Below are 230,686 nucleotides of genomic sequence, written 5' to 3'. Positions count from 1 at the left end.
TGGTCTGATCTCGGGCGGCCCGCAACTCGGTGCGGGCTCCGCGGTGGGAACGGCCGTGGCCGCAGGCGGTGCCGTCATGGCGGGCGGCGCGGCAGCCGGAATGGCCGTGAGGGGAGCAGGGGCGGCGATGGGCGCGACCGCCGCGGCCGCGCGCGGCGGTGCCGCGCTCGCCGGCGGCGCGTCAACATCCTACGGCCTCGCCTCAGCCGGACAGAGCGGCGCTTCCGGTGTCGCGTCCGGTCTATCCGGCGTTGCCCGCGCAGGTGCCGCGGCCGCGACGCGCCCGGTCAGCCGCGCGGCGAGCCGGGCTTCCGGCGCGATGGCCGAGAGCTATCGCGGTGGCGCACGGAGCGCCGCCGCTGCGACCGGCGGCTCCTCGACGATGGGCACGATCGGCGGGTCGAACGCCGGTGATGCTGCTGCGAGTCCATCTTCGCCGCCCGCCTGGGCGCAACGCATGAAGCGCCATCAGACGATGAGTCACGGCGCCACTGCCGCCGCGCATGCTGTCCGCTCTGGCGACAGTCATGGCGGCGGCGCCTCCATTTCCCTCCGACAGGATGAACGCTGATGAATGTCTTCCGTCGCCCTTCTGTGCGCTACGGCGCAACCCCTGAACCCGAGACGCCCTATCAGCGCGCAGCTCAAGCCTGGGACGAGCGCATAGGCTCTGCGCGGGTGCAGGCGAAGAACTGGCGGCTGATGGCATTCGGCTCGCTGTTCCTTTCGGCGGGCCTCGCGGCGGGCCTGGTCTGGCAGTCGGCGCGCGGCTCGATCGTCCCCTGGGTGGTGCAGATCGACAAGATCGGCGAGGCGCAGGCGGTTGGTCCCGCGATCGCCGACTACAAGCCGACCGATCCGCAGATCGCCTGGCATCTCGCGCGCTTCATCGAGCAGGTCCGCGCGATACCGGCTGATGCCGTGATCGTGCGCCGGAACTGGCTGCGCGCCTACGAGTTCACGACCGACCGCGGCGCATCGGCGCTCAACGACTACGCGCGCGTCAACGATCCTTTCGCAAAGGTAGGCAAGCGCCAGATCGCCGTCGAGGTCTCGAGCGTCATCCGCGCCTCGCCGGACTCGTTCCGCGTCGCCTGGTTCGAGCGCGCTTATGAGAACGGTCAACTCGCCGGCATCGAACGCTGGACCGCGATCCTCACCATCGCCCTGCAACAGCCACGCGATGCCGACCGCCTGAAGCAGAACCCGCTCGGCATCTATGTCAACGCCATCAACTGGTCGAAGGAGCTCTCCCAATGAAGCCGCCGATCCATAAGCAAAAGCTGCTCAAGACCCTTCTTCTGATCGGCACCGCGGGACTCGGAGGGTGCGCGCAAAAGCTATTTCCGCCCGACATCACTTACGATGACTTCGTACCGGCCGTTCAGGCCGCCGAACCGCCATCGCCGGTGCAAGTGGTCGAGCTTCCAAAGCCGCTGCCGCTGCCCGGTCAGTTGAAGCCGGTGCCGGGCGCCAAGGCGCCGCCGGAGCCAAAGGATCCGAAGGACCGCATCACGCAGGCAAACAAGGCAGCGCGCGTCCAGCCGGTGCGCAACGGTTTCATCAATGCCGTGCAGGTCTATCCATTCTCGTCCGGCGCGCTCTATCAGGTCTATGCCGCGCCGGGACAGGTGACGGACGTCGCCTTGCAGCCCGGCGAGCAGCTTGTCGGCTCCGGCCCCGTTGCCGCCGGCGACACCGTGCGCTGGATCATCGGCGACACTGAGAGCGGCACGGCCGAGACCAAGCAGGTCCATATCCTGGTGAAGCCCACGCGGCCGGACCTGCAGACCAATCTCGTTATCAATACCGATCGCCGCACCTATCTCCTCGAGTTGAACTCGACCGAAAAGACCTACATGGCCTCGGTGTCCTGGCAGTATCCGCAGGACCAACTCATCGCGTTGCGGCGTCAGAATGCAGCCGCGCATGCCGCCCAGCCGGTCGCGACCGGCGTCGACATCTCGTCGCTCAACTTCCGGTACGAGATCGAAGGCGACACGCCGGCGTGGCGACCGCTGCGGGCCTTCGACGACGGCATCAAGGTCTATATCGAGTTCCCATCGGGTATCCGGCAGGGCGAGATGCCGCCACTCTTTATTATAGGGGCTGGCGGCGACACTGAACTCGTCAACTACCGCGCCCGCCAGAACTACTACATCGTCGACCGCCTGTTCGGCGCGGCCGAATTGCGCCTCGGCGACAGCAACAGCGAACGCCGCGTCCGTATCGTCCGCACCGACGGAAGGCGCCGGTCATGACCGATGGAACGCAGAATGCATCGGACGTCGCGCCCGACTTGCGTCTGCGACCTGAGCGGCCACAGGTCACGCGTTTGTCGCGCAAGGTGCTGATCGGCCTCGGCGCCGTCTCTGGACTCGCGATTGCGGCGGCGCTGATCTACGCCCTTCAGACGCGACGCGCCGGCCAGGACAACAGAGAACTCTACTCGACTGAGAACCGTCCGACGGCGGATGGCCTGACGGGCCTTCCGCGCGACTATACCGGCATCCCCAAACTCGGACCGCCGTTGCCGGGCGATCTCGGCCGGCCGATCCTCAGCGCGCAGAACCAGGGACAACCGATCCCGCCGGGTGGCCCGCTGCCACAGCCGGGCGTCACGCCCGAGGAGCAGCGCCGCCTGCAGGAGATCGAAGCTGCCCGTTTGAGCAAGCTCTTCGCAGCGACGGCAATCCGCATCGCTTCGCCTGTAACGCCTGCAAGCGCGACTCCAGCGCCAGGCACGACGCTCGCGGTGCCGGCGGAAGCCCCGCCGCTCGACCCCAACGCCATGCAGAACATGCAGGATCGCAAGCTCGCATTCGTCAACGGCCCGATCGATCGCCGCACCGTCAGCCAGGATCGCTTGGCGAATCCGGCGTCGCCCTATGTGGTGCAAGCCGGCACCGTGATTCCGGCAGCGCTTCTCACCGGCATTCAGTCCGATCTTCCCGGGCAGGTCACAGCGCAGGTAACCGAACACGTTTATGATACTCCGTCTGGAAAACTCCTGCTTATCCCGCAGGGATCTCGGCTGATCGGCCAATACGACAGCCAGATTTCTTTTGGTCAGAAGCGCGTTTTGCTCGTCTGGAATCGCATCATGCTGCCTGACGGAAAGTCCATCGTGCTCGAGCGCCAGCAGGGTGCCGATGCACGTGGCTTCTCCGGCCTCGAGGACGAGATGGACTATCACTGGTGGGATCTGATCAAGGCCGCTGCGCTGTCGACCTTGCTGAGCGTCGGCGCGGAAGTCGGGTCCGACCGCGACGAGAGCGACCTCGTCCGCGCCTTACGCCGTGGTTCCCAGGATTCGATCAACAGCACTGGCCAGCAGCTCGTGCGCCGTCAACTCAACATCCAGCCGACGCTCACCATTCGTCAGGGCTTCCCCGTGCGCGTGATCGTCAATCGCGATCTCGTGATGGCGCCCTACGGCCAGCAGGAGGCAAGCAGATGAGCAAGCTCAAGCTCGGCACGATCGAGGATGACAAGCCGGTAAAGCTCACGATCGAGTTGCCCGCCGCCGTGCATCGCAACCTGGTCGCCTACGCGGAAGCCATCGGGCGCGAGAGCGGGCAGCCGGCGCCGGATCCCAGCAAGATCGTGGCGCCGATGATCGAACGATTCATGGCGACAGATCGCGCGTTTGCCAGCGCACGAAAGTCCAAGCGAAGTATTGTGGCCAACTAACGATTTAGCACCTCGACTGTCCCAGACGGTTCGTTTCGAGATGCCGGCTCGGGCGTACTTACCCGGCGACTCCGATCACTCAGAAATTGATACGACGAGTGTGACCAGAAGTGGCGCGCCCGACACGATTCGAACGTGTGACCTCCACCTTCGGAGGGCAACGTTCGAACTAAGCAGCCTGTGATGCTTTCTTCAAATGCAATGTCTCTGGCTTCAGGTGCGTATAGCGCCGGAGCATCTTCCAGTCCTTGTGGCCGGTAACAAGTGCGACCTGTTCGATTGAGAAACCGGCTTCAAAGAGGCGGCTCGTACCTTCATGACGAAGATCATGGAAATGAAGATCTTCGATCTTGAGGTCTTTGCATTGACGGCGAAACGCCGTGCCGACCGAACGTCCGTTGTACGGAAAAATTCTACCTTCGCGAATATTTGAAAAGCGTCCTTGTTCTTCAATGATCTCGCACGCGTCATATCCCGACACGTCCAGCAGCGGGATGCGTTGATCGTTGCCTTTCTTCTTCCGAGGGTCCTTGCGATCTCGAATGAGAAGCATCTTGCTTTCGGGATCAAAGTCACGCCACTCGACGCGCGCAATTTCGTCCTGCCGCATTGCCGTTGCGACGGCAAATCTAATGATCCGGTCAACGGGGATTTGTTGCCGGTCATTGGCTGCGAGACTCGCGATGATGAGATCGAGCTCCTTTTGTGTTGGGCGACGGTCGCGCTCGTTGCCCTTGCCGACAAGACCAAGGCGTCCGAGAGCAATACGCGCGAGATTGATTGGTTCGATCGAAACGGTCACGCCATGTACCGCTGCGGCATGTGAGAGAATCGTCTTGATGTATCCCAAATCGATGCCAACCGTCACGGAACCCGCGCCCTCTTGCGCGCGCTCTTTTCCGAACTTGATGAGACGCTCGCGATCGAGTTCTCCCAAACGGAGATGTCCGAGCCTCTCGTCAAGGAATTTTAGACTCGCGTCCTTCGACCGCCCGATTTTCTTGCTGACCTCTTCAAGGTCTTGGCGGTGAAGAGCGATGAGATCGCCAAAAAGTTTGGCCTCTCGGGCTCGCGAAGTTGCAGGCTCCTGACGATCAATTCTTCGCTCGATGTCCAGTGCCCATTCCTCGGCGTCCTTACGGCGGACGAATGTCTCATTGACGTACTTTCCTTTACGTCGGACCTGAGCACGCCACGAACCTGACTTTAATCTGCTAAAGGTAGCCACGCGTGTGCGCTCCGTGTGCACTGAGGTGTCGAAAAGCCGGAAAAATCGTCGTATGACGTCGCAAAAATGAGTGCACACGACGGGACCTAACGATCTGAATGTACTGAAAAAATGCAGCTAAATCAATCACATAGATTTGCCGTGGCGCCTATGATGGACTGGACGGATCGTCATTGCCGCGCCTTCCATCGCACGCTGTCGCGCCGGGCGCGGCTCTATACGGAAATGGTCACGGCGCCCGCGGTGATCCACGGCGACCGCCGGCGCCTGCTCGGCTTCTCGGCGCAGGAGCATCCCGTCGCTCTCCAGCTCGGCGGCAGCGACCCCGCCGCGCTCGCCGAGGCGGCGCGCATCTGCGCCGATTTCGGCTATGACGAGATCAACCTCAACGTGGGCTGCCCCTCGGACCGGGTGCAGGGCGGCAATTTCGGCGCCTGCCTGATGCGCGAGCCCGACCTCGTGGCCGACTGCGTGGCGGCGATGAAGGCATCCGTCGCGATCCCGGTCACGGTCAAGTGCCGCATCGGCGTCGACGAGCAGGACCCGGAACAGGCGCTCGACGCCCTCGCGGACAGGGTGGTGGCGGCGGGCGCCGATGCCCTGATCGTCCACGCCCGCAAGGCCTGGCTGAAGGGCCTCTCGCCGCGCGAGAACCGCGACGTGCCGCCGCTCGACTACGGCCGCGCCCGGCGTCTGAAGGAGCGGCTGCCGCAGGTGCCGATCATCCTCAACGGCGGCATCGCCTCGCTTGCCCAGGGCCGGGCCGAGCTCGGCCCGCTCGACGGCATGATGCTCGGCCGCGCCGCCTACCAGGACCCCGAGATCCTGCTCGCCGTCGATCCCGAGCTGTTCGGCGCCGCCCCGCCCCACGCGGATGCCTTCGCCGCCGTGGAGGCGTTCGAGCCCTATATCGCCGCCCATCTGGAGGCGGGCGGACGGCTCGCCGACATCACCCGCCACATGTTGGGCCTGTTCGGCGGACGGCGCGGCTCGCGCCTCTACCGGCGCCGGCTCGCCACCGAGGCGATCCGTCCCGGCGCCGGCCTCGCGGTGCTGCGCGCGGCGGTGGACGAGGTGAAGCGCCGCGCCGACGCGGCCGCCGCCTGAGGCCGCGGCCGAGCCACGCGCCCAATTGACGGCAGGGTTGCGGGAATTGCGCTGGACAGGCTTGGCCATTGCGGGCACAGGGGCGAGGCTTCCCCCTTGCCCGCCGAGACTCCATGCCCTGGAACGAGATCGCATTCCTCTGCCTGGCCCTTCTGGCCGGTGGCGTGCTCACCGGTCTGCTCGCGGGCATGTTCGGGGTGGGTGGAGGCGGCGTGATGGTGCCCGTGCTCTACGAGGTGTTCCGGGCGGTGGGCGTGGATGAGAGCCTGCGCATGCAGCTGTGCATCGGCACCTCGCTCGCGGTCATCATCCCCACGTCCTACATGTCCTATCGCGCCCACGCCGCGCGCGGCGCCGTCCTGCCCGGGGTTCTGGCCACGTGGCGCCTGCCGGCGATCGCGGGGATGCTGACCGGCACCGCCATCGCCGCCGTGGTGAACGGCTGGGTGCTCAAGGCGGTCTTCGTCGGCCTGATCGGCGTGCTGGGCATCAAGGCCATCATGGGGCGCGACGACATCCGCATCGCCGACGGGCTGCCGGGCAAGGGAGCGCTGCGGACCATCGGCTATTTCCTCGGCCTCGCGGCCTCCCTGGTGGGCATTTCGGGCGGCGGCGTCGCCACCAATATCCTGCTGCTCTACGGGGTGCCGATCCACGCGGCGGTGGCGACCTCCGCCGGCATCGGCATGATCATCCCCATACCGGGCGTCATCGGCTACGCGGTGGCGGGATGGCCGCACCTGTCCGACCTGCCGCCGCTGTCGCTCGGCTACGTCTCCCTGATCGGCTTCGTCTGCATGGCGCCGCTGAGCATGGTGTTCGCGCCCATGGGCGCCCGCATCGCGCACCGGCTGCCGCACCGCAAGCTGGAGATCGGCATCGGCCTGTTCTTCCTGGCCATCGCGGCGCGCTTCTTCATCTCCCTGATCTGGGGATGAGCCAAACGCCGGGACGCCGCGTCACCAGCGGTGCTTGAAGCCGGCCGTGACGCTCTTGTCGATCTCCGAGCCGGTGTCGGAGACTTTGGTCGTCACGTTGAAGCCGCTGGCGATCTCCTGCTGCGCGCTGAGGGACGGGAGCCACCCGGCCTGATCCTGGCCGGTCTTCGCCCCCACGGAGAGCGTGGTCCTGGTGTCCTCCAGCTTCACGCTCACGGACTTGTCGGTCTCCCAGGTCTCGCTCGCCGCGGCGCGCTCGAAGGAATAGCTGTCCTTCAGCGTCGCGGTGATGCCGCCGCCCACGCCCACGGACCGGGAAAAGCTGGTCGAGATCTTGCTGGTCTCGTCCGCCGGATTGACGGTCAGGTCGACGGCGCCCTTCTGCCAGAACATCCAGTCGGGAAGCGTCTTCACCGCCACCTTGGCATAGGCCGAGCCGGAGAGCGCCTCCTGGCCGGCGACGGGATCGGCGATGGATGACGCGGCCGGCTCCGTCACCGCCACGCCCACCTTGGTGCCGAGGTCCGCGACCTCGTTGGAGAAGTCGAGGGAGGTGGAGCCGTCCTTGTTCTCGGTGCGCTTCGACTCGCTCTTGGTCTGCGCCAGCGCGGGAGATGCCGCGAGGGCAAGGGCGATCACCACCAGAGCGGCGCGGCGGCGGGGCGGCTGATTGGCAGGCATAAGCGTCTCCGGAAGCAAACCGTTCGGCGCGTGTCGTCACTCGCACGCGGACCCGCGCAGCAGGCGCATCTCGCCCTGCCCGGCCCCGCGGCCGTCCCCGTCCGATCCCAGCTCTCTCAGATGGGTGGGGAAAAGTTAAGGCAGACTTTCCGCATCCCTTCCGTTTTTTCCGCCATGCGCTTCCTGCATGGCTCCGCCCGCGCCCTTCCCGCCGTTCCGCTTGCGGCGGCGCCGCCCGCGCCCTATCCCCGCGCGGGGAGGACCAGATGACGAGCCCGAAAGACACTTCCGCCGACGATACCCTGACCCTGATCGCCCGCATCGCCGATGCGCTGGAGCGCATCGCGCCGCCGCGCGTGCCGGCGCCGGATTTCGAGGCCGCCGATGCCTTCGTGTGGCAGACCGGCCCCGGCCGGTTCGATCCCGTGCCCCGCGTCAACCGCGTGGAGATGGACCTGCTGCAGGGCATCGACCGGGTGCGGGACCAGCTGATGGAGAACACGCTGCGCTTCGCGCGCGGGCTGCCGGCCAACAACGCGCTGCTCTGGGGCGCGCGTGGCATGGGCAAGAGCTCGCTGGTGAAGGCCGCCCACGCCGCCACCAACCGGCTGGTGAACGATCCCTCCGGCGCCCGCCTGAAGCTGGTGGAGATCCACCGCGAGGACATCGAGACCCTGCCGGCGCTGATGAGCCTCGCGCGCGCCTCGAAGCACCGCTTCATCGTCTTCTGCGACGACCTCTCGTTCGATGCCGACGACACCTCCTACAAGTCGCTCAAGGCGGTGCTGGAGGGCGGGATCGAGGGGCGGCCCGACAATGTCATCTTCTACGCCACCTCCAACCGCCGGCACCTGCTGCCGCGCGACATGATGGAGAACGAGCGCTCGACCGCGATCAATCCCGGCGAGGCGGTGGAGGAGAAGGTCTCGCTCTCGGACCGCTTCGGCCTGTGGCTCGGCTTCCACAAGTGCAGCCAGGACGAATATCTCGCCATGGTCGCCGCCTACGTGGCCCACCACGGCCTGCCGGTGGAGGAGGAGCAATGGCGCCGCGAGGCGCTGGAATGGGCCACCACGCGCGGCGCGCGCTCGGGCCGCACCGCGTTCCAGTTCGTCCAGGACCTCGCCGGGCGCACCGGAACCCGCCTGAAGTCGGCCTGAGCCCTCGCGGGGAGTGCCGCAGACGCACGAAGGGGCGCCCGCTTGGGCGCCCCTTCGTCTTGGATCAGATCACAGCCTGCGAGGCTGCCGTCAGTTCTTGTTGACGATGCAGTCGCCGCCCTGGCCGCGCAGCGCCTGGCACAGCTCGTTGGCCTGGTCGCGCGAGGCGAAGGGGCCGACCTGGGCGCGGTAGAACACGCCGCGCTCGCCGAGATCGGCCTTGCGCACCTGCGCGGTGTAGTTGCCGAGCAGGCTCGGATATTTCGCCTGGAGCGCCTTCCAGGAGCCCTGGGCATCCGCCTCGGAGCGCTGGGAGGCCACCTGCACCACATAGCTGCCGCTGCCGGCCACCGGCGGCGTGACGGCCGCGGTCTGGGCCGGCGCCGTAGCGCCCGGAATACCGGTGGTGAGGGGGGCCTGGGTCGGCGCGAAGGCAGTCAGCGAGGCATCCGAGGGCGCCGCGCCGGCGGACGGAGTCGCCATCGAGCCGTCGGGGCGCACCGCATAGGTCTTCACGCGCTTCGGCTCGCCCTGGGGCGTGCCGTTGGTGCCGGCGCGGGTGGCCGCGGTCACCTCGACCGGGGTCTCCTCGCGGGTCACGAGGCGCTCGTTCGGGCTGCCGTTGGCGCCAAGCCGCTCGGTGATGAGCTTGCCCTGGGAATCGGTGGACGGGGGCGTCACGGTCTTGACCGGCGCGTTGTCGGCCCGGATCACCGACGGCGTTCCGGAGCCGAAGGTCGCCTCGCCCACCGCCATGCGATAGGCGAAGAAGGCCGCCGCTCCGGCCACGAGCAGCCCGAGCACGCTCGCCACCATGAGCAGGGCCATGCGGCCCTTCTTGCGGCGCGGCTCGGTCTCGTAGATGTCCTCGCCGTGGGGCGGCATGTAGCCGGCTTCCCCGAACTGGGGATCGTAGGCATCGTCGTAATCGTCGTAGCCGTCGTCACGCCGCTCCGCGGAATAGGCGTAGGCCGCCTCACCGCCGCGCGCCCGCTGGCCCGAGGCGACACCGCGGTTATAGGCCCGAGAATCGCCCTGCCGCGCGCCGTAGCCGTCGTCATCGGTCTCGTCGTCGTAGCCGTCGTCATAATCGTCGTCGTAGGCCGCGGCCTGCGGCGCCGGCCGCGCGGGCGCGCGGGCGGGCGCCGGAGCCGACTGGCCCCTCACCCCATAGGCCGGCGCCTCGGCCGTGCGCCTGCCATCGGCGCGGCCGCCGACGGAGGCCGGTGCCGGAAGCGCCGCGACGCGGGCGGCCGGGCGGCTGTCATAGGCCCGGAGATCCTGGGCTCGGGCATCTTGGGCGCGGGAGGATGCGGCGGCACGCGGCGGCGCGTAGGCCTCGTCGTCATCCTCGGCGTCGTAGCCCTGGCCGCGGTCGTAATAGTCGTCGTCGTCCTCGTAGCCATCGTCATAGGACGATGCCGCGGACGGGCCGGGCGGCGCCGCCTGCCGGGCAAGCGACCCGTAGCCGGTACGCACGGCCGCAGACGCCGGCGCGGCCGAAGCGCGCCGCGCGTCGGCCGGATCGGAATAGCCGGCGGCGCCCGCGCGCGGCGCCGGCAGTTGGGCCGGGCGCGCGGCTACCGGCGCGGGGGGCGCATAGGCGTCTTCGTCCTCGTCGTCATAGCCGTCGTCGTCATATTCGGACGCCACCGGCACGCGGTCGCTGGACGCACGGTCAGCCGGACGGCCATAGGCTGACGCCGGGGCGCGAGCGCGCGCAGGAGCGCTATCGTAGCCGTCCGCGCGCCCATAGCCATCGTCGCGGACCGCAGATGCCGCGGGCGCCGAGGCCGCGGGCGCCGAGGCGCGCGCCGGAACGGCACGATCATCCCAGCCGGCGTCGTCGTCCGCGCGGTCGTCATCGTAGCGGTCGTCATCGTAATCGTCGCGACGATCGTAGTCGTCGTCATAATCGTCCTCGGAGGCGGGCGCGTTGGTGGCCTTGCGCTCCAGGTCGGAGAATTCCGCGAACGGGTCCTGGTCGCCGATGAGCCGCGCGAGCTCCGCCAGCGAATCCTTGCTCTCGCCGGGGCGGTCCGCATCGCGCGCCGGCTCGGGGGCGCGGGAATATCTCTGCCCATAGGCGACGGGCGCACCGCCGCGGCCTGAATCGAGTCGGCTCGTGAAGCCCCCGCCCGCCGCCGCGCTCCGCGAGACCGCATCGGCGCGGTCGCCGCCGCGCACGTCCGGCGCGCGCGGAGCCGCCGTCCGCGCGTAGCGCGCGTCTGAAACGGATGCTCCGCCGGCCATGCCGTCATCACGCCGGTAGCGGAACCTGCTTTCCTCGACCATGTCGCCTCGATGTGCTGTTGTCCGCCCCGCCCGGCGGCTCGGTTGCCGGCAGAGCCGGCGATCCGGGCCAAGGGACGAGAGGTCACTTCATCTCGTCGACGGCCTCCACCCCCAGAACCCTGAGACCTGAGGCGAGCACCGTGGCCACGCCGTGGACCAAGGCCAAGCGAGCCAAGGTCAACTGTCGATCATTCTCCATAATGAAGCGTAAATATGGCAGGTCTTTTCCCCGGTTCCACTGGCCGTGGAAATCGCTCGCCACCTCGTGCAAATAGAAAGCGATGCGGTGCGGCTCGCGCGCGGTGGCGGCCTGCTCGACCAGACGCGGCCAGCCCGCGAGGCGCTTCAGAAGCGTGGTCTCGCCTTCGTCGTCAAGCCGTTCGAGCGGCGCCGCCGCGAAGGCCGCGGCCTCCTGCGGCAGGTCCGGGAACGACTCCAGTGCATTGCGCAGGATCGACTTGGCGCGGGCATGGGCATACTGGACATAGAAGACCGGATTCTCGCGCGACTGCTCGATCACCTTGGCGAGGTCGAAATCCAGCGGCGCGTCGTTCTTGCGGAACAGCATCATGAAGCGCACCGCGTCGCGCTTCACCTCGTCCACCACCTCGCGCAGGGTGACGAACGAGCCCGCGCGCTTCGACATGCGCACCGGCTCGCCATTGCGGAACAGCCGCACCAGCTGGATCAGCTCCACGTCAAGACTGGCCTTGCCGCCGGACACGGCCTTCACCGCCGCCTGCATGCGCTTGACGTAGCCGCCGTGATCGGCGCCCCAGACGTCGATCATCTTCAGGAAGCCGCGCTCCACCTTGTCCTTGTGGTAGGCGATGTCGCCGGCAAAATAGGTGTAGCTGCCGTCCGACTTCTTCAGCGGCCGGTCCACGTCGTCGCCGAAGTCGGTGGAGCGGAACAGGGTCTGCTCCCGGTCCTCCCAGTCCTCGATCGGCGCGCCCTTGGGCGGCGGCAGGCGGCCCTCATAGACCTCGCCCGTGGCCCTGAGCGCCTCGATGGTCGCGCCCACCTTGTCCACCGGACCCTGCGACAGCGCCCGCTCGGAGGAGAACACGTCGAACTCGATGCCGAGCGCGATGAGGTCGGCGCGGATCATCTCCATCATCTGGCCGATGGCGAAGGAGCGGAAGGTCGGCAGCCACTCGCTCTCGGGCGCCTCCATGAAGGCGGCGCCGTGCATCTCGGCGAGCAGCCGGCCGACCGGCACCAGATAGTCGCCGGGATAGAGCCCGTCCGGAATGTCCGCCGGCTGGCCCGTCACCGCCTCGCGGTAGCGCAGGTATGCCGAGCGGCCGAGCACATCCACCTGCGCACCGGCGTCGTTGATGTAGTATTCCTTCGTCACCGCGAAGCCGGCGAAGGCGAGCAGGCGCGCCATGGCGTCGCCGAACACCGCGCCCCGGCAGTGGCCCACATGCATGGGGCCGGTGGGATTGGCGGAGACATACTCGACGTTCACCTTCTCGCCGCCGCCGAGCGTGGAGCGGCCGAAGTCGAGCCCCTCTCCCAGCACCGCGATCAGCACCTTCGGCCAGAAGCCGGCCTCGAGCGCGATGTTGATGAAGCCGGGCCCGGCCACGTCCACCCGGGCGACGAACGGCAGCGCCTTGAGGCGCCCGGCGATGCGCTCGGCGAGATCGCGCGGCTTCGCGCCCGCCTCCTTCGCCAGCACCAGGGCGGCGTTGGTGGCGAGGTCGCCGTGGGTGGCGTCGCGCGGCGGCTCAACCACCACGCGGGAGAGGTCCGGATTGCCGGAGATCTGCCCCTCGGCGACGAGGGCGGCGACGGCTTCGCGCACGTGATCGGCGAAGATCGCGTAGACGTTCATTGGGGTGGTGTCCGATCGGGTTGGTCGCCGGGCGCCTAACGCAAGTCCGGCGTCAAGTCAAAGAAGCGGGCGTGCTGGTCGAGGGCGTAGCGGTCGGTCATGCCGGCGATGTAGTCGGCCACGCGGCGGGTCAGGCGGGCGGTGTCGGAGAAATCGAGGTCCTCCTGCCAGGAGGGCGGCATATCCCACGGCTGGGCCGTGAAATGGGCGAACAGGTCGCGGACGACCCCCTGCGCGTCGGCCATGATGCGCACCACGCGCTCGTGCCGGTACATGTGCGGGAACAGGTAGCCCTTGATGGCCTTCTCCTGGTCCCGAACGGCATCGGAGAAGCCCACCAGCGGCCGGCCCAGCGCCCGCACCTCGCCGGCCGAGGCGACGCCGGAGGCATCGACCCGGCGGGAGGTCTCCGCCACCACGTCCTCGATCAGGCGGGTGATGAGGCGGCGCATCACCTCGTTGACGGTGCGCGGCACGTCGAGATCGGGATAGCGCGCGCGCACCTCGGCGAGCGCCGCGCCCACCAGCGGCAGGTCCTTCAGGTCGTCGATGGCGAAAAGGCGCGCGCGCAGGCCGTCGTCCAGGTCGTGGACGTCATAGGCGATGTCGTCGGCCAGCGCCGCCACCTGCGCCTCCGGGCCGGCATGGCTCCACAATTCGAGGTCCTGCAGGCCGGAATGGGCGCGGATGGCGTGCGGCAGGCCGGCGGCATAGCGGCCGATGCCGCGGCCCTCGCGGTCGGTGAGCGGGCCGTTGTGCTTGGCGATGCCCTCCAGCGTCTCCCAGGTGAGGTTGAGGCCGTCGAAGTCGGCGTAGCGGCGCTCGATGCGGGTGACGACGCGCAGCGACTGGGCGTTGTGGTCGAAGCCCCCCTGCCCCGCCATGCAGGCGTCGAGCGCGCGTTCGCCCGCATGGGCGAAGGGCGGGTGGCCGAGGTCGTGGGCGAGCGCCAGCGCCTCGGCGAGGTCCTCGTCGAGCCCTAGCGCCCGGGCGATGGAGCGCGCCACCTGCACCACCTCCAAGGTATGGGTGAGGCGGGTGCGGAAATGGTCGCCCTCGTTGAACACGAACACCTGGGTCTTGTGCTTCAGACGGCGGAAGGCGGTGGAATGGATGATGCGGTCGCAGTCGCGCCGGAAGGCGCTGCGCGGCGGCATGTCCGCTTCCGGAAACAGGCGCCCGCGCGATCCTGTGGCGTCGCTCGCATAGGCCGCCATGGGCCGCGCGCCGGAAACCGCCATGGTCCTCCCCCTTTGAATTCGGCGCCCTGCGCTCTTACCTATGGCGCAATGCCAGCTTCAACCCGTAAAGTCGATGCCATGGACACCCAGACGCACTCCGAGAGCCTGCCCTTCGCCGTCACCGAGAGCGCGGCGCAGCGCATTGCAGAGATTCTTGCGGACGAGGCGCCGGGGAGCGTCTTGCGCGTGAGCGTGGAAGGCGGCGGCTGCTCGGGCTTCCAGTACCGGTTCGACGTGACGCGCGAGAAGGCGCCCGACGACCTGGTGATCGAGAAGGACGGCGCCACGGTGCTGGTGGACAAGGTCTCGCTGGATTATCTCGCCGGCTCCCGGCTCGACTTCGTCGACGACCTGATCGGCGCCTCGTTCCGGGTGGAGAACCCGCAGGCGGCGTCCTCCTGCGGCTGCGGCACCAGCTTCTCGCTCTGAAGCCTACGCCCCGACGATCTCGTCGCGGTGGTAGCCCTGCATGAACAGCAGCGCCGTCAGGTCGCCGTGGTTCACGCGTGCCCGCGCCGCCGCCGCCACCGCCGGCTTGGCGTGGTAGGCGACGCCGAGCCCCGCCTCCCCCAGCATGGCGAGGTCGTTCGCGCCGTCGCCCACGGCCATGGTCTCGGAGGGGGCGAGGTGCAGCCGGTCGCGCAGCTCGACGAGGGTCGCGAGCTTCGCCTCGCGGCCGAGGATCGGCTCGGCCACCGCGCCGAGGAGGCGCCCCGCCTCCAGCAGCAGCTCGTTGGCGCGGTGCTCGTCGAAGCCGATGCGGGCCGCGATCTCGCCGGTGAACAGCGTGAAGCCGCCGGAGACCAGCGCCGCATAGGCCCCGTTGGCCTTCATGGTGGCCACCAGCTCCGGGCCGCCGGGGGTGAGGCGGATGCGGTGGGCCAGCACCTCGTCCACCACCTTCGCCTCCAGGCCGCGCAGCAGCGCCACGCGCTCGCGCAGCGCCGGCTCGAAGGCGATCTCGCCGCGCATGGCGCGCTCGGTGATGGCCGCCACATGCGCCTTGAGGCCGACGAAATCGGCGAGCTCGTCGATGCACTCCTGGCCGATCATGGTGGAATCCATGTCGGCGAGGAACAGCCGCTTGCGCCGGCCGGTGCGTCCCTGCACCACCACGTCGAGGGCGTGACCGGCGAGCGCCTCCCGCAGCTTCTCCTCGAACGGGGCGGGATCGGCGCCGAGCGGCGGCAGGAAGGGAATGTCGGCCGCCACCTCCGGCCAGAGGGTGACGGCATCCTCCGCCTCGGGCAGAACGGAGCGGGCGATCTGCTCCGCCTCGTGGGTGAAAGCGGGGGCGGCAGGATTGGAGATGAGCGTCGCGACCAGGGCCATGGAACAACCGGAGCGTCAAAAGGTGAGGCGGCAGAAGGCGCCGAAGGTGGTGCTCATCGCAGGTCCGACGGCCAGCGGCAAGTCGGCGCTGGCGCTGGCGCTCGCCGAGCGCCTGGGCGAAGCCGGCCGCGGCGTGGTCCTGAACGCCGATTCCATGCAGGTCTACCGCGATCTCTCGATCATCACGGCGCGTCCATCGGTCGCCGACCTGGCGCGCGCGCCGCACCTGCTCTACGGCCATGTGGACGCCGACACCGACTATTCGGTGGGCCGCTGGACCGAGGATGCCAAGGCCGCCATCACGGCAGCCCGCGCGGACGGGCGCACGCCGATCCTGGTGGGCGGGACCGGGCTCTATTTCCGCGCCCTCACGCGGGGACTGGCGGCGGTGCCGCCGATCCCGGCGGCGGTGCGCGAGCGCGTGCGCGCCTGGGCGCAGGACGCGGCGAATGCCGCCGTCCACGGCCGCCTGCTCGCGCTCGACCCCGAGACCGGCGCGCGACTCAACGTGAACGACCGCCAGCGGGTGCTGCGGGCGCTGGAGGTGCTGGAGGCCACCGGCCGCCCCCTCTCCCGCTGGCAGGCGGACCTCCAGCCGCCGTTCCTGGCGCCGGAAGACTGCGTGCGGCTGGTGCTGGTGGCCGAACGCGAGGCGCTGCGCCGGCGCATCGACGCGCGCTTCCGCGCGATGCTGGACCAGGGTGCGCTCGCCGAGGTGGAAGCCCTTGCCGCGCGCCGGCTCGATCCGGCGCGCCCGGTGCTCAAGGCCCACGGCGTGCCGGCGCTGATGCGGCACCTTGTGGGCAAGATCGGCCTTGATGAGGCCGCCGCCGAAGGCCAGGCCGACACGCGCCGCTATGCCAAGCGGCAGGACACCTTCTTCCGCCACCAGATGGCCGACTGGCCGCGCGCCGCGCCGGACGCGGCGCTGGATGATCTGGCGCTGGCACTGGAAAAGTGAAGGCCGGCCGTCAGGGCCCGAGCAGCCACAGCCAGACCGCCATGACCGGATGCGTGCAGTGGGTGAGCAGGGCGACCACCGTCAACCCGCCGATCGTCCCCCAAGCCGCGGCGAACTTTCCCGCCGACGATTGCTCGTGCGCGGTCCAGGCCACCGGCTGCCGGTGGCCTGCCGGGACCACCACCAGCGGCCGCGCCACCGCCGGTGCCCGCATCTCGCCGGAGGCGAGCATCAGCGGGCGCGAACGGGCGCGGTGGATGGGCGGCTTCACCGGGGCAAGCTCCAAGCGAATCAATACGTTGACGACTTGGTAAGCATGTCCGGCAGGCGGCTGCCGTCAACCTTCGGCTGTCTTCCCGTCCGAGGGCCGTTTTCCGGCTGCCGACGCCATGCCCGACGCGAGACGATCGGCTGGCGTCCTTCGTTTGGGGGATGCGTGGCACCCGCGCCGCCGCCACCCTGGCGGCGGATGGCGTGACCCTCCACCTCCAGCGCCGCCGGTCGCGCCATCGCGCCGGCGGCGCCTTTTTCGCCGCGCCCCCGCGCCCGCTTCGGCAGCGGCCCGCACCGCCCGGTCAGGCGCCGGCGAAGTCGAGCGGGATCTCGGTGGTGGATTTCAGCTCCTCCATGGCGAACATGGAGGTGACGTCCGAGAGCTCGATCTGGGAGATCAGCTTCTTGTAGAGCGCGTCATAGGCGGCGATGTCCGGCACCAGCGCCTTCAGCAGATAGTCGATCTCGCCGCTCATGCGATAGAAGTCGACGATCTCGGGAATGTCGCGCACCGCCTCGGCGAACGCCGCCAGCCACTCGGCGGAATGCTTGGCGGTGCGCACGGCGATGAACACCGTGACGCCGGCATTCAGAAGCTTGCGGTCGAGCAGCGCCACGCGCCGACGGATGATGCCCGCCTTCTCCAGCTTCTGGATGCGCCGCCAGCACGGCGTCGGCGACAGGCCGACCTGGTCGGCGAGCTCGGCCAGCGGCAGCTCCGCGTCGTGCTGAAGCAGCTTGAGCAGCCTGAGGTCGATGGCGTCGAGACTCACGTGCGGCATGCGCGCCAAGGCATCCTCCACTTCAACGGGACGATAGAAAGTTCATTCCCCATGAATTGGAATAAGTAGAAAAAGATTTCGCATCAAGCGCCGATTGCCGCGAAATTCGCAACCCCATTTCGCACTGCACACACTAGCCTTTGCTCATTGCCGCGCGAATGGGTGAGACATGAACGCTCTGAACGACACGAACGATACCGCATTGCTTTCCCGCCTCGGGCTCGCCAGCCGCGCCACGGCCGAGGACTATCTGGAGGCGGCCCGCCTCACCCTGGAAGCCCTCGCCGCGCGGCCGGGCCTGCTCGACGGCCTCGCGCTCAAGCGCACCCCCGGCGGCTACGCCCGCAACCTGGTTTATGGCGACGACGACATCAGCGTCTGGGCCATGGTGTGGAGCGTCGGCGCGCGCACCTCGATCCACGACCACCACTGCTCGTGCTGCTTCGCGGTGCTGAAGGGCACGGTGGGCGAGAGCCGCTTCGAGGCCATCGACGCCAAGCGGGCGGTGCTGAAGTCCACCACCGCGCGCGGACCCGGCTATGTGGCCTGCATGCTGCCCACGGGGCCGAACCTGCATCAGATGACGAACCTCGGCGACGAGGAGGCGATCTCGCTGCACATCTACGGCTTCGACCATCGCCTGCACGCCAGTTCGATCGACCGCGAGTACGAGTTGGCCGCGCTCTGAGCGCCTTCGGACCGGCGCAGCGACCTCCGCCGGTCCCTTTTCCCCTGCAATCGCCAAACAACAAAACCTTCCAGACCGGGACCCATGAGCAACTTCAACACCGAGACGGTGCTGTCCGTCCGCCACTGGACCGACACCCTGTTCAGCTTCGTCACCACGCGCGATCCGGCGTTCCGCTTCGCCAGCGGCCAGTTCACCATGATCGGGCTGTCGCTGGAGGGGCGCCCCTTGCTGCGCGCCTATTCCATCGCCAGCTCCACCTATGACGACCAGCTGGAGTTCTTCTCCATCAAGGTGCAGGACGGCCCCCTCACCTCCCGGCTCCAGCACCTGAAGGAAGGCGACGCGATCCTGGTGGGCCGCAAGCCCACAGGGACCTTAGTGCACGACGCCCTGCTGCCGGGCGCGCGGCTCTATCTGCTCGGCACGGGCACCGGCCTCGCCCCGTTCCTGAGCGTGATCCGCGACCCCTCCACCTATGAGCGGTTCGAGAAGGTGGTGCTGATCCACGGCTGCCGCTTCAAATCCGAGCTCGCCTACCAGGAGCTGATCCTGGAGCAGCTGCCCGGCGACGAGCTCCTGGGCGAGATGGTGCGCGACCAGCTCATCTATCATCCGATGGTGACGCGCGAGCCGTTCGCCAACCAAGGCCGCATCACCGATGCCTTCGCCGCCGGCCGCCTGCCGGATGCCCTCGGCCTGCCCAAGATCGATGCAGCGGGCGACCGCTTCATGCTGTGCGGCAGCCCCGCCATGCTCGCCGACATGACCGAGTGGCTGAAGGCCCAGGGCCTCGCGGAAGGCAGCAACGCCAATCCCGGCCACTATGTGATCGAGAAGGCGTTCGTGGAGCGCTGAGTCTGGCACGGCGCCTGCATAGTCGTGTCTGACACTGAGAATTTGCAGATAAAAAGTCTGCAAATTGGATGGAAAATCGGCACCAAGCCCTTGCCATCCCGCGGCGCGCACATTTAAGTTATTCAAACTAAACGGTAATTACGGTACGGCTCCGTAATTAGGCAGAAGGCGGCGACATTGATCGATCAGGAAGCGGAGCCGGACCGCGCCCCCGATGCGGCAGGAGACTGGCTCATGAGAGGATCGAGGCGCAGGCCGGCCGGCGCGGCCATCTACGAGCCCATCGTCTCGTCGGCGCACCTTGCCGCCGGCGGCTCCCCGGCGCTGTCGGAGACCGAGTTCGGCCTGATCCTGGCGGTGCACGCCTTCGAGCGCTGGATCGTGCGCTGCATGGCGGCGGCGGGGGTGCCGAACCTGTCGCCGCTGGAGGTGCTGATCCTTCATATCGTGCGCCACCGCGACCGGCCGAAGTCGGTCGCGGACGTGGCGCTCATCCTCGACATCGAGGAGACCCACGTCGCCACCTACGCGCTGAAGAAGCTGGAGGGGGCGGGCCTCGTGACGACGCGGCGCGCGGGCAAGGAGAAGGTGGTGGAGGCGACCCAGGCCGGCCTCGACGCCTGCGCCCGCTACGCCGCCATCCGCGAGCAATTGCTGGTGAAGCCGCTGCGCTCGTCCGGCCCTTCCGAGGAGATCCTCTCCGAGGTGGGCGAGGTGCTGCGCGCGGTGTCCGGATACTACAACCAGGCGGCCCGCTCGGCGGCCACGGTCTGACGGCAACGCCCGGCCGACCCATTGAGAAAGGCGCGACAGTGGCAAAGGACGTGGTTGAACTGAAAACCGACGTGCTGGTGATCGGCTCCGGCGCCGCCGGCATGATGGCGGCGCTGGAGGCGGCCAAGGACGGCGCCAGCGTCATCCTCGCCGACCGCAGCCTCATCAGCCGCTCCGGCGCCACCATCATGGCGCAGATGACGGTGGCGGTGGCGCTCGGCTCACAGACGCCGGACAGTGCCGAGTTTCATCTCGCCGACACGCTCGCCGCCGGGCGCGACCTGTGCGACGTGCCGCTCTCGCAGCTCGTGTGCGAGGAAGGCCCGCGCGACATCCTCCAGCTCGACGAGTGGAAGGTGGGCTGGGCGCGCAACGACGACGGCTCCATCCGCCAGGCCCACGCCCCGGGCCATGACCGGCCGCGCTGCGTCTATGTGGACTTCCTCTCCACCGGTCCGGCGGTGGCCAAGACCCTGCGCACCCGCGTGGTGCGGCAGAAGGAGGTGACTCGCGTCGGCGACCTCTACATCACCGACATCCTCCTCACCGACGGCGTCGCCACCGGCGCCGTGGGCTTCTCGCTGGCGGACGGGCGTCCGGTCGCGGTGGCGGCCAAGGCGGTGGTGATCGCCACCGGCGGCCTGACCCGGCTCTACCAGCGCAACAGCGCCTCCGCCAACATGGGCGGCGACGGCTACGCGCTGGCGCTGCGCGCCGGCGCGACGCTCACCGACATGGAGTTCGTGCAGTTCTTCCCCATCGGCCACCTCGCCCCGCGCCTCGTGGGCATGGACCCGATCATGTGGGACCCGTTCCGCTACAAGCTCGGCGGCCGGCTGCTGAACGCCGAGATGCGGGAGTTCGTCAACGACTACGGCAACGAGGAGGCCGGCACCTACAACGTCACGCGCGACCGCGCCACCTTCGCCATCCTCTCGGAGGTGAAGGCCGGGCGCGGCTCGCCGGCGGGCGGCGCCTACCTCTCGTTCCAGCACATCCCCGAGGCGGAGCTGCGCGCCTCGTTCGGGCCGGTGATCGACAAGCTCGCCGCCAACGGCATCGACCTCACGCAGATGCCGGTCGAGGTGGCGCCCATCGCCCACTACCACATGGGCGGCGTGAAGGTGGACACCGCCATGCGCACCGGCGTGCCCGGCCTGTTCTCCTGCGGCGAGGCGAACGGCGGCTCGAACGGCGCCAACCGCCTGTCCGGCAACGCCATCACGGAAGCCTTCGTGTTCGGCCGCACCGCCGGCCATTCCGCCGCGCTATTCGCGAAGGCCGCCGGCAACGCCGACGCGCCGGTGCCGGCGGGCGCGCTGGAGCTCGCCGCCGCCGCGGGGCCGGACGGGGGCGAGAACTTCGCCGGCCTCATAGCCCAGCTTCAGGCCGTCATGGCCGCCGATGTGGGCCCGTTCCGCACCGAGGAGAGCCTCAATCGGGCGCTGGCCGCCATCGCCGGCCTCAAGGCGCGCCTCGGACCGGTGCCGCCCGGCGCGCCCGGACCCTACAACATGGCGCGGCTCGACTGGTTCGATCTTCGCACCATGCTGCAGGTAGCCGAGGTGGTGACGCGCTGCGCCATCGCCCGCAAGGAGAGCCGCGGCGCCCACCAGCGCGACGATTTCCCCGCCATGGACGGAGCCTTCGTGCTGCACCACACGGTGACGCTCGCAGGCGACGACATCGTCCTCGGCCGCACGCCCGTCGAGGGCCGAACCATCCGCGAGGTCGCCTGATGCGTGAGACCGCCACTTTGATCGTCCGCCGCGGCAATGCCGGCGAGGAGGCGCAGACCTCGTCCTACGAGGTTCCCTACACCCCCGGCCAGTCGGTGCTGGACGGGCTGCGCTTCGTGCGCGCCAACCTCGACGAGACGCTGTCGGTGCGGCACGCCTGCATCAACGCCAACACCTGCAAGGAGTGCATGATCATCATCGACGGCAAGGTCGATTATGCCTGCACCGCGCGACTCGAGCCGCGCGAGATGGTGCTGGAGCCGCTCGGCAACAAGGCGCACCTGAGGGACCTCGTCACCGAGATCACCCCGCCCGACGAGCGCCTGGAGCACGCGCTGAAGTCCGGCGTCGGCAAGGTCATGGCGGGAGCCTGAGCCCCATGAACGCCGCGCAGCAGCAGGAGACGTGGTTCGGGCGCCCGGTGCGGCGCCTGGAGGACGACGCGCTCCTGCGCGGCAAGGGCCGCTTCGTCGACGACATCCACCTTCCGGGGATGCTGCACGCGGCCTTCCTGCGCAGCCCCCATGCCCATGCCCGCCTCGGCGCCATCGACGCGGCGGCGGCCGAGGCGCTGCCGGGCGTGGTGCGGGTGCTGACCTACGCCGACCTGCGGCCGCTCCTCACCTGCGACCGCATCCCGCTCGCCATGCCCTCCGGCGCCATCCGCTTCGACGTGGACCCCTTCGTGCTGGCACGCGACGAGGTCTGCCACGTGGGCGAGCCGGTCGCCCTCGTCGTCGCCGAGAGCCGCCACGTGGCGGAGGACGCGCTCGGCCTGATCATGGCCGATTTCGATCCCCTGCCCGCCATCGTCGACCCGCGCGACGGGCTCAAGGACGGCGCGCCGCAGGCGCGGCTCGACTGCCCCGACAATCTGGTGGCGCGCATGAGCGCCGCCTATGGCGACGTGGACGGCGCCTTCGCCGGCGCCGCGCACGCGATCGCCGAGGACTTCCACATCCACAAGGGCGGCGGCCATTCCATCGAGCCGCGCGGCCTCGTCGCCCGGTACGATGCCGGCGAGGACCTGCTGACGGTCTGGGATTCCACCCAGATGCCGCACCAGGCCAAGCGCGTCCTGGTGCGCACGCTCGGCCTCGCCGAGCACCAGGTGCGGGTCGTGGCCCCGGACGTGGGCGGCGGCTTCGGGCCGAAATTCGTGTTCCACCCGGAGGAGCTGGCGGTCGCGGCGGCGGCCATGCTCACCGGCGCGCCGGTGAAGTGGATCGAGGACCGGTTCGAGAACTTCATGTCCACGGTGCAGGAGCGCGACCAGTATTGGCGCGTGGAGGCCGCCTGCGACGGCGACGGGCGGCTGCTCGGCATCCGCGGCATGCTGGTGCACGACCACGGCGCCTACACGCCCTATGGCGTCGCCCTGCCCTACAATTCCGCCACCAACCTCATCGGCCCCTACGTGCTGCCGAACTACCGGCTCGACATCCTTTTGAGCCTCACCAACCTGGTCCCGTCCACCCCCACGCGCGGGGCCGGAAGGCCGCAGGGCACGTTCGTGATGGAGCGCCTGCTCGACCGCCTCGCGGAAAAGCTCGGCCTCGACCGCGCCGAGATCCGCCGCCGCAACCTGATCCAGCCCGCGCAGATGCCCTACGACAGCGGGCTGAAGACCCGCGACGGCGGCTCCATGGTCTATGACAGCGGCGACTATCCGCAATGCATGGCGCGCGCGCTCGCCCATGCCGGCTGGGAGGACTTCGAGGCGCGCCGCGCCGCCGCCCGCGCCGAGGGGCGCTTCATCGGCATCGGCCTGTCGAACTATGTGGAGGGCTCCGGGCGCGGGCCGTTCGAGAGCGCGTCGGTGCGCATCGGCCCGTCCGGCAAGGTGGTGGTGACGACCGGCGCGGCGGCGCAGGGCCAGGGCACCGTCACCATGCTCGCCCAGTTGGTGGCCGACGGCCTCGGCATCCGCCCGGACGAGGTGAGCGTGATCGCCGGCGACACCGCCGCGAGCCCGCTCGGCCTCGGCGCCTTCGCGAGCCGCCAGGCGGTCACCGCCGGCAATGCCGCGCACCAGGCGGCGGGCGAGGTGCGCGCGAAGGTCCTGAAGGTCGCCTCGCAATGGCTGGAGGCGGACCCGCAGGACCTGGAGCTTTCCGCCGGTCGCGTCCACGTGAAGGGCGTTCCGGGACGGGGCCGCACCCTGGGCGAGGTCGCCTCCGCGCTCGCCGGCCTGCCCGGCTTCGCCCTGCCGCCGGGAACGCCGCCGGGCCTCTCGGCGGCGGTGGACTACCAGCCGAAGGGCATGGCCTATTGCAACGGCACCCATGTCTGCGAGGTGGAGGTGGACCCGGCCACCTGCATCGCCACGGTGGCGCGCTACGTGGTGGTCCACGATTGCGGCCGCCTCATCAATCCCATGATGGTGGACGGGCAGATCATCGGCGGGGTGGTGCACGGGCTCGGCACCGCGCTCTACGAGCTCATGGCCTATGGCGAGGACGGCCAGCCGCTCACCTGCACCTATGCCGACTACCTGCTCGCCACCGCCGACACGGCGCCGCGCATCGAGGTGCACCACATGGAATCGCCCTCACCTCTCAACCCCCTGGGGGTGAAGGGCGCAGGCGAGAGCGGCACCATTGCCGCTCTCGCCGTGATCGCCTCGGCGGTGGAGGATGCGCTGAAGCCGTTCGGCGTCACCATCCGCGACTTGCCCGCGACGCCGTCGCGCCTGTTCGCGCTGATTTATCCGGAGGCGCGAGGATGAAGCCCGCGCCCTTTGCCTATCATGCCCCCTCCACCAAGGCCGAGACGCTCGACATGCTCGCGGCGCTGGACGATGCGCGGGTGCTGGCCGGCGGCCAGTCGCTGCTGCCGATGATGAACCTGCGCCTCGCCGGCCCCACCAATCTCATCGACCTCAACGGCGTGGCGGAGCTGTCCGGCATAAGCCGCGAGGGCGACGCTCTGGTGATCGGCACCATGACGCGCCAGCGCGCGGCCGAGCGCTCGGCGCTGGTGCGGGCGGCCTGCCCGCTGCTCGCCGAGGCCATGGAGCACGTGGGCTTCCAGCAGACCCGCAACCGCGGCACGGTCGGCGGCAGCATCGCCCACATGGATCCCACCGCCGAGATTCCCGTGGCGGCGCGCGCGCTCGATGCGGTGCTGACCGTCGAAAGCGCCGCCGGGGCGCGGCGGTTCCCGATCGCGGAGCTGGCCGAAGGCTATCTCATGACCCAGATCGCGCCCGACGAGATGCTGACACGGGCCGAGCTCCGGCTCTGGCCCCAGGGCCACGGCCATGCCTTCGAGGAAGTGACGCGGCGCGGCGAGAGCTTCTGCGTCGTCTGCGTCGCCGCGCTCGCGCTGCTGGATGCGGACGGCGCGTTCGCGCGGCTCGCCGTCGCCATCGGCGGCCTCGCCGAGGCGCCGGTGCGCCTGGCGGGCATCGAGGCCGATCTCGTCGGCGCCCGGGCCGATGCGGAAGCCTTCCGTGCCGCCGGCGCGGCGGCGGGCGCGCTGGAGGCGGACGAGGCGCCCTTCGCCCCGCCCGCCTACAAGCGCCACCTGGCCAGCGTGCTCACCGAGCGGGCGCTGGCCCGTGCCGCCGCCCGCGCCCGGAGGCCGGCGTCATGAGCGAGACCGTGCGCATCGCCCTCACCGTCAACGGCACGCCGCGCGAGGCCGAGGTCGAGCCGCGCGTGCATCTGTGCGACTTCCTGCGCCACGCCCTCGATCTCACCGGCACCCACATGGGGTGCGAGCACGGCGTGTGCGGCGCCTGCACGGTGCTGCTCGACGGGGAGAGCGTGCGCTCCTGCCTTACGCTCGCCGTGCAGGCGCGCGGCAAGGCCGTGACCACCATCGAAGGCATCGCCCTGCCCGACGGCACGCTGCATCCGATCCAGGAGGCGCTGTCCGCGTGTCACGGCCTGCAATGCGGCTACTGCACGCCGGGCGTGGTGATGACGCTGATCGAATTGCAGCGCGAGCTCGACGGCCGCCCGGCGGACGAGGCCAGCGTGCGCCGCGCGCTCGCCGGCAACCTGTGCCGCTGCACCGGCTACCAGGGCATGGTGGATGCCGCGCTCTCGGTGCTCAATGCCGCGGCCCGCGAGGCCGCCCAATGACAAGAAGCCCGGAGGACGCCCCATGCAGAAAATGAAGCTCGCGATCCCGGACAAGGTCTCGAACTCCTATTTCCCGGCGATTGCCGCCATCGAGCTCGGCTGCTTCGCCGACGAGGGGCTCGACGTGTCGCTGGAGCTGATCTTCCCGCCCAACAAGTCCTACGAGGCGATGCGCGACGGGGCGATCGACATCGTCGCCGCCTCGGCCCATCCGGCGCTCGCGGCCTATCCCAATTTCGAGGGCGTGAAGCTGGTCTGCGCCCAGGCGCAGGGGATGTACTGGTTCCTGGTGCTGAAGCGCGAGATCGGCGCGGGGCGCGGCGAGATCGAGGCGGTGAAGGGCCGCTCCATCGGCGCCGCGCCGTGGGTGGAGCTGGGCCTGAAGCGCCTGCTGACGGCCGCCGGCCTCGACGCCGCGCGCGACGGCATCCGCATCGGCCCGGTGCCGAAATCCCCCGTGAAGGGCCCGAACTTCGGCCTCTCGGCGGTGCAGGCGCTGGCGGACGGCGTGGTGGACGGCTTCTGGGCCAACGGCATGGCCGCCGAGGTGGCGGTGCGCGAGGGCCTCGGCGACGTGGTGCTCGACATCCGCCGCGGCGACGGGCCGAAGGGATGCTTCGGCTACACCTTCGCCTCGGTGGCGCTGCCCGACCGGCTGATCGCCGCCGACCACGAGCTGCCGGCAAAGGTCACGCGGGCGATCCGGCGGGCGCAGCTCGCGCTGATCGAGGACCCCGGGCGCGCCACCGCCATCGGCCAGCGCCTGTTCCCGCCCGCCGAGGCGGCGCTGATCGCCGGCCTGATCCGGCGCGACCTGCCCTACTACGACACGGCGATCCGGCCCGAGACGGTGGCGAGCCTGATCGCCTTCAGCCGCGACATGGGCCTGATCGACCGCGGCCTCGCCTACCACCAGGTGGTGGCGGCGTGAGTGGCATCGAGATATGATTGTGTAATTGCATTATTCACAATTATATTATGTATATAATATCCGGCCAGGCCGGAACATGACGGGACAGAGCGGACGATGAACGGTTCTCGGTGGGACTTCTGGATCGATCGCGGCGGCACCTTCACCGACATCGTCGCGCGGCGGCCGGACGGCGGCCTCGTGGCGCACAAGGTGCTGTCGGAGAACCCGGAGGCCTATCGCGACGCCGCCATCCACGGCATCCGCGAGCTGATGGGCCTTCAGCCCGGCGCGCCCATTCCGGCGGACGAGATCGCCACCGTGAAGATGGGCACCACGGTCGCCACCAACGCGCTGCTGGAGCGCAAGGGCGCGCCCACGGTGCTCGTCACCACCCGCGGCTTCCGCGATGCGCTGCGGATCGGCTACCAGGACCGGCCCGACATCTTCGCCAAGCGCATCGTCAAGCCGGAGCAGCTCTATGGCGACGTGGTGGAGGTGGCCGAGCGCGTGCGCGCCGACGGCACCATCGAGCGCGCGCCCGACCTCGACCAGGTGCGCGCCGACCTGGAAGCCGCCCGCGCCCGGGGCGCGGAGGCCTGCGCCATCGTCTTCATGCACGCCTACCGCTACCCGGCCCACGAGCAGGCGGTGGCCGAGATCGCCCGCGCGGTCGGCTTTCCGCAGGTGTCGGTGAGCCATGAGGTCTCCCCGCTCATGAAGCTGGTGGGGCGCGGCGACACCACGGTGGTGGACGCCTATCTCTCCCCCATCCTGCGCCGCTACGTGGACCAGGTGGCCGGCGAGCTGACCGCCGGGCGTAGCGCGCAAAGCCCTCTCCCGCTTGCGGGGGAGGGTTGGGAGGGGGAAAGCGGCGCGGCTGTCCTCCAGGCATCGGGCAAGGTGGAGACGGGGCCCCTCCCCGTCCCTCCCCCGCAAGCGGGAGAGGGGGATTCAGCCGCCGACGCCTGCCGCCTCATGTTCATGATGTCCTCCGGCGGCCTCACCGACGCGGGCCTGTTCCAGGGCCGCGACGCCATCCTCTCCGGCCCGGCCGGGGGCGTGGTGGGCTGCGTCGAGACGGCGAAGATCGCCGGCTTCGGCAAGGTGATCGGCTTCGACATGGGCGGCACCTCCACCGACGTGTCGCACTTCGACGGCGAATATGAGCGCGCGTTCGAGACCGAGGTCGCCGGCGTGCGCATGCGCGCGCCGATGATGGCGATCCACACCGTGGCGGCGGGCGGCGGCTCGATCCTGCATTTTGACGGCGCGCGCCTCACGGTCGGCCCGGATTCGGCCGGCGCCAATCCCGGCCCGGCCTGCTACCGGCGCGGCGGGCCGCTCGCCGTCACCGACGCCAACGTGATGGTGGGCAAGCTCGACCCCGCCTTCTTCCCGAAGATCTTCGGTCCCGGCCGCGACCAGCCGCTCGACACCGACACCGTGCGCGCCGCCTTCGAGGCGCTCGCCGCGCGCATCGGCGACGGCCGCGCGCCGGAGGCGGTGGCGGACGGCTTCATCCGCATCGCGGTCGAGAACATGGCCAACGCCATCAAGAAGATCTCGGTGCAGCGCGGCTACGACGTGACCGAATACGCGCTCCAGTGCTTCGGCGGCGCCGGCGGGCAGCATGCCTGCCTGGTGGCGGACGTGCTGGGCATGCGCACGGTGCTGATCCACCCCTTCTCCGGCCTGCTCTCGGCCTATGGCATGGGGCTCGCCGACATCCGCTCGACCCGCCAGCGCACCGTGGAGGCGCCGCTCGACGACGCCGGCGCCGAGATCGCCCGCGCGGCGCTCGACGTCGAGGCCGGGGTGGTGCGCGCCGAGCTGGAAGGCCAGGGCATCCCGGCCGCCGACATCGCGGTGATGCGCCGCGCCCATGTGCGCTATGCCGGCACCGATACCTCGCTGCTGGTGCCGTTCGGACCGGTGGCGGACATGAAGGCCGCGTTCGAGGCCGCCCACCGCGCCCGCTTCGGCTTCATCGACGCCACCAAGGCGCTGGTGATCGAGGCGATCTCGGCCGAGGCCATCGGCGGCGGCTCGAAGATCGACGAGGCCGAGGAGCCCGTCACGGCCGGCGACGCCGCGCCCGCCGCGAAGACCCGCTTCTTCTCCCAGGGCGAATGGCACGAGGCCGGCGTGTTCGTGCGCGATCAGGTGAAGCGCGGCCAGACCATCGCCGGCCCGGCACTGCTGATCGAGCCGCACCAGACCATCGTCATCGAGCCCGGCTGGGCCGGCGAGATCACGGCGCGCAACCACCTCGTCCTCACCCGCCGCGTCGCCGCCCGCCACGCGGCGGCGCTGGGGACCGAGGCCGACCCGGTGCTGCTGGAGGTCTTCAACAACCTCTTCATGTCGGTGGCGGAGCAGATGGGCGTGACGCTCCAGAACACCGCCTATTCGGTGAACATCAAGGAGCGGCTCGACTTCTCCTGCGCGGTGTTCGACGCCGAGGGGCGGCTGGTGGCGAACGCCCCCCACATCCCGGTGCATCTCGGCTCCATGGACAAGTCGGTGGAGAGCGTGATCCGCGCCAATGGCGGCCGCATGAAGCCGGGCGACGTCTATGCCATCAACGCCCCCTATAACGGCGGCACCCACCTGCCGGACATCACCGTGGTGACGCCGGTGTTCGACGACACGGGCGCCAAGACGCTGTTCTACGTGGCGGCCCGCGGCCACCATGCGGACGTGGGCGGCGTCGCGCCGGGCTCCATGTCGCCCCGCGCCACCAACATCGAGGAGGAAGGGGTCTACATCGACAACTTCAAGCTCGTGGAGGAAGGCCGCTTCCGCGAAAAGGAGCTGGTGGAGCTGCTCACCTCGGCGCGCTACCCGGTGCGCAACGTGGTGCAGAACGTCAACGACCTGAAGGCGCAGATCGCCGCCTCCGAGCGCGGCGCCTCCGAGCTGCGCAAGATGATCGCCCATTTCGGGCTCGACGTGGTCTCGGCCTATATGGGCCACGTCCAGGACAACGCCGCCGAGAGCGTGCGGCGGGTGCTCGACACGCTGGACGACTGCGCCTTCGAGGTGGAACTGGACCAGGGCTCGGTCATCAAGGTGAAGGTGACCGTCGATAAGGACAAGCGCGAGGCGGTGGTGGACTTCACCGGCACCTCGCCGCAGCGGCCGGACAATTTCAACGCCCCCGGACCGGTGACGCAGGCCGCAGTGCTCTACGTGTTCCGCGTCATGGTCGACGGCAAGATCCCGCTCAATGCGGGCTGCCTCAGGCCGATCCGCATCGTCGTGCCGGAAGGCTCCATGCTGGCGCCGGTCTATCCCGCGGCGGTGGTGGCCGGGAACGTGGAGGTGAGCCAGAACGTCACCGACTGCCTGTTCGGGGCGCTCGGGGCGCTCGGCTCGGCCCAGGGCACCATGAACAACCTCACCTTCGGCAACGACACCTACCAGTATTACGAGACCATCTGCTCCGGCGCGCCGGCCGGTCCCGGCTTCGACGGCGTCGGCGGGGTGCACACCCACATGACCAACTCCCGCCTCACCGACCCGGAGGTGCTGGAGTTCCGCTATCCCGTGGTGCTGGAGGACTTCCACCTGCGCCCCGGCTCCGGCGGCAAGGGACGCTGGAACGCCGGCGACGGCACGCGCCGCACCATCCGCTTCCTGGAGCCCATGGAATGCGCGGTGCTCACCTCGCACCGGCGGGTGCCGCCCTTCGGCGTCGGCGGCGGGGCGCCGGGCGCGTTGGGTCGCAACAGCGTGCGCCGCGCCGACGGCTCGGTCGAGGACCTCGGCGGCTGTGGCCAGGCGACTCTCCATGCCGGCGACGCGGTGATCGTCGAGACCCCCACCGGCGGCGGCTACGGGCCGGCCGCGGAGCGGACGCGCGCCGCCGCCGAAGCCGAGCGCGAGGCGGTGTCATGAGGCGCCCTTCCCGCTTTGCCCCGCCATCGCGCTTTCCCCCGTCCCCCCAGGAAAGGCCGAACGCCCATGAGCGCTGAGACCGATGCCGGCGCCCGCCCGGCCAAGCCCTTCCTGTCCCCCGCCAAGGCGCGGCTGTGGACCGACCGCCTGCTGGTCCTCGTCCTGTCGGTGGGGGCGTGGTACGTGCTGGCGAACATGGTGCTCGACCCGTTCTGGATCTCCAGCCCCGAGCTGGTGGCCGAGCGGCTGTGGCGCATCACCCTCAACGGCGATTTGTGGTGGCATTCCAGCGCCACGGTCTGGCAGGCGCTGCTGGGCCTCGCCCTCGGCCTGCTGGTGGGCTTTGGCTTCGGCCTGCTGCTGGCGCGCTATCCCAGGCTCGCCGAGGCGCTCGACCCCTACATCATGGGTCTCTACAGCCTGCCGCGCATCGCGCTCGCGCCGCTGTTCATCCTGTGGTTCGGCATCGGCCTCCTCTCCAAGGTGATGATGGCGTTCTCGTTCGTTGTCTTCATCTTCCTGCTCAACACCATGCAGGGCCTGAAGGAGGTGGACCGCGACCATATCGATCTCATGCGGTCCATGCGCGCCTCGCCCGCCTTCATCGCCCGCCGGGTGCAGCTGCCGGCGATGCTGCCGTGGCTGTTCGCGGCGGCCCGCATCAGCGTCGGCCTCGCGCTCATCGGCTCGGTGCTGGGCGAGCTTCTGGGCGCCAATCGCGGCCTCGGCTGGTACGTCGAGCACGCCTCCGGCCGCCTCGACACCACCGGCGTGTTCGCCGGCCTCACGGCGCTCATGATCATCGCCGTGCTCATGAACCAGGCCGTCAACCTGCTGGAGCGCTGGCTGACGCCGGCCAAATAGGCCGAACAACCCGTGACCCGGAACGCGGCACGCAAAAACAAAAAGTCCCGAGGAAACGCGCACGGAGTGACACCACGTCCCAACCTTCCAGGGGAGCCAGAGATGTCACCAAACTTCCGCCTCAAGACCCTCGCCCTCGCGGCGGCGGCGCTCGCTGGCCTGAGCCTGCCGGCCGCGGCGCAGACCAAGATCACCGCCGGCACCGCCGCCTTCAACGAGGCGCTGCTGCCGATCTACACCGCCAAGGAGAAGGGCTACTTCAAGGACGCCGGCATCGAATTGGAGATCACCGCCTTCAAGGGCGGCGGTCCGGCGGTGCAGGCGCTGGTGAGCGGCTCCATCGACATGTGCCTGTGCGCCGCCGACCACGTGGTGCGCCTGAAGGCGCGCCGCCAGCCGGCGCAGATCCTGGTCGCGCTCGACGAGTTCCACTCCTACGCGCTGATGGCCAAGGCCTCCTTCCCCGGCAAGGACTATGCGGACCTCAAGGGCAAGAAGATCGGCATCACCTCGCCCGGCAGCCTCACCGACAACACCCTGCGCTACGCCCTCACCAAGGCCGGCATCAGCCCGGAGCGTGACGTGCAGATCGTCGGCACCGGCGGCGGGGTGCCCATGATGGCGGCCATCGACAGCGGCCAGGTGGACGCGGGCCTGCTCATCACCACCGACGTCGCCGCCATGCTGGAGAAGGCCGGCGCCTACAAGGTGGTGATCGACTATCGCGAGATGCCCTACGCCTCGTTCGGCGCCATCGTGCTGAAGTCGTGGGTGGAGAAGAACCCGGCCACCGCCAAGGCCTTCGCCCAGGCGGTGGTGAAGGCGATCGCCGACCTCAAGGCAGACCCCAAGCTCGCCGAGACCGTGCTCGCCACCATGTACCCGAACTTCTCCCCCAGCCTGATCGCGGCGGTGGCGAAGACCGCCGTGGCGCGCACCCCGGCCGGCGGCGTGGTGAGCCCGGCCTCCATCAAGAACCTCAACGAGATCGTGCTGGTGTCGGATGACACGCTGAAGCCGGTGACGGTGGAAGAGGCGTTCGATCCCAAGCTGGCCGCGAAGTAGGGATGGCAGCCCTCATGGAGCGCGCGACGAGCGCATCTTCGCAGCCGCCGGGCGAGAGCCCGGCGGTCTGCGCCACGCCGCCGCGGGTGCGCGTGGTGGGCGTGTCGAAGACCTTCCCCTCCCCCGACGGCGGCACCGCCCGGGTCATCGAGGACGTGGACCTCACCCTCGCCGAGGGGGAGTTCCTCTCCATCGTCGGCCCGAGCGGCTGCGGGAAGTCGACCCTGCTGCGGCTGATCTCCGGCCTGGTGCCGGTGTCGGCCGGGCGCATCGTCGTCGCCGGCGAGGAGGTGACGGAGCCGCCGCCGCGCGTCGGCTTCATGTTCCAGCGCGACACGCTGCTGCCGTGGGCGACGGTGTCCGAGAACATCGCCATCGCGCTGGAGCTGAACGGCACGCCGCCGGCCGCCCGGCCGGCGCGCATCGCCGAGCTGCTCAAGCTGCTGGGGCTGGAGCGCTACGCCGACTACCGCCCGAGCGCCATCTCCGGCGGCATGCGCCAGCGCGCGGCGCTCGGGCGCCTGCTCGCCTACGGTCCCGATCTCTATCTCATGGACGAGCCGTTTGGCGCGCTCGACGCCATGACCAAGATGATCCTCGGCCGCGAGCTGCTGCGCATCTGGAGCCAGGACGCGAAATCCGTGGTGTTCGTGACCCACGACATCGAGGAGGCGGTGGGCCTGTCCGACCGCGTGGTGGTGATGGAAGGCCCGCCCGGCCGGATCAAGAGCGAGTACCGCATCGATCTGCCGCGCCCGCGCGACTTCCGGCAAGTGCGGCTGCTACCCGAGTTCCGCGACCTGTGCGAGCGCATCTGGCGCGACATCGGCCGCCATTCCGAGGCGGAATAGGCCGGGCCCGGAGGACGAGAAGGAGACGGGCCATGGCCCTGGAGATGACCGGGCAGTGCGCCATCGCCTGCCCGCGCGAGCGCGTCTATGCGGCGCTGAACGACGAGGCGGTGCTCAAGGCCTGCATCGCCGGCTGCGAGGAGATCGAGCGGCTATCCGACGACACGATGCGTGCGGCGGTGGTGGCGAAGGTCGGCCCGGTGAAGGCGAAATTCCGGGGCAAGGTGACGTTGTCCGACCGCGAGCCGCCGTCGCGCTACCGCATCACCGGCGAGGGCGACGGCGGCATCGCCGGCTTCGCCAAGGGCAGCGCGCTGGTGACGCTCGCCGACCTGCCGGAGGGCGGCACGCGCCTCAGCTACCAGGTCGAGGCGCAGATCGGCGGCAAGCTGGCGCAACTCGGCCAGCGCCTGGTGGCGGGCACCGCCAAGCAGCAGGCCGACCTCTTCTTCGCCAACCTGGTGCGATACCTGGATGCGCCTCCGGCGGAATAGGCGGCGCGCCTGGCTCTAGCCGGGGCGTTGGAAGCCGGCTTCAGGCGCGTCGAAGCGACAAGAGCCGCGGACGCGGGATGAACCGTGAAGATGCCTTGGTGTGCCGACGCCCGCCTGAACCAGGCGCGAGGCACCGGCGCACTATCGGCACATAAAGCAAATCACTCTCGACCAGATCACACCCTGGAGCGTCTGCGTCTCTGATTTTATTGATCGAATTTGGTACAGGTGGGTGGGCTCGAACCACCGACCTCCGGTTCCACAGACCGGCGCTCTAACCAACTGAGCTACACCTGCACGGCCGTCCGCGCCGCGAGGGGCGGCGGAGAGAGCGCGGAACCTACGCGGGCCGGCCCGCGATTTCAAGGGGGCGCGGCACCTCATCCCAAGGCGCGCCAGCCCGCCCCGGAACGTGGGCGCGAAACGCTGCAAACAGAAGGCCCGGCGCGCAGCCGCGGCCGGGCCCTTCCTGTCGGTGCGGTCGGCGCCTCCTCCGGTTTCGGGGCGGAGGCGCGGGCGATCGCTACTCCGCCGCCGGCGGCGGCGCCACGTCCGGCGCGGGGGCGTAGATCTTGCCGCCGCCGTCGCGGAACTTCTGCGCCATCTCCGCCATGCCGGCAGAGGCGAGGTTGTCGGCCTCGGCGCGGGCGATGTCGCCGGCCTCGATCTTCAGCTCCTGCGAGATCTTCATGGAGCAGAATTTCGGCCCGCACATGGAGCAGAAGTGCGCCACCTTGGCGCCCTCGGCGGGAAGCGTCTCGTCGTGGAAGCGCTCCGCCGTCTCCGGGTCGAGGGAGAGCGCGAACTGGTCGCGCCAGCGGAAGGTGAAGCGGGCGCGCGAGAGCGCGTCGTCGCGGATGCGCGCCGCCGGGTGGCCCTTGGCGAGGTCGGCGGCGTGGGCGGCGATCTTGTAGGAGATCACGCCCGCCTTCACGTCGTCGCGGTCCGGCAGGCCCAGATGCTCCTTCGGCGTCACGTAGCAGAGCATCGCCGTGCCGAACCAGCCGATCATCGCCGCGCCGATGGCGGAGGAGATGTGGTCGTAGCCGGGGGAGATGTCCGTCACCAGCGGGCCGAGGGTGTAGAAGGGCGCCTCGTGGCAGACCTTGAGCTGCTTCTCCACGTTCTCGCGGATCAGGTGCAGCGGCACGTGGCCGGGCCCCTCGATCATCACCTGGCAGTCGTACTTCCAGGCGATCTCGGTGAGCTCGCCCAGCGTCTCCAGCTCGGCGAACTGGGCGGCGTCGTTGGCGTCGGCGATGGAGCCGGGGCGCAGGCCGTCGCCGAGCGAGAAGGCGACGTCATACTGGGCGAGGATCTCGCACAGCTCCTCGAAATTCTCGTAGAGGAAGCTCTCCTTGTGGTGGGCGAGGCACCACTTGGCCATGATCGAGCCGCCGCGCGAGACGATGCCGGTCACCCGGTTGGCGGTGAGCGGAACGTAGGGCAGCCGCACGCCGGCATGGACCGTCATGTAGTCGACGCCCTGCTCGGCCTGCTCGATCACCGTGTCGCGGAAGATCTCCCAGGTGAGGTCCTCGGCGACGCCGTTCACCTTCTCCAGCGCCTGGTAGATCGGCACGGTGCCGATCGGCACCGGCGAATTGCGCATGATCCATTCGCGGATGGTGTGGATGTTCTTGCCCGTAGAGAGATCCATCACCGTGTCGGCGCCCCAGCGGATCGCCCACACCAATTTGTCCACCTCCTCGGCGACGCCCGAGGTCACGGCGGAATTGCCGATATTGGCGTTGATCTTCACCAGGAAGTTCCGGCCGATGGCCATCGGCTCGGTCTCGGGGTGGTTGATGTTGTTGGGGATGATGGCGCGCCCGCGGGCCACCTCCTGGCGCACGAACTCGGGGGTGATGTCGGCCGGGATCGTGGCGCCGAGGCCCATGGCCTGGTGATGCGGATGGGCGCCGCCGTTGGCGCGCGCGAGGTTCTCGCGGGCGGCCACGTATTCCATCTCCGGCGTGATGATGCCGGCCCGCGCATAGGCCATCTGGGTCGGGCGCCTGCCCGCCTTGGCCCGCAGCGGGCTGCGGCCGGTGAGGTCGAACTGCGGCAGCGTCGAGGACTGGCCGTCCTTCAGGCCGTTGTCCTCGGGCTTGACCTGACGGCCCGCCACCTCCTCCACGTCGCCGCGCTCGCGAATCCACTGGGCGCGCAGCTGCGGCAGGCCCTTGGTGAGGTCGATCACCGCCTCGGGGTCGGTGTAGGGGCCGGAGGTGTCGTAGACCTTGAGCGGCTTCTCGCTCGGGTCCGAGATGGCGATCTCGCGCATGGCGACGCGCACGTCGGGCCGCGCGGCGCCCACATGGACCTTGCGGGATGAGGCCAGGGGGCCGGTGGTGACCTTCAAAGACGAGGTCGAGCTTTCGTCGAGCATGCGGATCTCCTTCAAGCTTGCGCTTCCAGCGAGACCCGGGATTCGAGCTTCAGGAGACGGCGCGCGGCGGACTCTTCAGGACGTCCGCAGGCACGGGGTTCCGATCCCTTCGCCGGTATGACCCGGATCAGGTTCAAAGGGTCAACGCGGTGGCCGCAGCCCAGAGGCGGCGGCCGTGCGAAATCTCAGCCCCTTCCGGGGCCCCCCTTGGAACGGATCAAGTGTGAGGTAGACCAAAGGCCAATGTCAACGCTGCGTCGCACAATGCCGGCTCGCAGCCCAGAAACGCCGCTGCGATGCTCCCTTGGAAACCGGGCATAAGGGGGATGCATCGTTGGCCCTTGCATCGCCCGGGCCTAGACTTATGTCCCGTTCCCGATTCCCTGGACGTGAGAGCGTGCGCCAATACCATGACCTCCTGAAGCGCATCCTCGACGAGGGCGTGCGCAAGGACGACCGCACCGGCACCGGCACGCTCAGCGTGTTCGGGCACCAGTCGCGCTACGACCTCACCGAGGGCTTCCCCCTGGTGACGACGAAGAAGCTGCACCTCAAGTCCATCGTCCACGAGCTGCTGTGGTTCCTCGCCGGCGACACCAACATCCGGTATCTCAAGGAAAACGGCGTCTCCATCTGGGACGATTGGGCGGACGCAAACGGCGAGCTCGGGCCGGTCTACGGGCACCAGTGGCGCTCCTGGCCCACCCCCGAGGGCGGGGTGATCGACCAGATCGCGCAGGTGGTCGCCGACATCCGGCGCAATCCCGACAGCCGGCGCCTGATCGTCACCGCCTGGAACCCCGCGGACGTGCCGAAGATGGCGCTGCCGCCCTGCCACTGCCTGTTCCAGTTCGCAGTCGCGGACGGCAGGCTCTCCTGCCAGCTCTACCAGCGCTCGGCGGACGTGTTCCTGGGCGTGCCGTTCAACATCGCCTCCTATGCGCTGCTTACCCACATGGTGGCGCAGGTGACCGGGCTGAAGCCGGGGGACTTCGTCCATACGCTCGGCGACGCGCACCTCTACCTCAACCATCTCGACCAGGCGCGCGAGCAGCTGTCTCGTCCCCCCCGCGCGCTGCCGCGGCTGGTGCTGAACCGCGAGGTCACCGACCTGTTCGCCTTCCGCTACCAGGACGTGGCGTTCGATGGCTACGATCCCCATCCCCACATCAAGGCCGCGGTCGCGGTCTGACCGGTGGCGCGGCGGCGCCATTCGGCCCGCGCGCGGAACGTGCTATGTGAGCCGGACCAGGGGAACTGGAATTGCCGCGCGCCTGTCATCTGGGCGTGCGAGCGTACCGAGCGGTTTCGCTCGTTCTTTCAATGGAGGGTGCCATGGCATCGGATGCAGGAAGCCTGCTGGGTCAGCTCTTGGGCGCGGCGCTCGGCGGCGGCAGCGTGCGCGGGGCCGGCGCGGGGCCGGCCGCCAGCGGCGCGGGCGGCAGCCCCCTGGAGCAGATCCTCCAGAGCGCGCTCGGCGGCGGCCAGCAGGGCGGCGGGGCCGGTGGCCTGCCGGGCGGCCTCGGCGACATTCTCGGCCAGGTGCTCGGCGGCGCGGCCGGCGGCCAGGGCCGCGGCGGGCAGGCCGGCGGCGGCCTTGGCGACATCCTCGGACAGGTGCTCGGCGGCGGCGCCGGGCCGCGCGGCGGCAGCGCGGGCGGCGGCGGCCTCAACGACATTCTGGGCCAGGTGCTGGGCGGCGGCGCGGGCGGGCAGGCGGGCAGCGCCGGCGGCCTTCCAGGCGGCCTCGGCGACATCCTCGGCCAGGTGCTGGGCGGCGGCGGCGCCGCGGGCGGCGCGGCCGGCCGCGCGGGTGGCGGCCTCGGCGATCTCGCCCAGGACGCCCTCGGCGGCCCGGCGGGGCAGCCCGCGCCGAGCCCGATGCCGGTGCCCGCTCCGGCCCCGGCGCCGCAGCCCACCGGTGGCACCCAGCCGAGCGGCGGCGGCGACCTCGTGAAGTATGGCGGCCTCGCCATCATCGGCATGCTGGCGTTCAACGCCTTCCGCAAGTGGCAGGCGCAGTCCGGCGGCTCGCGCCTGGTGGCCGACGACGCCCAGGCCTTCAGCCCGGCCCAGGCGCCGGGCGGCCCGGAGCACTTCTCGCAGGTGCTGGTTGCCGCCATGGCCGCCGCCGCGCAGGCCGACGGCAGCCTCGACCAGGACGAGCTCAACCGCATCGCCCAGGGCGTGACGCGCATGGGCGGGCAGGCGCCGGACCAGGCGGTTCTGGTGGAAATCCTCTCCACCCCCGTCAATCCCCAGGACCTGGTGAACGCCGCGACCTCGCCGGAGGCGGCGATGCAGATCTACGCCGCCTCGGTCATGGCCATCCGCCCCGACAGCGCGGCCGAGCAGCGCTATCTCGCGAACCTCGCCCAGGCGCTCGCCATCGACCCGGCGCTGAAGGCCCAGCTGGACCGCGACCTGGCGGCCTGATCCCGATGGGACGGCGCGCTCACGCCATCGTGCGCGGGCGCGCCGTAACGCGGTCCTCACCGGCGACGTAGAAGGCGCGATGCCTGCCGCCTCCCCTACCCCGCTCGCGCGTCTGGCGCGCCCCCTCCTCTTCGAGAGATCCGGCGCCCTGAGCGCCGAGAAGGCGGTCGCGCTGGCGCTTGCCTTCGCGCCGCTCGCCTATCTTTCCTGGATCGCCGCAAGCGGGGGGCTCGGGGCGCGGCCGGTGTCCGCCGCCATCCACTTCACGGGCCTCTGGGCGCTGCGCTTCCTCGTCGCCAGCCTCGCGGTGACGCCGCTGCGCCGCACCTTCGGCTGGAACAAGCTGATCCTCGCCCGCCGCACGCTCGGCCTCGCGGCGCTGGGCTATGCGCTCCTCCACATCGGCCTGTTCTTCGTCGACCAGGGCGCGGCGCGGGCGGTGCAGGAGATCGTGCTCAGGGTCTATCTCGTCATCGGCGCGCTGGCGCTCGCCATCCTGCTGGCGCTGGGGCTGACCTCCACCAACGCCGCGATCCGCCGCATGGGGGCGCAGGGCTGGTCGCGGCTGCACCGGCTGGCCTACGGGGCGGCGGCGCTCGGCACGCTGCATTTCTTCTTCCAGTCGAAGCTGGATGTGACCGAGCCCACGCTCATGGCGGGGGTCCTCGCCTATCTGCTCGGATTCCGCCTGCTGTTCCGCGGCGGCACCCCGGTCGCGGCCGGCCGCCTGGCCCTGCTGGCGGCCGTGAGCGCGCTCGCCACAGCGGCGATGGAAGCCGCCTGGTACGGCCTCGCCACCCGCGTCGACCCGGCGCTGGTGCTGGAGGCCAACCTCTCGTTCGACCTCGGCCCGCGCCCGTTCTGGTGGGTGCTGGCGGGCGGGCTCGCGGTGGCGGCAGCGGCGGCGATCGACGGGCGGCGACGTCCGCACGCGCGCCCGGACGGTCGGCGCCGGCGCGCCGCCGGAAGCGCGCGCACCGGGGCCTCCTGACGACCGCCGGCGCGGGATCTCCTGCGGATCGACGCCCCCCGCCTGGCGCCGCCGCAGCCGGGGACAAGCGGGAGCGGACGCTTGCGCCGGTGTGGCGAACCCCTTAAGAACGCCTCTCCGTGAGGCCACGTGGCGGAGTGGTTACGCAGCGGACTGCAAATCCGTGCACCCCGGTTCGATTCCGGGCGTGGCCTCCAGCTTCCCCTGCGTGAGCACCCCCGGCCCCGGCAAAAGCGCCGTGCGGCGCGTTGCAGCCGGGCTTCAGCACCCTCCCGATCGTTGCTGCACCGCACCCGATCCGCTTGCGCCAACCCATTTGCGTGCCTGGGCTTTTGTCGTCCGCACCCGTGCCCGCGCCGGACCGCTGCCCGCGGCCGACATTGACTTGGCGCCGCCGGAGGTCTTCAACGGCCACGGAGCGGCCCGCGTGCGCGCGCCGCCGGAGATGGGAATGAACCCGAAGCAGCCTGCCGGCTCCAAGCCCCGGCTTGATCGCGACGAGACTGTCGAGGTGCTGCGCCGCCTGCTGCTGCAGGACGGGCGCCACCACTGGAAGGGCTATGCGCTCGCCTTCCTCATGATGGGCGCCATGGGCGCGTGCACCGCCGCCCTCGCCTATCTCATGAAGGACGCCGTGGACGCGATCTTCGTCACCCCCACCCCGGAGGCGGTGTGGGGCGTGGCGCTCGCGGTCATGGCGCTGTCCATCATCAAGGGCGCGTCCGCCTACGGCCAGGTCATCACCATGGCGCGCGTCGGCAACCGCATCGTCGCCGACAACCAGAAGCGCGCCTTCGAGCAGCTCCTGCACCAGGACGTCTCCTACTACGCCCAGCGCCACACGGCCGAGACCAGCATGCGCTTCAATGCCGGCGCCAACGGCGCGCGCGGCAGCCTGGAGCTGGTCATCTCCTCCATGGGGCGCGATGCGCTCTCCCTGGTGATGCTGGCGGGCGTCGCCATCGCCCAGGACCCGTTCCTGGCGGTGGTCGCCCTGGTGGTGATGCCGGCGGCGGTGCTGGGCACGCGCATGCTCATCCGCAAGTCGAAGCACATCTTCACCACCGGCTTCACCTCGGGCGTGAAGCTGTCCTCGATCGCGCTCGAGGTGTTCCAGGGCATCCGCACGGTGAAGGCCTACACGCTCGAAGAACAGATGCGCGGGCGCACCCACGCCTTCATCGACCAGGTGGAGCACGCCAGCAACCGGCTGGTCCGCACCCAGGCGAAGTCGAGCCCGCTCATGGAGACGCTGGGCGGCCTCGCCATCGGCGGCGTCATCCTCTATGCCGGCTACAACGTGATCGTGGCGAACCGCTCGCCGGGCCAGTTCTTCTCGGTGCTGACCGCGCTGCTGCTCGCCTACGAGCCGGCCAAGCGCCTCGCCCGGCTGCACGTGGACATCGTGCCCCACATCATGGGCGCGCGCATGCTGTTCCAGCTGCTCGACACCCCGGCCGCCGAACGCGACGCGCCGGGCACCCCGGCGCTGGAGCATCCCCGGGGGCGGATCGAGTTCAAGGACGTCGTCTTCGGGTACCGCAAGGACGAGGCTGTCCTGCGCGGGCTGTCGCTGGTCGCCGAGCCGGGCCAGACCACGGCGCTGGTGGGCCAGTCGGGCGGCGGCAAGAGCACCATCATCAATCTCATCGAGCGCTTCTACGACCCCCAGGAGGGGACCATCACCCTCGACGGCATCGACCTGCGCGCCGTGACGCGCACCTCGGTGCGCGCGGCGAGCGCCCTTGTGAGCCAGGACGTCTACCTGTTCTCGGGGACGATCCGCGACAATATCGGCTTCGGCCGCCCGGGCGCGAGCGAGGAGGAGATCGTCGCCGCCGCCAAGGCCGCCCACGCGCACAATTTCATCATGTCGTTCGAGCACGGCTACGACACCGCGGTGGGCGAACACGGCACCCAGCTTTCCGGCGGCCAGCGCCAGCGCGTCGCCATCGCCCGCGCCTTCCTCAAGAACGCCCCCATCCTGCTGCTCGACGAGGCCACCGCCGCTCTCGACAGCGAATCGGAGGCCGAGGTGCAGAGGGCGCTGCAGGAGCTGCAGCACGCGCGCACCACCATCGTCATCGCCCACCGCCTCCAGACCGTGGTCAAGGCCGACCGCATCTGCGTGGTCGAGGCGGGCCGCGTGGTCGAGAGCGGCCGGCACGAGGAGCTGCTGGCCAGGCGCGGGCGCTATTATGGGCTCTATTACGCCCAGTTCGCCCACGAGATCACCGCCCAGGCCGGCGGCGAGGCGGCGGAAGCGGCGCCCCAGACGCGCGCCAGCGCCTGAGGCGCCGGCGCCGCCGCGGCGCCGAAGCACCATCCGAGGCGGCATGCGGGTTTGCGCCGCCTCCGAGGGCGGCGCCCTGTCGCGGGCGGGAAAAAGATCGCCGTGGCGCTTCACATTCCGGCGCGCCGTTGCTATATGGCGCGCCTCGGCCGCGAGCGGCCTGATCCCCGATAGCTCAGTTGGTAGAGCGTTCGACTGTTAATCGAATGGTCGCAGGTTCGAGTCCTGCTCGGGGAGCCATCTTCCACATCATCCCGGTCCAGATCATCCCGATCGACGGCTTGGCGGCAGCGCTGCCCATCGCCGGACGATCGCGCGCCCGGTCAAGGCCGTCGCGCCCCAAGCGCAGCACGATGAGCCTGGGAGACGGGACGCGGGATGGCCTGCCGGCGCGCAGGGGCCCGCGTTTTTCCGGCCCGCCGACCGAATTCGGCCACGGAACCGCGACAAAAGGGCAGTTCCGCTGAGCCGGGTGTCTCACGAACGATGCGGCGGCTTGCGCGGCGCCCCGCTTGTGGCGGTATAAGCTCTGCGACCGGAGCCCTCTTCCGCTGGACCAGACCCGCACGATGAATTCGAGCCACGACCCCGCCTTCGCCCGCGACGCCGCCCGTGCCGCTGCGTCACATGACGCCGAGGGCCTGCGGCGCGCCTTCCTGCGGCTCGCCGACCACATGAACAGCTGCATCCTCGGCCAGCGGGCGTTCGTCGAATTGCTCCTGGTGGCGGTGCTCGCCGACGGCCACCTCCTGGTGGAGGGCGCGCCGGGCCTTGCCAAGACCAAGGCCATCAAGGCGCTCGCCAAGGCCATCGACTGCGACGACCAGCGCATCCAGTTCACGCCCGACCTGCTGCCCTCCGACCTCACCGGCACCGACATCTACCGGCCCGAGGACGGCAGCTTCAATTTCCAGCCCGGCCCGGTGTTCCACAACTTCATCCTCGCCGACGAGATCAACCGCGCCCCCGCCAAGGTGCAGGCGGCGCTGCTGGAGGCCATGGCGGAACGTCAGGTGACGGTGGGCGGGGTGACCTATGCCCTGCCGAAGCTGTTCCTCGTCATGGCGACGCAGAACCCGATCGAGCAGGAGGGCACCTATCCTTTGCCCGAGGCGCAGCTCGACCGCTTCCTGCTGCAGGTGAAGCTCGGCTATCCGGACCTCGCCGCCGAGCGCGCGATCCTGCGCCTCGTGCGCGGCGAGCAGACCGGCGAGGTGGTCTCCTTCGGCGAGCCCTTGCCCCAGGCCACCATCTTCGCGGCACGCCAGCAGGCGCTCGCCACCTATATGTCGGAGGCGGTGGAGGAGTATCTGCTCCAGTTCGTGTTCGCGACCCGCAACCCCGAGCTCTACGGCGACGAGCTCGCCGGCACGGTGGCCTTCGGCGCCAGCCCGCGCGGCACCATCGCCCTCGACCGCTGCGCCCGCGTCCACGCCTGGCTGCGCGGGCGCGACTACGTCACCCCCGAGGACGTGCAGGCGATCGCCAAGGCGACCCTGCGCCACCGGGTGCTGCTGACCTTCGAGGCGCAGGCCGACGGGCTCGACACCGACCGGTTCCTCGATCTGCTCATCGCCCGCGTGCCGGTGGGCTGAGCGCAAGGCGCGGGGGCCGATGAGCGAGATCCGCAAGACCGCCTCCTACGGCCTCGTGGCCGGGCTCGACGAGCTGATCGCCGCCCGTCCCGGCGGCGACGGCGGCAGCTTCTCGCCCGGCACGCGGGTGCGCACGCGCCAGCTCGGCGGCTACCGCTCCACCTTCCGCGGCCGCGGCATGGAGTTCGACGAGGTGCGCGCCTATCAGCCGGGCGACGACATCCGCACCATCGACTGGCGCGTCACCGCCCGCACCGGGCGCACCCACACCAAGCTGTTCCAGGAGGAGCGCGAGCGGCCGGTCCTGATCCTCGCCGACATGCGCGCCCGCATGCGCTTCGGCACGCGCGACTGCTTCAAGTCGGTGCTGGCGGCGCGGGCGGCGGCGATCCTGGGATGGACCTGCGCCGCCGAGGGCGACCGGGTGGGCGGGGTGGTGATGACGCCCTTCTCGGTCGCCTCCCACCGGCCGGAGCGCAGCCGCACCGGCCTGCTGCGCTTCATGAAGGCGCTCGCCGACGGCACCCGCGAGGGCTTCGGCCGGCCGGCGCCGAAGGAGGAGCCGCGCCTTGCCGACGCGCTGCTGCGGCTGCGGGCGGCGGCGCGGCCGGGCACGCTGATCTTCCTCGTCAGCGACTTCCACGACTTCGACGAGGCGGCGGCGCGCGAGCTCGGCCGCCTCGCGCTTCAGTCCCAGGTGGCGAACCTGTTCGTCCATGACCGCCTGGAGGCGGCCATGCCCGAGCGCGGCGCCTACCCGATCTCGGACGGCTCCGCCGTCGCCACCCTCGACGCCGACCGGCCGGCGACGCGCGAGGACTACGCCCGCCGCTTCGCCGCGCGCCGGGCCGCGGTCGAGCACGCAGCTCACCAGCGCGGCATGGCCTTCGTGCCGCTGGAGACCGGCTGCGACCTGAAGGAGGCGCTCCACCCCGAGCGCATGGGGCGCGCCCGCGCGCCGGCGCGGAGCCCGGCGGCATGACGGACACGCCGTTCTCCTCGCCCTTCGGCCAGCCGACGGCGCCGGTATTCGACCGCGACGCGGCGTTCGATCCCATGTCGGCGCTGCGCGACATCCATCTGCCGGACCCGGTGGGCTGGTGGCCGCTCGCGCCCGGCTGGTGGATGCTCGCCGGCCTCATGGTGGTTCTCGCCGCCATCGCGGCGCTGCTCGAATGGCGCCGGCGCCAGACGCTGGCCTACCAGGCCGCGCGCGCGCTCGACGCCATCGCCCGCGACCGCGACCGCTTCGCCGACGCCCGGGCGGTGGCCGCCGAGGCGGCGCTCCTCATGCGCCGGGTGCTGGTGACGCGCGAGGGCCGTCCGCAGGCCGCGGCGCTGACCGGTCCGGACTGGCGGCGCCTGCTCGGCGAGGGCAAGGGCGCCATGCCGGAGCAGGTCCACGCGTTCCTCGCGGACGCGCCCTATCTGCCGCCAGGGCTGCCCGACGCCGACAGCGTCGACCGGGCGCTGGTGGTCAGAAGCGTGCGCCGCTGGCTCCGGAGCAACGCATGATCGCGTTCCAGTGGCTCTGGGCCTTCGCGCTCCTGCCCTTGCCGCTGCTGATGCGCTGGCTGATGCCGCGCACCCGGCAGCCGCGCTCCGGCGCGCTCCGGGTTCCGTTCTATGACGACCTCGCCGCCGCCGGCCTCGCCACGCGCGGCGCCCGCCGCGCCAGGGCGCTGCGCCTCCTGCTGCTGTGGCTCATCTGGGGCCTGCTGGTGAGCGCGGCGGCCCGCCCGGCCTATCTCGGCAAGCCGGTGGCGATCCCGGTGGCCGGGCGCGACCTGATGATGGCGGTGGACCTGTCCGGCTCCATGGCGCGGGACGACCTCGCCCTCGGCGGGGCGCTGGTGGCGGACCGGCTCACCGTGGTGAAGTCGGTGGTCGACGAGTTCCTCGCCCGCCGCAAGGGCGACCGGGTGGGCCTGATCCTGTTCGGCAGCCGGGCCTATCTGCAGGCGCCGCTCACCTTCGACCGCAAGGTGGTGCGCGAGCTGCTCGCCGGCTCCGCCATCGGCCTCGCCGGCCCGGAGACGGCCATCGGCGATGCCATCGCGCTGGCGGTGAAGACGTTGCGCACCCGTCCGGAAGGGCAAAGGGTGCTGATCCTGCTCACCGACGGCGCCAGCAATTCCGGCATGCTCGATCCCATCGACGCGGCGGGGCTGGCGCGGCAGGCCGGCGTCAAGATCTACACCATCGGCGTCGGCGCCGACCGCATGCCGGGCGGCCTCGGCTTCGGCCAGAGGATCGTCAACCCGTCCGCCGACCTCGACGAGGAGGCGCTGCAGCAGATCGCCGACCTCACCGGCGGGCGCTATTTCCGCGGCCGCGACGGGCGCGGCCTCGCCGCCATCTATGACGACATCCAGCGCATGGAGCCGGTGGCGGGCGACCCGCTCTATCTCACCCCCACCGTGTCGCTGTTCCAGTGGCCGCTGGGGGCCGCGTTGGTGCTGAGCCTGGCCTTCGCCGCCGTCCTCGCCCGCCCGCGCCTCTCGGGGCGCCCGGCGGCCGAGGCCGCGCCGGCACCGGCCGAGGCCGCGCGGCCATGATCCCGGCGGGCTTCCACTTCCTGCGGCCGGAATGGCTGCTCGCTCTGGTGCCGGCGGCGCTGCTGGCGGTGCTCGCCTGGCGGCGCATCGGCACCGGCGGCAATGCCTGGGCGACGCTCGTGGACGCCCACCTGCTGCGCCACCTCGCCTTGGGCGCCGAGCGCGGCACCCGCAAATGGCCGGTGGCGGTGCTGCTCGCCGGCTGGGTGCTGGCGAGCCTCGCCATGGCCGGCCCGGCCTGGCGCCAGCTGCCGACGCCGGCGCTCGACCGTCTCGATCCGACCGTGATCGTGCTCAGCCTCGCCCAGTCCATGAACGCGCAGGACCAGAGCCCCACGCGCTTCGGCGCCGCCCGCCACAAGGTGGAGGACATCCTGAGGCGCATGCGCGGCGGGCAGATGGGGCTGGTGATCTATTCGGACCGGCCGTTCGTCGCCGCCCCGCTCACCGAGGACGCCCGCGTCATCGGCCTGATGGTGCCCGAGCTCGCCACCGACCTGATGCCGGTGCTGAACGACCGGCCGGACCTCGCCATCGCCAAGGCCGTGGAGCTGCTCCAGGGCGCCGACGCCCCCGCCGGCCGGATCGTGCTCATCACCGATGGCGCCGGCGACGATGCCAAGCGCACCGAGGCGGCCGCCGCGGCGGCCGCCAAGGCGGGCTACCAGGTGAGCGTGATCGGCGTCGGCGGCGAGGCCGAGACGCCGTACCTGATCTATGACGGCACCGCCCTGCGGACCAAGGAAGGCACGGCGGTCACCACCCGCCTCGATGCCGCCGGCCTCGCCCGGGTCGCGGCGGCGGGCGGCGGCGCGTTCACTCCGGCCCGGGTGGACGGCGCCGACCTCGACCGCATCTATGCGGCGCGCCTCGGCCGGCCGGTGGAGGACCTCTTGAAGCAGAGCGGCCTCAGCGCCGACCAGTGGGAGGACATGGGGCCGTTCCTGCTGCTCGGCGTGCTGCTCATCGCCCCCCTCGCCTTCCGGCGCGGCTGGATCGCGGTGCTGCTGGCGGCGCTGCCGCTGCTCGGCGCGCCGCTGGGGCGGGAGGCGCGCGCCGCCGACGCGCTTTCCGCCGAAGGCTGGCGCGACCTGTGGCGGACCCCGGACCAGCAGGGAGCGGACGCCTTCGCCCGGCAGGACTATGCGGCCGCCGCCGGGCATTTCGAGGACCCGGCCTGGCGCGCCGGCGCGCTCTACCGCGCCGGGGACTATGCGGCGGCGGCGGACGCCTACGCCCGCATTCCGGGGGGCGACTACAACCGCGGCAACGCGCTCGCCCGCGCCGGCAAGCTGGAAGAGGCCATCGCCGCCTACGACACGGCGCTGGAAGCCGACCCGAAGCACCAGGACGCGGCCTACAACCGCGAGCTCCTGCGCAAGCTGCTCGAAAAGGAGGAGCAGCAGAAGCAGCAGCAAGGCGAGGGCGGCGGTTCGGGCAAGGATCAGTCCCAGGGCGGCGGCCAGGATAAGGACAAGGGCAAGGACAGCCAGCAAGGCCAGAACAACCAGCAAGGCAAGGACGGCCAGCAGAAGCCGGACCAGGGCAAGCAGGACCAGGATAAGAAGGAACAGGACCAGCAGAAGCAGAGCGGGGACCGGAAGCCGCCCGAGCCGCCCCAGAACACGAAGGCCGACGACAAGAACAAGGACGACCGGAAGGATCAGGACAAGAAGGACCCCGGCAAGGATCAGGCGGACCAGGCCCCGCCCAAGCCGGAGCCGTCCAAGCCGGAGCCGTCCAAGCCCGAGCCCCAGAAGCCCGATCCGCAGAAGGCCGGCGGGCAGACGCCGCCGTCGCCCCCTCCGCCGCCGCCCGGACGGCAGGCGGGACCGCAGCCGCCCGCGCCGCAGCCGCAGCAGGCGCCGCCGCCCGAGGCCCCGCCCCCCGCCGCCGCGGCGGCGCTCGCGCGCGCCAAGGCCGAGGAGGACCAGACCAAGGAGCAGATGCTGCGCATGGTCCCGGACGATCCGGTCGGCCTGCTGCGCGCGCGCATCCGCAACCACTATTTCGGCACCCCGCCGGCTCCGGTGCCGCAATGAGCCGCGCCTTTCCCCTCGCCTGCGCCGCCGCGCGCGCGCTCGCCCTCGGCCTCGTGCTCCTCGCCGCCCCCGCCACCGGCGCCGCCCTGCTGACCGGCGCGGTGGACCACGACTTCATGGGCGCCAACGAGACCTTCAACTACGTGCTCAGCCTCTCCGGCGGCGACGGCCGCGAGCCGCCGGACCTCTCCCCCCTCACCCGGGATTTCGACATCGTCGACCGCACCCGCCGCAGCCGGACCGACGACGTGGGCGGGCGGCCGGTGGACGTGAACGAGTGGGTGATGACGCTGGCGCCGAAGCGCACCGGCGTCCTCACCGTGCCCGGCCTGACCGTGAAGGGGCAGACGTCGGCGCCGCTCAAGGTCCAGGTGGTGCCGGCCGTGCCCGTGGAGCCGCCCGCCGACGACCAGCCGCTGTTCGCGCGCGTCGACGCCGGCGACGTCGGCCCCTACGCCCAGAGCCTGGTGCCGGTGGCGATCCGCATCTTCGACAGCGTCGGCATGCGCTCCGGGCGCTTCGGCGAGCTGAAGGCGGACGGCGCCTCCTTCACCCCGGAAGGCAAGCAGCGGGTCTATTTCCGCACCATCGGCGGCAAGCGCTACGGCGTCGTGGAGCAGAGCTTCCTGATGCAGCCGCAGAAGAGCGGGCGGATCGAGATCGAGCCGCTGACGGTGAACGTCACCCTGCCCGCGCGCACCAATCCCGCCGCCTCGGCGATGCCGAACCTGCTCGGCCGCGGCAACATCCCCACGCTCCAGAGCGAGGACATGGCGCTCCAGGCGCGCCCCGTCACCATCGACGTGAAGCCGCGCCCCGAGGGGGCCGAAGGCTGGTTCCTGCCGGCGCGCTCGGTCAGCCTGACGCAGCAATGGTCCGCGCCGCCGGAGCGGGCGAAGGTGGGGGCGACGCTCACCCGCACCATCCGCCTCAAGGCGCGGGGCGCGAGCCCCAACCAGCTGCCGCCGCTGCCGGTGGCGGACGTGGAGGGCGTGCGCCAGTACCAGGACGACAGCCAGACCGGCCGCGTCACGCTCGACGGCGAGAGCGGCGCGGAGCTGGTGCAGACCCTTTCCGTCGTGCCGACCCGCCCGGGCGCCTTCACCCTGCCGGCTGTCGAGGTGGGCTGGTGGAACGTCGCCGCCGGCCGCCAGGAGCGGGCGACGCTGCCGCCAGTGACGCTCGAGGTGGCGCCGGAAGGAGGCGCGACCCCCTTCGGCGCCGGCACCGCGGCGCCGGCCGCTTCCGCCGCGCCGCCCGCAAGCGCGCCGGAGGCGCCCCAGACGCCGCCCGAGACGCCCGGCCCCGACCTCGCGGAGATGCTCGACCGCGTGCCGGTCTATGCCTGGCCGGCCGCCGCGGCCATCCTCCTCCTGGCGCTGGCCGCCCTGGTGCTGCGGCGGCGAACGGCGCGCCGCCGCGCGGCCCGCGCTGCGGCGGCCGGTCCCACGGGCCGGCGCTTCGCGCCCGCTCCAGCCCCGCGGCCGGCGCGGTCGCCCGCCCGCCCGTTCGCGAGCGCCGAGGCCGCCGAGGCGGCGCTGATCCGCGCCTGCAAGGACGCGGACGCGCCCGGCGCCCATGCCGCCTTCCTCGTCTGGCTGCGCCTCGCGCCCGGCGCCGAAGGCCTGCGCACGCCGCGCATGGCCCATGCGGTGCGCGATCTCTACCACGCGCTCTACCGCGCCGAGGCCCCGGCCTGGAAGGGCCGCGACTTCCTCTCCGCCTTCCGCGCCGAGCAGGCGGCCCGGCGCAAGGCCGGGCGCGGGGCGCGCCGCGCCCGCATCGATCCGCTCTACCCCGCCGGCTGAGCCGGCGCCTGCGGCAGCCAGAAGGAGAAGCAGGCGCCCCGGCCCGGCGGGCTCGAGACCGCCATCGTGCCTCCCGCCCGCTCCACCAGCGTGTAGGAGATGGACAGGCCGAGGCCGGTGCCGCCCTGCGGCTTGGTGGTGAAGAACGGGTCGAACACCCGCTCGATGCGCCCGGGCGGGATGCCCGCGCCCGTGTCCTCCACCTCCACCTGGACGCCCGGCTGGCCGTTGTGCGCGGCATCCATGGTGCGCAGGATCAAGGTGCCGCCATCGGGCATGGCATGGATCGCGTTGACCATCAGGTTGATCAGGACCTGCTGCATCTCCACCCGGTTCATCAGCACCAGGCGCCGCGCGGCGTCGGCGCGCACCACGGCGATCTCGCTGCGCGAGAGCAGGTGCTGCACCAGCACCAGGGCATCCGAGACCACCTCGCGGGGCGCCACCGGGTCGAGATGGCCGGCGAACTCGGCGGGGCGCGCGAACTGCAGCAGCTTCGAGACGATGATGGTGATGCGGTGCACCTGCTGGTCGATGAGGTTGAACTCGGTCCTGACCGGCGCCGCCGCCGGCCCCAGAACCTCGCGCGCCACGTCCAGGTTGCCCTGGATCACCGCCACCGGATTGTTGATCTCGTGCGCCACCCCGGCGGTGATCTCGCCGATGGCGGCGAGCTTCTCCGACATCACGAGCTGGCGCTGGGTCTCCGCCAGCTCCGCATTGGCCGCCCTGAGCTCGGCGGTGCGCTCGGCGACGCGGCGGTCGAGCTCCTCGGTCCAGCGCCGAAGCTCGGCGTCGCGCTGCTGGAGCAGGTCCAGCATGGCGTCGAGATGGTGCGCCACGCGGCCGATCTCGTCCTCGGTGGCGGCGACGCCGGTGCGGGCGGAGAGCTGGCCCGCCTCCACCTCGGCGATGGTGGCGTTCATCGCCTCGATGGGCCGGAAGATGGCGGCGGACCAGCGCAGCAGAACCGGGATCGCCACCAGCGCCACCAGCAGGAAGCCGACGCCCACCGCCATCAGGCTGGTGCGCTTCAAAGCGAGGAACGGCGCCTCCAGGAAGCCCACATAGAGCATGCCGATGCGCCGGCCGCGGCTGTCCACCACCGGCTCGTAGGCGGAGATGTACCAGTCGTTGACGACGAAGGCGCGGTCGCGCCACACGCGGCCCTGGCCGAGCACCGCGTCGCGCACCTCCTGCGAGACGCGGGTGCCGAGCGCCCGGCGGCCCTCGAACAGCCGCACGTTGGTGGAGACCCGCACGTCCTCCACGAACAGCGTCGCGGTGCCGGCCGAGCCTTCGGGCAGGCTGCCGGAGCCGTAGACGAGGTCGTTGATGGTGTCGATGAAGTCGAGGTTCTGGTTCAGCAGCGTGCCGCCCATGAGCGCGCCGTGCCCGCCCGCCGCGCCCGGGGGCAGCACGACCGGCGTGCCCGACTGCACCACCATGCCCCGGTCCTCTGCCGCGCGCGCGGTCGGCGCCGCGCCGGGCGTTGGAACGAGGGCGATGTGCGCGCGCCGCGCAAGGTCCGGAGACAGGCGCTCGAGCTCGGCGGCGCCGAAGATGTCGATCTCGGTGGAGGCCTCCCCGTCCAGCGCGCGCCGCTCCACCGGCCACAGCTCGCCGCTGGCGCCGCCCTTGGCGCTCGCCGGGGCGGCGGCGATGCGCCGGCCGTCGGCGTCAAGCAGATAGAGGAAGTCGAGCCCCAGCGCGCGCCGCCGCGTCTCCAGGAACTCCGCCATCGCCGCCGCGTCGCCGGTCTGCGCCATGTCGGCGAAGGCGACCGAATCGCCCAGCGCGTGCAGCTTCTCGTCGGAGCGCTCCATGAGGCGGTCGAGATACTGGCGGGCGATGGTGAGGTCGCCCGTCACCTTGGAGATGAGCAGGTTGTCGAACTGCCGGGTCCACCAGGTGACCACCAGCCCCAGGACCGCCGGCAGGATGATGAGCGTCGGCAGGAGCGCGATGGCGAGCAGGCGCACCCGCACCGAGCGCAGGCGCCGCAGCACCCCGCCGGAGGCGGCGGGATCGGCGGCCTCAGCCATTCCAGGCCTTCAGCTTGCGGTCCAGCGTCTTGCGCGAGACGCCGAGGCGGCGCGCGGCCTCGGCCCGGTTGCCGCCGGCCTCGCCGAGCACCTTCAGCATGTGCGCCTTCTCCACCGCGTCGAGCGCCTGGGGAAAGGCCTCCTCGTCCTCCTGGGCGTCGTCGTCCGGCACCACGTCGCGCGGAAAGTCGCCGAGGATCAGCGAGCGCTCGATCACGTTGCGCAGCTCGCGCACGTTGCCGGGCCATGGATAGCGGGCGAGCGCGCCGAGCACGCCGTCGGTGAGGTCGAGCGGGGCGACGCCCAGCAGCGCGCTCAGCTCGGCCATGAACAGGCGCGCCAGCGGCGCCACGTCCGCCGCCCGCTCGCGCAGCGGGGAAAGATGGATGTTCACCACGTTCAGCCGGTAGTAGAGATCCTGTCGGAAGCGCCCGGCCGCCACCTGCTCGGTGAGGTTGGCGTTGGTGGCGGCGACCAGGCGCACGTCCACCGGGATCTCGCGCTCCGCGCCCACCGGGCGCACCTTCTTGTCCTCGATCACGCGCAGGAGCTTCGACTGCATGGCGGGCGGCAGCTCGCCCACCTCGTCGAGGAACAGCGTGCCGCCCTGGGCGTAGAAGAACAGACCCTCGCGGGAGGAGGCGGCGCCGGTGAAGGCGCCCTTCAGGTGCCCGAACAATTCGCTCTCGATGATCTCGGGGGCGATGGCGGCGCAGTTCACCGGCACGAACGGCTTGCCGGCCCGCGGCGAGACCGCGTGGAGCGCGCGCGCGGTGACCTCCTTGCCGGTGCCGGATTCGCCCGTCACCAGCACCGTGGTGGGCATGGGGCCGACCCGCTCGATCATGGCGCGCACGGCGCCGGTGGACGGGCTCTCCCCCGCCATCATGTGCGCGGCGCCGCCGGGCAGCGCGTTGAGCGCGCGCCGCAGCACGAAGTTCTCGCGCATCAGCCGCGCCCGGTCGAGGCAGCGGGCGATGGCGTTGAGGATCTGGTTGGAGCGGAACGGCTTCAGCACGAAGTCCGCCGCCCCCGCGCGCAGCGCCTTGATGGCGGTGTCGAGGTCGGCGAACGCGGTGATGAGGATCACCTCGCGGTAGAAGCCCGAGCCGCGCAGGTCCTCCAGCCATTCGAGGCCGGTGCGCCCGGCCATCACGTTGTCGAGGATGATGAGGTCGAAGGGCGTCGCCTCCAGAAGCCGCGAGGCGCCGGCCACGTCGCCCGCCTCGGCCACGTGGCGGCACCGGGTGGAGAGCATGCGCACCAGGAAGTTCCGCATGCCGGGCTCGTCGTCCACCACCAGGATGGAGGCGCCGGCGAGGTGCGGGCTGAAAGCGATGTCTTCGGCGGCGGCGGGAACGGCAGCGGTGGTCATGGGCTTGGAAACCGTCGATCTCGGACCCTCGCCGTCACGCGACAAAGGTCGTCCTCGAAAGACGATCGGCCCGAGCCTCAATCGGCCGGCGTCTCGCCCTTCCTCCCGATGCCTCGGGACCGCGCGGGACGCGGGCCTCCGGCATCTCGACAATCAATCGCGCAAATCAGGCGGGTGATCAAACGGCGAAGGCGCGTGCCCCGCCCCGTCAGGGGTGCGGGGCACGCAGGCGGGAGCCGGGAGGGCTCGCAGCCGGATCACTGGAACAGGATCACCGCCTTCTGCAGCGTGATCCAGACGCCCCACGCCAGCGGCAGGCCCACCGCGAGCCAGGCCGCGACCACGAGGGCGAGCGGCGTCGAGCCCGAGGCGACCGGCGTCGAGCCGCCCCCGGAGGCGGCGACCACGCCGTCCTTGGCCTCCTCCTCGAAGTCCTCGAAGTCGGCGTGGACCGCATCCTCCTCGGCCGCCTTCGCGGCGGCGCCGGGCTTCTTGAGCTGGGCGTCGGTCATGTAGAGGTGCTCGGCCACCGGCTTCACCAGCAGGTTGGCGACGAGGCCGAGCACCAGCAGGCCGGCGAGGATGTACATGGTCTGGTCGTAGGCCGCCGCCTGCGGCACGCCGGAAGCGATCTGGTACTCGCGCAGATAGTTCACCAGCACCGGTCCGAGCACGCCGGCGGTGGCCCAGGCGGTGAGCAGCCGGCCGTGGATGGCGCCCACCATGTGGGTGCCGAAGATGTCGGCGAGATAGGCCGGGATGGTGGCGAAGCCGCCGCCATACATGGACAGGATGATGCAGAAGGCGGCGACGAACAGCACCACCGAGCCCATGTGCGCCGTGGTCGGCACCATCGCGTAGAGCGCGAAGCCGAGCACGAAGAACACCACATAGGTCATCTTGCGCCCGAGCCGGTCGGAGAACGACGCCCAGGCGAAACGGCCGCCGATGTTGCACAGGCTGAGCAGGCCGGTGAAGCCGGCGGCGATGGCAGCGATCTGCGCCTTCTGCGAAGCGTCGAGCTGGGAGAAGGTGAGGTCGAGGCCGATCAGCTTGCCGCCGAACACCTCCTGCAGCATGGGCGAGGCCATGCCGATGACGCCGATGCCGGCCGACACGTTGAGGCACAGAACCGCCCACAGCAGCCAGAACTGCGGCGTCTTCCAGGCCACGTCCAGGTGCACGTGGCGGTGGGTGACGAGCGCGTTGGCGGCCGGCTTGGGCGGCGTCCAGCCCTTGGGCGCCCAGCCCTCGCGCGGCACCCGGTAGCCGAGCGCGCCGCCCACCATGAACACGAAGTAGATGGCGGCCATCACCAGGAAGGTCTGCCACACGCCCACCGAGGTGGGGGTGGCGAAGTGCTGCATCAGCATGTTGGCGAGCGGGGCGCCGATCATGGCGCCGCCGCCGAAGCCCATGATGGCCATGCCGGTGGCCATGCCGCGACGGTCCGGGAACCACTTGATCAGGGTCGAGACCGGCGAGATGTAGCCGAGGCCGAGGCCGATGCCGCCGATCACGCCGGAGCCGAGCCATAGCATCCAGATCTGGTGCAGGTAGACGCCCAGCGCCGAGATCACGAGACCGCCGCACCAGCAGAAGGCGGAGACGAGGCCGGCCTTGCGCGGGCCGGCATGCTCCAGCCAGCCGCCCCAGACGGCGGCGGACGAGCCGAGCAGCACGAAGAACAGGGTGTACATCCACCCGAGCGAGGAGATCTGCCAGTCGCACGAGGTGGCGAACATGGCGGCGATGGCGCTCATGTCGGCCGGACAGGCGATCGGCTTGGTGATGCCCACGGCGCGCGAGAGCGGCAGCCAGAACACGCTGAAGCCATAGGCCATGCCGATGCACAGGTGAATGGCGAGGGCGGCGGGCGGGACCAGCCAACGGTTGAATCCGGCCGCGGCGACGGTGCGCTCGCGGCTCAGGAAGGGCGGCGGCGCCAAAGTGGTGACGGACATGTCTCCTCCTGCGTTTTCTTGCTTGGCGCAGGCCTGAGGCGCGCGCTGCATCGCCGCCTAAGCAAGAGCAGGGCCAGAGATTTTTCGGTCGATAGATCAAGCAAATGATGTCATCGGCCGCCGCCATGCTGGACATTTTGTCCGGCCGGCGGGCGGCGGCGGTGGACAAGTCGACCCTCCCACCCGCCGCACGGATCGACGCGCCGGCCGCCTCAGCCGCCGCGGCGAAAGGCGGAGGGGGTCATGCCGAAGCGGGCGCGGAAGGTGCGGTTGAAATAGGACAGGTCGCCGAAGCCGCTTTCGAACGCGACCGCGCTCACCGGCCGCGCGCGGTCCGGCCCCGCCGCCGCGAGCGCCTCGCGCGCGGCCAGCAGGCGCTGCTCCAGCACGTAGGCGGAGAAGGTGGTGCCCTCCGCCTGGAACTGCTTCTGGATCGCGCGCGGCGTCACGCCCATGAGCCGCGCCACCATGTCGAGGCCGAGGTCGCGCCGCTTGAGGTGCGGGGCGATGGTGCCCTTCAGCGCCGCGAGCCGGTCCGGCGCGGGGGCCTCGTCGTCGGGGAAGAATACCACCCGCGCGAGATCGCGCATGTGCGCGCTCGCCAGCGCCGCGTGGCGCTCGCTCTTGAGCGGAATCAGGCCCTGCATCACCGCGCCGGCATAGTGGACCAGCAGCAGCAGGCTCGCCTCGTCGGCGGCGGCGAGCGGCAGCGGGCCGGGCGCGCCCTCGGCCTCCCAGATGTCGGCGGGCATCAGCAGGTGATCGACCCGCGTGCCGTCGCCGGCCGTGTAGGAGAAGGGCAGCGCGAGCGACAGCAGCGCCCCCTGGCGATCCTCCAGCACGATACGGCGCCCGCACTGCTCCACCGGAAGCCGCCCGCCCACCGGCCGCAGCAGGATGAAGCCGGCCGCCTCGCGCGACGGCGCGCGGCGGGCGAAGCGGGCGCCGGCGGCAAAGCAGGTGGCGAGGCGCGCGCCCGGCAGCGCCACCCACAGCATGCGGACGTTGAAGGCGCCGGGCGCGGAGACCTCGATGTCCACGTCGGCCAGGGCGGCCCGAAAGGCGCGGGCGAACTCGGCCGGCCGCTCGGTGCTCGGCAGTCCGGCCCCGTCGAACCAGGCGGGCGAAAAGGCATCGCGCATAGTAGAATTCTTCTAAATCGTTGCCGAATTACGACAGCATTGTGATTATCACCCGCAGTTCGCTCCAGTCCATCTTTTCCGGCGTCGCAGTCCAAGACATGCAGAACATGCTGGCGGCATGAAAGCTGTACGCGGTCCGAGGCCGACTTGTGATTTCAAGCGGCCAAGGAAGTTCCCTTTTCAGAACGACTTAAAACTGCGGGCGGACACATGCCTCGTTCTTCCATGCCTCGTTCTTCGATGCCTCGTGCTTCATTCGGTTCCTTGACGCCCTGCGCCGTTGGCGCGGGCGTGCTCGTATCATCCCTTCTGGCGGTGCTCGCCGCCGCTCCCGCCGCCCGGGCGCAGGACGCCCAGGCGGCCGGCCAGAGCGAGGAGATCAGCCTCGACACGCTGGTGGTGACGGCGGCGCGCGCCGAGCGCCCGATCGCCGACGTGCCGCAGACGGTGCGGGTGATCGACCAGGCCGAGATCCAGGAGCAGCTGGAGCTCACCAACAACGCCGCCGCGGTGCTGGCGAAGCTCATCCCCGGCTATTCGCCCTCCACCCAGACCATCTCCAGCGCCTCCGAGAACTTCCGCGGCCGCGACCTGCTGGTGATGATCGACGGCGTGCCGCAGAACACGCCGCTGCGCAACGTCTCGCGCATCCTGCCGCTGATCGACCTCAACGCGGTGGAGCGGATCGAGGTGGTGGCCGGCGCCTCCAGCCTCTACGGCTCGGGCGCCACGGGCGGCACGGTGAACTTCATCATGAAGCGGCCGCAGGACGGCAAGCCGCAGGTCTCCATCAACACCGCGCTGCGCCTCTTCACCGCCGACCCCGGCAACTCGCTGGCGCCGGAGGTCTCGGCCACCGTCACCGGCGGCTCGAAGACCGGCTTCGACTACATCTTCACCGGCACCGGCACGTTCGCCGACCGCACCTATGACGGCGCCGGCAACGAGCTGCCCTCCGACGGCATGCTGGGCCAGGGCGGCGGCGACCGCTTCGGGCGCGGCAACTTCTTCGGCAAGATCGGCTACAATTTCGATCCCACCAAGCGCTTCGAGGTCTCCGCCGGCTGGACCTACCTGGAGCAGAACCCGCAGTGGATGACCCGCTACGGCCTGCCCTATGCCCAGCCAGACTTCGGCAACTTCTACACCGGCATGCCGGTGCTGGAGGACACCAAGACGGTGAGCGCGAAGTACACCGACAGCGCCTTCGCCCTCGGCAACCTCTCGCTGATGGCCTACTACAACGACGTGAAGAAGCGCTTCAATTTCTCCGACTTCAGCATCGACTATAACGGCGCGGTCTACTATTCGGGCAACCTCGGAAATCCCACCTCGCCCTACAATCAGAGCGAACTCTATTCCGAGCGCACCGGCCTCAACCTCACCATCGACACGCCGCTCTCGTTCCTGAAGGGCGCCACCTTCACCTGGGGCGGCGACATCGTCCACGACGACACCTGGCAGACGCTGACCAACGGCCAGAACATCTTCACCCCGCTCTCGCAGATGAGCTATGCCGCCTTCGGCCAGCTCCAGGTGCCGATCGGCGAGAAGATCGTGGTGCGCGCCGGCGCCCGCTACGAGCTGCTCGACCTCACGGTGGAGGACTTCGTGCGCCCGCCGGTGTTCATCGGCTTCTCGGGGCTCGGCTACGCGGTGCTGCCGGACCTGCCGGTGACCGGCGGCCAGTACCAGTATTCCGCCCCCACCTTCAACGTGGGCGCCACCTACAAGCTCACCGAGACCAGCGAGCTCTATGGCGGCTTCAGCCAGGGATTCGCGCTGCCGGACATCGGCGCCTTCACCCGCCGCGCCGGCGCCTCGGGGGCGGCGGAGATCCTCTATTACGGCTGCTACGTCGGCACGGGGCCGTTCCCGCCGGTGAACTACAGCTGCCCGAAGCAGCGCACGCTCTCCTATGACGACCTCGGCATCGAGGCGCAGATCGTCAACAACTGGGAGCTGGGCATCCGCGGCAGCGTCGGCCGGTTCCGCGGCAGCCTCGCCGGCTACTACTCCACCTCGGACCAGGGGGTGAACTTCGTCGCCTCAACCAACACCGTGTCGCAGACCAAGGAAGTCATCTACGGCGTGGAGGCGACCGCCGAGTACCAGGTGAACGACCAGTTCACCGTCGGCGCCAACGGCACGTTCCGGGAAGGCAAGTGGGACAGCGACGACGACGGCGTGATCGACGCCTTCCTGCCCAACAACCGCATCGCGACGCCGGTGCGCGGCACCTTCTGGGGCCAGTATGCGTTCCAGACCGGCACCATCGTGCGCCTGGAGATGGAGGGCTGGTCCGGCCGCGACGTGTTCGACGGCACCGGCGTCTATGTGATCGACAGCGGCTATACCTTCAACGCCGCGATCAGCCACCCGTTCGGCGGCGGCCTCGCTTACGCCTCGGTCAGCAACCTGCTGGACGCGCAGTACGAGAACCCCTCCGCCACCGCCACCCGCAACCTGCCCGTCATGGCCTGGGGGCGCACCGTGACGCTCGGCTACCGCAAGACCTTCTGATGGTGCGCCTCGACGAGGAAGACGGAAGCCTCCTGGTGCTGCGCTTCCACCAGCCCTATGCGGAGGGCGACGAAGAGGCCTATCTCGCCGGCCTCGACGCCATCGCCGCGCACGCGCGCCCGTTCCGCCTCATGACCATGTTCGGCGGCGGGCCGGCGCTCTCGCGCCAGGGCGAGCGGGCGCAGGCCCTGTGGTTCAAGGCCACCCGGTCGCGGATCGACGGCCTGTGCCGGGCCTGCGCCATCGTGCGGCCCAACGCGGGGGAGGAAATGGCGCGCGTGTTCCGCCGGCTGTGGTCGTTCCCTCTCATCGCCACGCCGGACGAGGCGGAGGCCCGCGCCTTCCTCGCCCGCCATGGAGAGGGGGCCCCGTGAGCCCGCGCGCCGCTCTCCCCGCTGCGGCCGCAGGCACGGCCGCCACCGGCGCCATCGGCCGGTGGCGGCTGTTCGTGGTTCTGGCCGGGCTCTATCTCGCCCAGTCGATCCCGAGCTACCTGCTGGTGGCGGCGATCCCGCCCATCATGCGCGAGCAGGGCGTCTCGCGCACTGCCATCGGCATGCTCTCGGTGCTGATGCTGCCTCTGGTGCTGAAGTTCCTGTGGGCGCCCTACGTGGACCGCTTCCGCCCCATCTCCGGGCTGCACCGGGCGGGCTGGGTGCTCATCACCCAGTCGCTGACGGTGCTGGCGATCGCCGCCTTCGCGCTGATCGCGCCCACCGACGTGTGGGCGTTCCTGGCGCTCGGCATGGCGCTGGCGCTGTTCATCTCCACCCAGGACATCGCCACCGACGGCTATGCCACCCGCCGCCTGGCGCCGGAGGACCGCCCGTTCGGCAACGCCATCCAGGGCGGGGCGGTGGCGCTGGGCGTGGTGATCGGCGGCACGGGAAGCCTCGTCATCTACCACCATTTCGGCTGGCAGCCGATGATCTGGACCATGGCGGCGCTCTCGCTGCTGCCGCTCGCCTCCGCCTTCGCCATGCGCGAGGACGACGTGACGCCGGCCCCGAGCGCGCCGCGCGCCTCGCTGAAGGCTTTCTTCGCCCGTCCCGAGGCGCGCGAGGTGCTGGTGATCGCGCTCGTCTACCGGGCGAGCGAGGGCCTGGTGAAGGCGATGGAGGGCCCCTACCTCGTCGACCGGGGCGTGCCGCTCGACATCGTCGGCTATCTCTCCGGCGGCGCGGCGGCCACCGCCGGGCTGATCGGCTCGGGCGTCGCGGCATTCCTGATGGTGCGTCTCGGCACGGCACCGGTGCTGACCCTGCTCGGCACCCTGCGCACCGTGTGCTTCGCTTTGTTCGCGCTCCATGCCTTCGACATCGTCACCGGCTGGACCGCCCTGTTCGGGGCGGCGGCGTTCCAGACCCTGATCCGCTACATGGAGATCGTCGCGCTCTATTCGCTGTTCATGGCCGCCTCGTCCAGGGACCAGCCGGGCACCGACTTCACCATCCTCGCCTGCGCGCAATTGGTGGTCTATCTCGCCGGCTCGTTCGTGGCCGGGGCGATCGCCGACCGGCTCGGCTACGGCACGCTGTTCGCACTCGCCGCGCTGCTCTCGCTCGCCGCCGTGGTGGACACGCGCCGCCGGCTCGAAGCCCGCGCGGCGCGGGCCTGAAGCGCCCTGCCCCGGTCGCGTGACCGCGACGTCGGTGCTATGTCTCGGCCGCGGACCAACCGGGAGGGCGAGATGGCGGACGGCATGTCGAACGGCGGCGCGGGGCACCATGCGGGCTTCTGGCTGCGCGAGCTGCCCTATCTCGCCATCCTGCTGCTCACGGTCGGCGGCGTCGCCTATGTGAGCATGGAGCGCACGCCCATCGTGCCGTTCTGGGAGCTCGTGGCGGTGGCGAGCTGCGCCGCCTGCATCTATGCCGGCTGGGCCGATGCCGCCGACAAGGAGGCCCGCTGGCACCTGGTGTGGACCCAGCTGCTGCACTGGGGCGCCTTCCTCGGCGCCATGAACCTCGTCTTCCTGCCGAGCGTGCAGGCGGTGGCCGATGCGGATTCCACCAGCCTGTTCCTGCTCCTGCTGCTGGCGCTCGGCACCTTCGTCTCCGGCGTCCACACCTCGTCCTGGCGCATGGGGCTGAACGGCGTGGTGATGGGCCTGTGCGTGCCGGCGGTGGCGTGGCTCGACCAGTCGGCGCTGTTCGTCGCCCTGGTCGCGCTGGTGATCGTGACCGCCGGCGCCGGGATCATGTGGGGCTATTTCAAGCTCAAGGGCTGAGGCGCCTCAGGCGCCGGCTGCCGTCCGGCGGCGCGACGCCGGGGCGCCGCGGGCGGCCTTCGCCGCCGGCCTGGAGGGCGCCGCGGCGGCGGCCTTGCCCGCCTCGGCCACCGCGACGCTCGCCGGCCTCTTGGCGCCCCTGCCCCGCGACGATTGCCTGGCCTCGGCCTCGGCCTTCGCCATCTCCGAGCGGATCTGGTCGGCCAGCTTGCGGATGTGGGCGCGCGCCTCGCGTTCGGCCGCGTCCGGATCGCCGGCCTCGAGGGCGGCGATGATCAGCGAATGGTCGTCGGTGGCCTGCGGCAGCCGCATGGGCATGGACTGGCGCTGCAGGCGCATCACCCGCATGCGGGCGAAGATGGACTGGAGCAGCTCCTCGATCACCTTGTTCTGGGCGATCTCCGCCACCTTGTCGTGAAAGGCGAGCGCCGTGGCGTAATAGCCTTCGATATTGCCGTCCTCGAAGCTGCGCCGCTGCTCGTCGACGCCGCGCTTCAGCGCCGCCACCTGGGCGGCGGTGATGCGCTGGGCGGCGAGGCGCGCGGCCATGCCCTCCAGCACCTCGCGGGCCTCGTAGATGTCGAGCGCCCGGCGCGGGTCGTACTCGATGAGATAGACGCCCTGGCGCGGCACGATCTCGACGATGCCTTCCGCCTCCAGGCGGTTGATCGCCCCCCACAGCGGCGTGCGGCTGACGCCGAGGCCGCGGCTCAGCTCCTCGACGCTGACCTTGTCGCCGGGATTGTACTGGTCCCCGTTGAGGAACAGATCACGGACATAGGTGTAGGCATCTTCGCTGAGATTGGAGCGCTTGAGCTTCTTCACCGCCGATTCCCGCTTCATGCTTCATATCAGGTCTATCCACCTCGCGCCGGCCACTCAAGCGCGAGTTTCAACATCTTACCCGGATTCGTGATCGCCGCTGCATAGATCGCAGGCATCTGCCCGCCAACGAGGCGCGGCGCTGCCGATTTGTGCCGTGGATGAACTCCGGCCGCCGGCACCGCGTCCCGCGCCGGCGCCCGCCGCCGATCGAGCGCCTGCAAGCCGCCCCGCTGGGTTTCCGGCATGCCCGCGGAACCGGGCGCGGGATGGCATGCCTCTTGCTGAAATGAAACATGAGAAATTTCTGAAGAGCGGAGGCCGCGTGTTCGCCCAGCAACTCATGAACGGATTGATGCTCGGGGGCATCTACGCCTTGGTGGCGGTGTCGTTCACGCTCACCATAGGCATCCTGAATTTCCTCAACTTCAGCATCCCGGCGCTGTTCATGCTGGGCGGCGTGGTGTCGTGCGCGCTGCTGGCGGCCGGGGTGCCGGCGGTGGGCGCGGCGGCGGGCGCGCTGGCCGCCACGGCGCTGGCCTCCCTGCTGGTGGAGCGCTGCACCTTCCGCTGGCTCTCCACCTCCGACCCGCACATCCCGCTCGTGTCCTCGCTCGGGTTCCTGATCTTCTTCGAGAACCTGGTGCTGGTCTATTTCGGTTCCGACGCGGTGGGCTATCCGAGCCCGTTCGCGCGGGCGAGCGTGAAGGTCGCCGACCTCACCGTGAGCCTGCCCCAGTCGGGCGGCTTCCTGCTGGCGCTGGTGCTGGTGGCGCTGTGCTACGTGCTGCTGAAGTACACCAAGCTCGGCCGCGGCCTGCGCTCCATCGCCGAGAGCCCCGCCATCGCCGAGATGCTGGGCGTGAAGGTGGGCTGGACCGTGTCCAGCGTCTACCTGGTCTCGGGCCTGCTCGCCGGCATCGGCGGCATCCTGTTCGGCATCTCCTATCTCCAGGTGTCCTGGGACATGGGCTCGGAGGTGGCGCTGAAGGGCGTCTCCGCCATGGTGCTCGGCGGCATGGGCAACGTGTGGGGCGCGGTGCTGGGCGCGCTCATCATCGCCATCATCGAGGTGATGACCATCGCCTACCTGAACTCGGAGGCGGTCAACGTCTTCGTCTACGGGCTGCTGCTGCTGATCATCGCCTTCTGCCCGCAGGGGCTGCTGGGCGACCGGGCCAAGACGGCGGAGCGCATGTGATGAGCGGCTACGCGCTTCAGATCGGCGCCATCCTGTGCGTCAACGTCATCTCCGCCTATGCCGCCTACATGACGCTGGCGGCGGGGCAGCTCAATCTCGGCATCGCCGGCTTCATGGCCGTGGGGGCCTACGCCTCGGCGGTGCTCTCCAACGCCGGCTGGTCCATGCCCCATTCCATCGCCGGCGCGGTGCTGCTGGCGAGCCTCGTCGGCCTCTGCGTGTCCTACCCGGTGCTCCGGGCGCGCGGCATCTACCTCACCATCGCCACCCTCGCCTTCTCCGAGGTGGTGGTGGCGCTGATCCTCAACATGGAGAGCCTCGGCGCCGCCAGCGGCCTCGTGGTGGTGGGCCATCTCGGCTTCTGGCCGATCTTCTGGGTCACGGCCGGCGTGGTGGCGCTGATGGTGTTCCTGGCCTCGACGCGGTTCGGCCTGTGCCTCACGGCGATCCGCAACGATGCCCAGGGCGCGGCGGTGTTCGGGGTGCGCACACGCCGCATCGAGGTGACCGCCTTCACCATCGGCGCCGCCATCGCCGGGCTCGCCGGGGCGCTCTACGCGCATCACTTCTCCTATGTGGAGGCGCAGCGCTTCAACGTGCTGCTGAGCACCTACGCGGTGCTCTACACCCTGCTCGGCGGGCTCCAGACGCCGCTCGGACCGCTGGTGGGCGCCGCCCTCTTCACGCTGGCGCCCGAGCTGCTGCGCGGCACCGACGAGTGGCGCTACGTGACCTTCGGCGCCGTCATCGTCGTGCTCATGCTGCTGCGCTCCGAAGGCCTGTTCACGCGCAGCTTCATCCACAACCTCATCCACCGGAGGGCGGCCACATGAAGCCCATGCTGTTCCTGCACGGGGTCACCCTGGCCTTTGGCGGCCTCACCGTCATCGACAGCCTGGATATCCAGGTGATGCCGGGCTCGCGCACCGGGCTGATCGGCCCCAACGGCGCCGGCAAGACCACGGTGTTCAACCTCATCAGCGGCGTCTACAGGCCCGGCGCGGGCGAGATCCTGCTGGACGACGAGGCCATCGACGCCGTGCCTCTCGACCGCCGCGTCACGCGCGGCATCGGCCGCACGTTCCAGAACCTGCGCATGATGAAGCACCTGACCGTGCTGGAGAACATCATGCTCGGCCAGCACACCCACGTCGGCCTGTGGAAGCGGATGCTGGTGCCGCTGAACTCCCCCTTCAACCGCGCGGGCCTTGCCGAGGCGCGGGCGGCGGCGGAGCTGATGGGGCTGTCGGCCCATGCGGACCTGCTGGCCGAGGGCCTGCCCTACGGCGTGCAGAAGCGGATCGAGATCGCCCGCGCGCTGGTGACGCGCCCGCGCCTGCTGCTGCTCGACGAGCCGGCCGCCGGCCTCAACTCGTCCGAGCGCGACGAGTTGCTCTCGATCCTGCTGACCCAGCTGCCCAAGGAGATGTCCGTGCTCATCGTCGAGCACGACGTCTCGTTCGTCTCCAGCCTGTGCGACCACGTGGTGGCGCTGAATTTCGGCCGCAAGATCGCCGAGGGGTCCGCCGAGGCGGTGTGCAGCCACCCGGCGGTGATCGAGGCCTATCTGGGCAAGGACGAGGACGAAGCGGAGGCCGACGCCCCCGTGCCCGCGCCGGCGCTCGACGAGACCATCGCCCCCACGCAGATGGAGCGCGCGGACAGCGCCAAGCGAGGCATCCATGCTGCTTGAGGTCGCGAACCTCTGCGTCTCCTACGGCGCCGTCACGGCGGTGTCGGGCGTCGACCTCGCGGTGCGCGAGGGCGCCATCGCCACGGTGCTCGGCGCCAACGGCGCCGGCAAGTCGTCGCTGCTGCGCGCCGTCATGGGCCTCACGCCGGCCTCGGGCGAGGTGCGCTTCATGGGCGAGGCGATCTCCCGCTGGCCGGCGGCGCGCCGCGTCGCCGCCGGCATCGCCATGGTGCCCGAGGGCCGGCGCATCCTGGTCTCGCTCTCGGTCGAGGAGAACCTGCTCATGGGCGCCTATCCGCGCCACGACCGGCAGATCGCGAGCGACCTCGACGGCATCTACGATTTGTTCCCGAACCTCGCGCGGCGGCGCCACGCCCCGGGCTCGGTGCTCTCGGGCGGCGAGCAGCAGATGCTCGCCATCGGCCGGGCGATGATGGCGCGGCCCAAGCTGCTGCTGATGGACGAGCCCTCGCTCGGCCTGTCGCCGCTGTTCGTGCGCGAGGTGTTCCAGCTGATCCGGCGGATGAACGCCACCGGCCTGTCCATCCTGCTGGTGGAGCAGAACACGCGCCTCGCGCTCCAGACCGCCTCGGACGGCTACGTGCTGCGGCTCGGCGCCTGCGTCGCCGCGGCCGACACGGCGACGCTCGCCCGCTCGGACGACCTCATGCGCGCCTATCTCGGCGGCACCCACGCCTCCCCCACCGTTCACGGTCACTGAAGACGGAGCAACTGACATGGCGTTTGACTTAGGCTTTCGCAGATCATGCGTGGTCGCGGCGATCCTCGCCTTGGGCGCGGCGCCGGCGGCCGCCCAGCAGCAGGACCTGCTGCTCGGCTACCTCGCCGCCACCACCGGACCGTTCTCGGCGCTCGCCAAGCGCAACGCGGTGGCGGTGGAGATCGCGGTGGAGGACATCAACGCCGCCGGCGGCATCAACGGCAAGAAGCTGGCGGTCACGAGCTTCGACACCGGCGGCAAGCCGGAGCAGGCGGTGACCGGCGTCACCCGCTTCGCCCAGGACATGCCGGCGCTCGCCGTCATCGGGCCGTTCAGCACCTCCGAGTGCCGGGTCTCCTTCCCGACCGGCGAGCGGCTCGGCATCTCGCAGATGTCCATGGCCTCCTCGGCCCCCAAGGTGGCGGCGCCCTTCACCTTCGCGTTCCGCAATGCCACGGACGAGGCCTACACCTACGAGCGGCTGTTCAAGACCCTGAAGGCCAAGGGCTACGCCCACGGCTCGGCCTCCATCGCCTACGCCACCGACGATTCGGTGTCGCAGACGCTCGGCACCAAGGTGCTGCCGGAGGCGATCAAGAATGCCGGCGTGCCGCTGGAGGAGACGGTGTCGTTCCGCGTGGCGGCGTTCGACCTCGCGCCGCAGGTGTCGCAGCTGCTGCAGAAGCCCACCGACCTGATCGCGGTCGGCACCCCCCCGGAGCCGATGCTGAAGCTCTCCGCGGAACTGCGGCGCCAGGGCCACAAGGGGCGCATGCTGGGCGGCTCCACCACCGCCGACGCCGAGCTTCCCGCCCGCATGGGCGCCAACGGCGAGGGCACCGTCATCACCGCCACCTTCTTCTCCGGCATGCCGGACGAGCGCACCCAGAAGTTCGTGAAGGCGTTCGAGGCGAAGCTCAAGGCGAAGGGCGAGCAGGTGTTCGAGCCGAACCAGTTCGACGCCGCCACCTATGACATCGTCATGATGTACGCCACCGCCATGAAGAACGCCAAGGTGACCGGCGATCCCTCCAAGCTCGCCGCCGAGCGCGCCGCGATCCGCGACGAGGTGCGCAAGCTGAAGGACTTCCCGGCGCTGGTCGGCCCGCTCTCCATCAATTCCGAGGGCGACGCCATCAAGACCATCTACGTGCTGGAGGCCAAGAACGGCCGCTGGGAGCTGGTGGACACCCACAAGAACTGAGCCGCGCCAACGGCCCGCGCGGACCCCGCTCCGCACGGCCGAGGGCGCGGCGGCCCTTGACAGCCGCGCCCTCGGCCCTATTGTGAAATGAAACACGAAGCACGAAGTCATGGCGAACATCTGCGAAAAGCTCGAAATTCCGCCGGAATTTTCCATGGAGGCCCGGCTTTACAGGCCAAGCCGCCTGGCGGATGCCGATGCCCGGCTCGCGGCCCTGGAAGCGGCCATCCTCGACGACATCGAGGTGCTCAAGTATCCGAGCGTGCCCCTGCCCTATGAGCACGACGACGCCGTGCTGGAGGTGGCGATCATCGGCGCCGGCCAGAGCGGCAAGGCGCTCGCGTTCGGCCTGCGCCGCTACGGCTGCCACAACGTCCGGGTGTTCGACCGCGCGCCGAAGGGCCGCCAGGGGCCGTGGCGCACCTATGCGCGCAACCACCTGCTGCGCACCAAGAAGGATTCCACCGGCGGCCTCGAATGGGGCATCCCCAACCTGCATTTCCAGCGCTGGTGCGACGCCAATTTCGGCCCGGACTACTATCCGAGCATCAAGAAGATCCCGCGCCTCCTGTGGGCCGACTATCTCGACTGGTACGGCGATCTCCTCGACCTGCCCATCGCCTACGGCACGCGCGTCACCGACGTCTCGTGGTGCGCGGAGGACGACTGCTTCGTGCTCGCCACCACGGCGGGCGTCGCGCGCGCCCGCTTCGTCATCGTCGCCACCGGCATCGAGAGCGCGGGACAGGCGCGCTATCCCCAGATCGTCACCGACGTGCTGCCCGCCACCGCCTACGCCCACACCATGAGCGAGCCGGCGGTGGAGGACGTCTGCGGCCGCGACATCGTCGTGGTGGGCGGCGGCGCGAGCGCCTTCGACACCGCCAATGCCGCCCTCGCCGCCGGCGCCCGGCGGGTCGACCTGATGCTGCGCCGGCCGCATTTGCCGCCGGCCCACCGGGTGTGCTGGGGCAGCAAGTGGAACGGCTACCACCGCCACTACATCGAGCTGCCGGACGAGATGAAGTGGGCCTATTCGCTGGCCGACCTCGACCTCGGCGTGCCGCCGCCGCGCGACACCTATTACGAGGCGATCCGCGACCCGCGCTTCACCATCTACGGCTCCGCCGGCATCGACGCGCTGGCGTTCCGCGACGGGCGCGTCCACGGCATCTACGGCGGCACGCCGCTCGCCCACGACTTCATGATCTGCGGCACCGGCGCGCGCAACGCGCTCGCCGACCAGGGCGAACTCGCCTCGCTCCTGCCCCACGTGCGCCTGTGGCGCGACGTCTACATCCCCAACGGCATGGCCTCGCACCCGGAGCTGGAGAACAGCCCCTATCTCGGCGAGGCGCTCCAGTTCACGCCGCGCAGCGAAGAGGGAAGCTTCGTGCGCCGGGTCTACTATCTGTGCTCCGGCGTCGCCCATCTCAGCGGCTTCCGCTGCAATCTCTCGGGCCTCCAGTTCGCCGCCCCGCGCATCTGCCACGACATCTCGCGCCAGCTGTTCCTCGCCCATGCCGGCGAGGTCAAGCACGCCTTCGATACCTACGCCATGTGGGAATGAGCTTCAGATCATCTTCGGGAGAACGACCATGAACGTCGCCGTCAACGTCCCCTCTTCGTCGCGCTGGTCGCCGGAAGAGACCCAGCTGCGCATCGAGCTCGCCGCCGCCTACCGCCTCACCGCCAAGCTCGGGCTCGACGACCTCGTCTACACGCACCTGTCCGCCCGCGTGCCGGGGCCGGAGAACCACTTCCTGCTCAACCCCTACGGGCTGATGTTCGACGAGATCACCGCCTCCTCGCTCATCAAGGTGGACGTGAACGGCGAGGTGGTGGACGCCGGCACCGGGCAGTGGCTGCACAACCCCGCCGGCTTCGTGCTGCACTCCTCGCTGCACCGCTCCGGCGACGAGCGGGCCTGCGTGTTCCACTGCCACTCGGTGAACGCCATCGCCGTGTCGTCGCTGGAATGCGGCCTGATCCCCATGTCGCTGTGGGCGCTCTCCTACTACGACCGCCTCGCCTATCACGACTATGAGGGCCCGCCGGTGCGCCTCGACGAGCGCGACCGCATCATCGCCCGGCTCGGCGACCACCAGGCGATGCTGCTGCGCAACCACGGCATCCTCACCACCGGGCGCACCTGCGCCGAGGCGTTCATCTACATGTACTACCTGGAGCGCGCCTGCGAGATCCAGGTGAAGGCGCAGTCGACCGGGCAGAAGATCGTCATCCCGAGCCCCGACATCTGCGAATACACCGCCTCGCTCCGGTATTCGGACATCCAGCACACCGGCAATCCCGGCGCCATCGAGTGGCAGGCGCTGATGCGCAAGCTCGACCGCGAAGATCCCTCCTACCGCGACTGACCCCCCTTCCCCACGGCACGAGAACAGCGACCGAGCCCCATGACCAGGCCCACCACTTTGGCGATGAACGGGATGGTGACATCCCCCCACTATCTTGCGTCCCAGTCGGGCCTCAAGGTGCTCCGCGAGGGCGGCAACGCGGTGGAGGCGGCGATCGCCACCGCCGCCACCATCGCCGTCGCCTATCCCCAGGCCAACAGCATCGGCGGCGATAATTTCTGGCTGGTGGCCAATGCCGGCGAGAGCGCCCCGCGCGCCCTCAACGCCTCCGGCCGCTCGGGCAGCCTCGCGACCCTGGAGCACTATCGCGCGCAGGGCTGCACCGCCATACCCGCCCGCGGGCCGCTCGCGGCCAACACCATTCCCGGCGCCGTCTCCGGCTGGCAGGCGGCGTACGACTACTCGGTGTCCGCGCTCGGCGGACGGATCCCGTTCAGGGAGCTGCTCGCCGACGCCATCGCCTATGCGCGCGACGGCATTCCCGTCTCCTCGCACCAGGAGGTGCGCGGCCCCATCGACTTCACGCTGGAGGACCCGAGCTTCGGCAACATCCAGCGCTTTCCCGGAACCCGCGCCGCCTTCTGCCATCCGGACGGGCGGCCGCTGAAGCGCGGCGAGGTGATGCGCCAGCCGGACCTCGCCGACACCCTCGCGCTGATCGCCGAGGAGGGCGCGCGCGCCTTCTACCGGGGCGAGACGGCGGCGAAGATCTCGGACGCGCTCCTCGCCGAGGGCGGCGTGCTGACGCGCGACGACTTCGCCGACCACAGCGCCGACTGGGTCGCGCCCATCAGCGTGCCCTATCGCGGCCGCACCGCCTTCAACCTGCCGCCCAACACCCAGGGCATGGCGGCGCTGGGCATCCTCAACATCCTCAACAATTTCGAGGTGGACCGGATCCAGGACGGCTCGACCGCCTTCTACCACCTCATGGCCGAGGCGGTGAAGGCGGCGTTCGCCGACCGCGACGCCTACCTCACCGATCCGGAGTTCTTCGACATCCCGCTCGACCGGCTGCTGTCGGCCGAGCACGGGCACGCCCAGGCGGAGCGCATCCGCACCGAGGGCAAGGCCGCCTTCAGCGCCCCCGCCATGCGCGGCGGCGACACGGTGTGGATCGGCACCGTGGACAAGGAGGGGCACTGCGTCTCGCTGATCCAGAGCATCTGCGACGGCTTCGGCTCCGGCCTCGTCATCCCCGGCACCGGCGTCCTGATGCAGAACCGGGGCAAGTATTTCGCCCTCGACACCACCTCGCCGAACCGGATCGCGCCGCGCAAGCGCTGCTTCCACACCCTCATCGCCGGCCTGCTCTACCGGGACGGCGTGCCGGAGCTGGTCTACGGCACCATGGGCGGCGAGGGTCAGCCGCAGACCCAGGCCGCGCTGGTGGTGCGCATCATCGACTACGGCCTGTCGCCGCAGGAGGCGATCGAGGCCCCGCGCTGGCTCCAGGGGCGCATGCTCGATTTGTCGCAACCGGGATCGCAGCTCAATCTCGAGGGCCGCGTCGCCGACAAAGTGGTCCGTGAATTGCGTCAGCTGGGCCATCGGGTGGCTCTGACCACGGACTATTCGGATCTCATGGGACACGCGGGCGCGATCCTGATCGACCGCAAGACCGGCGTTCTGCACGGCGGCGCGGACCCGCGCGGCGACGGCGCCGCCGTCGGCTTCTGAGGAGGATGGCCATGACCCGGACCCCAGCATCCCCCGCCGGACGCGCCATCATCAAGACCACCTGCCCGCGCGACTGCTACGACGCCTGCGGCATGACGGTGGTGAAGGACGACGGCGTGGTGCGCCGCGTCGGCGGCGATCCCGACCACGCGATCGCCCAGGGCACCCTGTGCGGCAAGTGCGCCGTCACCTATAACGGCGCCTGGCGCTCGGCCGAGCAGCGCCTCATGACGCCGCTGCGCCGCGTCGGCGCCAAGGGCGCCGGCCGCTTCGAGCCGGTATCCTGGGACGCGGCGCTGGCGGACATTGCCACCCACTTGGGCGGCGTCATCGCCGAGGGTGCGCAAAAGAGCATCATCCACACCCATTATACCGGCACCGTGGCGCTGATCTCCGGCTGGTATCCGATCCGCTTCTTCAACCGCATCGGCGCCACCGAGGTGGACCCGGACACGGTCTGCAACAAGGCCGGCCACGTGGCGCTGGAGCTGATGCTCGGCACCTCGCTGGACGGCTTCGACCCGGAGACCGTGGACGAGACCGCCATGGTGCTGATCTGGGGCGCCAATCCGGCCCATTCGGCGCCGCACCAGTTCAAGACCTGGCTGCGCCGCGCGAAGGGGCCGGTGGTGGTCATCGACCCCATCGCCACCGGCACCGCGCGCCGCGCCGACCTGCACCTGAAGCCGCGCCCGGGCACCGACGCGGCGCTGGCCTTCGGCCTCATGCACGCCGCCGCCACGGAAGGCCTGCTGGACGAGGCCTTCATCGCCGCCCACACCGCCGGCTTCGAGGAGATCCGCGCCGACATCGCCGCCGCCACGCCCGAGCGCACCGCCGGGCTGACCGGCGTTCCGGCCGACGACATCCGCGCCGCCGCCCGCCTCTACGCGCGCGGGCCGTCGCTGCTCTGGCTCGGCCAGGGCATGCAGCGCCAGCCGCGCGGCGGCAACGCCTTCCGCGCCGCGGCGACGCTGGCGCTCGCCACCGGCAACGTGGGCAAGCCCGGCGCCGGCCTGCTCTACATGAACGGCCCCGCCGCGCGCGGCATCGACATGGCGACGCTCACCGCGCCGCACCTCGCCGCCGCCCCGCCGGCCGCGGTGAGCCACATGGACCTCGCCGCGACGCTCGCCGACCCGGCGGCGGCGCGCGTGCTGTTCACCTGGAACAACAACATCATGGCCTCCTCGCCGCAGCAGGCGGCGCTGGGCGCGGCGCTCGCGCGCGAGGACCTGCTGCACGTGGCGGTGGACATCTTCCACACCGACACCACGCGCTATGCCGACTACGTGCTGCCGGCGGCGAGCTTCCTCGAGTTCGACGACCTGGTGCTGTCCTATTTCGACCTCACCATCTCGGCCCAGGCGAAGGCCATGGAGCCCATGGGCGAGAGCCTGCCGAACCAGGAGATCTTCCGCCGCCTCGCCGCCGCCATGGGGCTCGACGACCCTGAGCTGTTCGAGACCGACGCGGCCCTGCTCGCCCGGCTTCTGGCGCAGACGCCGTTCACGGGCACCTTCGCCGACCTCGCGGCGCGCGGCACCGTGCGCGCCTTCCCCGAGCGGCGGGTGCCGTTCGCGGGCGGCGTGTTCCCCACCGCCAGCGGCAAGGCCGAGATCGCCTGCGCCGCGGCCGAGGCGGCGGGCTATCCGCGCACCCCCTACCCGCACGCCGACGCGCCTCCGCCGAGCGGACGGTTCCGCGTGCTCTCGCCGGCCTCGCTCTGGCAGATGAACTCCAGCTACGGCAACGACGAGAAGATCCTGAAGCAGCTCGGCGCGCCGCGCGTGCTCGTCCATCCGCAGGATGCCGCCAGCCTCGGCCTCGACGAGGCCGACGAGGTGGTGGTCGCCAACACCGTGGGACGGCTCGCGGTGACGGTCGCCGTCTCTCCCGAGGCGCAGCCGGGCATGTTCGTGATCCACAAGGGCCGCTGGCCCGGCCTCGACGCCTCGGGGGTGAACGTCAACGTGCTGTTCGACGGCGCCAAGGCCGACATCGCCGAGAGCACGAGCGTGCACGGCGTGGAGGTCGGGCTCGTGGAGGTCCGCAAGGCCTCCCGCCCGGCCATCCCCGCAGGCGCAGCGCCATGATCCCCGCAACCGGCCCCGCATTCCCCAACGGAGTCTCGCCATGAACGCCCCCGTCCGCCTCGAACCGGCCGCACCGGATGCGGCGCTCCTCAACGACTGGCACGCCATCGCCTTCTCGCGCGAGGTGGTGCCGGGCGCCATCGTCCCGGCGACGCTCCTGGGCGAGGACCTGATCCTGTGGCGCGACAGCGCCGGCAAGATCTATTGCTGGAAGGACCTGTGCATCCACCGCGGCGCCCGGCTCTCCAAGGGCTGGATCGTCGAGGACCAGGTGGTGTGCCCCTATCACGGCTGGCGCTATGACGGCACCTCGAAGTGCACGCTCATCCCCGCCGCCCCGGACCAGCCGCCGCCGCTGAAGGCCCGCACCTTCCCCCACCCCGTGGTGGAGCGCTACGGCATGGTGTGGACCTCGCTCGGCCAGCCGGCGCACGACGTGCCGGTGTTCCCGGAGTGGGACGACCCCTCGTTCCGCAAGTTCAACACCGGCCCCTACCCCTACGACGCCAACGGCTACCGGGCGGTGGAGAACTTCATCGACGCCACCCACTTCCCGTTCGTCCATGCCGGCCTGAACGGCGTCGAGGAGGCGCCCGACAAGGTGGAGGACTACAAGGTGTTCGAGGACGAGACCGGCCTCAGCACCAGCCCGATCCGGGTGTTCCAGCCCTATGGCGACCACCGCCAGGTGCCGGTGCATGCCTCCTACGTCTACCGATGTTTCCGGCCGCTGGTGGCCTACTTCTCCAAGTCGGTGACCATCGCCGACCCCGCGCGCGCCCATCTCGGCGGCGCGAACGACCGCTTCTGCACCTTCCTCGCCGCCCAGCCGGTGGACGAGGTGCACACCATCGTGCGCCTGTGCGTCGCCATCAATTTCGGCGCCGAGCTGACGCAGGCGGACATCGAGCGGCGGCAGGACACGGTGTTCGGCCAGGACCGCGCCATCGTCGAGACCCAGCGCCCGGAGCGCATCCCCGTGGACCTCAGGGCCGAGATCCACCACCGCACCGACAAGCTGGGGCTCGCCTACCGGCGCTGGCTCGGGGCCATGGGCCTCACCTACGGCACCGCCTGAGGGGGCGCCCATGGCGATCGTCGTCACCGAGGCCTGCAACGGCTGCCGCTACACCGAGTGCGTCGCGGTCTGCCCCGCCGGCTGCTTCCATGCGGACGAGCGGATGGTCTACATCGACCCCGGGACCTGCATCGAGTGCCGCGCCTGCATCCCGGTCTGCCCGGTGCAGGCGATCTACGACGAGGAGGACCTGCCCGCGGCGCTCGCCGCCTGGGTGGCGATCAACGCGGAGCGGGCGCCGCTGCTGCCGGCGATCGAGGAGAAGCTGCCGCCGCTCAAAGCGGGGGCGGCATGAGATCGCCCCGCGTCGCCGTCGTCGGCAGCGGCCCGAGCGCCTTCTACGCCGCCGAGGAGCTGCTCAAGGCCGGCGTCCTGGTGGACATGATCGAGCGCCTGCCGACGCCGTTCGGCCTGGTGCGCAGCGGGGTCGCGCCCGACCATCCGAAGATCAAGGGCATCGCCGCCGTGTTCGAGAAGATCCTCGCGGCGCCGGAGCTTGCCTTCTACGGCAATGTGGAGGTGGGGCGGGACCTCGACGTGCGCGAGCTGGCGGAGATCTATGACGGCGTGGTGCTGGCCTGCGGCGCCAGCGCCGACGCGCCGCTCGGCATCGCCGGGGAGGCGCTGCCCGGAAGCCTCGGGGCCGGCGCCTTCGTCGGCTGGTACAACGGCCATCCCGACCACGCCGGCCTTGGCGTGCCGCTCGACACCGACCGGGCGGTGGTGGTCGGCGCCGGCAACGTCGCGCTCGACGTGGCGCGCATCCTGCTCAGCCCGCCGGAGCGCCTCGCCGCCACCGACATCGCCGCCCATGCCGCCTCGGCCCTGGCCCGCAGCGGGGTGAAGGACGTGCACCTGCTGGCGCGGCGCGGTCCCGTCCAGGCGAGCTTCACGCCCGCCGAGCTGCGCGAGCTCTGCCGCCTCGACGGCATCGCCGTCCATGTGGCGCCGCAGGACCTGGAGCTCGATCCCGCCTGCGAGGCGGAGCTGGACATGCCGCACGCGGACAATGCGCGCAAGAACCTGAAGCTGCTGCGCGAGGTCGCCGCCGAGCCGCCCCGGCCTGCGGCGCGCCGCCTGCACCTGCATTTCCGCGCCTGCCCCGCGGCGCTCTTGGGCCGCGATGCGGTGGACGGCATCCGCATCGCCCGCACCCGGCTGGAGGGGCCGCCGGCCGGACGCATGGCGTCCCCCACCGGCGAGACCTTCGACCTGGCCTGCGGCCTCGTGGTGCGCGGCGCCGGCTTCCGCGCCCGCCCGATCGCCGGGGTGCCGGCCGATGCCCGCTCCGGACGCGTGCCCAACCGCGACGGCCGCGTCACGCTAGGCGGGAGGGTGCTGCCGGGCCTCTACGTCACCGGCTGGATGAAGCGCGGCCCGAGCGGGGTCATCGGCACCAACCGCCCCTGCGGGCAGGAGACCGCCCGCGCGGTGATCGCCGATCTCGCCGGCCGCCCGGTGCGCTCCGATCCCGGCTTCCGGCTCGACGCTTTGCTCGCCGGCCGGCGCGTCGCCTTCGTCGACCGCGAAGGCTGGCGGCGCATCGACGCGCGCGAGAAGGCGCTCGGGGCCGACGCAGGCAAGCCGCGCCAGAAGCTGGTCGCGCCCGAGGCGCTTCTCGCCGCCGCGCGCGATCCCGCCGACCTGGCCTTCGCCGCGCCATGACGGCGGGCTCGGGCGGCCTCACGGTCGAGAAGTACCAGACGCTGGGCAATTGCTACCTGCTGCTCGACCCGGCCCGCAACGGCATGGCGGGGGACGAGCTGCCGGCGCTCGCCGTCGTGCGCCGGCTGTGCGACCCGCACCTCGGCATCGGCTCGGACGGGCTTCTGGTGGGGCCGGAGCGCCGGGCGGACGGCCGCTTCGGCCTGCGCATCCTCAACTCGGACGGCAGCCGCGCCGAGTTCAGCGGCAACGGCTCGCGCATCTTCGCCCGCTATCTCTTCGACGCCGGCTATGCGGAGCGGCGCGCCGGCATCACGGTGGTGGCGGAAGACGGCGGCGAGGTGCGCCTCGACGCCGCGCTCATGGGCGCGTCGGCGGAGGACCCCATCGCCACCGAGATGGCTGCGCCGCTGCGCATCGGCCCCGAGGCCGTGGGCGCGCGGCCGGGCCATGTGGCGCCCAACGGCGACCTTTTCACCGTGCCCGCGCTCGCCGAGGCCGGGCGAGGCCTGTTCGGCCGCGACGACTGGACCCGCAGCCTGCTCCTGTCCATCGGCAACCCCCATTGCGTGACCCTGGTGGAGACGATGGCGGCCCTGCCCTCCTACGACGCCTTGCGCGCGGCGGCGCCCGAACTCGCGCGTGTCGCCGACGCGCCGGCACCGGGCGAGGCGCCCGGCACCTTCGCGCGCGGCACTTTCGCGCGCGGCTGCAATCTGCAATGGGCGTTCGCGGAGAGCCGGACCCGCCTCCATCTGCGCATCGTCGAGCGGGGCGAAGGCCCGACGCTCGCCTCCGGCTCCAGCGCCTCGGCCGCCGCCATCGCCGCCCGCCATTGCGGGCTGGTCGACCGCGACCTGACCGTGGCGATGCCGGGCGGCGATCTGCCGGTTCGGCTCGCCGAGGATGCGGACGGGCGGCTGTCCATCCGCCTCACCGCCCCGGTGGCGCGCATCGCCACCTGCCGGCTGCACGGCCGGGCCGGCCAGGACGCCATGGTCGGGATTTGACTGAATTTGCAAAGATTTTTCGGGCTTCGGCGGACCCGGGACGGAGGGTCGCCCTGTCGCGCCGTGGCACAGGCGGCGGCGAGGGGCGCCGGCCAGTGCCTCCCGCCCAGGGCGCGCCATGCCGCGGTGCTACCGCCATTACGTATGTTTGTCGTACAAACTGTCAGTCGTATGTTGACACGCTATGACTTCAGCCCCATAGAACCCGGGAGGAAAACGCAGACCAGCCGGAGGGCTCGGCAGACATGAAGATCGCCAATCGGTTCCGGGTGCCGCTGCCGGTGTCCGAGGCCTGGATCGCGCTCAACGACATCCCCCGCGTCGCGCCGTGCGCGCCGGGGGCGCAGCTGATCGAGGAGCGGCCGGACGGGAGCTATGTCGGCACCGTCTCGGTCAAGCTCGGCCCGGTGGCCCTGACCTTCAAGGGGACGCTGGCCTACAAGGAGCGCGACGAGGCCAACCACCGCGTGGTCGCCGAGGCCTCGGGCAGCGAGACGCGGGCGCGCGGGACGGCGCGGGCGCTTGTGACCTTCGTGCTTTCTCCCGATGGCGACGGCACGCGGGTGGACGTGGACACCGACGTGCAGCTCGCCGGCTCCATCGCCCAGTACGGGCGCGGCGCGGCGCTCATCCAGTCCACCGCCCAGGTGCTGATGGACGCGTTCGCCAAGAACTTCGCCGCCCAGCTCTCCGCGCAATCCGCCGCCGCGCCGCAGCCTGCCGCCACCGCGCCGAGCCCGGCCGAGGCCGGGGCGCCGGCCGCCCCGGCGGCGCCGCCTCCCCCGCCGGCGGCGGCGCCCGCCATCTCGGTCTTCACCCTGATGTGGAAGTCCCTGGTGGAGCTGGTGAAATCCGCCTTCGGCAAAGGGGGCCGCGCGTGAAGGCGCCCCGGTTCGACTATCACCGCCCGGCCACCAGGGCCGAGGCGCTCGACATGCTGCAGACCCTCGAGGGCGCGAAGCTCCTCGCCGGCGGCCAGTCGCTCGTGGCGATGCTGAACATGCGCTACGCCTTCGTGGACAACGTCATCGACATCAACCGCGTGGACGGCCTCGCCGGCATCGAGGCGGGCGACACCGTGCGCATCGGCGCCATGACGCGGCAGCGGGACATCCTGGCGAGCCCGGCCCTCAAGGCGCGCGTGCCCATCGTCGCCGGGGCGCTGAACTTCGTCGGCCACCTGCACACCCGCAACCGCGGCACCATCGGCGGCAGCCTCGGCCACATGGACCCGGCGGCCGAGCTGTTCGGCATCGCCACCTTGCTCGACGCCACCATCCACGTGGAGAGCAAGAGGGGCCCGCGGGACGTGGCCATCGCCGACTATCCCCAGGGCTACATGACCCCCAACCTCGACCCGGACGAGATGATCACCGGCGTCACGCTCGCGCCGCCGGCGGCAGGCCACGGCTGGAGCTTCCACGAGTTCGCCCAGCGCCACGGCGACTTCGCCATCGTCGCGGTGGGCGCGACGCTGGCGTTCGACGGCGCCGGCAAGGTCGCGGACGCCCGCATCGTGCTGTGCGGCATGGGCATCGCCCCGCAGCGGCTCGCCGAGGCCGAGGCGATGCTGACCGGCACCGCCGCCGCGCCCGATGCCATCGCCGCCGCCGCCGATCTCGCCGGCCGCCAGGAGGCCATGTCGGACGCTCTGGCGAGCGAGACCTATCGCCGCCACCTGGCCGGCGTCCTCACCCGCCGCGTCCTGACCGAAGCCCGCGCCCGCGCCAGCCACGGAAACGTCCAATGAGCGCCGTCTCGATCCGCGTCACCGTCAACGGGACGCCCTATGAGCGGGCGGTGGAGCCCCGCACCCACCTCGCCGACTTCCTGCGCCACGACCTCGGCCTCACCGGCACCCATCTGGGCTGCGAGCACGGGGTGTGCGGCGCCTGCTCGCTGCTGGTGGACGGGCGCGCGGTGCGCGGCTGCCTGATGCTGGCGGTGCAGGCGGACGGCGCCGAGGTGACCACGGTGGAGGGCCTCGCCCGCGCCGAGGAGCTGAACCCGCTCCAGGAGGCGTTCCGCGAGTTCCACGCGCTCCAGTGCGGCTTCTGCACGCCCGGCATGCTCACCACACTGATGCAGCTCCTGGAGGAGCACCCCGAGCCCAGCGAGGAGATGCTGCGCGAGGAGCTGTCCGGGAACCTGTGCCGATGCACCGGCTATGCCGGCATCATCCGCGCCGCGCTCAAGGCCGCCCCGCTGCTGAAGGCGTGGAAGGACGAGACCCGCGCCGCAGCGAAGGAGAACGCGGCATGACCACCCGCTTCTTCGGCGCCCCCATCAGGCGGGTGGAGGACGGCGCGCTGGTCACCGGCGCCGGCCGCTTCACCGACGACGTCAAGCTCAAGGAGACGCTGAGCGCGGCCTTCGTGCGCTCGCCGTTCGCCCATGCCCGCATCCTCTCCATCGACACGTCGGCGGCGCGGGAGATGCCCGGCGTCCACCTGGTGCTGACCGCCGCCGACCTGCCGGAAGCCTGGCGCGAGAAGCGCCTGCCGCTGGACGTGCCGGCACCCGCCATCCGCCATCCGCTCACCCAGTTCCCGCTCGCCGGCGCGGAGGTGTGCTTCTGCGGCGAGGCGGTGGCGGTGATCGTCGCCGACACCCGCGCGCTGGCCGAGGACGCCGCCGAGCACGTGACGGTGGAGTACGATCCGCTGCCCGCGGTGGTGGACTGCCGCGACGCGCTCGCGCCCGACAGCCCGCTCGCCCAGGCCTCGGTGGCCGACAACCTCGCCGCCAAGTGGGTCAACGAGTACGGCGACATCGAGCGCGCCTTCGCCGGCGCCGCCCACGTCATCGCCGAGGACTATTTCCAGCATCGCGGCACCGGCTGCCCGCTGGAGCCGCGCGGCGTGCTGGCCCAGTACGACCGCGCCGGCGACAGCCTCACGGTGTGGTCCGCCACCCAGGCGCCGCACGGCATCAAGCGCGCCTTGGTCGAGATGTTCGACATCCCCGACACCCAGGTGCGGGTGATCGCGCCGGACGTGGGCGGCGGCTTCGGGCCGAAGCTGCTCACCTATCCGGAGGAGATCGTCGTGCCCCACTGCGCCCGGGTGCTCGGCCGCCCGGTGAAGTGGATCGAGGACCGGCGCGAGCACATGATGTCCACCGCCCAGGAGCGCGACCAGCTCTGGAGCGTCAGGATGGCGCTCGACGCCGAGGGCCGCATCCTCGGCCTGCGCGGCACGCTGCTGCACGACACCGGCGCGTTCCTGCCGTGGGGCATCATCATGCCCTACATCTCGGCCACCACCTTCCCCGGCCCCTATGTGGTGCCGGCCTACAGGCTCGACACCTCGGTGGTGCTCACCAACAAGATCTCCACCTCGCCCATGCGCGGCGCCGGCCGGCCGCAGGCGGTGTTCGCGGTGGAGCGCCTCTTGGACCGGGCGGCCAAGACGCTCGGCCTCGACCGGGCGGAGATCCGCCGCCGCAACCTCATCCCCGCCGAGGCCATGCCCTACAAGGTGGGCCTCATCTATCGCGACGGCCAGCCGCTGACCTATGACAGCGGCGACTATCCCCAGTGCCAGCAGATGGCGCTGGACAAAGCGGACTGGGCCGGCTTCGAGGCCCGCCGCGCCAAGGCCCGCGCCGAGGGACGCCATCTCGGCATCGGCCTCGCCAACTACGTGGAGGGCACGGGCCTCGGCCCGTTCGAGGGCGCGACCGCGCGCCTCCTGCCCTCGGGCCGCATCCTGCTGCGCACCGGCGCCGCCTCCCAGGGCCAGGGCCACCGCACGGTGCTGGCGCAGATCGCCGCCGACGCCTTCGGGGTCGAGGTCGGCGAGGTGGACGTGGAGGTGGGCGACACCGCCTCGGTCTCAGTCGGCGTCGGCGCGTTCGCGAGCCGGCTGATGGTGAATGCCGGCTCGGCGGTGGGCACCTCCTCCCAGACGCTGGCCCTGAAGCTCCGGCATATCGCCGCCGCCGTGCTCGACGCCGAGCTGGACGACATCGAGCTCTCCGGCGGCGTGGCCCGGGTCATGGGCACCCAGGGCGGGCAGATCAGCTTCCGCGAGATCGCCAAGATGTCGTCGGGCCGGCCCGGCTTCTCGCTGCCCAAGGGCATCGAGCCGGGCCTGGAGGCGACCAGCTTCTTCGCCCCGCCCCAGGCCGCCTATTCCAACGGCAGCCACGTGGCCGAGGTGGAGGTGGACCCCGAGACCGGCCTCGTGAAGGTGACGCGCTACATCGTGGCGCACGATTGCGGGCGGGTGATCAACCCGCTGCTGGTGGACGGCCAGATCCAGGGCGGCGTCGCCCACGGCATCGGCAACGCCCTGATGGAGCGCATGCGCTACGACGAGAGCGGCAACCCGCAGACCACCTCGCTCGCGGACTATCTCCTGCCCGACGCCGGCAACGTGCCGAACGTGGAGATCGTCCACATGGAATCGCCCTCCCCGCTCAATCCCTTGGGCGTGAAGGGCGCGGGCGAGGGCGGCACCATCCCCGCCGCCGCCGCCATCGCCTCGGCGATCGAGGACGCGCTCTCGCCCTTCGGCGTGAAGATCCTCGACGCGCCCATGCTGCCCGAGACCATCGCCATGCTCGTCAAAGAAGCGCAGGCCCGGAAGGAAGCCCAATGACGGACACCGACGCCTTCATCCTCTCCCGCGACGGCGCCGTCGGCATCGTCACGCTCGGCCGCCCGCAGGACGGCAACCGGCTCACCGCCGCCGAGGTGCGCGCCCTGGGCCGGGCGATCCGCGCGCTCGGCGAGAACCGGGAGACCAAGGCGGTGCTGGTGCGGGCGGAGGGCGAGGCCTTCTGCCTCGGCCGGACGCCCGCCCCGCCCTCGTCCGCGCCCAAGAGCGCGCTGGCGGTGCGCGAGAACGTGACCCAGCCGATCCTCGACCTCTATGCGGACGTGCGCGCGACCCCGGTGCCGGTGATCGCCGCGGTGCAGGGCGAGGCGAAGGGCTTCGGCTGCGCCTTCGTCGGCCAGTGCGACCTCGCCATCGCCAGCGAAACGGCCGTGTTCTCCATGCCGGAGATGGACACCAACCTGCCGCCCACCCTCGCCATCTCGGCGATCCTCGGCAAGGTGCCGCCCAAGCGCGCGCTGCACCTCGTCTATACCCGCCGCAGGATCGGCGCCGCCGAGGCGCTCTCGCTCGGCCTGCTGAGCGAGGTGGTGCCGGCTTCCGAGCTCGGCGCGGCGGTCGCCGCGACCCTCGCCACCATGACCGACCGCACCCGCCCGTCCTTGTGCGCGGTGAAGGAATACATGTCGGTCGCGCCCTACATGGACCCCAACGCCGCCGCCCGCATGGCGGGCAACCTACTGTCCGTGGTCCTGTCCTCTCCGGGAGACGCCTGATGCCGACGATCGAGGTCAACGGCGAGACGCTCGCTTTTCACCGCGCCGGCAGGGGCGCGCCGCTGCTGCTGATCCACAGCCTCGGCACCGGCGCCTGGATGTGGGCCGGCGAGATCGCCCATTTCTCGGACCGCTTCGACGTGATCGCGTTCGACGCGCGCGGCCACGGCGCCTCCACCCACAACGGGCCGGTGACGATCCAGAACATCGCCGCCGACCTCGTGGCGGCGCTGAAGGCGCTCGGCGTCGGCCCGGCGCACGTGATCGCCATCTCCATGGGCGGGCCGATCGCGACGCTGATGCATGCGAAGGCGCCGGAGGCATTCGCGAGCCTCGTCATCGCCGACAGCTTCGCCCGCCAGGGCGAGGCGGGGGCGGCGCGGGTGAAGGGGCTGGAGGAGACGCTCGCCAAGGTCTCGATGCTGGACTACGCCAAGGCCTACGCCGAGGGCACGCTCCACAAGGACGCCGCTCCGCGCCACATGGAGGCGCTGGTCGAGAGCGTTGCCGGCATGAGCAAGGAGACCTATCTCGAGATCGCCCGCACGGTATTCACCGCCGACGTGGCCGACCTCATGGCGAAGCTCGCGCTGCCCGTGCGCGTGGTGGTGGGCGCGCAGGACACCCGCACCCCGCCGGCCATGTCGGAGGAGATCGCCCGCCTCGTGCCCGGCGCCGACCTCAAGGTCATCGCCGACGCGGCGCACCTCGCCAATCTCGACAATCCCGACGGCTTCCGGGCCGCGGTCGACCCGTTCCTGGCCCGGCAGGCCCAGAAGGTTGCATGATGGCCCGTTGCAATGGGAGGACGCTGCCCTGCGGCGCATGACGCGATGAACAAGCCCATCCACGGCCTCGGTCCTGTCCGGCAGGAAGCCGCCCCGCTCCGGCGCAAGATCACGTCGGCGCTCAGGCGCGCCATCGAGACCGGCGCGCTCGCCCCGGGCAGCCGCCTGGTGGAGAAGGACCTGTGCGCCGAGCTCGACGTGAGCCGCACCTCGCTGCGCGAATCCCTGCGCGAGCTGGAGACCGATGGCCTCGTCACCAACGGCTCGAAGGGCCTCGTCGTCACCGCCATCTCGCCGCAGGAGGCGCGCAACATCTATGCCGTGCGCGGCGTGCTGGAAGGCCTGCTGATGGAGCAGTTCGCGGGCGCGGCCGACGCGGACGACATGGCGAGGCTCGATGCCGCGGTGGCCGACCTCGCCCGCGCCTACGAGAACGGCGTGATCGAGCGCATCATCTCGGCCAAGGCCGACCTCTACGAGGTGCTGTGCGCCGGCGCCGACAACTTCATCGTGCTGGAGCTGCTCTCGCGCCTCAACACGCGCATCAACCGCCTGCGCTTCGCCTCGCTGTCCCAGCCGCTCAGGGCCAAGGCCAGCATCGCCGAGATCTTCGCCCTCGCCGACGCGCTGAAGCGCCGCGACGGCGCCGAGGCCCGGCGCATCGCGCTCGCCCACATCGCTGCCGCCGCCGCCGCCGCTCTGGGCGCGGTCCAGAAGGAAACGTCCGCCGAGGAAGGGAACCCATGACCGACGATCTGTACGAAAAGGGCCTCAAGACCCGCCGCGAGGTGGTGGGCTCCGCCTACGTGGACAAGTCTCTTGCCGAGATGAACGAATTCACGCGCCCGCTCCAGGAGCTGGTGACGCGCTATTGCTGGGGCGAGGTGTGGAACCGCGAGGGCCTGTCGCGCCGCGACCGCTCGATCATCAACCTCGCCGCCATCTCGGCGCTGAACCGCCCGCATGAGCTGAAGCTGCACGTGCGCGGCGCGCTCAACAACGGCATGACGCCTGAGGAGATCCGCGAGGTCCTGCTGCAGATCGCCATCTATTGCGGGCTGCCGGCGGCGCTCGACGCCTTCCGCATCGCCCGCGAGATCATCGAAGAAGAAGAAGCCAAGAAGGCCTGACCCCGACGGGCGCCAGCCCGTCCCGGTCCGGCCTCATCATGTGACGGACACCGCGCCCTCCGGCCCGCCGGAGCCCGCTCCGGTCGGATGACTGCCATCCGATCGGAGCGGGCTCGCGACGACAGCCGGCCGGAGGCGCCCTCCGCCCCGACGGCCACCCAAATCCGACGAAGCGTCCGCCATCCGCCCCCGCCAGGGCGGAAACGACGGCGCTTGCCTCAACGCCCCACGTATCTGGGAGGTTCATCATGTCTTACACAAGCGCCGCGGGGACGGGATCGCCGTCCATCACCCGCTATCAATGGCTCACTTTGGTCTCGGCCTTCCTCGGCTGGGCCTTCGATTCCATGGATCTCAACCTCTACACGCTGGTCATGGTGCCGAGCGTCGCGGAGCTGACCGGGACCCGCGATCCCGGCACCATCGCCCATATCGGCGGGCTGATCCTCGCCATCAAGCTCCTGTGCTGGGGCATCGGCGGCATCTTCTTCGGCGTCATCGCCGACCGCTTCGGCCGTGCCCGGACGATGATCATCACCATCGTCATCTATGCCGCCTTCACCGGCCTCAGCGGCCTCGCCCAGAGCTGGACCCAGCTCGCCGTGCTCCAGGGCATCGCCGGCTTCGGCATCGGCGGGGAATGGGCCGCCGGTGCCGCGCTGCTCGCCGAGACCTGGCCCGAGAAGCACCGCGCCCGCGCCATGCAGGTGATGCAGATGGCGTTCGCGGTCGGCTTCTTCTTCGCCGCGCTCGCCAACCTGGTGCTCGGGCCGATCTCCTGGCGCTGGGTGCTGGCGGCGGGCGCGCTGCCGGCGGTGGTGAGCCTCATCATCCGCCACTACGTTCCGGAGCCGGAGCGCTGGCGCGAGACCCGCGCCAAGGAGGAGGCGCGGGGCGACGCCGGCGCCATGGCCACCTTCAAGGCCATCTTCGCGCCCGACCTGCGCCGCAAGACCATCGTCGGCGTGCTGGTCTCCTCGGCGATGATGATCGGCTGCTGGGGCGGCCTCGCGCTCCTGCCCAACTGGATCAACCAGCTGGTGCGGACCTCCGGCGGCGCCAACGGCGTGCAGGTGATCAGCTACGCCTTCATGCTGATGATGGTGGGCGCGATCGCCGGCTACGTCTCGCTGATCTGGTTCACCGAGTGGCTCGGCCGGCGCGGCGCCTACTTCCTGTTCTGCCTCGGCGCGCTGGCGTCCTCGCTGTACCTGTTCATGGTCATCACCGACCTGAACACGCTGCTCTGGTTCATGCTGGTCTACGGCTACTTCGTGATCGGCGGCTTCGGCACCTTCGCGCTCTATCTGCCGGAGCTGTTCCCGACCCGGGTGCGGGCCACCGGCCAGGGCTTCGCCTGGAACGCGGCGCGCTGCATCACCGCCGCCGGGCCGCTGCTGGTGGGCACCATGCTCGCCACCTTCGGCTCGTTCCCGGCGGCCGCTGCCGCCACCACGGCGGCCTATGTGATCGGCCTCGTCGCCATCTGGTTCGGCCCCGAGACCAAGGGCCAGCCGCTGGAAGATTGATCTGCGCGGTCTCCTCCCGCAGACGACTGGGGCGGCGCGCCATGCGCCGCCCTTTTTTCTTGGGCCTCCGCCGTCGCCCTCCGCCTCGACCGGAGGGCCCAGGGACCGCCCCACATCTCCAACGGCGGGAGATGGATGCTCCGGTCTGGCCGCAGCATGAGGGCGGGAACGACACGCCGCGGAGGCGCCCCCCACCCCTGCCCCGGCCGCCAGGGCGCGGTGTTCACGGGCGGGCGGATGCCGGCGCCTCCGAATGCGCCGCACTGCACCAATGCTCAATCCATAGGCAACGGGTTCCGGGCACGCCCATCTTTTGGACTTGCCTGATCCGTCGCCGAAATCATTATGTCTATACAAGATGTGGAGGGTGAGAACGCGGTGCGGGACTCCGTTCTGGCATTCGACGACATTCGGCAGGACTTCCCCGTCCCCGGTCGCGCGACGGCGATGCGCGTCCTCGACGGCATCAGCTTCGAGGTTCGCCCCGGCAAGTTCACCGCCGTGATCGGTCCCTCCGGCTGCGGCAAGAGCACCCTGCTGCAGATGGCCGCCGGCCTGCTCGCCCCCACCGGCGGCACGGTGCGCCATCGCGGACGCAAGGTGGAGGGCGTCAACCGCGAGGTCGGCTTCGTGCCGCAGCAGGCCCAGCTCTTCCCCTGGAAGACGCTGGCCGAGAACATCGAGCTGCCGCTTCTGCTGCGCGGCGTCGCCGCCGACGAGCGGCGCGAGCGGGTGGCGCAGGCGATCCGCTCCGTCGCCCTCGACGGCTTCGGCAACCACTATCCCAACCAGCTCTCCGGCGGCATGCAGAAGCGCGGCTCCATCGCCCGCACCCTGGTCTACCGGCCGGACGTGATCCTCATGGACGAGCCGTTCGGCGCCCTCGACGCCCAGACCCGCATGGTGATGCAGTCCGACCTCCAGGCGCTGTCCGCCGAGGTGGGGGCGACCGTGGTGTTCGTCACCCACGACATCACCGAGGCGATCCTTTTGGCCGACGACGTGGTGGTGCTGAGCCAGCGCCCCTCGCGCCTGCTCGCCCACATCCCGGTCGACCTGCCCCGCCCGCGCGACATGTTCGAGCCGTTCCGCAATGCCGGCTTCGACGCCGCCTACGAAACCGTCTGGGCGGCCTTCAGCTCCCAGGTCGCCGGCGCGCGCCGGCACCATTGAGGCGATCGACCATGAACGAGATCGCCGAACGCGCCCTTGACCATCCCGCCGGCAAGCCGGCGCCCGCGGGCGCGGCCTTCCGCGCGCGCCTCGCGGTGTGGGGCCAGCGCCTGCTGGTGCTCGCGCCGGGCATCGCCCTGATCGCCTTCTGGCAGTGGGCCTCGGGCCGCATCATCAAGGAGCTCTACGTCTCCAAGCCCACGGCGGTGGTGGAGCGGCTCTACGAGCTGTTCGCCTCGGGCGAGATCTACCCGCATCTGTGGATCACCGGCCAGGAGCTGGTGTTCGGCTATCTCATCGGCGTCGGCGCCGGCATCGTCGGCGGCTACGCGCTCGGCCGCTCGCCGCGCCTGTCGGCGATCTTCGAGCCCTATGTGATGGCGTTCTACGGCATCCCGAAGATCGCGCTGGCGCCGCTGTTCATCATCTGGTTCGGCATCGGCATGTGGTCGAAGGTGGCGCTGGCCGCCATCATGGTGTTCTTCCTCGTCTTCTACAACGTCTATTCGGGCGTGAAGAGCGTCGACCGGGAGCTCGTGAACCTCGCCAAGGTGATGGGGGCGAACGAGCGCCAGCTCACCACCCACGTCTACCTGCCCGCCGCCTCGCCCTACGTGGTGCTCGGCATGCGCATGGCGATCCCCTATTCGGTGATCGGCGTGATCGTCGGCGAGTTCACCTCCTCCATGCAGGGGCTCGGCCTGTTCATCCACGAGGCCTCGGCCACCTACGACCCGGCGGGCGTGTTCGCCGGCATCACCATCCTGCTCGCCTTCGTCATCACCGCCAATTTCCTCGCCGGGCGGCTGGAACGCCGCCTCCTGCGCTGGCGCACGCCCATGGGCGCGGCGCCCACCGACATCTGACATCCCCCAAGCTCGAACCGGAGGGCATCATGCGCGTGGTCCAGAAACTGGTTGCGGCCGCCGCCGTCGGCGCGTCGCTGTTCCTTGCTCCGACGCTTGCCGCTGCGCAGCAGACCGTGCGCATCGGCCAGGCCACCTCGGCGCTCTCCTTCATGCCGATCTGGGGCGCCCGCGCGCTCGACACCTTCGCGCCGAACGGGCTCTCGCTCACCATCGCGGTGGTGCCGGGCGGCGACCCGAACGCGCTCGCCGCGCTCGATTCCGGCGACATCGACTTCGCCGCCGTGGGCTCGGAGGCGGTGCTGCGCGCCGCCGCCAAGGGCCAGCCGTTCCAGATCGTCTCCTCGCTCATGTCGAAGGTGACGCTGGAGCTGGTGGTCTCCAAGGAGTTCCTGGAGAAGGCCGGCGTCAAGCCCACCGATCCGCTGCCGAAGCGGCTCGCGGCGCTCAAGGGCGCGCTGGTGGGCGTCTCCTCCATCGGCGGCGCGCAGGACACCGCCGCCCGCTGGCTCGCCGCCAAGGGCGGGCTCAACCCGAAGGACGACATCAAGGTCGCCCAGGTGGGCAACCCGCCGGCGCTGCTCGCCGCGCTCGAGAACAAGCGCATCGACGCCTTCGTGCTGTCCCCGCCCCAGGGCTTCCTGGCCGAGGCGTCGGGCGCCGGCGTGGTGCTGGTGAAGATGGGCGATGACTTCCCGGCGCTCGCCAACCTGCCCTTCCTGGTGCTGGTGGCGAAGAAGCCGGCGGACGAGAAGGCCACCGACCTCACCGTGCGCACCCTCAAGGCGCTGCGCGCCGCGAGCGCCGACCTGGTGGCCAAGCCCGAGCCCACCGCGCTCGCCATCCAGTCCAAGTTCTTCGCCAAGGCCTCGCCGGAGAGCATCGTCTCGGCGGTGAAGGCCATGGCGAGCGGCGTCGCCGACGGCGGCCGCCTCAACGCCGAGGGGTTCCAGAACCTGATCGCCTTCGCCAAGGAGGTCGGCACCGACCTCGGCAAGGACTACGACGCCAAGTCCATGGAGAACGACATCTGGACCAACGCCTTCATCGACAAGGCGAAGTGATCCGGCGCCTCGTCGCCCAGGCGATCCGAACCTTCAGCCACAAGCGGCGCCGGGCCATCCCGGCGCCGCAGCACAGAGACCCAAGAAGACGGCCATGAGCAGCCACCCTCCCATCTATATCGACTTCCTGAACGGCCCGGACATCGCCGCGCTCGGCATCACCGACGACGAGATCCTGACCGCCATCGAGAAGAGCCTCAAAGCCCAGGGCCTGGGCGAGACGGTGATCGAGCCGCGCGTCCATCTCCATCCGAACCCGGCGGTGGAAGGGCATTTCAACGTGCTGCGCGGCGCCATCGGCGGCGACGTGGACATCGCCGGCGTGAAGGTGGTGAGCGACTTCTACCTGAACTACGAGAAGGGCCTGCCCTCCGAGATGGCGGTGCTGACCCTCATGTCGCGCGACACCGGCATGCCGCGGGCCATCATCGAGGCCGGCGGCATCACCGACATGCGCACCGGCGCCATCACCGCCATGGGCGCCAAGTATCTCGCGCGCAAGAACTCCAAGATCCTCGGCCATATCGGCGCGCGCGGCTCCTCCTACTGGAACGTGCGCCTGCTGGACGCCCTGTTCGACTTCGACGAGATCCGCGTCCACTCGCGCCGGCCGGAGAGCTACAAGCCGTTCGCCGAGAAGCTGGAGCGCGACCTCGGCAAGAAGATCCGCGCCGTGGACACCTGGGAAGAGACGGTGCGCGGCGCCGACATCGTGGTGGAGGCCTCGCGCCTCACCAAGCCCGAGCCGCTCCTGAAGACCGAATGGATCAAGCCCGGCGCCCTGGTCGTGCCCTACGGCACCAAGAGCGCGGTGGAGCTCTCCCTCACCGACATCATGTCGAAACTGGTGGTGGACGACTGGGGCCAGTGCCGCGAGGGCGAATTGGGCTCGCTGCGCGCCCATGTGCGCGCCGGCAAGCTCTCGGAACAGACGCTGCACGCCGAGATGGGCCAGATCGTCGCCGGCCTGAAGCCGGGCCGCGAGAGCGACGACGAGACCATCCTGTTCTGGCACCGTGGCCTGTCCCTGTCCGACATCGCGCTCGGCCACGCCATGCTGGAGAAGGCGGCGCGCCTCGGCATCGGCCAGCGCCTGCGCTTCGCTTGAGGCGTGACGCCGGGCGTGTCTTGCCGTCATGGCCGGGCGTGACGCAGGGATGGCCCGGGCCATCCGTCGAAATTCCATGTCGGCGCGCGACGCCGCAACAAGAGAGCCGACCCCATGGACGCCCAGACCCTCTCCCGCCAGGACCTGCGCAGCTTCCTCGCCGCGTTCGAGGCCGCTCACCCGGACCAGATGCTGCGCGTCAAGGACGAGGTGGACCTCGACTACGACACCACCGCCATCGCCTTCGAGTTCGAGAAGCGCGGCAGCCCCATCCTCATCTTCGAGAACGTGAAGGGCTCGCGCTTCCCGGTGCTGATGAACGTGTTCGGCCACCGCAGCCGCTTCGCCGCGGCGCTGGGCGTGGCCGAGCCGGACCTCATCCAGGCCTGGTCGGCGGTGGACGCCTCCCCCATCAAGCCCGAGGTGGTGAAGAGCGGGCCGATCCTCGACGTGGTGCTGAAGGGTGACGACGTCGACCTGTCGTACCTGCCGATCATGCGCCATTTCCGCGAGGACGGCGGGCCCTACATCACCAACGCCATGTTCATCGCCAAGGACCCCGAGACCGGGGTGCGCAACGCCTCGTTCCACCGCATGCAGATGAACGGCAAGACCCGCTTCGGCACCTCGCTGCACTCGCGCCGGCATCTGTGGAACCTCGCCCGCAAGGCCTCCGCCATGGGCCTGAAGGAGATGCCGGTGGTGGTGGTGGTGGGCTGCCACCCGCTCATCACCTTCGGCGCCGGCCTCTGGAAGGGGCCGATCAGCGCCGACGAATACGAGATGGCCGGCGGCTTCCTCGGCGAGCCGCTGAAGGTGGTGGAAGGCGTCACCGGCCCGATCGAGATCCCCGCCTTCGCGGAAGTGGCCATCGAGGGCAAGCTGCTGCTGGACGCGGACGAGGACGAGGGCCCGTTCGGCGAGTTCACCGGCTATGCGTCGGAGCGCTCCACCCGCAACGCGGTGGAGGTGACGGGCATCCTGCACCGGCGCGACGCCTTCTATCAGAACATCGTCGCCGGCATCTCGGACGAGCACACGCTGCTGCTCGGCGTCTCCCAGGAGGCGCGGCAATTGAAGTCGCTGCGCGTGCACTATCCGAACGTGACGGCGGTGAGCTATCCGAAGTCCGGCACCTGCCTGCTGCACACCTACATCGCGGTGAAGAACCCCGCGCCCGGCGAGGCCGCCAACATCGCCGCCGCCGCCTTCGGCGACAACCTCTCGCTCAAGCTCGCGATCGTGGTGGACGACGACATCGACGTCTATGACGAGGAGCAGGTGATGTGGGCGGTGTGCACCCGCTTCCAGGCCAACGAGGACATGGAGCTGATCCGCAACGGCATGGGGGCGATCCTCGATCCCTCCAACCGCAACGGTGCCACGGCGAAGCTCACCATCGACGCCACCTGCAAGAAGCGCCCCTACGCGCGGCGCCACTCGCTGCCGGACGACGTGAAGGAGAAGGCCCGGGCGCTGGTGGCGAAGCTGGCGTGAGGCCGGAGGGGCTGCTGCGGCGGCGCCCACGCCATACGCAGTCGCCCCATCGCTGCCAGCGCCCCTTCCCCGCCGTCTCCCCTATCACCGCCGTCGCCCCTCTCCCTGCCGTCTCCCCTTTCACCACCGTCGCCCCTCTCCCTGCCGTTGCCCCTTTCCCGCCGTCGCCCTCCGGCTTGACCGGAGGGCCCATGGCCTGGGCCGCGTAGCCAGCGGAAAGGATGGATGCTCCGGTCAAGCCGGAGCATGATGGTGGTTTGGGCGGATGCGGCGGACGTTTTCCGGCGGCCTGCCGCGCTGCCGGTGCCCCTTCCCCGCCGTGTCCCCTTTCACCACCGTCGCCCCCCTCCCTGCCGTCGCCTCTTTCCCCGCCGTCGCCCTCCGGCTTGACCGGAGGGACCATCGTGCGGCGGGGCGCAACGCCGGGAACCCGCGTGGATGCTCCGGTCAAGCCGGAGCATGACGGTGCTGAGAAAAGGAATTGGAAGCACGGGATCGCCCCCGGATCAGGCCGGGACGATCTCCACCACATGGAGGCGGCAGGCTTCCCCGGACGGGACGAGCATCGCCGCGGCATCCGACACCAGCGCCGCATCGCCCGCGCCGAGCGGGATGCCGTCGCCCGCCCCTTCGAGCCGCACGTCTGCCGTTCCCGCCGCCACGAAGGCCAGCGCGAACGCACCCTCGCCGGCCTCAAGGCGCGCCGCCCCCGTCCCCTCCCACCGCCGCACCTTGTGGGCGAAGCGCCCGCGGCGGGTCATGATGTTGAGGTCGGTCACCGGCCCGCCGAGCGGCGCCCCCGCCACCTGGACATCGGCCGGGAAGGCGTAGGGCGCCGACGCTCCGTCAAGGCGCACCTCGGCGCCGTCGGCGAAGTCGAGAACCAGGCCCGCGCCGGCGAGCACGCACAGCGTGCGCTCCACGCCCGGAAACAGCGAGAACGGCCCGGCCCCCGCCACCACCGCCGAGCTCACGCGCCAGCCGAAATCGCCGAGCCCCGCGCCCTCGGGGAAGCAGGCGATCTCCACCGTCACTCCGCCGCCGTTCTTCCACGGCATGCGCCGGCAGTCGGCGGCGCGGATGATGCGCAGGGCGTCCGCCACCGCCCTCAGCCCAGGATGCCGGGAAGGTCGAGCTGCCGCTCGCGGGCGCAGGCGAGCGCCTCCTCGTAGCCCGCGTCCGCGTGGCGCATGACGCCGGTGGCGGGGTCGTTCCACAGCACCCGCTCCAGGCGCCGCGCCGCCTCGGGCGTGCCGTCGGCGACGATCACCATGCCGGCATGCTGGCTGAAGCCCATGCCCACGCCGCCGCCGTGGTGCAGCGACACCCAGGTGGCGCCGGAGGCGCAGTTGAGCAGCGCGTTGAGCAGCGGCCAGTCGGACACCGCGTCCGAGCCGTCGCGCATGGCCTCGGTCTCGCGGTTGGGCGAGGCGACCGAGCCGGAATCCAGATGGTCGCGGCCGATCACCACCGGCGCCTTCAACTCGCCCTTCGCCACCATCTCGTTGAAGGCGAGGCCGAGCCGGTGGCGGTCGCCGAGCCCCACCCAGCAGATGCGCGCCGGCAGGCCCTGGAAGCGGATGCGCTCGCGCGCCATGTCGAGCCAGTGGTGCAGGTGGCGGTTGTCCGGCAGCAGCTCCTTCACCTTGGCGTCGGTGCGGTAGATGTCCTGCGGATCGCCGGAGAGCGCGGCCCAGCGGAACGGGCCGATGCCGCGGCAGAACAGCGGGCGGATATAGGCCGGCACGAAGCCGGGGAAGGAGAAGGCGTCCGCCACCCCCTCCTCCAGCGCCATCTGGCGGATGTTGTTGCCGTAGTCCACCACCGGCACGCTTTGCTTCCAGAAGTCGAGCATGGCGCGCACGTGGGTCGCCATGGAGGCGCGGGCGGCCTTCTCCACCGCCTTGGGATCGGCGGCGCGCTTCTGCTCCCACTGCGCCAGCGTCCAGCCCTTCGGCAGGTAGCCGTTGACGGGATCGTGGGCGGAGGTCTGATCGGTGACGGCGTCCGGCCGGATGCCGCGCCGCACCAGCTCCGGCAGCACCTCGGCGGCGTTGCCCAGCAGCGCGACGGAGAGCGGCTTCTTGTCGGCGCAGGATTTTTCGATCAGCGCCAGCGCCGCGTCGAGGTCGCTCGCCAGCACGTCCACGTAGCCGGTCTTCAGCCGCATCTCGATGCGGCTCGGCTGGCACTCGACGGCGAGGCAGCTGGCGCCCGCCATCACCGCCGCCAGCGGCTGCGCGCCGCCCATGCCGCCGAGTCCGGCGGTGAGGATCCAGCGGCCGGAGAGGTCGCCGCCATAATGGCGCCGGCCCATCTCCACGAAGGTCTCGTAGGTGCCCTGCACGATGCCCTGGGTGCCGATATAGATCCAGGAGCCGGCCGTCATCTGGCCGTACATCATCAGGCCCTTCTTATCGAGGGCGTTGAAGTGGTCCCAGTTGGCCCAGTGGGGCACGAGGTTGGAGTTGGCGATCAGCACCCGCGGCGCGTCGGCATGGGTGCGGAACACGCCCACCGGCTTGCCGGACTGCACCAGCAGCGTCTCGTCGGCCTCCAGGCGCTTCAGGGCCGAGGCGATGCGGTCGAAGCTCTCCCAGTCGCGGGCGGCGCGGCCGATGCCGCCATAGACCACCAGCTCGCCCGGCTTCTCGGCCACCTCGGCGTCGAGATTGTTCATGAGCATGCGCAGCGGCGCCTCGGTGAGCCAGCTCTTTGCGGAGAGGTCGGCCCCGCGCGGGGCGCGGATGCGGCGCTCATTGTCGATGCGGGTCATGGAGGGAAGTTCCTGCTGCGATGAGGGTCAGGCCCGCGCCCGCGCGAAGGCGAGGCAGGCTTCGAGGATCTGGGTGAGGCTCGCGCGCACCGGCGCGGCATAGGCCGGGTCGTAGGGCGTCGGCCAGGCGTCGTCGGCGACGAAGCCGAGCGGCTCGCTCATGTAGGCGCGGCAGGCGAGCTCCATCTGCACCGCGTGCACGCCCTCGGCGGGGCGTCCGTACTGGCGGGTGATGTAGCCGCCGGTGAAGCGCCCGTTCAGCACATAAGGCCGCCCGGTGCCGGCGCAGATGTCACGCACGGTGGCCTCAAGCTCGGGGTCGCAGCTCGCCCCCTTGTTGGTGCCGATGTTGAACTCCGGCAGCGTGCCCTCGAACAGGCGCGGGATCACCGAGCGGATGGAGTGGCAGTCATAGAGCGCGATCACGCCGTGGCGCGCCTTCGCCGCCGCGATCTCGGCCGCGAGCACGCGATGGTAGGGCTCGAAATAGGCCGCCTTGCGGGCGGCGATGGCGGCGGCGTCGGGGGCGCGGCCTTCCAGGTACAGCGGCTCGCCGTCGAAGGTGGTGGTGGGGCACAGCTCCGTGGTCTGCTGACCGGGATAGAGCGAGACGCCGGAGGGGTCGCGGTTGACGTCGATCACGGTGCGCGAGATCGACGTGCGCACCACGGTGGCGCCGAGGCCGGCGGCGAAGTCGTAGAGCAGGTGGATCCACCAGTCCGCATCCTTGATGGCGCGCTCGAGCGACACGAGGTCGGGCAGGAATTCATCGGGAATGTCGGTGCCGGTGTGCGGCAGGCTCACCACCAGGGGGGCGGTGCCGCGCGTCACGCTGATCCAGTCGGGATGGGGGGTCACGTCAGTCTCCGCAGATGAAGGGCAGCGCATCCGCCCCCGCCGCATCGGCGAGCGCGCCGGAGCGGACGAGGCCGGCGGCGGCCGCGATGTCGGGATGGAAATAGCGGTCCTCGCCCAGCGTCGGCACGGCGGCGCGCAGAAGCGCGCGCACCTTCTCGAGGCACGGGCTGGAGGCGAGGCCCGAATGGAAGTCGCAGCCCTGGGCGGCGGCCAGAAGCTCGATGGCGACCACCGACACCACGTTCTGCGCCATGGGCGAAAGGCGCCGCGCGCCGTGGGCCGCCATGGAGACGTGATCCTCCTGGTTGGCGGAGGTGGGGATGGAATCGACGCTCGCCGGATAGGCCCGCTGCTTGTTCTCCGAGACCAGGGCCGCCGCCGTCACCTGCGGGATCATGAAGCCGGAATTCAGCCCCGGGCTCGGGGTCAGGAACGCCGGCAGCCCGGACAGCGCCGGGTCCACCAGCATGGCGATGCGCCGCTCGGCGAGCGAGCCGATCTCGCACAGGGCGAGCGCGATCTGGTCGGCGGCGAACGCCACCGGCTCGGCGTGGAAGTTGCCGCCCGAGAGCGCCTCGCCGGTCTCGGCGAAGATCAGCGGATTGTCGGAGACGCCGTTGGCCTCGATCTCCAGCGTCCCGGCCGCCTGGCGCAGCAGGTCGAGCGCGGCGCCCATCACCTGCGGCTGGCAGCGCAGGCAATAGGGGTCCTGCACCCGCTCGTCGCCGACGAGGTGCGAGGCGCGGATCGCCGAGCCCGCCATGAGCGCGAGCAGCGCCTGCGCGGTCTCGACCTGTCCGCGATGGCGGCGCAAGGCATGGATGCGCGGATCGAACGGCGCGTCCGAGCCGCGCGCGGCGTCGGTCGCGAGCGCGCCCGTCACCAGCGCCGCGCGGAAGGCGGTCTCGGTCGCGAACAGGCCGGCGAGCGCGCAGGCGGTGGAGAATTGCGTGCCGTTGAGGAGCGCCAGGCCCTCCTTGGGGCCGAGCTCCAGCGGCGCGAGCCCGGCGCGCGCCAGCGCCTCGGCCGCCGGCACGCGTGCGCCTTCCACCAGGAATTCGCCCACGCCGATCATGGCCGCCGCCATGTGCGCCAGCGGCGCGAGGTCGCCGGAAGCGCCCACGGAGCCCTGCGCCGGCACCACCGGGATCAGCCCGCGCGCGACCATCGCGCCCATGAAGGCGAGCGTTTCCGGCCGGATGCCCGACGCCCCCTGGGCGAGGCTCGCCATCTTCAGCGCCAGCATCAGGCGCACGGTGTCGGCCGGCATGGCCTCGCCGACGCCGGCGGCGTGGGAGAGCACGATGTTGCGCTGGAGGCGCGCGAGGTCGGCGGCGGCGATGCGCACGCTGGCGAGCTTGCCGAAGCCGGTATTGATGCCGTAGACCGGCGCCCCTTCGGCGACGATGGCGGCCACCGCCCGCGCCCCGGCCGCCACCGTGTCCGCGCAGGCGGGATCGAGCGCGAAGGCGGCGCCGGAATGGATGGCTCGCCACGCCGAGAGCGGCACCGCGCCGGGCGTCAGGACAAGGCTCATCGGCCGCTCCATATGCGCGCGTGGAGCGGGTTCAGCCCCATGCGGTAGACCAGCTCCGCCGGCCGCTCCACGTCCCAGATGGCGAGGTCGCAGGCCTTGCCGGCCTCCAGCGTGCCGGTGCGGTCCAGCATGCCGAGCGCCCGCGCGGCCTCGCGCGTGACCCCGGCGAGGCATTCGGCGACGGTGAGGCGGAACAGGGTCGCGCCCATGTTCATGGTCATGAGCAGCGAGGTCAGCGGCGAGGTGCCGGGATTGCAGTCGGTGGCGAGCGCCATGGGCACGCCGGCGGCGCGGAAGAGGTCCACCGGCGGCGCCTTGGTCTCGCGGATGAAGTAGTAGGCGCCGGGCAGCAGCACCGCGGCCGTGCCGGCCTGCGCCATGGCGGCGACGCCGGCCGCGTCGGTGTGCTCCAGGTGATCGGCCGAGAGCGCGCCGAAGCGGGCGGCGAGCGCGGCGCCGTGAAGGTTCGAGAGCTGGTCGGCATGCAGCTTCACCGGCAGGCCGAGGGCCTTTGCCGCCGTGAACACCCGCGCCACCTGCTCGGGCGAGAAGGCGATGCCCTCGCAGAAGGCGTCCACCGCGTCCGCCAGTCCCTCGCGGGCGATGGCGGGCAGCATCTCGCCCACCAGGCGGCCGATATAGGCGTCCTTGTCGCCGGCGGCCTCCGGAGGCAGCGCGTGGGCGCCGAGGAAGGTGGTGGTGACGGTGATGGGCCGCGCCTTGGCGAGCGCGCGGGCGGCGCGAAGCTGGCGCAGTTCGGCGTCCAGCTCCAGGCCGTAGCCGGACTTGATCTCGATGGTGGTGACGCCCTCGGCGATCAGCGCGTCGAGCCGCGGCAGGGCGCTGGCGACGAGGTCCGCCTCCGACGCCGCGCGGGTGGCGCGCATGGTGGAGACGATGCCGCCGCCGGCGCGCGCGATCTCCTCGTAGGGCACGCCGGCGAGGCGCTTCTCGAACTCGTCCGCCCGGTCGCCGCCGAAGACGAGATGGGTGTGGCAATCGATGAGGCCCGGGGTGATCCAGCGGCCCTCGCAGTCTTCGACCTGGGGCGCGTCGAGATCGGGTGCCTCGCCCGCCGGGCCGGCATAGAGGATGCGGCCGTCGCGGGCGGCGACGAGGCCGTCCTCCACCATGCCGAGGTCGGAGCGGCCGCCCGCCATCGTGGCGAGGCGGGCCTTGCGCCAGATGCGATCGCAGCGGATCGCCGGCCCTTTGGGCATCACGCCTAGCCTCCCGTTCGAGCCGCAAGCGACGTCGGAGCCTCTTGAACCTGACGCTGCCGGGCTCCCTCTCCCGCTTGCGGAGGAGGGTTCTAGGTCGCGCAAGGCACCGCAGCCGGTTCACATGCAGCCGCGTTCTGAATCGGATTGGCGACGCCGCCAATAATGTATATACATAAATGCGCGCCTTCGCGCTTGTCCAGCCCCGCGTGAGCCCGAGCATCGATGCCGTCCGCCTCTTCCCGCAGCCTGTGGTTCTCCTGCGCCCTGCTGCCCGGCGGCTGGGCCGAGCGGGTGCGGCTGCGCCTGGAGGGCGGGGCCATCGCCACCGTCGAGGCGAACGCCGATCCCCAGGCCGGGGACGAGCGGCACGGCCCGCTCCTGCCCGGCCTGCCGAACCTGCACAGCCATGCCTTCCAGCGCGCCATGGCGGGCCGCGCCGAGGTGCGCGGCCCCGGAGCCGACAGCTTCTGGACCTGGCGCGAGGCCATGTACCGCTTCGTCGACCGCATGGAGCCGGACGACGTGGAGGCGGTGGCCGCCCTCGCCTTCATGGAGATGCTGGAGGCGGGCTTCACCCGCGTCGGCGAGTTCCACTATCTCCATCACGCCCCGGACGGCGCGGCCTATGCCGACCGGGGAGAGCTCTCCCACCGCATCGCCGCCGCCGCCGCGCGCACCGGCATCGCGCTGACGCTGCTGCCGGTGTTCTATGCCCATTCCGGCTTCGGCGGCCTGCCGCCCGGGCCGGGCCAGCGGCGCTTCGTCAACGGCCTCGGCGGCTTCGCCGCGCTCCTGGAATCCGCCCGCCGCGCGGTGGCGCCGCTGGAGGGTGGTGTCGTCGGCATCGCCCCCCACAGCCTCAGGGCCGCCACCGCCGAGGAGATCGCCGCCCTCCTCCCGCTGGCGCAAGGCGGGCCGGTCCACATCCATGTGGCCGAGCAAATGAAGGAGGTGGAGGACTGCCTCGCCTTCTGCGGCGCCCGCCCGGTGGAGCATCTGCTCGACATCGCGCCCGTGGACCAAGGCTGGTGCCTGATCCACGCCACCCACATGACCGCCGCCGAGACGGCGCGCCTTGCCGCCAGCGGCGCCGTGGCGGGGCTGTGCCCCATCACCGAGGCCAATCTCGGCGACGGCCTGTTTCCGGCGCCGGACTTCCTGGCCCAAGGCGGGCGCTTCGGCGTCGGCACCGATTCCAACGTGCTGGTGGACGCGGCGGAAGAGCTGCGCACGCTCGAATACGGCCAGCGCCTCATCCACCGCGCCCGCAACGTGCTCGCCGCTGGCGCCGGCGGCTCCACCGGACGCGCTTTGTTCGCGGGCGCGCTCGCGGGCGGCGCGCAGGCGCTCGCCGCCCCGGCGGCCGGCCTCTCGGCCGGCGCGCCGGCGGATCTCGTCACCCTCGACGCCGCCCACCCGGCGCTCGCGGCCCGCGCGGGGGACGCGCTGCTCGACGGCCTCATCTTCGCGGCGCGCGGCGGCGCGGTTGACGGCGTCTGGCGCGCCGGGCGCAAATGTGTGACCAACGGCGTCCACCACGAGCGCGATGCGATCCGCGGCGCCTTTGCCCGCACCATGGAGAAACTGCTGGCGTGAGCGAGGCTGCGGACATCGACGGCGTGGCGGAAGGCGAGGGCGAGGGCAAGAGCGCCCTCACCCTCAACCGGCGCATCCGCGCCGACATCGAGGCCAAGATCCTCTCCGGCGAATGGGGGCCGGGCCACCGCATCCCCTACGAGCACGAGCTGATGACGCAATACGGCTGCGCCCGCATGACCGTGAACAAGGTGGTGTCCGAGCTGGCCGCCGCCGGCCTGATCGAGCGGCGCCGGCGCGCCGGCTCGTTCGTCGCCGCCCCGCGCATCCAGTCGGCGATCCTCACGATTCCCGACATCGAGGCCGAGGTGACGGCCCGCGGCGAGGCCTATCGCTACGAGCTCCTGCGCCTGGAGCGACGCGCCGCCGCCCGGTCGGCGCCGGCGGAATGGGCGCTCTCCCCGCGCGGCCGGGTGCTGGAGATCGAGTGCCGCCACATGGCCGGCAGCCGCCCGTTCGCGCTCGAGCACCGGCTCGTCAATCTCTCCGCCGTGCCGGAAGCGGAGGCGGTGGACTTCGCGCGGCAGGCCCCCGGCTCCTGGCTGGTGGGCCACGTGCCCTGGACCGCCGCCGAGCACAAGATCGCGGCGGTGAACGCGGTGCCGGAGATGGCGAAGCTGCTCGACATCCCCGACGGCAGCGCCTGCCTCGAACTCGTGCGCCGCACCTGGCGCGGCGACGAGAACATCACCCTCGTGCGCCAGACCTTCCGCGGCGACCTGTTCGATCTCGTCGCCCGCTTCACCCCCGCCCAGGCTCCGAACGGGGGCTGAGGCGCCGCGCGGCGGGCGACCTGGACTGACAAGCGCGGGATTTGAGCCGGTCCCGGCGCGCGTCCCGGTGTCCTATCCATGTCCTCACGCCGCCCGGGCCGCCTCGGACCCATCGCGGCCGCCTTGACAGCGATTTTAATTCAAATGTATTAAATACCCATGCGACCCGTCCGGCATCTTGCCCGCCGGCGTCCCAACAAGAATGATCGGGCGCCCGCCCGAGAAACCGAAACGCCATATTTCACAACGCCCGAGGTCGAGGCATGTCCCTTCCGCGAGCCGCCGCGCCGGCCGAGCCCGTTTCCGTGCCGCAGCCGGCACCGATGATCGACACCTCCTCGCTGAAGCCGCTGCTGGAGCCGCGCTCGGTCGCCATCGTCGGCGCCTCCACGGTGCCGGGCAAGATCGGCGCGGTCCCGGTCGCCATGCTGCGGGAATACGCGTTTCCGGGCGATGTGTTCCCGGTCAATCCCAAGGCGGAGGAGGTGTTCGGCTACAAGGCGGTGCCGGACATCGCCGCCATCCCCTCCGCCATCGACCTCGCCGTGATCGCCATCCCGGCACCGGGAGTCCTGGCGGCGCTCGACGCCTGCGCCGACAAGGGCGCGAAGGCGGCGGTGGTGTTCTCCTCCGGCTTCGCCGAGGTGAGCGAGGAGGGCCGCGCCGCCCAGCAGCAGCTCGCCGAGCGCGCCCGCGCCCGCGGCCTGCGCATCATCGGCCCCAACGCCCTCGGCGTCGCCAATATCGATGCCGGCCTGGTGGCCAGCTTCTGCCCGTTCTTCAAGCCCCGCTTCGCCCCGGGCGGGGCGGTGGGCCTCGTCAGCCAGTCCGGCGCCTTCGGCGGCTACGTGGCGAACCTCGCCCAGGACCGGGGCCTGTCCTTCACCAAGTGGATCACCACCGGAAACGAGGCCGACATCGAGGTCGCGGACGGCATCGCCTACCTCGCGCAGGACGACGCCACCCGCGTGATCCTGGTCTACATGGAAGGCGCCCGCAACGGCGCCCGCCTGGTCCAGGCGCTGGAGATGGCCCGCGCCGCCGGCAAGCCGGTGGTGGTGCTGAAGGTGGGCCGCACGGCGGTCGGCGCCGAGGCCGCCGCCTCGCACACCGCCTCGCTCGCCGGCGCCGACGCGGTCTACGACGCGGTGATCGCCCAGTGCGGCGCCTATCGCGCCTCCAGCATCGCCGAGTGGTTCGACCTCGGCTACGCCTTCGCCTTCGGCAAGGCGCCGAAGAACAACGCCATCGCCCTCGTCACCGTCTCCGGCGGCGTCGGCGTGATGATGGCCGACGAGGCGGAGACCGGCGGGCTCGACACCGTCCCGCTCAGCGCCGCCGCCCAGGACCGCATCCGGCAGATCGTGCCCTTCGCCGGCGCCCGCAACCCGGTGGACGTGACCGGGCAGATGCTGGGCGACCTCGCCGGCTTCGAGCAGATGGTGGAGGTGGTGCTGGCCGAGCATCCGTTCGGCTCCATCGTCGGCTTCAATGCCGGCGCCGGCCACAAGGAGGAGAACGGCTTCCGCATCCAGAAGGTCTGGGAGACCGTGCGCGCGCGCCATCCGGACGCTTATATCGCCATCTCAGGCGCCACCCCGCCGGCGGTGCAGCGGGCCTACGAGGCGGCCGGCTGCCTCGTCTTCACCGCGCCCGACACGGCAGTGGCCACCGCCGCCCGCATGGCCCGCCTCTCCGCCCGCCTCGCGGACGCCCCCTCCCCCCTTGAGGCGCCCGGCGCGCCGGCCGACATCCCGGCGCGGGCGCTCAACGAGCACGAGGCGCTCGATCTCCTGAAGGCCGCCGGCCTGCCGGCGCCGGACGTGCGCGTCGCCAAGACGCCGGACGAGGCCGCCCGCGCGGCCGAAGAGATCGGCTTTCCGGTGGTGGTGAAGATCCTTTCCGCCGACATCCTCCACAAGTCGGACATCGGCGGCGTCGCCCTCAATCTCGGCACGCCCGAGGCGGTGAAGGAGGCGGCCGCGGCGGTGCTGGCGCGCGCCCGCGCCGCCGCGCCCGAAGCGCGCATCGACGGCGTGCTCATCGCCCCCATGATGCCGAAGGGCGGCGTCGAGACCATCCTCGGCGTCACCGTGGACCCGGTGTTCGGCCCCATGGTGATGTTCGGCCTCGGCGGCGTGCTGGTGGAGGTCATGGGCGACGTCGCCCTGCGCCGCGCGCCGTTCGGCCTCAAGGAGGCGCGCGCCATGATCGGCGAGATCCGCGGCGCCAAGGTGCTCGCCGGGGCGCGCGGCGCCCCGCCCGCCGACACCGGGGCGCTCGCCGCGGCTCTGGTCGCGCTCTCGCGCTTCGCAGCCGCCAATGCGGACCGGATCGAGAGCATCGACGTGAACCCCTTCCTCGTGTTTCCCGAAGGCAAGGGCGCGGTGGCGCTCGACGCCGTCATCGTCCCCGCCGCCGGAAAGGCTGCCCCATGAGCACGCCCGACACCATGGACGCTCTGGTCTGCGCGGCCCACGGCGAGCCCTCGGGACTTGCTGTCGCCCCGGCCCCTGTGCCGGTGCCGAAGAAGGGGCAGGTGCTGATCGCGGTGGAGGCGGCGGGCATCTCCTATGTGGACGTGCTGATGGCGCGCAACGCGCACCAGAACAAGCACGAGGTGCCCTTCTCCCCCGGCATGGAGGTGGCGGGACGCATCGCCGCCCTCGGCCCGGACACCGCCGGCTTCACGCTCGGCCAGAGCGTGGCGGCGCTGGTCTATGACGGCGGCCATGCCCCCTTCGTCGCCGCGAGCGTGAGCGAGACCTTCGCCTTGCCCGAGGGCTGCGACCCGGTGCGCACGGCGGGGCTGCTCTCGGTCGCTCTCACCGCCGACCTCGCGCTCGTGGAGCGCGCGCGCCTTGAGCCGGGCGAGAGCGTGCTGGTGGGCGGGGCGGCCGGCGGGGTCGGCATCTGCGCGGTCCAGTTCGCCCGGCACATGGGCGCCCGCGTCATCGCCGCCACCAGCTCCGAGGAGCGCAACGCGGTGGCCATGACCGCCGGCGCCCATGCGGCCCTCACCTATGGCGAAGCGTTCCGCGAGCGGTTCCAGGCGCTGAACGACGGGCGCGACGCGGACGTGATCGTCGATCCCGTGGGCGGCGTCTTCGCGGACGGCGCGGCGAACCTCCTGGACTGGGACGGGCGCTACGTGGTGATCGGCTTCGCCGGCGGCGCGGTGCCGAGCTTCGCGGCGAACCGGCTGCTGGTGAAGAACCGCGCCGTGCTCGGCATGGTGCTCGGCTATTATCGCTGGCAGAAGCCGCAAGTGCTTGCTAAATCAGCGGAACGGGTTCTGTCGGCGATCGCCGCCGGGGCCCTCGACGGGCCGCTCACCATCGTGGACGGCCTCGGCGCGGTGCCCGGGATTCTCGGCCGCATCGCCGCCCGCCAGCAGCTGGGAAAGGCCGTGGTGCGCCTATGACGACGACCGGGACGACCACCGAGGAGCCGGCCAACGCGCTGGTGCTCGCCGAGCGGCGCGGCGCCGTGCTCCTGCTCACCCTCAACGAGCCGAAGCGCCGTAACGCGCTCTCCCTCGGCCTGCGCGGGGCGCTGCACGACCGCCTCGCCGAAGGCATGGAGGATGCCGGCGTGCGCGCCATCGTCGTCACCGGGGCGGGCGGCAGCTTCTGCGCCGGCGGCGACATCTCCATCATGAAGCCGGGCGAGGGCATCGCCAGCCGCGACCGGGTGGAGCGGCTGCAGCGCATCACGCGCCTGCTGGTGGGCGGGCCGAAGGTGGTGGTGGCGGCGGTGGAAGGCCACGCTGCGGGCGCCGGCCTCGGGCTCGCGGCGGCGTGCGACATCGTCGTCGCCGCCGAGACCGCGCAGTTCGTCAGCGCCTTCGGCCGCATCGGCCTGATGCCGGACATGGGGGCGCTCTGGACCCTGCCCTGGCGCATGGGTCCGGCGCCGACCCGGCGCATGGTGTTCCTGGGCCAATCCCTCTCCGGAACGGAAGCGGCGCAGGCGGGCCTTGCCGACATCGCCTGCCCGGCCGGCGCGGCGCTGGAGGTGGCGCTGGCGCGGGCGCAGGAGATCGCCAGCGGCCCGACGCGCGCCTTCGGCCTGGCGAAATCCATGCTGGCGCGCCATCCGGCCTCGCTCGACGCCGCCTTGCGCGCGGAGGCGGACGGCCAGGGACTGCTCTTCACCTCGGAGGACTTCGCCGAGGGGCAGAAGGCCTTCTTCGAGAAGCGCGCGCCCGTCTTCAAGGGCGCCTGACGGCGCCCGCCGGACCCGCTGTCGCGATCACGACACCGGGCACGCGCCGACGCGCCGAAAGCGCCGCCGAGGCATGCAACGACGCCGCTGGCGCGCATATTGCCTGATGCCCTTGGCAGGGCGGCCCGCCGTGCCGGCGGCCGCGCCCCTGCCGGAAAGGGCATGCGCCATGACCGAACTCTTCGCCATCTGCTCCACCTGGGAGGTGGACGACGGCAGCGCGCGCGGCTTCGTGCTGGCGAAGCGCGACGAAGCCGGCGGCATCGTGCGCTGGCCCATCCTCGTCACCCGCAAGGGCAACAATTTCTACGGCTTCGAGAATGCCTGCCCGCACGAGGGCTCGCGGCTCGACAGCGGCTTTCCGGGCGAGTTCCTGGACGAGGAGGGCAACTTCCTCACCTGCGGCAAGCATAACGCGCAGTTCGACCTCGACACCGGCCACTGCTTCATCGGCCCCTGCCAGGGCAAGGCGCTGACGGCGATCCCGCTGATCATCGACGACGGTGACGTCTGCCTGACCGGCGTCGACCTCGCCGACGAGGACGGCATGGACATCGACGACCCGAACGCGGTGCCGGAGGTGATGATCACAGGGGATTGAGGGGTCAGAGCGAGACGGCGGCGTGGATGGCGCGGCAATGGCGGACGAGGTTCTCGTGCGCGTCCACGAACGCCTTCAGGGGCGTCGGGATGTTGTAGAAGAAGATGTTGGCGATGAAGCCGTAGATGGCGGCGTCCAGGCTGGTGGGCGTGGGGCCGAACACGAAGCCCTCCGCCGGCATGAGGTTCGCCAGCACGCCGAGATCCTTCAGGCCGCGCGCATAGGCGCCCGGCGGATCGTAGCGGCCGATGCCCTGGTAGTGGTAGCGCTTGGCGTTGAACTCCTTGGCGGCGAGGAGATCATCATCCGTGAGGCGCGGATGCTCGCGCTTGAGCGCCGCGGCGAACAGCGGCCAGAAGGCCTCGTCCTTCCAGCGCGAATAGGACATGACCCAATAAAGATCATCGAGCAGCCGCAGGACGAAGAGCGCCGTGTCGCGCTGGGCGGGGGTAAGGCCGTCGTCCAGCGTCACGCCATACTTGCGCTTCACATGGGCGATGATGGCCTCGCTGTCGCCGATGGTCTCGCCGTCGTCGGTGGCAAAAGGCAGCTGGGCGCGCGGGGCCTGGGAGGCGTCGAACAGGTGCTCGTGGATGAAGGGCACGCCGGCGAGCTTCAGGAAGGCATAGACCTTCAGCCCGTAGCCGTTGTTGTCGGCAACGCCGAAGAGGGAGGGATAGGAATAGAGGGTGAGCATGGGGGGCTTTTGCTCCGAGCGGTCGCGGCGGAGGATGCCCGCGCCGGGCGGGGAAGCGCAAGGACCTAGGATTGCAGGCGGGTCCGCATAAAGCGAGAGCCGGCCGCGCTCCCTCTCCCGCTCGCGGGGGAGGGTTGGGGAGGGGGCAAGGCGGCGACGACGTTCCCAGCGGGGGGCATGGTTGAGAGGTCTTCCCCCTCCCTGCCCTCCCCCGCAAGCGGGAGAGGGTTCGGCCTTGCTCCAGGCCCGACGTGCGGATGTCAGCCTGATCCACCGCCAGCTTGCGCCAGCATCTGGAGCGCGCGACGTCGCCGCGCCATGATGCGGCGCGCGACCTCCATCTGCTCATGCAATTCTTTTTCTTTATCGTCCATACGATCCATGAGGTCGTTCACACTTCATTCCCAGGCGGCTTTTTCTGCCCATTTCGACGCAACATCTCTGATCCATTCACGTCGACGATGGAGACCGCCAACGCAAAGGAGCCGAGAACTCAAAGTGCCAGAATGCCAGATGTTATTGAGGCGATCGATAATTCTCTGCTCAATGGCAACAGCCTGCCGATGCTTTGCTGCGGCCGAACGCCGTTCAGAACAAGACATATCGGACCACTCCAAAATGTTCTTCATTTGTTCGCACAAAGACAACCCATCAGAGATGGGTTGTCAAGGGTCTCAGCTACAGCCGGTCGTCCCGCCGCACGTATCGCACTTCAGGCACGTCCCGTTCCTCACCAAGGTGAAGTTCATGCACTCAGGGCAGGCCTCGCCCTCATAGCCCTTGGCGCGGGCTTCCGCCCTCGCCTCGGCCTTGCGGGCGGAGGCGGACCAGGGGAGAGACTTCTCCATCAGGCTCTCCACCGCCGCCTCGATCTCCTCCGGCTCGGGAGCGGGCTGCACCAGCTCGGCGGTCTCGCCCTTCAGCGCCGTCGCCCCGTCGGTCCAGGCGCGCAGGACCGTGACGTTGTCGCCCGCCCCGCGCGGCTCGCCGCCCTGCGGGCCGGCGGCCAGCAGGCTCACGGTCTTGCCGCGCACCAGGCCCTTGGAGACCACGCGCGCCGCCGGGTTGGCGGGCGCCTTGCCCTCGTCAACGCCCTTGCCGAGGGCGTCGAAGCCGGTCTCGGTCAGGTCCACATGGCCGAGATCGCTGCGGCCGAGATAGCTCACCGCCAGCTCGCGGAACACGTAGTCGAGCATGGAGGTGGCGTACTTGATGGTGTCGTTGCCCTGCACCGGGCCCGCCGGCTCGAAGCGGGTGAAGGTGAAGGCGTCCACATACTCCTCCAGCGGCACGCCGTACTGGAGGCCCAGCGAGATGGCGATGGCGAAGTTATTGAGCAGCGAGCGGAGCGCCGCGCCCTCCTTGTGCATGTCGATGAAGATCTCGCCGAGGCGGCCGTCATCGTACTCGCCGGTGCGCAGGTAGACCTTGTGGCCGCCCACCACCGCCTTCTGGGTGTAGCCCTTGCGGCGGTCGGGCATCTTCTCGCGCTCGCGCACGCGGTGCTCGACGATGCGCTCCACCACCCGCTCGACGATCTTCTCGGTGACGGCGGCGGCGCGCGCCGCGTTGGGCTGGGCGACCAGCGCCTCGACCTGGTCGTCCTCCTCCTCGTCGTCCGCCACCAGCTGGGCGTTGAGCGGCTGGGAGAGCTTCGAGCCGTCGCGGTAGAGCGCGTTGGCCTTCAGCGCCAGGCGCCAGGAGAGCAGGTAGGCCTGCTTGCAGTCGTCGACGCTCGCCTCGTTGGGCATGTTGATGGTCTTGGAGATGGCGCCCGAGATGAAGGGCTGCGCCGCCGCCATCATGTGGATGTGGCTTTCCACCGAGAGATAGCGCTTGCCGATGCGCCCGCACGGCGAGGCGCAGTCGAACACCGGCAGATGCTCGCGCTTCAGGTGCGGGGCGCCCTCGAGGGTCATAGCGCCGCAGATGTGGACGTTCGCGGCCTCGATCTCGGCCTTGGAGAAGCCGAGGAAGGCGAGCAGGTCGAACTTCGGGTTCGCCAGCTCCTCCGCCGGCACCTTGAGCGCCGAGGCCAGGAATTCCTCGCCGAAGGTCCAGCGGTTGAAGGCGAACTTGATGTCGAAGGCGGTCTTCACCGCAGCCTCGGCCTTCTGGATCGCCGCATCGTCGAAGCCCTTGGCGCGCAGGGTCGAATGGTTGATGCCGGGCGCCTGGGCGAGCGAGCCGTGGCCCACCGCATAGGCCTCGATCTCGGCGATCTCCGCCTCGCCGTAGCCGAGCGCGCGCAGCGCCTCGGGCACGGCGCGGTTGATGATCTTGAAGTAGCCGCCGCCGGCCAGCTTCTTGAACTTCACCAGCGCGAAGTCGGGCTCGATGCCGGTGGTGTCGCAGTCCATCACCAGGCCGATGGTGCCGGTGGGGGCGATCACCGAGACCTGGGCATTGCGGTAGCCGTGCGCCTCGCCGAGCGCCAGCGCCTTGTCCCACGCCGCGGTGGCGGCGGCGATCAGGCGCGCATCCGGGCAGGAGGCGTGATCGAGCGGCACCGGCGCGACGGACAGCGCCTCGTAGCCGTCGGCGAGGCCGTGGGCGGCGCGGCGGTGGTTGCGGATCACGCGCAGCATGGTCTCGGCATTGGCGCCGTGGGCCGGGAACGGCCCCAGCTCCTTCGCCATCTCGGCGGAGGTGGCGTAGCACACGCCGGTCATGATAGCCGAGAGCGCGCCGCAGATGGCGCGGCCCTCAGGCGAGTCGTAGGCAATGCCGGACGACATCAGCAGGCCGCCGATGTTCGCGTAGCCGAGGCCGAGGGTGCGGTATTCGTAGGACAGTTCGGCGATGCGGCGCGAGGGGAACTGCGCCATCAGCACCGAGATTTCCAGCACCACGGTCCAAAGGCGCACCGCGTGCTCGTAGCTCGCCACGTCGAACTGCTTGTTCGCGTCCCTGAACTGGAGAAGGTTCAGCGAGGCGAGGTTGCAGGCCGTGTCGTCCAGGAACATGTATTCCGAGCACGGGTTGGAGGCCCGGATCTCGCCGCCCGCCGGGCAGGTGTGCCAGTCGTTCACGGTGGTGTGGAACTGGATGCCGGGGTCGGCGCAGTGCCAGGCGGCCGAGCCGATCTTCTCCCACAGGTCGCGCGCCTTGACGGTCTTCGCCAGCTTGCCGTCGGTGCGGCGGATCAGGTTCCAGTCCGCGTCCGCCTCCACCGCGCGCAGGAAGTCGTCGGTGACGCGCACGGAATTGTTGGAGTTCTGGCCGGCGACCGTGATGTAGGCCTCGCCATCCCAGTCGGTGTCGTAGATGGAAACGTCGATGTCCTTGTAGCCCTGGCGGGCATACTGGATCACGCGGCGGATGGCGGCATCGGCGATAGCCACCTTGCGGGCGGCCTTGATCTCGCGCTTCAGCGCCGGGTTCTTCTCCGGATCGAAGCAGGCGTCGCCCTCCCCCTCGCAGTTCACGCAGGCCTTCATGATGGCCTTGAGGTGCTTGGCGTTGAGCTTGGAGCCGGTGACGAGGGCGGAGACCTTCTGCTCCTCGATCACCTTCCAGTCGACATAGTTCTCGATGTCCGGATGGTCGGCGTCCACCACCACCATCTTGGCGGCCCGGCGGGTGGTGCCGCCGGACTTGATGGCGCCCGCCGCGCGGTCGCCGATCTTCAGGAAGCTCATGAGGCCGGACGAGCGCCCGCCGCCGGAGAGCTTCTCGCCCTCGCCGCGCAGCGCCGAGAAGTTGGAGCCGGTGCCGGAGCCGTACTTGAACAGGCGCGCCTCGCGCACCCACAGGTCCATGATGCCGCCCTCGTTCACGAGGTCGTCGCCCACCGACTGGATGAAGCAGGCGTGCGGCTGCGGATGCTCATAGGCCGAGGTGGAGGCCTGAAGCTCGCCGGTCTTGTAGTCCACGTAGAAGTGGCCCTGGCCCGGCCCGTCGATGCCATAGGCCCAGTGCAGGCCGGTGTTGAACCACTGCGGCGAGTTGGGCGCGGCCATCTGCATGGCGAGCATGTAGCGGTGCTCGTCATAGAAGGCCTGGGCGTCGGCCTCGGTGTCGAAATAGCCGCCCTTCCAGCCCCAGTAGGTCCAGGTGCCGGCGAGCCGGTCGAAGACCTGCTTGGCGGAGGTCTCGCCGACGAGGCGCTCCTTCTCCGGCAGCGCGGCAAGCGCCGCCTCGTCGGGCACCTGGCGCCAGAGGAAGGAGGGAACGGAATTCTCCTCCACCTTCTTGAGGCGCGCGGGCACGCCGGCCTTGCGGAAATACTTCTGGGCGAGGATGTCGGAGGCCACCTGCGAGAACTGCGCGGGCACCTCGATGCCCTCCTGGCGGAACACCACCGATCCGTCGGGATTCCTGATCTCGCTCACGGTCTCGCGGAACGGGATGTCCGCGTAGGGGGAACGACCCTCTTGCGTGTAGCGGCGTTCGACGCGCATGACCGGTGCTCCTTCGGCTCGGCCCCCGCACGGGACGAGCAGTCTAGCAAGTGAATGTGGCAGCCGCGATGAGGCTGCGGCGTGACGGGACTGCGGGTACGGCGCCGCGCGCCGTCCCGGGATAAGGACCGCAGTATTTGGAAGAACGGGGCTCCTCTCCCGGCCTTCGGCCGATCGGGAATGCCCGCCGCTCAGGAGATGGACGCTAGAGCGAGTCTCCGCCTTCCGTCAAACACTGTTTCGCCTTGATCTGGGGTGCGAAAGTGCCACCACCCACTATATATGGTGCGCGCTCGCCCATTAATAAACCCCTAACGGCCTTGGCTTTGCGGCCGTTCCCGGCTCCATGACGCCGCGATCACGGCCTATGGGAGGGCGCGGGATCTTCACCATCATCCACAGCTTGGGGACGGCGGCGGCCGCGGCCGCCGGGCGTCAGGAGACGCCGCCCGCGGCGATGCTCGCCACCACGAAGTCGAGGAAGGCGCGCACCTTGGCCGGCGGCTGATGGCGCGAAGGGTAGTAGGCGTAGAGCGGAAAGCGCTCATCGGCCCAGTCGGTCAGCACCAGTTCCAGGGCGCCGGAGGCGAAGACCTCCTCCATGCCGATGGCCATGGGCTGGAACAGGCCCTGCCCCGCGATCGCCGCGGCCACGGCGCTGGCGGAATCGTTGACCAGGAGCCGCCCCGACGCCTTGGCGACGAACACTTCGCCGGAACGGTGGAACTCCCATGGAAACGGTCGGCCGGTCGCCGAATCGCGGAACATCAGGCATTCGTGTTGCTCCAGATCGCGCGGATGGCGCGGCCGCCCGTGGCGGTCGAGATAAGCCGGCGCCGCGCACGTGACGATCTGAGTCTCCAGCAGCTTGCGCACGATCAGCCCGGATGGCTCAGGCTCGCCGAATCGCACCGCCACGTCGATCCCCTCCCCGACCAGATCACCGAGGCCGTCGCGCACCATCAGCTCGACGGCGAGCGCCGGATGGGCGGCCAGGAAAGCCGGCAGGCGCGGAGCGAGGACCAAGCGCGAGAACCAAGGGTCCACATTGACCCTGAGGCGTCCACGCACGGTGCCGCGCGCCGCGCCGGCCTCGCTCGCCGCCTCCTCCACCGCGGCGAGCAGCGGCGCCACCTGGGCGTGGAAACGCCGGCCCTCGTCGGTCAGCGTCACGGCACGGGGCGTGCGCTCGAACAGGCGGATGCCGAGCCGCGCCTCGAGCCGTGCCACCGCCCGGCTCACCCCCGAGGCGGTGAGCCCGAGCGCCGCGCCCGCGCGCACGAAATTTCCGGTCTCCACCACCGCCACGAGCACGCCGATGCCGCTCAGCAGACGTCCATCCATGATGATTTCTCGTCATCTTTTAGCGGACAAAGATGCGCTGTATGCATGGCAATGCGCAAGGGACACTGCCTCCACCAAGCAACGAGGAGCAGTGTCATGGACCTTCAGGACAAGCATGTGGTCGTTCTCGGCGGCAGCTCGGGCATCGGCCTTTCCACCGCCAGGGCCGCCGCCGCCCAGGGCGCGCGCGTCACCATCGCATCAAGCCGCCGCGCCCGCGTCGAGGCGGCGCTTGCGGAGCTGCCGGCCGGCAGCGCAGGTGTGACCGTCGACCTCGCCGACGAGGCGGCGGTGGCCGCCTTCTTCGCCGGGCTCGGCAGCCTCGACCATCTGGTCTACACCGCCGGGGAGACCCTGAAGCTCGGCCCGCTCGCCGAGACCGACCTCGACGCCGCGCGGGGCTTCTTCACGCTGCGCTATTTCGGCGCCCTCGCGGCAGCCAAGCATGCGGCACCGCGCATCGCTGCCGGCGGCTCCATCGTCTTCACGTCCGGCATCGCCGGTGCGCGCCCGCTTGCCGGCTGGTCGGTGGCGGCCAGCATCTGCTCGGCCATGGAGGCGCTGACCCGCGCGCTGGCGGTGGAGCTCGCGCCCATCCGCGTCAACATCGTCTCGCCGGGCGTGGTGCGCACGGCGCTGTGGCACGCCATGGGGGAGGCCGAGCGCGAGGCGCTCTACAGCGCCACCGCCGCCGCTTTGCCGGTCGGCCACGTGGGCGCGGCGGATGAGATCGCGCCAGCCTATCTCTATGCCATGCGCCAGACCTACGGCACGGGACAGACCATCGTCGTCGACGGCGGCGCGACGCTGGTGTGAGGCGCCCGCCGGGCCACCCCATGCGCGCGCGGCATGCGAGGCATGCGGCTCGGCCGCCGATCCCCGTCTGGCCCCCTTGCGCGCAATAATCTATCACCCGGAACCGACAGCTCGGCGCCGGGTGCCCTTCATGCCGCCCCGGCGCGATCGATTCTTCTAACGGGCTCCCCGGTCCAGCGTGCGCCGCCGGCGGCCGCGCGCCAGGCGGCGGGAGCGGAAAGCGCGCCTGATGACGTTCACCGCCGCCACCGCGGATACCGCCGCATCAATCCCCGCCAATCCACGCTCGCGCGTGATCCTGGCGAGCCTCGTCGGCACCACCATCGAGTTCTATGACTTCTACGTCTACGCCACCGCGGCGGTGCTGGTGTTCCCGCACCTGTTCTTCCCGTCCGGCAACGACACCACCGCCTTGCTCGCCTCGTTCGCCGTGTTCGGGGCGGCCATGGTGGCGCGCCCGCTCGGCGCGGTGTTCTTCGGCCATCTGGGCGACCGGCGCGGGCGCAAGATCACCCTGGTGGGGGCGCTGCTCGCCATGGGCATCGCCACCTTCCTGATCGGCCTCCTGCCCACCTTCCCGACGGCGGGGTGGATCGCGCCGGCTCTGCTGGTGGTGCTGCGCCTCGCACAGGGCTTCGCCCTCGGCGGCGAGTGGAGCGGCGCCGCTTTGGTCGCCACCGAAAACGCGCCGGACGGCAAGCGCGCGCTCTACGGCACCTTCCCGCAGCTCGGCGCGCCGATCGGCTTCATCATCGCCAACGGCCTGTTCCTCGCGATCGCCGCGGCGATGCCGTCGCAGGACCCCTCCCGCCCGTCGGATGCCTTCCTGGCCTGGGGCTGGCGCCTGCCGTTCCTGTTCTCGGCGGTGATGGTGATCTTCGGCCTGTGGGTACGGGTGCGCCTCGTGGAGAGCACGGCATTCGAGAAGACGGTGGAGCGCGGCCGGGTGCAGAAGGTGCCGCTGGTGGCGGCGGTCAAGTCCTACTGGCGCGAGCTGATCCTCGGCACGTTCTACATGCTCGCCACCTACGTGCTGTTCTACCTGATGACCACCTTCTCGCTCAGCTATGGCCGCGCGGCGGTGGACGCGGCCCTCCCCGGCCTCGGCTTCGACTACCGCACCTTCGTGCTGATGATGATCTTCGGCGTCCTGTTCTTCGGCGTCTTCACCCTGGTGTCCGGCCCCTTCGCCGACCGCTGGGGGCGCCGGCGCACGCTGATTGCCGTGACGCTCGCCATCATCCTGTTCGGCTTCGTCTGGGTACCCATGCTGTCTGCGGGCACGGTGGGCGTGATGGCGTGGCTGATCGTCGGCTTCACCCTCATGGGCCTCACCTTCGGACCCATGGGCGCGCTGCTGCCGGAGCTGTTCCCGGCCAACGTGCGCTATACTGGTTCGGGCATCTCCTACAACGTATCCTCGATCCTCGGCGCGGCGGTGGCGCCGTTCATCGCCGTGGCGCTGTGGAGCTATGGCGGCGGCAGCCCGTTCTATGTGGGGCTGTACCTATCCGCCATGGCGTTCCTGACGCTGGTGGCGCTCCTCCTCGGCAAGGAGACGCGGGACGTGGACATCAGCCACTGACGGCCGCCGCCCGTTGGCCTCACACGCTCTCGGCGTAGCGCTCGTAGGCCACTTCCACGGTGTTGATATGGGCGCGCATGGCGGCGGCGGCCTCGGCCTTGTCGCCACGCAGGATCGCGCTCACCACCCGGTCGTGCTCCAGATAGGACAGAGCCAGTCGGCCGAGATTGCGGAACTGGGCGCGGCGGAACGGCTGCAGCCGCGCCCGCGTCGCCAGCGTCAGCTCGCTGAGATAGTCGTTGTGGGCGCCCGCATAGAGCGTGGTGTGGAAGCGCTCGTTCAGCACCGTGTAGCCGCCCTGGTCGCCGCGCCGGGTCAGGTCGGCGAGTTCGGCATGGATGGCCTGGAGGTGCGCGCGCTCGGTGGGCGTCATGCTCACCGCGCTGAGGCCGGCGCAGAGCGCCTCCAGCTCCGCCATCACGTCGAACATGCCGCGCAGCCGGTCGAGCGAGGGCTGGGCCACCAGGGCGCTGCGGTGGGGGCGCGCCTCCACCAGCCCCGAGGCGGCGAGGTCCCTGATCGCCTCGCGCACCGGCGTGCGGGAGACGCCGTAGCGCTTGGCGATGTCCACCTCCTCCAGCGCCGTGCCGGGGGCGAGGCGGCCGCGCACGATGTCGTCGGCGATCTGCAGGCGCAGCTCCTCGGTGCGGGTCACCGCGCGCCGGGCGCCGCGCCTGCGGCGCGAAGGCTGGGCGCCCTCATGGGGGGCGGATGACGATGCGAGGCTCATGGGTCCAAAGGCTACCGGGATTCTGGGAGAGGGCGAAAGTCCGCAATCGCCCTTAAGGCGTGCCGACAGGCAGGGGCGAGACTGGCAGGGTGGAAACATGGGCCGCCACCACGCGCCAGCCCTCGGGAAAGCGCACCCAGGTCTGCTGCTGGCGGCCGAGCCGCCCGCCGTCGCCCTCGCGCCGGAACAGCGTGGAGGCCACGGCGAAGTCGCGCCCGTAGGTGGTGATGGCGGTCCGCTCCAGCGTGCGGGCGAGCCCCGCCGGGCTGCGCCCCTTCCGGAATTGGCGGATCTCCTCAATGCCGTAGAGGTTCTCGCCGCCGCCATAGCGGATGGTGCGCGCATCCGCCCGGAAGAAGCCGTCGAGCGCCGCCACGTCATTGGCGACAAGCGCGGCCTCGTAGCCGGCGAACGCCGCCTCGACCTCCGCCTTCACCTCGGGAATGTCGATCTCCACATCGCTCTCCTTCACAGCGCGGCGACCTTGGAGGCCGCCGCACCCGCATCCTGAAGCGCCTTGGCAACGCGCAGGGCGAGGTCCTCCCGCCACGGCGCGGCGATCACCTGCACGCCGAGCGGCAGGTGGGCGCATGGCCCGTCGTCGAGCCAGACCGGGGCCGCCACCACCGGCAGGCCGATGAACGAGATCGGCTGGGTGTAGAGGCCCATATTGGGCCGCACCAGCAACGTCTCGCCGTCGAGCACGAAGGTCTTCTGGCCGATCTTCGGCGCCCGGCACGGGGTCGCCGGGGCGAGGATCACGTCGCAGGTTTGAAACAGCGCCAGCATTTCCTCCCGGAAGCGGCTGCGGAAGCGCTGGGCCGCGTCCACCCAGGCAGCGGGGATGGCGAGGCCCGCCAGCAGCCGGTCGCGCACCGCCGGATCGAAATCGTCCGGCCGTGTGGCGAGACGGCGCAAATGCAGGCTCGCGCCCTCGGCGGCGGTGGTCACATACGCCGCCGCGCGGGCGCGCGCCGCGTCCGGCACCTCGACGCGGCGGGTGGCGCCGAGCGCGGCCGCCGCCTTGTCCACGGCGGCGAAGGCCTCGGGCAGGCCGCGGGCGCGGAAATAGCCCTCCGCCACCGCGATCCTCAGGTCGTCGATGCCTTCCCCGAGCGTGTCCGCCACCGGCTCCGCCGGGCGTGGCGCCTGCATGGGGTCGGCGGGGTCGGCGCCCTGCAAAGCGTCGTAGGCGATCGCCAGGTCTTCCACCGAGCGGGCGAACGGGCCGAGATGGTCAAAGCTCGACACGAACGGGAAGCTGCCCGCCCGCGAGAGCCGCCCATAGGTGGGCTTCAGCCCGAAGGTGCCGCACAGCGCCGAGGGCACGCGGATGGAGCCGTTGGTGTCGGAGCCGAGCGCCAGCGGCACAAGGCCCGCCGCCACCGCCGCCCCGGAACCGCCGGAGGAGCCGCCCGACATGCGGTCGAGCGCGTGCGGGTTGCGCGAGGCGCCGTCGTGGAGGTTCTCGCCGGTGAAGTCATAGGCGTATTCGCCCATGTTGAGGCCGCCAACCAAAACCGCCCCTTGGGCCTCCAGCAGGCGGATCAGCGTGCCGTCCGCCTCGGCGGGCGCGCGATCGCGGTTGATCTTCGAGCCGGCCCGCGTGGGCAGGCCCTTGATGTCGAACAGGTTCTTGACCGCGAACGGCACGCCCGCGAGCGGGCCGAGCGCCTCGTCTCTCGCGCGGCGGGCGTCGAGCGCGGCGGCGGCGGCGCGGGCGCGGGCGGCGGTGACGTCGGTGAAGGCGTTCACGGCGCCATCGAGCGCGGCGATGCGCGCGAGGCTGGCCTCGACCACCGCGCGCGCGGTCACGGCGCCGGCATTCACCGCCGCCGCGAGCGTGGCGGCATCCGCCGTCGCAAGGTCGAAGGGAGCGTCCGCGGTGTCGCTCATGGCCGGTAGACCGGCGCCGGCTCGGCTGCGTCACCGAGATCGAGGGAGTAGACGAGGTGCGCCGCGTCGGCGATGGCGCGCAGGTGCATGAGCGCCTCGGCGCGCCATTGCGGCTCGGGGGCGATGCCATGAGCGGCGAGCGCGCCGTCGAGCATCTGCGCCAGCGCCGCGTCGGCGGCCTTGGGCAAGGGCATGTCCTCGGACAGGTCGATGGTCATAGCGGGCGGTCTCACACCGGCGGATGGGGGATGGCGGCGATCAGCTCCCGTGTATAGGCGGCCTTGGGGCTTTCGAGAATCTCCTGCGCCCCGCCCTCCTCGACGATGCGGCCCTGGCGCATGACGATCACCCGGTCGCACAGGAGCCCGACCACGTGCAGATCGTGGGAGACGAAGAGATAGCTCATGCCCAGCGTGTGCTTGAGTTCGTCCAGGAGGTTCAGCACCACCGCCTGTACCGACACGTCGAGCGCCGCCGTGGGCTCGTCGAGGATCACGAGGTCGGGCTTCAGCGCGATGGCGCGGGCAATGCCGATGCGCGCCTTCTGCCCGCCCGAGAGCTGGTGCGGGAAGCGGTCCAGGAGGTTGAGCGGCAGGCCGGCCATGCGGGCGAGCTGCTCCACCTCCTCCCGCAGCTTCGCCTCGCCCGAGACGCCGCCCATGCGGAGCAGCGGGTCGGCGATGGCGCGGGCGGCGGTGTAGCGCGGGTTGAGGCTCTCGGTCGGGTCCTGGAACACCATCTGGATGCGCCGGCGCATGGGGTGGCCGGCGAAGTCCTTGGCGGGAATCGCGGAGATGTCCTCGCCGGCGAAGGTGATCTTCCCGGCGGTGGGATCGAGCAGGCGCATCACCATGGACGAGGTGGTGGACTTGCCGCAGCCTGATTCCCCTACGAGGCCGACGCTCTCCCCGCGCCGGATCTCGAACGAGATGCCATCCACCGCGCGGAAGATGGCGTCTTCCTCGGGAACCGCCTTGCCCTTGAGGCGGGCGATGAGGCCCGAGGGCGCGCCCTGGCGGGGATATTCCTTGAGCAGGCTCTCGACCTTGAGAAGGGGCTCGGCGGTGAAAGCGGCTCCCCCGACCGCCGCCTTCGGCGCTGCCGCGCCGGCCCCCTCCCTGCCCTCCCCCGCAAGCGGGAGAGGGGCGCCAGCGGAAAAGGCATCGCCTTCTCCCGATTGCGCATCGCCCGCCCTCTCTCCCGCTTGCGGGGGAAGGTTGGGGTGGGGGAATGGCGCAGCATCTGAGCGTGCCGCCCCTTCGTCCTCCGGCAGCAGGTCCCTCAAGGTGATCCCCGGGCGCGGCGTCGCCCGCATGAGCTTCTTGGTGTAGGCGTGTTGCGGATCGCGGAAGATGCGCTCGGCCGGCGCTGTCTCCACCACCCTGCCCTTCTCCATCACCATCACCGTGTCGCAATAGGCGGCGGCGAGGCCCAGATCGTGGGTGATGAGGATGGTGGACATGCCGCGTGCGCGGGTGAGCTCGGTGACGAGGTCCATCACCGCCTTCTGCGTCGTCACGTCGAGACCGGTGGTGGGCTCGTCTGCGATCATAAGCTGCGGACGGCAGGCGAGCGCCAGCGCGATGACGATGCGCTGGCACATGCCGCCCGACAGCTCGAAGGGATAGGCATGGTAGCGCTCCTGCGGCCGGGCGATGCGCACCTGCTCCAGGATCTCGATCACCTTGTCCTTCACGTTCGAGCGGTCGGCCTGCACGTGCTGGAGCAGCACGTCGGCGATCTGGTGCCCGACCTTGCGGATCGGGTTCAGCGCCGCGCGCGGGTTCTGGAAGATCATCGACATCTCGCGCCCGCGCAGATCGCGCATGGCGCTTTCCGGAGCGTGGGCGACATCGAGCCCCGAGAAGGTGATGGAGCCTTCCGCGATCCGGCCGGCACGGTCGAGGATGCGCATCACCGTGTAGGAGGTGACGGACTTCCCCGAGCCGCTCTCGCCCACGATGCCCAGCGTCTCGCCCTTGGCGAGGGTGAGGCTGACCTTCTCCACCGCCGTGACGATGCCGCGGCGGGTCAGGAACTCGACCGTCAGGTCCTTGACCTCCAGAAGCGGCCCGCCGGCCACCTCGCGGACGGGAGCGGACAAAGCGGCGGACAGATCGGCGGCGCCGTGCATTCTCCCCTCCATCAGGTGCGGCGCTGGGGATCGACGATGTCGCGCAGACCATCGCCCAGCAGGTTGAAGCAGAACACCGCGAACATCAGCGCCAGGCCCGGGAACAGCGCGATCCACCATTCGCCTGAGACGATGTAGGCCGCGCCCTCGGCCACCATGATGCCCCACTCCGGCGTCGGCGGGCGCACGCCGAGGCCGATGAAGGAGAGACCGGCGGCGTTCAGGATCGCGTAGCCCATGGTGAGCGACATCTGCACCATCATGATCGGCATGATGTTGGGCAGGATGGTCGTCAGCAGGATGCGCCACTCCGAATTGCCGGTGAGGCGCGCCGCCTGGACGTAGCCCGCCTGCCTGCGGATCGCCGCCTCTGCACGGGCGACGCGCACATAGAGCGGGAAGTTGATGATGGCGGTGGCGATGACGATGTTGGTCACCGAATTGCCCAGCGCGGCGACGATGCCCATGGCCAGCACGAACAGCGGGAACGCCATGATGGTGTCGGAGATGCGGCCGACGATGCGGTCGGTCCAGCCGCCGAAGAAGCCCGAGGCGATGCCGGCGATGCCGCCCGCCGCGAACACCAGCGCCACCGAGAACACGGCGATGGCGAGGTCGAGCCGCGTCGCCACGACCACGCGGGAGAAGATGTCGCGGCCGAGATTGTCGGTGCCGAACCAGTGCGCGGCCGAGGGCGGCTGCAATGCCGCCTGGGTGTTGGAGGCGAGCGGGTCGTACGGCACCACATAGGGCCCGATCAGCGCCGCGATGATGAGCACCAGGAACATGCCGAAGGCGATGCCGGTGACCGGGTTGTCCGAGATCACGTAGCGCGCGTGCTTCAGCGTGGCGGCCAGGCCGCTCTGGGGAGCGTCTTCGACGGTGGCGATGGTCATGCTTCGCTCCGCGCGCGGGGGTCGATGATGCCGTAGGAGATGTCGATGACGAGGTTCAGGACCACGTAGAGGATCGCCATGGCGAGCACGAAGCCCTGCACCGGCGCATAGTCCGAGGTGATCAGCGCCTCGACCGCATAGGAGCCGATGCCCGGCCAGGCGAACACCTTCTCCACCAGCACGTTGGCTCCGAGCAGGAACGAAAACACCATGCCGAGCGTGGTGATGACGGGCAGCATGGCGTTCCTGAACGCATAGGTGAGGATGACCGTGGTGTCGGTCAGCCCGGCCGCCCGCGCCGTGCGCACGAACTCCGAGGACAGCACCGCCAGCATGGAGGCGCGCGTCATGCGGGCGATGGGCGCCAGCGCGAAGATGGCGAGCGTGATGGACGGGACCGCGAGCTGGGCGAGCGCGGCGCGGAAGGTCTCGAACTCGCCCGTCAGCAGGCTGTCGATCAGGTAGAAGCCGGTGATGGTGGGCGGGGCGGAGAAGAACACGTCGAGCCGCCCGAGCGGCGCCGGCGCCCAGCCGAGCTTGAAATAGAACACGTAGACCAGCAGCAGCCCGGTGAAGAACACCGGCAGCGAGACGCCCGCCGTGGTGATGAGGCGGCAGGCGTGGTCCACCCAGGAGCCCTGCTTCACCGCCGCCATGATGCCGAACGGCACGGCGATGGCGAGCGCGAGGATAAGGCCGCACAGCGTCAGCTCGGCCGAGGCCGGCAGGCGCGCGGCGATCTCCTGCGCCACCGGCTGGCCGGTGGAGAGCGAGGTGCCGAGGTCGCCCTTCGCGAGCGCGGTGACATAGTCCACGAACTGCACTGGCAGCGGCTGGTCGAGGCCGAGCTTGGCGCGGATCTCGGCGATCGCCTGCGGGGTCGCGGCCGGCCCGGCGAAATAGGCCGCCGCGTCGCCGGGCAGCACCCGGGTCAAGAGAAAGGTGACGATGACGACGCCGATCAGGCTCGGCACGGCTGTGGCGAGACGGCTGGCGATGAGCTTCAGCATGGCCCTCTCCTCGATGCTGCAAGGCGCGCGCGGCGCGTCCCTTCCCTCAAGACGGCGCGGCGCGACAGGCCGCGACGCCCCCTCACCCGTTTCGCGGCTGCGCCGCGATCCACCTTCTCCCGCAAGGGGAGAGGGGAGCCCCGCCCGGCCCCGCTCACCGGAAATCGCCCCGGCCCCGGGGAGCCGCCCTCCTCCCCTCTCCCCTCGCGGGAGAGGGGTCGGGGGTGAGCGGGAGGCCGGGAGCAGCCTCCCTCTGCCCCTGAAAGAGAAAGGGGCGGCGCCTGGCGCCCCCTTCGGCGCCACCCCTCCCGTTCGCGCCCCGAGGGGCGCGACCTCGGACCGCCCCGCTCAGGACTTGGCGAAGGCGCGATAGTCGAGCCGGCGGTGGAACCAGTATTCGTAGCCGGTGACGTTCTTCTGCATCGCCACGTTCACATAGGGCTGGTAGAGCGGCACCCGCGGCACGTCGGCGAAGGCGAGGTCCACCATGCCCTTCACGCCGGCGTCGTAGGCGCCCTTGTCGCCCACCGCCGCCGATTGGCGCGCGGCGTCGATGAAGGCATCCATCGCTTTCGACTGGTAGCTCATGGTGTTGAAGATGGCGTTGTTGCCGTGATAACACCAGAAGAAGAAGTATTCGGGGTAGTCGAGCCAGCCCGAGAACACGTTGGTGTAGAGCGGCAGCGTCTTCTTGGTCAGCTCGCCGCGCCAGTTGGCGCCCGGGATCTTGTTGATGGTGGTCTTGATGCCGATCTGCGCCAGGTTCTCCTGCAGCAGCACGCAGATGGGCTCGTTGACGCCGGCAAATCCCAGGTCGAACGAGATCGTGGTCTCGAACCCGTCCGAATAGCCCGCCTCGGTAAGCAGCGCCTTGGCCTTGGCGAGGTCGGTGTTGAACTTGGTGGGCTGCGGCCAGGCGACCTTGGTCTGGGTGTCCGCAGCGGCGCCGAACATGGGCTTGGCGAGGCCGAACAGCACCGCGTCCATGATCTTCTGGTAGGGGACGGCACAGGCCACCGCCTCGCGCACCTTCGGGTTGTCGAACGGCGGCTTGGTGACGTTCATGCCGATATATTGCAGGCCGTTGGAATACGGCACCGAGGTGATGTTCAGCTTGCCGGCCTGCTTCAGCTCCACGAAGTCCTTGTTGGGCAGGTCGTAGGAGATGTCCGCGTCGCCGCGCTCCAGCAGCGCCCGGCGGTTGCCGGCGGAGGGCACCATGCGCCAGATCACGCGCTTGATCTTGGGCAGCGGGCCGCCCTTCCAATCATCGAAGCGCTCGTAGACCACCTCGGTGCCCGAGGTCCACTTGGTGACCTTGTAGGCGCCGGAGCCGGCGGTGTTCTGCTTGGTGTATTCCAGGCCCCAGGGGTCCTTCTCGGTGGCGTTCTTCTTGATGAGCTCGGAGTTCATCACGCAGGGCACGATCACCGCGAGGTCCGGGATGGTGAGGCGGTCCTTGCGCAGGAAATCGACACGCACCGTATGGTCGTCCACCACCACGAACTGCTCGGGCTTCTCCAGCGATCCGGCCTTCATCTGGAAGGTGGGAAAGCCGCCCACCGAGACCGCGCGATCGAGCGACCACTTCACGTCCTTGGCGGTGACCGGCGTGCCGTCCTGGAAGGTGGCGTTCTTCTTCAGCTTGAAGGTCGCCGACATGTCGCCGATGCTCATGTCCTCGGCAAGCTCGCCGCGGAGCTTGTCGCGGTCGTAGTAGCGCACCCCGTCCTTCTCGGTCATCTCGTGGGTGATGAGGCGGTCGTAGCAATTCCAGCTCGCCTCGTAGCCGGGCACGTTGGTGCCCACGCCCATGATGTCGAGATTGTTCGGACCACTCTCGGAGACGATCAGCAGCGTCTCGTTGCGCGCCTGCGCCTTGGCGGGAGAGAAGACGGCGGGCGCGGCGACGCCCGTGCCGGAGGCGAGAGCCGTGGCGGAGGCGGATTTCATAAACTCGCGGCGGTTCATGTGGCGATGTCCCCTCGATGGCAAATGGGCAAGCGAAACTCGCCATTCCCATTCAAGGGGCGTGCCAGTTGTATGCAATATTCTATAAACACCTGATATTACGATGTTATTTTTGCATCAAACAGAACGAAAGAGCAAATGGAGACGTCATGAATGATTATATTTTAATCATATAATGATTCATTGCATACAATAAACGCCCGCGTCGTAAGCGGCGCGGCGCCGCCGTCGGGTGCGGCCTCGGCCTGCGGCAGGATCAGGAGGACGAGCCGGACGCCGCCCCGGAGGCGCCCTCGCCCTGGCTTCTGGCGCCGCGCTCGGCCTGCTCGGCGCGGTGGACCGCCATGAGCCGGCGATAGCGCAGCGCCGAGACCGGCAGCAGCGCCAGATAGATCATCGAGCAGGTGGCGAGCACCGCCCAGGGATAGCTCGCCAGCAGCGCGAAATAGAGCGCCACCAGCACGAACAGCGGCAGCACCATGTCGCGCCGCACCCGGCTCCCGAGCGACTTGCCGGACCAGGCCGGCACGGTCGAGATCATCAGGAAGCCGATCGCGAGGCAGTAGACGAGCGCCAGCGGCGCGCTCCAGCTGCCGTGCGGCGCGCCGAGCAGCTCCAGATACACCGGCAGCAGCACCGTGATGGCGCCCGCCGGAGCCGGAATGCCGGTGAAGAAGTCGGCCGCGAAGGCCGGCCGGTCGGGGTCGTCCAGCATCACGTTGAAACGCGCGAGGCGCAGCGCCGCGCAGATGGCGTAGGTGAGCGCGGCGATCCAGCCGAACGAGCCGGCCTCGTTCAGACCCCAGAAATAGAGCATCAGCGCCGGCACGCAGCCGAAGTTCACGAAGTCGGCGAGGCTGTCGAGCTCGGCGCCGAACTTCGAGGTGCCCTTAAGCGCCCGCGCTAGGCGCCCGTCGATGCCGTCCAGCAGCGCCGCGAACACGATCGCCGCGAGCGCCAGCTCGATCCGCTCCTCGATGGCGAGGCGCACCGCCGTGAGGCCGGAGCACAGCGCCAGCAGCGTCACGAGGTTCGGAATCAGCACCCGGACCGGGATGCGCCCGAGCCGGCCGAACCGGGTCCGGCCCTCGGGGTCGAACGGGGGAAAGGGCGTCTCCATCGCTCACCCCACCCGGTAGGCGACGTCACGCACGCCGCCCCCGGAGAGGTCGGCGATGATGGTCTCCCCGGCGATGGCGATCTGGCCCTCCGCCACCTGCACCTTGGTCCCCGGAGGCAGATAGATGTCGAGCCGCGAGCCGAAGCGGATGAGGCCGAAGCGCTCGCCGGCGCCGATCTCCTCGCCCTCACGCACGAAGCAGACGATGCGCCGGGCGATCAGCCCGGCGATCTGCACGCACCCCACCCGGCCGGCCGAGGTGCGGATGACGAGGCCGTTGCGCTCGTTGTCCTCGCTCGCCTTGTCGAGGTCGGCATTGAGGAAGATGCCCGGCTTGTAGGCCACGCGCTCGATGCGGCCCGTCACCGGCGCGCGGTTCACGTGCACGTTGAACACGCTCATGAAGATCGAGACCCGCAGCAGCGGCTCGTCGGACAGGTCGAGCTCGCGCGGCGGGCGCGCCGGACCGATGGCGGAGACGGTGCCGTCCGCGGGCGACACCACCAGCCCCTCGCGCACCGGCGTCACCCGGACGGGGTCGCGGAAGAACAGAGCGGTCCAGAGGGCAAGACCCACCGCGATCATGCCGAAGAAGGTGCTCACGGAGAGGATGGCGAGAGCGATCACCGCCGCCCCGGCGATGAAGGGATAGCCCTCCCGATGCACGGGCACGAGCGACTTGCGGATCGTGGCGACGAGCGACACCTTCAGGCCTCCGGACGCGCCCTGGCTGCGGGCGCCGATGGCACAGGTAGTGAGGCCTGCCCGCGCCGTCAAATGGCAACGGCATGCCGACGGCGCATCGCCGCGGCTGCGCGGTCATCTCGCTCGCGCCCACGCGTGGTCGCAAGCGAGGTGGGCGAAGAGGGCCTCCGCCTGCGGCGACAGCGCGTCGCCGCGCCGTACGCATACGGCCAGGCGACGCGTCGCCCAGGGCTCGGCGAGACGCGCCGTGGCGATGCCGCAGCTGGATCGGCAGCGGCGCGCCGCCGTCTCTGGCACGATGCTGACGCCGACCCCCGCCCCGACCATGCGGCAGACGCCCTCGAAAGTGCGCATCCCGATCCGCGCCCTCAAGCGGCCGCCGATGGCGGCGGCCCGCGCGTCGAGATGCGCCGGCAGCGCGCCACCCATCAAGCCGACGAAGGGCCGCTCCAGGAGGTCCGCGAAAGCCACACGCGCCCGCGCGGCCAGGGGATCGCCCCGCGGCACCACCGCCACCAGCCGGTCAAGGGCGAACGGCCGGAGCGCGAGCGCACCGGTCTCGGCCCCGGCGGAGAGAATGCCGATGTCGGCGAAGCCGGCCGCGACGGCGCGGGCGATCTCGACGCTCTGGCGCTCCTTCAGTTCCACGTCGATCTGCGGGTGCGCGGCCATGAAGGGCGCCAGGCGCTCAGGCAGGAGCTCGGTGAGCGCCGCGGTGTTGGCGAGCAGCCGCACGCTGGCACGCAGGCCCTTCGCGTGCCGTCCAAGCTCGCCGCGCATCTGCGCCATCTGGGCGAGGATGGCGCGGGCGTGGTGCGCCAGCGCCTCGCCGGCGGCAGTAGGCACGACCCCGCGCCGGCCACGCTCCAGCAGCCGCGCCTCGCCCGCCGCCTCCATCTCGCGCAGGCGCTCGCTCGCGGCCGGCAATGAGAGGCCGGCCTCGGCAGCGCCATGGGTGATGCTGCCCGCCTCCACCACGGCGAGGAACAGGCGCAGGTCGACAAGATCGAAGCGCATCTGTCGACAGTAGCGCAAGACCAGCCTTCGGGCGAGCCGAAGGCTGGCGGCGGATCATCCGCATTGCGCGCGCGCGCCCATCGCCTATGGCAGGCGCATGATCGACCTGTCTCCCACCCTGATCGCCGCCATTGCCGCCACCTTCTTCGCCGCCGGCGTGGTGAAGGGCGTCACCGGCATGGGCCTGCCGACCGTTGCCATGGGGGTGCTGGGCGCCCTGCTGTCGCCGCTGGCGGCGGCGGGGCTGCTGCTGGTCCCCTCCTTCGTCACCAATGTGTGGCAGTTGCTGGCAGGGCCGGGATTCGGCCCCCTGGCACGCCGGCTCTGGCCGATGATGGCGGCGATCGTCGCCGGCACGGCGCTCGGCGCCGCCTGGCTCGCCAGCGGCGATACGGGTCCGACGACGACGGCGCTCGGCTGCGCGCTGGTCGCCTATGCCGCCTTCACCCTTCTCGCCCGCCAGCTCGCCGTGCCACCGCGGATTGAGCCGTGGCTGTCGCCGCTGATCGGCGGCGCGACCGGGCTCGTCACCGGCGGCACGGGCGTGTTCGTGATCCCGGCGGTGCCGTATCTCCAGGCGCTGGGGCTTGCGAAGGACGACCTGATCCAGGTGCTCGGCCTGTCGTTCACGGTCTCGACGCTCGCTTTGGCGGCCGGGCTCGGCGCGCGCGGCGCCTTTTCGCCGGAGACGCTCGGCGCCTCCGCCGCCGCCGTGGTGCCGGCCCTCGCCGGCATGTGGGCGGGCCAGAAGATGCGCGCCCTGATCAGCCCGCAGGCGTTCCGCCGCTGGTTCCTCGTCGGCCTGCTGCTGCTCGGGCTGGAGATGGCGATCCGGCCGCTGCTGTGAGCGGGCGGGGAAGGCGGAGCGCGGCTGTGGCTGAACCGGCGGACGACGCCTCGGCCCGACCTCGGCGTCCAAAGGCCCGAGGCGCGACCGCCGTGACCCGCCCCCTCACCGGCCGTCCCGGGCAGCCGGCCAATGCTCGCCGATGATGGCGAGGAAGCTGTCCAGCACCGAGGAGCGCCGCCCGTAGGCGACCGCAAGCTCGTAGGTCACGGGCGCTCCCACTCCGGTCAGGGGGCAGAACACGACGCCCTTGCGCTCCACGGTGGCGCTCGCCTCGGTCACCAGCGCCACCCCCATGCCGCCGGCCACCAGGTTGATGATGGTGTCCATCTGCTGCGCCTCCTGCAGGATCAGCGGCGCAAACCCCGCCGCCGAGCAGGCTTCGCGGATGCGGCGGTGAAGCCCCGGCCCCTCACGGGCGGGGAAGCAGACCCAGGCCTCTTCCTTCAGCTGCGACAGCGCGACCTGGCCGAGCCGGCACAGGGGGTGCTCCTCCGGCAGGGCGGCGATCATCTCGTTGCGGGTGAGCGCGCGGATGGTGAGCCCTTCGGCGTCGTCCACGGGCGGGATGACGAAGCCGACATCGGCGTCGCCGTCATGGATCGCGCGCACCTGCTGGCTGGTCATCTGCTCGCGCAACTGCAGCTCGACGTCCGGATGGGCGTCCCGGAACCGGCGCAGGAATGCGGGCAGGATATCGCGCGCCGCACTCGGCACGAAGCTCACGCGCAGGGTTCCGCGCAGGCCGTTGGCGGCGCGGCGCGCCGCCGAGACCGCGCGCTCCGCCTGCAGGACCGCGCGGCGCGCCTCCTCAAGGAACACCTCTCCGGCCTGGGTCAGGCAGGTAATGCGGTTGGTCCGCTCGATCAGCGGCGCGCCGACCTCTTCCTCGATGCGGCGGATGGCGGTGGTGAGCGGCGGCTGGGCCATGTTGAGGCGCACGGCAGCGCGCCGGAAGCTGCGCTCCTCGGCCACGGCGATGAACTGCCGGAACTGCCTCAGGTCCATTCCCGCGATCCATTCCATGTATCACGCATTCAGCGAACTAATATTAGACATATTACAATTCAAGTCCAATGATCTGATTGATCGCATCTATGACCTAACAACCCCACGTCGAAACCAGAATTGTCACAGTATTGCACTGCAATAAAACGTCTTGAACGGGTGGAGCCGCCATGAGCGAGTACAGCGCAGGAAAGGTCGACGACTATGCGGATGGCGACCGCAAGGTCGTCATATGCGGGGATGCGGAAATCGGCGTGTTCCGTATCGGCGATGCATTCTACGCCTGGCACAACCGCTGCGCCCATCTTGGCGGACCGGTGTGCCAGGGCCGCATCATGAAGCGCGTTCTGGAGCCCGTGGACGCCGACCTGACGGTGCGCTCCCAGGCCTATGACGAGAGCGAGAGCCACATCATCTGCCCGTGGCACGGCTACGAGTTCAGCATCCGCACCGGCCAGCATCCCGGCAATGCCCGCGCCCGCCTGAAGAAGGCGGAGATCATCGTGCGCGACGGAGAGATTTATGTCCGCCCTTGAGCAAGACCGGCGCAACGATCCCTATGCCTGGATCGACACCCTCGCCCCGAAGCTCCTCGAGACCTCGCGCGAGATGGTGGAAAGCGGCGCCGCCGCCCGCGTCTCCGACGAGGCGGTGGCGCAGATCCTGACCGCCGCCGTGCGCCTCTACGTGGCGAAGTCGGACGGCGAGGAGCGCACCTTCTCGCCCATCTTCGGCGAGCGCGACAGCGAGCTCACCCCGACGGAGCTGCTCTCGGCGGTCTCCGAGATGCTGCGGGCGCTGCATCTCGGCCCGGTGGAGCTGGCGCTCTGGTATCGCCGCCGCCCCGACGAACACATCTCCTGACAGCGGGTCCGACCATGAACTTGCAGAGCAAATTCGGCCCGAACTACGCGGCCACCCAGCAGATCGACGTCTATACCGACACCCGCGACGTGCTCGCCCACGCCAAGCGCAACGCGCGCCAGCGCGGGCTGCAGGACTGGTTCGTGGTCGACATCGACGCCCACCACGTGGAAACCGTCTCCTGGAAGGAGGTGGTGCAATATATCGAGGACCCGGTGATCCGGGACAACGCCATGCGCTACCAGGCGGAGCGCATCGGCGGGCCGCCCTACGGCCTCAACGGCGACCTCGGCCTGCGCTACCAGTCGGTGGGCGGACGCATCCCGCACCAGGACGACCAGCGCGAAAAGGTGACGGAAACCGACGTCCACCGCGATGTCGTCCTGACCCGCCGCGCCATGGATTCCATCGGCGTCGACAACATGGTGGTGTTCCCCACCCCCATGCTGTTCCTCGGCATGCATCCCCAGCCCGACATGGAGGTGTGGCTCGGCCGCGCCTACAACCGCTGGACCGCCGACAAGCTGCTGGACGGCGACGACCGCATCAAGACGCTGATCTACCTGCCGTTCAACACGCCCAAGGAGGCCGAGCGGGCGGTGGAGGAGTTCGGCGACCACAAGGGCGTGATCGGCTTCTGCGTCACCAGCACCCGCACCAAGCCGGTGCACCATAACGACTACATGCGCCTCTACCGGATGATCGAGGAGCGCGGCAAGCCGCTGGCCTTCCATGCCGGCTACCACTGGCAGGACCCCTCGCTCGCCACCGTGAACCGGTTCCTCGGCATGCATGCGCTGGGGTTCGTGTGGTGCAACATGATCCACATGACCAACTGGATCCTGAACGGCCTGCCGGAACGGTTCCCGAAGCTCAACACCCTGTGGGTGGAGAGCGGCCTCGCCTGGGTTCCGTTCCTGATGCAGCGGCTCGACGACCAGTATCTCATGCGCCAGTCGGAGGCGCCGCAGCTCAAGCGCATGCCGTCCGAATACATGCGCGACACCTGCTATTACACTACCCAGCCCATGGAAATCACCCATCCTAAGGCGCTGGAGACCACATTCGACATGATCAATGCGAAGACGAACTTGTTGTTCGCGTCCGACTGGCCGCACTTCGACTTCGATCTGCCGCAGATGATCTGCGACCTGCCGTTCCTGGACGAGCAAGCCAAGAAGAACATCCTTGGCCTGAACGCCGCGCGCATCTTCAATCTCGACCCGACGCCGCGCAAGAACCTCTACACCTGACGGCGGCCGCAGGATCGCGGCCACCGCAAGAAAGCGCCTGGCAAGAAGGCCCGCAAGGGCCGCCGCCCACCCGACAGCACCGTTCGCCGAACACCCAAGAGCGGCCCGAAAGCCGCCGGGACCCGAAGCCTGCCGCCGCCGGGAGTTCTCCCCGGCGGCGGCGGGCCAAAGCCTGTGAGAAAAGGGGAGGAATTCATGGAACGCAGGACGTTTTTCAGCGCCGTTGCCCTGTTTGCCTGTGCGCTGCTGCCGGCGGCAGGCGCCGCGGCCGACACGTTTCCCGACCGCCCGATCCGGCTGATCGTGCCCTACGCGCCGGGCGGCGCCATGGACGGCACGGCCCGCCTGCTCGCCACCCAGCTTCAGGAGAGCATGAAGCAGACCGTGGTGGTGGAGAACAAGCCGGGGGCCTCCGGCATGATCGGCGTCGACTTCATGCGGCGGTCCGAGCCGGACGGCTACACCATCCTGATCGACACCATGGCGATCGGCGTCAACCCGACGCTCAACAACGCCAAGTACGACCCGATCGCCGACTTCACGCCGATCTCGCAGGTCATGGCCATGCCCTATGCCCTGGCCGTGAACGCCAATTCGGGCATGAAGACCCTGGGCGACCTGCTCGCCAAGCTCAAGGCCAATCCCGGCAAGCTGAACTCCGCGACCTCGGGCACCGGAAGCCAGCTGGCGACCGTCGCCTTCCGGACCGAAAGCGGCACCAAGTTCGAGATCATCCCCTATCCCGGCGGCGGCCCGGGCCTGCTCTCGGTGATGGCCGGGGATTGCGAGATGGTGATCATGGACATGGCCAACATCGCGCCCTTCATCACCTCCGGCAAGCTCACCGGCCTCGTGGTGTCGATGCCCAGCCGCTCGGAGATCACCCCCGACGTGCCCTCCGCCCCCGAGGCGGGCCTGCCCGGCTTCGAGGTCAGCGCCTGGTTCGGCATCTTCGGCCCCAAGGGCATTCCGCAGAACCGCCTCGAATACCTCAACGCCGAGATCCGCAAGGCGCTGAAGACGCCCGCCATGGTGAAGTTCTTCAAGTCCAACGGCTCGGTGCCGTCCACCATGGACTCGGCACAGTTCGCCGCCTTCTACCGCAAGGAGGTCGACCGCTGGCGGGCGGTGATCCTGGCGAACGGACTGCAAGCCAAGAACTGACGCGCGCGGCGCCGGCAAGGCGCCGCGCGCGCCGCCTGCCCCGGGCGGCTGCGGAAGAATGCCCACGCGCCCGAGCCGGCGCGTGGGGTATTTCTGGACCCGGCGCATCGCATCGGCCTTGCGGCACCGACGCGCCGTGCCGCAAGATCGGCCGGCGCGCCCGCAGGCGACGGGAGGGCGCGCCGCCCGCCGCCGCACGGCGGGCCACAGCCTTTTCCCTCCGATCCCCCTTCCTCCCGACCCGCGCCGGGACAGCCAGACAGTTCGAGGAACGCGCATGTATGGAGACGTGTTGCTGCACATCGCCGGCGAATGGCGGGCGGCCCGCTCTGGGAAGACGTTCGATATCCTCAATCCCGCCACCGAGGACGTGATCGGCACCTGCGCTTTCGCCGGGATCGCCGATCTCGACGAGGCGCTGGCGGCGGCGGCGCAGGGCTTTGCTCTCTGGAAGCGGCAGAGCGCCCATGCCCGCGCCACCCTTCTCATCAAGGCCGCAGAGCTCCTGCGCGCGCGGGCCGAGGAGACGGCGCGCCTGATGGTGCTGGAGCAGGGCAAGCCGCTGGCCGAGGCGCGCATCGAGGTCCAGACCTCGGCGGACGTGATCCAGTGGTTCGCCGAGGAGGCGCGGCGCACCTATGGCCGCGTCATCCCTGCCCGCGCCGATCATATCCACCAGCTCAGCCTGCGCGAGCCGGTGGGCGTGGTGGCCGCCTTCACCCCCTGGAACTTTCCCGTCAGCCAGGCCACGCGCAAGACCGCGGCGGCGCTGGCGGCCGGGTGCGCGGTCATCCTGAAGGGGCCGGAGGAGACCCCGGCGTCCTGCGCCGCGCTGGTGCGCGCGTTCGTCGACGCCGGGCTGCCGGCGGGCGTGCTCAACCTCGTCTACGGCAACCCGCCGGAGATCTCCGGCCATCTCGTGCCCCACCCAGTGGTGCGCAAGATCTCCTTCACCGGCTCGACCGTGGTGGGCAAGCAGCTCGCCGCCCTCGCGGGCACGCACATGAAGCGCGCCACCATGGAGCTCGGCGGACACGCCCCGGCCATCGTCTGCGCGGATGCCGACATCGACCTGGCCGCGCGCCTGCTGGCCGGCGCCAAGTTCCGCAATGCCGGACAGGTCTGCATCTCCCCGACCCGCTTCCTGGTGGAGCGGCCGGCCTACGCGCCGTTCGTGGAGCGGTTCGTCGCCGCCGCCGAGGCGCTGAAGCTGGGCAGCGGGCTCGATCCGGACACTACCATGGGCCCGCTCGCCAATCCGCGGCGCCTCGAGGCCATGGAGGGGTTCATGGACGACGCCCGGGCCAAGGGCGGCAACATCCTCACCGGCGGACAGCGGCGCGAGAATCGCGGCTGGTTCTACGCCCCGACGGTGGTCACCGACCTGCCGCCGGATGCGCGCCTGCTCAACGAGGAGCCGTTCGGCCCGGTGGCGCTGATCGCGCCGTTCGAGACGCTGGACGACGCCATCGTCGAGGCCAACCGCCTGCCCTACGGGCTCGCCGCCTACGCCTACACGCGCTCGCAGGTGGCCTCCACGCGGCTCGCACGCGAGGTGGAGAGCGGCATGGTGTCCATCAACCACCACGGCCTCGGCATTCCCGAGACGCCGTTCGGCGGCGTGAAGGACAGCGGCTACGGCACCGAGGGTGGCGCCGAGGGCATCGAGCCCTATCTGAACGTCAAGTTCGTCACCCGCGCCGACGCCTGACGGCAACCCAGGCAGGTCGGGCGCCGGCGGCTGCCGGCGCCCGACGCCAAGCCGCGCTGTGTAGCGCGCATAAGCCTGAGCGGGCAAAAAGGGAAAGTGGTCAACGGTCCCGAGGGGAGGTGGTGCGGGCGGTCGGATTCGAACCGACATATCCGTGAGGACGGCGGATTTTGAGTCCGCTGCGTCTACCAGTTCCGCCACGCCCGCAGCGTCCCGACCCTATACCGGGCGCACCCCCGCGAGGCAACTCGCGCGACGAAGGAGGACATCGCCCGCCCGCGCGCGCCCACTCTCCTCATCCGCCGCCGTGCGCGGGACGGCGGCGCCGGTGGCGCGCGTGGGCCGTCGGCCGCGTGGCGAGGCGTTTCAGCGCCTCGGCGGCAACGAGATAGGCCAGCGTCAGGCCGACGATCGCCAGCAGCACCCCAGCGGGCACGGCGGCAAAGCCCGCCACGCGCCCGAGGGGCGTCAGCGCCAGGATGAGCGCCAGCACCAGCGCGCCGAGCGAGGTCAGCGCCAGGATCGGGTCCGGCCGGCTCAGCCAGAACGGCCGCGCGGTGCGGATCAGGAAAATCACCAGGATCTGCGTGGCGATGGATTCCACAAACCACGCGGTGCGGAACGTGTCCGCGTCCACCGCAAAGCCGAAGGTGAGCACGCCGAAGGTGGCGAGATCGAACAGCGACGAGAGCGGCCCCATCACCAACGTGAAGCGCAGCACCCCGCCCATGTCCCAGGCCTGCGGCGCGGCGAGCGCCTCCGGGTCGGCGCTGTCGAACGGGATGCCGATCTCGGAGAGGTCGTAGATGAGGTTGTTGAGCAGGATCTGCAGCGGCGCCAGCGGCAGGAACGGCAGGAACAGCGAGGCGAACGCCATGGAGAGCATGTTGCCGAAGTTCGAGCTCGTGCCCATGCGGATGTACTTCATGATGTTGGCGTAGGTGCGCCGGCCCTCGCTTACCCCGTCGGCCAGCACGCCGAGGTCGGAATTGAGCAGGATCACGTCCGCCGCCTCGCGCGCCACATCCGTGCCGCCCTCCACCGAAAGGCCGACATCGGCCGCGTGGATGGCGGGGGCGTCGTTGATGCCGTCGCCCATGAAGCCCACCGTGTGGCCGCGCCGGCGCAGCGCGAGGACGATGCGCCGCTTCTGGTCCGGCGCGACGCGCACGAACAGGTCCGCGTGCGCGCAGCGGGTGGCGAGCGCGGTGTCGGACAGGCGCGCGATCTCCTCGCCGGTGACAAGGCCGCGCGCCGGCAGGCCGAGTGCGCCCACCAGATGCTCCACCACCGGGGCGCCGTCGCCGGAGATGATCTTCACCTTCACGCCCGCCGCCATCAGCCGCGCCACGGCGCCGGAGGCGGAGGCCTTGGGCGGGTCGAGGAAAGCGGCGCAGCCGGCGAACACGAGGCCGGCCTCGTCGGCCGCCGCGAGCGTGTCGCGCCCTTCCGGCGCCGGCCGGACCGCCACCCCCAGCAGGCGCAGGCCCTCCCGGCCCTTCTGCTCGATCAGCGCGGCGAGGCGGGCGCGGCCGGCGTCGTCGAGGGGAAGCGCGGCGCCGTCCGGCCCCTCCACATGGGTCGACAGCGCGAGCACCGCCTCCGGCGCGCCCTTGACGATCATCAGCCGCTCGCCGCCCTGCGCCAGCAGCACCGCCGCGCGCCGGCGCTCGAAGTCGAACGGCAGGTCGTCGAGGCAGGTCCAGCCCGGCGGCGGCGCGCCATCCGCCAGCAGCGCGTCGTCGAGGGCGCTGCGGGTGCCGGCGGCGAAGGCGCTGTTGAGGCGCGCGAGGTCGGCGACCCGCCCGCGCGCCGCGCCATCCGGCCCGAAGCTGCCGACCAGGGCGATGCGCGCCTCGGTGAGGGTGCCGGTCTTGTCGGTGCACAGCACGTCCATGGCGCCGAGGTCGTGGATGGCGGAGAGGCGCTTGACCACCACCTTGCGGCGCGCCATGCGCACCGCCCCGCGCGCCAGCGTCACGGTGGTAACCATGGGCAGCAGCTCCGGCGTGAGGCCCACCGCCAGCGCCACCGCGAACAGGAAGCTCTCCAGCGACAGGCCCTGGCGCAGCATCTGGGTCAGCAGCACGAACAGCACCAGGAAGCCGGTGAGGCGCAGGATCAGCATGCCGAGCGCATGCAGCCCGCGCTCGAACGCGGTCGGCGGCTCGCGCGCCTGGAGCGAGGCGGAGATGGCGCCGAAGCGCGTGGCCGCGCCGGTCTCCACCACCAGCATCAGCGCCTCGCCGCCGGTCAGCGTGGTGCCGGCGAACAGGCCGTTGGCGGCGTCGGACGGCGCGGCGCCGGCGGAAGGACCGGGACGCTTCTCCACCAGATAGGGCTCGCCGGTGAGCACCGCCTCGTTGGCGAGCGCGCCATGGGCCGAGAGCACCACCCCATCGGCCGGAACCAGCTTGCCGGCGGCGAGCTCGACGATGTCGCCGGGCACGATCTCGCGCACCGGCAGCTCGCGCGCAGCGCCGTCGCGCCGCACCCGGGCGGTCACCGCCACCGAGCGGCGCAGCGCCTCCACCGCCGCCTCGGCCTTCTGCTCCTGCACCAGATCGAGGGTGATCGACATGAGGACGATGGCGACGATGATGACGAAGCTCTGCCAGTCGCCGGTCGCGCCCGATATGGCGGCGGCGATCAGCAGGATCGCCACCAGCGGCTCGGCGAGGCGCTTGCCGATCTTGGCCGCAAGGCTGCGCCGCAGGCCGGTCACCGCCACGTTGGGCCCGCAGCGGTCGAGCCGCGCCGCGGCCTCGTCCTGCGACAGGCCCTCCGGGCGGCTGCCGAGGCGGGCGAGGAGCGCGTCGTCGCTTTCCTGCCAGAACGCGGCCGAATCGGTGTGCGGCCCGTTCCTTCCCTGTGCTGAATCCGGCTGATCCATGGGACCTCCCCGGAGCACTTGTCTCACCTCGGCGGGGACACCGGCAAGCGGCGGCTGGGGCTCGGCGGCGCGCCGGCTCCCCGCGAAAGCGTGATCGGCGCAGGACCGCCAGTGCCCAGGGTTCGGCCTCCGGCTACCGCCTTGCGGCATTTCGATGTGGCGGCCTGGGCCCGCTTCGCGCTATCTGTGGCGCAGCATTGAAAAAGCTGCCTCGGCGGCGTGACACGAAGGCGAAGCGTTGTGATCGACCGGCGAACCCTCCTCTCCCTCGGCATCGGCGCGGGATCGGCGAGCCTTCTCGGCCTCACGGGCGCCCGCGCGCAGGACCGGCCGTTCCGCATCCTGATGCTGACCTTCCGCGGCGAGACCGACGTCGAGCGCGGCTTCCGCGACTTCCTCACCGCCAACGAGATCAAGACCGAGATCATCGCCCGCGACGCCAATGGCGACGCCCGGCGCGTGCCCGAGTTGATCGCCGACCTCGCCACCCTCAAGCCCGATCTCATCTATACCTGGGGCACCCCGGTGACGCTCGGCGTGGTCGGCCCCTACGATTCGACCGATCCGCGCTACGTGCGCGACATCCCGGTGGTGTTCGCGCTGGTGGCGGCGCCGGTGCGGGCGAAGATCGCCCCCGACTTCGCCTCCTCGGGCCGCAACGTCACCGGCGCCGTCCACGTGGTGCCGACCGACGTGCACATGCGCGCCATGCAGGCCTACAAGCCGTTCAAGACCGTCGGCGTGCTCTATTCCACCACCGAGCAGAATTCGCGCGTCATCGTCGACGAGGTGAAGAGCGTGTGCGCCGGCATGGGCGCGAACGTCGTGGCCATGCCCTTCAAGCTCAATGCGAGCGGCCGTCCCACCGCCGACGGCGTCGAGGACATGATCCGCAAGATGCGCGCCGACGGCGTGGACTGGCTCTATCTGCTGCCGGACACCTTCCTCGGCACCATCTACGACCGCGTCACCCCCACCGCGCTCGAAAGCTCCATCCCCACCTTCGCGGCCGCCGAGCGCGGGGTGCGCGACGGCGGCGCGCTGGTGGGCCTCGTCAGCCGCTATTACTCGGTCGGCCAGCTGGCCGCCGCCAAGGCGGTGGAGATCCTGGTCCAGCATCGCGCGCCGAAGGACATCCCGATCGAGACGCTGAAGCGGTTCGCCCTCATCATCAACATGCAGGTGGCGCGCAAGCTCCAGATCTACCCGCCGATCACCATGCTGAACTACGCCGAGATCGTCACCAACTGATCCCGGCCGCCCCATGCCGCCCGCGCCATCCCTGGCTTGGCGTCCGCTCGGACCAGCGGACCTTCCCGCCATCGAGACGCTGCACCGGCGCGCCATCGGCGCGGCCGGCCCCGACGTGGTGAAGCCGGAGGGGCCGGATTTCTTTCCCGGCATCCTCGGCGGGCGCGGTCGCGCCGTCGGCGCGTTCGAGGACGGCCGGCTGCTCGCCTACGGCATCCTCCAGCACGTGCTGCCCGACAGCGACGACCCGCGCGCCCTGCTCAACCTCCCCGATAGCATGCTCCGGGTGAAGCTCGCCGGCGCCTCGGTCGATCCGGATGCGCGCGGGCGCGGGCTCCAGCGGGAGCTCATCGCCCGGCGCGTCGAACTCGCCGGCGCCGCCTTCGCCGGCACGCCGATCCTGCTCTACGCCACCGCCGCGCCGGCCAATGTGGCCAGCTGGAGCAACCTCATGTCCGCGCATTTCACGGTCCGGGCCGTGAAACTGTATTACGGCGGTTATCCGCGATATGTCATGGTACATGAAGACGTTGGGATGGAATCGGGCGCCGAGGTGATTCTCGATCCGGCCGATCTCGAAGGGCAGCGCCAGTTGCTGGCGCAGGGGTGGAGGGGGTCGAAGATGGTGCTTGATCATGGGGGCGTGCGGATCGCCTATACCGCTCCCCCGCCGGCGCCCCCCTTCGGGAGTTTCCCACCCGCGGCCCCCCGGCCATGACCACGCTCGCCCTTCCGGCGGACCGCTGCGCGCTGGTGGTGGAGATGGCCGCGATCCGCGCCAACTGGCGCGCGGTGCGGCAGTCGTTCGCGGGCGCCGGCGTCGGCGCCGTGGTGAAGCAGGACGCCTACGGGCTCGGCATCGCCGAGGTGGTGCCGCTGCTCGCCGCGCTCGGCTGCCGCGACTTCTGGGTCGCCGACCTCCAGGAGGCCGCGGACGTGCGCCGCGCCGAGCCGTCGGGGCGCATCTTCGTGCTGCACGGGCTCGTGGGCGGCACGTTGCGCGACTACCAGGCGCTGGGCGCCATCCCGGTCCTGGTGGACATGAGCGAGGTCGAGGCGCTGGCACGGCTTGCCGGCGACGCGCCGGCGGCCTGCGCGATCCACCTCGACACCGGCCTGAACCGACTCGGGCTCGGGCTTGCCGAGGTGCGCCGGCTGGCAGCGGAACCGGGCCTGCTCGGGCGGCTCCAGGTGGCCGCCTACGTGACTCATCTTGCCCATTTCTCCGATCCCGGCGCCCGCGCGAACCTGTGGCAGTGGCGCCGCTTCTCGGCCTGGACGCGGCACCTGCCACCGGCGCCGCTGAGCTTCAGTGCCTCCTCCGGCGTGTTCGGACCGAAGGAGCGCCACGGCGATCTCGCCCGGGTCGGCAGCGCGCTCTACGGGGTGGAGACCACCCCCTCGCGCCCGCAGCCCATCGTCGCCGCCGCGACCCTGACGGCACCGATCCTGCGCGTGCACCGCGTGCCGGCGGGACGCGAGGTCGGCTATTCCGGCGCCTACCGCACCAGGAGCGCGCGCCGGCTCGCCCAGCTCGGCATCGGCTATGGCGACGGCGTGCCCTACCGCTTCCACGGCGATGCTCATGTGCTGATCGACGGCCACCGCGCGCCGGTGGTCTCCACCAGCGCCATGAGCCTCATGAGCGTGGACGTCACCGACCTTCCGGAGGAGGCGCTGCGACCCGGCCTGCGCGCGGTCCTGTTCGGGCCTGGCCTGCCGGTGGATCAGATCGCCGCCGCGGCGGGCGTCGCCCCCAATGTGGTGCACGTGCGCGCCGGCCGCTCGGCGCCGCGCTTCTACCTGCCCTGCCCGGACGAGCCGGGCGCGGGCACCGCCACGGCGCCGCGGCCCCATCACGCCCCGCAGATGGCCTGACGGGCCTCTGCCATCGTAGGATACTACATCTTCCGGATCGCGTGCGCCGCCATCCGGCGGCGCACCTGGAGAAGGCGCGGGCCGGCTTCAGGCTGCCCGGCCCCGCATCAGACATCCGGTGGCACGCGAACCAGGCCGCACACTCAAGTGTAGAGGCCCACTATAGCGCCCACCATCAGATGATCGGGCCGCCTACGTGGAATTGCGCAATTGTAAGGGGCAGGATAACACACACCTGCTCCCCAACTTTTGCGTGCCCTCGGGCGGGCTTCCGGCGGTATCCGAATGGGCCTTAAGATCGGCTATATACGCGTGCTCGTCGTCTATGGCGCCTTCCTGGCGGGCCTTGGCGGCTATTGGGTCTATCTGGAGCATGCCTTCGCGACGATGCAGCGGCAGTCGATCGGCGAAGGGCGGCTGCGAGCGCAGCAGATCGCCGAGGCGGCGCGGCAGCAGTTCGCCGCCACCTTCCAGGGCGCGGACTACCTGCTGCAGAACGTGCGCTCCGAGTTCCTGCGCTCGCCCTCCTCCTTCCAGTCGTTCGTGCCGACCGTCCTTGCGCTGCTGCCAGCGGAAGCGGAAGCGCAGATCGCGATCTATGACGCCGAGGGCCGGCTGATCCGGTCGAGCGGCGGCTAGCCCGCCACGCCGGACATCGCCGACCGCAGCTATTTCCGCGACCTGGCGGCACGCGCGCCCGAGGACGGCACCGCCATCAGCCAGGCCGAGCCGAGCAGCGCGCCCTCCGGCTGGGCGATCGCGCTGGCGCGCCCGCTGATCCGGGAGGACGAGTTCCAGGGGGTGGTCACGCTGTCGCTGTCGCCGCTCTATCTCTCCGGTGAGTTCGCCCATATCGCCCTCGGACCGCGCGATGCGGTCGGCGCAGTGCACCTGCCGGACGGCACCTATCTGGCGCGCAACACCGATCCCAAGGCGGCGCTGGGCAAGGCGGTCGATCCCGCACGTCCCTATCTTCAGCGCGGCAGCCCCGCGACCGGCGACTTCATCGCCAAATCCACCTACGAGCCGGTGGAGCGCCTCTATGCCTGGGCGCGCCTGGCGCAGGAGCCCGTGGTCGTGCTGGTCGGCCTGTCCATGGCGGACCTGCTGGCGCGGGTCCAGGCCGACATCTGGCGCCAGCGCGGCACCAATCTGGCCGGAACCGGCCTGCTTCTCGCCCTCGGCTCGCTGGCCTGCCTGCTGGCCCTGCGCGACGTGCGGCAGCGGCGGGCGCTGATCGATCAGGAGGCACTCTACCATTCGCTGTTCGAGCAGAACCATTCGGTCAAGCTGATCGTCGATCCCGCGGGTGGCCGGATTCTTGCCGCCAACGCCGCCGCAGCCACCTTCTACGGCTACAGCCGCGAGGCGCTCGCGGGCATGAATATCGCCGAGATCAACCGCAAGCCGAGCGCGGAGATCGCCGAAGCCATGAAGGCGGCCGCCGACGGGCGGGGCCCGCATTTCATTGCGCCACACCGGCTCGCCTCCGGCGAAATCCGCATGGTGGAGGTGTATTCCGGGCCGGTGGTGTTCGACGGCAAGCCTGCGCTCTATTCCATCGTCCACGACATCAGCGCGCGGTTCCATCTCGAGCGCGCGCTGCGCGCCAGCGAGGAACGCTACCGCAGCATCTTCGAGGTGGTGCCAGCCGGCATGGTTCTGGTGAACGAGCTGGGCGAGATCGTCGCCTGGAACGCGACCGCCATCGCCATGCTGCACACCGACGCCGCCGGGCTCGTCACCCGCACCAAGGAACTGTTCGACCGCAGCGGCAACAAGGTTCCCCGCCACCGGCGCCCGAGCAGCCGGTGCCGCGATGAAGACGTGCGCGACGAGGTGTATTACGTGACCGAAGCGGCAGGTGGGCGCACCTGGATCAACGTGAACAGCCGCCGCATCATCCCGCCCGGCGAGGACCAGCCGAGCGGCGCCGTCCTCACGTTCTCGGACATCACGCGGAGCATCCTGCGGGAAGAATCCCTGCTGATCAGCCAGCGCGTGTTCGAGGCCTCCGGCGAGGGCATCGTGGTGATCGACGCGAACGGATGCATCGAGCGCGTGAACGCGGCATTCGAGCAGATCACCGGCATCCCGTCGGCCGAGGCGATCGGCCTGAGCGCCGAGCTGATCGCCGACCGGGCCGTCGATCCGGCCGTGTTCGCGGCAATCCGCGGCTGCCTCGCCGAGAAGCGCAACTGGGAGGGCGAGCTCGACATCCAGCGCAAGGACGGGACAGAGATGGTCCTGCGCGCGGTGATCAGCGCCATCGACACCCCGGCAGGCACGCCCGCCGGCCACGTGGCGCTGCTCTCGGACATCACGGTCCGCAAGCGCCAGGAGGAGGAGATCTGGCGCCGCGCCAATTTCGACGCCCTGACCGGCCTGCCCAACCGCACCCTGCTGATGGAGCGCATCCGCCAGGCGCTGGCGCTGGCGCGCCGCCGGAGCGTGTGCGCGGGCGTGCTGTTCATGGACCTCGACCGGTTCAAGGCGGTGAACGATCGCTGGGGCCACGCCGCGGGCGACGAGCTGCTGCGCCATGTGGGCCGGCGCATCGGCGAGACAGTCCGCGCCGAGGACACGGTGGCGCGCATCGGCGGCGACGAGTTCGTGGTGCTCCTGCCCATGGTCCGGGACGAGGAGGAAGCGGCGGAAGTGGCGGCGAAGATCCTTGCCACCGTCAGGCGCCCGTTCAAGCTCACGGCCGGCGAGGCCAACGTCGCCGCCTGCATCGGCGTCGCGGTGTCGAACGACGCGGCCATGGATCCCACGCTGCTCATCGGCCGCGCGGATGCCGCCATGTATCGCGGCAAGGCGAATGGCCGCGACCAGGTGACGCTGTTCTCCGAGCAGGACGCGCAGATCGCCTGAACCGGCGCGCGCTCCGGAATGCGGCGGCGGCGCAAAATATGCTAGAGCCGCGTTCGGCGGGCGCGGTGCCGGCGGGCGCGCCGGCGGCCGGCACCCCCCGCCCATCCGGACCCGGGACCCGCCGCCCGGCAGCGCCGCAAGCCTGATGGAAGGGGTTCATGTCCCAGCTCGAATTCCCGCTCGCGCGCCTCAAGGCGATGCTCGACGACCTGCCGCCCACCGCCCGGCGCATCGCGAGCTTCATGGTGGAGCAGCCCGAGCGGGTGCCGGAGATGTCGGCCAGCGACATCGCCGCCGCGGTCCACGCGAGCGAGGGCTCGGTGATCGGCCTGTGCCAGCAGATCGGCGCGCGCGGGTTCGCCGAGCTGAAGATCGCCGTGGCCAAGGAGATCGCCACCTCCCGCGCGCTGCTGCACGAGGCCATCATGCCGGGCGACAGCACGGCCGACGTGGTGGCGAAGTTCACCGCCAGCCACGCGGTGGCGCTGGAGGACACCGCCAAGGTGCTGGAGGTGGCGGCCATCGACCGCGCAGCGGCGCTGATGGCGAAGGCGCAGCGCATCGAGTTCTACGGCATCGGCACCGCCGCCCCCATCGCCGAGGACGCGGCCTACCGCTTCCTGCGGCTCGGGCTCGACACCAAGGCGGTCACCGATTCCCACGGCCAGGCGGTGAGCGCGGCCTTCACCGGGCCGCAGGTGGCGACCCTCACCATCTCCCATTCCGGGCGCACGCACGAGACCCTGGAGGCGACGCGCCTCGCGCGCGAGGCCGGGGCGCGCACCATCTGCATCACCAATTACGGCAGGTCGCCGCTCCAGACCTATTGCGAGGTGGTCCTGTTCACGGCGGCGCAGGAAACCAAGTACCGCATGGAGGCGCTGTCCAGCCGCATCGCCGAGCTGTTCGTGATCGACGTGCTCTATGCCCGCCTCGCGCTCGCACGCTGGGAAAGGTCGCTGGAGGCGATCCAGAAATCCTACGACGTGATCGCCACCAAGCGCATCACGCCGGCGACGGAAAAATAGGCGCCCCCTCCCCGTCTGCTTCGCCCGTGCGGGCGGGACGGGGCGGGCGCGTGGCGCAGCCGAACAGCGCACGCATTCCAGGGACATTTTTCATGCCCTGGGGCCGGGAACATGGAAATCCGCCGATCGCGCCATTAAATGGCGCATCGGGGCGCGGTGCCGCCCGAAGGGAGTCCTGACATGACCACGCCGCTGATCGCCCCCTCCATGCTCGCCTCCGACTTCTCGAAGCTCGGCGAGGAGGTGCGCGCGGTGGCGGCGGCGGGCGCGGACTACATCCATCTCGACGTCATGGACGGGCACTTCGTGCCGAACCTCACCTTCGGGCCGGACATCATCAGGGCGCTGCGCCCGCACACCGACAAGGTGTTCGACGTGCACCTGATGATCTCGCCGGTGGAGCCCTACGTCGAGGCGTTCGCCAAGGCGGGAGCCGACATCATCTCGGTCCATCCGGAGGCGACGCCCCATCTCGACCGCTGCCTCCAGGTGATCAAGTCGCACGGCAAGAAGGCCGGCATCGCCATCAACCCCTCCACCTCCGAGCGGGTGCTCGACTATGCGCTGGAGAAGGCGGACCTCATCTGCGTCATGAGCGTCAATCCCGGCTTCGGCGGACAGGCCTTCATCCCCGAGATGCTGGAGAAGATCGCCCGCATCCGCGACATGATCCGCGGCCGCGACATCCGCCTGGAGGTGGACGGCGGCGTCAATCCCGAAACCGGCGCGCTCTGCGCCAGGGCCGGCGCCGACGTGCTGGTGGCGGGCTCGGCGGTGTTCAAGGACGGCCCGGCCCATTACCGGGCGAAGATCGAGGCCATCCGCACTGCGGCGGCCGGGGCGGTCGGCCTCGTCGCCTGAGGGCGCGAGCATCACCGGCACGGGACAGGCGCCCGTGCCGACGCCTGTCCCGTCATGCCCGGGCCCGCGCCGGGCATCCACGGCGCGCCGCTCGCGTCCATTTCCGCAGGGAAACGCTCGGCGCCCCGGGGCGTCGGCAGGGAGAAGCCCGGCCATGACGGCCGAGAGCCCGACGCCATGGTGCCGCCCCACCCTCGTTCGCCAAAGCGCACCCCCTTGACCTCATCAGGAAAAAAACGTTCGATCGTTTCCTATGGGATCGAAGTCCTTGCCGTGACTCCGCCAAGGCCTTGACGCGCCTCACATGGCGCGTGAGGCATGGTTAATTTTTCGTTTTGACCCAATAACATAAAGGCGCCTCCTCAGATTCCTGCGGAGATCGCCGCAAGACCCCGGGAGAGACCCCATGGCCCTCGCCGCGCCGCGCTACGACGCGCTCGTCCGCGCCTTCCGCTGGCAGATTCCCGCCCGCTTCAACATGGGGGTCGCCTGCGTCGATGCCCATGCGGACGGCTCCGGCAAGCCGGCCCTGGTGTTCGAGGAGGACGGCGGCGCGGTGCGCGCTTACTCCTTCGACGAGCTGAAGGGCCTCACCAACCGCTTCGCCAACGCGCTCCGCGCCCAGGGCCTCAGGCGCGGCGACCGGGTGGCGGTGTTCCTGCCCCAGGCGCCCGAGACCGCCATCGCCCACCTCGCCGCCTTCAAGGCCGGCCTCGTCTCGGTGCCGCTCTTCACCCTGTTCGGCGACGAGGCGCTGGAGTTCCGCCTCGCCGCCTCGGGCGCCCGCGCGCTGGTGACCGACCTCGGCGGCCTCGCCAAGCTGGAGCGCGTGCGCGACCGCCTGCCGGCGCTCGATACCGTCTACCTGACCGGGCCGGACGCGGCGCCCGGCACGGTTTCGTTCGACGCGGCGCTCGCCCGCGCCAGCGACGCCTTCACCCCGGCCGACACCGGGCCGGACGATCCCGGCATCATCATCTTCACCTCGGGCACCACCGGCAACCCGAAGGGCGCGTTGCACGGCCACCGGGTGCTGCTCGGCCACCTGCCCTGCATCACCTTCATCCACGAGGGCATGCCCCAGCCCGGCGACCTGCACTGGACGCCCGCCGACTGGGCCTGGATCGGCGGCCTGTTCGACGTGCTGTTCCCGAGCCTCTATCTGGGCGTGCCGGTGCTGGCCCACCGGGCGAAGAAGTTCGATCCCGAGGCGGCCATGGACCTGATGGCGCGCCACAAGGTGCGCAACGTGTTCCTGCCGCCCACCGCGCTCAAGCTGCTGCGGCAGGCGGACGTGCGGCACGCGGGCCTCGCCTTGCGCTCGCTGCTCACCGGCGGCGAGAGCCTGGGAGCGGAGCTCGGCGCGTTCGTGAAGGAGCGGCTCGGCGTCGAAGCGCGCGAGATCTACGGCCAGACGGAATGCAATCTGGTGGTAGGCTCGAACTCCGACTTCTTCCCGATCCGCCCCGGCGCCATGGGGCGCGCCATTCCCGGCCACGACGTGCGCATCGTCGACGAAGACGGGCGCGAGCTGCCGGACGGCACGGAAGGACAGGTCGGCGTGCGCAAGGGCGACCCGGTGATGATGCTGGAATACTGGCGGAACCCGGAAGCCACCGCCGCCAAGTATGCCGGCGACTTCCTGCTCACCGGCGACATGGGCCGGCGCGACGCGGACGGCTATCTCTGGTACGTGGGCCGGGCCGACGACGTCATCACCTCGGCCGGCTACCGCATCGGGCCGGGGGAGATCGAGGACTGCATCCTCAAGCATCCGGCGGTGGCGCTGGTGGCGGTGGTGGGCGTGCCCGACCCGCTGCGCACCGAGGCGGTGAAGGCCTGGGTGGTGCTGAAGGACGGCGCCAAGCCGTCCGACGACCTTGCCCGCGAGATCCAGGATTTCGTCAAGACGAAGCTCTCGGCGCACGAATATCCGCGCCACGTGGCGTTCACGGACACCCTGCCCATGACCGCCACGGGCAAGATCCTGCGGCGCGAGCTGCGCGCGCGCGGCTGAGGCCCCCGCGCCGGCCTCACGACCCAGAGGAAAGGATCAGCCCTTCAGGGCCTCTTCCATCGCCTTGCCGAGCCCCTTGAAGGAGACCGGGAGGATGATGGGGCTGCGCGACCCGTTCTCGAACGTGAACTCGCCCTTGCCGGCGCTGCCCTTGAGCGCGTCGAGCTGCGCCGAGGTGAGCTCGGTGGAGGCGACGCAGTGCTGGCCGCACCGCTTGTAGGTCAGCGTGATGTCGGAAACGTTCGGCACCTTGAAGACCACGTTCGCCGGCAGCCACACGCCCGGCGGCACCAGGACGATGAGGCGCACCGGCCCGTCCTTCTCCGCGCGCACGGCGATATGGGCGAGCACGCCCTTGAGGTCGGTGGTCTGAAGCGTCTGCACCGCCTCGCACTCGGGCTTGGCGGCGCCGCCCTTCTTGCAGCGCACGGTCCAGTCCTCGTGCACCGTCCGGGTTTCGGTGACCGCCGGCGCCGCGGCGGCGGGCGCGGCGGTCTGGGCGAGGGCCGGCGCGGCGAAGGCGAACACCGCGAGCGCGGCGCCCGCCAGGAACGGGACGCCGAGAGACCTGCGCGAGAACCTGTTCATCAGCCTGCTCCTTGCCCCCAGCGTACCGGCCAACACGCCGGCCGGCGCCAGCATCACGGCGGCGCGTGCGCGCACCGGGATATCCGACCAGCCCCCCCGGAGGCAACCGGAATTGGCGCCGCAGGCCGCCGCCACGCCCGGGCTCGACCTTTTGTCCGCAAGAATGCATTCATGCCCTGCCGTCAGGCTGCGCGCGCCGCTGCGCCGAAGGAGGCCGGATTGGGTTCGAGACGGGTGCTTCTCGCCTGGGAGCTGGGGGTGGGCTATGGCCACTCGGTCAAGCTCGCCCGCATCGGCAGCCGCCTTGCCGCGGCCGGCCACGAGGTTGTGGCGGCGTGCAGCCGGCCCTATTTCGCCACGCCCATGGTCAAGTCCGGATTCCCGGTTCTGGAAGCGCCGGAGACCACGCCTGCGGGCCACCGGATGAGGCCCGCCTCGGCCACGCTCACCGACTCCCTCGCCCAGGCCGGTCTTCTCGACGACCGGGCGATGGGCCGGGCGCTCGCGGGCTGGCGCGCCATCCTCGACCAGGTGCGGCCCGACCTCGTCATCCTCGACTATGCGCCGATGGCCACGCTCGCGGCGCGCGGGCGGGCGCGGATGATCCAGAGCGGGGTTGGCTTCTGCCAGCCGCCGCAGCATCTGACCGCCTTCCCGCTGCTTCATACCTTCATGCCGCCGGAGGCGCGGGACGAAGACCTGCTCGCCGCCGCCAACCGCGCGCTCGCGGCCGAGGGACTCGACCCGATCGACCGCGTGGGCGCGCTGTTCCAGGGTGACGATGTCTTCGTCACCACCTTCCAGCTGCTCGATCCCTATGCGGACCTTCGCGTGCGGCCGGCCGAGGGACCGCTGGTGATCGAGCCCATGCGCGAACGCCGGAACGATGCCGCCGGCATCTTCGCCTATCTCCACGTGGACGTGGTCTCACGCCCGGACGTGCTGGCGGCGCTGCGGGTGCTCGGGCCGATGCTGGAGATCTACGCCCCGGGCATCCCACCCGAGATCGCCGGCGCGCTGCGGCTGGCGGGAGCGCGGGTGCATGGCGAGCCGCAGCGGCTGAGCGCGGTGCTGGAGCGCACCCGCCTGGTGCTGCATCAGGGCAGCGCCGGCGTGGCCGCCGACGCGCTCGCGGCGGGCGTGCCGCAATACACGCTCTGCCAGCACGTGGAGCACTATCTCAACGGGGAAGCCGTCGCCGCCGCGGGCGTGGCGCGCAACCGCCTGCTGTTCGATCCCGGCTACATGCCTGATCCCACCGACATTCTCGCCTTCGCGGAGGACGAGGACGCGGCCCACGTCGCCCTCGCCGCCGGGCGCATGCACCGGGCCATCCTGGAGGAGCGGCCGCCGCTCGACCACCTGGTGGAACGCTGTCTCGCGCTGCTCGCGGCGTGAGACGCCTCAACAGTAGGGCGGCACGCAGGTGATCTGCGGCGGAGGCGGCGGCGTCGGCGGACCGCTGCTGAAATTGTTCCCCCCGCCCCCATTTCCCGGAAAGCCGGGGAAATTGGGCAGGTTCGGCCAGTTCGGCAGGTGCGGGAAGCCGGGCGAGACCGGACCGGGATTCGGCGCTCCGCCATAGGAGCTGTAGCCGTAGCCGCCGCCATAGCCGCCGGGCCCGTAGCCGCCCGGACCATAGCCGCCCGGCCCGTAGGGATTGGGCAGCGGCGGCACATAGACCGGGATGAAGACGTTGCCCTGCCCCTGCTGCGAGGCCTGCTCGGCCACGGTATCCGCCTCGTTCTGCAGCCGGGTGTTGAAATAGCGGCACGAGACCGCCGCGAGGTCCATGGTGGTCTGGCCCTGGGCCGGCATGGAGCACGGCCCGCCGGCATTGGGCGCAAGCCCGGCGAGATCGGGTGTGGTGCCGGGACGACCGCCGGTCTGCTTGCCCTTGCTGAGCGTCTTGGCGATCAGCGCGTCGATCTCCGCCTGGCTCACCCGCACCGGGCCGACGATGCCGTTCGGGCCGATGACGACCATGAAGCCGGGACGGCGCAGCACGATGGGCTCGCCGGAGGGGCCCTGCACCGTCAGCGTGCCGAACTGGAGGATGGCGCGGGTCTCGCCGCCGAGATGGGTGATGCCGGCGACGCCGCCACGGATGCCGATGGTTGCGACCGGGGTCTTCACCTCGGCGCCGCCGGTATGGCTCGCCGCACCGCCCACGAAGCGCACCGCCCCCTTGGTGAGGGAGAGCGCCATGGACCCCGCCTTCTTGTTGGGATCGTAGACGAACTCGTCGATCACCAGGTTCGAGCCGGGGCCGATGTTGAGCGTGGTCTTGTCCACGAACATCACCTGGACGCTGCCGGTGTCCGAGGTCTGGATGCGCTCGCGGTGGATGATGCTGGAGCCGAGCTCCAGCACCCGGGCGCCGCCCTGCCCGGTCGCGCGCGGATTGACCGCGGAGGCGGTTCCCACCTGCGAGTTCTGGGCCAGCGCCGGCGCGCCGGCGGCGGCGACGAGGGCGAGCGAGGCAACGGAGGCGAGGAGCCGGGCGGGAGTGCTGATGGGCATGGCGCGTCCTCCTCAGAACCGGACGTTCGGCCCGATCGACACGCTGAAATTGTCGAACGAGTAGTTGGGCAGCGACGAGCTCGCCCAGGTGTACTGGACCTGGGTGAGCAGGCCGAACTGCTCGTGGATCGGAACGTCGAGGGCGACGCCGACGCGGTACTGGTCGTCGGTGCGCGGGATGAAGCGCGAGACGAACGGGTTGGCGGCATCGTAGCCATAGTAGGAATAGCCGGCGGAGGGGATCACCACCCACCTCTTCACGCCCCACAGGCCCTGGAACTCCACCGGCAGCGCCAGGTCGACGTTGAAGTTGTCGTAGGCGTACCAGGGCACGGTGGCGTCGGCATCGTTGTAGGCGAGGCGCGCGCGCCAGCTCACGCCCTCGGTGATGCGGCCGAACAGGCCGGCGCCGACCGTCCACATGCCGCCGCTCTGGAAGCCGGCGGTGGGATAGTCGGAGCTGTTCTGGTAGTCGCGCTGGCGCGCCTCGACGAACGGCTCGATGGAGAAATAGGGGCTGAACGGCAGGTAGACCGAAACGCCCGCGCCGTAGGAGCCGAGATAGCTCGCGCCGCCGAGCGAGATGCCGCCGGCGAGCACGTAGGGGCGCACCGACGAGCCGGGCAGCGCGTCCGGCGCCAAGGCGAGGCGCGGGCCGGTATTGGCCTCGACGAACCCGAGATTGAGGCGCTGGATCTGGAACTGCTGGGAATAATAGAGGTTGAGGTTGCTCTCCCAGACGTCGCCGCGCTGGTTGCCGAAATCATAGACGTGCCGCACGGTGGCGAGGCCGAACACGTTGCCGTCCGCCTTGGAGGCGTAGCTCGGCGGCAGCAGCGCCGCCACGTCGTCGCCGATGATGATGCGGCTCGACGGACCGTAGCTGGCGTTGGACTGGTAGCGCACGCCCGCCTGGGCATAGACGCTCCACTGGTTGGTGGAGAGCCGGCGCTCGATCTCCTCCAGATAGGCGGTGACGTTGGCCTGCTCCGACGGGCTCAGCGCCGTGTCGCCGGAGATCGGCTGGAGATAGGAGCGCGCGCTCTCATAGGCACCGAGCCGGTAATAGAGCCGGCCGAGCTCCAGCCGCACCCGCACCACCTTGGGATTGTAGAACAGGATGCGCTCGTAGACGCCGATCGCGGCCTCGTAGTCCCCGAGCTGGGTGGCGCGCGCGGCCAGCCGGTAGGCAAGCTCCACGTCGGCGGGCCGCTTGAGGGAGTCGTAGAAGAGCGCGTTGAACTCGGGGTCGGCATCCGCCGCAGCGGTCTGCTGCGCCTGAGCCGGCGCCGGGGCGCCGAGAACAAGGAGCGTGGCGAGGCTGAAGAGCGCGGCGGCGCCCCTGGCAAATCCGATCGGGACGCAGGACCAACTGTTCCGCGCGCCGTCGGACCCGCCCGTCCGCACGACGTTGAGCGTAAGTCGCATGCCAAAGAATCCGGCTGTTATTGCCGGCAAGGCCCGCCCCTTGCCTTAACCCTCTTTTAACACCTGCTGCAGCGCAAGGGGATCACTGGTTGTCATTAGGGTTACGATTCGAAACATCTTTGACGGCGGGCGGGCATTTTTGTCACAGGTCAAGCCGCACCAAATTACCTCAGGCGTGTCGGCACCCGGTCACAACCGCTCCGGCGGAGCCGGCGAAGGCCGAACTCAGCGCATGGGCGCGCCCGCCGGGGCGCGCGCCGGCGGCGGCGCGTCCTCGGCCGGAGCCGGCGGCGGCGACGCCGCGGGCGGGCTCGCGAGGATGCCCGCGGCGATCAGGTCGGCGAGGCAGGCATAGCCACGGTCGCCCATGTGGAAGCGGTCGAGCGCCATGATGGAGTTGAACGCCTGCGGCGCCGCCTGCGCCCAATGCTTCATGATGGCGTAGCGGTCGAGGAGCGCGGCGCCGCGCGCCGCCGCCGCGCGCCGCACCGCCGCGACGAAGGCCTCGTAGTGGCCGAGGCTCAGGATGGCGCGGAAATACTGCTGGTCGACGACGATCGGCACCGCCCCGGCCGCGATGATCGCATCAAGGCCCCGGGCGACCAGAGCTTCCAGGGCCGCCGGGTTGCCGCCGAACAGCACGTCGTTGGTGCCCACCTGCCAGATCACGATCTGCGGCGGCTCGGGCGCGGCCAGGGCCGTCTCCAGCCGCCGCAGCGTGGCCGGCCCGGTCTCTCCGGAGACGCCGGCATTGGTGACGATGACCGAACGCGGGGCGAGCGCGGCGGAGAGGCGCGCGGCGAGCTGGGCGGGATAGGCGAGCGCGTTTCCCGAGGCGCCGAAGCCGGCGGTGCTGGAGGAGCCGATGGCGAGGATGCGCAGCGGCCCGCCGGCGCCGATGGCGGCCACCTCGCGCGGCAGGGCGAAGGGCGGGGCGTCTGCCGGAATCTCGAACGGGCAGAGGCTCTTGTGGCGATCCGACGCCTGCGCCGCCAAGGGCATCACGGCGAGGAGGGCGAGCGCGCCGAGGCAAGCGGCGCGCCGCGGCGGACGGAGGGAAAGGCGGGAAAGGCCCATGATCTCGGACGGATGGCAGGCGCCGCGAGGCGGCGGCGCGACCCCATCATCACCGATTCCGCCGCCGGAACGAAGACCTCGCCAGGAGGCGGCAACGCCGCGCCGACCGGCGCCGCGGCAGGCGGGCCAGGGCATCTATGCTGTTGGAATATCTGGATCGTTGGAATATCTGGCGGGAGTGACGGGGCTCGAACCCGCGACCTCCGGCGTGACAGGCCGGCGCTCTAACCAACTGAGCTACACCCCCGAACCGGCGCCCGCTGAGGCGGTGCGCCGGGGAGAGCGGCGTGGTAAGGCACCCCCCGCCCCAAGTCAAGCAAGGCCTGTGCATTTCCGGACGGTTTTTGCCCCCCGTCCGCAGCGCCGCCGCGCGCCGCCCCGGCCGGTGCGGGACGACATGGGAAAATCCCGCCGGCCAAGGCGCCGGTCCCGCGCGAATCCCGCGCCGATACGTGCAAGTCCCGCCTTGGTCGTCCCGGCGCCGGAACCGGGCGCGAAGGGGCGCCGCGAAGGGGAGGATCGGGGTGGCGCGATGGAGGGGGGTGGAGGGGGGTGGAGGGGGGTGGTGGTGGAGATGGTGGGCGGTGACGGGCTCGAACCGCCGACCCTCTCGGTGTAAACGAGATGCTCTACCAACTGAGCTAACCGCCCCTGCCCGCCCTTAAACCACCGCGCGGCGGGGCGGACAAGAGCGCGCGGCGGGGCGGCCCCGGATCGTCATCCATGGCCGCCGGCCAGCGGGGCAAGAGCGGGCGGCTCTCCCGGTCCTGACCGCCCCCTTCCCCCCTCCCCGGCCCTCCCCCGCTCGCGGGAGAGGGAGCGCGCCCGGCCTTCCGGCGGCGAGCCCCATCGGCGAAGTCACTTGCGCGAAGCCACTTGGGCGAAGCCACTTGGCGAGTCCAGCTGGCGCGGTGGAGCGGCAGAGCAACACGCCCTGCGGTCCGGCAAGGTGCCCCGTCGCTGAGCCTGGAAGCCGGGGCGAGCCCTCGCCCGCCCCGGCTTCCGACTCATGGCAGGTAGCGCACCTTGGGCGGCAGGCCGCTGAGGCCCTCGCCGCCGGCGGCGGTGATCACGGTGGGATATTCCAGCCGCAGCCCGCCGACGCCCGGCACGTAGAGGTGGGTGCCGAGCGCGATCACCATGCCCTCCCGGACCGTGTCGGTGCTCGACGGGTTCACGAACGGCCGGGTGCGGGCGCAGGTGCCGAGGCCGTGGCCGAACAGCGGCAGGCCAAGCGCGCCGAAGCCGTGGCGCGCGAACACGGCATGGCCCTCGGCGGCGCAGTCCTTCACCGGCCGCCCCGGCCGCAGGGCCTTGAGCATGGTGGCGGCGGCCTCCTCCCAGCAGGCGGCGATGGCGGCCTGCTCGGGCGTCGGCGTGCCGAGGAACACCGGCAGCGAGAGGTCCGAGAGATAGACCCCCACCATGGAATGCAGGTCGATGACCACGAACGCGTCGCGCCTTATCACCGCGTCGGTGGCCTGCTGGGTGACGCCGCGGGCATAGGCCGAGCGGTCGCCCGCGCCCACCTCGGTCCCGCCGGTGATGGCCCAGGCCCAGGAGGAGCCGGCATCGCGGATCGCCGCCTCCACCACGCCGGCGACGTGGTTCTCGCTGACGCCGTCCGCCACCGCCGCGGCCCCGGCCTCGAAGCCGGCGGCGGCCACCTCGGCCGCCCGCCGCAGCAGCGCGATCTCGGCCGGCGACTTGATGAGCATCAGGTCGTCGATCCAGTCGACGCCGTTCACCAGCTTCGCCTCGGGCAGCGCCCGGCCGAGCGCTAGGTATTCGCCGGCCGTGAGCATGCCGGGCGCCACCTGGGCGGCGCCGGGATGCTCCAGGTCGACGCCCACGGGCAGCTTCGAGAGCCCGTGGCGGGCGAGGATGGCCGCCACCCCCTCCACCAGCGCCGAGCCGGTGAAGTCGGTGACGGTCTGGGCGCAGCCCTCGGCGCGGACGCGCTCGGCGTCCATGGCCCAGTAGACCATCTCGCACGCGCCATCGCGCGTCACCACCACGGCGCCGCGCCAGGGCATGAAGACGCCGCCGAGGTAATGCAGCGCGCCGAGGCGGGTGCCCACATAGGCGCCCGCCCCTTCCGCCTTCACGCGGGCGGCGAGGGCGGCGACGCGGGCGGCGAACTCGGCCCTGGGGATGGACAGGGGAACGGAATGGAAGGTCATGCCGCTCACTCCACCTGCGCGCCCGAGGCCTTCACGGCCACCGCCCAGAGCTTGGTCTGGTCGGCGATGAAGGTGCGGAACGCGGCGGGGGTGGAGCCCACCGGCTCGGCGCCCTGGGCGATCAGCGTCTCGCGGATCTTCGGGTCCTTGAGCGCCTCGGCGACCGATTTCGCGAGGATGTCCACCACCGGGGCCGGCGTGCCCTTGGGGGCGACGATGCCGATCCAGCCGAACGCCTGGTAGCCCTTCAGCCCCTGCTCGGCGATGGTCGGCACGTCGGGGGCGATGGGCGAGCGGGTGGCGCCGGTGACGCCCAGCGCCTTCAGCTTGCCCGCCTTCACCAGCGGCATGGCGGTCATCAGCGAATCGAACATGATCTGCACGTGGCCGCCGGCAAGGTCGGTGAGCGCGGGCGCGCTGCCCTTGTAGGGCACGTGGGGCATGTCCACCTCGGCCTGCGAGCGGAACAGCTCGCCGGTCAGGTGCATGGAGGTGCCGCTGCCGCCGGAGGCGCGCAGCACCTTGCCGGGATTGGCCTTGGCGTAGGCGATCAGCTCGGGGACCGTGCTCGGCGGGAAGTCCGCGTTCGCCACCAGGACGAGGGGATACTGCACCAGCTGCGACACCGGCTCGAAATCCGCGATCGGGTCGAAGGGCAGCTTCTTGTAGAGCGTCTGGTTGATGGCGTGGGTGCCGATGGTGGCCACCAGCAGCGTGTAGCCGTCCGGCTCGGCGCGGGCCACCTGGAGCGCCCCGGTGTTGCCGCCGGCGCCCGGCACCGGCTCGACGATCACCGGCTGCTTCAGGCTCTCGGTCATCTTGTCCGCCACCATCTTGGCGGTGATGAAGGTCGGCCCGCCGGTGGCGGCGGGCACCACCAGCTTGATCGGCCGGGTCGGGAAGCCGTCCGCCATGGCCCCGGCCGGCAGCAGCGCCGCCAGCGCGAGAACCGGAGCAAGTCGCTTGAGAAACATGCGCACCCTCCCTTGATTTGTTCGTACAATGAACATATGATCGATGTACGAACATTCTAGAACGAACGGGGGCGGCTGTGAAGCAGCTGTGGACGGCCGCCGACATCGCCGCCTGGCCGAAGGGCGGCGACGGCTTCGTGGAGGCCTTCGCCAAGGGACTGGCGGTGATGTCGGCGTTCGAGGGCGCGGCCGGCGGCCTCACCATCTCCGAGGCCGCCCAGCGCACCGGGCTGCCGCGGGCCGGCGCGCGGCGCCTGCTGCTGACGCTGGTGGCGCTCGGCCTCGCCCGCCAGGATGGCGACGGGCGCTTCGCCCTCACCTCGCGGGTGCTGCGGCTCGGCTATTCCTACCTGTCGTCGCTCGACATCGCCGAGCGCGCCCGCCCGGTGGTGGAGGCGCTCTCGGCCGCCACCAACGAGACGGTCGCGGTCTCGGTGCTCGACGGGGCCGAGGCGACCTTCGTAGCGCGCGCGGACGTGGCGCGCATCCTGCGCAACCGGCTCTCCGTGGGCAGCCGCCTGCCCGCCTTCTGCACCTCCATGGGGCGGGTGCTGCTGACCCAGCTCACGCCGCAGGCGCTGCGGGCACGGCTCGCGGACGCCGCGCGGCCGGCCTATACCCAGCACACCATCACCGACATCGCGGCGCTGGAACGGGAGATCGCCGGCGTGCGGGCGCGCGGCTGGTCGCTGGTGTGCGAGGAGCTGGAGCTGGGCGCCTGCGGCATCGCCGCCCCGATCCGCGACGCGGAAGGCGCCGTGGTGGCGGCGCTCAATCTCAGCACCAATCTCGGGCGCACGCCGCGCGCGATGCTGGAAGGCGAATTGCTGGAGAAGCTGCTGCAGGCGGCCGAGGGGCTGTCGGCGGCGGGGGGATGATGAGGCGGTCGGCGGGCGCCTCAGCCGTTGACGGCTTCCTTGAGGCCCTTGCCGGGGGTGAACTTCGGCGCCTTCGACGCCTTGATCTTCACCGGCTTGCCGGTGCGCGGGTTGCGGCCCTCGCGGGCGGCGCGCTTCACCACCGAGAAGCTGCCGAAGCCGATCAGCTTGACTTCCTCGCCCTGCTTGAGCGCCTTGGCGATGATGTCGAAGGTGGCGTCCACCGCCGCAGCCGCGGCCGTCTTCGTCAGCTTGGCCTCTTCAGCCACCGCGGCGATCAGTTCGGCCTTGGTCGAGGCGCGGGCGGGCTCCGCCGGCTGCGGCGGGCCGCCGCTCTCCTGCATGCGCCGGCCAAGACCGCCGGGGGCCGGATCGGATGACACTTTCATGAGGAAGGCCCGCGCGGCGCGGCGGCATCCTGCGACAGGGGCAAGACCTCGGAAGGGCGCGCCTTCACGGCCTTGTTGGACGCCGGTGCCATGCCTTCAGACTTCCGCCATCTCGACAATCAGCCTGCCGCCTGCCTCCGCTTGCCCGAGGATATCAAAGGCGGTCGCGGGCGCAAACAGCACCTCGCGCTCGTCGGGCATCTCGCTGACGTAGCGCAAGATGCGCCCCGTCTCCGAGCGGATGACGAACAGAACTGAGCGCGCCGGACAATCGGCGATGTTCACGCTCGTGCTGGTGAAGGCCGGCCAGGAGACGGTGCTGCCGACGGCATAGTCCTTCCGCGCCTGCTCGGGGCCGCCCGCCGGATCGACCGAGCGGAAGCACAGGCCGGGGTGGCGCGGCAGCTTTCCCAGCGCGCCCGCGAGCGCCCGCGAAACCATTCGGGCGGGCGAATCCTTCCGCCGTTCCCAGAGGCTTCGATTGATGCGCAGATGGTGACCGGAAATGGAGGTGTAGATGGCCAGTGCCATCATCTCTTCGGCGGTCAGGCCGTAAACGGGGTCGACATATCCGGTTGGGAAGCGGCGCTTGAGATCGGCGAAAGCCGCTGCACCGACAATCCGCCGCGCGGCACCTCCGAAGCCAGGCACGTTCGGCCCCGGATCGGACGGCGCGCCATGGGGGCGCGACGTCCGAAGCTAGGCCGGTCAGCCGTTGACGGCTTCCTTGAGGCCCTTGCCGGGGGTGAACTTCGGCGCCTTCGACGCCTTGATCTTCACCGGCTTGCCGGTGCGCGGGTTGCGACCCTCGCGGGCGGCGCGCTTCACCACCGAGAAGCTGCCGAAGCCGATCAGCTTGACTTCCTCGCCCTGCTTGAGCGCCTTGGCGATGATGTCGAAGGTGGCGTCCACCGCCGCAGCCGCGGCCGTCTTCGTCAGCTTGGCCTCTTCAGCCACCGCGGCGATCAGTTCGTTCTTGGTGGTCATCTGACCATTCCCTTCCGTTGAATACACTCGAATCGCGCGGGTTCGAGCCCAGGGCGATCGGCGCGAAGCTTCACGGAAAATGCGGCTTTTGCAAGCGTCATCGTCGACAAACCCGCACCAATGCACGATTTCTCCATGTGCGGGTGCGAAAAGAAACAGGGCGGCGCGTGGTGCGCGCCGCCCTGCTCTAACAGCTAAGCCTTTGAAATCGCTCAGTGAGCAACCACGCCGGGGGTCTCCTCGTCCGCCACCGGGGTCTCGGGCGCGTTGACCGGCCGCTCCTCCCAGGTGATCGGCTCCGGACGGCGCACCAGCGCGTAGCCCAGCACCTCGTCCATGCGGGACACCGGAATCACCTCCAGCGCGTTCTTCACGTTGGCCGGGATGTCCGCCAGGTCCTTGGCGTTCTCCTCCGGGATCAGCACCCGCTTGATGCCGCCCCTGAGGGCCGCCAGCAGCTTCTCCTTGAGGCCGCCGATGGGCAGCACCCGCCCGCGCAGCGTGATCTCGCCGGTCATCGCCACGTCGCGGCGCACCGGGATGCCGGTCATCACCGAGACGATGGCGGTGGCCATGGCGACGCCCGCCGACGGCCCGTCCTTCGGGGTCGCCCCCTCGGGAACGTGGACGTGGATGTCGCGGCGCTCGAACAGCGGCGGCTCGATGCCGAAGTCCACCGCCCGCGAGCGCACGTAGGACGCAGCCGCGGAAATCGACTCCTTCATCACGTCGCGCAGGTTGCCGGTGACCGTCATCTTGCCCTTGCCGGGCATCATCAGGCCCTCGATGGTGAGCAGCTCGCCGCCCACCTCGGTCCAGGCGAGGCCGGTGACGACGCCCACCTGGTCCTCCATCTCCGCCTCGCCGTAGCGATAGCGGGGCGCGCCGAGGAAGTCCTCGAGGTTCTTCAACGTGACCTTCACCGTCTTCTTCTTGGAGACCACGAGCTCCTTCACCGCCTTGCGGGCGAGGGTGGAGATCTCGCGCTCCAGGTTGCGCACGCCCGCCTCGCGGGTGTAGCGCCGGATCAGGGTCATCAGCGCCTCGTCGTCGATGGTCCACTCCTTCGGGCCGAGGCCGTGCTTGGCGATGGCGTTGGGGATCAGGTGCTTGCGCGCGATCTCCGCCTTCTCGTCCTCGGTGTAGCCGGCGATGCGGATCACCTCCATGCGGTCCAGAAGGGCCGGCGGGATGTTCAGCGTGTTCGCCGTGGTCACGAACATCACGTTCGAGAGGTCGTAGTCGACCTCCAGATAGTGGTCGTTGAAGGTGTGGTTCTGCTCGGGGTCCAGCACCTCGAGCAGCGCCGACGACGGGTCGCCGCGGAAGTCCGCGCCCATCTTGTCGATCTCGTCCAGCAGGAAGAGCGGGTTCGACTTCTTGGCCTTGCGCATGGACTGGATGATCTTGCCCGGCATGGAGCCGATATAGGTCCGCCGGTGGCCGCGGATCTCCGCCTCGTCGCGCACGCCGCCGAGCGCCACGCGCACGAACTCACGGCCCGTCGCCTTGGCGATGGACTTGCCGAGCGAGGTCTTGCCGACGCCGGGAGGCCCGACGAGGCACAGGATCGGCCCGGTGAGCTTGTTGGCGCGGCTCTGCACGGCGAGATACTCGACGATGCGCTCCTTGACCTTGTCGAGGCCGTAGTGATCGGTGTCGAGGATCTCCTGGGCGAAGGAGAGGTCCTTCTTGACCTTGCTCTTCACGCTCCACGGGATCGACAGCAGCCAGTCCAGATAGTTGCGCACCACGGTGGCCTCGGCCGACATGGGCGACATCTGGCGCAGCTTCTTCAGCTCGTGGGTGGCCTTCTCGCGCGCCTCCTTGGTGAGCTTGGTCCGCTTGATGCGGTCCTCCAGCTCCTGCAGGTCGTCGCGGCCCTCCTCGTCGCCCAGCTCCTTCTGGATCGCCTTCATCTGCTCGTTGAGGTAGTACTCGCGCTGGGTCTTCTCCATCTGCCGCTTGACGCGGGTGCGGATGCGCTTCTCCACCTGCAGGACGGAGATCTCGCTCTCCATCAGGCCGAGCACCTTCTCCAGCCGGTCGGCGACCTTCACGGTCTCCAGCACCGCCTGCTTCTCGGGGATCTTCACCGCGAGATGGGAGGCGATGGTGTCGGCGAGCTTGGAGTGGTCGTCGATCTGGCCGACGACGCCCACCACCTCGGGCGACACCTTCTTGTTGAGCTTCACGTAGTTCTCGAACTCGTTGACCACCGAGCGCGCGAGCGCCTCGGCCTCGACCACGTCGCCCTCCTCCTCGGACAGCATCATGGCCTCGGCCTCGTAGAGGTCGGTGCGCTCGGTGTACTTGACCACCTGGGCGCGGCTCACGCCCTCCACCAGCACCTTCACGGTGCCGTCGGGCAGCTTGAGCAGCTGGAGCACGGTCGCCAGCGTGCCGACGCGATAGATGGCGTCGGCGGCCGGATCATCGTCCGAGGCGTTCTCCTGGGTGGCGAGCAGGATGTAGGTGTCGCCGCGCATCACCTCCTCGAGGGCGCGGATGGACTTCTCGCGGCCCACGAACAGGGGAACGATCATGTGCGGGAAGACGACGATGTCCCGCAACGGCAGAACCGGGAAGGTCTGAGACACTCCGGCAACGAGCGGGGGACGCGGCTTCGGGCTCGTCATAGGGCAATCCTTTCAGAAGCTGCACGCGCGAAGGCGCTGCCGCGCGTGCACGCGGCCGGAGACGGGTTTCGATTTTCAATGCTGACGCGGCTTGGCGGGAGGACGCGTTCTCCGGACCGCCTGCGCTGCAGGCCGACCGGCGCGTGCCCCGGGCCGCTGGAGACACGATCTTCGAGCCCCGAGACCGGAACTTTCCAAACCAAGATGGAGAGGCCACCGATCCATTTCAAGGGCATGCCGGGGGCGCCTGCCCGCCGGCGCCCGGCCCCGCGCCGGGCCGGCACGGGGAGGACGGCGCGGCGACGGCCGGTCATGAGCAGGCTCATGGTCCGGCCGTCCGTCGCGCCCGCCGCCTCGTCCCAAGCTCCCGCCTCCCCCGCGCAGGCCGTGCGGGGGTTTGGCGTGGGCTCCGGGGCGTCACGCACTGGCGCCTGCGTCGCCGACGCGGTCCGCATAGATGTAGAGCGGGCGCGCGTTCTGCTCGACCACTTCCTTGGAGATCACCACCTCCTCGACCCCTTCGAGGCCCGGCAGGTCGAACATGGTGTCGAGCAGGATGCCCTCCATGATCGAGCGCAGGCCGCGGGCGCCGGTCTTGCGCTCGATCGCCTTGCGGGCGATGGCGCCGAGCGCCTCCTCGTGGATGGTGAGGTCCACGTTCTCCATCTCGAACAGGCGCTGATACTGCTTCACCAGCGCGTTCTTCGGCTCGGAGAGGATCTTCTTCAGCGCCTCCTCGTCGAGATCGCCCAGCGTCGCCAGCACCGGCAGGCGGCCGATGAACTCGGGGATGAGGCCGTACTTCAGCAGGTCCTCGGGCTCCACCTCGCGGAACACCTCGCCGGGGCGGCGATCCTCGGGCGGGGCGACCTTGGCCTGGAAGCCGATGGAGGTGGACCCCTTCGAGCGCGACGAGATGATCTTGTCGAGCCCGGCGAAGGCGCCGCCGCAGATGAACAGGATGTTGGTGGTGTCCACCTGCAGGAACTCCTGCTGGGGATGCTTCCGGCCGCCCTGGGGCGGCACGGAGGCCACCGTGCCTTCCATGATCTTCAGCAGCGCCTGCTGCACGCCCTCGCCCGACACGTCGCGGGTGATAGAGGGATTGTCGGATTTGCGACTGATCTTGTCGATCTCGTCGATGTAGACGATGCCGCGCTGCGCCCGCTCGACATTGTAGTCGGCCGCCTGGAGCAGCTTGAGGATGATGTTCTCCACATCCTCGCCCACGTAGCCGGCCTCGGTCAGCGTGGTGGCGTCGGCCATGGTGAAGGGCACGTCGAGGATGCGCGCCAGCGTCTGCGCCAGCAGCGTCTTGCCGGAGCCGGTGGGGCCGATCAGCAGGATGTTGGACTTCGCCAGCTCCACGTCGCCGTGCTTGGTGGCGTGGTTGAGGCGCTTGTAGTGGTTGTGCACCGCCACCGAGAGGACCTTCTTCGCGTGGTCCTGGCCGATGACGTAGTCATCGAGGACCTTGCGGATCTCCTTCGGGGTCGGGATGCCGTCCCGCGACTTCACCAGAGAGGACTTGGACTCTTCCCGGATGATGTCCATGCACAGCTCGACGCACTCGTCGCAGATGAACACGGTCGGTCCGGCGATGAGCTTCCTGACCTCGTGCTGGCTCTTGCCGCAGAACGAGCAGTAAAGCGTGTTCTTGCTGTCGCTGCCGCCGGTCTTGCTCATCTCACGTCTCCTGCGGTCCGCCGGTTTCGGGGCGCCCGGTGGGCATCCCTTCCTACGGACCCGATTGGGGATTGGACCAAGCAAGAAGCTCGCCAACCCCGCATTCCGTCATTTCGGTCGGCACGAAGCCAACCACCCTCTGGCGACACGATCAAGGCAGGCAGGAGGGTTTCCCCCGGAAGGTCGTGCTTCCGGCTCAGGGAGTGCCGCCGCGCACCCGGTCCGCATCGTTCCCGGCATCGGCCCAATGCCCGTCATCACAGGCGCTGGACGGTGTCGCGGCGCAGCCCCCGACGCTGAGCGGGGAGAGGCCGACGACGCGACGTGTCGATGCCGGCTATGAACCATGCAAGCGCGATCTCGCACTGCACGCAAGCGGGAATTCCGCCCCTCGTGCGGCGTCCTGCCGCGCCCGTCGGGGCGCGGCCTGGATCGAACCTGCCGGTCGCGGGATGGCTCAGGCGGCCTTGGCGGCGTCGTCGCTCGGGCGCTTGTCGATCACGGAATCGATGAGCCCGAACTCCTTGGCGGCGTCGGAGGTCATGAAGTTGTCGCGCTCCAGCGCGTTCTCGATGGCCTCGAAGGGCTGGCCGGTATGCTTCACATAGATTTCATTCAGCCGCTTCTTGAGGCTGAGGATCTCCTGGGCGTGGAGCATGATGTCCGTCACCTGGCCCTGGAAGCCGCCGGACGGCTGGTGGACCATGATTCGGGCGTTCGGCAGCGCGAAGCGCATGCCCTTCTCGCCGGCGGTCAGCAGCAGCGAGCCCATGGAGGCCGCCTGGCCGATGCAGAGCGTCGACACCGCCGGCTTGATGAACTGCATGGTGTCGTAGATGGCGAGGCCCGACGTCACCACTCCCCCGGGGGAGTTGATGTACATCGAGATTTCCTTCTTCGGGTTGTCCGCCTCCAGGAACAGCAGCTGCGCCACCGCGAGGGTGGCCATGCCGTCCTCGACCGGGCCGGTCAGAAACAGGATGCGCTCCTTCAGAAGGCGCGAGAAAATGTCATAAGAGCGCTCGCCCCGGTTAGTCTGCTCGACCACCATGGGGATGAGGTAATTCATATAAGTATCGACGGGATCGCGCATTTCTAATCCTCGGGGCGCGGGCGGAGGGACAAGTCCGCCGCGCGCGTTCGCAAGTTCAGCGAAGCCGGCCCGGGGGAATCAGGCCGCCTTCTCGTCCTCATCTTCCTTGTAGAGCTCCTCCCTGGTGACCTTCTTCTCGGTCACGTCGGCGAGCTCCAGGAGGAAGTCGACCACCTTCTCCTCGAACAGGGGCGCGCGGACGGAGGCCATCGCCTGGGGATTGCGGCGATAATAGTCCCACACCTGCTGCTCCTGGCCGGGGAACTGACGCGCGCGCTCCACCACGGCGCGAGTCACTTCGTCGTCGGAGACCTGGATATTGTTGCGCTCGCCGATTTCCGCAAGGACCAGGCCGAGGCGCACCCGGCGCTCGGCGATCTTGCGGTATTCGGCCCGCGCCTCGTCCTCGGTGGTGTCCTCGTCGGCGAACGTGCGGTTCTGGGCGGCGAGGTCCTGCTTCACCTGCTCCCACACGCCGTTGAACTCCTGCTCCACGAGGCCCGCGGGCACGTCGAACTGGTGCGCCGCGTCGAGCGCGTCGAGCAAGGTGCGCTTCACCTTCTGGCGGGCGACGCCGGCGTGCTCGCTCTCGATGCGCTGGCGCACCAGCTCCTTGAGCTTGGCGAGGCTCTCCTGGCCCAGCGTCTTGGCGAACTCGTCGTCGAGCACCAGCTCGCCGGGCGCCTCGATGCCCTTGGCGGTGACCTCGAACGAGGCCGGCTTGCCGGCGAGCGCGCGGGCGGCATAGGCCTCGGGGAAGGAGACGTTCACCGTGCGGGTCTCGCCCACGGTGATGCCCTCGAGCTGCTCCTCGAAGCCGGGGATGAAGCTGTTGGAGCCGATCACCACCTGGACGTCCTCGCCCGAGCCGCCGTCGAACTTCTCGCCGTCCATGGTGCCGACGAAGTCGACGCTGACACGGTCGCCCTTGGCGGCGGCGCCGTCCTTGGCGCTGTAGGGGCGGTTGGCGTCGGCGATGCGGGCGATGGTCTCGTCCACCTCGGCGTCGCTCACCTCCACCACCGGCTTCTCGACCTTCAGCTCCTTGAAGTTGCCGAGCTCGATCTTCGGCAGCAGCTCCAGCTCGACGGTGTAGGTGAGGTCCTTCTCGCCCTCGATGACGCCCTTCACCTCGTCCTGGTCCTCGGGCAGCGCCACCTTGGGCTGGAGCGCGAGGCGGAAGCCGTTGTCCTCGACGATCTTGCCGTTGGCCTCGGTCACGGTCTGCTCGATCACCTCGGCCATCACCGACTTGCCGTAGACCCGCTTCAGGTGCGCCACCGGCACCTTGCCCGGACGGAAGCCGTTGAGCTTGACCTTGTCCTTGAGGTCGGAGAGGCGCGCGGTCGCCTTGGCGTCCAGCTCGGTGGCCGGAACCACCACCCGGAACGCGCGCTTGAGGCCTTCGGCCTGGGTCTCGGTCACCTGCATCGTCTTGCCTTCACCTGTCCTGGGCCGCGCCCGGCGCGGTCCTCTTGTCTGCACCCCGTGCGGGCCCGCGCCCGGCGCGGTCCGCGTTCAAATTCCTGTCCCCCGCGCCCGTCTCCCCGCGGCCGTCCCGCGCGAATCGCCCGCGCGCAGGCGACGCGATAAGGCCGGGTCCGGCACGGATGCGCGTCGGCGAGATGGTGCGGGCGGAGGGGCTCGAACCCCCACGACTCATCGTCACGGGAACCTAAATCCCGCGCGTCTACCAGTTCCGCCACGCCCGCTTGCCAGGACCCGCTGCCGGATCCCGCACGCCGCAGCCCGCCGCGGCGAGAGGCATCCCAGCCGGGCAACCCGCCGGCCCGGGACGCCGGACGAACCGCCCCCGGGAGCGCGCACCACCGCGGTGACCGGTCGCCGGAGCGCCGATCGGAGTGGCGGCTTATATCACGCTCGCATGCGGGCGCAGCAAGAAAATGGCGGCCCGGAGCCGCCGCCCGCGCCCGCCACCGCCGCTCCCCCGCCGTCGTTCGCCACCGCCGTTTCCGTGCCGTCGCCCTCGGGCTTGACCCGAGGGCCCATGGACCCCGCCGCCCGCCTGGACGCCGGGCATGGGTGCTCCGATCAAGTCGGAGCATGACGGCGGTTGAGGGTGGATGGGCCGCGCCAGCCGCTCCGCGACCTTCCTCCCAGCCGCCCCCCTCCCCCGGTGGTCCCTGTCCCCCTTATGGTCCCTGTCCCCTACCGTCCCCTCTCCTCCCGCCCTCGCCCACCCACACCGCCGTCGCCCTCGGGCTTGACCCGAGGGCCCATGGACGCAGCCGCCCGCCCGGACGCAGGGTGAATGGATGCTCCGATCAAGTCGGAGCAGGACGGCGGCCGCGCTGAGGCGGTCTGCGCGGTGGCGGGGCGTGGGCCGGCGAATGGCGCTTGCCCTTTTCCCGGCGCCGTAAGATGGTCCGCCAAACGAGCCGCGGAGAGCCCAGCGTGAGCACCCCCTGCCCCACCCGACGCAGTCTCCTCCAGGGCGCGGCCGCCACCCTCCTCCTGCCCGCGACCGGCGGCCTCGCGGCCGCCCAGGCACAGCCCGCCGCGCCGGCCGCCGGCGGCGCGCCGCCGGTCCCCGCGCCGGTCTCGGCCCAGCTGGCGGCCGCCGAGGCGGCGCGCCCCGAGCTCGCCGGCCCGGGCCGCCTCGCGCTGTTCAACCAGGGCCTGCCGGGACCGGTCCTGCGGGTGAAGAAGGGCGGCACGCTGAACGTCGCCCTCGCCAACGGCCTGAAGGAGGACGTGGCGCTCACCTGGCACGGCCTGCGCGGCCCCTCCGCGAGCGCCGCCGTCGCCTCGGCGCCGGTCGCCGGCGGCAAGAGCGGCACCGTCAGCATCACGGCGCCGGACGCCGGGACCTTCTGGTACCACGCGGCCAATCCCGCGCTCGCGCGGCGCGCGCTCGCGGGCGCGCTGGTGGTGGAGGAGCCCGGCCCGGCGCTCTATGGCGCCGACCACGTGCTGTTCATCCAGTCGTTCCCGCCCGAGACCGGCATGCCGATCTTCCCGGTCAACGGCGCCATCTCGCCCACCTTCCAGGGGCCGGCGGACGGGCGGGCGCGGCTGCGCTTCATCAACGCCACCACGCTGTTCCTGAAGCTGCGCGTCCGGGGGCCGGCCGCCTATGTGATCGCGGTGGACGGCCAGCCGGCCGAGCCGTTCGAGCTGAAGGAGGGCCGCCTCCAGCTGCCGCCCGGCGGCCGGGCCGACGTGGCGGCGACGCTCGACGACGCCGACGTCTCCATCGTCGAGCTGGAGACCACGCAGGACCCGATCCGCCTGGCGGTGATCGCGCCGGTGGGTCCCGCCGGCACCGCGCCCGACGGCCCGCCCCCCGCTCTGCCACCGAACGCGCTGCCCAAGGAGATCCCGCTCCAGAACGCGGCGCGCTTCGACGTGCCGATCGGCGAGACCGCCGCCGGCCCGCCGGTGGTGGGATCGGTGAAGGCCGGGCGCGTGGTGGTGCTCACCCTGTCCAACACCATGGAGGCGCCGGTCTCGGTGCACATCCAGGGCACGCCGGTGCGCCTGCTGGACGGCATGGACGACGGCTGGAAGCCGTGGTGGCACGACACCGTCCCGGTGGCGCCGAAGAGCACGGTGCGGGTCGCCTTCCTGGCCGACAGCCCCGGCCGCTGGCCCATCATCGCCCAGCGGGTGGGCGACGGCGCGGTGGTGGCGAGCCGCGCCTACGAGGTCACGCCCGGCTGAGGGCGCCGCATTCCGGCGGCCCGGCGGCCTTTCCCCTCACCCTGCCCTCTCCCCGCCGGGGAGAGGGTTTGCCTGCGGCGTGCCGCGCGCCCTGTCCGGAAGGCCGCCCCCCGTTCGCGCCCCTCTCCCGGCGGGAGAGGGCCGGGGTGAGGGGTTCGCCGCTCTATGTCCGCCCCGATCACCCCCAGCAACGCGCGCCCTCACCCCGCAAGCTGGGTGAACAGCCGCCCGTAGACCGCGCGCAGCGCCTCGGGCAGGTCGTCGGCGATCAGGCCGGGACCGGCCTCGCGCGCCGCCTCGCCGTGCAGCCACACGGCGGCGCCCGCCGCCTCGAAGGCGGGCATGGCCTGCGCCAGGAGCCCGGTGACGAAGCCCGCCAGCACGTCCCCCGCCCCCGCCGTGGCGAGGAAGGGCGGGGCGTTCTCGGCGATCATGGCGCGCCCGTCCGGCGCCGCCACCACCGTGTCCGGCCCCTTCAGCACCACCACCGCCCCGAGCCGGCGCGCCGCCGCGCGCGCCGCCGCGAGCTTGGAGGGCGCCGAGAGGATGTCGTCGGCGCCCGCGAACAGGCGCGCGAACTCGCCCGTGTGCGGCGTGATGACCGCGCTTTCCGCCCCGGCCAGCAGCGCCGCTAGCACGCCCGCCTCGCCGGCGAAGGAGGTGAGCGCGTCGGCGTCCAGCACCAGCCGGCGGCCGGGCGCGGCGGCGGCGATGCGGCGCCGCGTCTCCTCGCCGACCCCGAGGCCCGGGCCGAGCGCCACGGTGTGGAGCCGCCGGTCCTCCAGGAGGTGAGCGAGGCCGCGCGCGTCCTGCGCCTCGCGCGTCATGATGGCGGCGTAGGAGCCCGCCTGGAGCGGCAGCACGCTCGCCGGGCAGGCGAGCGTGACCAGCCCCGCCCCGGCCCGGAGCGCGCCGCGCGCGCTGAGCCGCGCCGCGCCCGAGGTCCAGGCCTCCCCGCTCACCACCACCGCATGGCCGCGGTCGTATTTGTGGCCCTCGGCCGCCGGCAGCGGCAAGGCGTGCTGCCAGGCGGCCGGCGCGTTGGCGAAGGCGGCGGGGCGCACCGCGGCGATGGCGTCGTCGGGGATGCCGATGTCGGCCACCCGCATCCGGCCGCACAGGCCGCGGCCCGGCTCCAGGAGGTGGCCCGGCTTGCGGCGGAAGAAGGTGACGGTCTCGCGCGCCTTGGCCGCCGCGCCGCGCACGCGGCCGGTGGCGCCGTCGAGGCCGGAGGGCAGGTCCACGGCGACGATGGGCTTGCCGGACGCCGCCATGCGCTCCACCAGCGCCTTGGCGGCGCCGTCGAGGTCGCGGGCGAGGCCGGCGCCGAACAAGGCGTCGACGATCAGGTCGCAGGCGGAAAGATCCACCGCCGCCGGCTCGTCCACCGTCCCCTTCCACTGGCGCGCCACCACGGCGGCGTCGCCCGAGAGGCGGTCGAGGTCGCCCAGCAGCGCCAGCCGCACCCGGAACCCGCGCTGCGCCAGCACGCGCGCGGCGACGAAGCCGTCGCCGCCATTGTTGCCGGGCCCGCACAGGACCAGCACGCGGGTGGCGAGCGGCGCGCGGGCCACAACGTCCGCGACGGCGGTGCCGGCGCGCTCCATGAGCGTTAGGGAAGCCGTGCCCATTTGCACGGCGAAAGCGTCCGCGCGCGCCATTTCGGACGGTTCGAGAAGCTCGCAGCCCACATCCAGCTCCCGCTTGCCTAGTTCATATCCAGGCGACGGAACGCCGCCCGAAGTTTTTCGCCCAGTTTTTGACCATCGTGCACATCAGGTGTGCATAATTGAGCCCCACACGGGGATGCGGATGGCACGGGCCATTGAGCCTGAGCGTGGCACGCATCCTGCTTCAATTGCGCCGGCTCGGCCATGCGGCGGAGGGCCGGGCCAGGGAGACGGAGCGCATGAAGAAGATCGAGGCAATCATCAAGCCCTTCAAGCTGGACGAGGTGAAGGAGGCCCTTCAGGACGTCGGACTGCAGGGCATCACCGTAACGGAGGCGAAAGGGTTTGGGCGCCAGAAGGGCCACACCGAGCTTTACCGCGGTGCCGAGTACGTCGTGGACTTCCTGCCCAAGGTGAAGATCGAGATCGTCCTCTCCGACGAAATGGTGGACAAGGCCGTGGACGCCATCCGCCGCGCCGCCCAGACCGGGCGCATCGGCGACGGCAAGATTTTCGTCTCCTCGATCGAGGAGGCGATCCGCATCCGCACCGGCGAGTCCGGCCTCGACGCCATCTGATCCCCCCTTCCTCGCCCAATTTCACTGCTGATCGAAGAAAGGTAGACCCTCTCATGAAGCTCAAGACGGTCAAGGACGTCCTCGACGCCATCAAGTCCGAGGACGTGAAATACGTCGACCTGCGCTTTACCGACCCGCGCGGCAAGTGGCAGCACGTGACCTTCGACATCGGCATGGTGGATGAGGAATTCCTCTCCGAAGGCACCGCCTTCGACGGCTCCTCCATCGCCGGCTGGAAGGCCATCAACGAGTCCGACATGCTCCTCATGCCGGACCCGGCGAGCGCCTGCATCGACCCGTTCTTCTCCGAAACCACGATGTCGATCGTGTGCGACGTGCTGGAGCCGACCACCGGCCAGCCCTACGGCCGCGATCCGCGCTCCATCGCCAAGAAGGCCGAGGCCTATGCCAAGTCCACCGGCATCGGCGACGCGGTCTATTTCGGCCCCGAGGCCGAGTTCTTCATCTTCGACGACGTGCGCTTCAAGGCCGATCCGTACAACACCGGCTTCAAGCTCGACTCCATCGAGCTGCCCACCAACTTCGACACCGAGTACGAGGGCGGCAACCTCGGCCACCGCGTGAAGACCAAGGGCGGCTACTTCCCCGTCCCGCCGATCGACTCGGCCCAGGACATGCGCTCCGAGATGCTCGCCTCCATGGCGAAGATGGGCGCCAACGTCGAGAAGCACCACCACGAGGTGGCGTCCGCCCAGCACGAGCTCGGCCTGAAGTTCGGCTCGCTCGTGACCATGGCCGACCACCTGCAGGTCTACAAGTACTGCATCCACCAGGTGGCCAACATCTACGGCAAGACCGCGACCTTCATGCCGAAGCCCGTCTTCGGCGACAACGGCTCGGGCATGCACGTGCACCAGTCGATCTGGAAGGACGGCAAGCCGCTGTTCGCCGGCGACAAGTATGCCGACCTCTCCGAGTACTGCCTGTGGTACATCGGCGGCATCATCAAGCACGCGAAGTCGCTGAACGCCTTCACCAACCCGCTGACCAACTCCTACAAGCGCCTGGTCCCGGGCTACGAGGCCCCCGTGCTGCTCGCCTATTCGGCGCGCAACCGCTCGGCCTCCTGCCGCATCCCCTACACCAACAACCCGAAGGCCAAGCGCGTCGAGGTCCGCTTCCCCGATCCGGGCGCGAACCCCTACCTCGCCTTCGCGGCCCTGTTCATGGCGGGCATGGACGGCATCCTGAACCGCATCGACCCCGGCTCCGCCATGGACAAGGACCTGTACGACCTGCCCCCGGCCGAGCTGAAGCAGATCCCGACCGTGTGCGGCTCGCTGCGCGAGGCGCTCGACTCGCTCGCCGCCGACCACGAGTACCTGCTGAAGGGCGACGTGTTCCAGAAGGACTTCATCGAGTCCTACATCGAGCTCAAGTATGCCGAGGTGATGCGCTTCGAGATGACGCCGCACCCGGTCGAGTTCGAGATGTACTACTCGGTCTGATCCGCCTTCGGGCGGCCCGGTTCGCCGGGCCGCCCATGGGCTTCACGGGACTCTCCCAACTGGGGCGCCCATCCGGGCGCCCCTTTTGTTTTCCGCCCCTGGCCTTCAAGCGCGTGTCACGGGCCGCGCCCTAAGGTGGCCGCCGATCTCCCCCGAGACGGCGGACGCCAGCCATGGACCACAGCAAGCCTGCCTTCTTCCTGCCCACCGCCCGCGCCCGCGAGGCAGGCGACGACGTCGCCGCGAGCCCGGCCGGCGCGCCCACCTTCGGCGACGTGGTCGCCGCCCGCTTCGGCCGGCGCGACCTGCTGAAGGGCCTGCTCGGGGTGGCCGCCATCTCCGCCACGGTCTCGCCGCTGGCGCTCGCCGCCGGGCGCGCCGAGGCCGCCGACGAGCTGACGCGCTTCCCGTTCCCGGAGCTGACCGCCGCCCCCGACGCGACCATCCACGTGGCCGAGGGGCACGAGGCGAAGGTGCTGATCTCCTGGGGCGACCCGGTGCTGCCCGGCGCGCCCGCCTTCGACCCGAAGGCGCAGACCGCCGCCGCCCAGGCGCTCCAGTTCGGCTACAACAACGACTTCGTCGGCTTCATCCCGCTTGGCGACGGGCCGGACGGCGCCGCCCGCGGGCTGCTGGTGGTGAACCACGAATACACCAACGAGGAGCTGATGTTCCCCGGCATGGTCCCGCAGACGCCGAAGAACGGCTTCTCGGGCATGACGCGGGAGCTGGTGGACATCGAGATGGCCGCCCATGGCGGCGCAGTGATCGAGATCCGCCGCGGGGCCGAGGGCTGGCAGGTGGTGCCGGGCTCGAAATATGCCCGCCGCATCACCGCCGAGACCCCCATGGCGCTCGCCGGCCCCGCCGCCGGCGACGCGCGCCTGAAGACCCATGCCGATCCGGACGGGCTGAGCGTGAAGGGCATGCTCAACAATTGCGCCGGCGGCATCACCCCCTGGGGCACCTGGCTGACCTGCGAGGAGAATTTCAACTACTACTTCTCCGGCACCCGCGAGGGCCTGCCCGACGCCGAGGCGCTGAAGCGCTTCGGCCTGCCCGGCAACGCCTTCGCCTGGGCGCGCCACCACGACCGCTTCGACATGCAGAAGGAGCCCAATGAGGCCAACCGCTTCGGCTGGGTGGTGGAGATCGACCCGTTCGATCCCGCCTCCACCCCGAGGAAGCGCACCGCCATGGGCCGCTTCAAGCACGAGGGCGCGGCGGGCATCGTCAACGCCGACGGGCGCTACGTGGCCTATCAGGGCGACGACCAGAAGATGGAGCACGTCTACCGCTTCGTCACCGACGCCAGGGTGGACCGCGCCGATGCCGCCGCCAACCGCGACATCCTCGATGCCGGCACCCTCGCCGTGGCGGTGTTCCATGCCGACGGCAGCGGCGAATGGCGCCCGCTGGTCCAGGGCGAGGGCCCGCTCACGCCCGAGAAGGGCTTCGCCACCCAGGCCGACGTGCTCATCCATGCCCGCCTCGCCGCCTCGGCGCTGGGCGCCACCCGCATGGACCGGCCCGAGGACGTGGAGGTGAACCCGCAGACCGGCAAGGTCTACGTGATGCTCACCGCCAACGACACCCGCACCGAGGCCGAGGTGGACGGCGCCAATCCGCGGGCGAAGAACGCGTTCGGCCACATCGTCGAGATCACGCCGAAGGACGGCGACCACGCCGGCCGCGCCTTCACGTGGGAGGTGCTGGTGCGCTGCGGCGACCCGCGCGTCGCCGAGGTGGGCGCCACCTTCTCGCCCGCCACCTCCGCGCACGGCTGGTTCGCCAACCCCGACAATTGCGCGGTGGACCATCAGGGCCGCCTGTGGGTCGCCACCGACGGCAACTCGCACGCCTCCACCGGCCGCACCGACGGCGTCTGGGGCGTGGAGACCGAGGGGCCGGGGCGCGGCACCGCCAAGCGCTTCTTCTCGGTGCCGATCGGCGCGGAGATGTGCGGGCCCTACTTCACCCCCGACGACGCCACCTTCTTCGTCGCGGTCCAGCATCCGGGCGAGAGCGAGGACGGGCGCGTCTCCAGCTTCGACGACCCCTCCACCCGCTGGCCGGACTTCGAGGACGGCATGCCGCCGCGCCCGTCCGTGGTGGCCATCACCCGCATCGGCGGCGGCAAGGTCGGCACCTGAGGCGCGGGCGCCGGGCGCGGGAGGTCAGGGCAGGTAGTAGGCCGCGGCGGCGATCAGGATGAGCTCGCCGGCCAGCACGCCGGCGAACACCGAGCGGCGCACCAGGTAGAACGCGAGCACGCCGCCCCCGAGCGCGGCGAGCCGCAGCGCGAGCGGCACCGCTACGATCAGGCCGGTGGGCGCGAACACGAGCCGCGCCACCACGGCGGCGAGCAGCGCCGTCGCCACCGCCTTGACCCAGTGGAACAGCTCGCTGCCCTCCTCCACCTGGCGGCCGGCGATCAGGGCCAGCATGCGCCACACCTCGGTGGGCAGGAAGCCGACCAGCACCACGATCGCGACCGCGGTCCAGAGGTCCATCTGCAGCTTGGGCGCATGGGCGGCGGCGGGCGCGGCGGACTGCGCGGCGGCATCCGCCGCGGCCGAGGCGAGGGTCGCCGGCGCGCCCGCCAGGGCCGCGATCTCGGGCAGAAGGGCGAGGAAGCCGCTCACCGCCGCTTCTCCAGCCGCCGGCCGACGAGGTAAGCGAGCGTGCCGCCGCCGACCCCGGCGATCATCAGGTCGAGCCCGCCCTGGAGGCCCATGGTCAGCGGCATCAGGACCAGGCCGGCGCCGAGCGCCAGCCAGTCGGTGGCGGCGCGGGAATTGCGGACCATGAGCACGGTGAAGGACAGCGGCGTCAGCAGCAGCAGGCCGGCGGCGAGCGGTCCCGGCACGCTGCCGGCGAGCGCATAGCCGGCGAGCGTGCCCGCGCCCGATATGGCCACGTAGGCGTGGCCGAGGCCGAGCGTGTAGGGCACGCGCCCCTCGCCCGGCACCTTGGGCAGCAGGCGCAGCCCCTCCACCCACAAGGTCATGGCGACGAAATGGGCGCAGGCCGCCTCGGAGACGAGGCTGCGGCGCGGCCCGCGCATGTAGGGGGCGAGCGAGACCACCATGGGCAGCAGGCGGATGGAGGACAGCGTCACCGCCAGCGCCACCGCCGGCAAGGCGGTGCCGGAGACGATGCCGCCGATCAGGATCACCTGCGCCGGCAGCGCCCAGATCAGCAGCGTCGCCACCATCCCCGCCACCAGCGGGAAGCCGACCCCCTCCAGCAGCGCGCCGAAGCCGATGAAGCTGCCGAGCAGCATGAGCGTCGCCACGGAGCGCAGTCCGTCGACGAGCCCCAGCCCGAACCAGCCCAAAGCCGAATGATGGCGCTTCGGCGCCGACGCGGGCGGGGGAGCGAGATGTCCGATCGGCAGGTTCACGCGGGCCGGGCTTTCACGAAGATGGCGAAGCGGATGGGTGCCGGCTGCGGCGCGCCGTCCCGTGCGGGTGCAAATATCATCCCGCCGCGCCGCCGCCCAGCGGGGACGGCGCAGAGCTCGGCCGCCGGCCATGCGCTCCGGCATGCGCCTCCCCGGGATGCGCGGCCGGATTGGCGCCGCTTCCGGACGGCCGCCCCCGGCCCGCCGCGCCGGCGATTGTGCTTCGCATCGCGCGCGGTCATGGTGCGCCGGCAACCCGTGACGCAGCGAAAGAATCGGTCCGGCCGCCCGTGCATGTCATCGCGTTCCCCTATGGCGAGGCCCTCGCCGCCTTCGCGGCGGTGGCGGACGATCCGTTCTGCGCCTTCCTCGACAGCGCCGCCGCCGGCGATCCGCGCGCGCGCTGGTCCTACATCGCCACCGACCCGTTCTGCGTGATCACGGCCGATGGCCTGGGCACGCGGGTGGACGGCCGGCCGGTCGGGATGGACCCGTTCACGGCCCTCCACGCGCAGCTCGCGGCGCACGGCGGCGCCGACCTTCGCGGCCCGGCGCCGTTCCTCACCGGCGCGGTGGGGTTCCTCGGCTACGAGCTGGGGCGCCATCTGGAGCGCCTGCCCGCCGCGCGCGACATCGGCCCGGCCATCCCCGAGATGGCGTTCGGCCTCTACGACACCGTCGCCGCCTTCGACCATGCGGAGCGGCGCGCCTTCATCCTCTCCAGCGGCCGGCCGCAGGCCGACCCGGCCGCCCGGCAAGAGCGGGCGCGGGCCCGCGCGCAGTGGCTGCACGACCGCCTCGCCGGAGCCCCCGCCGTCCCGCCCCGGCCGGACTGGCGCGCACGCGGCCGGTTCATCCCCGAGCAGCCGCGCGCCGAGGTGGAGCAGGCGACCGCGCGCGTCATCGAATACATCCAAGCCGGCGACATCTTCCAGGCCAACCTCACCCACCGCATGCGCGCCGCCGTGCCGGAAGGCCTGAGCGACCTCGAGCTCTATCTGCGACTGCGCGAGGAAAGCCCGGCCCCCTTCGCCGCGTTCCTGAAGTGCGGCCCCGGCCTTTCGGTGATGAGCGCCTCGCCCGAGCGCTTCCTCAGCCTCGCGCCCGACGGCCGGGTGGAGACGCGCCCGATCAAGGGCACGCGCCCGCGCGGCGCCGACCCGGCCGCGGACGCCGCCATGGCGCGCGACCTCCTCGCCTCGGCCAAGGACCGGGCCGAGAACCTGATGATCGTCGACCTCATGCGCAACGATCTCGGCCGGGTGTCGCGCACCGGCAGCGTGCGCGTGCCGGTGCTGTGCGGCCTGGAGACCTTCGCCAGCGTGCACCACCTGGTCTCGGTGGTGGAGAGCACGCTCCAGTCGGGCCTCGGCCCGGTGGACCTGCTGCGCGCGTGCTTTCCCGGCGGCTCGATCACCGGCGCGCCGAAGATCCGCGCCATGGAGATCATCCACGAGCTGGAGGGCGCCCCGCGCGGGGTCTATTGCGGCTCGGTGGCGTGGATCGGCTTCGACCGGGCGATGGATTCCTCCATCGTCATCCGCACCGTCACGCGCGCGGGCGGAACGCTGCTGGCCCAGGCGGGCGGCGGCATCGTGGCGGATTCCGATCCCGGGGCCGAATACGAGGAGAGCCTGGTGAAGCTCGCGCCGCTGCTGCGCGCCCTTTCGGGAGACGACCGATGAAGCTCTGGCTCGGCGACCGGCTCACGGAGGAGGCGGACGCCCGCATCTCCCCCCTCGACCGCGGCTTCACCCTCGGCGACGGCCTGTTCGAGACCATGCGCCTTTCGGGCGGCGCGGTGCTGCGGCTCGACGCGCACCTCGCGCGCCTCGCCGCGGGCGCGCAGGTGCTCGGCCTGCCTTTGCCCGGCCTCGACCTCGCCGGCGCGCTCGCCGCCACGGCGCAGGCGAACGGTCTTTCGGAGGGCGTGCTGCGCCTGACGCTGACGCGCGGCACCGGCCCGCGCGGGGTGCTGCCGCCGGCGGCGCCCTCCCCCACCCTCGTCATCACCGCCGCGCCCGCCGGCCCGGCGCTGCCGCCGGCGCGGCTCGTGATCGCGCAGACGACGCGGCGCAACGAGCTGTCGCCGCTCGCCCAGGTGAAGTCGCTCAACTATCTCGACGGCATCCTCGCCCGCCAGGAGGCGGCCCGGCGCGGGGCGGACGACGCGGTGCTGCTCAACACCAGGGAGCGCGTCGCCGAGACCACCATCGCCAACCTGTTCGCGGTGATCGACGGCGCGCTGGTGACGCCGCCCCTGGCCGACGGCGTCCTGCCCGGCGTGATGCGCGCGGCGGTGATGGCCGAGGGCGCGCAGGAGCGCCCGCTCGCCGCGTTCGATCTTCAGCGCGCGGACGAGCTGTTCCTCACCTCGGCGCTGGGCATCCGCAGCGTCGGCGAGATCGAGGGCCGCCCCGTCTCCGCCTTCGCCGCCGCCGAGCGGCTGCGCGCGCGCATTCCGGGCGCCTGATGGACGCGCCGACGCTCGCGACGGCAAGGCTCGTGCTGCGTCCCTGGCGGGCGGCGGACCGCAACGGCCTGTGGCGCATGCAGTCCGATCCGCGCACCATGGAATTCCTAATGCCTGTTCCCGACCGCGTGGCGAGCGACCGGGTGGCCGATCGCGCGGAGGACCACTTCGCCCGCCACGGCTTCGGCCTGTGGGTGGCGGAGGCGCCGGGCGTGACCGACTTCGCCGGCTATTGCGGCCTCGTCCATGTGCCCTACGCCGAGCATTTCACCCCGGCGGTGGAGATCGGCTGGCGCTTCGACCCGGCCTTCTGGGGCCGGGGCTACGCCACCGAGGCGGCGCGCGCGGCGCTCGCCTTCGGCTTCGGGCGGCTCTCGCTCGCCGAGATCGTCGCCATCACCGTGCCGGCCAATGCCCGCTCGCGGGCGCTGATGGAGCGGCTCGGCATGACCCGCGACCGGGACGGCGACTTCGACCTGCCGTCGACGCCGACAGGCCACCCGCTGCGCCGGCAGGTGCTCTACCGCCTCAAGGCCGGCGGCTCTTTTTCCCGCCCTCGCCCTCCGGCCTGACCGGAGGCCCCACGGGACATGCCGGCCTTCCCGACGCCGGGAATGGATGCTCCGGTCAAGCCGGAGCATGACGCGGGGGCGAGATTGGGGGGCGGCTTCCGGTCTGCGGGGCTCCCCTCAGCCGAGCCGGGCGGCGCGCGGCAGCGCGGCGGCGGCGGCGGCGAGCGCGCGCACCTTCTCGAAATTGCCGGCGCGGATGGCGTCCTGGGGGACCACCCATGAGCCGCCCACCGCCAGGACGTTGGGCAAGGCGAGATAGTCCGCGACATTCGCCGGGCCGATCCCGCCGGTGGGGCAGAAGCGCAGATGCGGCAGCGGGCCGGCGATGGACTTCAGGAACGCGGCACCGCCGGAGGCCTCGGCCGGGAAGAACTTCAGCACCTCGAAGCCCATCTCGGCGAGCCGCATGGCCTCGCTCGCGGTGGCGCAGCCGGCCATCACCGGCACGTCGAGCTGCGTGAAGGCGTCGGCCAGGGACGGCGTCGTGCCCGGGCTGACGAGGAATCGCGCTCCCGCCTCCAGGGACGCCTCGATCTGGGCGCGGTCGATCACCGTGCCGGCGCCGGCGACGGCCCCCTCCACCTCCGCCGCCACCGCGCGCACCGCCTCCAGGGCCACCGGCGTGCGCAGCGTGATCTCGATCAGCGGCAGCCCGCCCGCCACGAGCGCCCGCGCCAGCGGCACGGCATCGGCGAGGCTCTCGATCACCACCACGGGAACCACCGGCGCCTTGGCGAGGAGAGGAAGCGGGTTGGGCAGGCTCATGGAGCGGTCTCCGGCGGGCGAGAAGGGGAGGATTGCACACTAGTATACCAACGCCCGCAGGGCGAGGCCTGTCGGCGGTGGGTGGTGTGTCCGTTTGAAATTGAGAGCTGGCGTTGCTCCCTCTCTCGCTTGCGGGGGAGGACCGGGGAGGGGGCAAGCTACGGGCCATATCACCGGCGTCCGGCCTTCCGGGAAGGATTTCCCCCTCCCTGCCCTCCCCCGCAAGCGGGAGAGGGTTCGCGATGTTCCCGGCCCAACGACGCGATTTCAAACTGACCCACCACCCGCTCAAAGGGGCTGGACAGCAATGATGATACACTATATCAGAATGGCAGCGTCCTCAGTTGATCGTGCCATGCCCCTTGCCGCCTCGCCCCTCCCGCGCCCGTCCGTCGTCCATGAACCGGAGCGCGCACCCGAGGCGACCTTGGGGAATACGATCCCGCAGAAGGCGGCCGCGATAGCCGACGCCCCGGCCGCGCGGGGTCCTCATGACCAACACGGCTCCCCGGCCGCCGGCGCGCATGGCCATCCGCACGATCACGCCCATGACCATGCCCATGTTCACGACCGGCATCCCCGCGGCGCCGCCGTCGCCATCCGCCCCTCGCTCCTGCGCCTGTCGCTGGCGGGCCGGCTCGCCATCGCCGCCGCCTTGCTGGCGCCGCTGTGGCTCGCCGTCTTCCTCGTGGTGGGCGCCCCATGAGCGCGCGCAGCCCCGCGCGCGCCGGAGCGCGCATCGCCTTTTCCGACCTGACCCTCGGCTATGAGCGCCACCCCGCGGTGCACCATCTCTCCGGGACGGTGGAGGAAGGCGCCCTGCTCGCCGTGTGCGGGCCCAACGGCGCCGGCAAGTCGACCCTGCTCAAGGGCATCACCGGCGCCCTGCGCCCGCTCGGCGGCCGCATCGACCTGACGGGCCTCTCCCCCCGCGACATCGCCTATCTGCCCCAGGGGGCGGAGATCGACCGTTCCTTCCCCATCAGCGTGTTCGACCTGGTGGCCATGGGCCTGTGGCGCCGCTGCGGCCTGTTCGGCGGCATCGGCGCCAGGGACCGCGCGCGCATCGAGGCGGCGCTCGCCGCCGTGGGCCTCCAGGGCTTCGAGGCGCGCCCCATCGGCACCCTGTCCGGCGGCCAGATGCAGCGCACCCTGTTCGCGCGCCTGCTGCTCCAGGACGCCCGGCTGATCCTGCTCGACGAGCCCTTCACCGCCCTCGACGCGGCCACCGTCGCCGACCTCATCGCCCTGGTCGGCCGCTGGCACCGGGAGGGCCGCACGGTGATGGCGGTGCTGCACGATTTCGAGATGGTGCGCCAGACCTTCCCCCAGACCCTGCTGCTCGCCCGCGGCCCGGTCGCCTGGGGGCCCACTCCGGATGCCCTCTCGCCCGAGAACCTGCTCAAGGCGCGCCGCATGGGCGAGGCGTGGCACCAGGACGCCGCCTCCTGCACCCGCGCGGCCTGAGCCGCAAGACCGAGCCGCAAGACCAAGCCGCAAGAACGCAAGGCCATTCGTCATGACCCCCTATGAGGCGCTGGTGGCGCCGTTCGCCGAGTTCGAGTTCATGCGCCGCGCCCTCGTCGGCGTGCTGGCGCTGTCGCTCGGCGCCGGTCCGGTGGGCGCGTTCCTGATGCTGCGCCGCATGTCGCTGACCGGGGACGCCATGGCGCACGCCATCCTGCCCGGCGCCGCCATCGGCTTCCTGATGAGCGGGCTCAACCTGTTCGCCATGACCATCGGCGGGCTCATAGCCGGCCTGGTGGTGGCGGTGGGCGCGGGCGTGGTGGCGCGCGCCACGCAGATGAAGGAGGACGCATCGCTCGCCGCCTTCTACCTCATCTCCCTGGCGCTGGGCGTGATGATCGTGTCGCTGAAGGGCTCGAACCTCGACCTGCTGCACGTGCTGTTCGGCACCGTGCTCGGCATCGACGACGCGACGCTGCTGCTGATCGCCGGCATCTCCACCGTGACGCTGGTGACGCTGGCGCTCATCTGGCGCCCGCTGGTGCTGGACTGCGTCGATCCCACCTTCCTCACCTCGGTGAGCCGGGCCGGCGGGGCGAGCCACATCGCCTTCCTGTCGCTGGTGGTGCTGAACCTCGTCGGCGGCTTCCATGCCCTCGGCACGCTGCTGGCGGTGGGGCTGATGATGCTGCCCGCCGCCACCGCCCGCTTCTTCGCCCGCGACCTGACTTCGCTGGTGGCGACCGCGACCGTCGTCGCCCTGGTCTCGGGCGTTGCCGGGCTGCTGGTCTCCTATCACCTCGGCGCGCCGTCGGGGCCCGCCATCATCCTGGTCGCCGGGTGCGCCTATGCCCTCGCGGTGCTGTTCGGCCCGGTGGGCGGGCTGATCACGCGCCTCGTTCCGCGCCGCCATCTCGAAGCCTGAAAGGAAGCCACCATGGTCTGCCGCCGTCTGGTCCTCGCCGCGCTCGCGGCGATGCCCCTCCTCGCCGGTCCCGCCGGCGCGCAGGAGGCGAAGATGCCCGTCGTCGCCTCGTTCTCGATCCTGGGCGATTTCGTGAGAGAGGTGGGGGGCGACCGCGTCTCGGTCGCCACCATCGTCGGCCCCAACGGCGACGCCCACGTCTACCAGCCGACCCCGGCCGACGCGAAGAAGCTCGCCGCCGCCAAGGTGGTGTTCGTCAACGGCCTCGGCTTCGAGGGCTGGATGGAGCGCCTCGCCAAGGCCTCCGGCACCAAGGCGACCATCGTCGTCGCCACCACCGGCATCGCCCCGCGCGAGATGGCGGACGACGACGACGACCACGGCAAGACGGGCGGCAAGAAGGACGGCAAGAGCGAGGCGCACGGCCACGACCATGGCGGCACCGATCCGCACGCCTGGCAGTCCATCGCCAACGCCAAGGTCTATGTGGCCAACATCCGCGACGCGCTGGTCGCCGCCGACCCGGCCGGCAGGGACGCCTATGCGGCCAACGCCGCCGCCTACACCGCCAAGCTCGACGCCCTCGACGCCGAGGTGAAGGCGGCGCTCGCCAAGATCCCGGCCGAGCAGCGCCGCATCATCACCTCGCACGACGCGTTCGGCTATTTCGGCGCCGCCTACGGCGTGGAGCTGATCTCGCCCGAGGGTGTCTCCACCGAGAGCGAGGCCTCGGCCAAGGACGTGGCGCGCATCATCCGCCAGATCAAGGCGCAGAAGATCCCGGCCGTGTTCCTGGAGAACGTCACCAACCCGCGCCTGATCGAGCGCATCGCCAAGGAGACCGGCGCCAAGATCGGCGGCGAGCTCTATACCGACGCGCTCTCCGATGACAAAGGCCCGGCGAGCACCTACATCCTGATGATACAGTCTAACGTGCGCACCCTGAGCTCGGCCCTGTCGAGCTGAGCGGCGCGCCGCAGGCGAGAAATCCGGCGGCGGGCGATCGCGCCTGCCGCCTTTCGGCATCCGCGGGCGCCCGCTCGTGGCGCCGGCAAGAGGTATGAGACAGGTGCAAGACATGGCCGAGACCCCGTCCGAGAAAATTCCCGTCACCGTCCTCACCGGCTATCTGGGGGCGGGCAAGACGACGCTGCTCAACCGCATCCTCTCCGAGCCGCACGGCAAGAAGTTCGCCGTCATCGTCAACGAGTTCGGCGAGATCGGCATCGACAACGACCTCGTGGTGGGCGCCGACGAGGAAGTGTTCGAGATGAACAACGGCTGCATCTGCTGCACCGTGCGCGGCGACCTCATCCGCATCATCGACGGTCTGCTGCGCCGCAAGGGCCAGTTCGACGGCATCATCGTCGAGACCACGGGCCTTGCCGACCCCGCGCCGGTGGCGCAGACCTTCTTCGTGGACGAGGAGGTGCAGGCCAAGACCAAGCTCGACGCGGTGGTCACGGTCGCCGACGCCAAGTGGCTCTCCGACCGCCTGAAGGACGCCCCCGAGGCCAAGAACCAGGTGGCGTTCGCGGACGTGATCCTCATCAACAAGACCGACCTCGTGAACGCCGACGAGCTCGCCGAGGTGGAGGCGCGCATCCGCGGCATCAACCCCTACGCCAAGCTCTACCGCACCCAGAAGTCGGCCATCGACATCGGCAAGGTGCTGAACCAGGGCGCGTTCGACCTCGACCGCATCCTGGAGCTGGAGCCCGCCTTCCTCGAGGAGGGGGAAGGGCACCACCACCACGATCATGAGCACGGCCCCGACTGCGGCTGCGGGCACGAGCACCATGACCATGACCATGGCCACGGCCACCACCATCACGGCCTGAAGGCGGTGCACGACGCCGAGATGCAGTCGGTCGCCTTCTCCACCGACAAGCCGCTGGACCCGGACAAGTTCTTCCCCTGGGTGCAGGACCTGGTCGCCAAGGAGGGGCCGAGCATCCTGCGCTCCAAGGGCATCCTCGCCTTCAAGGACGACCCCGACCGCTTCGTGTTCCAGGGCGTGCACATGATCCTCGACGGCGACCACCAGCGCCCCTGGAAGGACGACGAGAAGAAGGTGAGCCGCATCGTCTTCATCGGCCGCAAGCTCGACGCCAAGGCGCTGGAGGCCGGGTTCCTGTCCTGCGCGGCGTGAGGGCCGGCGCGGGCGGCGGCGCCGCGGGCAAGGCCATCGGCTGCCGCCTCTCCCGCCGTCGCCCTCTGGCTTGACCGGAGGGCCCATGGACGGCGTGCCTCGACGGTGGCGTGCCTCGACGCTGCCGGGTGCCTAGCCGCCGGGCCTGGATGCTCCGGTCGAGCCGGAGCATGACGGGTGGGGCATGTCCCGCGCCGCGGCCGCGCTCTCGCCGCCGCCTTCCGGCTCCATCGGGGGGCCCATCGCGTCATTTGCCCATGGCCGGGATATGGAAGGCTGCGCCTGGATGCTCCGGTCGAGCCGGAGCATGACGGCGGCGACGTGGGGGGCTGGCGGCCCGTGCCCGCCCCTACCCCGCCTTCGGCAGGCTGCGGCCGGCCTTGGCCTTGAGGCCCAGCGCCTCCACCTTGGCGACGATGGCGGCGGCGTCGAGGCCGGCCTCGGCCAGCTGGCGGGCCTGGGTGTCCTGGTCGATATAGATGTCCGGCAGCACCATGGCGCGCACCTTCAGCGCAGCGGCGTCCAGCGCCCCCTCCTCGGTCAGGAGCTGGAGCACGTGGCTGCCGAAGCCGCCCACCGAGCCCTCCTCCACGCTCACCAGCGCCGCATGGCCGGCGGCGAGGCCGAGGATCAGGTCGCGGTCGAGGGGCTTGGCGAAGCGCGCGTCGGCGACGCTCACCTTCAGGCCCTGCGCCTCCAGCCGCTCGGCCGCCTCCAGGCACGGCCCGAGCCGGGTGCCGAGCGAGAGCAGCGCCACGTCGCCTTCGCCGGAGCCGTGCACCAGCCGCCCCTTGCCGATGGGCAGCACCTCGCCCCGGTCCGGCCGCTCCACGCCCACCCCCTCGCCGCGCGGGAAGCGCACCGCGGAGGGCGCGTCGTTGAACGCCGCCATGGTGGCCATCATGTGGGTCAGCTCGGCCTCGTCGGCCGGCGCCATCACCACCATGCCCGGCAGGCAGGCGAGGAAGGCGATGTCGAAGGCGCCCGCATGGGTCGCCCCGTCCGCGCCCACGAGCCCGGCGCGGTCGATGACGAAGCGCACCGGCAGGCCCTGGAGCGCCACGTCGTGCACCACCTGGTCGTAGCCGCGCTGCAGGAAGGTGGAATAGAGCGCGCAGAACGGCTTGAAGCCTTCCGCCGCGAGGCCGGCCGCGAACGTCACCGCGTGCTGCTCGGCGATGCCCACGTCGAAGGTGCGGTCGGGATGGACCTGGCCGAACAGATCGAGCCCGGTGCCGGAGGGCATGGCGGCGGTGATCGCCACCACCTTGGGGTCGCGCCGCGCCTCGGCGATCAGGCTTTCCGCGAACACGCGGGTATAGGACGGCGCGTTGGACTTGGCCTTCACCTGCGCGCCCGTCACCACGTCGAACTTGACCACGCCGTGATACTTGTCGGCGCTCGCCTCGGCGGGGGCGTAGCCCTTGCCCTTCTGCGTCACCACATGGACCAGGATCGGCCCGGTCTTGGCGTCGCGCACGTTCTTCAGCACCGGCAGCAGGTGGTCGAGATTGTGGCCGTCGATGGGCCCCACATAATAGAAGCCCAGCTCCTCGAACAGCGTGCCGCCGGTCCAGAAGCCGCGCGCGAACTCCTCCGCCCGCTGGGCGCCGCGCTCCACGAACTTCGGCAGGTGGCCGGCGATCTGCTTGCCGATCTCGCGCAGGGAGCGGTAGGTCTGCCCGGAGATGAGCCGCGCGAGGTAGGCCGACATGGCGCCCGTGGGCGGGGCGATGGACATGTCGTTGTCGTTGAGGATGACGATCAGGCGGCTGTCCATGGCGCCGGCATTGTTCATGGCCTCATAGGCCATGCCCGCCGACATGGCGCCGTCGCCGATGACCGCGACGATGTTGCGCTCCTCGCCGGCGAGGTCGCGCGCCACCGCCATGCCGAGCCCCGCCGAGATGGAGGTGGAGGAATGGGCGGCGCCGAAGGGGTCGTAGACGCTCTCCGAGCGCTTGGTGAAGCCCGAGAGCCCGCCGCCCATGCGCAGGGTGCGGATGCGGTCGCGCCGGCCGGTGAGGATCTTGTGGGGATAGCACTGGTGGCCCACGTCCCAGATCAGGCGGTCGTGGGGGGTGTTGAAGACATGGTGCAGGGCCACCGTCAGCTCCACCACGCCGAGGCCCGCCCCCAGATGTCCGCCGGTCACGGAAACCGCGTCGATGGTCTCGGCGCGCAGTTCGGCGGCGAGCTGGGCGAGCTTGTCCTGCGGCAGGCGCCGCACGTCCGCGGCATCCTTGATGGTATCCAGCAACGGTGTCTTCAAGCTCACGGAACGCTCCGGGCCGGTCCAAGCCGGCGGTCAACGAGGCTTACATAGGACAGAACGGGGTGCAATGCGCCGTTGTTAACCACTCCGGCGTGGGTCTGCGCAAGGATTTCCGGCCGTCTCCATCCTCCGGCACCCGGCAGGATGCGCCCTGGATGCGCCCAGGGATGGGCGCTTGGGAAAGCCCGCTCAGCGCCTGCGGCTGCGCGGGCGCAGCTTGGAATACTGGCGGCGCAGCTGCCAGAGCAGGCCCGAGGGCAGGTGCGCGCCGGGCTGCGGCGTCCCCGCCGCATACTGCCATGGCGCGATGAAGCGCGAATCGGCGTGCAGCTCCGCCGCCCTCAGCCGCCGGCCCGAGGCCAGCCGGTGGGCAAGCTGGATGCCGAGGCTTGGGCGCGCATGGCCGCGCGCGATCGACTGCGCGACGAGGTCGGGCGGGATCGCACCGCTGTCGACCGCCGCGAACAGCGCCCGGAACCAGGGCTCGTCGAACGGGTTGGCGTGCGAGACCCAGGGCTGGAGCGGCCGATCCGCATAGGTGACGATGGCCGAGACCGTCGGCTCGAAATGATCGACGTCGTTCCACACATGGGGGATGACAGGCTCCGGCGGAGCGTTGCCCACACGCACCTCGTCCCGCACGGCGGAGAGGGGGAGGCTGCCCGCATCAAGCCGCGCGACGAGGTCGGCGATGTCCCAGCGCAGGCGCTCGGCATTCAGCATCAGGAGGGAATTCTGCGGCAGCCGGCCGCTCCCGGGTCGGGCCGCAGCGGCGCGCAGCTCGAAATCGTCGTCCGGCATGGACCAGAGCTTGCGGACGTCTTGGATCGCCACCATCCCCGCCTCGAGATAGATGGCGCGCCCCGCATGGCCGCACAGCTCGGGGATCAGGTAGCGCTGGAGGAAGGCGCTCCCCTTGAGGGCCGGATCGCCGGGCTGCGGGATCGCAATGCCCGCGTCGGCGAGCGGCACCACCTCCAGGGCGATCGAGGCGGTGCGCCTCAGGCTGTCGATGGTCACCGCGAGCGCCAGGTCCTGCCCGGGCTCCGAGCCGACGAACACCCGGACCGGCGTCGGGATGCCGAGCGGGTGCAGCCTCGCCCCGGTCCGGTAGAGGATGAGCGCGCACTTGGCGAACTGGACATCGAAGCTCGGCTGGCCGTTGGAGAGCCGCGTCAGCGTGTCGAGATCCTTGAAGTCGGCGGCATAGGCGCGGCCGCCGTCGATGCCGATGGTGTGGATGTCCTTCTCGCCCGCCAGCGCCAGCAGCCCCAGCGCCGCCTCGGCGCTGAAATAGGTGACCGGCACGAGCGGCGCGTCGCCGCGGCGCATGGCCTCGGGCGCGGTCGCCGAATCGTAGGTCAGCAGCCGCCCTTCCCGTTCGAGCTTGGCGAGGATCGGCAGCTCGGGGATCACCTGCCCGAGCGTCTGGCTGCCGGCGGTGAAATTCTGGTGCGGCACCCACGGCATCACCAGCACGCCGGCATTGGCGTCGATCGCCGCGGCGCAGTCCTTCACCACGTCGAGATCGATCGCGTGCGCCACCGCCACCGGCCGGTCGCGCACCACGTGATTCAGCGTGAAAAGGTTATAGTTTTCCGGCCCGTGGCGCTCGATGTCGGCATAGCTTGGCCCCTTGCCGACGATGAGCCACGGCTTGGTTCGAGCCACATGCGAATGCTCGAACCAGTGGAAAAAGGTCTGCACCACTGCGTGTCCTGCGGCCCCGTCTCGCGCAACCAGCGCGAACCGACGAGCGGGACCATAGCCACACGTCGATCAGCCGGCAATCTGCGTAACGGAGCGTTGCTCATGGCAGCACGGCTACAAGCTACTGAGATACCGGCCCGGAATCCCGTCGCCGATCCCAGAGCCCGCGCAGCTTGCCGGCGCGGATCGCCAGGCGATGGACATCAAGCAGCAGGATCGCCAGAAGGCATCCTCCGGCCAGCTTCAGCGCCTGGAGCCCCCGCGCCTCCGGCTGGCCGTGCTTCGCCCTCAGATAGCTGTCCGACTGCTGCTTGAAGCGGTTGGTGGTGAAGGTCTGGCGGAAGCCCGGCGTCGAGGAGCGCCCGCCCGCATGCACCGCCCGCGCGCCGGTGACGACGATGATGGGGACCCCGGCGGCAAGCGCGCGCAAGGAGAGGTCGTCGTCCTCGTGATAGAGGAAGATGCCTTCGTCGAATCCCCCCAGCGCGAGGAAGGCCGCGCGCTCCATCATGAAGGCGGCGCCGTGGATGAAGCGGGTGCAGTAGTCCCCCGCCACCTCCTCCGGGCGCAGCCGCGCGCTCCGGCGCACCGGCTCGAAGATGGTGCCCTCCTTGCGCATGAGCCTCCCGTCCTCGCCGACGATGGCCGGCATCAGGACCGCCGGCGCGCCGTAGCGGGCGGCGGCGGCGAGGAGCGCGGCCACGGCGCCCTCCTCCAGCGCCGCATCCGGGTTGAGGAACAGCACGTAGCGCGTCCGCGCCTGCCGCGCGCCGGCATTGCAGCCGGCGCCGAAGCCCACGTTGCGCGCCATCGGCACCAGTTGCGCAGGACGCGCCAGCGCCGCATGCCAGGCGGTGCCCTGCGGGCTCGCATTGTCGACGACGATCACGTCGCAGGCGGGCGGGACCGAGGCCACGGCGCGGCCGATCACCTCGCCGCTGTTGTAGGTGACGAACACCACCGTCACCTCGCCCTCCGCGGGCGCGGCATCGGGGCAGCCGGACTTCGACGCAGACACCTCGCGAACGCCTTTCGCCACTAGGATCGGCCCTCTCCTGCCCCCGGCCCGGCCCGATTGCAAGGCCGCGCCCCATAGCCACCCGGCGCGAACTTCGCTAGAAGGCCGCCCCATGTGGGATGGCGCGAGATGGCGGACCGAGCGCCGGCACCTGTTCCTGGTGCCGGGCTACGACCCGATGCCGGTGGACGGCCACCGCCGCGTCTTCGAGCGCGAGCTCAAGCGGTTTCGCGAGACCTGGAGCCTCGCCGAAGCCTCCTGCCTGGAGGACGGCCCGCGCCCGACCCCCACCGGCGCCGCCTGGTCGATCGCCGCCGCCGGCGGCAATTGGCGCACCGTCTCCACCTTCGAGCTCCTCGCCTGGAACGACCTGGTCCAGTCCGACATGGCCCGCGGCCCCCTCTCCCACATGGGCGGCACGCTGCGCGCGCTCGCCGACATGATCGCGAGCGGGACCCTGGCGCGCTATTTCAGGAGCAGCCCGCGCTACGGCTTCTTCTTCCTCTTCACCTATGTGCTCACGCTCCTGTTCTGGGGCGTGGGGATCGGCCTCGGCCTCCTCTCCTATGGCGCCGCCGCGCCCGCGCTCGGCGCGCCGCTGGCGGCGCTCCTCGGCCTCGCGGTGGCGGCCGGAACGGGCGCCTTCCTCATGCGCTGGCCGGGGCGGAAGCTCCGCCTCAAGCAGTCCCTGGACCTCGCGGAATTCTCGGTGGACTTCGTGCGCGGACGCCATCCCGCCATCGATGCGCGGGTCGAGGCCTTCGGCGCCCGCATCGCCGAGGTGGCGGCGGGCGGCGAGGTCGACGAGATCGTCGTCGTGGGCCACAGCCTCGGGGCCATGCTGGCGGTGAGCGCGCTGGCGCACGCTTTGGAGCTGAACCCGGCGCTGGGCCAAAGGGTGCCGGTGCGGCTGCTGACGGTGGGCTCCACCACCGCCAAGTTCGCGCTCCACCCGGCCGGCGGGCGACTGCGCGCGGCGGCCCGCGCGGTCGCCGACGCCGGCGCCATCGGCTGGCTGGAGATCCAGGCGCGCGACGACGTGGTGAGCTTCTACCGCATCAACCCGGTGACGCTGGAAGAGGCGCGGTTCGCCCCCCTGCGCACCGTGACCGGCGACTTCTCCGAGCGCCCGCTGATCCGCGCCCATCCCATCCGCGACATGCTGACGGAGGCGACCTTCGCCCGCTTCCGGCTCGACATGATGCGCCTGCACTGCCAGTACCTGCTCGCCAACGACAAGCGCGCCGGCTACGACTTCTTCGCCGTGCTCGCGAGCCCGCTGCGCTTCGACCTCCTGGCGGCGAGCGCCAACGGCCTCAGGACCTATCTCGACGCGCGCGGCCTCCTGATGCGGCCCTACTCCCCCGCCGATCCCGGGCCGTGGCGCGCCCCCTGACCCGAGGAACCGATGAGCCTTCTCGCCTTCTCAAAGCTCGCCTGGGCCCTGGGGGTCGCCGCCTGGTTCGTCATGCGCCTGCCGTTCGAGCGCAAGGCGCGGCGCATGAAGGTGGCGGACGCGCGCCACCGCACCGCGCGGGAGATGGCGCTGCTGTCCATCTCCACCCTCGGCCTCGGCATCATCCCGGCGGTCTATGCGGCGACCGGCTTTCCTCGCGCCTTGTCCTACGCCCCGTCGGTGATGCAGGTGGCGGCGGGTGTCCTGGTGTTCCTCGCCGCGCTCTGGCTGTTCCGGCGCACCCACGCCCAGCTCGGGCGCTACTGGTCGGTGACGCTGGAGATCAAGGACAGCCACGAGCTGATCACCACGGGGGTCTACCGGACGGTGCGCCATCCCATGTATTCCGCCTTCTTCCTGTGGGCGCTGGCGCAGGCGCTGCTGCTGCCGAACCTGGTGGCGGGGCTTTCGGGACTGGTGGGCTTCGGCATCCTGTTCTTCTTCCGCGTCGGCCGGGAGGAGCAGATGATGCGCGAGGCGTTCGGCGCCCAGTACGACGCCTACATGGCGCGCACCAAGCGGATCATTCCCGGCGTCTATTGAGAGCCCTGAGAACGGCGGCCTACGCCTGTCCCGGCAAGGCCCGGGGGTGAGCCGGCGAGCGCGGGAACGAAGCGTGAAGCCCGTGGCACCGCCGATTCGGTCACGCTCGGTTCACGCTGCGTGCCGCGGCCGTGGAACCCGGTGTCCCGTTCCGGGACGCTACCCTTCCGGGTCGAGCGGCGCGGTCCCCGCCGGCTTGCCGTCGGCGTCGCGGGTAATGGTGGCCACGCGCGCCTCGGCCTGGGCGAGCAGCGCCTCGCAGCGCTTCTTCAGCGCCTCGCCGCGCTCATAGATGGCGATGGACTGCTCCAGCGGCACATCGCCCTTCTCCAGCGCCGAAACGATGGATTCGAGCTCGGCCAGCGCCGCCTCGAAGCTCAGCGCCGCCACGTCCGGCGCGCCTTGCGCGTTCTTGGTCGTCTCGGCCATGTCAGCCTCGATCCTTCCGCCTCGATCCCCCTCGCGGGTGATTCCCTTGCCGACACCATAGCCGAGGAGCCCGCCCGCCTTAAGACCGGGCGGGGTGGCTTGAGGGCCGCGCCTTTGCTAGAAGCCGCGCGACCATGGAAGACACGCTCATGCCCAAAGAGGCGCCACCCATCGCCGCGCGCGAGCCCCGCGCGCTGGAGGAAGCCCTGCTCGCCCGCTTCGAGGCGGCCGGATTCGCCCATCTGGAGCCGCCCATCCTCCAGCCGGCGGACGTGTTCCTGGACCTGTCGGGCGAAAGCATCCGCCGCCGCATGTACCTGACGGTGGACGCGGAAGGGCGCGAACTGTGCCTGCGGCCCGACCTCACCATTCCCGTCGCCCGCGCGGTGCTGGCGGCGAGGAGCCCGCTGCCGGCGGCGGTGAGCTATCTCGGCCCGGTGTTCCGCTTCCGTGGCGAGGGCTCGGGCGAGTTCCGGCAGGCGGGGGTGGAATCCTTCGGCCGCGCCGACATCGCGGCCGCCGACGCCGACATTCTCGCCCTCGGCCTCGACGCCTGCGCCCTCTACGGCCTGCCCGAGCCGCAGATCCGGCTCGGCGACGTGGGCCTGTTCGCGGCGCTGCTGGAGGCGCTGCCGCTCGCGCCCGCCATGCGGCGGCGCCTGCTCAAGGACTTCGGCCAGAGCCGGCTCGATGCCGACCTCTCGCGCGTCGGCGCCCCGGCTCCCGAGGCGGCGAGCACCCATTCCGGCGTGCTGGCGGCGCTGACGGGGGCCGACCCCGAGGCGGCGCGCGCGCTCATCACCGACCTCCTGTCCATCGCCGGCATCACCACGGTGGGCGGGCGCTCGGTGTCCGAGATCGCCGCCCGCTTCCTGGAGCAGGCGGCGCTGGAGAGCGGCGCCGGCCTCTCCGCCGAGGCGGGCGCGGTGCTGAAGCGCTACCTCACCATTTCGGGCGACCCCGATATCGCCTCCGCCGCCATGCGCGCGCTGGCGCGCGACGCCGGGCTCGATCTCGGCCGCGCGCTCGACCTGTTCGACGCCCGCGCCGGCTTCCTCACGGCGCACGGCGTGAGCCTTCCGGCGGTGCGCTTCTCCACCGCCTTCGGACGGCCGCTCGACTATTACAGCGGCATGGTGTTCGAGCTGCACGATCCGGCCGGGCGCGGCGCCGGGCCGCTGGTGGCGGGCGGGCGCTACGACCGCCTGCTCTCGCGCCTCGGCGCGGATGCGTGCGTGCCGGCGGTGGGCCTCGCGGCCTGGGTGGAACGCCTTGCGGCGGCGGGAGATGCGCGATGAGCGGCAAGCTGATCCTCGCGGTGCCCTCCAAGGGCCGGCTGCAGGAGAACGTCCACGGCTTCTTCGCCCGCGCCGGCATGCCTTTGACCCAGGCGCGCGGCGCGCGCGACTATCGCGGCGCCCTCGCCGGGGTGGACGACGTGGAGGTGGCGTATCTGTCCGCCTCGGAGATCGCCGCCGCGCTCGCCTCCGGCGCCGCCCATCTGGGCGTCACCGGCGAGGACCTGGTGCGCGAGAACATCCTCGACGCCGACGCCCGCGTGACGCTGCTGGAAGGCCTCGGCTTCGGTCATGCCAACGTGGTGGTGGCGGTGCCGCAGGCCTGGATCGACGTGCGCACCATGGACGACCTCGACGACGTGGCCGGCCATTTCCACGGCCGCACCGGCCGGCGCATCCGGGTGGCGACGAAGTACGTCAACCTCACCCGCGGCTTCTTCGCCCGGCACGGCATCGTCGACTACCGCATCGTCGAGAGCGCGGGGGCCACCGAGGGCACGCCCGCCGCCGGCACCGCCGAGCTGATCGTCGACATCACCACCACCGGGGCGACGCTCGCCGCCAACGCGCTCAAGGTGGTGGACGACGGCGTGATCCTGAAGTCCGAGGCCAACCTCGTGGCCTCGCTCTCGGCGCCCTGGACGCCGGCGGCGCGCAGTGCCGCGCGGGTGATGTTCGACCGCATGGCGGCCGAGAAGCGCGCCCGCACCATGCGCGAGGTGCGCACCCGCTTCGCCAGCTGCGATACCTCGCTGGTGGACGAGGCGGTGACGCGCTTCCGCTGCGTCGCCCCGTTCGGCGGGCCGACCTCCTCCGGCATGCTCACCCTGCACTGCCCGCCGGACACCCTGCACGGCCTCGCCACCTTCCTGCGGGAGAAGGGCGCGAGCATGGTGACGGTGGGCGCCATCGACTACGTGTTCTCCACCGAGAACCCGCTGTTTGCGGCCCTGGAGGCGCGGCTCTCGGCCTGAGGCGCGCCGCGGCCCCACCCTCACAAGGCGGAGAGCGCGGCAACGCGCGCCTTGCGGGGGCCCGCCCGCGTGCGCAAAAGGGAGCGCGCCCGCGACCGGGCCGCACCCGAAGGACCCCATGGCCGACGTCACCCTTCCCGCCGCCTTCATCGCCGGCTTCGTGAGCTTCGTCTCGCCCTGCGTGCTGCCGCTGGTGCCGCCCTATCTGGCCTATCTCGGCGGCTCGACCCTGGACGACCTCGCCGGCACCGAGCCGGTGAAGGAGGTGGGCCGGCGCGCCTTCGTGGGCTCGATCCTGTTCGTGCTGGGCTTCACGGCGGTGTTCGTGGCGCTCGGCGCCGGCGCCTCGGCGGTGGGCGACCTGCTGCGGGTCCATCTCGACACGCTCTCCGTCATCGCCGGCATCGCCATCATCGTCATGGGGCTCAACTTCCTCGGCGTGTTCCGCATCCACCTCCTGCACCGCACGGCGCGGGCGGACGTGCGCGCCCCGAGCGGCATATGGGGCGCGTTCGTCATGGGGCTCGCCTTCGCCTTCGGCTGGACGCCCTGCCTCGGTCCGGTGCTGGGCGCGATCCTGGCGGTGGCGGGCTCGGAGGCGACGGTATCGAAGGGGGCGCTGCTGCTCGCGGTCTATTCGCTGGGGCTCGGCGTGCCGTTCCTGGCGGCGGCCATGGCGGTGCGCCCGTTCCTCGCCAGCCTCGTGCATGTGCGGCGCTTCCTGCCGGCGATCGAGAAGGCCATGGGCGCGCTGCTCGTGCTCACCGGCATCGCCTTCATGTCGGGCTGGATCGCCCATGTGAGCTACTGGCTGATCGAGACCTTCCCGGCGCTCTCCACCATCGGCTGAGGCGCCCTGAGAGGGCAGAGCCGGCGCCTGGTCCCGTTGCCGCCGTCATCCCCCGGCTTGTCCGGGGGACCCACGGGATGGCCGGGTCCATGGCCGGCTTTCGGGCGCGCGTCGCGGTGGATGCCCCGGACGAGCCGGGGCATGACGGGGTGAAAGGAAGGCGCCATGGGCTCCGGGGCCGCCCGCTTACAGCGGGGCGTAGCCGCCGTCCTTCCAGACATAGACCACGTAGTCGAGCTTGGTGATGTCGCCGTTCTTGTCGAAGGAGAGCGGACCGAGCACGGTGTCGAACACCATGCCGGAGTGCATCTTCTCGGCCACCTTCTTCGGATCGAGGGACTTGGTCGCCTCGGCCGCCTGCTGGATGACCTGCACGGCGGCGTAGGAATAGAGAACGTAGCCTTCCGGATCGATGCCCTTGGCCTTGAACGCCTCGACGATCTCGGCCGCCGCGGGGTTCTGGCGCGGGTCGGGGCCGAAGGTCATCAGCGTGCCCTCGGCGCCGGGGCCGGCGACGCTCCAGAACTCCTTGTCGGTCAGGGCGTCGCCGCCCATGAGGACGGTCTTCATGCCCTGGTCGCGCATCTGCCGGACGATGAGGCCCGCCTCCGCGTGCAGGCCACCGAAATAGACCAGGTCGGCGCCGGCCGCCTTCATCTTCGAGACCAGCGCGGAATAGTCCTTCTCTCCCGGATTGATGCCCTCAAGGAGCACTTCCTTGAGGCCGCCCTTGTTCATGGCCTTGAGCATCTCGTCGGCGAGGCCCTTGCCGTAGGCCGTCTTGTCGTGGACGACGGCGACCTTCCGGTCCTTGTAGCTGGCGGCGATGAAGGCGCCGGCCACCGGGCCCTGCTGGTCGTCGCGGCCGCAGGTGCGGAAGGTGTTCCACAGCTTGCGCCCGGTGAAGACGGGATTGGTGGTGGCGGGCGAGATCTGCAGCACGCCGGCCTCTTCGTAGTCCTGCGAGGCGGCGATGGAGATGCCCGAATTGATGTGGCCGACGACGAACTTCACCTGGTCGGTGATGAGCTTGTTGGCCGCCGCCTTGCCCTGCTCGGGCTTGCCGCCGTCGTCGGCGACGATGAGCTCGATCCTCTCGCCGAGGATGCCGCCCCGCGCGTTGATGTCCGCCACCGCCGCCTCGACGCCGGCCCGCATCTGGGCGCCGAAGGCGGCGATGCCGCCGGTGAGCGGGCCGACGGCGCCGAGCTTCACCTGGGCGAGCGCCGGCGGCGCCGCACCGGCGAACAGGCCCGCGCCGATGGCGAGCAAGGCGAGCTTGAGCTTCGTCATCTGGTTCCCCTCGAATAGGCTGCCGGTTGTGTGGCGCGCACCTTGTCCCAACCGATATAGCCGATGCCGGCGGCATCGGGCGAGAGCCTCGCGAAGCAAGCCGCGTGCCCGTTATGGACGCTCCGGGCGCCCTCCCCGCTTCGTGAGCGGACCGCCGCGAGCGGCTCCCGGCTGCCCCGGAAACGAGAAGGGCCCGCGGCATGCCGCGGGCCCTTCCCTCATCGTGCCGGATGCCCGCCCCGCGCCGGCGCGGGGCGCCCCGGGTCAAAGCTGCTCGTAGGTGCCGTTCTTCCAGACATAGACCACGTAGTCGAGCTTGGTGATGTCGCCCTTCTTGTCGAAGGAGAGCGGGCCGAGCACGGTCTCGAACTTCATGCCGGAATGGATCTTCTCGGCCACCTTCTTCGGGTCGAGGGACTTGGCCGCCTCGGCCGCCTGCTTGATGACCTGCACCGCGGCGTAGGAATAGAGCACGTAGCCTTCCGGATCGATGCCCTTGGCCTTGAACGCCTCGACCGTCTTCGCCGCCGCCGGGTTCTTGCGCGGGTCGGGACCGAAGGTGGTGAGCGTGCCGGCGGCGCCGTCGCCGGCGATGGCCCAGAACTCCTTATCGATCATGCCGTCGCCGCCCATGAGGACGGTCTTCATGCCCTGGTCGCGCATCTGGCGCACGATCAGGCCGGCTTCCGGATAGAGGCCGCCGAAATAGACGAGGTCGGCGCCGGAGGCCTTGATCTTGGAGACCAGGGCCGAATAGTCCTTCTCCTTCGGGTTGATGCCCTCGTAGAGCACCTCCTTCATGCCGCCCTTGTTGATGCCCTTCTGGGTCTCGTCCGCCAGCGGCTTGCCGTAGGTGGTCTTGTCGTGGACGATGGCGACCTTCTTGCCCTTGAAGTTCTTCAGGATGTACTCGGCCGCCACCGCGCCCTGCTGGTCATCGCGGCCGCAGGTGCGGAACGTGTTCCACATCTTGCGCTCGGTGAAGGTCGGGTTGGTGGAGGCGGGGCTGACCTGCAGCACGCCGGCTTCCTCGTAGTCCAGCGAGGCGGGGATGGAGACGCCGGAATTGTAGTGGCCGACCACGAACTTGGCGCCGTCGGTGATGAGCTTGTTGGCGGCCGCCTTGCCCTGCTCGGGCTTGCCGCCGTCGTCGCCCACCAGGAATTCCACCTTCTGGCCGAGGATGCCGCCGGCGGCGTTGATGTCGGCGATGGCGGCTTCGGTGCCGTTCTTCAGCTGCGCGCCCACCGCGGCGAGCTCGCCGGTGATGGGGCCGGCGACGGCGATCTTCACCTGCGCCTGGGCCTGGGCGCCAAAGGCAAGGCTGGCGCCGAGGGCCAGCGATGCCACCAAGAGCTTCTTCATCTCAACCACTCCCCTTCTGTCGGTTTCCGGCGAGCAAGGTCCGGGTCCTGAAACAAGCAGCACGCGCCACGCGAAAGCACTTCGAGCTTACAGCAGCGCCGCGCTGCGCGACACCGGCGCGTCCACCATCGGCGCAGCGGGTGATCCGGTCCGGAGCGCCGCCCCGCCGGCTCCCGCCCGCGGCCGGATCACCCGCTGCGCCGCGGCGGGCATTGTGCGCAAAATCCATGGGCTGTCGATGGCCGGGCACCTAAGCTAATCAGATGGGACGGCCGACGCATCCCCCGCGCGGGCGCGCCAGGCGAACCGTCCGTCGGCCTCGAACATCCAGCCGTATTGGGCCGTCATCTGCCGGCGGCGCACGAAGCGGAAGCCGAGCGTCGCCACCGCCATCAGCAGCACGAACTCCATCACGAAGTGCTGGAGCGAGAACAGCGTGTCCTCGAACAGCGCGAAATGGCAGAAGCGCACCGCGCCGGCGAGCAGGATCACATAGGCGACGAGGTGCCAGAACGAGCCCCACCCCCGCGCCACCGCCTGCCCGGTGCGCCAGGCGGCGGCGCCGCCGAGGATCAGGCTGACGAGGATGAAGTCCGCCGCCGAGGTCTCCACCAGCAGGCTGGGCCAGACCACCAGCGCGCAGGCGAGCGCGGCCAGGGCGGCGATCGGCGCCACCAGCATGGGCGAGGAGGCGCGGCCCGGATTGCGCACGCTGTCCATCAGCGCCCCCCTTCCAGATAGGCGGCGCGCACCTCCGGCCGGGCCAAGAGCTCCGCGCCGGTGCCGGACATGGTGACGAGGCCGTTCACCATCACATAGCCGCGATGGGCGAGCTTCAGCGCGTGGAAGGCGTTCTGCTCCACCAGGAACACGGTGAGGCCGCGCTCGGCGTTGAGGGCCCGGATCACGTCGAAGATCTGCCGCGCCACCAGCGGCGCGAGGCCGAGCGAGGGCTCGTCCAGCAGCAGCAGGCGCGGGCGGCCCATGAGCGCGCGGGCGATGGAGAGCATCTGCTGCTCGCCGCCCGACAGCGTGCCGCCGCGCTGGCCGATCCGTTCCTTCAGGCGCGGGAACATCTCGAACATGGTGGCGAGATCCTCCTGGAAGTGGGCGCCGCCGTCGAGCGCCGCGCCCATCTGGAGGTTCTCGTAGACGCTCATGCGGGGGAAGATGCGCCGCCCCTCCGGGGACTGGGCGATGCGCATGCGCATGATCTCGTGGGTCGGCAGGCGGGTGATGTCCTGCCCGTCATAGACCACGCGCCCGTCGCGCGCCCGGGGCGCGCCGCAGATGGTCATCATGAGCGTGGACTTGCCGGCGCCGTTGGCGCCGATCAGGGTGACGATCTCGCCCTCGTTCACCTCCACGTCGACGCCCTTGAGGGCGATGATGTTGCCGTAATAGGCGGTGACGCCCTGAACGCTGAGCAGCGGCCGGCGGCTGGGCGCGGCGGCCGGGGCCGCGGTCGCGGCGGCGGTCTCGCTCATGGGTTGGCCTCCGCGCTGAGCGCCTTGGTGGCCTCGGCCTCCGCGACCGCCTCCTCCTCGTCCTCCACGCCCAGATAGGAGGCGATGACGCGCGGGTCGTGGCGCACCTCGTCGGGCGTGCCGTCGGCGATCTTGCCGCCATATTCCAGCACCACCACGTGGTCGGAGATCTCCATCACCACGCTCATGTCGTGCTCGATCAGCAGCACCGAGGTGGCGTGCTCGGAGCGGATCGAGAGCAGCAGCGCGTTGAGCGCCGCCGATTCGCGCGGGTTGAGGCCGGCGGCGGGCTCGTCGAGGCAGAGCAGCACCGGACCGGTGCACATGGCGCGGGCGATCTCGAGCCGCCGCTGGTCGCCATAGGCGAGGTCGCCGGCCGGGTCGTCGGCGCGGTGGATGAGCTGGGTCTTCTCCAGCCAGTAGACGGCGCGCTCCACCGCCGCCTTCTGCTTGCGCTGCCAGGAGGGCAGGCCGACGAGCGCCGCCGGGCTCAGCAGCCCGGTGTCGGAGAGCGACATGTGCTGCGCCACCAGAAGATTCTCCAGCACCGTCATGCCCGAGAACAGGCGGATGTTCTGGAACGTGCGCGCCACCTTCGCCCAGGAGGCGACCTTATGGTCCGGCAGGCGCTCCAGCAGGTAGACTGCGCCCTTGCCGGTGCGGGTCCAGGATTCGCCGGCGGCGGTGACGGCGGCGAGCTCGGACGCCGTCGCCGGCCCGCCATGGTTCAAGGCGAGGCGGCCGGCGGTGGGCTTGTAGAAGCCGGTGATGCAGTTGAACACCGTGGTCTTGCCGGCGCCGTTGGGGCCGATGACCGCGGTGACGTCGCCGCGCCCGGCCCGGAACGACACGTCGTTGACGGCGATCAGGCCGCCGAAGCGCATGGACAGGTGGTCGACCACGAGGATGGGATCGGCATCCCAGGGGCGCGCAGGCGGCGCGGCGGGTGCGGCGCCCATCAGCCGTGGCCCTCCTTCACGAGGCTGCCGGAGACCGATTTGCGCTCCTTGAGGAAGATGGTGGGCATGCGGTTCGCCACCAGCCCGCGCGGACGCCACACCATCACCGCCACCATGGCGAAGCCGAAGATCAGCATGCGGTAGAGGGTGGGATCGAAATCGGGCCCGAACAGCCAGGCGCTCTTCAGGAAGGAGAGGTTGCGCAGCATCTCCATGCCGCCGATCAGCAGGATCGCGGCGGCCGCCACACCCATCTGCGAGCCCATGCCGCCGAGCACGACGATGGCGAGGATCACCGCCGATTCCATGAAGGTGAAGCTCTCCGGCGAGACGAAGCGCAGCCGCACGGCGAAGAACGCGCCGGCGAAGCCGCCGAACATGGCGCCGATGGCGAAGGCGGTGAGCTTGGTGAGCGTGGTGTTGATGCCGAGCGAGCGGCAGGCGATCTCGTCCTCGCGCAGCGCTTCCCAGGCGCGGCCCACCGGCATCTTCCTGAGCCGCACGGTGGCGAGAGCGGTGAGCGCGGCGAGCCCCAGGATGACGAAATAGAGGAAGATCATCCGGTGCATGGAATCGAAGGTGAGGCCGAACGTCCACGCGAACCCGCCCTCGCCGGAGGTGAACGGGATGCCGAAGAAGGTGATGGGCGGGATCGAGGCGATGCCCGACCCGCCATTGGTCAGCGACACCCAGTTGATCAGCACCAGGCGGATGATCTCGCCGAAGGCGAGCGTGACGATGGCGAGGTAGTCGCCCCTGAGGCGCAGCACCGGGAAGCCGAGGATCACCCCCCAGAAGGCGGCGAGGATGCCGGAGACCGGCAGGCACACCCAGAACGACCACGCCTTCCAGAAGTCGTCGCCCAGGTGGCCGGCGAGGAAGTCGTTGAGCGGCACCGAGGTGGAGAGCAGCGCGAAGGTGTAGGCGCCGACCGCGTAGAAGGCGACGTAGCCGAGATCCAGCAGACCCGCGAGGCCGACGACGATGTTGAGGCCCCAGCCCAGCATCACGTAGGTGAGGATGTAGATGCCGAGGTCGATCCAGTAGCGGCTCGGCCCGAGCCCGCCCACCAGCGTCACGGCGATCAGCGGATAGGCGACGGCGAAGCCGAAGAAGACCGGCTTCACCAAGGGGGAGAGCGCGGCGCCGAGCCGCGGCCAGGGGCTGGCGACCGCCTCGGCCTCGGCCACCTCGGCGCTGGGAACCCGGGCGCTCGGGACCTGGGTGCTCGGGACCTGGGTGCTCGGGACCTGGGTGCTCGGAACCCGCGCCGCGGGCCGGCGCCCCCCCTCCCCGCGCCAGACCGTGAGGTTGAGCAGCAGCCGCCCCCCCGTCACCACCAGCGCGAACACGGCCACGAGGCCGAAGCGGTAGTCGAGCACGAGCGAGCCGGTGCCGGATTCGGTGGCATGGAAGCCCACCAGCGGCAGCAGCACGAAGAAGGTGAGGAGCCCGCTCGCGACCGCCTCCGAGACCGCGCGCTCCACCACCGACGGCTCGCGCCGGGCGGGCCGGCGCGCGGGCGGCGGCTTGGCGGCGGCGCCGGCGCGCTTCGGAACCTCGGTATCGGGCACGTCCGCCGGCTCAGCAGACGCCATCACACCTTCTCCACTTCCGGCCGCCCGAGCAGGCCCTGAGGCATGAAGATGAGCACCACGACGAGGATGGAGAACGCGGCCACGTCCTTGTACTCGATGGAAAAATAGGCGGACCAGAAGGTCTCGATCAGGCCGATCAGCAGCCCGCCCAGAACCGCCCCCGGCAGCGAGCCGATGCCGCCCAGAACCGCGGCGGTGAAGGCCTTGACCCCCGGCACGAAGCCGTCGGCGAAGTTCACCACGCCGTAGTACATCAGGTACATCACCCCGGCGACGGCGGCGAGCGCGGCGCCGATGACGAAGGTCAGCGAGATGGTGCGGTCGACGTTCACGCCCAGCAGCGCCGCCATCTTGCGGTCCTGCTCGCAGGCGCGCTGGGCGCGGCCGAGCGAGGTCTTCTGCACCAGCCACCAGAACACCATGAGCAGGCCGGCGGTCACCGCCATGATGATGATCTGCTTGTAGGCCAGCGTCACCTGGTAGCCGTCGCGCTCCATCAGCACGATCACGTCGGTGACCATGGGCGGGATCGGCTTGTTGCGCGGGCCCTGCGCCACCTGCACGAAGTTCGACAGGAAGATCGACATGCCGATGGCGGAGATCATCGGCGCGAGCCGGAACGAGCCGCGCAGCGGCCGGTAGGCCACGCGCTCGATGGTCCAGCTCACGAGCCCGGTGAAGATCATCGCCACGATCAGGGTGATGGCGAGGATGAGGAAGATCGAGCTCATGCCGAGCACGGTGGTCAGAAGCAGGATGCAGATGAGCCCGGTGAAGGCGCTGACCATGAACACGTCGCCGTGCGCGAAGTTCACCATGCCGATGATGCCGAACACCATGGTGTAGCCGATGGCGATCAGGCCGTAGATGGACCCGAGCGTGAGCCCGTTGATGAGCTGCTGGACGAAGACTTCCATCCGCCGCTTGACCCCTCTGGTTCGGGTGCGCCTATGATTTCATCGTGCCCTGTGATTGGGCTAGGCTTTTTTGCAGTCATAACCTGCCGCGGCGCCACGCACAATTCGCCCCCGCGGCTTCCGGTCTCCCCTATATAGATGCATCGGGATGCCCCGGAGCGGGCAAGCGGGAGGACCGTGATGGCGCTCGAAATGTCCGGCAGCTACGACATCGCCCTGCCGCGCGAGAAGGTGTGGGCGGCGCTCAACGATCCGGCGGTGCTCAAGGCCTGCATCCCCGGCTGCGAGGAACTGGAGCAGGTCTCCCCCACCGAGCTGAAGGCCCTGGTGGTGGCGAAGGTCGGGCCGGTGAAGGCCAGGTTCCGGGGCACCGTGCTGCTCTCGGAGCTCGATCCGCCGAACGGCTACCGCATCGGCGGCGCGGGCGAGGGCGGCGTCGCCGGCTTCGCCAAGGGCGGCGCGGTGGTGCGGCTCGCCGAGATCGAGAGCGGCACGCGCCTTGACTACGAGGCCGAGGCGCAGATCGGCGGCAAGCTCGCCCAGCTCGGCCAGCGCCTCGTCGCGGGCACGGCGAGGAAGCTCGCCGACGACTTCTTCCGCAACCTCGCCGCGCTGGGCGACGGAGCCGAGGCGCCGGACGCCGCCGCCGGCTGACGCCCTCCAGCGGCAAGGCATCCGCCTTCCGCTGCAACCCTTGCGCGACAAAGGCCGCCGCCATGCGCGCCGGCGCGCCGCGGCGCTTGACCCGGGCGCCCTGTACCGCCAATTTGGCATCTTACCGCCGCGCACCAGACCGGTGGATGGACCGCCGGAACCGGACGACCCGAGGTCGCCGGGCGGGCCAACAATGCGTCGGCCGCTCCTCAGGAGCGATCCGGCACCGGGGCGGAAGCGGACCGAAGGGGGCATGCGTCTCATGCCAACCCCTGCGGCTCATGTTGTCACGACTGAAGCTCGACCCCTTCCTGCCGGCGCTCGTCGGCACGGTTCTCCTCGCCTTGGCCTGGCCCCAGCTCGGCGTCACCGGCGGCCCGCTGCGCGCCGACCGGGCGGCGACCTACGGCATCGCCATCATCTTCTTCCTCTACGGCGCCTCGCTGGAGACCAGCCGGCTGCTGGAGAGCGCGGCGCGCTGGAAGCTGCACCTCGTGGTGCAGCTCGCCACCTTCGGCCTGTTCCCGCTCGTGGTGGTGATCGCCATGCCGCTGATCGGCAAGGTGTTCCCGCCGGAAGTGGCGATCGGCTTCTTCTTTCTCGCCGCTTTGCCCTCCACCGTCTCCTCGTCGGTGGCGATGACCTCGCTGGCGCGCGGCAACGTGCCGGTGGCGATCTTCAACGCCTCCATATCGAGCCTGATCGGCGTGTTCGTGACGCCGCTGCTGATGGCGTCCTACCTCCACGCCACCGGCGGCCACATGGCGCTCGGCGACGTGATCGTGAAGCTCATCACCGTGGTGATGCTGCCGCTCGGCTTCGGCCAGCTGGTGCGCCCGCTCGTCGCCGGCCTCATCGCGCGCCACAAGGCGGTGGTGAAGGTGGCCGACCGGGCGGTGATCCTCGCCATCGTCTACAACGCCTTCTGCGACAGCATGGCGGGCGGCGTGTGGAGCGGCCAGAGCCCGACCCTCGTGATCGAGATGGCGGCAGGGGCGGTGTGGCTGTTCGCGGTGGTGTTCTTCACCGTCCAGGCCATCTGCCGGATCGCCCGCTTCAGCGAGCCGGACACGGTGGCGGTGGTGTTCTGCGCCTCGAAGAAATCGCTCGCCACCGGCCTGCCCATGGCCACCGTGATGTTCGGCGCCAATCCTCAGCTCTCGCTGATCATCATGCCGATCATGCTCTATCACTTCCTGCAGCTGGTGATCGTGGGCTTCATCGCCGGCCGCTACGGCGCGCGGGCGGATGCGCTGGAGGCGATCGAGGCGGCGGAGGCGAGCGAGCCCTCGCTCCTGCCGGAGGAGGAGCCGAAGGCGAGCGAGCAGGTGCGCCGGCGCGCCTGAGCCGGCGCGCCGCACGCGATCACGCGTGTCAGTTCAGCTTGATGCCGGCCTTGGCGATGATGCCGGCCCACTTCGCGGATTCCTCGGCGAGGAACGCCTTGAACTCGGCCGGCGTCGAGCTGTCGGGCTCGACGCCGATCTCGATCAGGCGCTTCTGCACGGCGGGATCGGCGATGGTGGCGACGATCTCCTTGTTCAGGCGGTCGATCACCGCCTGCGGCGTGCCCTTGGGCGCGGCGATGCCGAACCAAGCATAGGATTCGTACTCCTTGACCCCCTGCTCGGCCATGGTCGGCACGTCCGGCAGCGCCTTGCTGCGCGTCTTGGTGGTGACGGCGAGCGCGCGGATCTGGCCGGCGGCGAGCTGGGACGAGACGTTGGGGATGAGCTGGAAGCTCACCGGCACCTCGCCCGAGACCAGATCGATGGCGAGCTGGCTGCCCGAGGGATAGGGCACGTGCGACATCTGCGTCCCGGCGACGATGTCGAAATAGGCCGCCGCCAGATGCTGCGAGGAACCGAGGCCGACCGAGGAATAGTTGATCTGCCCGGGCTTGCCCTTCACGAAGGCGATGAACTCGGCCACCGTCTTCACCGGGACCTTCTCCGGGTTCACCACCAGCACGTTGACGAGCTTCGCCACCGTGGAGATGGGCTCGAAGTCCTTCTCCGGGTCGTAGGGCAGGCCGCCCAGGGTGCGGTTGACGACGAACGGGCCGGGAGCGGCGAAGATCAGCGTGTAGCCGTCCGGCGCGGCCTTGGCGGTGGCCGCCGTGCCGGTGTTGCCGCCGGCGCCGGGCCGGTTCTCGACGATCACGCGCTGGCCGAGCCGCGCGGACAGCCCGTCCGCCACGATGCGGGCGATGGAATCGCTCGCGCTGCCGGCGCCGAACGGCATGACGAGCTTGATGGCGCGGTCGGGATAGGCCTGCGCGTGGGCAGGCTGGACGGCGGCGACGCTGGCGACGGCGGAAAGCGCAGCCACGAGGCCGCGGATGGATTGGCGCATGACCCCCTCCAAGGGTTTGTTGTGTTCTTGCTCTTCGACAAGGGACGCGCCGCCGCAGTGGCGGAGCGCCCGGAAACAGGCACGGCCTGAGGCCGCATCCCGTGCGAGGGCCGCCATAATCCACAAATCTCGGCTGTGTTCAACGCAGCGGAAAGGCCGGTCGGACGCCGGCCTGCAACCTGGAGGACGCAAGGCTGTCCACGCCGCCGCGCGGCGGGAGGGCAAAACAGGTCCGCCCTCCCCATTCCCACGCGCGCGGCGCGTGCTCAGAGCGCGGCGCGCGGATCGTGCCGGGCGAGGCGCGCCAGGAGATAGTCAACCTCGGCGCGGGCCGCGGCGGTGAGCGCCGAGCCGGGCTTGCGCTGGGCGTCGGAGGCGATGAAGCCGCGCTTCATCATCACGTACTTGCGCACCGCGAGGCCCACGCCCTGCTGCTGCTCGTAGCGCAGCAGCGGCAGATGGGCGTCGAACAGATCGTGCGCCCTGTCGCGTTCCCCGGCCTTCTGGAGACGCACCACCTCGCCCAGCATCTCCGGGAAGGCGTAGCCGGTCATGGCCCCGTCGGCGCCGCGCTCCATCTCGAAGTCGAGGAACAGGCCGCCATTGCCGGTGAGGATGGAGATCGGCCGCATGGAGCCGTCCTGCTGGAACGCGCGCAGCGCCGATATCTTCTCCAGGCCCGGCCAGTCCTCGTGCTTCAGCATCACGCAGGAGGGGTTCTCCTGGACGATCTGGCGGATCACCTTCGGCGTCATCTGCACCGTCAGGGTGAGCGGATAGTCCTGGATCACGAACGGGATGTCAGCGCCGATGGCCTCGATCGCCTGGCGGTAGTAGCCGGTGATCTGGTCGTCGGTGCGCAGGTGCGTCGGCGGGGCGATCATCACCCCCGCCGCGCCCTTCTCCATGGCCGCGCGCGCCAGCCAGCGCATGGCGGCGAAGCCCGGCGCCGAGACGCCGACGATCACCGGCAGCCTGCCGAAGCCGGCGACGAAGCGGGCGGTGACGGCGAGCGATTCCTCCGGCTCCAGCTTCGGCGCCTCGCCCATGATGCCGAGCACGGTGACGCCGGTGGCGCCGGCGGCGAGGTAGCGGGCGATCAGCGTGTCGAGGGAGCCCTCGTCGATCCTGCCGTCGGGCGTGAAGGGGGTCGGGGCGATGGGGAACAGGCCGGAGGCGCTGGCGTCGAGAAGCATGGCACAAACCGATCGGATGCTGGCGATGAGGCCGCCACCCACGCGGATGGCGGAGCCCGTGACATAGGACGAAGCGGTGCCCGTGCGGAAGCCATGCGCCGACAAATTTCAGCCTGCGGCATCGCCGCCCGGGCGGGTGGGCAATCCGCCGAGCGCGTCCGCCGATCCGCGGCATCGGCAACGCCGGCAGAAAAACGCCCCGGCACCGGATCCGGCGTCGGGGCGAGATCGGCTTACCGTATTCGGCGCCGCCTACTGGCCCCCGGCGGCGTTCTTGAACTGCTCCTGGAGCTGCTCCTGGAGCTGGTCGATCGAGAAGCTGGCGGGGCGCTGCGCCGGCGGGTACTCCTTGAACGTGCTGAGGAACTTGGCGACCTCGACCTGTGCCGGCACGAGCAGATAGGCGCGGTCGAGCATCCAGTCGTAATAGGTGTTGGACGTGAGGTCGGCCCGCTCGTAGGGGTCGGAGCGCAGGTCGAAGATCTTGGGCACGCGCAGCTGCGTGAACGGCTCGGCCCAAATCCGCAGGGTGCCGGTCGCGCGCTGCTCGGAGAAGACGAGCTTCCAGTTCTCGTAGCGCATCGCCACGATCTGACCGTCGTCATTGAAATAGACGAATTCCTTGCGGGCGCTCTGGCCCGCCTTGCCCGTCAGGTAGTCGAGCTGGTTGTAGCCGTCGAGATGGTTCTTGTACGGCTTGCCGCCGATTGTCGTTCCCTTGAGGAGGCGCTCCTTGATGGTCGTGTCTCCCGCGGCTGCAAGCAGGGTGGGAAACCAATCCAGGCCGGAGAAGATGCCGTTGGCGACCGAGCCGGGCTGGATGTGCCCCGGCCAGCGGATGAGGGCGGGAACGCGGAAGGCGCCTTCCCAATTGGTGTTCTTCTCGCTGCGGAAGGGCGTGGTGCCGGCGTCCGGCCAGGAGTTCTGGTGCGGTCCGTTGTCGGTCGTGTAGATGACGATGGTGTTGTCGGCCAGCTTGAGCTGGTCGATCTTGTCGAGGATCGTGCCGATCACCTTGTCGGTCTCGATCATGCCGTCGGCATATTCGGTCAGCGCGGCGAGGCCCGGCCTGCTGCGGTTCTCGGGCCGGACATGGGTCCGGAAGTGCATCCGGGTGGTGTTCATCCACACGAAGAAGGGCTTCTTGGCCGCGGCCTGGCGGTCGATGAAGTCGATGGCCGCCTTGGAGGTCTCGTCGTCCACCGTCTCCATGCGCTTGCGCGTCAGCGGGCCGGTGTCCTCGATCTTGCCGTCCGCCGAGCTCTTGATGACGCCGCGCGGGCCGAACTGCTTGCGGAAGGCGGGATCCCGCGGATAGTTGAAATTCTCCGGCTCCTCCTCGGCATTGAGGTGGTAGAGGTTGCCGAAGAATTCGTCGAACCCGTGCGCGGTCGGCAGGAACTCGTCGCGGTCCCCGAGATGGTTCTTGCCGAACTGGCCGGTCGCGTAGCCAAGATCCTTCAGCGCGGAGGCCATGGTGACGTCCGTGGGCTGGAGGCCGACGTCGGCACCCGGCAGGCCCACCTTCGACAGGCCCGTGCGCAATGTCGATTGGCCGGTGATGAACGTCGAGCGCCCCGCCGTGCAGCTCTGTTCGGCATAATAGTCGGTGAACTTCAGGCCCTCATTGGCGATCCGGTCGATGTTCGGTGTGCGATAACCCATCAGGCCGAAGCTGTAGGTCGAGAGATTGGTCTGACCGATATCGTCGCCGAAGATGACGAGAATGTTGGGCTTGGCGGTTGGCTGCTGCTGTGCGGCGGCCGGCGTGACGACCGTCAGCGTCACGGCCGCCGAGAGCGTCATTGCTCCCAGTATTCCTCGAATACACATCCTCGCCTCCCGTGAAAACTCGCGACGCATAGACATTGCCAGAGACGCCGCGATGACACCTTGCGCGCGCGCCCCCTGCACAGAGGGAAGCCGCCGCTTCGGCGCGAGGAAAGAATCATGTAGCAAGGATGCAAAAGCAAGCTGGTTTTTAGCGACTTGGACTGAGGTACAATATTGGCGCGTGAAAGAAGCCGGCCGGTATCTTGATCTGTATTTGCAGCGCAAAAGCAACTGCGAAAAAAGACCCGTTGCGCATGGACGCATGCCGCAAATTGCACCGCGCACCGGGGCAAGAGACTTCCACAATCCGCATTTCTAAAAAAGAGACGGCGCAAGTAAAGCCGCACGCCTTGCAGCTTGAGGCGATGGCGTCCCGCGTCCCCGGGCCGATGAGGACGGCACGGCGGGACGGCGGCGCGCCCGCCGCCTCCGTGCCCATTCACTTCATTGCGGCAAGGCAGGAATGGTCACGCCGCCTTTGAAGCCCTGGATCGTCCAGTCGTAGACGGCCGTTCCGGTCCGGATATAGCCGAGGCGGGCGGAGGCGAGGTCGAGTATTTCGACGACGACCCACGTCCACATGAGCGTCAGAACGACGACCAGCGCGAGCGAGGCCCGCTTCTTGAGGCCAAACTGGTAGCCGAGGCAGCCCATACTTATCAGCGTCATGCCGATCAGGAGCCAGAAGAGTTGGGGTGGCAGGGTGATGTGATAGGCGAACCGCTCGCTGGTACCGGCGTCGAACATGTCGTTCAGGGCGCTCATCAGGGCGGTGGACACCGGGTTCGGCTGCTCGCGCACGACGACCGACAGGTGGCCCCACATTTGCGATTGCAGCGCGTTGGTGCGCCGGTTGAGGACATCCAGCTCGGCCGGGTCGCGGGTTGCCCTGACGAAATCGGCACGCACCTGGACATAGTCCTCGATCAGGCTTGCGATTGCCTCTCCGCGCGGATTGCCGATGGCTTTGGCCCTGAGCCAGGCGGTGCCGATGGTGTTGGCTTCGGCGATACTGCCCTGCCGATGTTCGCTGAAACGGCTGTTGGCGAAGGAGAGCGTGAGCGCAAGGACGAAGGCGAGCAATCCCAAAATGCCGCCGACTATCACGCCGACCGCCTCCGGATTCACCTCGCGCATTGCATCGCGTCTACCAACCCAGAAGCCGATACCGTGCGCACCCATCTGCGCGAGGAAAAGAATTAGACCGAAGGCGAGTACGCTTGTCTCGGCGATGGCGAGGACGAAACCCATGGCGGCGGTCCAAACTCCCGACTGAACTTTCAACCGAAGTAATCGGATTCCATATCCAGCGCCAGTGACGGTGCCTCCAAGCCTCTATTGTCCCGTTTGAAGTTCGTTCCGGCGCATCACCAGGGCCAGGACATGAGGCTGAGCCGCCTTTCGGAAGAGCAGATCGTCACCATCCCGAAGGAGCGCGAGGCCGGGGTGCCGGTTGCAGATCTCTGCCCGCATGCAGGGGACGGCGACGCCGGCGTCGACAAGGGGAAGGCCCGTTCGGCGGCAGGGAGGTGTCGGAGGCAAAGCGGCGGAGGGTGGCCGCCGTCGAGGATGGCAGCCCCCGCAAATGCCTTGCCCCACTGGCGGACACGCCGTTGTCCGGCACCCGTGTCGCGCAAGGCAAGGCCAGATTCCGCCGCCGGAACGCATTCACCGCGGGATGAAACGTGAGGCGCGCCGTCAAGACGCCCGCAAGCTCGCCACATGCCTACAGGAAAGAAGAGGGCGGCAAGGCACCGCGCCGGACGTCAAAGGCACCTACCACCCTGAAGCCGCAGCCAAATCACCCCCACTGGAGGTCTCCGGATGATGAGATGGCGCCAGGGGCGGCATCGAACTAATACAATAAGTCACTGTGAAATATAGTTAAATTTAACTGTGGAAAACGTTCGCGCCTACATCTGTGCCTACGCGCGAAGTTGCAGAAGAGGTTCGAGTCCTCTTCTGTCTGATATTGTCTAGATACATCCAGAGCGCTCGCACGCGCAAGGCCGATCTTTGCGAAGGGGATTTTCGGCCTATTCGCCGCTGGCCTTCTCGGCCGCCTGCTTCTCGTTCTGGAGCCGCAGGATCACTTCAACCTGCAGGACGGCGATCGCCAGCTCGTAGTCGCCCAGATTGTTCACCGCCGACACCATCCGGTCGATCAGCTTCGATCGCTCTGTCGGCTCGGCAAGATCATCAGGGTCGCGCTTCACGCCGAGCAGCGCGTCGGGCGTGGTGCCCAGCGCCTTCGATATCTTCACCAGCGTCGCCAAGTCCGGCTCCCTCGCCCCGCTCACATAATGGAAATAGCGGCGCTCGTTCAGACCGGCCCGGCGGGCGGCTTCGGCGTTGGAGAGATTGAGCGCCGCGGCACGGGCTCGAAGATTGGCTGCAAACAGGTCCATGTGAACAAAATGTTCATGGCACCCCTTGTGCCGTCTACGAACAAAATGTATCTTAATAGTTGTCCATTATGTGCGCAATCGCAACCATGAAACGCAAATCACTTTTCCATAATGCGACCCTCGCCGCTCTCGGTCTGATTGCCCTTTCTCCTGTGCCTTCCGCTGCCCAGCGCAGCGTCGAGTTCGGCTACAAGGATCGCATCTTCGAGCAGAAATATGTGCTGCCGGATGCCCTCAGCGCCTTGGATGCGCAGGGGATCTGGGCGGGGGCCATCGTGTTCGCCGCCGGGGGCATCAGAGTGATCGATGCGGGGTTGCTGAAGGCGGCAGGCGGGGCTTGTGCCTATGCCCTGATCCTTGCGCCGCCGAAGCCGGAGACGCCGGCCCAAGTCGCCATCGACCGGATGCCGAAGCTCAAGGGAGTGGACGACCCGAACGTGCTCTTCGGGACTCCCGCCTCGGCGCCGGAGCGGTGCTTCGTGCAGCTCGTTCTGTTCCGGGACGCCATGGAGGACAGCCTCTCCATGGATCGGCAGCTCGACGACCTGGCGCGACATATGCGCCGGGAGTATGCGGCCGAATGGCTGTCCCCGGCTGAGATCGCGGACCCGAAAGTCAGTGAGGCTGTGGTGCGCCTCAAGGTTCTGGCCGATCGGGTGCGGCGACTGGAAGAGCGCGGGATCGCTTTGCCGGCCGATCTGGTAGTGTCTTCCAAGCCCGTCCGGTGGCGAGATGGCATTCAAGCCATGAAGGATGATGCCACCTACGCCAGGGCCGATGCCGCTTTGACGGCGGTCGAGGAAGAGGCGGCGCGATCCTATCTCGAACAGCAGGCGCGCAAGAAGGCCGAGGAGCAGCGCGCCCAGGAGGAAAAGCGGGCCCAGGAGGAGAGGCGTCGCGCCGAGGAAGAGGCGCGGCAGGCCGAACGCAGGCAGAGGGAAGATGAGGAACGGCAGGCCGCACTGCGCCGGGAGGAGGAAACCCGCGCAAGACCCCTGCCACCGGTGCCGGCTCCTCAAGCCATGCCGCAGGCGTCTTCCCAATCTGCCGCGACGAGCCCCCCTTCCAACGACCCATCGCGGCAAGAGGCGGCACGCCAGGCACAGATTCGTCAGCTGGAGAACCGCCGGGCCGAGCTTGATCGCACCATCAGCCGGCTTCAGGGCCAAATGGCCAGCCGCCAGGGGGCCCTCCTTCGCAATCCTCTCAACCCGCAGGCCGCCCTCTCGGGGATCGCCGGCATCAGCCAGGCGCAGGCCGATCTAGATCAGGCCAAGGCCGAACGGCTGGAGGTCGAGCGCGCGCTGACCCGCCTCAGGAAGGCACGGCCCGTTGTCGCAACGAATGCGCCTGTGCCTGCCCCCGCAACAAGGGGGACGGACTGCCGCGAAGGTGCCGCCTGTCCCGTCATCTCCGCCACCTTGTTCTGCCGCACGCCGCAGCAGATGACGGTGGTTCTCTCCCAAAGGCCGGGGCCAGGCCGCCGGCAGGTCCGCGACGCCTTCATCGCCGCCGGCGACTGCCGGCAGGTGGCCCAGGGCGAGACGGTCACATGGACCGCGCCCGTCGCCATCGTCACGCCGCAGGGGGAAGGCCCGGCCGAGCTGGTGCCCGTGACCCTCGCCGATGGAACGCCGGGCGTCCTGCTCAAGGACGGCATCCTGCCGCGCGCCGCGTCCCGCTGACACGCATTCATTTCCACATGCTGGGGGATCACATGAAGGTCGTTCTGAAAAATCCACGCACGGGCGAGCTGAGGCAGGTGAAGGTCGGCTGGAGCTGGGTGCTGTTCCTGTTCTCCTCCTTCCTTGGCATCCCGCTGTTCCTGCGCCGGCTCTTTCTGCTGGGCGCGCTGATGGTGGCGGTGAACATCGTCAGCTCGGTGCTCTCGAACACCGCCACCGAGGAGAACCCCATGGGCGCGCTCATCGGCATCGGCGTCCAGGCTGCGTTCCTCGCCTATCTCGGCATGAAGGGGAACGAGCTGACGGCGAAGAACCTGCTCGACCGCGGCTGGGTGTTCGCCAAGCCGGAGAGCCTCGAGGCCCAATATGCCGCCTCGCGCTGGGGGATCGAGCTGCCGGCGGCTCCCGCGAGCCAGCAGCCGGCCGGGGCCTGAGCGCCGCGCCGCTGCCACTGTCGCCATGGCCAGGCCGAGTGCCAGGCCATGGCGGCGTCCATCGCTTCAGAAGGCCGCCAGAGGCCGAAACATGAAAATCGCTGCCGTTGCCGCTCTCGCGATCTTTCTGGCCACCAGCGGCCTCTCCGCTCAGGCGCAGCAGATGCCGGCCGAACTCGTCGGCGTATGGGCGTCGGATGGGGTTTCCTGCGATCTCCCCGACGATGATGTCGACGGCGAGTTTCCGTATCTGATCGTGGCGACCAACGGCTATGCCGGCCATGAAGCCACCTGCCGCCTCGCCTCGGCCGGGCCACCCATCCGGCAAGGGAGCCGAACCGGCTATCGTCTGAAGTTCCGATGCGAGGGCGAAGGCATGGACTGGCGGGCAAGCGAGGTATGGACGGTCATGTCCGTGCGACGACGCCATGGCGGCTGGATGCTGACCCAGCAGAGGCTGATCCGCGAAGGCGCGAGCTATCGAAGATGTGGGCTGGGGGCGGCACCTTCAGAGTGACGCTTGGGCCTGCGACTTTGATCGAGGCCTTCCGCGCTTCCGGAGTTGACCCTTTGCCGACCTTCGACTGCCCTTTCCGCGACGTCCGCTTTGCGCCGCCAACGCGGGCGTTCCGCTTAACGATTCACGACCCCGATTGCAGCCACTATCTCACGCGATTTCTAATGCCGCAGGGCGATGAGGGGCACGTCTGGTTGCTGATTTCGGCTACCGTGAACGAGGTGCGAAGGCGCCACGTCTCTATGCGGACGGCCTCTCGCGGGTGAGAGAACCCGTGCCCGTCGGCACGAGGTCATGGACGCGCATCCACTCGATGGCTTTTGTCAGGCGGGCACGGGAGAAACGCGTCTTTTGGGGATGCCAATGTCCGTGAAACTCGGCGATGACCGCGTCATCGGTAACCGGCTCCTGCCTAAGGATCAGGTCATTCCAGCACGCGTGGAGCGTCGCGATTATCTCGGCCTGTTCCGTGCTGAGATTTCGGCACGCATCAACGATGCCGATAACCTGAGCCGTCTTATCGCCGAGCTGTTCGCGGGCGAAATGATCGATGGCACTCGCATCGGCGATGCGCTGATAGCGCACCATTCGGCCCTTTTGCTCCGATCTGAAGACTTGGTGCCGAGCAGCGAGTGCTTCGATCCCGAAGCGTTCGTTGTAGAGCGCCCGCTGATCGAGCGGTCCGGCCGCCTCGCGGGCATAGTCCGTCTTCAACTGTAAGCCGGCCTTCCGGTCCGCCAGGTAGAATAATTTCGCGAGCTTGGTGCGGCCGAAGTTCGGATCGCCGTAAAGTTCGCTGACCAGCAGTCCGGCTAGGGCCACGCGCCGAGCGAGCACCTTTTGAAAGTTGGTTGAAGTCGGGATATCGATACGAGAGCTCTGGGGGACCCGCCCGAAATAATTAAGCCCCGCGGGCGCAGCGATGACATCATGGAACTCGGCTTTGGTCGTCTTGAGCATGGATTGCACGTCTGCCAGCGCCGCAAGCAACTGCTCGTCCCGCTGGTCGCGGGCGTAATCCCGTATCTGGACCAGACCGGCATGGCGGGTAAGCCCGCGCTCATCGACAAAATAGGGCGGCTTGTACCCGATCGGGATTTCGCGCCGGTGTACGAATCGGGTGTCCCACAGCGCAAACAAGTGGTTCACGTTCGTGATTAGGGCGCGCCCCGCCGGGGAGGCTGCGGCGTTGACTTGGGGCACGATAGTTTGCGACCAGAACGAGTCTGCATCTAGCGGTGAAAGCGGATTCCCTACATAGATTTCCCGGTTTCCGGTGATCGGGTTGTTTGCGGGGAAATAGGTCTCAACGCACTCATTCTCGGCAAAGACGATAGCGGCGGCACAGGCGAAGACCCGGGGCTCCAAGTGCGCTGGGATGTTGGGTGCCCACAGGTCATCGGCATCCGCCCACATCGGATAAGGGATTTGGACGAAGGTGCGCGCTAATGCGAACCAGAGGAACAGCTTTTTCGCGTCATTCAAGTCATTGGCGCAGTATCCCCAGTGTGTCGGCGGGCCCGAAAAGCAGCGATTCTTTTTGACGTCCATGAACTGGGCATTGAGCCGGAACCACGGCTTTCCCGGAATAGATCGCTTCACGCGGCAAGGCGTGAGGTCGTCCATAAACCCCACGAGCTGGCCGTCGGCTTCTCCGTACGTCTTCTTATTGGCGCGGCGTTGATCGTGGAGTGGAAGCCCCCCGATCACTTCGCGCCCGGCTTCTGACCGCCGGCGGTCGCGTTTGAAGTCGGTCATGGTGAGCCCCGACCAATCGCGCATACCGGTGCGCGCTCGCCCAAGTTCGACCATCATGGAGCGGTCGTCATCGACGATCCCGCGACATGCCGCTTCGGCTTTTTCAGCGTTGGCCCAAGGAATGGCTTCCAAATCGCGGCGCTTCAGCCAAGTCAGGTCCATGATTGGAATAGCTCGGCGATCATCGACTTCCTGTGAGGAACTCCTGTAGCGCCAAATGGTAAAAGCGACCGGCCACGATCCCTTAACGTCGAAGAATTCGCTACCGTTGACCAGGACAGCGGCAACATCGTCAAAGCTTCCCGCCATCTCACGGCGGATCTGCCGGAATGTTGCGCGGTCCGTCAGCCACGCCGACTTGGTGAAGAGGAGAAGCAGGGATTCCCCGGGCAGCCCGCTGGAGTAAGCGGCTTTGCAAACGAGTTTCATCTGGGCCAGGAAACAGCAATAGCGCTCTTTCGAAGCGTCGCTTCCGGTCAGCTCGACGATCGTCGGATGGATCTTGTACCCGACTGCCTCAGCGGCTTGATCGTCGTCGCCGCGATACGGTGGATTGCAGAGAATGGCGAGCGGCTTGTCGGGCGTATGTCCTTTTTCCACCAAGGCGGCGCGCAATTCATTTAGATAGTCCTCGGCGCTGCGATCGAGGAAATTGAGCCCTCGATTTTCTGTTACGCGCGGGACGACGGTGTAGCGACCGTTATGCCATTGGTCGCCTTTCATCCGCTGCTCGACGGCGAACAGTAATTCGGGTTCGATTTCGCTTACGACCTTGTGCCGCAACTCAAGTGGCGAGCGCCAGTTAGTCACCAGATTGCCGCTGCCACAGGCAGGATCAATAACTAGATAGTCTTCCCCTAGCCCGGGTACATCCTGCTTTGCCAGCCACATGGCAAATTTGGAGAGGTTGAGATCGGTGAAGAAGATTCCGTGCTGTCGCCGGAATTGCGGATCAACCGCGTCGAGCGCTTCGTCATAACGCGCAAAGAAGTCATCATAATCCGTATTCGCGTCGAGCGAGACGAAGCGAGCCTCGACGAACGCCTTGAATGCCGCTCGCTTAGCGGGAATGAGGCTGGTGATCGGCTCCCCGCCAAGTGCTGCCTGGTCCGGGATGCGATTGCTGATCTGGACGGTGGAATGCTCGTCCCATGCATAGATCATGCTGAAGAAGGCGCGCACCGCTTTGACCGGGGAGCCCGCGAAATACGGCACCATTTCTCGAAGGACGTTGGTAAAGTTTCGAATGGTGATCTTTTGACGGATCCGCCTGCCGTTGCGGAGCACATCCTCAAACGCCCGTATCCCGTCGACAATAAGCTGCGGCTGGCTTTCGAACAAAGGTGTAAACAGATCCGCGCCGTTCCATGCTGCTAGGCGCAGAAGATCGTTTCTCCTGACGGCAAATTTTTTCGCCATGTCGCGCCCGATCCTGTTAGGCGCGCCGGTTGCCCCGGCCACTGCGGTACGAATGTCCTCGGGAATCGTTTCGACGTCCCAGACCCCGAGGAAATGCTTCGCCGCGACGACCACCTGCCCAAAATCGAGGTCTTCATTTCGATAGGCGAGGCCTTGCAACAAACCGCTCAGCCAGTCGTTGGATCGCCCCTTCAATTCGAGTACAAAGGCACTGGCGACATAACCGTCGGCTCGCTTAGCATCGGATTGGCGCTGAAACGCGTCGCCAAAAACGCTGCGGAAATAGCCGAGCGCCAAGTCCTCGTTGGCGCGCTCATCTGGTCGGGCCAGGTAACGAAGCAGATCGCGCACATGCTCTGGTATGAATTGACGTGTCATGAGAGAGCGTCCGAACCCGCACGGCGATCGTAAGCGATAAACGTGTTCATCCGCTCCCCCTAAACGTCAGGGCAATATCTTAAAAGATGAGAATTAAGGCAATCTTTCCTTGGCAAAGGCAGAGTGAATCGTTAATTTTATCGGCTCAATCCGTGCCGAGTTTCGGGGGCGTGGTTCCCTTTTGAACATGTATCGTTTTGCCACAATAAAGTGACGCGCCAGCGCGCGGCAGTTGGCAAAGCATCGTGATCACCGCAATAGGGTATTGAAAGGCAAGGACGCGCCAATGTTCGAACCAATGGCTCGCTGATAAAACTCAGCTGGCGAGTGTTTACTTTCCGTACGCAATGTCTGAAGATGGCGATCCGTATCCGTGCTATGAACTGCAGGGCGGCTCCCGGGGTAACCTGCCGGTCAGCTATGCGCCCCATCCCGGCCGTTCGACGGATCTTCGCGAATACCCGAAAGCGGACATTCGCCATTATTTCCTGGTTGCCTGCCCAGCCGGAGATTGCGCCCGAGATGCTATCCGAAGGTCAACCGTCACCGGATTCCGGACTGTTGGCCGGCGCTTCGTGCCACCAGTTCCGTGCTGCGCTATGCCCGGAGGGCTCGATGACAGAAACGGGTAACAACGCGGAAGCGCAGCGTCAGGAAGCTGCGGCTTCCCTGCTGAACGATATGGAAACGGCGGCTGCGCGCATGCGCGAGCTAATCGTCGGCATGCCGCCCCAGGATTTGCTGGGCTACCTTTACGCGCAGTACATGCTGAAAGCCATGTCGGCGCAGAATGTCGGCATGCAACCCGAGGAGCCCCCAGAACCCGCACAACCCGACGATCTCATCAACGAGAACCAGTTCCTGCTTGAGTACGTGCACGCGGTCCTCGCGTCGGACCCGCCCCCGGAAGAAGTGGCCTTCGACGAGGCCAAGTGTGCGGAGCTTTACGACACCAGTCGGAAACTGCGCCAGAACGCTATGTTCTACGCCATGGCCACCTCCGCCGACACGAAAGATGGCGCCTTTGGCCCCGACACGGCTGACATCGAGTACCGTGCAAAAGCCACCTGGGTCCTACTGCGGGGAAACCGCTACCAGGTCCTCGAAGGTGAATTCTACCAGTATGTGCTCGCGCCGCACGACGACCTTCTGAAGGAGGTCTACGGTGTGGGCGCGGATGACATCGCGGCTGGCTTTCAGGCCATGACCGACTCGACCCGCTCGGGTCACTCAGACGCCATCTTGAACATGATGGACAGCTTTGACGCCGTACATGCCATTCAGGATGAACAGGGCGTGGACCTCGGCAAGGCCATAAAGATTTGGGCTGAGGCGAATACCGGCCAACTGGCCGCCGCACGGTCCGCGATGGACGACATGTTTCGCGGTGGGGTCGCAAACGTAAGCCGTCACACGAACCTGCCCGCCGAGCTGCTTGCCGACCTCTCCTACCGTAGGGGGGAGGAGGTCGAGTTTTTCGCGGCCGGCAGCCACACGGGCACACCCTACCGGACCTTGCCTGCCCGCAAGAAACCGCTGATCCTGCTCGGTTCAGACTACTATGCCATCGATCCGTGCTTTACGCGCGACGCGGGCTACCGGGCGCTACTGTTCAACCTGTTGCAGCGGAAACCGGACTACAAGGCCGCCTTCAACGAGCGGCAGAAGGCCATGAGTGAGGCGGCCTTTGCCGACATCCTGAGCGACCAGCTACCCGGGGCGCGGGTCTTCCAAGAGGTGTATTACCGCGACCCGATCACCAAGCAATGGTCGGAAAACGACACGCTCATCCTCGTCGATGACGTCATGTACCTTGTCGAGGCAAAAGCCGGCGCGGCGGCGACGATCGCCTCGCCAGCGCTCGACTTTGGGCGCCATGCCCAGTCGGTGCAAGACCTTGTCATCAAGGCCTACAAGCAGTGCGAGCGCCTCTTCAAATATCTCGCGTCCGCCGACGAGGTTTCCCTCTACCATTCTGAGGGCGGCAAGTACGTCGAGTTTGCGCGGATACGGCAGTCCGACTATCGGGTCATGGTTCCGATCGGACTCACTGTTGAGTCTTTCTCGCCGCTTTCCGCGTACTGCAAGGAACTGCCGCAGATCGTGCCTCTGCTGGGGCGGCACGGGTTCGTCTCCCTTTCCATCGACGACCTCTTTGTCCTGCGGCGGCTGCTGCCGACGCCCGGCCAGTTTGCCCACTACATGGAGGTGCGGCAGGCGATGGCGGCTCTCCGGCGGGCCCACCTGTTTGATGAGCTCGACCACCTAGGCGCATATCTCAAGAAGAACCGCTTTGACGAGGATATGGCGAACCAGCTGAAGGAAGGTGCTGATTTCGTCATGTGGGACGGCATGAGCTTCGAGGTTGACCGGAGCTTCGAGGGGGAGCACTGGGAAGCCGGACCGTTTCCGACGCAAGCCTTTCCAGACGAGGTGCTGAAACTCCTTGCCGCCCTTGATGCCAGCCGGTCCCCCGGATGGCTGTTGGCTGAAAGCCGCATACGGGACCTCGGCGAGGACGGGCGGAACAACCTCGCCGCGATGCTGGCGCAGCTCCGCAAGTCCTTGAACCAGAATCCGGCGCGCTATTTCCTGTTCGGGCGGGACGTCCGGACCCCGCTTTTCATCTGGATGCAGCGGTCGGGGGACAACATCGACTGGCAGAAAGTCAACGATAAGGCGGCTGCGGCGGCGCTTCTCACGGCAGGTGGCAGCGTCACCGGCATAATGGTCGTCGCGACATCCGGAGGGACCTACAAGACGGCTTACACATTCCCGGTTAACATGCCAGGGCCGCGCTCCGAAGACAATGCCCGCATCTACGACGAGGCCGACAGGATGAGGGTGCGGGCGGCTTCGCATGCCGCGCCGCGAGTTCCGGCCGCTAGGCAGATGCCCGCGAGTGCACGATTCAACGCCGGGCGGAATGATCCATGCCCCTGCGGCAGCGGCATCAAATTTAAAAAGTGTCACGGTCGCTGAGCCGGGGCGTCAGAACGGTAAATCGAGAGTTCGTCCGCCACCGATATCAAATCCTGAATGACCGCTTTTCAGTAATCGTAATTAGCCTGCTTATGACCCAAAAGGGGTGGGTTGCGGACGGTCTGGTTCTGGTTGCAAGGTTGAGGAAGCAGCCGGTCTATTCGAGAGCCACCTGTACAGGTTCCAGCTCGAAGGTGCCCGGTTTCTGCACCATTCGCTTGAGGGTAATTGAGCGATCCTTGCACAAATGGCGCATCGTCTCTTCGTCAGACGACGATACCTGCGAGCCCAAGAGGACTGCAGTCGGCTTCGGCATGCGCATTTCGAAGTTAGCGTGTTCCGGGCCAATTGCCTGAACAATCCGCCATTCCTTCTCATAGGCCCAGTCGTCCTGCTTCACGAGGCACATGTACTGGCCAAATAGGTTGTTGAATGGTTTGCCAGGCTTGGCGAGGTACCTCGTCGCGTCCCTCAGCTTCGTCGTGTAGAAGACAGGAAAACAAAGCCTGCGTCTCAGGTCACCGTACGGCAGAGAAGCAAAATCATATTCGATGGCAAATCCCTTATGAGAATTTGAATAATGTGCCCAAAGTAGTTTGTTGTTCCCCGTAGCCGAGAGCGACAAGACGCTAAAGCCCGTCCGAAACTGTTGGCTCATGGACCGGACGTGAGCCAGTGCCTGCTCCTTGCTCCATTCTTCCACGATCGATGCAAATGCCTCCTTCTCTGGGAGGTTGGACGACTGGAGAATGGTGGATACCGTCTGGCGGCGCCAATCGCCAACGGTGATAGGACGTTCAGGCTCACTTGGGCGCCAATCCTCACCTGCCTCGATCGCTTGTCGAGCCTTCCTGGCAGTTTTCAAGAAATCGTCGACGGACTGATCCTCTACTATGAAGCGCTCTACGTCGAACGAGACTTGGGCCTCATAGGGATCGTTCAACCTATCCGGTGATGACAGCCACAGGACGTCCTTCTTCAATGCGTCCAAATGGTATTCGGTGAACTGGCGGTACTTGTACAGACGATCAGGAACGTGGGGATGTTTGACTAAAAACGCCCGCTCGATGTCCATGTGCTCCGTTGAATAGTGAAATAGCCCGCATATCATCTGTTTCTGCCAGAGCTCCATGTTTGCGCCCCGATTATAAAGCAACGCCAAAGCGATGACTTTAGGGGAACCTGCTGTCTCAGTCCACCGGCCATGCAGGCAAAGCTCTCTGGGGTTCCCGGTCCTAGCTGCGGATCATCGGTCGCTAAGTCACCGTCCGGTTACGGGCCTTGGCAGGACTTAACTCTATGCCCGTTATGGGGGCGGGTCCAGAACGGCAGCTACCGGCCCCATACCGGACGTTCAGACACGCATTTAGCGGTGTCCGCTTCTGGCGCAACTCGCCACCTACTCGGCCCGCGCATTTGCCATCTCTCCTCACCGTATCTCCGTTCGCGGGCGCCGTGAGATCAAAGCAATGGCGGGATGCACGCCGGTCACTCAGGGTAGGCTTCACTATCGCCCGCTCCCGCCCTGTGGAAAAGGATGAACGCCAGCGGATTTCCCGGCTCCGCCATGGCATCGCTGCGCTGTCCCGTCATCTCCCCGGCCACAGGGCTCACATATTCCGCCACCACCTCGCCGAAGCTGTCGCGCTGGATCGCCACCTTTTGCCCGGCCTCGACCTTCTCGTTCAGCCTGACCAGATGCTCGACCAGGCCGCCCTGGGTCGCGAGCACCGGGAGCGCGCTGTTGCCGATGAAGACGCTCACGTCCTTGCCCGTGCGCCCCATGGGGCCGGCGATGATGCCGTGATGCTTGAGGACGTTCATCGTGCCCTCGACGAACAGCGCGACCATCTCGAGGTCCAGCACCCGCGCGGCGCCGATCTCCGGCGTGAAGGCGGGAATGCCCGCGTCGATGAAGGCGTTGTGCAGCACGCCGGGATAGACGTGATTGTCGAAGACCTGGCCGACCGGGTACAGCTCCACCATCGCCTTCACCGCCGGAATGTCCATGCCGCCGATATTGAACGCGGTGACGTCGAAGCCGGTGGTGCCGGTGTGGAAGTCGATGGCGGCGTCGGCATTCGGCCGCAGCAGCCGGTTGAACAGCAGGCCGGCATGCCGGCTCGGCGCGGTCAAGCCGTTCTCATTGCCCGGCCATTCCCGGTTCATGTCGATCAGATCGGCACCCCTTCCGGCATTGGGCCAGCGGCGCTGCATGCCTTCCAGCGCCGGGCGGGACACGTCCGTGACCGCCATCACCGTGCCCGACATCTCGCGCGGGTCGAGCTGGTTCATCACGGTCTGGACCGTATGTACCGAACTCATCTCATCGCCGTGCACGCCGCTGACGAGGACGATGCGCTTGCCTGGCCTTGCACCCTTGGCGACCGTCACGGAGACATACCAGTGCTGCCCGGTGGGCATCTCGACCCCTTGGAAATACAGACGGTGGGTCCTGCCGGGCTCCAGGTCGGCGATGTCGAGGGCGCTGACGACCTTTTTCCCCTGAATGGTGTCGCCGGTATAAACCGTGGCCGCGCGCACACCCGGCGCTGGAACGGCGGAGGATGCGGCCGGGGTCTGGGCGCTGGCGGAACCGGCATCCGCCACGAGCGCAGTCGAAGCGCCCACCGCGGCCACTGACGCGATCATGAAGTCGCGACGATCAAGGTTCGCGTCCGGTCGGTTCGTCATGGCGCAGGCCTCCTTCTCTTGTCTCGGGGTGATGTGTCTCGGGCCGAGATGGGCTCGGCGTCCGATACGCGTGTCACCTGCGGGCATTGTCGCCCGCCTTAGCGTCCAGATCATGCTCGATGCGGGGGCGCATAGCGCTCCCGAATTCATAGGCGCGCTGGGCATCCTCCCAAGGAGCATGAGGCTTTCGGAAAGCGGCTGCGCCGATAGTATCGGCATCCTTCTCGCCGTGGGGGCCCGTGCCGATGAAAGACCTGAAGCTGTGGCTTGCAAGCCGCTGGGTGGCGGCTGCCGGGTTCATGGCGGCGGCGCTCCTCGCGACCTTGCCCTTGCTGGACGCCGCTTATGCCTTGACGCTCGTGCTGATATTCCTTCACAGCCCAGGCTACATGCTTCACCAGGTGGAGGAGCACTCGGGAGACCGGTTCCGCACCTTCGTCAATCAACGGATCTTTGGCGGCCGCGATGCGCTCAGCGTCGCAGCGGTCCTTGTCATCAACATTCCGGTCGTCTGGGGCCTCAATCTGGCTGCGCTCTATGCGGCGTATCTTTGGGGTGCCGGCTATGGCCTCATGGCCCCCTATGCGATGCTGGTGAACGGCATCACCCACATCGGCGCCGCCCTGCGCTTGCGCTGCTACAATCCCGGACTGGGAACGGCGTTGTTCGTATTCCTGCCGCTCAGTCTATGGACGATTTTCGCGGTTGGGCCTGTCGGCGCCAGCTTTCACTATGCGGCGCTGGGCCTGGCTATCGCCCTGCACGCCCTCATCATCGCCAACGTTCTCGCGCGTGTCAGGCGGTTGCGGCTTGAAAAAACTTCGTAGGCGTTACGCTGTTGCGGATAGCGCTGAGAATGACGCAGGCCGGCACCATACTCGGAAACGACCGCGACAGCCTCCGGCCTAACGCAGCTGATCCTCGTTGCGCGAGCCATACGAGCAAGCAGCTGTGCTCGCTCCCATTCTGGCATGACGTCGGCAGGTCCTCTGCATCCGGGCAGGCTGAAGCGTTAAGGTAAGGCCATGGGATTCGGCGTCTTCATCCACAGAACCGATTCGATCTATGACGACAGCCCGGCGGAGCGGTATCAGTTCCCGCGCCAGTATCTGGGCCGCGTGGAGGCCTGTGCCGGTGATTGGATCGTCTATTACGAACCCCGAAAGGTGGTGGAGACGCGTGGCTACTTTGCCATCGCCAAGGTCGCGGACGTGGTGCCTGACCCAACAGCTCCTGGCATGTTTCTCGCGCTGATCGAGCCCGGCAGCTACCTCGATTTCCCCAACGCGGTGCCTTTCGCCGATGCGGCGGGTGTCATCGAACAAGGGCTGTTGAACGAAGACGGACGCATTTCCGGTCGCGCTCAGGCCGCCGTGCGCTCGCTCTCGCCAGCCGATTTCGATCGCATCCTTGCTCGGGGGCTTGGGGACGGGCCGACCATACTGCCGCGCCTCGACAGCGATGCGCCTCTAGATGGCTTGCAGGAGGAGCATGTCCCTTTCGCCTTCGAGGAGAGCCGCGCGCGTGTCAGCTACTTGTCTTCGCGCCTCGTGCGAGATCGCATTTTCCGCCGCACCGTGCTCAAGGCCTATGATGAACGCTGCGCGATCAGCGGCCTCAAGCTGATCAATGGTGGAGGACGGGCAGAGGTAGCGGCCGCGCACATTCAGCCGGTCCAGGCCAATGGCCCGGATATCATCAGCAATGGCCTGGCTCTGTCCGGCACCGCGCATTGGATGTTCGACCGCGGACTGATCAGCCTGTCGGACGATTTGGAGATCCTGATATCGCGGCAGGCCAACGATCCAGACGGCGTGCGCGCTTTCATCAACCGAAGCGGCCGCGCTCTGGCGCCACAGCGCATATTCGAACGACCGCACCCCCGCTTTCTCAGCTGGCACCGCGAGCACTGTTTCAAGCAGTGATAAGGTCTGCGCCGCTGTCAGGGCGGCGCCATTCCAATCAAGGGTCGGGAGTAATTCGGCTGATGGTCGCTTTGCTCACGCCCATGATGCGCGCGATTTGGCGGACGCTCTCGCCGGCTTGGCGAAGCTTTGCGACGTAGGCGCGCTGCTCGATTGTCAGCGAGTGTTTGCGCCCGAACTTGATCCCTTGCGCCTGGGCTCGCGTACGCCCTTCGCTTGTTCTGGCCTTGATCAACTCGCGCTCGAACTCGGCGAGGCCGCCCAGCACCGTCAGCATTAGCCGACCATGGGGCGTGGTGGTGTCTGCCCATGCGTCGGAGAGAGATCGAAATGCCGCGCCCTTCTCGCCGACCTCGGCAAGCACGTTGAGCAGGTCCCGCGTCGACCGTGCCAGGCGATCGAGCCGGACCACCATAAGCACGTCGCCTTCAGACAGGCTCGCAACGCAGCGCCGCAGCTCGCGACGATCAGTCTTGGCTCCGCTCGCCGTTTCGGCAAATATCTTCTGGCAGCCCGTGGATTTGAGGTGTTCGATCTGGCTTTCGAGCGTCTGCCCATCAGTTGACACGCGTGCATAGCCAACGATCATGTGCACATAATGAGACTAATAAATGAGACAATCAAGTCGTTGAAAAACAACGTGCCGCAGAATGTCTCAGATATTTTGATTTATGAGACAACGATTGCGGCGATCTACCGCTGCAAGTGACGGACATGTTGGCGCGGCACATCCGCCGCCAACGCCAGGGCAACAAAGACCCGACGATAATACGCCGAGCTGAGTGCATTCGCTCCGACAGCCGTATTGAAGTGCGGGTGACATCGGAAATGCTTGTTCTCTGGGGTGCTACTTTCTCTCAGGTTCTGCCTATCCTTCAAACCCTCAAGACGAAAGGCGATTGGCAGTGTTTTCAAACGCTTATGGGGCAGGCTAAGCGCGAGGGTTTGAAACGGCCTCGCGGTGACGATGCAGTGAACACACTCGCCAAACTTCGGGCGGCCTGGGACCAGTTTCGAGGGAAGAGTCGGCAATAGTGGCTAATCCACGTGCCATTGCCAGGATCGGCCATCAGCATTGCGGAAAATCAGCCTTTCAGCAATGCGCTTACGCTCTCATAGTCCGCAATGGCAAGCGGTGTGAAGACGAGGTATAATAGTGGCGACGATTGCGGACGAACCGGAAAGTCGGGCATCGGAAATAGCGGTCCCGCCACCAACCCGATCGGGCCGGCGGAGCAAGCCGGCTCAGCCGCCTGCCACTGAAGTCGATGAGCCGGACTATGTACCGCCCGATTTCAGCGGCAGCCGGCGGACGCGGATCGGGTCGAGCTTCATCGAGCAGTTCGTCGCCGGCCACGACGCCAGCGATGTGCTGCGCGAGCTCGTCCAGAACGAATATGACGGCGGCGGCGAAAAGCTGATGCTGACCTTCGGCAGCCGTTCGCTCGAAGTCATCGGCTCGGGCCGCAATATCGATCGCAATGGCTGGGAGCGCCTGTCTGTGATCGTAGGCACGGGCAATGTCATGGGCAGTGCCCAGGCCGAGGTGGTGGCGCCCAAGGAGAACGGCATCGGCTCGAAGAATTTCGGGCTGCGTTCGCTGTTCCGCTTTGGTGACGAGATTCATGTTCGCTCGGCCGGGCAGGTCGCGCTGCTCGATCTCCAGACCCAGGAAACCGGGCGCGAGCGCGATCCCGCCTGGTGCGGCGAGAAGGGCGTCCGCGTCCATGTCCCTTATCGCCAGCAATCCTCGGAACGGCTCGAGGCATTCACGCTCGATCGCGAGGAGCACGCCCTGGGCCTAATGGCGGTGCGCATACCCGACACTCTGGTGAAGTTGGCGCATAGCGGGAAACGGCGCGGGCTGCGCGAGGTCGACATTCGTTCGATCCGCACCGGGCGGACGCTGCGCTGGAAGCAGGAAGCCAAGCCGCACCGTTGCCGCGTTGCGGGCGTGGCGATGGTGGCGCGGATCGGCCGGCTCACTGATGGCGATGCCAAGGGCGTGCCGTTCCAGGAGGAAGAATATTATCGGTCGGTTGCGCTGCCGGCCGAACATGCCGCCCGGCGTTTTCCTTCCTATTATAAGCTGCCCGGCGGTCGCGTGCGGATTGCTGTTTCGGTTCCGATCGCGCGGCGTAAGGTCGATATCGGCCAGCACGGCCATTTCTATTATCCGCTGAAGGCGCCCTCATCGCGCACGGGCTGCGCGATCAGCGTCAGCGCGCCGTTCGAGCTTGATACCGAGCGGAGCAAGATCACCGATCTGGTCTGGAACGACTGGCTGATCGACCAGGCGGTCGAGCTGGTGATCGCGCTGCTCAAGGGAGATTGGTTCGCGCGCTACGGAGCCGACGCGTTCAAGGCGCTGATGGGTGACGGCACCGCCGAGCCCGACCGCTTCGTCACCAAGTTGGCTGAGCGGCTCAAGGAAGATGCCTGCTGGCCGACCATCGCCAAGGGCGACAGCCATTTCGCCAAGGCGGGCGACATCGTCCTGCCCACCGACGAGGCCTATGCCGGCTTTCTGAGCGACAATCGCTATCTGGATCCGGTGCTGGCTGCGGACCAGGCGCTGTGCGACCTGATCGCCGATCGGGGTGCCAAACGGTTTACCCTTGCGTCGCTGGTCCGTCTTCGCTGTGCTCCAAGTGAGGAGGCCAAGCTCGAGACCAAGGTTGGCGACGGCGCCAACTTCTTCTTCACCAACTATGACGGGACGCTGCGCGGGCTCGATCTGCAGAAGCGCCTGGCAGCGGCGCTCTCGCTCCATCCGCGCCGCTTGAGCAAACAGAACCGCGCGGATCTCGGCAAAACGGCCTCGACGCTAAGCGCGACATGGGAACTGAAGCCTGCCACACAGCTGATGATCGTCGATCCCGACCTCTGGGCGGATTGCCCCGAGCCGGAGGCAAACCGGCTCCATCCAGAGTTGGTGCCGTTCAAAGCTATTTCCGGCCATTGCCGTACCTTCGACGAGGAGCAGTGGCTGATCGATGCGGCCGAGCGCGCGGCGACTGCCCCGACCGACGATCGCGAGCGCGAGACCCTCTATCGCAAGCTGCTCGCGCGCGAGGCACCGATCAGCCGGCCCGCCTTGACCGCTCTGCGCAACAACCCCGTCGTGAAGAACCAGCGCGACGAATGGGTCGCACCCGCGGCGATGGTATCCCTGAAGCGGCCGCTTGCGCGCTTCCTCGATCCGGCGATTGATGCGCCCTCCAAGGAACTACTCCAGTCTCCAAGTCTGCTGTCGCGGTTGCGGATTCGCAACACGCTGAGCGGAACCGACTTGGTCCGTTATGCCGGCATGCTTGCGGACAGGCCCGAGACGGCGGAGCGGTTCGAAAAACTCCTCACCGACAATCTCAAGTTGCTAGGCCCCGCGACCGTCGAGGAATTGCGTGAAATTCCCTGTCTGCGCGCGCGATCGGGCAAGCTCGCTGCGCCGTCCGCCCTCCACCTTGATACCCCGACCAACCGCCTCTGCATCGGCGATGACGGCAGGATCGCCGGCGGTAGCAGCGATCTCTTGTTCCGCAAGCTCAAGCTAAAGCCGGCCCCAGATTCCGATACGCTCCTCGAAATCCTTGGAGCGCATCGCGATGCGGAAACCCCGCCAGGCCGGCCCGATCTGCTCTATCCCGCGCTAGTCGACGCGCGCGCCCGCGAGCGCCGTGCCAAATCCGAGATCGTGGACCTGGAGATCTGTTGGGTGGCCGGCGGCTATCATGCCCCCTCGGACATCCTGGTCGGGACCCGGGTCGCAGGCCCCCTGGCCGAAGCGATCCCGGTCCATCGTCATTCAGACGAAGTCGGCCGCGCCTATCAGGACCTGGGAGCTCCGGTTCATGCCACCGATGCGCATTGGGCGCGGTTCTTCTGCCATGCTTCGAGCGACTGGGCCCCCGGTGCGCCGCTCGACACGCGCCGGCGTCGGCTGCTGCTCGAGGCCTACGCCACCCGCGGCGCACTCGGCCTACCCCAGGGTTTGGACGAGGTGCGCTGCCTGATCGACGATCGCGCGCGCCTGTTCACGCTCGCCGACCTGCGCGCGGGTCGGCTCGTCGAGCCCGACTTTGCGCCGCTCGAAGAGGCTCTGCGGGCCGCCGACAGCAGCATCGGTATTGTCGAGCGGTCTGAGCGCTCCCGCCCGTTCTTCAGTGGCCTGGGCATTCGTCCGCTGTCCGAGATCGCAGGCGCCGGGCTCCCCGAGCTCGGGCCGCCCGGCCGTCCGCATCTCTGGTACAAGCCCAAGCACCGCGAGCGCATTCTCGCCATGCTGCACAGACCGCTCTTTGCTCGCGCGCTCTACGAAGTCGCCTATCGGAACCGCCATGGCCATGCTGGGTTCGTCCCGGCGACCTATTCCGAGATCGAGGCGCAGCTTTCGGCACTCGCCGATATCTCCTTCTTCCAATCGATCGGCCGCCGCTACAACGTCGGCGGGGCAAGCGTCCTGGTGCCCGCGCAAATCGCGCTCGCCGGCGACCGGATCAATCTGGTCGCGCCCAAGACCAAGAACGGCTTCCAACTTCTGCTCGCCGAGGCGCTGGCCGAAATCGCTGGGGCGGTCAGCGTAGCGACAATGCGCGGACTGGCGAACGCTTTTCTCCCGCTGGTGCTTTGCGGAACGCAAGAAGAGCTTATCGACTATCTAGACCGCATGGGGATACCGCGCGACCGGTGGGGCGGTGCCGAAGAAGAAGAGGGCCAGAGCAACCTCGATCTCGATGATGACGAGGATGATGCCGACGCCGAGGAAGACGCGCTGCGCCAGGTATTCGACAATCTCGATACCGGCAGCGGCAGAGACGATACGCCGGTCGAGCCCGTCCAGCCCGGGCCGCCGCCCCCGCCGGCGCCGCGCCCCCCTCCGCCGCCGCCCTTCGTGCTGCCCGATATGGAACAGGTCGCGCTGAGCGTCGCGGCCAGCAAGGGAGCCGAGATCCAGCCGCGCGAGCCGTCAGGTCGGGGCGGTGGAGGCGGCGGGGGCTGGCTTCCGCCAACCCCTGCCGAGGTCGAGCGCGCGGGGCTGCTGGGGCGGCGCGGCGAAGAGTTGATCTACCGGATGGAACTTCAAAAGGTCCGCGAAATGGGGTTCGAGGAGCCCGAACGCTATGTGATCTGGACGTCACGCGACGAGCCCGGCGCCGATCATGACATCCGTTCGATCGACGCCGAGGGGCGGCCGCGCTGGATCGAGGTCAAGGCGACCACCGGCACCGACGGCCGGTTCGACTGGCCGCGCAAGGAGTTCGAAAAGGCGCTGCGCGAGCGCGACCGCTACGAGCTATGGCGCATCTACCGCGTCGCCGACCGCGCCCCGGTCGCCAAATGCTTCCGCAATCCGGCGCGCATGCTGGGCACCCGCCAGATCGCGCTCGAGCTGGGCATGCTCCGCGCCAATATCGAGGACCTCAGTTGAGCCGGGTCCGGCCATATCCTCGGGGGTGGCTCGGGCAATGACGCAGCAGCATCTAATGATCGCGGTCAACTGGTACGGCCCCTATCGCGACCTCGACGAAGCGCGGCGTAGCGCGCGGCCTATACCTCGCAATCGGCAAATGCCATAGCGAGCGGGCCGTGCGGATGCAATATGTCGGGATCGGCAACGCGATGCATACTCGGCTCAATCAACGGCACCCTAAGCTCTCGCTGATCTGCCGCGATTGCGAGATCTGGCTTGGCGAAATCTCGACGGCGGAGCCGTCCGGCAAGCGGCTGAAGGCGACCCGAGTCACGCTCGACTTCGCCGAGTGGCTGCACGCCCGGTTTCTGCGTCTTCCGCTCAACGACAAGAAGACCAAGGCGCTTCCGAACCGCAGCGTCACTGTGCTGAACCGGTGGTTCGCCCTCGACAATGGGACGCCGAAAAGGCGGCCGCACAAGGATTGGCCCGACCTGATCGACTATCCCGACTTCGGTCTGCCGGCGCGCGCTGTTTGGTTCGGTGTCCGTCAGCAGCGCTTCCTGGCTCCAGACTATGCGGCCGAGTCTTAGCTCATTCCAGACGTTGTTTGGAATGGCGGCTTCATGGGCACTGTTTCCCAAAAGTCGCTCGTCGACAATCTGCCAGACCCTTGAGTATTGGGCCGTCTTGACGAGCCGATCACCGACCTTTGCTCCAAAAGCAGTAGATTGGGCCATGATTTGTTGAAACTGCGGAAAAATTCCTAATGCCGGTCGTTCCTACCATTGCCGGGAGCAAGATGAATGAACGGCGAGTTTTCGAGTTCCCGTTGAACCCGGTTGAACTACCGACGCGGGGGCGCAAAGCGGACGTCTCTGAGGGGCCACTTGAGGGGCAGCTAACGGACAGGACCAGACCTCAACACATGATTAGAGGCTAAGCGTCGGCAGGGACCTTGCCGGCGCAGCCAGACCACCAAGCCGCTGAAGCGCACAAAGCATGAACGTTATTGACATAATGGCGGTATTATGATACCATATAGATGCACATAGCTGCACCCCCTCAACATGGAGCATCATCATGACTGCCATCGAAGTCTCTTCGTGCCTCGTGCTCTTCACCAAGAACTGGGCCGGCAAGGCGCAGGCCGGCCGCTTCGCCGCCGACAACATCGAGCGCGCCCAGGCCGCGGCTACCAAGCTGGGCCTCTCCTGCGTGTCCTTCGGGGAAGGCGATGACGCCGATCTGCTTGCGGCGCTGCCCGCCGGCCGCTTCGGCGAGAATGATCGCCCTCTGCTTGCCAACATCAAGACCGACATTTTCAAGCGGCTCTCCCTCATGGCCGAGGCGCTGGCCAACGGGGAGGATGCCGACCAGGAAGCGGATGCCGAGGAGAACGTCACCGCCGAGAACAAGGATGACGAGAAGCCGGCAGCGCCCTCCGGTGCCGTGAAGGCCAAGAAGGCCGCGCCCATGCTCTCCATCAAGTCCGATGCGGCTTCGGGCGACACCACCATCGGCGTCGTGATGAAGGAAGGCGGCACCCACTGGCCGCAGCTCACCAAGGGCGACGTGGTGCTCGCACCCGACTTCAGCGAAGGAGAATATGGCGGCTGGTGGGAAGCCGTTGTGCGCGCCCGCAGCGACAGCCATGTCACCCTCGACTGGCGCGACTACCCCGACTTTCCCCCCTTCACCCGGCAGATCACCCAGATCGCGCCGCTGCACCCCGAATGCGTGATCTAGGCCTGACACAAGGCTGATCCGGGCACAAAAAAAAGGAGGGCGGTTTTCACCGTCCTCCTCATTTTCGTTTTCGCACGATTCATTGCATCGGGTTCCGCACATCCAGGGCGCTTAAAGCGCCTTCCTCATGGAGCTCCATGGCATTCGCGGCACTCCATGGAAGGGCGTTAGGCGCCTTCGAAAGCCGAACAGAGCGATGGCGTTGGTCCAGCCTGGCGCTTGCGCTCGGGGGTCAAAAGATCACCGGCCACGGCATCGCGGCGAGCGCATCAACGAACTCCCCTGCACCCGATCGCAAGCCTCGTCATAGCCCCTTGCCGTGCGGTCCCGCTTCGCGCCCATTTCCATCGGAAGGATCAAGGGCTCGCTGCAGTCTTGGTGCCGGCCAAAGGCCTTCAGGGCATAGTCTGAAGCGCTAGCCGAATTGTATGTCACCTCGACCAGATGGACGCGTTGGATGCGGGTTTGGCGGGTCAACTCGACACCGAGGATTCTCACCAGTTCGATGAGATCGCCCTTGAATCTGCTAACAGGCGGCTTCAGGAAAATGCCATGCACATGAAGGCCGTCGCCGCCCTCCACACAATGGTTGCGACGCTTGATGTTGGGCGTGTCCGGTGAGCAGATCAGAATGGGGAGCTTGTACCGCTGTCCTGGCTTCTCCGGATGGTGCGCGAACCGTCCCGACAGGCGCAGATAGAAAACCTCGACATCCTGGTACATCATTTGAATGAACCGAGACATCGAGGCTGCAATAACCTGATTGAACATGAAGGTCATGAGATAGGGCGTATAACCGTCTTCGATATATGAATCGATCCACTCGACGTAAGATTGGCGAAGACGCATGCGAGCCTTGGGGTCGAGCTGGTTGACATCACTCATTGTTATCACCTATGTATGGATTATCGACATCAATGATTTACAAAATCGCAAATTTATTTATCCAATGATGCAAACAATCATCAATCCAATAGAAGGCGAGAAATATCTCTCTGTATATCCAATTGAAACGGGATAAAATAGCTACCCATTGAGAGTGATGATTAATGAACGTATTGATATAAATGCATTTCAATATCTAATTGTGTGATATATTTATTCAGAATATATCAATCTAGATATATCTTCCTCATATACGATGCTCGAAAATTGCACCGCATGAGATGGGTCGAAGGCAACGGGCGCGATGTCGAGACTCCAAAACGGCGCGCACGCGAAGCTGATGTCTTCACTATTTACAGAATCGCAAAAAAGATCGTTTTGGAGCCGCGCAGACGTATCCACGGCACTTTAAGCGCCCAACGACGTCGCATCTGAAACAAAAAAAGGCCCCGCGCTTGCGCGCGAGGCCCCGTGTTGTGTCTGCCGCGGACTACCACGCCGCCTTCTTGCGTGGGGCGTTCTCGGCGACCGTTCGGATCCTGGAGATCCTTAGTCCGGCTTCCTCCTTCACGGCCGTCAACCGAAACTTCGTCCCGGTCTCTGCCTTGAGCAGTTCCTTCTTTTCCGGCTTCGCAATCTTCAGCGAAATGTCGGAGCGGTTATCGTTGGCGCTCGCCCGAGATTGGTCGGCACCCTTCTCCGCGGCGGATCGAGACGAAGGGCCTTCGCTGTCTTCACGCGCTTTAGCTGCCTCCCTGGCCAAACGCTCGATTCCGCCCCTTTCCTTGATCTCCTGCGCTAGCGCGCCGGGTTCGATTTTCAGCACGTCGTAGGCGTAGGCCAGAACGCGGGCATACTTGGCGGCCAGCTTGGCTTTGCTGTTGTTCGCCGCGTCCTGTTTGATGCCGAGCATGAACCTCATGACGGCAAGTGGAACATCGGCTTCGTTCTTCACCTTGATCGGCCTGGCTACCTTCTTCCCCTTTGCCAGTGCCGCCCTCACCATCTTGACGATCGGCGCTGCACTGGCGATTAGGGCGTAGAGGCCGTCGCGATGGCGCTGTTCGAGTTTCTTGTAGGAGGTCCTGAGTTCTCTCAGCTTAAGGCTGTATTTAGCCTTAGTTTTCGTGAGCGGTTTCTTCGACTTCATGGTGAGACCTCTGTTCTCAGTCTGGATGCCTCCCCGGGTCATTCCGGGGAGGCAGAGTTTTCGCCAGGTGGGGTTGGTTCAACCTCACAGCCCGCGCTGGAGCAGCGGGGCGATGTCCGCCCATCGCCAAGCTACGATGCGTGCCCCGAGCTTGACCGGGAGCGGATAGACCCCTGACTTCATACCCGCATACCAGCAAGCCCGAGAAACTGGCACGAGGCGTAAGACCTCGTGCAGTCTGAGCAACGGCATGTTGTCGTTCGATGCGATTGGAGCACTGTCTTGAAAACGTGAAGTATCGGACTGTTTCAATTCTTGATTGGTCATAAATTTCTCCGTCAGTATATTTGATGCATTGCGATCGCGACTTGTCCTCCTTTCGTTGCTGTTACCCGCCGCCGTTCGGCGAGGGTCTCGTATTGCCCGGCTGGGCGTACTTCTCCCTTCGCCGTCAATGCTGCTGACGTCGTCAGGTGAAGGTGGTGGCGGCGGTCAGCTCAGGTCAGGCGCGGGGCGCACCTCTCCCGTTCCCAGGCAAGCGCCTTGGGTGATTGACCGCCAAACCCCGAAGGATTCAGGCCTTTATGGTGATCTCGATCTGGTCGGGGGAGATGCCCAGGGTGCGCGCCAGCGCTTCCTTGGCCTCCGCAATCGTCAGCTGAAGCGGCAACCCACCCGCGTCAGCTGTCCCTCCCTCGTCCTCGTC

Annotated in this window: 195 protein-coding genes, 7 tRNA genes and 1 riboswitch (2 of these 203 running past the window's edge); of the genes, 119 read left to right on the top strand and 83 right to left on the bottom strand. The window is 69.6% G+C overall.

Translation table 11 applies throughout. The annotated features are described in order from the left end of the window. The 5 genes in view from trbL to V5F67_RS11695 are tightly spaced (each overlapping or abutting the next) and all read left to right on the top strand, a layout consistent with a single transcriptional unit that may run on beyond the window. Positions 1–571, top strand: the end of a protein-coding gene (gene trbL, locus V5F67_RS11715) for a P-type conjugative transfer protein TrbL (protein ID WP_394017662.1). 779 nt of this gene lie to the left of the window's left edge; the window shows 571 of its 1,350 coding nt (coding positions 780–1,350); its start codon lies off the left edge, out of view; it ends in the stop codon at positions 569–571. Further along, positions 571–1,260, top strand: a complete 690-nt coding sequence (trbF, locus tag V5F67_RS11710) for a conjugal transfer protein TrbF (protein WP_394017663.1) — start codon at positions 571–573, stop codon at positions 1,258–1,260. Before trbL ends, trbF begins: the two co-directional genes overlap by 1 nt. Then, entirely contained in the window at positions 1,257–2,261 is a 1,005-nt protein-coding gene (trbG, locus tag V5F67_RS11705) for a P-type conjugative transfer protein TrbG (RefSeq protein WP_394017664.1), read from the top strand. Before trbF ends, trbG begins: the two co-directional genes overlap by 4 nt. Then, the gene (locus tag V5F67_RS11700) at positions 2,258–3,460 is read left to right on the top strand and encodes a TraB/TrbI/VirB10 family type IV secretion system protein (protein ID WP_394017665.1); all 1,203 of its coding nucleotides are present in this window, start codon (positions 2,258–2,260) and stop codon (positions 3,458–3,460) included. The genes trbG and V5F67_RS11700 overlap by 4 nt, the downstream gene beginning before the upstream one ends. Beyond that, positions 3,457–3,693, top strand: coding sequence for a DUF2274 domain-containing protein (locus tag V5F67_RS11695; protein WP_394017666.1), 237 nt, complete (start codon positions 3,457–3,459; stop codon positions 3,691–3,693). The genes V5F67_RS11700 and V5F67_RS11695 overlap by 4 nt, the downstream gene beginning before the upstream one ends. 169 nt (positions 3,694–3,862) lie before the next feature. Here V5F67_RS11695 and V5F67_RS11690 read toward each other — a convergent pair whose 3' ends face one another. Then, entirely contained in the window at positions 3,863–4,921 is a 1,059-nt protein-coding gene (locus V5F67_RS11690; protein ID WP_394017667.1) for a site-specific integrase, read from the bottom strand. A gap of 111 nt (positions 4,922–5,032) precedes the next feature. Here V5F67_RS11690 and dusA point away from each other — a divergent pair, with 111 nt between their 5' ends. After that, complete coding sequence (dusA, locus tag V5F67_RS11685) at positions 5,033–6,028, top strand: tRNA dihydrouridine(20/20a) synthase DusA (RefSeq protein ID WP_394017668.1); 996 nt, start codon at positions 5,033–5,035, stop codon at positions 6,026–6,028. Between the two features lie 113 nt (positions 6,029–6,141). Beyond that, complete coding sequence (locus tag V5F67_RS11680) at positions 6,142–6,966, top strand: sulfite exporter TauE/SafE family protein (protein ID WP_394017669.1); 825 nt, start codon at positions 6,142–6,144, stop codon at positions 6,964–6,966. Positions 6,967–6,987: 21 nt separating this feature from the next. Here the strand turns inward: V5F67_RS11680 and V5F67_RS11675 are convergent, their stop codons facing one another. Next, positions 6,988–7,647: a hypothetical protein gene (locus V5F67_RS11675; RefSeq protein WP_394017670.1), complete on the bottom strand. Its 660-nt coding sequence runs from the start codon at positions 7,645–7,647 to the stop codon at positions 6,988–6,990. A gap of 266 nt (positions 7,648–7,913) precedes the next feature. On the opposite strand from V5F67_RS11675, the gene V5F67_RS11670 reads away from it, so the two are divergent. Beyond that, the gene (locus V5F67_RS11670; protein ID WP_394017671.1) at positions 7,914–8,807 is read left to right on the top strand and encodes an ATP-binding protein; all 894 of its coding nucleotides are present in this window, start codon (positions 7,914–7,916) and stop codon (positions 8,805–8,807) included. 90 nt (positions 8,808–8,897) lie between these two features. Here V5F67_RS11670 and V5F67_RS11665 read toward each other — a convergent pair whose 3' ends face one another. The 3 genes from V5F67_RS11665 to V5F67_RS11655 all read right to left on the bottom strand — a co-directional run bounded on the left by V5F67_RS11665 (position 8,898) and on the right by V5F67_RS11655 (position 14,186). Then, positions 8,898–11,102: an SPOR domain-containing protein gene (locus V5F67_RS11665; protein WP_394017672.1), complete on the bottom strand. Its 2,205-nt coding sequence runs from the start codon at positions 11,100–11,102 to the stop codon at positions 8,898–8,900. A gap of 82 nt (positions 11,103–11,184) precedes the next feature. Beyond that, positions 11,185–12,945 (bottom strand): arginine--tRNA ligase, encoded by a 1,761-nt coding sequence (gene argS / locus V5F67_RS11660; RefSeq protein ID WP_394017673.1) that lies wholly within the window; start codon positions 12,943–12,945, stop codon positions 11,185–11,187. 35 nt (positions 12,946–12,980) lie between these two features. Then, a complete protein-coding gene (locus V5F67_RS11655; protein ID WP_394017674.1) occupies positions 12,981–14,186 on the bottom strand; it encodes a deoxyguanosinetriphosphate triphosphohydrolase in 1,206 nt (401 codons plus the stop codon). 78 nt (positions 14,187–14,264) lie between these two features. Between V5F67_RS11655 and erpA the strand changes: the two genes are divergently transcribed. Then, a complete protein-coding gene (gene erpA / locus V5F67_RS11650; protein WP_394017675.1) occupies positions 14,265–14,615 on the top strand; it encodes an iron-sulfur cluster insertion protein ErpA in 351 nt (116 codons plus the stop codon). A gap of 3 nt (positions 14,616–14,618) precedes the next feature. On the opposite strand, the gene serB is transcribed toward erpA, so the two are convergent. Beyond that, positions 14,619–15,518 carry a phosphoserine phosphatase SerB gene (gene serB / locus V5F67_RS11645; protein WP_394017676.1) on the bottom strand — a complete coding sequence of 300 codons (900 nt, stop codon included), beginning with the start codon at positions 15,516–15,518 and terminating at the stop codon, positions 14,619–14,621. Here serB and miaA point away from each other — a divergent pair. Next, positions 15,517–16,479 carry a tRNA (adenosine(37)-N6)-dimethylallyltransferase MiaA gene (gene miaA, locus V5F67_RS11640; RefSeq protein WP_394017824.1) on the top strand — a complete coding sequence of 321 codons (963 nt, stop codon included), beginning with the start codon at positions 15,517–15,519 and terminating at the stop codon, positions 16,477–16,479. The genes serB and miaA overlap by 2 nt on opposite strands. Before the next feature lie 10 nt (positions 16,480–16,489). Here miaA and V5F67_RS11635 read toward each other — a convergent pair whose 3' ends face one another. Further along, complete coding sequence (locus V5F67_RS11635; RefSeq protein ID WP_394017677.1) at positions 16,490–16,750, bottom strand: hypothetical protein; 261 nt, start codon at positions 16,748–16,750, stop codon at positions 16,490–16,492. A gap of 304 nt (positions 16,751–17,054) precedes the next feature. Continuing rightward, entirely contained in the window at positions 17,055–17,534 is a 480-nt protein-coding gene (locus V5F67_RS11630) for an Lrp/AsnC family transcriptional regulator (protein ID WP_394017678.1), read from the bottom strand. 169 nt (positions 17,535–17,703) lie between these two features. On the opposite strand from V5F67_RS11630, the gene V5F67_RS11625 reads away from it, so the two are divergent. From V5F67_RS11625 to V5F67_RS11560, 14 genes are all read left to right on the top strand, one after another. After that, positions 17,704–18,222, top strand: a complete 519-nt coding sequence (locus tag V5F67_RS11625) for a cysteine dioxygenase (RefSeq protein ID WP_394017679.1) — start codon at positions 17,704–17,706, stop codon at positions 18,220–18,222. An 84-nt stretch (positions 18,223–18,306) separates the two neighbouring features. After that, complete coding sequence (locus V5F67_RS11620) at positions 18,307–19,080, top strand: ferredoxin--NADP reductase (RefSeq protein WP_394017680.1); 774 nt, start codon at positions 18,307–18,309, stop codon at positions 19,078–19,080. A 234-nt stretch (positions 19,081–19,314) separates the two neighbouring features. Further along, positions 19,315–19,854: a winged helix DNA-binding protein gene (locus tag V5F67_RS11615; protein WP_394017681.1), complete on the top strand. Its 540-nt coding sequence runs from the start codon at positions 19,315–19,317 to the stop codon at positions 19,852–19,854. A gap of 50 nt (positions 19,855–19,904) precedes the next feature. Continuing rightward, positions 19,905–21,593 carry an FAD-binding protein gene (locus V5F67_RS11610; protein WP_394017682.1) on the top strand — a complete coding sequence of 563 codons (1,689 nt, stop codon included), beginning with the start codon at positions 19,905–19,907 and terminating at the stop codon, positions 21,591–21,593. Next, the gene (locus tag V5F67_RS11605) at positions 21,593–21,967 is read left to right on the top strand and encodes a 2Fe-2S iron-sulfur cluster-binding protein (protein WP_394017683.1); all 375 of its coding nucleotides are present in this window, start codon (positions 21,593–21,595) and stop codon (positions 21,965–21,967) included. Before V5F67_RS11610 ends, V5F67_RS11605 begins: the two co-directional genes overlap by 1 nt. Positions 21,968–21,972: 5 nt before the next feature. After that, positions 21,973–24,321: a xanthine dehydrogenase family protein molybdopterin-binding subunit gene (locus V5F67_RS11600; protein ID WP_394017684.1), complete on the top strand. Its 2,349-nt coding sequence runs from the start codon at positions 21,973–21,975 to the stop codon at positions 24,319–24,321. Then, on the top strand, positions 24,318–25,190 hold the full coding sequence (locus V5F67_RS11595; protein ID WP_394017685.1) for an FAD binding domain-containing protein: 873 nt from the start codon (positions 24,318–24,320) through the stop codon (positions 25,188–25,190). Before V5F67_RS11600 ends, V5F67_RS11595 begins: the two co-directional genes overlap by 4 nt. After that, positions 25,187–25,684, top strand: a complete 498-nt coding sequence (locus V5F67_RS11590) for a (2Fe-2S)-binding protein (protein WP_394017686.1) — start codon at positions 25,187–25,189, stop codon at positions 25,682–25,684. Before V5F67_RS11595 ends, V5F67_RS11590 begins: the two co-directional genes overlap by 4 nt. Positions 25,685–25,706: 22 nt before the next feature. After that, positions 25,707–26,615, top strand: coding sequence for an ABC transporter substrate-binding protein (locus V5F67_RS11585; protein WP_394017687.1), 909 nt, complete (start codon positions 25,707–25,709; stop codon positions 26,613–26,615). Between the two features lie 96 nt (positions 26,616–26,711). After that, a complete protein-coding gene (locus V5F67_RS11580) occupies positions 26,712–30,497 on the top strand; it encodes a hydantoinase B/oxoprolinase family protein (RefSeq protein ID WP_394017688.1) in 3,786 nt (1,261 codons plus the stop codon). A gap of 66 nt (positions 30,498–30,563) precedes the next feature. Beyond that, positions 30,564–31,361 (top strand): ABC transporter permease, encoded by a 798-nt coding sequence (locus V5F67_RS11575; RefSeq protein ID WP_394017689.1) that lies wholly within the window; start codon positions 30,564–30,566, stop codon positions 31,359–31,361. 102 nt (positions 31,362–31,463) lie between these two features. Continuing rightward, positions 31,464–32,426 carry an ABC transporter substrate-binding protein gene (locus V5F67_RS11570; RefSeq protein ID WP_394017690.1) on the top strand — a complete coding sequence of 321 codons (963 nt, stop codon included), beginning with the start codon at positions 31,464–31,466 and terminating at the stop codon, positions 32,424–32,426. Between the two features lie 2 nt (positions 32,427–32,428). Next, entirely contained in the window at positions 32,429–33,277 is an 849-nt protein-coding gene (locus V5F67_RS11565) for an ABC transporter ATP-binding protein (protein ID WP_394017691.1), read from the top strand. A 32-nt stretch (positions 33,278–33,309) separates the two neighbouring features. Continuing rightward, complete coding sequence (locus V5F67_RS11560) at positions 33,310–33,771, top strand: SRPBCC family protein (protein ID WP_394017692.1); 462 nt, start codon at positions 33,310–33,312, stop codon at positions 33,769–33,771. A 220-nt stretch (positions 33,772–33,991) separates the two neighbouring features. On the opposite strand, the gene V5F67_RS11555 is transcribed toward V5F67_RS11560, so the two are convergent. Then, positions 33,992–34,068 (bottom strand) — tRNA-His (locus V5F67_RS11555). A 226-nt stretch (positions 34,069–34,294) separates the two neighbouring features. Next, positions 34,295–36,163 (bottom strand): phosphomethylpyrimidine synthase ThiC, encoded by a 1,869-nt coding sequence (thiC, locus tag V5F67_RS11550; protein WP_394017693.1) that lies wholly within the window; start codon positions 36,161–36,163, stop codon positions 34,295–34,297. A gap of 87 nt (positions 36,164–36,250) precedes the next feature. Further along, a riboswitch (TPP riboswitch) is annotated at positions 36,251–36,381 on the bottom strand. Between the two features lie 179 nt (positions 36,382–36,560). On the opposite strand from thiC, the gene V5F67_RS11545 reads away from it, so the two are divergent. The 12 genes from V5F67_RS11545 (at position 36,561) to V5F67_RS11490 (ending at position 49,886) form a co-directional block, all read left to right on the top strand. Next, positions 36,561–37,355, top strand: coding sequence for a thymidylate synthase (locus tag V5F67_RS11545; RefSeq protein ID WP_394017694.1), 795 nt, complete (start codon positions 36,561–36,563; stop codon positions 37,353–37,355). A 143-nt stretch (positions 37,356–37,498) separates the two neighbouring features. Beyond that, positions 37,499–38,599: a tellurite resistance TerB family protein gene (locus V5F67_RS11540; protein WP_394017695.1), complete on the top strand. Its 1,101-nt coding sequence runs from the start codon at positions 37,499–37,501 to the stop codon at positions 38,597–38,599. A 79-nt stretch (positions 38,600–38,678) separates the two neighbouring features. Next, the gene (gene msrQ, locus V5F67_RS11535; RefSeq protein WP_394017696.1) at positions 38,679–39,590 is read left to right on the top strand and encodes a protein-methionine-sulfoxide reductase heme-binding subunit MsrQ; all 912 of its coding nucleotides are present in this window, start codon (positions 38,679–38,681) and stop codon (positions 39,588–39,590) included. A 123-nt stretch (positions 39,591–39,713) separates the two neighbouring features. After that, positions 39,714–39,787, top strand: a tRNA-Cys gene (locus V5F67_RS11530). A gap of 254 nt (positions 39,788–40,041) precedes the next feature. Then, positions 40,042–41,883: an ABC transporter ATP-binding protein gene (locus V5F67_RS11525; RefSeq protein ID WP_394017697.1), complete on the top strand. Its 1,842-nt coding sequence runs from the start codon at positions 40,042–40,044 to the stop codon at positions 41,881–41,883. 164 nt (positions 41,884–42,047) lie between these two features. Continuing rightward, positions 42,048–42,123 (top strand) — tRNA-Asn (locus V5F67_RS11520). A 434-nt stretch (positions 42,124–42,557) separates the two neighbouring features. After that, a complete protein-coding gene (locus V5F67_RS11515; protein WP_394017825.1) occupies positions 42,558–43,478 on the top strand; it encodes an AAA family ATPase in 921 nt (306 codons plus the stop codon). 19 nt (positions 43,479–43,497) lie between these two features. Beyond that, positions 43,498–44,460, top strand: coding sequence for a DUF58 domain-containing protein (locus tag V5F67_RS11510; protein ID WP_394017698.1), 963 nt, complete (start codon positions 43,498–43,500; stop codon positions 44,458–44,460). Continuing rightward, positions 44,457–44,993, top strand: coding sequence for a DUF4381 domain-containing protein (locus V5F67_RS11505; protein WP_394017699.1), 537 nt, complete (start codon positions 44,457–44,459; stop codon positions 44,991–44,993). Before V5F67_RS11510 ends, V5F67_RS11505 begins: the two co-directional genes overlap by 4 nt. Then, positions 44,990–46,036, top strand: a complete 1,047-nt coding sequence (locus V5F67_RS11500) for a vWA domain-containing protein (RefSeq protein ID WP_394017700.1) — start codon at positions 44,990–44,992, stop codon at positions 46,034–46,036. Before V5F67_RS11505 ends, V5F67_RS11500 begins: the two co-directional genes overlap by 4 nt. Next, positions 46,033–48,078: a VWA domain-containing protein gene (locus tag V5F67_RS11495; protein ID WP_394017701.1), complete on the top strand. Its 2,046-nt coding sequence runs from the start codon at positions 46,033–46,035 to the stop codon at positions 48,076–48,078. Before V5F67_RS11500 ends, V5F67_RS11495 begins: the two co-directional genes overlap by 4 nt. Further along, on the top strand, positions 48,075–49,886 hold the full coding sequence (locus V5F67_RS11490; RefSeq protein ID WP_394017702.1) for a BatD family protein: 1,812 nt from the start codon (positions 48,075–48,077) through the stop codon (positions 49,884–49,886). The genes V5F67_RS11495 and V5F67_RS11490 overlap by 4 nt, the downstream gene beginning before the upstream one ends. On the opposite strand, the gene V5F67_RS11485 is transcribed toward V5F67_RS11490, so the two are convergent. The 4 genes from V5F67_RS11485 to V5F67_RS11470 all read right to left on the bottom strand — a co-directional run bounded on the left by V5F67_RS11485 (position 49,871) and on the right by V5F67_RS11470 (position 56,412). After that, positions 49,871–51,931 carry a sensor histidine kinase gene (locus tag V5F67_RS11485; RefSeq protein ID WP_394017703.1) on the bottom strand — a complete coding sequence of 687 codons (2,061 nt, stop codon included), beginning with the start codon at positions 51,929–51,931 and terminating at the stop codon, positions 49,871–49,873. The two genes, V5F67_RS11490 and V5F67_RS11485, sit on opposite strands and share 16 nt — an antisense overlap. Continuing rightward, positions 51,924–53,306 (bottom strand): sigma-54-dependent transcriptional regulator, encoded by a 1,383-nt coding sequence (locus V5F67_RS11480; RefSeq protein WP_394017704.1) that lies wholly within the window; start codon positions 53,304–53,306, stop codon positions 51,924–51,926. Before V5F67_RS11480 ends, V5F67_RS11485 begins: the two co-directional genes overlap by 8 nt. 257 nt (positions 53,307–53,563) lie before the next feature. Beyond that, complete coding sequence (locus tag V5F67_RS11475) at positions 53,564–55,270, bottom strand: OFA family MFS transporter (protein WP_394017705.1); 1,707 nt, start codon at positions 55,268–55,270, stop codon at positions 53,564–53,566. 212 nt (positions 55,271–55,482) lie between these two features. Further along, positions 55,483–56,412, bottom strand: coding sequence for a helix-turn-helix transcriptional regulator (locus V5F67_RS11470; RefSeq protein WP_394017706.1), 930 nt, complete (start codon positions 56,410–56,412; stop codon positions 55,483–55,485). 291 nt (positions 56,413–56,703) lie between these two features. On the opposite strand from V5F67_RS11470, the gene V5F67_RS11465 reads away from it, so the two are divergent. The 4 genes from V5F67_RS11465 (at position 56,704) to V5F67_RS11450 (ending at position 61,165) form a co-directional block, all read left to right on the top strand. Next, positions 56,704–58,935, top strand: a complete 2,232-nt coding sequence (locus V5F67_RS11465) for a TonB-dependent receptor (RefSeq protein ID WP_394017707.1) — start codon at positions 56,704–56,706, stop codon at positions 58,933–58,935. Further along, positions 58,935–59,309, top strand: coding sequence for a hypothetical protein (locus V5F67_RS11460; protein ID WP_394017708.1), 375 nt, complete (start codon positions 58,935–58,937; stop codon positions 59,307–59,309). Before V5F67_RS11465 ends, V5F67_RS11460 begins: the two co-directional genes overlap by 1 nt. After that, the gene (locus V5F67_RS11455) at positions 59,306–60,553 is read left to right on the top strand and encodes an MFS transporter (protein ID WP_394017709.1); all 1,248 of its coding nucleotides are present in this window, start codon (positions 59,306–59,308) and stop codon (positions 60,551–60,553) included. Before V5F67_RS11460 ends, V5F67_RS11455 begins: the two co-directional genes overlap by 4 nt. A 72-nt stretch (positions 60,554–60,625) precedes the next feature. Then, on the top strand, positions 60,626–61,165 hold the full coding sequence (locus V5F67_RS11450; RefSeq protein WP_394017710.1) for a hypothetical protein: 540 nt from the start codon (positions 60,626–60,628) through the stop codon (positions 61,163–61,165). A gap of 6 nt (positions 61,166–61,171) precedes the next feature. Here the strand turns inward: V5F67_RS11450 and V5F67_RS11445 are convergent, their stop codons facing one another. After that, on the bottom strand, positions 61,172–62,008 hold the full coding sequence (locus V5F67_RS11445) for a GntR family transcriptional regulator (protein WP_394017711.1): 837 nt from the start codon (positions 62,006–62,008) through the stop codon (positions 61,172–61,174). A 304-nt stretch (positions 62,009–62,312) separates the two neighbouring features. Here V5F67_RS11445 and V5F67_RS11440 point away from each other — a divergent pair, with 304 nt between their 5' ends. The 27 genes from V5F67_RS11440 to V5F67_RS11310 all read left to right on the top strand — a co-directional run bounded on the left by V5F67_RS11440 (position 62,313) and on the right by V5F67_RS11310 (position 91,206). After that, positions 62,313–63,188, top strand: coding sequence for a branched-chain amino acid ABC transporter permease (locus V5F67_RS11440; protein WP_394017712.1), 876 nt, complete (start codon positions 62,313–62,315; stop codon positions 63,186–63,188). Then, positions 63,188–64,021: a branched-chain amino acid ABC transporter permease gene (locus tag V5F67_RS11435; RefSeq protein ID WP_394017713.1), complete on the top strand. Its 834-nt coding sequence runs from the start codon at positions 63,188–63,190 to the stop codon at positions 64,019–64,021. Before V5F67_RS11440 ends, V5F67_RS11435 begins: the two co-directional genes overlap by 1 nt. Further along, positions 64,018–64,881, top strand: coding sequence for an ABC transporter ATP-binding protein (locus V5F67_RS11430; protein ID WP_394017714.1), 864 nt, complete (start codon positions 64,018–64,020; stop codon positions 64,879–64,881). Before V5F67_RS11435 ends, V5F67_RS11430 begins: the two co-directional genes overlap by 4 nt. After that, a complete protein-coding gene (locus V5F67_RS11425) occupies positions 64,871–65,602 on the top strand; it encodes an ABC transporter ATP-binding protein (RefSeq protein WP_394017715.1) in 732 nt (243 codons plus the stop codon). The genes V5F67_RS11430 and V5F67_RS11425 overlap by 11 nt, the downstream gene beginning before the upstream one ends. A gap of 49 nt (positions 65,603–65,651) precedes the next feature. Next, complete coding sequence (locus V5F67_RS11420; RefSeq protein WP_509210567.1) at positions 65,652–66,806, top strand: ABC transporter substrate-binding protein; 1,155 nt, start codon at positions 65,652–65,654, stop codon at positions 66,804–66,806. Between the two features lie 109 nt (positions 66,807–66,915). Continuing rightward, positions 66,916–68,376 (top strand): NAD(P)-binding domain-containing protein, encoded by a 1,461-nt coding sequence (locus V5F67_RS11415; protein WP_509210566.1) that lies wholly within the window; start codon positions 66,916–66,918, stop codon positions 68,374–68,376. A 28-nt stretch (positions 68,377–68,404) separates the two neighbouring features. Further along, positions 68,405–69,184: a class II aldolase/adducin family protein gene (locus V5F67_RS11410; protein ID WP_394017718.1), complete on the top strand. Its 780-nt coding sequence runs from the start codon at positions 68,405–68,407 to the stop codon at positions 69,182–69,184. A 72-nt stretch (positions 69,185–69,256) separates the two neighbouring features. Then, positions 69,257–70,864: a gamma-glutamyltransferase gene (gene ggt, locus V5F67_RS11405; protein WP_394017719.1), complete on the top strand. Its 1,608-nt coding sequence runs from the start codon at positions 69,257–69,259 to the stop codon at positions 70,862–70,864. 11 nt (positions 70,865–70,875) lie between these two features. Further along, complete coding sequence (locus V5F67_RS11400; protein WP_394017720.1) at positions 70,876–72,960, top strand: molybdopterin-containing oxidoreductase family protein; 2,085 nt, start codon at positions 70,876–70,878, stop codon at positions 72,958–72,960. 40 nt (positions 72,961–73,000) lie between these two features. Next, complete coding sequence (locus tag V5F67_RS11395) at positions 73,001–74,038, top strand: Rieske 2Fe-2S domain-containing protein (protein WP_394017721.1); 1,038 nt, start codon at positions 73,001–73,003, stop codon at positions 74,036–74,038. A gap of 10 nt (positions 74,039–74,048) precedes the next feature. After that, a complete protein-coding gene (locus V5F67_RS11390; protein ID WP_394017722.1) occupies positions 74,049–74,333 on the top strand; it encodes a ferredoxin family protein in 285 nt (94 codons plus the stop codon). After that, on the top strand, positions 74,330–75,703 hold the full coding sequence (locus V5F67_RS11385; RefSeq protein ID WP_394017723.1) for an FAD-dependent oxidoreductase: 1,374 nt from the start codon (positions 74,330–74,332) through the stop codon (positions 75,701–75,703). Before V5F67_RS11390 ends, V5F67_RS11385 begins: the two co-directional genes overlap by 4 nt. Then, positions 75,700–76,713 carry a hypothetical protein gene (locus tag V5F67_RS11380; protein ID WP_394017724.1) on the top strand — a complete coding sequence of 338 codons (1,014 nt, stop codon included), beginning with the start codon at positions 75,700–75,702 and terminating at the stop codon, positions 76,711–76,713. Before V5F67_RS11385 ends, V5F67_RS11380 begins: the two co-directional genes overlap by 4 nt. Before the next feature lie 245 nt (positions 76,714–76,958). After that, the gene (locus tag V5F67_RS11375) at positions 76,959–77,594 is read left to right on the top strand and encodes an SRPBCC family protein (RefSeq protein WP_394017725.1); all 636 of its coding nucleotides are present in this window, start codon (positions 76,959–76,961) and stop codon (positions 77,592–77,594) included. After that, positions 77,591–78,463, top strand: coding sequence for an FAD binding domain-containing protein (locus tag V5F67_RS11370; RefSeq protein ID WP_394017726.1), 873 nt, complete (start codon positions 77,591–77,593; stop codon positions 78,461–78,463). The genes V5F67_RS11375 and V5F67_RS11370 overlap by 4 nt, the downstream gene beginning before the upstream one ends. After that, a complete protein-coding gene (locus tag V5F67_RS11365; protein ID WP_394017727.1) occupies positions 78,460–78,975 on the top strand; it encodes a (2Fe-2S)-binding protein in 516 nt (171 codons plus the stop codon). The genes V5F67_RS11370 and V5F67_RS11365 overlap by 4 nt, the downstream gene beginning before the upstream one ends. Next, a complete protein-coding gene (locus V5F67_RS11360; RefSeq protein ID WP_394017728.1) occupies positions 78,972–81,317 on the top strand; it encodes a molybdopterin cofactor-binding domain-containing protein in 2,346 nt (781 codons plus the stop codon). Before V5F67_RS11365 ends, V5F67_RS11360 begins: the two co-directional genes overlap by 4 nt. Then, entirely contained in the window at positions 81,314–82,051 is a 738-nt protein-coding gene (locus V5F67_RS11355) for an enoyl-CoA hydratase/isomerase family protein (RefSeq protein ID WP_394017729.1), read from the top strand. The genes V5F67_RS11360 and V5F67_RS11355 overlap by 4 nt, the downstream gene beginning before the upstream one ends. Beyond that, a complete protein-coding gene (locus V5F67_RS11350; RefSeq protein WP_394017730.1) occupies positions 82,051–82,839 on the top strand; it encodes an alpha/beta fold hydrolase in 789 nt (262 codons plus the stop codon). The genes V5F67_RS11355 and V5F67_RS11350 overlap by 1 nt, the downstream gene beginning before the upstream one ends. A 45-nt stretch (positions 82,840–82,884) precedes the next feature. Next, complete coding sequence (locus tag V5F67_RS11345) at positions 82,885–83,586, top strand: GntR family transcriptional regulator (protein WP_394017731.1); 702 nt, start codon at positions 82,885–82,887, stop codon at positions 83,584–83,586. Further along, positions 83,583–83,969 carry a carboxymuconolactone decarboxylase family protein gene (locus tag V5F67_RS11340; RefSeq protein WP_394017732.1) on the top strand — a complete coding sequence of 129 codons (387 nt, stop codon included), beginning with the start codon at positions 83,583–83,585 and terminating at the stop codon, positions 83,967–83,969. Before V5F67_RS11345 ends, V5F67_RS11340 begins: the two co-directional genes overlap by 4 nt. Before the next feature lie 248 nt (positions 83,970–84,217). Next, positions 84,218–85,498: an MFS transporter gene (locus V5F67_RS11335; protein ID WP_394017733.1), complete on the top strand. Its 1,281-nt coding sequence runs from the start codon at positions 84,218–84,220 to the stop codon at positions 85,496–85,498. Between the two features lie 447 nt (positions 85,499–85,945). Further along, a complete protein-coding gene (locus V5F67_RS11330; protein WP_394017734.1) occupies positions 85,946–86,671 on the top strand; it encodes an ABC transporter ATP-binding protein in 726 nt (241 codons plus the stop codon). Positions 86,672–86,682: 11 nt separating this feature from the next. Beyond that, on the top strand, positions 86,683–87,537 hold the full coding sequence (locus V5F67_RS11325; RefSeq protein ID WP_394017735.1) for an ABC transporter permease: 855 nt from the start codon (positions 86,683–86,685) through the stop codon (positions 87,535–87,537). A 29-nt stretch (positions 87,538–87,566) separates the two neighbouring features. After that, the gene (locus V5F67_RS11320; RefSeq protein WP_394017736.1) at positions 87,567–88,601 is read left to right on the top strand and encodes an ABC transporter substrate-binding protein; all 1,035 of its coding nucleotides are present in this window, start codon (positions 87,567–87,569) and stop codon (positions 88,599–88,601) included. A 94-nt stretch (positions 88,602–88,695) separates the two neighbouring features. Further along, positions 88,696–89,709, top strand: coding sequence for an ornithine cyclodeaminase family protein (locus V5F67_RS11315; RefSeq protein ID WP_394017737.1), 1,014 nt, complete (start codon positions 88,696–88,698; stop codon positions 89,707–89,709). A gap of 114 nt (positions 89,710–89,823) precedes the next feature. Next, positions 89,824–91,206, top strand: a complete 1,383-nt coding sequence (locus V5F67_RS11310) for a UbiD family decarboxylase (protein WP_394017738.1) — start codon at positions 89,824–89,826, stop codon at positions 91,204–91,206. A 506-nt stretch (positions 91,207–91,712) separates the two neighbouring features. Here the strand turns inward: V5F67_RS11310 and V5F67_RS11305 are convergent. Genes V5F67_RS11305 through hutI form a run of 5 tightly spaced genes read right to left on the bottom strand, consistent with a single transcriptional unit; the run spans position 91,713 to position 97,597 of the window. Further along, complete coding sequence (locus tag V5F67_RS11305; protein WP_394017826.1) at positions 91,713–92,297, bottom strand: HutD/Ves family protein; 585 nt, start codon at positions 92,295–92,297, stop codon at positions 91,713–91,715. Positions 92,298–92,314: 17 nt separating this feature from the next. Next, on the bottom strand, positions 92,315–93,982 hold the full coding sequence (gene hutU, locus V5F67_RS11300) for a urocanate hydratase (protein ID WP_394017739.1): 1,668 nt from the start codon (positions 93,980–93,982) through the stop codon (positions 92,315–92,317). A gap of 27 nt (positions 93,983–94,009) precedes the next feature. Then, positions 94,010–94,870, bottom strand: coding sequence for an N-formylglutamate deformylase (hutG, locus tag V5F67_RS11295; RefSeq protein ID WP_394017740.1), 861 nt, complete (start codon positions 94,868–94,870; stop codon positions 94,010–94,012). Beyond that, positions 94,842–96,377 (bottom strand): histidine ammonia-lyase, encoded by a 1,536-nt coding sequence (gene hutH / locus V5F67_RS11290; protein ID WP_394017741.1) that lies wholly within the window; start codon positions 96,375–96,377, stop codon positions 94,842–94,844. The genes hutG and hutH overlap by 29 nt, the downstream gene beginning before the upstream one ends. Beyond that, positions 96,374–97,597, bottom strand: coding sequence for an imidazolonepropionase (hutI, locus tag V5F67_RS11285; RefSeq protein WP_394017827.1), 1,224 nt, complete (start codon positions 97,595–97,597; stop codon positions 96,374–96,376). The genes hutH and hutI overlap by 4 nt, the downstream gene beginning before the upstream one ends. Before the next feature lie 225 nt (positions 97,598–97,822). Here hutI and V5F67_RS11280 point away from each other — a divergent pair, with 225 nt between their 5' ends. From V5F67_RS11280 to V5F67_RS11255, 6 genes are all read left to right on the top strand, one after another. Then, positions 97,823–99,196 carry a formimidoylglutamate deiminase gene (locus V5F67_RS11280; RefSeq protein ID WP_394017742.1) on the top strand — a complete coding sequence of 458 codons (1,374 nt, stop codon included), beginning with the start codon at positions 97,823–97,825 and terminating at the stop codon, positions 99,194–99,196. Between the two features lie 23 nt (positions 99,197–99,219). Continuing rightward, positions 99,220–99,969 carry a histidine utilization transcriptional repressor HutC gene (gene hutC / locus V5F67_RS11275; RefSeq protein WP_394017828.1) on the top strand — a complete coding sequence of 250 codons (750 nt, stop codon included), beginning with the start codon at positions 99,220–99,222 and terminating at the stop codon, positions 99,967–99,969. Between the two features lie 263 nt (positions 99,970–100,232). Further along, on the top strand, positions 100,233–102,407 hold the full coding sequence (locus tag V5F67_RS11270; RefSeq protein ID WP_394017743.1) for an acetate--CoA ligase family protein: 2,175 nt from the start codon (positions 100,233–100,235) through the stop codon (positions 102,405–102,407). Beyond that, complete coding sequence (locus V5F67_RS11265; protein ID WP_394017744.1) at positions 102,404–103,393, top strand: NADPH:quinone oxidoreductase family protein; 990 nt, start codon at positions 102,404–102,406, stop codon at positions 103,391–103,393. The genes V5F67_RS11270 and V5F67_RS11265 overlap by 4 nt, the downstream gene beginning before the upstream one ends. Beyond that, the gene (locus V5F67_RS11260) at positions 103,390–104,196 is read left to right on the top strand and encodes an enoyl-CoA hydratase/isomerase family protein (protein ID WP_394017745.1); all 807 of its coding nucleotides are present in this window, start codon (positions 103,390–103,392) and stop codon (positions 104,194–104,196) included. The genes V5F67_RS11265 and V5F67_RS11260 overlap by 4 nt, the downstream gene beginning before the upstream one ends. A gap of 169 nt (positions 104,197–104,365) precedes the next feature. Then, complete coding sequence (locus V5F67_RS11255) at positions 104,366–104,797, top strand: Rieske (2Fe-2S) protein (RefSeq protein WP_394017746.1); 432 nt, start codon at positions 104,366–104,368, stop codon at positions 104,795–104,797. 4 nt (positions 104,798–104,801) lie between these two features. On the opposite strand, the gene V5F67_RS11250 is transcribed toward V5F67_RS11255, so the two are convergent. The 4 genes from V5F67_RS11250 to V5F67_RS11235 all read right to left on the bottom strand — a co-directional run bounded on the left by V5F67_RS11250 (position 104,802) and on the right by V5F67_RS11235 (position 111,244). Beyond that, positions 104,802–105,494 (bottom strand): glutathione S-transferase C-terminal domain-containing protein, encoded by a 693-nt coding sequence (locus V5F67_RS11250; protein ID WP_394017747.1) that lies wholly within the window; start codon positions 105,492–105,494, stop codon positions 104,802–104,804. Positions 105,495–105,754: 260 nt separating this feature from the next. Next, entirely contained in the window at positions 105,755–105,889 is a 135-nt protein-coding gene (locus tag V5F67_RS11245; protein ID WP_394017748.1) for a hypothetical protein, read from the bottom strand. A gap of 279 nt (positions 105,890–106,168) precedes the next feature. After that, positions 106,169–109,897, bottom strand: coding sequence for a vitamin B12-dependent ribonucleotide reductase (locus V5F67_RS11240; RefSeq protein WP_394017749.1), 3,729 nt, complete (start codon positions 109,895–109,897; stop codon positions 106,169–106,171). A 435-nt stretch (positions 109,898–110,332) separates the two neighbouring features. Next, the gene (locus tag V5F67_RS11235) at positions 110,333–111,244 is read right to left on the bottom strand and encodes a LysR family transcriptional regulator (protein WP_394017829.1); all 912 of its coding nucleotides are present in this window, start codon (positions 111,242–111,244) and stop codon (positions 110,333–110,335) included. Between the two features lie 93 nt (positions 111,245–111,337). On the opposite strand from V5F67_RS11235, the gene V5F67_RS11230 reads away from it, so the two are divergent. Both V5F67_RS11230 and V5F67_RS11225 read left to right on the top strand, forming a co-directional pair. After that, entirely contained in the window at positions 111,338–112,057 is a 720-nt protein-coding gene (locus V5F67_RS11230) for an SDR family oxidoreductase (RefSeq protein ID WP_394017750.1), read from the top strand. A 229-nt stretch (positions 112,058–112,286) separates the two neighbouring features. After that, positions 112,287–113,642: an MFS transporter gene (locus V5F67_RS11225; protein WP_394017751.1), complete on the top strand. Its 1,356-nt coding sequence runs from the start codon at positions 112,287–112,289 to the stop codon at positions 113,640–113,642. 19 nt (positions 113,643–113,661) lie between these two features. Here V5F67_RS11225 and V5F67_RS11220 read toward each other — a convergent pair whose 3' ends face one another. The 11 genes from V5F67_RS11220 to V5F67_RS11170 form a co-directional block, all read right to left on the bottom strand. Continuing rightward, entirely contained in the window at positions 113,662–114,372 is a 711-nt protein-coding gene (locus V5F67_RS11220) for a GntR family transcriptional regulator (RefSeq protein ID WP_394017752.1), read from the bottom strand. Between the two features lie 52 nt (positions 114,373–114,424). Then, entirely contained in the window at positions 114,425–114,829 is a 405-nt protein-coding gene (gene hpxZ / locus V5F67_RS11215) for an oxalurate catabolism protein HpxZ (protein ID WP_394017830.1), read from the bottom strand. Positions 114,830–114,840: 11 nt separating this feature from the next. Next, complete coding sequence (locus V5F67_RS11210) at positions 114,841–116,268, bottom strand: AtzE family amidohydrolase (RefSeq protein WP_394017753.1); 1,428 nt, start codon at positions 116,266–116,268, stop codon at positions 114,841–114,843. Then, positions 116,265–116,486 carry an AtzG-like protein gene (locus V5F67_RS11205; protein ID WP_394017754.1) on the bottom strand — a complete coding sequence of 74 codons (222 nt, stop codon included), beginning with the start codon at positions 116,484–116,486 and terminating at the stop codon, positions 116,265–116,267. The genes V5F67_RS11210 and V5F67_RS11205 overlap by 4 nt, the downstream gene beginning before the upstream one ends. Before the next feature lie 11 nt (positions 116,487–116,497). Further along, the gene (locus tag V5F67_RS11200) at positions 116,498–118,351 is read right to left on the bottom strand and encodes a dipeptide ABC transporter ATP-binding protein (protein ID WP_394017831.1); all 1,854 of its coding nucleotides are present in this window, start codon (positions 118,349–118,351) and stop codon (positions 116,498–116,500) included. A gap of 62 nt (positions 118,352–118,413) precedes the next feature. Continuing rightward, positions 118,414–119,298, bottom strand: coding sequence for an ABC transporter permease (locus V5F67_RS11195; protein WP_394017755.1), 885 nt, complete (start codon positions 119,296–119,298; stop codon positions 118,414–118,416). Then, positions 119,295–120,308, bottom strand: coding sequence for an ABC transporter permease (locus V5F67_RS11190; RefSeq protein WP_394017756.1), 1,014 nt, complete (start codon positions 120,306–120,308; stop codon positions 119,295–119,297). Before V5F67_RS11190 ends, V5F67_RS11195 begins: the two co-directional genes overlap by 4 nt. A gap of 348 nt (positions 120,309–120,656) precedes the next feature. Beyond that, complete coding sequence (locus tag V5F67_RS11185; RefSeq protein ID WP_394017757.1) at positions 120,657–122,279, bottom strand: ABC transporter substrate-binding protein; 1,623 nt, start codon at positions 122,277–122,279, stop codon at positions 120,657–120,659. 256 nt (positions 122,280–122,535) lie between these two features. Next, entirely contained in the window at positions 122,536–123,399 is an 864-nt protein-coding gene (pssA, locus tag V5F67_RS11180) for a CDP-diacylglycerol--serine O-phosphatidyltransferase (protein WP_394017758.1), read from the bottom strand. Positions 123,400–123,402: 3 nt separating this feature from the next. Further along, complete coding sequence (locus tag V5F67_RS11175; protein WP_394017759.1) at positions 123,403–124,104, bottom strand: phosphatidylserine decarboxylase; 702 nt, start codon at positions 124,102–124,104, stop codon at positions 123,403–123,405. A 114-nt stretch (positions 124,105–124,218) separates the two neighbouring features. Then, positions 124,219–125,121 (bottom strand): LysR family transcriptional regulator, encoded by a 903-nt coding sequence (locus tag V5F67_RS11170; RefSeq protein WP_394017832.1) that lies wholly within the window; start codon positions 125,119–125,121, stop codon positions 124,219–124,221. A gap of 97 nt (positions 125,122–125,218) precedes the next feature. On the opposite strand from V5F67_RS11170, the gene V5F67_RS11165 reads away from it, so the two are divergent. Further along, positions 125,219–125,968 (top strand): sulfite exporter TauE/SafE family protein, encoded by a 750-nt coding sequence (locus tag V5F67_RS11165; protein WP_394017760.1) that lies wholly within the window; start codon positions 125,219–125,221, stop codon positions 125,966–125,968. Positions 125,969–126,073: 105 nt separating this feature from the next. On the opposite strand, the gene V5F67_RS11160 is transcribed toward V5F67_RS11165, so the two are convergent. Next, complete coding sequence (locus V5F67_RS11160) at positions 126,074–126,976, bottom strand: LysR family transcriptional regulator (RefSeq protein WP_394017761.1); 903 nt, start codon at positions 126,974–126,976, stop codon at positions 126,074–126,076. Positions 126,977–127,146: 170 nt separating this feature from the next. Between V5F67_RS11160 and V5F67_RS11155 the strand changes: the two genes are divergently transcribed. The 5 genes from V5F67_RS11155 to V5F67_RS11135 all read left to right on the top strand — a co-directional run bounded on the left by V5F67_RS11155 (position 127,147) and on the right by V5F67_RS11135 (position 131,968). Further along, a complete protein-coding gene (locus tag V5F67_RS11155; RefSeq protein ID WP_394017762.1) occupies positions 127,147–127,512 on the top strand; it encodes a Rieske (2Fe-2S) protein in 366 nt (121 codons plus the stop codon). After that, positions 127,499–127,840 carry a hypothetical protein gene (locus V5F67_RS11150; RefSeq protein WP_394017763.1) on the top strand — a complete coding sequence of 114 codons (342 nt, stop codon included), beginning with the start codon at positions 127,499–127,501 and terminating at the stop codon, positions 127,838–127,840. Before V5F67_RS11155 ends, V5F67_RS11150 begins: the two co-directional genes overlap by 14 nt. 14 nt (positions 127,841–127,854) lie before the next feature. Continuing rightward, entirely contained in the window at positions 127,855–129,093 is a 1,239-nt protein-coding gene (locus V5F67_RS11145) for an amidohydrolase family protein (RefSeq protein ID WP_394017764.1), read from the top strand. A gap of 195 nt (positions 129,094–129,288) precedes the next feature. Further along, the gene (locus tag V5F67_RS11140; protein WP_394017765.1) at positions 129,289–130,257 is read left to right on the top strand and encodes a Bug family tripartite tricarboxylate transporter substrate binding protein; all 969 of its coding nucleotides are present in this window, start codon (positions 129,289–129,291) and stop codon (positions 130,255–130,257) included. Between the two features lie 277 nt (positions 130,258–130,534). Next, on the top strand, positions 130,535–131,968 hold the full coding sequence (locus V5F67_RS11135) for an NAD-dependent succinate-semialdehyde dehydrogenase (protein WP_394017766.1): 1,434 nt from the start codon (positions 130,535–130,537) through the stop codon (positions 131,966–131,968). A gap of 120 nt (positions 131,969–132,088) precedes the next feature. Here the strand turns inward: V5F67_RS11135 and V5F67_RS11130 are convergent. Together V5F67_RS11130 and mgtA are read right to left on the bottom strand one after the other, a co-directional pair. Next, positions 132,089–132,175 (bottom strand) — tRNA-Leu (locus tag V5F67_RS11130). An 88-nt stretch (positions 132,176–132,263) separates the two neighbouring features. After that, a complete protein-coding gene (gene mgtA, locus V5F67_RS11125; protein ID WP_394017767.1) occupies positions 132,264–134,861 on the bottom strand; it encodes a magnesium-translocating P-type ATPase in 2,598 nt (865 codons plus the stop codon). A gap of 240 nt (positions 134,862–135,101) precedes the next feature. Between mgtA and V5F67_RS11120 the strand changes: the two genes are divergently transcribed. The 4 genes from V5F67_RS11120 (at position 135,102) to V5F67_RS11105 (ending at position 138,629) form a co-directional block, all read left to right on the top strand. Next, positions 135,102–136,112: an ABC transporter substrate-binding protein gene (locus tag V5F67_RS11120; protein ID WP_394017768.1), complete on the top strand. Its 1,011-nt coding sequence runs from the start codon at positions 135,102–135,104 to the stop codon at positions 136,110–136,112. A gap of 115 nt (positions 136,113–136,227) precedes the next feature. Further along, positions 136,228–136,830, top strand: a complete 603-nt coding sequence (locus V5F67_RS11115; protein WP_394017769.1) for a hypothetical protein — start codon at positions 136,228–136,230, stop codon at positions 136,828–136,830. Beyond that, on the top strand, positions 136,827–137,990 hold the full coding sequence (locus V5F67_RS11110; RefSeq protein ID WP_394017770.1) for an alanine racemase: 1,164 nt from the start codon (positions 136,827–136,829) through the stop codon (positions 137,988–137,990). Before V5F67_RS11115 ends, V5F67_RS11110 begins: the two co-directional genes overlap by 4 nt. A 285-nt stretch (positions 137,991–138,275) precedes the next feature. Continuing rightward, a complete protein-coding gene (locus V5F67_RS11105) occupies positions 138,276–138,629 on the top strand; it encodes a hypothetical protein (RefSeq protein ID WP_394017771.1) in 354 nt (117 codons plus the stop codon). Between the two features lie 29 nt (positions 138,630–138,658). Here V5F67_RS11105 and V5F67_RS11100 read toward each other — a convergent pair whose 3' ends face one another. After that, complete coding sequence (locus V5F67_RS11100) at positions 138,659–138,799, bottom strand: hypothetical protein (protein ID WP_394017772.1); 141 nt, start codon at positions 138,797–138,799, stop codon at positions 138,659–138,661. Between V5F67_RS11100 and V5F67_RS11095 the strand changes: the two genes are divergently transcribed. The 4 genes from V5F67_RS11095 (at position 138,792) to V5F67_RS11080 (ending at position 144,770) form a co-directional block, all read left to right on the top strand. After that, positions 138,792–140,864 (top strand): diguanylate cyclase domain-containing protein, encoded by a 2,073-nt coding sequence (locus V5F67_RS11095; RefSeq protein ID WP_394017773.1) that lies wholly within the window; start codon positions 138,792–138,794, stop codon positions 140,862–140,864. The genes V5F67_RS11100 and V5F67_RS11095 overlap by 8 nt on opposite strands. Positions 140,865–141,022: 158 nt before the next feature. Beyond that, on the top strand, positions 141,023–141,892 hold the full coding sequence (locus V5F67_RS11090) for a MurR/RpiR family transcriptional regulator (RefSeq protein WP_394017774.1): 870 nt from the start codon (positions 141,023–141,025) through the stop codon (positions 141,890–141,892). A gap of 180 nt (positions 141,893–142,072) precedes the next feature. Continuing rightward, a complete protein-coding gene (rpe, locus tag V5F67_RS11085; RefSeq protein ID WP_394017775.1) occupies positions 142,073–142,753 on the top strand; it encodes a ribulose-phosphate 3-epimerase in 681 nt (226 codons plus the stop codon). A gap of 406 nt (positions 142,754–143,159) precedes the next feature. After that, positions 143,160–144,770 carry an acyl-CoA synthetase gene (locus V5F67_RS11080; protein ID WP_394017776.1) on the top strand — a complete coding sequence of 537 codons (1,611 nt, stop codon included), beginning with the start codon at positions 143,160–143,162 and terminating at the stop codon, positions 144,768–144,770. Positions 144,771–144,806: 36 nt separating this feature from the next. On the opposite strand, the gene V5F67_RS11075 is transcribed toward V5F67_RS11080, so the two are convergent. After that, positions 144,807–145,358, bottom strand: a complete 552-nt coding sequence (locus V5F67_RS11075; protein WP_394017777.1) for an invasion associated locus B family protein — start codon at positions 145,356–145,358, stop codon at positions 144,807–144,809. A gap of 219 nt (positions 145,359–145,577) precedes the next feature. Here V5F67_RS11075 and V5F67_RS11070 point away from each other — a divergent pair, with 219 nt between their 5' ends. Further along, positions 145,578–146,756, top strand: coding sequence for a glycosyltransferase family protein (locus tag V5F67_RS11070; RefSeq protein WP_394017778.1), 1,179 nt, complete (start codon positions 145,578–145,580; stop codon positions 146,754–146,756). A gap of 6 nt (positions 146,757–146,762) precedes the next feature. Here the strand turns inward: V5F67_RS11070 and V5F67_RS11065 are convergent, their stop codons facing one another. From V5F67_RS11065 to V5F67_RS11035, 7 genes are all read right to left on the bottom strand, one after another. Next, positions 146,763–147,881, bottom strand: coding sequence for a FecR family protein (locus V5F67_RS11065; RefSeq protein ID WP_394017779.1), 1,119 nt, complete (start codon positions 147,879–147,881; stop codon positions 146,763–146,765). Between the two features lie 12 nt (positions 147,882–147,893). Beyond that, positions 147,894–149,309, bottom strand: a complete 1,416-nt coding sequence (locus V5F67_RS11060; RefSeq protein ID WP_394017780.1) for a tetratricopeptide repeat protein — start codon at positions 149,307–149,309, stop codon at positions 147,894–147,896. A gap of 225 nt (positions 149,310–149,534) precedes the next feature. Next, positions 149,535–150,386, bottom strand: coding sequence for an SGNH/GDSL hydrolase family protein (locus tag V5F67_RS11055; protein WP_394017781.1), 852 nt, complete (start codon positions 150,384–150,386; stop codon positions 149,535–149,537). A gap of 170 nt (positions 150,387–150,556) precedes the next feature. Continuing rightward, a tRNA-Asp gene (locus tag V5F67_RS11050) sits at positions 150,557–150,633 on the bottom strand. 328 nt (positions 150,634–150,961) lie between these two features. Then, a tRNA-Val gene (locus V5F67_RS11045) sits at positions 150,962–151,037 on the bottom strand. A 356-nt stretch (positions 151,038–151,393) separates the two neighbouring features. Continuing rightward, the gene (locus tag V5F67_RS11040) at positions 151,394–152,569 is read right to left on the bottom strand and encodes a M24 family metallopeptidase (RefSeq protein ID WP_394017782.1); all 1,176 of its coding nucleotides are present in this window, start codon (positions 152,567–152,569) and stop codon (positions 151,394–151,396) included. Positions 152,570–152,574: 5 nt separating this feature from the next. Next, positions 152,575–153,543: a Bug family tripartite tricarboxylate transporter substrate binding protein gene (locus V5F67_RS11035; protein ID WP_394017783.1), complete on the bottom strand. Its 969-nt coding sequence runs from the start codon at positions 153,541–153,543 to the stop codon at positions 152,575–152,577. A gap of 77 nt (positions 153,544–153,620) precedes the next feature. Between V5F67_RS11035 and V5F67_RS11030 the strand changes: the two genes are divergently transcribed. Then, positions 153,621–154,421: an IclR family transcriptional regulator domain-containing protein gene (locus tag V5F67_RS11030; protein WP_394017784.1), complete on the top strand. Its 801-nt coding sequence runs from the start codon at positions 153,621–153,623 to the stop codon at positions 154,419–154,421. A gap of 20 nt (positions 154,422–154,441) precedes the next feature. On the opposite strand, the gene V5F67_RS11025 is transcribed toward V5F67_RS11030, so the two are convergent. The 8 genes from V5F67_RS11025 to V5F67_RS10990 all read right to left on the bottom strand — a co-directional run bounded on the left by V5F67_RS11025 (position 154,442) and on the right by V5F67_RS10990 (position 162,927). Beyond that, a complete protein-coding gene (locus V5F67_RS11025; protein ID WP_509210661.1) occupies positions 154,442–154,765 on the bottom strand; it encodes an HU family DNA-binding protein in 324 nt (107 codons plus the stop codon). 141 nt (positions 154,766–154,906) lie between these two features. Continuing rightward, a complete protein-coding gene (locus V5F67_RS11020; RefSeq protein WP_394022262.1) occupies positions 154,907–155,461 on the bottom strand; it encodes an ADP-ribosyltransferase domain-containing protein in 555 nt (184 codons plus the stop codon). Between the two features lie 57 nt (positions 155,462–155,518). Then, the gene (locus tag V5F67_RS11015) at positions 155,519–155,797 is read right to left on the bottom strand and encodes an HU family DNA-binding protein (RefSeq protein ID WP_121622304.1); all 279 of its coding nucleotides are present in this window, start codon (positions 155,795–155,797) and stop codon (positions 155,519–155,521) included. A 212-nt stretch (positions 155,798–156,009) separates the two neighbouring features. After that, positions 156,010–158,436 (bottom strand): endopeptidase La, encoded by a 2,427-nt coding sequence (gene lon, locus V5F67_RS11010; RefSeq protein WP_394022251.1) that lies wholly within the window; start codon positions 158,434–158,436, stop codon positions 156,010–156,012. 417 nt (positions 158,437–158,853) lie between these two features. Continuing rightward, positions 158,854–160,122, bottom strand: coding sequence for an ATP-dependent Clp protease ATP-binding subunit ClpX (gene clpX, locus V5F67_RS11005; RefSeq protein WP_121622302.1), 1,269 nt, complete (start codon positions 160,120–160,122; stop codon positions 158,854–158,856). A 457-nt stretch (positions 160,123–160,579) separates the two neighbouring features. Beyond that, positions 160,580–161,215: an ATP-dependent Clp protease proteolytic subunit gene (locus tag V5F67_RS11000; RefSeq protein ID WP_394022252.1), complete on the bottom strand. Its 636-nt coding sequence runs from the start codon at positions 161,213–161,215 to the stop codon at positions 160,580–160,582. A 78-nt stretch (positions 161,216–161,293) separates the two neighbouring features. Further along, positions 161,294–162,646 carry a trigger factor gene (gene tig / locus V5F67_RS10995; RefSeq protein ID WP_394022253.1) on the bottom strand — a complete coding sequence of 451 codons (1,353 nt, stop codon included), beginning with the start codon at positions 162,644–162,646 and terminating at the stop codon, positions 161,294–161,296. 195 nt (positions 162,647–162,841) lie between these two features. Next, positions 162,842–162,927: transfer RNA gene (locus tag V5F67_RS10990), tRNA-Leu, on the bottom strand. Positions 162,928–163,630: 703 nt separating this feature from the next. Between V5F67_RS10990 and V5F67_RS10985 the strand changes: the two genes are divergently transcribed. Continuing rightward, on the top strand, positions 163,631–164,899 hold the full coding sequence (locus tag V5F67_RS10985) for a multicopper oxidase domain-containing protein (protein ID WP_509210565.1): 1,269 nt from the start codon (positions 163,631–163,633) through the stop codon (positions 164,897–164,899). Between the two features lie 200 nt (positions 164,900–165,099). On the opposite strand, the gene V5F67_RS10980 is transcribed toward V5F67_RS10985, so the two are convergent. Further along, positions 165,100–166,560 (bottom strand): NAD(P)H-hydrate dehydratase, encoded by a 1,461-nt coding sequence (locus V5F67_RS10980; protein ID WP_394019265.1) that lies wholly within the window; start codon positions 166,558–166,560, stop codon positions 165,100–165,102. Between the two features lie 248 nt (positions 166,561–166,808). Between V5F67_RS10980 and V5F67_RS10975 the strand changes: the two genes are divergently transcribed. The 3 genes from V5F67_RS10975 (at position 166,809) to V5F67_RS10965 (ending at position 170,769) form a co-directional block, all read left to right on the top strand. Beyond that, positions 166,809–167,147, top strand: a complete 339-nt coding sequence (locus V5F67_RS10975) for a P-II family nitrogen regulator (RefSeq protein ID WP_121622298.1) — start codon at positions 166,809–166,811, stop codon at positions 167,145–167,147. A gap of 53 nt (positions 167,148–167,200) precedes the next feature. After that, a complete protein-coding gene (gene glnA / locus V5F67_RS10970) occupies positions 167,201–168,616 on the top strand; it encodes a type I glutamate--ammonia ligase (RefSeq protein ID WP_394019267.1) in 1,416 nt (471 codons plus the stop codon). 173 nt (positions 168,617–168,789) lie between these two features. After that, entirely contained in the window at positions 168,790–170,769 is a 1,980-nt protein-coding gene (locus V5F67_RS10965) for a PhoX family protein (protein ID WP_394019269.1), read from the top strand. A gap of 24 nt (positions 170,770–170,793) precedes the next feature. Here the strand turns inward: V5F67_RS10965 and V5F67_RS10960 are convergent, their stop codons facing one another. Continuing rightward, the gene (locus V5F67_RS10960; RefSeq protein ID WP_394019271.1) at positions 170,794–171,261 is read right to left on the bottom strand and encodes an AzlD domain-containing protein; all 468 of its coding nucleotides are present in this window, start codon (positions 171,259–171,261) and stop codon (positions 170,794–170,796) included. Next, positions 171,258–172,022 carry an AzlC family ABC transporter permease gene (locus V5F67_RS10955; RefSeq protein ID WP_394019273.1) on the bottom strand — a complete coding sequence of 255 codons (765 nt, stop codon included), beginning with the start codon at positions 172,020–172,022 and terminating at the stop codon, positions 171,258–171,260. Before V5F67_RS10955 ends, V5F67_RS10960 begins: the two co-directional genes overlap by 4 nt. Before the next feature lie 290 nt (positions 172,023–172,312). On the opposite strand from V5F67_RS10955, the gene pabB reads away from it, so the two are divergent. From pabB to V5F67_RS10940, 3 genes are read left to right on the top strand one after another with little or no spacing between them, the layout of a single operon-like run. Further along, the gene (gene pabB, locus V5F67_RS10950; RefSeq protein WP_394019275.1) at positions 172,313–173,707 is read left to right on the top strand and encodes an aminodeoxychorismate synthase component I; all 1,395 of its coding nucleotides are present in this window, start codon (positions 172,313–172,315) and stop codon (positions 173,705–173,707) included. After that, complete coding sequence (locus tag V5F67_RS10945) at positions 173,704–174,495, top strand: aminotransferase class IV (protein WP_394019277.1); 792 nt, start codon at positions 173,704–173,706, stop codon at positions 174,493–174,495. Before pabB ends, V5F67_RS10945 begins: the two co-directional genes overlap by 4 nt. Continuing rightward, positions 174,495–175,067, top strand: coding sequence for a GNAT family N-acetyltransferase (locus V5F67_RS10940; protein ID WP_394019279.1), 573 nt, complete (start codon positions 174,495–174,497; stop codon positions 175,065–175,067). The genes V5F67_RS10945 and V5F67_RS10940 overlap by 1 nt, the downstream gene beginning before the upstream one ends. Before the next feature lie 117 nt (positions 175,068–175,184). Here the strand turns inward: V5F67_RS10940 and eda are convergent, their stop codons facing one another. Then, positions 175,185–175,832, bottom strand: a complete 648-nt coding sequence (gene eda / locus V5F67_RS10935; RefSeq protein ID WP_394019281.1) for a bifunctional 4-hydroxy-2-oxoglutarate aldolase/2-dehydro-3-deoxy-phosphogluconate aldolase — start codon at positions 175,830–175,832, stop codon at positions 175,185–175,187. A gap of 427 nt (positions 175,833–176,259) precedes the next feature. Between eda and V5F67_RS10930 the strand changes: the two genes are divergently transcribed. The 5 genes from V5F67_RS10930 (at position 176,260) to V5F67_RS10910 (ending at position 180,376) form a co-directional block, all read left to right on the top strand. Continuing rightward, a complete protein-coding gene (locus V5F67_RS10930) occupies positions 176,260–176,538 on the top strand; it encodes a hypothetical protein (RefSeq protein WP_394019283.1) in 279 nt (92 codons plus the stop codon). Beyond that, positions 176,535–177,299, top strand: coding sequence for a zinc ABC transporter ATP-binding protein AztA (gene aztA, locus V5F67_RS10925; protein ID WP_394019285.1), 765 nt, complete (start codon positions 176,535–176,537; stop codon positions 177,297–177,299). Before V5F67_RS10930 ends, aztA begins: the two co-directional genes overlap by 4 nt. Positions 177,300–177,351: 52 nt before the next feature. Then, positions 177,352–178,224 (top strand): metal ABC transporter permease, encoded by an 873-nt coding sequence (locus V5F67_RS10920; protein WP_394019287.1) that lies wholly within the window; start codon positions 177,352–177,354, stop codon positions 178,222–178,224. Positions 178,225–178,236: 12 nt separating this feature from the next. Continuing rightward, a complete protein-coding gene (locus V5F67_RS10915) occupies positions 178,237–179,190 on the top strand; it encodes a metal ABC transporter substrate-binding protein (protein WP_394019289.1) in 954 nt (317 codons plus the stop codon). 112 nt (positions 179,191–179,302) lie between these two features. Next, positions 179,303–180,376, top strand: coding sequence for a CobW family GTP-binding protein (locus tag V5F67_RS10910; RefSeq protein ID WP_394019291.1), 1,074 nt, complete (start codon positions 179,303–179,305; stop codon positions 180,374–180,376). A gap of 349 nt (positions 180,377–180,725) precedes the next feature. On the opposite strand, the gene dxs is transcribed toward V5F67_RS10910, so the two are convergent. From dxs to V5F67_RS10895, 3 genes are all read right to left on the bottom strand, one after another. Further along, a complete protein-coding gene (gene dxs, locus V5F67_RS10905; RefSeq protein ID WP_394019293.1) occupies positions 180,726–182,654 on the bottom strand; it encodes a 1-deoxy-D-xylulose-5-phosphate synthase in 1,929 nt (642 codons plus the stop codon). Between the two features lie 186 nt (positions 182,655–182,840). Further along, complete coding sequence (locus tag V5F67_RS10900; RefSeq protein ID WP_394019295.1) at positions 182,841–184,361, bottom strand: glycosyltransferase family protein; 1,521 nt, start codon at positions 184,359–184,361, stop codon at positions 182,841–182,843. A gap of 121 nt (positions 184,362–184,482) precedes the next feature. After that, positions 184,483–185,379 carry a glycosyltransferase family 2 protein gene (locus V5F67_RS10895; protein WP_394019297.1) on the bottom strand — a complete coding sequence of 299 codons (897 nt, stop codon included), beginning with the start codon at positions 185,377–185,379 and terminating at the stop codon, positions 184,483–184,485. 112 nt (positions 185,380–185,491) lie between these two features. On the opposite strand from V5F67_RS10895, the gene V5F67_RS10890 reads away from it, so the two are divergent. Together V5F67_RS10890 and V5F67_RS10885 are read left to right on the top strand one after the other, a co-directional pair. Continuing rightward, entirely contained in the window at positions 185,492–186,775 is a 1,284-nt protein-coding gene (locus tag V5F67_RS10890) for an alpha/beta hydrolase family protein (RefSeq protein ID WP_394019299.1), read from the top strand. Positions 186,776–186,787: 12 nt separating this feature from the next. After that, complete coding sequence (locus tag V5F67_RS10885) at positions 186,788–187,378, top strand: protein-S-isoprenylcysteine O-methyltransferase (RefSeq protein ID WP_394019301.1); 591 nt, start codon at positions 186,788–186,790, stop codon at positions 187,376–187,378. Between the two features lie 159 nt (positions 187,379–187,537). Here V5F67_RS10885 and V5F67_RS10880 read toward each other — a convergent pair whose 3' ends face one another. Continuing rightward, positions 187,538–187,807, bottom strand: a complete 270-nt coding sequence (locus V5F67_RS10880) for an exodeoxyribonuclease VII small subunit (protein WP_394019303.1) — start codon at positions 187,805–187,807, stop codon at positions 187,538–187,540. A gap of 134 nt (positions 187,808–187,941) precedes the next feature. On the opposite strand from V5F67_RS10880, the gene V5F67_RS10875 reads away from it, so the two are divergent. From V5F67_RS10875 to V5F67_RS10865, 3 genes are all read left to right on the top strand, one after another. Further along, on the top strand, positions 187,942–189,105 hold the full coding sequence (locus V5F67_RS10875) for an ATP phosphoribosyltransferase regulatory subunit (RefSeq protein ID WP_394019305.1): 1,164 nt from the start codon (positions 187,942–187,944) through the stop codon (positions 189,103–189,105). After that, a complete protein-coding gene (gene hisG, locus V5F67_RS10870; protein WP_394019307.1) occupies positions 189,102–190,079 on the top strand; it encodes an ATP phosphoribosyltransferase in 978 nt (325 codons plus the stop codon). The genes V5F67_RS10875 and hisG overlap by 4 nt, the downstream gene beginning before the upstream one ends. A gap of 118 nt (positions 190,080–190,197) precedes the next feature. Further along, positions 190,198–190,929, top strand: a complete 732-nt coding sequence (locus V5F67_RS10865; protein ID WP_394019309.1) for a cytochrome c biogenesis CcdA family protein — start codon at positions 190,198–190,200, stop codon at positions 190,927–190,929. Between the two features lie 186 nt (positions 190,930–191,115). On the opposite strand, the gene V5F67_RS10860 is transcribed toward V5F67_RS10865, so the two are convergent. From V5F67_RS10860 to V5F67_RS10830, 7 genes are all read right to left on the bottom strand, one after another. Then, a complete protein-coding gene (locus V5F67_RS10860; RefSeq protein ID WP_394019311.1) occupies positions 191,116–192,222 on the bottom strand; it encodes a branched-chain amino acid ABC transporter substrate-binding protein in 1,107 nt (368 codons plus the stop codon). A gap of 264 nt (positions 192,223–192,486) precedes the next feature. Continuing rightward, entirely contained in the window at positions 192,487–193,587 is a 1,101-nt protein-coding gene (locus tag V5F67_RS10855; RefSeq protein WP_394019313.1) for a branched-chain amino acid ABC transporter substrate-binding protein, read from the bottom strand. Between the two features lie 255 nt (positions 193,588–193,842). After that, a complete protein-coding gene (locus tag V5F67_RS10850; protein WP_394019315.1) occupies positions 193,843–194,307 on the bottom strand; it encodes a DUF6867 family protein in 465 nt (154 codons plus the stop codon). Continuing rightward, on the bottom strand, positions 194,307–195,074 hold the full coding sequence (locus V5F67_RS10845; RefSeq protein ID WP_394019317.1) for an ABC transporter ATP-binding protein: 768 nt from the start codon (positions 195,072–195,074) through the stop codon (positions 194,307–194,309). Before V5F67_RS10845 ends, V5F67_RS10850 begins: the two co-directional genes overlap by 1 nt. Continuing rightward, positions 195,071–196,033: an ABC transporter ATP-binding protein gene (locus V5F67_RS10840; protein WP_394019319.1), complete on the bottom strand. Its 963-nt coding sequence runs from the start codon at positions 196,031–196,033 to the stop codon at positions 195,071–195,073. Before V5F67_RS10840 ends, V5F67_RS10845 begins: the two co-directional genes overlap by 4 nt. Then, a complete protein-coding gene (gene livM / locus V5F67_RS10835; protein WP_394019321.1) occupies positions 196,033–197,631 on the bottom strand; it encodes a high-affinity branched-chain amino acid ABC transporter permease LivM in 1,599 nt (532 codons plus the stop codon). Before livM ends, V5F67_RS10840 begins: the two co-directional genes overlap by 1 nt. Further along, on the bottom strand, positions 197,631–198,548 hold the full coding sequence (locus tag V5F67_RS10830; protein WP_394019323.1) for an ABC transporter permease subunit: 918 nt from the start codon (positions 198,546–198,548) through the stop codon (positions 197,631–197,633). The genes livM and V5F67_RS10830 overlap by 1 nt, the downstream gene beginning before the upstream one ends. Before the next feature lie 180 nt (positions 198,549–198,728). On the opposite strand from V5F67_RS10830, the gene V5F67_RS10825 reads away from it, so the two are divergent. Together V5F67_RS10825 and V5F67_RS10820 are read left to right on the top strand one after the other, a co-directional pair. Further along, complete coding sequence (locus V5F67_RS10825) at positions 198,729–199,202, top strand: SRPBCC family protein (protein WP_394019325.1); 474 nt, start codon at positions 198,729–198,731, stop codon at positions 199,200–199,202. Between the two features lie 281 nt (positions 199,203–199,483). Next, positions 199,484–200,548 (top strand): bile acid:sodium symporter family protein, encoded by a 1,065-nt coding sequence (locus V5F67_RS10820; RefSeq protein WP_394019327.1) that lies wholly within the window; start codon positions 199,484–199,486, stop codon positions 200,546–200,548. Between the two features lie 28 nt (positions 200,549–200,576). Here the strand turns inward: V5F67_RS10820 and V5F67_RS10815 are convergent, their stop codons facing one another. From V5F67_RS10815 to V5F67_RS10795, 5 genes are all read right to left on the bottom strand, one after another. Further along, the gene (locus V5F67_RS10815; protein WP_394019329.1) at positions 200,577–201,557 is read right to left on the bottom strand and encodes a Bug family tripartite tricarboxylate transporter substrate binding protein; all 981 of its coding nucleotides are present in this window, start codon (positions 201,555–201,557) and stop codon (positions 200,577–200,579) included. Between the two features lie 266 nt (positions 201,558–201,823). Further along, positions 201,824–202,753: a dihydrodipicolinate synthase family protein gene (locus tag V5F67_RS10810; protein ID WP_394019331.1), complete on the bottom strand. Its 930-nt coding sequence runs from the start codon at positions 202,751–202,753 to the stop codon at positions 201,824–201,826. Between the two features lie 252 nt (positions 202,754–203,005). Further along, positions 203,006–204,586, bottom strand: coding sequence for an arylsulfatase (locus V5F67_RS10805; RefSeq protein WP_394019333.1), 1,581 nt, complete (start codon positions 204,584–204,586; stop codon positions 203,006–203,008). A 444-nt stretch (positions 204,587–205,030) separates the two neighbouring features. After that, positions 205,031–205,837 carry a bestrophin-like domain gene (locus tag V5F67_RS10800; protein WP_394019335.1) on the bottom strand — a complete coding sequence of 269 codons (807 nt, stop codon included), beginning with the start codon at positions 205,835–205,837 and terminating at the stop codon, positions 205,031–205,033. A gap of 785 nt (positions 205,838–206,622) precedes the next feature. Then, positions 206,623–206,994 carry a helix-turn-helix domain-containing protein gene (locus tag V5F67_RS10795; protein ID WP_394019337.1) on the bottom strand — a complete coding sequence of 124 codons (372 nt, stop codon included), beginning with the start codon at positions 206,992–206,994 and terminating at the stop codon, positions 206,623–206,625. A gap of 86 nt (positions 206,995–207,080) precedes the next feature. On the opposite strand from V5F67_RS10795, the gene V5F67_RS10790 reads away from it, so the two are divergent. The 3 genes from V5F67_RS10790 (at position 207,081) to V5F67_RS10780 (ending at position 209,630) form a co-directional block, all read left to right on the top strand. Next, the gene (locus tag V5F67_RS10790; protein ID WP_394019339.1) at positions 207,081–208,679 is read left to right on the top strand and encodes a hypothetical protein; all 1,599 of its coding nucleotides are present in this window, start codon (positions 207,081–207,083) and stop codon (positions 208,677–208,679) included. Positions 208,680–208,711: 32 nt separating this feature from the next. Beyond that, the gene (locus V5F67_RS10785) at positions 208,712–209,113 is read left to right on the top strand and encodes a hypothetical protein (protein ID WP_394019341.1); all 402 of its coding nucleotides are present in this window, start codon (positions 208,712–208,714) and stop codon (positions 209,111–209,113) included. A gap of 91 nt (positions 209,114–209,204) precedes the next feature. Beyond that, positions 209,205–209,630, top strand: coding sequence for a hypothetical protein (locus V5F67_RS10780; RefSeq protein ID WP_394019343.1), 426 nt, complete (start codon positions 209,205–209,207; stop codon positions 209,628–209,630). Positions 209,631–209,870: 240 nt separating this feature from the next. Here V5F67_RS10780 and V5F67_RS10775 read toward each other — a convergent pair whose 3' ends face one another. Continuing rightward, positions 209,871–213,185, bottom strand: a complete 3,315-nt coding sequence (locus V5F67_RS10775) for a hypothetical protein (protein WP_394019345.1) — start codon at positions 213,183–213,185, stop codon at positions 209,871–209,873. A gap of 615 nt (positions 213,186–213,800) precedes the next feature. Between V5F67_RS10775 and V5F67_RS10770 the strand changes: the two genes are divergently transcribed. Next, positions 213,801–216,167 carry a YecA family protein gene (locus V5F67_RS10770; protein ID WP_394019347.1) on the top strand — a complete coding sequence of 789 codons (2,367 nt, stop codon included), beginning with the start codon at positions 213,801–213,803 and terminating at the stop codon, positions 216,165–216,167. A 157-nt stretch (positions 216,168–216,324) separates the two neighbouring features. Here V5F67_RS10770 and V5F67_RS10765 read toward each other — a convergent pair whose 3' ends face one another. Together V5F67_RS10765 and V5F67_RS10760 are read right to left on the bottom strand one after the other, a co-directional pair. Next, on the bottom strand, positions 216,325–217,242 hold the full coding sequence (locus V5F67_RS10765) for a DUF2971 domain-containing protein (RefSeq protein WP_394019349.1): 918 nt from the start codon (positions 217,240–217,242) through the stop codon (positions 216,325–216,327). Between the two features lie 413 nt (positions 217,243–217,655). Next, positions 217,656–218,861: a M14 family metallopeptidase gene (locus tag V5F67_RS10760; protein WP_394019351.1), complete on the bottom strand. Its 1,206-nt coding sequence runs from the start codon at positions 218,859–218,861 to the stop codon at positions 217,656–217,658. A gap of 245 nt (positions 218,862–219,106) precedes the next feature. Between V5F67_RS10760 and V5F67_RS10755 the strand changes: the two genes are divergently transcribed. Both V5F67_RS10755 and V5F67_RS10750 read left to right on the top strand, forming a co-directional pair. Beyond that, complete coding sequence (locus V5F67_RS10755) at positions 219,107–219,688, top strand: HXXEE domain-containing protein (protein WP_394019353.1); 582 nt, start codon at positions 219,107–219,109, stop codon at positions 219,686–219,688. Positions 219,689–219,886: 198 nt separating this feature from the next. Continuing rightward, positions 219,887–220,786, top strand: a complete 900-nt coding sequence (locus V5F67_RS10750) for an HNH endonuclease (RefSeq protein WP_394019355.1) — start codon at positions 219,887–219,889, stop codon at positions 220,784–220,786. Between the two features lie 37 nt (positions 220,787–220,823). Here the strand turns inward: V5F67_RS10750 and V5F67_RS10745 are convergent, their stop codons facing one another. Next, entirely contained in the window at positions 220,824–221,375 is a 552-nt protein-coding gene (locus V5F67_RS10745) for a recombinase family protein (RefSeq protein ID WP_394019357.1), read from the bottom strand. A 567-nt stretch (positions 221,376–221,942) separates the two neighbouring features. Between V5F67_RS10745 and V5F67_RS10740 the strand changes: the two genes are divergently transcribed. From V5F67_RS10740 to V5F67_RS10730, 3 genes are all read left to right on the top strand, one after another. Next, entirely contained in the window at positions 221,943–226,214 is a 4,272-nt protein-coding gene (locus tag V5F67_RS10740; protein ID WP_394019359.1) for a protein NO VEIN domain-containing protein, read from the top strand. Positions 226,215–226,372: 158 nt separating this feature from the next. Then, entirely contained in the window at positions 226,373–226,789 is a 417-nt protein-coding gene (locus V5F67_RS10735; protein WP_394019361.1) for a hypothetical protein, read from the top strand. Positions 226,790–227,279: 490 nt separating this feature from the next. Then, the gene (locus tag V5F67_RS10730; protein WP_394019363.1) at positions 227,280–227,945 is read left to right on the top strand and encodes a hypothetical protein; all 666 of its coding nucleotides are present in this window, start codon (positions 227,280–227,282) and stop codon (positions 227,943–227,945) included. A 240-nt stretch (positions 227,946–228,185) separates the two neighbouring features. Here the strand turns inward: V5F67_RS10730 and V5F67_RS10725 are convergent, their stop codons facing one another. The 4 genes from V5F67_RS10725 to V5F67_RS10710 form a co-directional block, all read right to left on the bottom strand. Then, positions 228,186–228,830: a hypothetical protein gene (locus V5F67_RS10725; RefSeq protein WP_394019365.1), complete on the bottom strand. Its 645-nt coding sequence runs from the start codon at positions 228,828–228,830 to the stop codon at positions 228,186–228,188. Between the two features lie 490 nt (positions 228,831–229,320). After that, on the bottom strand, positions 229,321–229,980 hold the full coding sequence (locus V5F67_RS10720) for a hypothetical protein (RefSeq protein WP_394019367.1): 660 nt from the start codon (positions 229,978–229,980) through the stop codon (positions 229,321–229,323). An 84-nt stretch (positions 229,981–230,064) separates the two neighbouring features. Then, complete coding sequence (locus V5F67_RS10715; RefSeq protein ID WP_509210660.1) at positions 230,065–230,232, bottom strand: AlpA family phage regulatory protein; 168 nt, start codon at positions 230,230–230,232, stop codon at positions 230,065–230,067. A 322-nt stretch (positions 230,233–230,554) separates the two neighbouring features. Then, on the bottom strand, positions 230,555–230,686 hold the final stretch of the coding sequence (locus V5F67_RS10710; RefSeq protein WP_394019371.1) for a hypothetical protein. 324 nt of this gene lie beyond the right edge of the window; only the last 132 of its 456 coding nucleotides appear in the window; its start codon lies off the right edge, out of view; it ends in the stop codon at positions 230,555–230,557.

The sequence above is a fragment of the Xanthobacter pseudotagetidis genome, from assembly GCF_043194795.2.
In the GTDB taxonomy this organism is placed as follows: domain Bacteria; phylum Pseudomonadota; class Alphaproteobacteria; order Rhizobiales; family Xanthobacteraceae; genus Xanthobacter; species Xanthobacter tagetidis_A.
Note: the sequence above shows the minus strand (reverse complement) of the source record. Positions and strands in the feature narration are given on the sequence as shown.

Bases quoted from the DNA above. Each gene is read 5' to 3' on its own strand.
- trbF (WP_394017663.1), top strand. From the start codon at position 571: ATGAATGTCTTCCGTCGCCCTTCTGTGCGCTACGGCGCAACCCCTGAA.
- trbG (WP_394017664.1), top strand. From the start codon at position 1,257: ATGAAGCCGCCGATCCATAAGCAAAAGCTGCTCAAGACCCTTCTTCTG.
- V5F67_RS11700 (WP_394017665.1), top strand. From the start codon at position 2,258: ATGACCGATGGAACGCAGAATGCATCGGACGTCGCGCCCGACTTGCGT.
- V5F67_RS11695 (WP_394017666.1), top strand. From the start codon at position 3,457: ATGAGCAAGCTCAAGCTCGGCACGATCGAGGATGACAAGCCGGTAAAG.
- dusA (WP_394017668.1), top strand. From the start codon at position 5,033: ATGCAGCTAAATCAATCACATAGATTTGCCGTGGCGCCTATGATGGAC.
- V5F67_RS11680 (WP_394017669.1), top strand. From the start codon at position 6,142: ATGCCCTGGAACGAGATCGCATTCCTCTGCCTGGCCCTTCTGGCCGGT.
- V5F67_RS11675 (WP_394017670.1), bottom strand. From the start codon at position 7,647: ATGCCTGCCAATCAGCCGCCCCGCCGCCGCGCCGCTCTGGTGGTGATC.
- V5F67_RS11670 (WP_394017671.1), top strand. From the start codon at position 7,914: ATGACGAGCCCGAAAGACACTTCCGCCGACGATACCCTGACCCTGATC.
- V5F67_RS11665 (WP_394017672.1), bottom strand. From the start codon at position 11,102: ATGGTCGAGGAAAGCAGGTTCCGCTACCGGCGTGATGACGGCATGGCC.
- argS (WP_394017673.1), bottom strand. From the start codon at position 12,945: ATGAACGTCTACGCGATCTTCGCCGATCACGTGCGCGAAGCCGTCGCC.
- V5F67_RS11655 (WP_394017674.1), bottom strand. From the start codon at position 14,186: ATGGCGGTTTCCGGCGCGCGGCCCATGGCGGCCTATGCGAGCGACGCC.
- erpA (WP_394017675.1), top strand. From the start codon at position 14,265: ATGGACACCCAGACGCACTCCGAGAGCCTGCCCTTCGCCGTCACCGAG.
- miaA (WP_394017824.1), top strand. From the start codon at position 15,517: ATGGAACAACCGGAGCGTCAAAAGGTGAGGCGGCAGAAGGCGCCGAAG.
- serB (WP_394017676.1), bottom strand. From the start codon at position 15,518: ATGGCCCTGGTCGCGACGCTCATCTCCAATCCTGCCGCCCCCGCTTTC.
- V5F67_RS11630 (WP_394017678.1), bottom strand. From the start codon at position 17,534: ATGCCGCACGTGAGTCTCGACGCCATCGACCTCAGGCTGCTCAAGCTG.
- V5F67_RS11625 (WP_394017679.1), top strand. From the start codon at position 17,704: ATGAACGCTCTGAACGACACGAACGATACCGCATTGCTTTCCCGCCTC.
- V5F67_RS11620 (WP_394017680.1), top strand. From the start codon at position 18,307: ATGAGCAACTTCAACACCGAGACGGTGCTGTCCGTCCGCCACTGGACC.
- V5F67_RS11615 (WP_394017681.1), top strand. From the start codon at position 19,315: ATGAGAGGATCGAGGCGCAGGCCGGCCGGCGCGGCCATCTACGAGCCC.
- V5F67_RS11605 (WP_394017683.1), top strand. From the start codon at position 21,593: ATGCGTGAGACCGCCACTTTGATCGTCCGCCGCGGCAATGCCGGCGAG.
- V5F67_RS11600 (WP_394017684.1), top strand. From the start codon at position 21,973: ATGAACGCCGCGCAGCAGCAGGAGACGTGGTTCGGGCGCCCGGTGCGG.
- V5F67_RS11595 (WP_394017685.1), top strand. From the start codon at position 24,318: ATGAAGCCCGCGCCCTTTGCCTATCATGCCCCCTCCACCAAGGCCGAG.
- V5F67_RS11590 (WP_394017686.1), top strand. From the start codon at position 25,187: ATGAGCGAGACCGTGCGCATCGCCCTCACCGTCAACGGCACGCCGCGC.
- V5F67_RS11585 (WP_394017687.1), top strand. From the start codon at position 25,707: ATGCAGAAAATGAAGCTCGCGATCCCGGACAAGGTCTCGAACTCCTAT.
- V5F67_RS11580 (WP_394017688.1), top strand. From the start codon at position 26,712: ATGAACGGTTCTCGGTGGGACTTCTGGATCGATCGCGGCGGCACCTTC.
- V5F67_RS11575 (WP_394017689.1), top strand. From the start codon at position 30,564: ATGAGCGCTGAGACCGATGCCGGCGCCCGCCCGGCCAAGCCCTTCCTG.
- V5F67_RS11570 (WP_394017690.1), top strand. From the start codon at position 31,464: ATGTCACCAAACTTCCGCCTCAAGACCCTCGCCCTCGCGGCGGCGGCG.
- V5F67_RS11565 (WP_394017691.1), top strand. From the start codon at position 32,429: ATGGCAGCCCTCATGGAGCGCGCGACGAGCGCATCTTCGCAGCCGCCG.
- V5F67_RS11560 (WP_394017692.1), top strand. From the start codon at position 33,310: ATGGCCCTGGAGATGACCGGGCAGTGCGCCATCGCCTGCCCGCGCGAG.
- thiC (WP_394017693.1), bottom strand. From the start codon at position 36,163: ATGCTCGACGAAAGCTCGACCTCGTCTTTGAAGGTCACCACCGGCCCC.
- V5F67_RS11540 (WP_394017695.1), top strand. From the start codon at position 37,499: ATGGCATCGGATGCAGGAAGCCTGCTGGGTCAGCTCTTGGGCGCGGCG.
- msrQ (WP_394017696.1), top strand. From the start codon at position 38,679: ATGCCTGCCGCCTCCCCTACCCCGCTCGCGCGTCTGGCGCGCCCCCTC.
- V5F67_RS11525 (WP_394017697.1), top strand. From the start codon at position 40,042: ATGAACCCGAAGCAGCCTGCCGGCTCCAAGCCCCGGCTTGATCGCGAC.
- V5F67_RS11515 (WP_394017825.1), top strand. From the start codon at position 42,558: ATGAACAGCTGCATCCTCGGCCAGCGGGCGTTCGTCGAATTGCTCCTG.
- V5F67_RS11510 (WP_394017698.1), top strand. From the start codon at position 43,498: ATGAGCGAGATCCGCAAGACCGCCTCCTACGGCCTCGTGGCCGGGCTC.
- V5F67_RS11505 (WP_394017699.1), top strand. From the start codon at position 44,457: ATGACGGACACGCCGTTCTCCTCGCCCTTCGGCCAGCCGACGGCGCCG.
- V5F67_RS11500 (WP_394017700.1), top strand. From the start codon at position 44,990: ATGATCGCGTTCCAGTGGCTCTGGGCCTTCGCGCTCCTGCCCTTGCCG.
- V5F67_RS11495 (WP_394017701.1), top strand. From the start codon at position 46,033: ATGATCCCGGCGGGCTTCCACTTCCTGCGGCCGGAATGGCTGCTCGCT.
- V5F67_RS11490 (WP_394017702.1), top strand. From the start codon at position 48,075: ATGAGCCGCGCCTTTCCCCTCGCCTGCGCCGCCGCGCGCGCGCTCGCC.
- V5F67_RS11485 (WP_394017703.1), bottom strand. From the start codon at position 51,931: ATGGCTGAGGCCGCCGATCCCGCCGCCTCCGGCGGGGTGCTGCGGCGC.
- V5F67_RS11480 (WP_394017704.1), bottom strand. From the start codon at position 53,306: ATGACCACCGCTGCCGTTCCCGCCGCCGCCGAAGACATCGCTTTCAGC.
- V5F67_RS11475 (WP_394017705.1), bottom strand. From the start codon at position 55,270: ATGTCCGTCACCACTTTGGCGCCGCCGCCCTTCCTGAGCCGCGAGCGC.
- V5F67_RS11470 (WP_394017706.1), bottom strand. From the start codon at position 56,412: ATGCGCGATGCCTTTTCGCCCGCCTGGTTCGACGGGGCCGGACTGCCG.
- V5F67_RS11460 (WP_394017708.1), top strand. From the start codon at position 58,935: ATGGTGCGCCTCGACGAGGAAGACGGAAGCCTCCTGGTGCTGCGCTTC.
- V5F67_RS11450 (WP_394017710.1), top strand. From the start codon at position 60,626: ATGGCGGACGGCATGTCGAACGGCGGCGCGGGGCACCATGCGGGCTTC.
- V5F67_RS11445 (WP_394017711.1), bottom strand. From the start codon at position 62,008: ATGAAGCGGGAATCGGCGGTGAAGAAGCTCAAGCGCTCCAATCTCAGC.
- V5F67_RS11435 (WP_394017713.1), top strand. From the start codon at position 63,188: ATGAGCGGCTACGCGCTTCAGATCGGCGCCATCCTGTGCGTCAACGTC.
- V5F67_RS11430 (WP_394017714.1), top strand. From the start codon at position 64,018: ATGAAGCCCATGCTGTTCCTGCACGGGGTCACCCTGGCCTTTGGCGGC.
- V5F67_RS11425 (WP_394017715.1), top strand. From the start codon at position 64,871: ATGCTGCTTGAGGTCGCGAACCTCTGCGTCTCCTACGGCGCCGTCACG.
- V5F67_RS11415 (WP_509210566.1), top strand. From the start codon at position 66,916: ATGGCGAACATCTGCGAAAAGCTCGAAATTCCGCCGGAATTTTCCATG.
- V5F67_RS11410 (WP_394017718.1), top strand. From the start codon at position 68,405: ATGAACGTCGCCGTCAACGTCCCCTCTTCGTCGCGCTGGTCGCCGGAA.
- ggt (WP_394017719.1), top strand. From the start codon at position 69,257: ATGGTGACATCCCCCCACTATCTTGCGTCCCAGTCGGGCCTCAAGGTG.
- V5F67_RS11400 (WP_394017720.1), top strand. From the start codon at position 70,876: ATGACCCGGACCCCAGCATCCCCCGCCGGACGCGCCATCATCAAGACC.
- V5F67_RS11395 (WP_394017721.1), top strand. From the start codon at position 73,001: ATGAACGCCCCCGTCCGCCTCGAACCGGCCGCACCGGATGCGGCGCTC.
- V5F67_RS11390 (WP_394017722.1), top strand. From the start codon at position 74,049: ATGGCGATCGTCGTCACCGAGGCCTGCAACGGCTGCCGCTACACCGAG.
- V5F67_RS11385 (WP_394017723.1), top strand. From the start codon at position 74,330: ATGAGATCGCCCCGCGTCGCCGTCGTCGGCAGCGGCCCGAGCGCCTTC.
- V5F67_RS11380 (WP_394017724.1), top strand. From the start codon at position 75,700: ATGACGGCGGGCTCGGGCGGCCTCACGGTCGAGAAGTACCAGACGCTG.
- V5F67_RS11375 (WP_394017725.1), top strand. From the start codon at position 76,959: ATGAAGATCGCCAATCGGTTCCGGGTGCCGCTGCCGGTGTCCGAGGCC.
- V5F67_RS11365 (WP_394017727.1), top strand. From the start codon at position 78,460: ATGAGCGCCGTCTCGATCCGCGTCACCGTCAACGGGACGCCCTATGAG.
- V5F67_RS11360 (WP_394017728.1), top strand. From the start codon at position 78,972: ATGACCACCCGCTTCTTCGGCGCCCCCATCAGGCGGGTGGAGGACGGC.
- V5F67_RS11355 (WP_394017729.1), top strand. From the start codon at position 81,314: ATGACGGACACCGACGCCTTCATCCTCTCCCGCGACGGCGCCGTCGGC.
- V5F67_RS11350 (WP_394017730.1), top strand. From the start codon at position 82,051: ATGCCGACGATCGAGGTCAACGGCGAGACGCTCGCTTTTCACCGCGCC.
- V5F67_RS11345 (WP_394017731.1), top strand. From the start codon at position 82,885: ATGAACAAGCCCATCCACGGCCTCGGTCCTGTCCGGCAGGAAGCCGCC.
- V5F67_RS11340 (WP_394017732.1), top strand. From the start codon at position 83,583: ATGACCGACGATCTGTACGAAAAGGGCCTCAAGACCCGCCGCGAGGTG.
- V5F67_RS11335 (WP_394017733.1), top strand. From the start codon at position 84,218: ATGTCTTACACAAGCGCCGCGGGGACGGGATCGCCGTCCATCACCCGC.
- V5F67_RS11330 (WP_394017734.1), top strand. From the start codon at position 85,946: ATGCGCGTCCTCGACGGCATCAGCTTCGAGGTTCGCCCCGGCAAGTTC.
- V5F67_RS11325 (WP_394017735.1), top strand. From the start codon at position 86,683: ATGAACGAGATCGCCGAACGCGCCCTTGACCATCCCGCCGGCAAGCCG.
- V5F67_RS11320 (WP_394017736.1), top strand. From the start codon at position 87,567: ATGCGCGTGGTCCAGAAACTGGTTGCGGCCGCCGCCGTCGGCGCGTCG.
- V5F67_RS11315 (WP_394017737.1), top strand. From the start codon at position 88,696: ATGAGCAGCCACCCTCCCATCTATATCGACTTCCTGAACGGCCCGGAC.
- V5F67_RS11310 (WP_394017738.1), top strand. From the start codon at position 89,824: ATGGACGCCCAGACCCTCTCCCGCCAGGACCTGCGCAGCTTCCTCGCC.
- hutU (WP_394017739.1), bottom strand. From the start codon at position 93,982: ATGACCCGCATCGACAATGAGCGCCGCATCCGCGCCCCGCGCGGGGCC.
- hutG (WP_394017740.1), bottom strand. From the start codon at position 94,870: ATGCGCTGCCCTTCATCTGCGGAGACTGACGTGACCCCCCATCCCGAC.
- hutH (WP_394017741.1), bottom strand. From the start codon at position 96,377: ATGAGCCTTGTCCTGACGCCCGGCGCGGTGCCGCTCTCGGCGTGGCGA.
- hutI (WP_394017827.1), bottom strand. From the start codon at position 97,597: ATGCCCAAAGGGCCGGCGATCCGCTGCGATCGCATCTGGCGCAAGGCC.
- V5F67_RS11280 (WP_394017742.1), top strand. From the start codon at position 97,823: ATGCCGTCCGCCTCTTCCCGCAGCCTGTGGTTCTCCTGCGCCCTGCTG.
- V5F67_RS11270 (WP_394017743.1), top strand. From the start codon at position 100,233: ATGTCCCTTCCGCGAGCCGCCGCGCCGGCCGAGCCCGTTTCCGTGCCG.
- V5F67_RS11265 (WP_394017744.1), top strand. From the start codon at position 102,404: ATGAGCACGCCCGACACCATGGACGCTCTGGTCTGCGCGGCCCACGGC.
- V5F67_RS11260 (WP_394017745.1), top strand. From the start codon at position 103,390: ATGACGACGACCGGGACGACCACCGAGGAGCCGGCCAACGCGCTGGTG.
- V5F67_RS11255 (WP_394017746.1), top strand. From the start codon at position 104,366: ATGACCGAACTCTTCGCCATCTGCTCCACCTGGGAGGTGGACGACGGC.
- V5F67_RS11250 (WP_394017747.1), bottom strand. From the start codon at position 105,494: ATGCTCACCCTCTATTCCTATCCCTCCCTCTTCGGCGTTGCCGACAAC.
- V5F67_RS11240 (WP_394017749.1), bottom strand. From the start codon at position 109,897: ATGCGCGTCGAACGCCGCTACACGCAAGAGGGTCGTTCCCCCTACGCG.
- V5F67_RS11230 (WP_394017750.1), top strand. From the start codon at position 111,338: ATGGACCTTCAGGACAAGCATGTGGTCGTTCTCGGCGGCAGCTCGGGC.
- V5F67_RS11225 (WP_394017751.1), top strand. From the start codon at position 112,287: ATGACGTTCACCGCCGCCACCGCGGATACCGCCGCATCAATCCCCGCC.
- V5F67_RS11220 (WP_394017752.1), bottom strand. From the start codon at position 114,372: ATGAGCCTCGCATCGTCATCCGCCCCCCATGAGGGCGCCCAGCCTTCG.
- V5F67_RS11210 (WP_394017753.1), bottom strand. From the start codon at position 116,268: ATGAGCGACACCGCGGACGCTCCCTTCGACCTTGCGACGGCGGATGCC.
- V5F67_RS11205 (WP_394017754.1), bottom strand. From the start codon at position 116,486: ATGACCATCGACCTGTCCGAGGACATGCCCTTGCCCAAGGCCGCCGAC.
- V5F67_RS11195 (WP_394017755.1), bottom strand. From the start codon at position 119,298: ATGACCATCGCCACCGTCGAAGACGCTCCCCAGAGCGGCCTGGCCGCC.
- V5F67_RS11190 (WP_394017756.1), bottom strand. From the start codon at position 120,308: ATGCTGAAGCTCATCGCCAGCCGTCTCGCCACAGCCGTGCCGAGCCTG.
- V5F67_RS11185 (WP_394017757.1), bottom strand. From the start codon at position 122,279: ATGAACCGCCGCGAGTTTATGAAATCCGCCTCCGCCACGGCTCTCGCC.
- pssA (WP_394017758.1), bottom strand. From the start codon at position 123,399: ATGGAGACGCCCTTTCCCCCGTTCGACCCCGAGGGCCGGACCCGGTTC.
- V5F67_RS11170 (WP_394017832.1), bottom strand. From the start codon at position 125,121: ATGCGCTTCGATCTTGTCGACCTGCGCCTGTTCCTCGCCGTGGTGGAG.
- V5F67_RS11165 (WP_394017760.1), top strand. From the start codon at position 125,219: ATGATCGACCTGTCTCCCACCCTGATCGCCGCCATTGCCGCCACCTTC.
- V5F67_RS11160 (WP_394017761.1), bottom strand. From the start codon at position 126,976: ATGGACCTGAGGCAGTTCCGGCAGTTCATCGCCGTGGCCGAGGAGCGC.
- V5F67_RS11155 (WP_394017762.1), top strand. From the start codon at position 127,147: ATGAGCGAGTACAGCGCAGGAAAGGTCGACGACTATGCGGATGGCGAC.
- V5F67_RS11150 (WP_394017763.1), top strand. From the start codon at position 127,499: ATGTCCGCCCTTGAGCAAGACCGGCGCAACGATCCCTATGCCTGGATC.
- V5F67_RS11145 (WP_394017764.1), top strand. From the start codon at position 127,855: ATGAACTTGCAGAGCAAATTCGGCCCGAACTACGCGGCCACCCAGCAG.
- V5F67_RS11140 (WP_394017765.1), top strand. From the start codon at position 129,289: ATGGAACGCAGGACGTTTTTCAGCGCCGTTGCCCTGTTTGCCTGTGCG.
- V5F67_RS11135 (WP_394017766.1), top strand. From the start codon at position 130,535: ATGTATGGAGACGTGTTGCTGCACATCGCCGGCGAATGGCGGGCGGCC.
- mgtA (WP_394017767.1), bottom strand. From the start codon at position 134,861: ATGGATCAGCCGGATTCAGCACAGGGAAGGAACGGGCCGCACACCGAT.
- V5F67_RS11110 (WP_394017770.1), top strand. From the start codon at position 136,827: ATGACCACGCTCGCCCTTCCGGCGGACCGCTGCGCGCTGGTGGTGGAG.
- V5F67_RS11105 (WP_394017771.1), top strand. From the start codon at position 138,276: ATGGGCCTTAAGATCGGCTATATACGCGTGCTCGTCGTCTATGGCGCC.
- V5F67_RS11090 (WP_394017774.1), top strand. From the start codon at position 141,023: ATGTCCCAGCTCGAATTCCCGCTCGCGCGCCTCAAGGCGATGCTCGAC.
- rpe (WP_394017775.1), top strand. From the start codon at position 142,073: ATGACCACGCCGCTGATCGCCCCCTCCATGCTCGCCTCCGACTTCTCG.
- V5F67_RS11080 (WP_394017776.1), top strand. From the start codon at position 143,160: ATGGCCCTCGCCGCGCCGCGCTACGACGCGCTCGTCCGCGCCTTCCGC.
- V5F67_RS11075 (WP_394017777.1), bottom strand. From the start codon at position 145,358: ATGAACAGGTTCTCGCGCAGGTCTCTCGGCGTCCCGTTCCTGGCGGGC.
- V5F67_RS11065 (WP_394017779.1), bottom strand. From the start codon at position 147,881: ATGCCCATCAGCACTCCCGCCCGGCTCCTCGCCTCCGTTGCCTCGCTC.
- V5F67_RS11060 (WP_394017780.1), bottom strand. From the start codon at position 149,309: ATGCGACTTACGCTCAACGTCGTGCGGACGGGCGGGTCCGACGGCGCG.
- V5F67_RS11055 (WP_394017781.1), bottom strand. From the start codon at position 150,386: ATGGGCCTTTCCCGCCTTTCCCTCCGTCCGCCGCGGCGCGCCGCTTGC.
- V5F67_RS11040 (WP_394017782.1), bottom strand. From the start codon at position 152,569: ATGACCTTCCATTCCGTTCCCCTGTCCATCCCCAGGGCCGAGTTCGCC.
- V5F67_RS11035 (WP_394017783.1), bottom strand. From the start codon at position 153,543: ATGTTTCTCAAGCGACTTGCTCCGGTTCTCGCGCTGGCGGCGCTGCTG.
- V5F67_RS11025 (WP_509210661.1), bottom strand. From the start codon at position 154,765: ATGCAGGAGAGCGGCGGCCCGCCGCAGCCGGCGGAGCCCGCCCGCGCC.
- V5F67_RS11015 (WP_121622304.1), bottom strand. From the start codon at position 155,797: ATGACCACCAAGAACGAACTGATCGCCGCGGTGGCTGAAGAGGCCAAG.
- lon (WP_394022251.1), bottom strand. From the start codon at position 158,436: ATGACGAGCCCGAAGCCGCGTCCCCCGCTCGTTGCCGGAGTGTCTCAG.
- clpX (WP_121622302.1), bottom strand. From the start codon at position 160,122: ATGAGCAAGACCGGCGGCAGCGACAGCAAGAACACGCTTTACTGCTCG.
- V5F67_RS11000 (WP_394022252.1), bottom strand. From the start codon at position 161,215: ATGCGCGATCCCGTCGATACTTATATGAATTACCTCATCCCCATGGTG.
- tig (WP_394022253.1), bottom strand. From the start codon at position 162,646: ATGCAGGTGACCGAGACCCAGGCCGAAGGCCTCAAGCGCGCGTTCCGG.
- V5F67_RS10980 (WP_394019265.1), bottom strand. From the start codon at position 166,560: ATGGCGCGCGCGGACGCTTTCGCCGTGCAAATGGGCACGGCTTCCCTA.
- V5F67_RS10975 (WP_121622298.1), top strand. From the start codon at position 166,809: ATGAAGAAGATCGAGGCAATCATCAAGCCCTTCAAGCTGGACGAGGTG.
- glnA (WP_394019267.1), top strand. From the start codon at position 167,201: ATGAAGCTCAAGACGGTCAAGGACGTCCTCGACGCCATCAAGTCCGAG.
- V5F67_RS10965 (WP_394019269.1), top strand. From the start codon at position 168,790: ATGGACCACAGCAAGCCTGCCTTCTTCCTGCCCACCGCCCGCGCCCGC.
- V5F67_RS10945 (WP_394019277.1), top strand. From the start codon at position 173,704: ATGAAGCTCTGGCTCGGCGACCGGCTCACGGAGGAGGCGGACGCCCGC.
- V5F67_RS10940 (WP_394019279.1), top strand. From the start codon at position 174,495: ATGGACGCGCCGACGCTCGCGACGGCAAGGCTCGTGCTGCGTCCCTGG.
- eda (WP_394019281.1), bottom strand. From the start codon at position 175,832: ATGAGCCTGCCCAACCCGCTTCCTCTCCTCGCCAAGGCGCCGGTGGTT.
- aztA (WP_394019285.1), top strand. From the start codon at position 176,535: ATGAGCGCGCGCAGCCCCGCGCGCGCCGGAGCGCGCATCGCCTTTTCC.
- V5F67_RS10920 (WP_394019287.1), top strand. From the start codon at position 177,352: ATGACCCCCTATGAGGCGCTGGTGGCGCCGTTCGCCGAGTTCGAGTTC.
- V5F67_RS10915 (WP_394019289.1), top strand. From the start codon at position 178,237: ATGGTCTGCCGCCGTCTGGTCCTCGCCGCGCTCGCGGCGATGCCCCTC.
- V5F67_RS10910 (WP_394019291.1), top strand. From the start codon at position 179,303: ATGGCCGAGACCCCGTCCGAGAAAATTCCCGTCACCGTCCTCACCGGC.
- V5F67_RS10890 (WP_394019299.1), top strand. From the start codon at position 185,492: ATGTGGGATGGCGCGAGATGGCGGACCGAGCGCCGGCACCTGTTCCTG.
- V5F67_RS10885 (WP_394019301.1), top strand. From the start codon at position 186,788: ATGAGCCTTCTCGCCTTCTCAAAGCTCGCCTGGGCCCTGGGGGTCGCC.
- V5F67_RS10880 (WP_394019303.1), bottom strand. From the start codon at position 187,807: ATGGCCGAGACGACCAAGAACGCGCAAGGCGCGCCGGACGTGGCGGCG.
- V5F67_RS10875 (WP_394019305.1), top strand. From the start codon at position 187,942: ATGGAAGACACGCTCATGCCCAAAGAGGCGCCACCCATCGCCGCGCGC.
- hisG (WP_394019307.1), top strand. From the start codon at position 189,102: ATGAGCGGCAAGCTGATCCTCGCGGTGCCCTCCAAGGGCCGGCTGCAG.
- V5F67_RS10865 (WP_394019309.1), top strand. From the start codon at position 190,198: ATGGCCGACGTCACCCTTCCCGCCGCCTTCATCGCCGGCTTCGTGAGC.
- V5F67_RS10860 (WP_394019311.1), bottom strand. From the start codon at position 192,222: ATGACGAAGCTCAAGCTCGCCTTGCTCGCCATCGGCGCGGGCCTGTTC.
- V5F67_RS10855 (WP_394019313.1), bottom strand. From the start codon at position 193,587: ATGAAGAAGCTCTTGGTGGCATCGCTGGCCCTCGGCGCCAGCCTTGCC.
- V5F67_RS10850 (WP_394019315.1), bottom strand. From the start codon at position 194,307: ATGGACAGCGTGCGCAATCCGGGCCGCGCCTCCTCGCCCATGCTGGTG.
- V5F67_RS10845 (WP_394019317.1), bottom strand. From the start codon at position 195,074: ATGAGCGAGACCGCCGCCGCGACCGCGGCCCCGGCCGCCGCGCCCAGC.
- V5F67_RS10840 (WP_394019319.1), bottom strand. From the start codon at position 196,033: ATGGGCGCCGCACCCGCCGCGCCGCCTGCGCGCCCCTGGGATGCCGAT.
- livM (WP_394019321.1), bottom strand. From the start codon at position 197,631: ATGGCGTCTGCTGAGCCGGCGGACGTGCCCGATACCGAGGTTCCGAAG.
- V5F67_RS10830 (WP_394019323.1), bottom strand. From the start codon at position 198,548: ATGGAAGTCTTCGTCCAGCAGCTCATCAACGGGCTCACGCTCGGGTCC.
- V5F67_RS10825 (WP_394019325.1), top strand. From the start codon at position 198,729: ATGGCGCTCGAAATGTCCGGCAGCTACGACATCGCCCTGCCGCGCGAG.
- V5F67_RS10820 (WP_394019327.1), top strand. From the start codon at position 199,484: ATGTTGTCACGACTGAAGCTCGACCCCTTCCTGCCGGCGCTCGTCGGC.
- V5F67_RS10815 (WP_394019329.1), bottom strand. From the start codon at position 201,557: ATGCGCCAATCCATCCGCGGCCTCGTGGCTGCGCTTTCCGCCGTCGCC.
- V5F67_RS10810 (WP_394019331.1), bottom strand. From the start codon at position 202,753: ATGCTTCTCGACGCCAGCGCCTCCGGCCTGTTCCCCATCGCCCCGACC.
- V5F67_RS10805 (WP_394019333.1), bottom strand. From the start codon at position 204,586: ATGTGTATTCGAGGAATACTGGGAGCAATGACGCTCTCGGCGGCCGTG.
- V5F67_RS10800 (WP_394019335.1), bottom strand. From the start codon at position 205,837: ATGGGTTTCGTCCTCGCCATCGCCGAGACAAGCGTACTCGCCTTCGGT.
- V5F67_RS10795 (WP_394019337.1), bottom strand. From the start codon at position 206,994: ATGGACCTGTTTGCAGCCAATCTTCGAGCCCGTGCCGCGGCGCTCAAT.
- V5F67_RS10790 (WP_394019339.1), top strand. From the start codon at position 207,081: ATGAAACGCAAATCACTTTTCCATAATGCGACCCTCGCCGCTCTCGGT.
- V5F67_RS10785 (WP_394019341.1), top strand. From the start codon at position 208,712: ATGAAGGTCGTTCTGAAAAATCCACGCACGGGCGAGCTGAGGCAGGTG.
- V5F67_RS10780 (WP_394019343.1), top strand. From the start codon at position 209,205: ATGAAAATCGCTGCCGTTGCCGCTCTCGCGATCTTTCTGGCCACCAGC.
- V5F67_RS10775 (WP_394019345.1), bottom strand. From the start codon at position 213,185: ATGACACGTCAATTCATACCAGAGCATGTGCGCGATCTGCTTCGTTAC.
- V5F67_RS10770 (WP_394019347.1), top strand. From the start codon at position 213,801: ATGACAGAAACGGGTAACAACGCGGAAGCGCAGCGTCAGGAAGCTGCG.
- V5F67_RS10765 (WP_394019349.1), bottom strand. From the start codon at position 217,242: ATGGACATCGAGCGGGCGTTTTTAGTCAAACATCCCCACGTTCCTGAT.
- V5F67_RS10760 (WP_394019351.1), bottom strand. From the start codon at position 218,861: ATGACGAACCGACCGGACGCGAACCTTGATCGTCGCGACTTCATGATC.
- V5F67_RS10755 (WP_394019353.1), top strand. From the start codon at position 219,107: ATGAAAGACCTGAAGCTGTGGCTTGCAAGCCGCTGGGTGGCGGCTGCC.
- V5F67_RS10750 (WP_394019355.1), top strand. From the start codon at position 219,887: ATGGGATTCGGCGTCTTCATCCACAGAACCGATTCGATCTATGACGAC.
- V5F67_RS10745 (WP_394019357.1), bottom strand. From the start codon at position 221,375: ATGATCGTTGGCTATGCACGCGTGTCAACTGATGGGCAGACGCTCGAA.
- V5F67_RS10730 (WP_394019363.1), top strand. From the start codon at position 227,280: ATGACTGCCATCGAAGTCTCTTCGTGCCTCGTGCTCTTCACCAAGAAC.
- V5F67_RS10725 (WP_394019365.1), bottom strand. From the start codon at position 228,830: ATGAGTGATGTCAACCAGCTCGACCCCAAGGCTCGCATGCGTCTTCGC.
- V5F67_RS10720 (WP_394019367.1), bottom strand. From the start codon at position 229,980: ATGAAGTCGAAGAAACCGCTCACGAAAACTAAGGCTAAATACAGCCTT.
- V5F67_RS10715 (WP_509210660.1), bottom strand. From the start codon at position 230,232: ATGCCGTTGCTCAGACTGCACGAGGTCTTACGCCTCGTGCCAGTTTCT.